A 225,613-nucleotide genomic window follows, 5' to 3' on the forward strand; every position below is an offset into this window, starting at 1 on the left:
AAACGCCCGGTTACATTCCGAACCCGGAAGCTAAGCCTCATAGCGCCGATGGTACTGCAGGGGGGACCCTGTGGGAGAGTAGGACGCCGCCGAACAATCTTTGGAGGACCCCTGGTCCCAGCGTCCACGCTGGGACCAGGGGTCCTTTTGTTTTTGTCGAAGCGCGCCGGCACCCCGGCTGCGCGAGAATGACTGCGGTACCGAAGACTAGGAGTCACCCATGTCCACCAACTCTCCCGACGAGCGACCGGAGCGCGACCAGCGCCGCCGGGACGGTGGCGACCGGGGCGGCTCCCACGGGGCGCCGAGGCGCGACAACGACCGTGGTGGTTTCCGTCGTGACGGTGACCGGCCGGCCTTCCGTCGCGATGACCGCCGTGACGATCGCGGTGATCGTGGTGGTTTCCGTCGCGACGACAACCGTGGCGGAGACAGCCGTGGTGGGGACAACCGTGGTGGCGATAACCGCGGTGGTGGTTTCCGTGGGCGTGATGATCGTGAGGGTGGGCGTCCGCCGTTCCGTCGTGACGACCGGTCCAGTGGGCCGCGTCGTGATGACCGTGAGGGTGGGCGTCCGCCGTTCCGTCGTGACGATCGGTCCAGTGGGCCGCGTCGCGATGACCGTGGCGGTAGCGCTGGCGCTGGCGGTGACCGTGGTGGTTTCCGTCGCGATGACAGCCGTGGTGGGGACAGCCGTGGTGGCGATAACCGCGGTGGTGGTTTCCGTGGGCGTGATGATCGTGAGGGTGGGCGTCCGCCGTTCCGTCGTGACGATCGGCCCAGTGGGCCGCGTCGCGATGATCGTGAGGGTGGGCGTCCGCCGTTCCGTCGTGACGATCGGTCCAGTGGGCCGCGCCGTGATGACCGTGGCGGTAGCGCTGGCGCTGGCGGTGACCGTGGTGGTTTCCGTCGCGACGGTGACCGGCCGGCCTTCCGTCGTGATGACCGCCGTGATGACCGCGGTGACCGTGGTGGTTTCCGTCGCGATGACAATCGTGGTGGGGACAGCCGTGGTGGCGATAACCGCGGTGGTGGTTTCCGTGGGCGTGATGACCGTGAGGGTGGGCGTCCGCCGTTCCGTCGTGATGACCGGTCCAGTGGGCCGCGCCGTGATGACCGTGAGGGTGGGCGTCCGCCGTTCCGCCGTGACGATCGGCCCAGTGGGCCGCGTCGCGATGACCGTGGCGGTAGCGCTGGCGCTGGCGGTGACCGCGGTGGTTTCCGTCGTGAGGGCGACCGGCCGGCCTTCCGCCGCGATGACCGCAGGGACGACCGGCGCGACGACCGCCGCGATGACCGTAGGGACGACCGCGGTGACCGTGGTGGCTTCCGGCGCGACGATCGCGGTGGTGACAACCGCGGCGGCGGATTCCGTGGCCGTGACGACCGCGGGCGTGATGACCGTGGCCGTGACGACCGTGGTCCGCGGCGTGAGGACAGCCGTGGTGGCGACAGGCCCGGTGGGTTCCGTGGGCGTGACGACCGTAGGGACGACCGGCGTGACGGCGGCGACCGCGGGGGCTACCGCGGCGGGCGCGACGACCGCGACCGTGACCGGGACCGCGAGCCGATCCGGCGGCTGCCGATCCCTGACGACGTCACGGGGCGCGAGATCGACAAGGACGTGCAGCAGGAGCTCCAGAGCCTCCCCAAGGGTCTCGCCGAGGACGTCGCGCGGAACCTGGTGATGGTCGCCAACCTCCTCGACGAGGACCCCGAGCAGGCCTACGCGTACTCGCGGATCGCCCTGCGGCTGGCCTCCAGGGTCGCGGCGGTGCGCGAGGCGGCGGGCTTCGCCGCGTACGCGACCCAGAAGTACAGCGAGGCGCTCTCCGAGTTCCGGGCCGCGCGGCGGATGACCGGCGGTGTCGAGCTGTGGCCCGTCATGGCGGACTGCGAGCGCGGCATGGGCCGGCCCGAGAAGGCGCTGGACATGGCCGGTGCGCCCGAGGTGCAGAAGCTCGACAAGGCGGGACAGGTCGAGATGCGGCTCGTCGCCGCCGGGGCACGTCGCGACATGGACCAGATCGATGCCGCCATCGTGACCCTGCAGAGCTCCGAGCTGGCCTCGAACTCCGTACAGCCCTGGACCGCGCGACTGCGGTACGCCTACGCCGACGCGCTGCTTGCGGCCGGTCGTGAGGACGAGGCCCGGGAGTGGTTCGCGAAGGTCGTCGAGTCCGACAAGGACGGCAGCACCGACGCCTCCGACCGACTGGCCGAGCTCGACGGTGTCGAGTTCGTCGACGCCCTTGAGGGCGACGAGGACGAGCAGGGCGGTGTCGGTGTCGAGGACGCCGAGCCGGTCGAGGACGTCCAGCCGGTCGAGCCGGTCGAGGAGCGTACCGAGAGCCGCGAGACCGCGGCCGACGACACGGCTGACGAAGAGGCCGACGACACGGTCGGCGATGACGCCGCCGATGGCGACAAGGCGGATGGCGACCAGGTCGACGGTGACAACGTCGACGGTGACAAGGCCTGATCGTCTGGACGGTTAGAAACTGAGAACGGGCGGGGCTGCCTTCAAGGAGCCCCGCCCGTTCGGCATGTCCGGGGTAGGAGAAAACGCCCGCCGCGTCAGAACGCGAGGCCTCGCAGGACCAGGCCCGTCGCCGGCTTCGGGCCGAAGGAGGTCGACTTGCGGGGCATCGTCACGCCCTGGCGGGCCAGGTCGCGGACGACCTCCTCGCGGACCGGATGCATCAGGACGGCCGTGCCGCCGTCGCGCTCGGCCTTCTCGACCGTCGCCTCGGTGTCGTGGATGTACGCGATGTGCTCGGGGGCGTCCGGGATGCTCCAGACGTGGTCGAGCAGGGTCGAGTGCAGGACCGTCGCGTCCAGGGTCCGCCATGCCTCGGGGTGGTCGTCGGGGATCGTACGGGCGAGGAGGTCCGGGGACGGGCGGTCGATGAGGTGGAAGGCGCCGTCGCCCGCGAGGAGGAAGGCGTTGCTCTCGGCGGCGGCCTCGGCGAGGGCGTCGAGCGCGTGGCCGAGGGTGCCCTCCACCGCGCGTACGCGGAAGGAGTCGCCGATGGCCGCGAGGGCCTTGGCGACCGGCAGGCGGTGGAGGTAGCGGTGGATGGCGCGGACCCGCAGCGGGTAGTGGGCGGTGTCGACCAGGAGGACCAGGCCGTAGTCCCAGGCGCTCGGCGTGGGGTGCTCGGCGCGCAGGCGCAGGTTGGTCGCCCAGCGGTGGTGGCCGTCGGCGATCAGTGCCTGGTGGGCGGCGAGATTCGACTGGATCTCTGTGATCTCCGCGGGGTCCGTCACCGACCAGAGGCGGTGGTGGAAGCCGTCCTCGGTGGTGGTGGCGAGCAGCGGCTCGCGGCGGGCGACGCGTTCGATGACGGCTATGGCGCCTTCCGCCCGCTCCTCGGCGTTGCTGCGGTAGGTCAGGAGCAGCGGTTCCAGGTTGGCGGAGGTCGCCCGCATCAGGGCCGCGCGGTCCTCGACGACGTGCGGCATCACGTCCTCGTGGGGCAGAACGATGCCGTCCCGGGCCTCGGAGAGGCGGAGCGCACCGATGATGCCGCGCTGGAGGATGTCGCCGTCGCGCTGTTCGTAGACGTACAGGCTCGGCTCGTCGTCGGGGGCGAGGATGCCTTCGGCGAGCCAGTCGCGCAGGGTGTCGGCGGCCTGCTGGTTGCGCGCGGCGGGGGTGGTGGCCTGCGGGAGGATCAGCCGGACGATGTTGTGCGGGTCGGCGGACTCCAGGTGGAGCAGGCCGTCGGGGCGGACCACCACGTCGTACGGGGGTGAGGTCACCGCGGCGAGGTTGCCGACCCGTTCGGGGACGTAGCGCACGCCCCGGAAGGGGATCAGCTCGAGTCCGGCTGCGTCCGTGTGACCCGCTGTGTTCATTGGGGCATCGTATGTGTGTCAGTGGCATGAGCGATGATCGGGGGAGTGGTAACGAGCGAGGAGCGATGTGTAATGAGCCAGACCGCAGGCAAGGGCGCGGGCGACGGCGTCAGGACGCGGCCGGCGGGCAGCGGCGAGGCGCTGAGCGAGGCGTATGACACCGCGCTGCTCGACCTGGACGGGGTCGTGTACGCGGGCGGGCTCGCGATCAAGTACGCCGTCGAGTCGCTCGGCACGGCCCGCAAGGGCGGCATGCACCTCGCGTACGTCACGAACAACGCGCTGCGGACGCCGGACGCGGTGGCGGAGCATCTGACGGAGCTGGGTATCGAGACGGTCGCCGCGGATGTCATCACCTCGGCGCAGGCCGCGGCCCGGCTGGTCAGTGAGCGGGTGCCCGTCGGGGCGCGAGTGCTCGTGATCGGCGGGGAGGGGCTGCGGGTGGCGCTGCGGGAGCGGGGCCTTGAGCCGGTCGAGTCGGCCGACGACGATCCGGCGGCGGTCGTGCAGGGGTACGGGGGTCCCGACATGGCGTGGGGGCGCTTCGCCGAGGCCTGTTACGCGATCGCGCGCGGGGTGCCGTGGTTCGCGTCGAACGCGGACCTGACGATTCCGAGCGCGCGGGGCATCGCGCCGGGCAACGGCGCGGCGGTGGAGGTCGTCCGCATCGCGACGAACGCCGAGCCGACGGTGGCGGGCAAGCCGCTGCCGCCGATGCACCGGGAGACGATCCTGCGGACGGGTGCCGAGCGGCCGCTGGTCGTGGGCGACCGGCTGGACACGGACATCGAGGGCGCGTTCAACGGCGGGGTGGATTCCCTGCTCGTCATGACCGGCGTCACGGACGCCGCGCAGCTCCTCGCGGCGCCGCCGCGGCACCGGCCGACGTACGTGGACGCGGACCTGCGCGGCATGCTCACCGGGCAGCCCGAGGTGACCGCGTCCGAGGGCGGCTTCGCCTGCGGCGGCTGGACGGCCTCGGTGCGCGACGGCGAGCTGACCGTGGACGGCGACGGCGAAGCCATGGACGGACTGCGCGCCCTGTGCGCGGCAGCCTGGACCGAGGCCGGGGACGACTCCTGCACGCTGGCCACGGACAAGGCGGTGAGTCGGCTGGGGCTTTGACCCGGCTGGGCTGTGACGCGGCCGGGGCTGCGAGCCGACTGGGGGTGTGACGCGGCGAAGACTGCGGCTCGGCGGGGAGTGTGACCCGGGCGGGGTGAGTCGGCCGGGACTGTGCCCCGGCCGAGGACTGTGAGCCGCTGGGGGTGGCCGCGGCCACCCGGGGCGCGGCTTGCGGTTGAGGCGTTGCCGCAGCGGTCCGCTCCGGGGGGTCAGGCCGTTTCGCCTCGGTCGATCAGCTCGTCGGTGGTCGTGTTTCTGCGCCAGTAGCCGGAGAACGACACCCGTTCACGGGCGAAGCCGCGGTCGCCGACCAGGTGGCGACGGACGGCCCTGACCGTCGCGGACTCGCCCGCGATCCATGCGTAGGGCGTGCCTTCGGGGAGGTCCGCACCCTTGATTCCCTCCGTGGTGGCGCCCTCCCTGGTGAGCCAGTGGATCTCGGTGTCCGCCCTGCTGGGCAGCGCCTGGCGGTCCGCCAGGTCGTGGACCTCGATCCAGACGCGCGTCGCCAGGCCGGGCGGCAGGGTCTCCAGGATGCCCGCGACGGCCGGGAGCGCCGATTCGTCGGCGGCCAGGAGCAGCCAGTCGGTGTCCTCCGGCGGCCGGAAGTCGTACGCCGCGTTCTCCTCCTCGACCGGGGCGAGGACGCCGATGCGGGCGCCGGGCCGTGCCGTCCGTGCCCAGCTCGTTGCGGGGCCGTCCATGAGGGAGGGCGCCGCGCCGTGGACGGCGAAGTCGACGATCAGCTCATGCGGATCCCGGCGGAGATCACGGGTCGTGTACGTACGCATGATGCCCCGTACCGAAGGGTCGAGTGCGCACCAGGCGGCGTACCAGTCGCCGGCGTCACCGGTGCCGGTGTCCGGCATGACCGGGGCGTCCTGGCCCGGGTGCGGCAGGAAGATCTTGATGCGCTGGTCCCGGCCGCCCGAGGCCATGCGCGGCAGGTCGGGGCCGCCGAAGGCCACGCGGATCATGGCGGGGGTGATCCGTTCGGCGCGCAGCACCCGGACGTCGAAGTACTGGTACGGGGAGTCGGTCATCGCTTGGCCTCTTCGGCTTCTCGTTCGGCTTCTCGACGTGGCGGGGTGGCACGGACGGTGGCATGGACAGCGGCATGGACAGTAGGCGCGACGATGACGGTGGGCGTGACGATGACGGTGGGGGCGCGTTCGGGCCCGCTCTTCGCGTCGGGTCACCCCCGCTCCTCTCCGTCGAGAGGCATTAAAAGGGTAGGCTAACCTAACCTCGCGTTGGTCGACAGTCCCCCGACCTCGTCGCGCGCGGCCGCTACCCCCACCAGGGGCTCCTGCGGCAGTGGTGGCGGGACGACGTGCGGATCGTGGACGAGTCGGTGGAGGCGACGGGCGTACGGGGGCTCGCCGACCGCCACGTCGACGCGCTCTCCGGCGGCCGGCGCCAGCGCGTGTGGATCGCCATGGCCCTCGCCCAGCAGACCCCGCTGCTGCTCCTGGACGAGCCGACGACCTTCCTCGACATCCAGCACCAGCTCGACGTCCTGGACCTGTGCGCGTGGCCTGGACCTGTGCGCGCGGCTCCACGAGGAGCGGGGCCGCACCCTCGTCGCCGTCCTGCACGACCTCGACCACGCCGCGCGTTACGCCACGCACCGCATCGCCCTGCGCGACGGCGCGGTCAGCTGGTGGAGGAGGAGTTCGGCATCCGGTGCCGGATCGTCGAGGACCCCGAGACAGGCACTAGAGCAGCGACCTCAGCTTGAGCAGGTCCCGGAAGCCCGCCTCCAGTTTGACCCGGCCCGAGGCCCACGCCTTCGCGAACTTCAGCTCGCCGTCGACCAGCGCGACGAGGTCGTCGCCGGTCATCGCCAGGCGGATCTCGGCCTTCTCGCGGGGCGGCCCCCGGTGGCTGTCGCGCACCGTGATCCGGCCGTTCTCGAGGCGCCCGGTGAAGGTGGCGTCGAGGTCGGTGATGTGGCAGCTCAGTGAGCGGTTCAGGGCAGCCGCGCTGCGCACGTCGCCGTCGGCGGACGCGAGATCGTCCGAGAGCCTGTCGAGTGCGGTACGGCACTCCGCCATGGTCACCATCGTGATCGACGGTACCGCAGGGCTTCGCGGTAGCGTCATGCCATGAGCGACTCATACGAGGGCCAGGACGCGGGCCGGGACGCGGGCCAGGACGCGGGCCGGCACGCGGCGGCGGACGCCGCGGCGCAGGCTGCGGAGCCAGAGGTTCCGGACGAGCCGTCGTACGACCCGGCGGGGCCCGCCCCCCTCGGCGTCGAGCGCGCGCCCACCGGCGACGCGGACGTGGACGCCCACCTCGCCCGGCTCGGCGACGCCGACCACCTCGCCACCGACGGCCACGTCGAGGTGTACGAGGATGTACACCGGGGCCTGCGCGACGCGCTGACCGCGCTCGACGCGCGCCCCGGCCCCCCGGCCCCCACCGGGGTGCCCACCCCTTCGTACGACAGGAGCTGAACCGAACGTGGCAGGAGTGGCACGACGCCGACTCGACGCCGAGCTCGTCCGCAGGAAGCTGGCGCGCTCGCGCGAGCACGCGAGCCAGCTGATCGCCGCAGGCCGGGTCTCGGTCGGCAAGTCCGTCGCGACCAAGGCCGCGACCCAGGTCGAGACGGCCGCCGCGATCGTGGTCGCGCAGGACGGCGACGACCCGGACTACGTATCGCGCGGCGGGCACAAGCTCGCGGGCGCCCTCGCCGCCTTCACGCCGCGTGGCCTGGTCGTCGAGGGGCGGCGCGCGCTGGACGCGGGGGCGTCCACCGGCGGCTTCACGGACGTGCTGCTGCGGGCCGGCGCGGAGCGCGTCGTCGCCGTCGACGTGGGGTACGGCCAGCTCGCGTGGTCGTTGCAGAGCGACGACCGGGTCACCGTGAAGGACCGTACGAACGTACGGGAATTGACGCTCGAAGCGATCGACGGCGTCCCCGTCGACCTGGTCGTCGGCGACCTCTCCTTCATCCCGCTCGGCCTGGTGCTGCCCGCCCTCAAGCGGTGCGCGGCCCCCGACGCGGACCTCGTCCTCATGGTCAAGCCGCAGTTCGAGGTCGGCAAGGAGCGTCTCGGCAGCGGCGGCGTGGTGCGCAGCACGGAGCTGCGGGCCGAGGCCGTGCGCGGGGTGGCGCGGCAGGCGTGGGGGCTCGGACTCGGAGTGCGCGGCGTGACCGCGAGCCCGCTGCCCGGACCCTCCGGAAACGTCGAGTACTTTCTGTGGCTGTGCGCCGGGGCCGACGAACTCGACCCGGCGGATGTTGACCGTGCCGTGGCGGAGGGGCCCCGTTGACCCAGACCCGAGTGACCCAGACCCGAGCTCGTACCGTTTTCCTGCTCGCCCATACCGGACGGCCCGCGGCCATCCGCAGCGCCGAACGCGTCGTCCAGGGGCTGCTGCGCCACGGCATCGGCGTACGGGTCCTCAAGGCGGAGGCGGCGGATCTGCCGCTGCCCTCCGAGGTCGAGTCGGTCCAGGAGGCGACGGCCGACTGCATCGACGACTGCGAGCTGATCGTCGTCCTCGGCGGCGACGGCACGCTGCTGCGCGGCGCGGACTTCGCGCGCGCGTCGGGGGTGCCCATGCTCGGCGTCAACCTCGGGCGCGTGGGCTTCCTCGCGGAGGCCGAGCGTGACGACCTGGACAAGGTCGTCGACCGGGTGGTCAACAAGAACTACGAGGTCGAGGAGCGCATGACGATCGACGTCGTCGTGCACAGCAACGGCGACGTCGTGCACCGCGACTGGGCGATGAACGAAGCGGCCGTGCAGAAGGTGTCGCCCGAGCGGATGCTCGAAGTGGTCCTGGAGATCGACGGGCGGCCCGTCACCGGATTCGGCTGCGACGGCATCGTCTGCGCCACGCCGACGGGATCGACGGCGTACGCGTTCTCGGCGGGCGGGCCCGTGGTGTGGCCGGAGGTCGAGGCGCTCCTCATGGTGCCGATCAGCGCGCACGCCCTGTTCGCCAAGCCGCTGGTGACCTCGCCGGACTCGGTGCTCGCCGTGGAGGTCCAGCCGCACACTCCGCACGGCGTCCTCTGGTGCGACGGCCGGCGGACCGTGGAACTGCCCTCGGGCGCGCGCGTGGAGGTGCGCCGCGGGGCGGTGCCGGTGCGGCTCGCGCGGCTGCACCACGCCTCGTTCACCGACCGCCTCGTCGCCAAGTTCGCCCTGCCGGTGCAGGGGTGGCGCGGGGCGCCGCAGTAGGCGTACGGGGCCTCGGCGGGCTCATGTGGCGCCGAGGACGGTGATGGCGCGCCGCCGCAGCACCGCCCGCACCGGCAGACCCGTGGCGAGCAGGGTGAGCAGCAGCGTGCCCGCCGCGATGGCCGTCGGCACGGCCCAGGGGAGGTAGGGCACGGCGGTGCCGAACGCCGACGTGAGCATCGGCGCCAGAGTGGTGAGCGCGATCACGCCGCCGAGCAGCAGCGCGGTCCCCGCCACGACCACGGCCTCCCAGGCGGCCATGGCGCCGAGCTGGCCGCGCCCGCCGCCCACCACGCGCAGCAGGGCGACATCGCGGCGGCGCTCGAAGGAGATCATGGCGAGGGTGTTCGCCGCGGCGATGGCGGCGAAGCCCGCGTAGAGGCCGGTGCCGACGTAGTCGAGCCAGACCTCGCCCGCGCCGCCCGCCGAGCCGGTGTGGTGCTGAGCCGTCGTCCGCATGCCGATCTTGGTGAGGCCGAAGCCGACGACGAGGATCAGCGGGACGACCGCGGCGGAGAAGCGCCGGGGCTGGGAGCGGACGTTGCGCATGGCGAGGCGCGCGCTCGGGCCGAAGCGGCCGACCACTGCCGAGACCAGCAGGGCCGCGGGGCCGATGAGACGCGGGCCGAGGAGCCCGGCGCCGACGCAGAAGAGGATGAGTACGAGGAAGGCGCCCTGGCCCGCCTCGTCGGCGGGCTGCCGCGACAGGAGCACCGAGACGACGCACGCCCCCGCGACCGCGGTCACGCCCAGGGGCGCCCGCAGGAGGCCGAGCCCGCGCCGCCCGGTCGCCGCCTCGGCCAGGGCGCGCGCCGGACGCAGCAGCGAGAAGCGCACCGCCGCGAGCAGGGCGGCGAGCGTCGACGTCACCACGGCCACGCCGACGCACACCGGCAGGGCGAGCCAGCCGAACCGGAAGCCGGCCTCGGCGGGGAGCAGCCCGTGGGAGACCATGCCGGCGTGCCACCAGCGGGCGACGAGCCCGCCGAGGACGAAGCCGGCGAGGGCGGCGGGGACCGACGCCGCGAGGGCCTGGACGGCCACCGCGCGGCGGACCTGGCGGGGCCTCGCGCCGATGGCGCGCACCAGGGCGATCTCGCGGTGCTGCTGTGCGACGGCGGTGCCCATGGTCGACGCGACGACGAATATCGACATGTAGATGGAACCGATCAGGAGGACGACGGCCATGTCGCCGACGCCGTTCTCCGTGATCTGCCGGCGGGCCGCCGGGGCGAGCCCGGCGACGCTCCCGCCGCTCGTCGAGCCGAGCATCATCGTCGACGCGCTCACCACCGTCGCCGCGAAGAGCGCGGCCACCGCGGTGCCCGCGAATGCCGGGCGGTGCGCGCGCAGCGCCGCCCGTGCCAGTCCTGTCGTCATGTCGATCATGGTCGCGGTGGGGCGGGTAAGGGGACCATGCGGCGGGCAGGTGGATCTTGCTGGGGTTAACCCCACCCCGGCGCCCGGCACCGTTTCGCGGGGGTGGCGGCGCGCCCACTCACGCGAGTGACAGCGGGTCGCGCCGCCCCGCCGCCACCTGCGCCTTCGCCGAAGGAGCGCGGGGGCCGTCGCACACCGGGCCCGTGACCTCGTAAGGTCTTGTCCGTGTTGGAGGAGATGCGGATACGGTCGCTCGGAGTCATCGACGACGCTGTCGTAGAGCTCTCGCCAGGCTTCACCGCCGTGACGGGTGAGACCGGCGCGGGCAAGACGATGGTGGTCACGAGCCTTGGCCTGTTGCTCGGCGGGCGCGCGGACGCCGCCCTGGTGCGGATCGGCGCGAAGTCGGCGGTGGTCGAAGGGCGCATCGCCGTGCCCGCGGACGCCCCCGCGGCCGTGCGCGCCGAGGAGGCCGGGGCCGAACTGGACGACGGGGCGTTGCTCATCAGCAGAACCGTCTCGGCGGAGGGGCGCTCCAGAGCGCACCTCGGCGGGCGCTCGGTGCCGGTCGGGCTGCTCTCCGAACTCGCCGACGACCTCGTCGCCGTGCACGGCCAGACCGACCAGCAGGGCCTGCTGAAGCCGGCCAGGCAGCGCGGCGCCCTCGACCGGTACGCGGGCGACGCGGTCGCCGTGCCGCTGGCCAAGTACACCTCCGCCTACCGCAGGCTGCGGGCCGTCACCGTCGAGGTCGAGGAGATCACCACGCGCGCGCGGGAACGCGCCCAGGAGGCGGACCTGCTGCGCTTCGGCCTCGAAGAGATCGCGGGCGTCGAACCGCGGGCCGGCGAGGACATCGAACTCGCGGGCGAGGCCGAGCGGCTCGGGCACGCCGAGGCACTCGCCTCCGCCGCCACGTCCGCGCACGCCGCGCTCGCGGGCAACCCCGAGGACCCCGAGGTCGTCGACGCCTCGACGCTGGTAGCGGGCGCCTCACGGGCCCTGGAGGCCGTGCGGTCGCACGACCCGGCCCTGTCCGCGCTCGCCGACCGCCTCGGCGAGATCGGGATTCTCCTGGGCGATGTGGCGGGCGAGCTCGCCGGGTACGCCGACGACCTGGACGCCGATCCGCTGCGGCTCGCCGCGGTCGAGGAGCGGCGGGCCGCGCTGACCCAGCTCACCCGGAAGTACGGCGCCGACATCGACGCGGTCCTCGCCTGGGCCGAGGAGGGGGCGGCTCGCCTCGCCGAATTGGAGGGCGACGACGACCGCCTCGGCGAGCTGACCGCCGAACGCGACGCCCTGCGGGGCGAGCTCGCCGGGCTCGCGCAGGCGCTGACCGACGCCCGGCAGGAGACGGCGTCGCGGTTCGCTGCGGCCGTCACCGAGGAGCTGGCCTCGCTGGCCATGCCCCACGCGCGCGTGTCGATCGCCATCAGCTCCACCGAGGTCCCCGAGGGTTCGGACGGCGTCGTGGTCGACGGGCGCACGGTCGCCTACGGGCCCACCGGCGTCGACGAGGTGGAACTCCTCCTCGCCCCGCACCCCGGGGCACCGCCCCGGCCCATCGCCAAGGGGGCGTCCGGTGGTGAGCTCTCGCGCGTGATGCTCGCCGTCGAGGTGGTCTTCGCCGGGACCGACCCCGTCCCCACCTACCTCTTCGACGAGGTCGACGCCGGCGTCGGCGGCAAGGCCGCCGTCGAGATCGGACGGCGCCTGGCGCGGCTCGCCAAGTCGGCGCAGGTCGTGGTCGTCACACACCTGCCGCAGGTCGCGGCCTTCGCGGACCGGCAGCTCCTGGTCGAAAAGACCAACGACGGCATGGTCACCCGCTCCGGGGTGCAGGTGCTTGAGGGCGAGGACCGGGTCAGGGAGCTGTCGCGGATGCTGGCGGGGCAGGAGGACAGCGAGACCGCGCGGGCGCATGCGGAGGAGCTGTTGGCCACGGCCCGGGGGGACGCATGACCCCCGGGGAACCACAGCCGCGTCCCGCCGGTGCCGCCGGTGCGGCGCGGGCGCGGGTCGCCTCGGGCTGAGTACGCGGCTCGCCGGGGGCCGGAGCCGGGGGCCGGGGGAGCGGGGGCCGCGGGGCGCGATGGGAACGTACGAGCCCCGTTGGCGTCACCCTTGTGGGTGATCCCGGGCCGGGAGTTGCCCGTCCGTACGCGGAAGTGACCTTTCGGCAGTGCCGGAACGTCCGTGCGGACTGGCATCCTTGGCGCACCATCTGCTCGACCCGTCCCTGCCCGACGCACAACCAGGAGCCTTCGCCACGTGAGCCACGTGAGCAGCCACTCGCCGCACGGACAGACGCCACTGCACACCGTGCAAGTCCTCGGCGGTGGCAGCGCGGGCAGCAGCGTGCACGTCAGATCGCTCGCCGCGGGGCTGGCCGCCAGAGGCGTACGGGTCACCGTGTGCGCCCCCGAAGAGGCCGCCCGCGCCTACGACTTCGCCGGCGCCGGAGCCCGGCACATCCACGTGCCCCGCAGCGGCGACCCCGCCTCCGTGGCCGCCCTGCGCGCCGCCTGCGCCGACGCCGACCTCGTGCACGCCCACGGACTGCACGCCGCCCTGCGCGCCACCCTCGCCCTCACCGGACGCCGCGTCCCGCTCGTCGTCACCTGGCACGACCACACGCACGCCGAGGGCGCCCGCGTGAGGCTGGTCCGGCTCCTGGAACGGCGGGTCGCGAGGGCCGCCACCGTGCTGCTCGGCACCTCGTCCGAACTCGTCGACCGGGCCCGCGGCAGGGGCGCAAGGGACGCCAGGCTCGCGGCGGTCGCGCTGCCCGGACAGCGCCGCACCGGCGTCCCCGTGACGGAGGAGCCCGACCGCCTGCTGCACAAGTCCCGTGCCGAACTCGGAGCCGTGGACCGCCCGTTGGTCATGGCCGTCGGCGCCCTCGAACAGGGCCGGGGTCACACACTCCTGCTGGACGCCACGCGCTCGTGGCGGCACCTGGACCCGCTGCCGCTCCTCGTCGTGGCGGGGGAGGGGCCCGAACGCCCGGCCATGCTGCGCCGCATCGAGACCGAGCGGCTGCCGGTCCGTCTGATCGGGCGGCGCGACGACATCCCCGACCTCCTCGCGGCGGCCGACATCGCGGTGCTGCCCGCCGGCCGGGAGGCCCGCTCCGTACTCGCCCAGGAAGCGCTGCACGCCCGCGTGCCGCTCGTCGCGGCGGCGACGAGCGCTCTCACCGAACTGGTCGGCGACGCCGCGGAACTCGTGCCCCCCGGCGACGCGGAGGCGCTCGGCACCGCCGTGGCGCGTCTGCTCGCCGACCCGGCCCGCCGCGCCCGGCTCCGGGAGAAGGGCGCTGCCCAGGCGGCGACATGGCCGACCGAGGACGAGACGGTCACACAAGTGCTGAGCGTGTACGACGAGTTGACGCAGCCGCTGCCGTACAGCTGACGTCCGCCCTGCCCGGCGCTACGCCACGTGTCTGCGGGCCCGGAGCGCCAGGCTGAGCGCGAGCACCGTCTGCGGGTCGTCGAGGTCCGTGCCGAGGAGCTCGCTGATGCGGGCGAGGCGGTTGTAGAGCGTCTGCCGGTTGAGATGCAGCTCGCGCGCGGTCTCCGCCTTGCGGCCCGCGTGCGCCAGGTAGGTCTGGAGCGTGGGCAGCAGCGGCGGCTTCGCACGCTCGTCGTGGGCGCGCAGCGGGCCGATCGCGCGGTCCACGAACGCCGCGAGGTCGGGGTGGTCGCGCAGCCGCCAGAGCAGCAGGTCGGTGTCGAGGCGCCGCGCGTCGTACCAGGGGCGGTCGACGAGGCCCTGCGCGGCCGTCGCCGTCTCCGCCGCGTGCCGCAGGCCCGCCGACGCCGCGGCCCAGCCGCCCGCGACGCCGACCACCACGACCGGCGGCTGCGCCCCGGGGCGCTGCATCCCCGCGCGCTCCACGCCGGCCCGCAGGGCGGCGGCGACCCGGTCGGCGACCGAGGTCCGCTCGGACTCCGAGCGCAGCCCGAGGAGCAGCGGTACGCGGCCCTCGACGGGACGCACGCCGAGCAGCACCGGCACGCCCACCGACGCCAGCTCCTCCGCGACGGCCCGCGCGAGCACCGCCAGGCCGCCGCCGGTCGGCAGCCCGTCCGCGAGCCGCATCACCACCGGCAGGAGCGGGCTCCCCGCGGGCCCCGGCCTGAAGCCGAGCACGCGTGCCTGGGCGGGGGCGTCGTCGGCGGCGATCCGTCCCTCCGCGAGGTCGGTGAGGAAGTCGCCGCGGCCCCGCGCGGCGAGCTCCTCCTCCTGGCGGGCCTGCATGAGCACCACCGCGAGGCTGCTCGCGGCCCGCTCCGCCGCGATGCGGTGCACCGGCAGCGGCGCGGACTCCACGGCGAGCAGCACGAGCCTGGCCCGCACGGAACCGGCACCGGGTCCGCCGCCCGGCACGTCGACGATCACCGCGGCGGCCGGAGGACCCTCCCGGTCGACCGCGCTGCCCCGCAGCCCCTCCCAGACCTGGAGCGGGTCGGCGCACTCGGTGCCCGCCCCCGCGGCGTACAGGAGCTGCCCGTCCGCGGTCTCCAGGAACACCGGGTTGCCGCTGAACTCGGCGAGGATGCCGAGGACCTGCGGCACACCGCCCCCGCCGAGCAGCGCCTCCGTGCACCGCCTGTGCACCTCCTCGGCCCGCTGGAGCAGCGCGTAGTGGCCGTTGACGATCTCGGTGTGCACCTCTTCGGTGACCGTCACGAACGGCACCTCGCGGTGGAGCTGCACCAGCGGGAGCCCGGCCGACCGCGCCGTCTCCACGATCGCCGCCGGGAGCCGGGCGAAGCGTGGCCCCAGCTCGACGACCAGGGCGGCGATGCCGCGCTCGGCCAGCTTGCGCACGAAGGCCCGCTGGTCGGCAGGGCGGGTGCCGAGCCCGAGCCCCGTGGTGAGCAGCAGCTCGCCGCCCTTGAGCAGCGAGGCCATGTTGGGCACCTCGCCCGCGTGCACCCAGCGCACCGTCCGCTGAAGCCGCTCGGCGCCCGCGACGACCTCGGGGAGCCCGCCGCGCAATCCCGGAAGTTCCAGCGCGCGCTGCACGGTGATGCCGCCCTGGGTGCCCTGACTGTCCATGGCGCGGACGCTACCGGGACGCGGGGGGAGACGGCATCCCGGTCCCCCCGCCCCCTGCGGCGGCCTCAGCCGCCGTACGCCCCCGAGGCCGTCAGCCTGAGGGCCGTGTCGATCAGCGGGACGTGGCTGAACGCCTGCGGGAAGTTGCCGACCTGCCGCTGGTTGACGGAGTCCCACTCCTCGGCGAGGAGCCCCAGGTCGTTGCGGAGCGCGAGGAGCTTCTCGAAGAGCTTGCGGGCCTCGTCGACCCGGCCGATCATCGCGAGGTCGTCGGCCATCCAGAACGAGCAGGCGAGGAACGCGCCCTCGTCGCCCTCCAGGCCGTCCAGGTTCTCCTCGTCGCCGGAGGTGGGGTAGCGCAGGATGAAGCCGTCCGGGGTGGACAGCTCCCGCTGGATCGCCTCGATGGTGCCGATGACGCGCTTGTCGTCGGGCGGCAGGAAGCCCATCTGCGGGATCAGGAGCAGCGAGGCGTCCAGCTCCTGGGAGCCGTAGGACTGCGTGAAGGTGTTCCGCTCCGCGTCGTAGCCCTTCTCGCAGACGTCCCGGTGGATGTCGTCGCGCAGCTCGCGCCACTTCTCCAGCGGGCCCTCCACGTCCCCGGACTCCAGGAGCTTGATGGTGCGGTCGATGGCGACCCAGACCATGACCTTGGAGTGCACGAAGTGGCGGCGCGGGCCGCGCACCTCCCAGATGCCCTCGTCCGGCTCGTCCCAGTGGTCCTCCAGGTAGCGGATCAGCTTGAGCTGGAGCATCGAGGCGTAGTCGTTGCGGGCCAGGCCGGTCATGTGGGCCAGGTGCAGGGCCTCGGTGACCTCGCCGTAGACGTCGAGCTGGAGCTGGTTGGCCGCGCCGTTGCCCGCCCTGACCGGTGTGGAGCCCTCGTAGCCCGGCAGCCAGTCCAGCTCGGTCTCGCCGAGCTCGCGCTCGCCCGCGATGCCGTACATGATCTGGAGGTTCTCCGGGTCGCCGGCCACCGCGCGCAGCAGCCACTCGCGCCAGGCGCGGGCCTCGTCGCGGTAGCCCGTGCGCAGCAGCGACGACAGCGTGATCGCGGCGTCGCGCAGCCACGTGAAGCGGTAGTCCCAGTTGCGTGAGCCGCCGATGTCCTCGGGCAGCGAGGTGGTGGGCGCCGCGACGATGCCGCCGGTCGGCGCGTAGGTGAGCGCCTTCAGCGTGATCAGCGAGCGGACCACGGCCTCCCGGTAGGGCCCGTGGTACGTACAGTGCTCGACCCACTCGCGCCAGAACTCCTCCGTGGCCTCCAGGGCGTTCTCGGGCTCCGGCAGCGCGGGCTGGTCCTTGTGCGAGGGCTGCCACGAGATGGTGAACGCGATGCGCTCACCCGGCGAGACCGTGAAGTCGGAGTACGTGGTCAGGTCCTTGCCGAAGGTGTCGGCGTCGGTGTCGAGCCAGACGGAGTCGGGGCCCGCGACGGCCACCGTGCGGTTGTCGACCTTGTGCACCCAGGGCACCACACGGCCGTAGCTGAACCGCATCCGCAGCGCGGAGCGCATCGGCACCCGGCCGCTGACCCCCTCGACGATCCGCACGAGCTGCGGGGCGTCGGTGTCGCGCGGCGGCATGAAATCGATCACGCGGACCGTGCCGCGCGGTGTGTCCCACTCGGATTGAAGGACCAGGGAATCGCCGCGGTAGGTGCGGCGCGCGGCCGTGGGCGGCTGCGCTTCCGGGTCGTGAGCCGGCCCGAGGCGCCAGAAGCCGTGCTCCTCGGTGCCCAACAGGCCGGCGAAAATGGCGTGAGAGTCGAAGCGGGGCAGGCACAGCCAGTCGACTGTCCCGTCCCGGCAGACCAGGGCTGCGGTCTGCATGTCTCCGATGAGTGCGTAGTCCTCGATGCGCCCGGCCACGTGCATCTCCAGTCGAACGGCCACGTTCGCCCCGCGGGGCGCTTACTTACTGGTCAGCGGTCAAGTGATCGTTGACGAGCGCTTGTTCCGGGTGCAAGGCGGGTGGTGCCGTGTGCCGGATGGGGCTCGGCAGCGAGCGTCCGAGCAGGATACGACGCGCTTTGGTGATCTGCGCGCCCCTCCCGGCAACGAGCTGCGGCCGAACGGGTGAGCGGCAGGTGAGAGGCGGTGTACCTGCGCGTTTATGGGGCGTGCGTGTCTCGTGACGATGTGGTGCCCGCCCAATGGCGGAGCGTGCCCGGAAGCGTCCCCCTCAGGTCGCTGATACCCTGGTAGCCCGTGAGCCGGTGGTCATCGAACCCCCGAACCGCAGCGACGACACCTCCCCAGGATCCCCGGGTGAGAGTGGCGGAACGCACCCTTCAGACCGCGACACGGGAGCCCCCTCTTGGCCATGCAGCCCACATCCAAGACGACCAAGCACATCTTCGTCACCGGGGGTGTCGCCTCTTCCCTCGGCAAGGGTCTGACTGCCTCCAGCCTGGGTGCGCTCCTGAAGGCGCGCGGCCTGCGCGTCACGATGCAGAAGCTCGACCCGTACCTGAACGTCGACCCCGGCACGATGAACCCCTTCCAGCACGGTGAGGTGTTCGTCACCAACGACGGCGCCGAGACGGACCTGGACATCGGCCACTACGAGCGCTTCCTCGACGTCGACCTCGACGGCTCGGCGAACGTGACCACCGGCCAGATCTACTCCCAGGTGATCGCCAAGGAGCGGCGCGGCGAGTACCTCGGCGACACCGTCCAGGTCATCCCGCACATCACCAACGAGATCAAGCACCGCATCCGCCGCATGGCGACGGACGACGTGGACGTCGTGATCACGGAGGTCGGCGGCACGGTCGGCGACATCGAGTCGCTGCCGTTCCTGGAGACCGTCCGCCAGGTCCGCCACGAGGTCGGCCGCGACAACGTCTTCGTCGTGCACATCTCGCTGCTGCCCTACATCGGCCCCTCCGGCGAGCTGAAGACCAAGCCGACCCAGCACTCCGTCGCCGCCCTGCGCAACATCGGCATCCAGCCGGACGCCATCGTCCTGCGCGCCGACCGCGAGGTGCCGACCGCCATCAAGCGCAAGATCTCGCTGATGTGCGACGTCGACGAGGCCGCCGTGGTCGCCGCCATCGACGCGCCGTCGATCTACGACATCCCGAAGGTGCTGCACACCGAGGGCCTGGACGCCTACGTGGTGCGCAAGCTCGACCTGCCCTTCCGCGACGTGGACTGGACCCAGTGGGACGACCTCCTGGACCGCGTCCACAGCCCGCGGCACGAGGTCACGGTCGCGCTGGTCGGCAAGTACATCGACCTGCCCGACGCCTACCTCTCGGTGACCGAGGCCATGCGCGCGGGCGGCTTCGCCAACCGCGCCCGCGTCAAGGTCAAGTGGGTCACCTCCGACGACTGCAAGACCCCGGCGGGCGCCGCCAAGCAGCTCGGTGACGTCGACGCCATCCTGATCCCCGGCGGCTTCGGCGAGCGCGGCGTCAACGGCAAGGTCAGCGCCATCCAGTACGCCCGCGAGAACAAGGTGCCGCTGCTCGGCATCTGCCTCGGCCTCCAGTGCATCGTCGTCGAGGCCGCCCGCAACCTCGCCGACATCCCGGACGCCAACTCCACGGAGTTCGACGCGGCCACCGCCCACCCGGTGATCTCCACCATGGCCGAGCAGCTCGACATCGTCGCGGGCGAGGGCGACATGGGCGGCACGATGCGCCTGGGCATGTACCCGGCCAAGCTCGCCGAGGGCTCCATCGTGCGCGAGGTGTACGAGGGCAAGGAGTACGTCGAGGAGCGCCACCGTCACCGCTACGAGGTGAACAACTCCTACCGCGCCGACCTGGAGAAGAAGGCGGGCATCCTGTTCTCCGGCACCTCCCCGGACGGCAAGCTCGTCGAGTACGTCGAGTACCCCCGCGAGGTCCACCCCTACCTCGTCGCCACCCAGGCCCACCCGGAGCTGCGCTCGCGTCCGACGCGTCCGCACCCGCTCTTCGCCGGGCTCGTGAAGGCCGCCGTCGAGCGTCAGACGGGCGCCAAGTCCGCCGAGTGACGACAGGCGATACGGTTGCCGGGGTACGTGCCTCCTGAGGCGCGTACCCCGGTTTCTGTTTGCACGTGTGTGGGAGGACAGGGCGACATGACGATCAAGGACACCGCCGAGGAGTGGCAGGTCACGGCGAGCGAGACGCCGTTCGTCGGGAACAAGACCTCCGTGCGCACCGACGACGTGGTGATGCCCGACGGGACCGTCGTCCGCCGTGACTACCAGGTCCACCCCGGCTCGGTCGCCGTCCTCGCGCTCGACGGCGAGGGCCGCGTCCTGGTCCTCCGCCAGTACCGCCACCCGGTCCGCCACAAGCTCTGGGAGATCCCCGCGGGCCTGCTCGACGTCCCCGGCGAGAACCCCCTGCACGCCGCGCAGCGCGAGCTCTACGAAGAGGCGCACGTCAAGGCCGAGGACTGGCGCGTCCTCACCGACGTCTACACCACCCCCGGCGGCTGCGACGAAGCCGTGCGGATCTTCCTCGCCCGTGACCTCGCCGAGGCCGAGGGCGAGCGCTTCGAGGTCGAGGAGGAGGAGGCCGACATGGAGCTCGCCCGCCTCCCGCTGGAAGAACTCGTACGCGGAGTGCTCGCCGGGGAGCTGCACAACAACTGCCTCGTCGTCGGCGTCCTCTCGCTCTTCGCGGCCCTGAACGGCGACGGCGTCGACGCGCTCCGCCCGGCCGAGGCCCCCTGGCCCGCACGGCCCTTCGAGGCCTGAGACGCCGGACCCGGACGGGTTCCTGTACCAGTATGACGATCCACTGATCCGATCGGGCGACTTGTGCGCGCCGCGCGGCCTGGAGGGCCACAGGGCCTGAACTAGGCTCTGAAAGCGTCCCGCCCGGAGTTCCGGGCGGGCTCGTGCGCAGGCGGACGGGAGCGTGGCCCGTGACGGATCAGGCGGTCGACACCGACGGTGCGGCGGCGGGTGGCACGGTGCCGTTGCCGGCCGGTGCCGTGCCGGAGCCCACGGCGGTTCGATTCGTCGGCCGGCGGCGGGAGCTGAAGGAACTCAGGGCCGACATCGACCGCGCCGGACTCGACACCCTGTCGGGCCGCAAGGCGCCCCGCGCACGCGTCCTGCTGGTGGCGGGCCGCCCCGGCTCGGGCCGCACCTCGCTCGCCGAGGCGCTGGTGCGGAGCATCGCCCGCGAGTACCCCGACGGAGTGCTCCGCGCCTGTCTCACCGAACCCGACGGCACCCGCGTCCCCACCGAACGCACCGCCCGCGCGCTCCTCGACGCCCTGTCCGTCCCCGCGCCGGCCGGGGCGCACGAGGACGAGCTGACCGACATCCTCAGGGACGCGCTCGCCGAACGCAGGGCGCTGCTCCTCCTCGACGACGCGGCCGACGCCGAGCAGGTCGAGCCGCTGCTCCCGGACACGCCCGACTGCCTGGTCGTCGCCGTCTCCGTGGGCCCGCTCACCGGCATCCCCGACGTGCGGCCCTGCACCCTCGGCGGCCTCGACAAGGAGGCCGCGGTGCAACTGCTGGCCCGCGCCGCCGGGCCCGTGCGCATCACCGTGGACCCGCGCTCCGCGGAGGCGCTCGTCGAGACCTGCCAGGCCCACCCCGCGGCCCTCGTCCTGGCCGGCGGCTGGCTCGCGGCGCGGCCCAAGGCCGCCGTCGCCGATCTGGCGAAGCGGCTGCACGGCCTGCCCGACGACGGGCCCGCGTTCGCCCGCGTCTTCCGGCACACCTACGCCACCCTCTCCGGGCCGCCCGCCCGGATGCTGCGGCTCCTCTCCCTGGCCCCGGCCGGATACGTCGACCCGCACACCGCCTCCGCGCTGGCCGGCTGCTCGGTCTCCACGGCCGGGGCCACACTGGACGACTTCGCCGCCCTCGGCCTCGTACGGCCCGTGGAGTCACCCCTTCCGCAGTACGAGGTGCCGGGCTGCCTGGTGCCGCTGCTGCGGCGGCTGACCGAGACCCAGGACCGCCCCGCCGAGCTCCAGCTCGCCCGCGCCCGGATGCTGGAGCGGACCGTGCGGCTGCTCCAGTCCTGCCGGGCGGTGACCGAGACCGACAGCTCCGCCGCCCAGAAGCTGCTCGCCGGGCTGCCGGGCGCCCTGCGCTTCCCCGACCCGGCGGCCGCCGCCGAGTGGCTGCGGATCCGGCAGCCCGCCCTGCTCGCCGCCGCCCGCCTCGCGGTGGCCGACGGGGAGCTCGACACCCTCGCCCGCCGCCTGATGGCGGCCCTGACCCGGGCCCTCGTCGCCCACCGCGGCCAGCAGGCCGCCGCCCCCGAGCTGTACTCCATCCACCAGCTCGTCCTCGGCGTGGCCGAGCGGCGCAGGCTCCCGCGCGAGCGGGCCGCCGCACTGCTCAACCTCGCGGATCTCGACGCGCGGACCGGCCGTACGCGGGACGCCCTCGCGCGTTACCGGGCGGCGCTCGACGCGGGCCGGGAGGCCGACGACCCGTACGCCACCGGACGCGCGATGGAATCCGTCGGCGGCGCGCACCACGAGCTGGGGGACTGGTCGCGGGCCTCCGACTGGTACGGCAGGGCGCTCGCCCACCGCCTCTCCCGCGGCGAGCGCGCCGACGCGGCCCGGCTCTACGGCCGGATCGCCACCGTGCACACCTACGCGGGCCGCTACGGAGAGGCGCTGCGCAACTGGAGCTCGGCGGTCACCGGGCACCGCAAGAACGGCGACGTGGCCGCGCACGCGCGGGCGCTGAGCGAGATGGCGCGCGTACAGGAGTACGCGGGGCGGCCCGAGGAGTCGCTGCGCACCTGCCAGGAGGCGGTCGAGCTGGCCAGGACCGCCGAGGACGTACGGCTTCAGGCCGCGCTCCAGCTCCGCCTCGCGGACACCCTGGAACGGCTGGGCGACCCCACGGCCGCCCTGCTGCACAGGAACGCGGCCGAGCGCATGCTGGGAACGGGCCCGCCGGAGACCGCCGGGCTTGAAACGAACGGTGGAGCAGGGTCTTCCGCCTACGAAATCCGCAGCACATCCTCAGAAGATTGAAGTATTGGAAGGCTAGACAGCGAGAAATCCTTCATTAGACTGGCTCCGCCGCGTACATCCGTGGCGTCTCCCGTTGCGCCCATCGGTGCACCGGTCTGTAGTGCATTGCCCGAGATTTCCCCTGAGCCAAGGACCGTGATCGACGATGAAGGTCGGCATCCCCCGCGAGGTCAAGAACAACGAGTTCCGGGTGGCCATCACCCCGGCCGGTGTGCACGAGCTGGTGCGCCACGGCCACCAGGTCGTCATCGAGCGGAACGCCGGCGTCGGCTCCTCGATCACGGACGCCGAGTACGTCTCCGCCGGCGCGAAGATCCTGGACACCGCCGATGAGGTCTGGGCCACCGCCGACCTGCTCCTGAAGGTCAAGGAGCCCGTCGCGGAGGAGTACCACCGCCTCCGCAAGGACCAGACCCTCTTCACCTACCTGCACCTGGCCGCGTCCAAGGAGTGCACGGACGCGCTCCTGGAGTCGGGCACGACCGCCATCGCGTACGAGACCGTCGAGACCGCGGGCCGCGCGCTCCCGCTGCTCGCCCCGATGTCCGAGGTCGCGGGCCGCCTCGCCCCGCAGGTCGGCGCCTACCACCTGATGGCCGCCAACGGCGGCCGCGGCGTCCTGCCGGGCGGTGTCCCCGGCGTGGCCGCGGGCAAGGCCGTCGTCATCGGCGGCGGCGTCTCCGGCTGGAACGCCGCGCAGATCGCCGTCGGCATGGGCTTCCACGTGACCCTGCTCGACAAGGACATCAACAAGCTCAAGGAAGCCGACAAGATCTTCGGCACGAAGATCCAGACCGTCGTCTCCAACGCCTTCGAGCTGGAGAAGGCCTGCCTGGAGGCCGACCTCGTCATCGGTGCCGTCCTCATCCCGGGCGCCAAGGCCCCGAAGCTCGTCACCAACGAGCTCGTCTCGCGCATGAAGCCCGGAAGTGTCCTTGTCGACATCGCGATCGACCAGGGCGGCTGCTTCGAGGACTCGCACGCCACCACGCACGCCGAGCCGACCTTCCCGGTCCACAACTCGGTCTTCTACTGCGTCGCCAACATGCCGGGCGCGGTGCCCAACACCTCCACCTACGCGCTGACCAACGCGACGATGCCCTACATCGTCGAGCTGGCGAACCGCGGCTGGGTCGAGGCCCTACGCCGCGACCCGGCGCTCGCCCTGGGTCTCAACACCCATGACGGCAAGGTCGTTTACCGGGAGGTCGCGGAGTCCCACGGTCTCGAGCACGTCGAGCTGGAGACGCTCCTCGGCTGACCCCGTGACCGACTCCGGTCGGTCACCGACGCTTTCGTCAACGAGAGTCGTCAATCTCACGCCCGCGGCCGGACCTTGAGAGGGGTCCGGCCGTATGCGTATCAGTGTGGACACGCTCAACTCGCCTTGAACGTAACCCTTTAACCGTTTCGCCCACCCCGGAAACGTGCCACTGGCAAGCCGCACGCCCTTGACATCGCTGTGTCCCTTTGCCGACACATCGGGCCCGGTCCGGCGGATTGTGTTGCTGTGGACCGGTGACACGCCATAGAGTCGCCAACCGTCGGCATGGTGCCACGCTGACCTATCGAGAAGTTCCCTGGTCACCAAGGAGGTAAGACGACTTGTGAATGAGTCGACATTTGCTCCCGGGGGTGGTCAACCAGGAACGTCTGAGCGAGGCCAAGGGCCCGTGGGACTCGAGGCTGTCGGCTCCGTCGCTGTCCGAACCTTCGAAGCCCGGCAGAGCCCCCAGCCGACACAGCCAGCACCCCAGAGCATGGATGGCCATCACGTGAACGCCATGGCCGGCGACCGGAGTGGCGATAAGACCCACACCCACCTCGCCGACTACGAGGAACTGCCCAAGGGGCACTTCTACGACCCCGACGCCGAGTACGAGCCCGATCCGGAGTACGCGGCCACGCTCGCGCCCGACGCGGCCCGTCAGCGCCGCGAGCGCGTCGGCCCCACGGGGCGCACGCTGCCGTACTTCCCGATCCCCGGCCCGCTGACCGACCACGGGCCCGCCAAGATCATCGCGATGTGCAACCAGAAGGGCGGCGTCGGCAAGACGACGTCGACCATCAACCTGGGCGCCGCCCTCGCGGAGTACGGACGCCGTGTCCTGCTCGTCGACTTCGACCCCCAGGGCGCACTCTCGGTCGGCCTCGGTGTGAACCCGATGGAGCTGGACCTCACGGTCTACAACCTCCTCATGGAGCGCGGCATGTCCGCGGACGAGGTGCTCCTGAAGACCGCGGTCCCCAACATGGACCTGCTGCCGAGCAACATCGACCTGTCGGCCGCCGAGGTGCAGCTCGTGAGCGAGGTCGCGCGCGAGTCCACCCTTCAGCGGGCGCTCAAGCCGCTGATGCAGGACTACGACTACATCGTCATCGACTGCCAGCCCTCGCTCGGCCTGCTCACGGTGAACGCCCTGACAGCCGCGCACAAGGTGATAGTCCCGCTCGAGTGCGAGTTCTTCGCGCTGCGCGGTGTGGCCCTCCTGACGGAGACCATCGAGAAGGTCCAGGAGCGGCTCAACCCCGAGCTGGAGCTCGACGGCATCCTCGCGACCATGTACGACTCCCGCACGGTGCACAGCCGTGAGGTGCTCGCGCGCGTCGTCGAGGCCTTCGACGACCACGTCTACCACACGGTCATCGGGCGCACGGTCCGCTTCCCCGAGACCACGGTCGCCGGTGAGCCGATCACGACGTACGCCTCCAACTCGGTCGGCGCGGCCGCCTATCGTCAGCTCGCCAGGGAGGTGCTCGCCCGGTGTCACGCCGAGTGAGTCTGCCGGGGGCCGACGAACTGTTCCGCACGACCGGGGGCATGGCCCTCCAGTCGTCGTCGCCGCGGCGTCCGGCCAACGGTGACGCCAGGGTGCCCGCTCCTGCGGGCGAGAGCGACGAGACCGCGGCGGCCGGCGAGGCCGCGCAGGGCGACGGCGGTGAGCCCGCGGAACACGCGGCCAGCGACGCCGAGTCGGGCGCCGAGTCACGCAGCCGGGCGGCGTCCGCCGAGACGGACAAGGGCGCAGGGCGCCGGTCCGCCGACGGCCAGGCGCAGGACGGCACGGCCCCTCAGAGCGGCAAGAACGGCTCCTCCACCGCCCAGGCGCGGCGGCGGGCCCGGGCGGCCAACCGGCGGCCCAGCGGGCGTGAGCGGCACGACGAGAAGATCACCGTGTACGTCTCCGCCGAGGAGCTGATGGACCTCGAACACGCGCGTCTCGTGCTCCGCGGTGAGCACGGGCTCGCGGTCGACCGCGGCCGGATCGTGCGGGAGGCCGTCGCGGTCGTCCTCGCGGATCTGGAGTCGCGTGGGGACGCGAGCATCCTCGTACGACGGTTGCGCGGGCGGTAGGAGTAGCGTTTCTGGCCTCATGGCCCTGAACAGTGAATCCGCACCGCCCGCTCGCCGCCGCGCCCTGGGGCGCGGGCCGGGGACGGCTCCCGCTCCCGCGGAGGCGGAGCCGGAGCCGCAGTCGGCGGTGCCGGAGCCGGAGGCCGCGCCGGCCCCCGCTGAGCCCGACGTAACCGCTGAGCCCGACGAACCCGGTGACGGGCGGTTCACGGTCCGGCTCGCGAACTTCGAGGGGCCCTTCGATCTGCTGCTCCAGCTGATCGCCAAGCACAAGATGGACGTCACCGAGGTCGCGCTCTCCAAGGTGACCGACGAGTTCATGGCGCACATCCGGGCGATGGGGCCCGACTGGGACCTGGACCAGACGACAGAGTTCCTCGTCGTCGCCGCCACGCTGCTCGACCTCAAGGCGGCCCGGCTGCTTCCCGCCGCCGAGGTCGAGGACGAAGCCGACCTGGCGCTGCTCGAAGCGCGGGACCTGCTGTTCGCGCGGCTGCTCCAGTACCGCGCGTACAAGCACGTCGCGGACATTTTCAGCGGACGGCTCGAAGACGAGGCGCGGCGCTACCCGCGCACCGTCGGCCTTGAGCCGCACCACGCCGAGCTGCTGCCCGAGGTCGTCATCAGCATCGGCGCCGAGGGGTTCGCCAAGCTCGCCGTGAAGGCCATGCAGCCGCGCGCGAAGCCGCAGGTGTACGTCGACCACATCCACGCCCCGCTGGTGTCCGTGCGCGAGCAGGCAGGGCTCGTCGTCGCCCGGCTGCGGGAGCAGGGGGAGACGAGCTTCCGGGAGCTCGTCTCGGACGCGGGGGACACGCTGACCGTCGTGGCCCGGTTCCTGGCCCTCCTGGAGCTGTACCGCGAGAAGGCCGTCGCCCTGGACCAGGAGGACCCCCTGGGCGAGCTGATGGTGCGGTGGACCGGCGGGGACGGCGCCGGTGAGCCGGCCGTGACCGACGAGTTCGACCGGGCCCCCGAGCCGATGGAGGAGAAGGCGTGAGCGAGCACCCCGCGGGGACGGCCACCGTCGCCGCCCTGGAGCTGCGGCCCGCCCTGGAGGCGGTCCTGATGGTCGTCGACGAGCCGGCCACCGAGGAGCACCTCGCGAAGATCCTCCAGCGGCCCCGCCGCGCGGTCGCCGACGCGCTGCGCGAGCTGGCCGACGAGTACACCGTGCAGAAGCGCGGCTTCGAGCTGCGGCTCGTGGCGGGCGGCTGGCGGTTCTACACCCGCCCCGAGTACGCCGCCGCCGTGGAGGGCTTCGTGCTCGACGGGCAGCAGGCGCGGCTCACCCAGGCGGCCCTGGAGACCCTCGCCGTCGTCGCGTACCGCCAGCCGGTGAGCCGTTCGCGGGTCTCCGCGGTGCGCGGGGTGAACTGTGACGGCGTGATGCGCACCCTCCTTCAGCGGGGTCTGGTGGAGGAGGCGGGCGCGGAACCCGAAACAGGTGCGATCCTGTACAGGACGACGAACTACTTCCTGGAGCGGATGGGCCTGCGTGGCCTTGACGAGCTGCCGGAGCTCGCGCCCTTCCTCCCCGAGGCGGACGCGATCGAGGCCGAGACGCGGGAAGGCGTTCCGTCGTTCGACCCGGACGCACCCGATGCGCCGGGTTACGAGGACGCAGCCGACTAAGACGGAACTTTTGATGCGAAGCAGCAGCGGCAGGAACAGCAGCGGAAACAACGGCGGGAGCCGTGGTGGCAACAGCGGCGGCCGCGGCAGCAGCGGTGGCCGCGGCAATTACCGGGGTGCCGGTAACAGCCGCGACGACAAGCGCGACGACAGGCGCGATGACAAGCGCGACGACAAGCGAGACGACAAGCCGAGCAGGCCCAGCAAGCCGCGCCCCGAGGAGCGCCGCTACGACGTGGGCGCCGGCGCCACCAGGACCGGCCCGAAGTCCGGGCGCGGCGCCTCCGCGCGCGGCGGTGCCAAGGGCGGCCCCAAGCAGGGACAGCAGCGCGGCGGCCGGTCGGCCCCCGCACGCTCCCGTGAGTACGAGACCCGTGCCGAGGAGCGCAACCGCGACCGGTACGCGGACAAGCCGAAGGTGAGCACGCCCAAGACCTTCCCCGGCGCCGAGCAGGAGGGCGAGCGTCTCCAGAAGATCCTCGCCCGCGCGGGCTACGGCTCGCGCCGCGCCTGCGAGGAGCTGGTCGACCAGGCCCGTGTCGAGGTCAACGGCGAGATCGTCCTGGAGCAGGGGCTGCGGGTCGACACCGAGAAGGACGAGATCAAGGTGGACGGCCTCACGGTCGCCACGCAGTCGTACCAGTTCTTCTCGCTGAACAAGCCCGCCGGTGTCGTCTCCACCATGGAGGACACCGAGGGCCGCCAGTGCCTGGGCGACTACGTGACCAACCGCGAGACGCGGCTCTTCCACGTGGGACGGCTCGACACCGAGACCGAGGGCGTCATCCTGCTCACCAACCACGGTGAGCTGGCCCACCGCCTGACCCACCCGAAGTACGGCGTGAAGAAGGTCTACCTCGCGCACATCGTGGGTCCGATCCCGCGTGACCTGGGCAAGCAGCTCAAGGACGGCATCCAGCTCGAGGACGGCTACGCCCGCGCGGACCACTTCCGTGTCGTGGAGCAGACCGGCAAGAACTACCTCGTCGAGGTCACCCTGCACGAGGGCCGCAAGCACATCGTGCGCCGCATGCTGGCCGAGGCGGGCTTCCCCGTCGACAAGCTGGTGCGGGTGGCCTTCGGGCCGATCACCCTGGGCGACCAGAAGTCCGGCTGGCTGCGGCGGCTCTCCAACACGGAGGTCGGGATGCTGATGAAGGAAGTCGAGCTGTAGGCGACCCGCGAGCGGACCTGGTGATCTTTCTGGTCCGCGGGGCTTGTGGCTGCCCGCCCACCCTCTTTATAGTCGTAATGACTTTTAAGGGGGTGGGCGGGCATGTCTGTGTCCGAGACCTACGACAAATACGCCTTCGAGCCGTTCGCCGTCACCGTGGACCTCGCGGTGTTCACCATCCGCGACGGCGCACTGCACGTGCTGCTCGTGGAGCGCGGCCAGGAGCCGTACGCGGGGCGCTGGGCGCTGCCCGGCGGCTTCCTGCTGCCGGACGAGTCCGCGGAGAGCGCCGCGCAGCGTGAGCTCGCCGAGGAGACGGGGCTCGCGGACGTCAGCGGACTCCACCTGGAGCAGGTGCGCACCTACAGCGAGCCGGACCGCGATCCGCGCATGCGGGTCGTCTCCGTCGCGTTCGCGGCGCTCGTGCCCGACCTGCCGGAGGCCCGCGCGGGCGGCGACGCGGCCGGCGCCGCCTGGCTGCCGTACGGCCCGGCGGCGTACCGGCCGCTCGCCTTCGACCACGACCGGATACTCGGCGACGCCTACGACCGGATCCGCGCCAAGCTGGAGTACACCGGGCTCGCCACCGCCTTCTGCCCGCCCGAGTTCACGCTCGGCGAGCTGCGCCAGGTCTACGAGGCCGTGTGGGGCGCGGAACTCGACCCCGCCAACTTCCGGCGCAAGGTCGTCGGCACCGCCGGGCTTGTCGAGGCGATCCCGGGCGCTGCCCGCCTCACCGGCGGCCGGGGCAAGCCCGCGGCCCTCTTCCGGGCGGGCACGGCCACCGCCCTGCACCCGCCCCTGCTCCGCCCCGCCGCGGAAGGACACTCCTCGTGAAGCGCCCGGCCACCGGCTCCCTCATGGGGCTCGCCCTCGGGGACGCGCTCGGCTTTCCCACCGAGTTCAACGACGTGCCGTCGATCCTCGCGAAGTCCGGACCGTGGCGGGGGATGGAACTGCCGCGGCCCGCGATCGTCACGGACGACACCCAGATGACACTCGCGCTGGCCAGGGGGATGCGGGCCACCGGTATGCGCGAGCCGGACCCCGAGCGGCTCGCGCTGCTCACCCGCCGTGAGTTCGTCGCGTGGAACGTCTCTCCCGACAACAACCGCGCCCCCGGCACCACCTGTGTCCAGGCCTGCGAGCTCCTCGCCGACGAGCGGCGGGAGTGGCGGAGCGCCGGCAGCCCGCACTCCAAGGGCTGCGGCGCCAACATGCGGGTCGCGCCCATCGGCCTCGTCCCCGCGCTGAGCGACGAAGAGCGCGCGGGCGCCGCCCAGCTCCAGTCCGCGCTCACCCACGCCCATCCGACCGCGCTCGCCGCGTCCGACCTCACCGCGCACGCCGTACGCCTGCTCGCCGGGGGCGCCGAGCCGACGGGCCTGGCCGGGCTGCTCCGCTCCTACGCGTACGACAACCGGGAGACCTACCACGAGCGGTGGCTCGGCGAGCTGTGGCGGCGGGGCGAGGCACCGACGCCGCAGGCGTTCATCGCGTACGGCTGGGACGAGTGCCTGGCCGTCCTCGAACGCCTGGAGGCCGCGCTGAAGCGGGCCAACCCGGAGACCGACCCCTGCCTGGACACCGGCGAGGGCTGGATCGCCGAGGAAGCGCTCGCCACCGGCCTGCTGTGCTTCCTCCAGTTCGTCGACGAACCGGTCACCGCGCTGCGCCGCGCGGCCTGCACCTCGGGCGACTCCGACTCCATCGCCTGCCTCGCGGGCGCCTTCGCGGGCGCCCACCTCGGCGCGGACGCGTGGCCCGCCGAGTGGAGGGAGCGGATCGAGTACCGGGACGAGCTCCTGGAGTTCGGGGCCCTCTGGGACGCCTGACCTACGGCTCGCGGGAGTCCAGGGCCGACGCCCGGCGGGCGCGGACGAGGAAGTCCTCGATCCGGCGCCGGTCGGGCCCGGCGGGGAGCGGGCTGTGCGCGGCCGCCTCCTCGGTCTCGGCCGCGAGGCGGTCCATCCAGGACTCGACCTCCGGCCACGTGCGCTCGCCCGCCTTGACCGCGAGGAGCGGCCCGCGCCGGTCGCCCACGTCGATCATCAGCTCGCCGGTGCGCAGCAGGTCGCGGCAGGACATCAGGAGCCGCAGCAGGTGCATGGCGTGCTTCCAGCGCGGGGCGCCATGGACGCGGACGTCCGCGTCCAGCTTCCTGCGCTGGCCCAGGGCGTAGCGGGTGAACGTGTCGTGGGCCTGCCGGGAGAGGAACGCGTCGCGCAGCGAGAGCAGCTCGCGGCCGGTCTCCGTGACGTGCTCGACGAGCGGGGAGTGCAGGCACTCCAGGACATTCGGATTGGCCCGCAGCGCCAGCTCGCAGAAGCGCTCCAGCTCCCAGCCGAACTGCTCGGGCGCCGGCCCCTCCACGTGCGTCGGCGGCTTCTCGAAGCGCCAGAACAGCGGGGTCGGCGCCTGGAAGACGCCCCGCCGGTCGGTGTCACTGCCCTCCGTGGCCAGACCGAAGGCGCGCGAGCCCATCACACAGGCGTAGACGGTGTGGTCGCGTACGAGGGCCAGGTCCTGGGGGCGCATGCGGCGAGCGTACGGTCCCGCGCGGCGCGTCTCGGCAGGCGGGCGCCGCGCCCCCGCGCGCGCGGCGCTGACTACCCTTGACGGGACAAGCAGTGCGCGGGCGATACGAGGAGCGGTGACGTGGCGGTACGAGCGGTCCGGGGCGCCGTCCAGCTGGACGAGGACGAGGCCGGACACATGGGCGAGCAGGTCGGCGCGCTGCTCACCGCCGTCCTGGAGCGCAACGGGCTGACCGCGGAGGACCTGATCAGCATCTGGTTCACGGCCACCCCCGACCTGCACAGCGACTTCCCCGCCGCCGCGGCCCGCGCCCTCGGCATCGTCGACGTACCGCTGATCTGCGCGCAGGAGATCCGGATCGAGGGCGCCATGCCCCGCGTCGTCAGGCTCCTGGCCCACATAGAGACCGACCGCCCCCGCTCCGAGATCGCGCACGTCTACCTCGGCGCCGCGGCCGCACTCCGCAAGGACATCGCCCAGTGAGAACCGCCCTCGTCATCGGCACCGGCCTGATCGGCACCTCCGCCGCCCTGGCCCTCGCCTCCCGCGGCGTCACCGTCCACCTCGTCGACCACGACCCGGCGCAGGCCCGCACCGCCGCCGCGCTCGGCGCCGGCACCGACGAGGCCCCCGAGGGCCCCGTCGACCTCTGCGTCGTCTCCGTGCCGCCCGCGCACGTCGCCGCCACCCTGGCCGACGTCATGCGGCGCGGCGCCGCGCGCGCCTACCTCGACGTGGCCAGCGTCAAGGGCGGGCCGCGCCGCGAGCTCGAAGCGCTCGGCCTCGACCTCACCCCGTACATCGGCACGCACCCCATGTCCGGGCGCGAGCGCAGCGGTCCGCTGGCCGCCACCGCCGACCTCTTCGAGGGGCGGCCGTGGGTGCTCACCCCGACCCGTGACACCGAGACCGAGGTGCTCAACCTCGCCCTGGAGCTCGTCGCGCTCTGCCGTGCCGTCCCCGTCGTCATGGACGCCGACGCCCACGACCGCGCGGTCGCCCTCGTCTCGCACATGCCACACCTGGTCTCCAGCATGGTCGCCGCCCGCCTGGAGAACGCCGACGAGACGGCCGTACGCCTCTGCGGCCAGGGCATCCGCGACGTCACCCGCATCGCCGCGTCCGACCCCCGGATGTGGATCGACATCCTCTCCGCCAACCCCGGACCCGTCGCCGACCTCCTCGCCGACGTCGCCGCCGACCTGGGCGAGACCGTCACGGCCCTGCGCGCCCTCCAGTCCGCCGACGAGGCGGAGCGCACCGAGGGCGCGGCAGGCGTCGAGACCATGCTCCGGCGCGGCAACGCGGGCCGGACCCGGGTGCCGGGCAAGCACGGCTCGGCCCCCGCCGCGTACGAGATCGTCGCGGTGCTGATCAACGACCAGCCGGGCCAGCTCGCGCGGATCTTCGCCGACGCGGACCGGGCGGGGATCAACATCGAGGACGTGCGCATCGAGCACGCCACCGGTCAGCAGGCGGGCCTCGTGCAGCTCATGGTCGAGCCGAAGGCCGCGCCCGTGCTCAGCGCGGCGCTGCGCGAGCGCGGCTGGTCGATCCGGCAGTAGGCGCCATCAGGCGCCATCAGGCGCCCGTGGGCGGCCGTGGGCGGCGGGCGGAAGGGGCTGTCGGGGCAGGGTGCGCGAGCCAGTAACCTTGTCCGGGGCGTGTCCACGCCCCGCCACCCCGCCCCGAGTACTGCGAAAGGTGTCCGCAGCCCCGTGGAAACCGCAGAAAACGCCGCCCCGGCAGCCGTGATCGTCGCCATCGACGGCCCCTCCGGCACGGGCAAGTCGAGCACCTCCAAGGCCGTCGCCGCCCAGCTCGGGCTCAGCTACCTGGACACCGGCGCCCAGTACCGGGCGATCACCTGGTGGATGGTGCACAACGGCATCGACCTCACCGACCCCGGCGCCATCGCCGACGCCGCGGGCAAGCCCGGGATCGTCTCGGGCACCGACCCGCTGGCCCCGACCATCACGGTCGACGGCACGGACGTCTCGGGCCCCATCCGCACCAGCGAGGTCACCTCCAAGGTCAGCGCCGTCAGCGCCGTCCCCGAGGTCCGCACCCGCATCACCGAGCTCCAGCGCTGGATCGCCGAGTCGGCCGAGAAGGGCATCGTCGTCGAGGGCCGCGACATCGGCACCACCGTGCTGCCCGACGCCGACCTGAAGATCTTCCTCACCGCCTCGCCCGAGGCGCGCGCCGCCCGCCGCTCCGGCGAGCTCAAGGGCGTCGACGTCAAGGCGACCCAGGAAGCCCTGATCAAGCGGGACGCGGCCGACTCCAGCCGCAAGACGTCCCCGCTGGCCAAGGCCGGTGACGCGGTCGAGGTCGACACCACCGAGCTCACGCTCCAGCAGGTCATAGAGTGCGTGGTCACCCTCGTCGAGGAGAAGCGGGCCGAGAAGTGAGCGAGGCTCCCGCCGGACGGGGCGCAGCCGGCCCCGGCGCCATCGAGCACGGCGTCTCCGAGCGGGGAGCCGAGGTCGGCCGCCGGATCGGCGTCGGCCTCATGTACGGCCTGTTCAGACCGCGGGTGCTCGGCTCCTGGCGGGTGCCCGCGAACGGGCCCGTGATCCTGGCCGTCAACCACGCGCACAACGTCGACGGCCCGATGGTCATGGGCGTCGCGCCCAGGCCCACGCACTTCCTGATCAAGAAGGAAGCGTTCATCGGGCCGCTCGGCACCTTCCTGGGCGCCATCGGCCAGGTGAAGGTGGACCGCTCGGGCGCCGACCGCACGGCCATCACCCGGGCCCTCGGCGTCCTGGGGCAGGGCGGCGTCCTCGGCATCTTCCCCGAGGGCACCCGGGGCGACGGCGACTTCGCATCGCTGCGCGCCGGGCTCGCGTACTTCGCGGTGCGCTCCGGGGCCCCGATCGTTCCGGTCGCGGTCCTGGGAAGCACCGAGCGGAACGGACGGCTGATAAAGCAGCTGCCCCCGCTGCGCAGCCGGGTCGACGTCGTGTTCGGAGACCCCTTCGACGCGGGCGACGGCAGCGGACGGCGTACGCGCAAGGCGCTCGACGAGGCGACCGTGCGCATCCAGGAGCGGCTCTCCCGCCACCTGGAAAACGCCAGGCGCCTGACCGGGCGCTGAGCGAGACTTATCAAGTAGTGCGCTGAACCGAAACGCGGACCCGCGCACCGATCACCACGATGAACGACGAGGTACGGACTTCATGAGCGACCAGATCCAGCCCGAGGGCGACGGCTTCGCCGAGCACGACCACGGGGCGCTCGGCGACACCGAGTACGCGCAGTTCATGGAGCTCGCCGCCGAGGAGGGCTTCGACGTCGAGGACGTCGAGGGCGCCATCGAGGAGGCGGGCCACGGCCCGCTGCCCGTGCTCGCCGTCATCGGCCGCCCCAATGTCGGCAAGTCGACCCTGGTGAACCGCATCATCGGCCGCCGCGAGGCCGTCGTGGAGGACCGCCCCGGCGTGACCCGCGACCGCGTCACGTACGAGGCCGAGTGGTCGGGCCGCCGCTTCAAGCTCGTCGACACCGGCGGCTGGGAGCAGGACGTGCTCGGCATCGACGCGTCCGTCGCCGCCCAGGCGGAGTACGCGATCGAGGCCGCTGACGCCGTGCTCTTCGTCGTCGACGCCACGGTCGGCGCCACCGACACCGACGAGGCGGTCGTCCGCCTCCTGCGCAAGGCCGGCAAGCCCGTCGTCCTCTGCGCCAACAAGGTCGACGGCCAGTCCGGCGAGGCCGACGCCACCGCCCTGTGGTCCCTCGGCCTCGGCGAGCCGCACCCCATCTCCGCGCTGCACGGCCGCGGCACCGGCGACATGCTGGACGCCGTCCTCGAGGCGCTGCCCGAGGCGCCCGAGCAGACCTTCGGCACGGCCATCGGCGGACCCCGCCGCATCGCGCTCATCGGCCGTCCGAACGTCGGCAAGTCCTCGCTGCTCAACAAGGTGGCGAACGACGACCGCGTGGTCGTCAACGAACTGGCGGGCACCACCCGTGACCCGGTCGACGAGCTCATCGAGCTGGGCGGCGTCGTCTGGAAGTTCATCGACACGGCGGGCATCCGCAAGCGCGTCCACCTCCAGCAGGGCGCCGACTACTACGCCTCGCTGCGCACCGCCGCGGCCGTCGAGAAGGCGGAGGTCGCGGTGATCCTCATCGACGCCTCCGAGTCCATCTCCGTGCAGGACCAGCGCATCGTGACGATGGCCGTCGAGGCGGGCCGCGCGATCGTGGTGGCGTACAACAAGTGGGACACCCTCGACGAGGAGCGCCGCTACTACCTGGAGCGGGAGATCGAGACCGAGCTCGCCCAGGTCGCCTGGGCGCCCCGCGTCAACGTCTCCGCGACCACCGGCCGGCACATGGAGAAGCTCGTCCCCGCGATCGAGACGGCCCTCGAAGGCTGGGAGACGCGCGTGCCGACCGGACGGCTGAACGCCTTCCTCGGCGAGATCGTCGCCTCCCACCCGCACCCGGTCCGCGGCGGCAAGCAGCCGCGCATCCTCTTCGGCACGCAGGCGGGCACGAAGCCGCCGCGCTTCGTCTTCTTCGCGTCGGGCTTCATCGAGGCCGGCTACCGCCGCTTCCTGGAGCGCCGCCTGCGCGAGGAGTTCGGCTTCGAGGGCACGCCGATCCACGTCTCGGTCCGGGTGCGCGAGAAGCGCGGCCGCAAGAAGTAGTACGTACGCCAGATGCCCGGCCCCGGTTCTCCGGGGCCGGGCATCTCGCGTGCTCAGTGCTCGCGGCGCGGGGCCGCAGGCAGGGCCGCGGGGATCGGGTGGAGGCCCGTCGCGTAGTGGTCCTGCCGGCCGTAGCGGCCCAGGTGGAACTGCCCGAAGGCGTACGGGCGCGCATCGTGCCGTCCGTCGCGCTGTCCGCCGTACGGCCCTGTGCCGAACGCGGTGAAGCCCATATCCTCCTCGCCGGTCCGGTCGCCCGGGAGGGCGCGGAAGGCCCTGCGGTACTCCGAGTACAGCGTGTCGTAGATCGGTGTGGCCGAGCGCTCGCCCGTCGTGTCCGGCGCGGTGCGCATGGACGGGATCGGGGTCTGGTACGCCGGGCGGTAGCGGGAGGGGTCGTATGTGTGCACGTCTGTGCCAACGAAACCGCCGCCCGACGGATGCGGGGGTCCGGGCGCGACCCCCGCGGCCATTCGGGTGATCAGGTCCCGGCGAGCGGCATGGACCCGGCGGCGAGCAGTCCGCGGGCGGCCGCCTCGTCCAGGGCGTCCCGCAGCAGGTCCTCGCGCGGCTGGCGGCCGATGGAGCCCGCGGGAGCGGCGTAGAGCAGCACGGTCTGGGTCTTGTTGACCGCGGCCCGCCAGTCCTCGGTGACCTGGAGCGGCTGGTGGGCCTGCCACCAGGCGACGGGGGCGCTGCCGTGGGGGCCGGGCTGGAAGACGGCGTGGAGCTGTCCCATGCCGAGCAGGACGGACCAGCCGTGCAGTACGGGCGGCACGGTGTGCAGGGAGGTCACCGGCATGAAGCCCTGCTCGATCAGGAGCGGCAGGAAGTCGTCGCCGCCGCCGGGCGCCGCGCCGGGGCGGGCGATCGGCCCGGTGGGCTCGACGACGAGCGCGGGGCGCAGTTCGTTCTCGATCAGGACCAGGCCGCTGGTCACGCCGAGCACGGCCTGGCTCGGCACGTCCTGGTTCGGCGCGGCCTGGCTCGGCACGGTCCGGCTCGCCGCGGCCCGTGCGGGGTCCGCGCCGCCGTCGCCGGTGATCGAACGCACGGCGCCCTGGAGCTGCTCCTCGGTGACCGTAACGATCTGGGAGGGGAGGCAGGAGGCGTGCGCGAAGGCGAGTACGGCGGTCTCCTCGCCGACGAACAGGACCGTGCTGGTCCGTTCCTGGCCGGAGTCGCCCGGGGTGCGGCACGAGGTGCAGTCGTAACTGCCCGGCGTGTTCTCTCCGGTGAGCAGCCGGTCGGCTTCTTCGTCGCCGATCTCGGCGCGAACGTCGTCGCTGACGTCGAGCATGCGCGGCACGGGTGACTCCTCGGGATCGTCACGTGGGGTGATTGGTGCGGGTGTGATGAGCCGGACGGCGCCCGGCTCATAGGAAGACAACGGCGGATCAGTGGCGCAAGTCACGCAACACAGCGAACGGAATCGAACCGTCCGCAGCGCAGGGTGAGATGAGTGGCGGAATGCATCACTCCGCGCCAACGGGCGTTCGGCGTAAGGGAGTTGATGGGGTGAAGTGGGTCACAGATCAATGGATCAACGGGCGTATAAATCCCGATATCAGGCAATGAAGTGGGTGGCCTGAACTCGCCGCTACCTTGAGTAACGCTCAACTGGCCTGTGCGGACGGGGATGCGGTTGCTGCCGGGCCGAGCGCGCTCCTAGATTCCACCGCCGTGTGCAGCGAGCACCGCTCGGGTACGTCCGCCGATCACGCAGGGCGGGCGGGGCCGGACGGACCTCGGCGCCGGATGCGCGAGGGGCCCGTACGGCCAGGGGGAGCCCGGGTACGACGAGAGGGATCTTCATGTCCGCAACTCCCAGGCGCATACGCAGAACGGCAGTGATCGGAGGGGCCGCGCTCATCGCCCCGCTGGGACTGCTCGCCGCGACCGGTCAGGCCGACGCGGCGGACGGCGGAGTGTGGGATCGCATCGCACGGTGCGAGAGCGGCGGCAACTGGCAGATCAACACGGGCAACGGCTACTACGGAGGGCTCCAGTTCTCCGCGGGGACGTGGCGCGCGTACGGCGGAGGGGCGTACGCGGCCACCGCCGACAAGGCGTCGAAGGCACAGCAGATCGCTGTCGCCGCCAAGGTCCAGCGGGCCCAGGGGTGGGGCGCGTGGCCCACCTGCGCCGCCCGCGCGGGTGCGTACGGCCAGGCGCCGTCCGCCGCGGCGCCCGTACCGAAGGCCGCGAAACCGGCGCCGAAGCCGGTCGAGGCGCCTCGGGCCGCCGCCGGGCCGCGCTCGGGCCACGCCGACCGGGGGGCCTCGCGCCCCTCCGGCAACTACACCGTGCGGAGCGGTGACACCCTCAGCGCCGTCGCGGCGCGGCACGGAACGAGCTGGCAGCGCGTGTACGCCGTCAACCGTGCCGTCATCGGCGGGAACCCGGACGTCATCGTGCCGGGGCAGCGGCTCAGGGTCTGAGTCGCCGTTCGGGGTCCGGGCCGCCGTTCGGGTGGGGTTGCGGTCCTGGCGGCGCGGGGCGCCGGAGCAGTGGCGTTCATATGCATAACGTGACCCGATGCATCCGACGCAGCTGACGCATCCGACGCATCCGACGCCCATCAGTCGTCCGCACAGGCGTTTTCGGCCTCTGGCCGTGGCCGCGGGCGCGGTTCTGGCCGTGGCGGCACTGCCACCCGCCGTCGCGTCCGCGGCACCGCCGACACGGCCCACCGCGTACGAGAACGCCTCCTGCTCCGCGGACAAGGGGGCCTGGAACTGCCTGGCCCAGTGCGAGAGCAACGGCCGGTGGGACGCGAACACGGGCAACGGCTACTACGGCGGGCTCCAGTTCTGGCAGCCCACCTGGGAGGCGTACGGCGGCCTGAAGTACGCGCCGCGCGCCGACCTCGCCACCAGGGGGGAGCAGATCAAGGTCGCCGAGAAGATCCGGCTCAGCCAGGGCTGGAAGGCGTGGCCCTCCTGCTCCCAGAAGGTGGGGGTCGAGCGGTTGGCAAGGACCGAGCAGCCGGAGCGGGCCAGCCGCGGGAACCGGCGCACGTACGTCGTCGAGCGCGGGGACAGTCTCAGCGTCATCGCCCGGCGGTACGGGGTCGAAGGCGGCTGGAAGGCTCTCTACGCGGCCAACCGGTCGGCGGTCGGGAGCCGGCCCGAACTGCTGGCCGTCGGGACGAGGCTCGTCATCCCGAAGGGCGGGTCGTAGGCGGCTTCGTCGGCATCGTCGTCGAAGCCCGCCGGGCGGCGTCCAGTTCCGCCGCCTCTCCGCTGAAGACGACCGCGCCCCGGCGCAGTTCGTACACCACTACCGCCGCCCGCCCCGCGCTCTCGCGCAGGGCGGGCGGCAGACGCTGTTCGGCCACGATCACGCAGGCGGGCAGGGCGGTGAGCAGGGCGTAGGTGCGGGCCGCGACGGGTGGGGACATGCCTTGGGCCGGCTCGTCGATCAGGACCACGGGGGTGGTCCCTGGTTCCGGCGAGGCGTGGGGCCGGGGCGTGAGCAGGGCGCGGGACAGGGCCAGCATGCGTTGTTCGCCGCCGGAGAGGGTGCCTGCGGGGCGGGGGAGCAGGGGGCGCAGTTCGGGGTAGGCGTCCAGGGCTCGGGCCAGGTCCGTTCCGGTGCCGGACAGCTCCAGGTTCTCCGCGACGGTGAGCGTCGGGAACACCGCGCGGCGGTCCGGTACGAAGGTCAGCGCTCGGGCCGCGCGTTCGTGGGGCGGCCGGCGCGTGATGTCCTCGCCGTCCCTGAGCACCGCGCCGGCGGTGAGGGGAAGCGCGCCGGCCAGGGCGCGCAGGGCCGTGGTGCGGCCGGAGCCGTTGGCGCCCAGGAGGACGGTCACGGTGTCCGCGGGGGCGGCCAGGGTGACTCCGTGCAGGGCCTCCAGGGGCCCGTAGCGCACGCGGGCGCCGCGCAGCTCCATGCCTCTCATCGCGGCTCGTCCTGCGGCGTGTGCAGAACGTGGTGGGCGGGGCCCGAAGCCACGATGCGGCCCGCTCTCATCACGTGCACCGTGTCGGCCAGGTCCGCCACCCAGGCGAGGTCGTGCTCCACGATCAGCAGGGCCATCCCGTCGGCCGCGAGGGTGCGCAGGAGGACGGCGAGGGCGGCCACTTCCGCCGTGTCCAGGCCCGCCGCTGGTTCGTCGAGGAGCAGGGTGTGGGGGGTGCTCGCCAGGGCTCTGGCCAGTTCGGTGCGGCGCAGGGTGCCGGTGGGGAGGTCCGCTGCGGGGCTCGCGCGGTGGGGGGTCAGGTCCAGCAGGCGCAGCGCCTGGGCCGTGGTGCGGTGGGTGCTCCGGGGGGACTGGTCCGCGGCCACCTGGATGTTCTCCGCGATCGTCAGGGAGGCGAAGAGCGCCGGCTGCTGGAACGTGCGGGCCACGCCCGCTCGGGTCCGGGCGTGGGCCGGGAGCCCGGTGATGTCCCTGCCGTCCAGGGTGACGCGGCCCTCGTCGGGGCGGAGGGTGCCGGCCAGGCAGTGGAAGAGGGTGCTCTTGCCCGCGCCGTTCTCGCCCGTCACGGCGGTGATCCGGCCCGGGGGGACCGTCAGCGACACGTCGTTCAGGGCCGTGTAGCCGTCGTAGGTGAGCGTGATGTGGTGGGCCGTCAGGGGAGCTGTGGCCGCTCCGGCCCGCTCGCCCCGGCGGCTCCGTCCGGTGCGTTCGCCTTGCACGTCCGTCGTGCCCCGCGCTCGCGGAGAGCTCCGCGTCCCCTCCGGGCGGCTCGGCGGCTGCCGGTCGGCGAGGGGCGTCGTCCGCTTCTCGGCCGGGGGGCTTTCGGTCCGTCGCAGGGCCGCTCGTGCCGCCCTGCCTCTGGGTGTCAGGCGGGGGCGGCTGTCGGGGCGGAAGTGGTGGGCCGCCTTGCGCAGTGCCTCGTAGGGGCCGCCGGGGAAGCGGCCGATCAGCACGGCCAGGACGCCGATCACCGCGGCGGCCATGCCGCCCCTCGTGCCCGCGTCCAGGCCCACCAGGAGGGCCGCCGCTGCCAGGGCCCCCAGGAGGCTGTCCGAGCCGAGGACCACCACCGCCGCGAACCAGAGCAGGCCCCGTACGGGGTCGAACGCGCCGGGGTCGAAGGCCTGCTGGCCCATGGCGAGCATGCCGCCGCCCAGTGCCGCCAGCGCCGCCCCGGTGACGAACGCCGTCAGTTTGAGGGTGGAGACGGCCGCGCCCGCCGCCGCCGCGCCCGCCTCGTGGTCCCGCAGTGCCGCGAGCGCGCGGCCGGTTCTGCCCCGGCGCAGGGCGGTGACCAGGAGCAGGGCTCCCGCGAGGATGACCAGTTCCAGCGCGTAGTAGGCCCTGTCGCCCAGGAAGCCCGCAGGGCGGTCCAGGGTCAGGCCCGCCGTCGCGTACGGCTGGGCGAAGACGAAGCGGCTGACGCCCACGCCGAAGGCGAAGGTCGCGAGGGCCAGCGCCAGGCCGTGGCGGCTGATCGCCGGTCTGCCCGTGAGGAGGCCGAGGGGAGCGACCAGGAGGACCGCCACCGCCAGGGCCGGCAGGTGCGGGAGCTCCGGGAGGCCGGGGAAACGCCCTGCGGTGAGCAGGGCCGTGAACAGCGCGCCCAGACCCGCGTACGCCGCCTGGCCCAGGGAGATCTGGCCGCCTCTGCCCGTGACGACCACCAGGGAGAGGAGGATCACCGCCAGTGCCGGGACCTGGACCGCCGTGGTGAGGTCCTGGCCCGCGAAGCCCAGGGGGATCAGGAAGAGGAGCGCCGCCACCGTCCAGGCGCCCGGCGGGGCCGGAACGCGGGCCGACGCCGTGCGGGGCAGCGCGTCCTTCGAGCCGATGCCCGGGAGGATCAGGGCCGCTGCCAGGAGCGCGATCACGAAGAGGTTCGCCCCGGCCGTCTGGACGAGCTGTTCCCGCGTGCCCGACGGGTGCAGGCGGGTCAGCTGGCTCTGGGCCACCCCCAGGGCCAGGGCCACCGCCACCGCGGTCGGCAGGCTGCGCATGCCGGCGGCCACGGCCACCGCCATCACCTCCATCACCAGCAGCGGCATGCCGTACGGGTCCAGCCGTACGTAGGGCGCCAGGAGTACGCCGGTCAGGCCTGCCGTGAAGGAGCCGAAGGCCCAGCCCACCGCTGCCACCCGGCGCGCGTCGATGCCGAAGAGCACGGCAAGGCCCCGGTCGTCGACCACGGCTCTCAGCTCGCCGCCGAAGCGGGTCCAGCGGGTCACCGCCCCCACGGCCACGGCCAGCGCCACCGCCGCGCCCAGGGGGACCCAGGGGTCCGCGGAGAGCAGGGTGGGGGCGTCGTCGCGGGCGCCGGGGCCCCAGAGGAGGGCCGCGCCGCCGACGAGGAGCACGAAGACGCCGATCGAGGCCACCAGGGTCTGCGCCGGGTCGCTGCCCAGGACGGCCAGGGGGCGGAAGACCGCGCGGTCGAGGAGCAGGCCGATGCCGGGGGCCACCAGGAGCAGCGTGACGGCGGCCGCCGGTGCGAGCGGCCAGTGCCATTCGGCCGTCAACTGGCGCAGGACGTAGGCGCAGACCATGGCGGTCGCGCCGTGCGCGAAGTTGAGGACGCCGGTCGCGCGGTAGGTGACGATCAGGCCGATGCCGGTGAGGGCCGCGGCGCCGCCGACCGAGAGCCCGGCCAGCGTGAGGTCGTAGCTCAGGGACGACACCGGATCAGCTCGCCGCGTCGGGGGAGCCGGACGCGGGGGGCCGCTCGGGGGTGCCGGGAGCAGGGGGCCGCTCGGGGGTGTCCGGCTCGCCCGTCAGCCGTGGCGGCTCGCATATCGGGCACGGGGCGAGGCCGCCCCGCGCCAGGAGCGCGGTGTCCACGGGGACCGCCTCCGGTTTGGCCGCCACCAGGGGGCAGTCCGCCCGGTGGCGGAGCGTGCCGCCGGGGACCGTCAGGAGGTCGTCGCTCGTGGCCATGGGCGGGCCCGCGGCCGGGGACCGCGGGGGTTCCGCCGCCACCAGGAGGCCGTACAGCTCCTCCACGCGCGACGCCGCCAGTGCGCTTCTGCCGTGGGTGTAGAGCATCGCCCCCGCGATGATCAGGGCCGCGCCCGGCACCGTGCACGAGGCGAGATAGGGCAGCTGCCGCTCGGCGAAGCGTTCGCCGGAGACGCCGTACCAGCCAAGGACGCACAGCACCGCGCCCGCGGCGAGGGCCGCGTAGGCCGCCCACAGGGCCGGGTGTCCGGGGCGCGGCGCGCCGCCCCTCCGCGATGGCCGAGCTGTCCGCGCCGCGCGCATCTGAGCCCCCCGGGGACGCCTGAGTCGGTCACGTCAGCAACGCCGGTCCCGTCGGCGCTCTGTCCATGTCAGCCGATGGCTTGCACTATGCCCTCTACAAGCTGACGCTGAAAGCTCCGGACCGTCACGGCCCGGACCGACACCCGGTGGTGAGCCAGATGGTTCTCGGGAGCAGCCGCCCAAGGCGGGGAACGCACTTACGGCGGGGGCGGGGCGCGGTGCTCGCGGCGGCCGCCCTGCTGCTGGTCGTGCCGGCCGCCGCGGCCTGCGGTGACGACAGCGGTGGCGGCGACGGAGACCCGCCGCCCGAGCCGTCCGTGGAGAAGCCGGCCGAGCCGACGAAGGACGATGAAGCCGCGCCCGCCGACCCGGCGGCCGCGAAGAGCGAGGTCACCGAGAACTGGGAGAAGTTCTTCGACCCCGAGGTCTCGCTCAAGGAGAAGGAAGCCGTTCTGGAGGACGGGGCCAAGATGCGGGCCGTCCTGGAGAGCTTCGGCGGGGACGAGCGCGGGCAGCAGGTCGCGGCCGACGTCGGCAAGGTCGAGTTCACCTCGGCGGAAGAGGCCGACGTGACGTACGCGCTGACGCTGAAGGGCGCCACCGCGCTGCCCGACGCCTCGGGGACGGCCGTCAACCAGGACGACACCTGGAAGGTGTCCGTCAAGACCCTCTGCGCGCTGGTGAAGCTGAGCGGGAATGCGTCGCCCGGGCCGGGCTGCTGAGGCGTTGCTCGCCGTCGCGATGCTCACCGCGGTCGTGGCCTGCGGGAGCAGGCTGCCGGAGAGCGACTTCGAGCGGCGCGGCACCGCGTCCGCGCCCCCGGGCGGCGAGCCGTTGCGGGTCGGCGTCATCGCCAGCGCGACCAGCCCGGTCGGCGGCGCCGCGTTCACCGGACCGCGCGACGGGGCCAAGGCCTACTTCGAGCGGCTGAACGCGCGCGGCGGCATCGACGGGCGCAAGGTCGAGGTGCGGACCTGCGACGACGGCGGCAGCGGGGTCGGCAACAACGACTGCGTGCGCGAACTCGTCGAGCAGCACAAGGTCGTCGCGCTCGTCGCCACCGCTTCCCTGGATTACGCGGGTGCCTCCCGCGTCTCCCGGGCGGGTGTGCCCGACATCGGGGGGCAGCCGATCGGGGCCGCGTACGACACGTACCCGCATCTGTACGGGATCTACGGGAGCCTCGCCCCACGGAACGGCAAGCCGGGCTGGGGCGGCAAGCTGTACGGCGGCACCGAGGTCTACCGCTACTTCAAGCGGGAGCAGGGAGCGCGGACCGCCGCCGTCGTCTCGTACAACCAGGCCGCGTCCGCCGCGTACGCCCGCCTCGTCACCCGGGGCCTGAAGGCGGAGGGCTACAAGGTCGTCACCGAACAGCTCGACTTCGCCCTGCCCAACTTCCGCGCGGCCGCGGCCGACCTGAAGGAGCAGGGCGCCGACCTGGTCTTCGACGCGATGGACACGCACGGCAACGCCAAGCTCTGCGAGGCGATGGACGAGGCCGGCGTGGAGGTGACCGCCAAGGTCACCAACGTGCAGAACTGGACCTCGGCCGTCGCCGACGACTACAAGGACGCGCCCCGCTGCCGCAACGCCCTGTGGGCCACCGGGGCGAGCAGGAACCACGAGGACACCGGGCACCCCGCCGTACGGGAGTTCCGCGCCGCCATGAAGGGCCGGGAACTCTCGCAGTGGCAGCTGGAGGGATGGGCCGCCGCCATGTGGTTCACGGACGCCGCGCGCGCGTGCGTACGGGCGCACGGCGGCGACGTCACGCGCGCGTGCGTGGACGGGTTCATGGACAGGAATCAGCCGTATTCCGCCCGTGGGCTGCTGTTACCGGTCACCTTCGAACACCGCGACGAACCGCCCGCGCACCGCAGGACGTGTGTGTCGGTGGCCCGTTGGCGGGACGGCGAGGGCTGGGCCACACAGGGCGGCGACATGAACGACAACTGCTTCGACGTGCCCCAGCTCTCCTACCAGCCTTGATGGACCACAACGCGAATAAGTTCCGCCTTCCGGCCAACGATCACATATCTGTTCAAAAACAGGATGGTATTGGCACCCAACCTTTGGCCAGGAATCCCCGTCTAACCCTGCGGTAGGCGGACGAGGGGGACTGTCCGCATGGAAACGCGGGATACGGGGACGCATGCACATCTCTTTCCTGATTCACAACGCGTACGGGATCGGAGGGACGATCCGGACGACGTACAACCTGGCCAACACGCTGGCCCAGCAGCACGACGTCGAAGTCGTCTCCGTCTTCCGGCACCGCGACGAGCCGGTGTTCGCGCCTGACCAGCGCGTCCGCCTGAGCCACCTCGTGGATCTGCGCAAGGGCACCCGGGGCTACGAGGGCGACGACCCCGAACACCTGCGGCCCGCACGGACCTTCCCCGACGCCGAGGGCCGCTACGACCAGTACAGCGCCCTCACCGACCGGCGCATCGCGGACCATCTCGCGCGCCTGGACGCGGACGTCGTCGTCGGCACCCGGCCAGGACTCAACGTGCACATCGCGCGCCAGACCGGGCGCGGACCCCTGCGCGTCGGCCAGGAGCACCTCACGCTCGACAGCCACTCCAAGGAGCTCCGCCGCCAGCTCCGCAGCGTCTACCCCCGCCTCGACATCCTGACCACGACGACCGAGGCCGACGCCCGCGCCTACACCCGCAAGATGCGGCTGCCCGGCGTGCACGTCCAGGCGGTGCCCAACCCCGTGCCCGCGCCCGGCATAGAGCCCGCCGACGGCTCCCACAAGTGGGTCGTCGCGGCCGGGCGGCTCGCCCCGGTCAAGCGGTACGACCTGCTGATCAGGGCCTTCGACAAGGTGCGGCGCGAGCGCCCCGACTGGCGGCTGCGGATCTACGGCGGCGGCAAGCAGAAGGAGAAGCTGCGCGCGCTGATAGACGAACTCGGCCTCTACAACCACGTCTTCCTCATGGGCCCCGCCCACCCCATCGAGCCGGAGTGGGCCAAGGGCTCCATAGCCGCCGTCACCTCCAGCCTGGAGTCCTTCGGCATGACGATCGTCGAGGCGATGCGCTGCGGCCTCCCCGTGGTCGCCACCGACTGCCCGCACGGCCCCGGCGAGATCATCGACAACGGTGTCGACGGACGGCTCGTCGAGGTCGGCAACCCCGACGCCATCGCGGGCGGCCTCCTCGAACTGATCAACGACGACTCGCTCCGGCACCGCATGGCGGGCGCCGCGCTCCAGGACTCCGAGCGCTTCGACCCCGCCCGCATCGCCGAGCGCTACGACGCGATGTTCTCCGGGATGCTCACCCGCGGGGACTCGCTGGGCGGCCGGTTGCGCGGCTCCGTCCACCGCACCCGCGGCGCGCTGCTCGGCGGCGCCTACGCGGTGCGGGACCTCGGCCGCGTCCAGACGAAGGGATCCACCGCATGACGGCCTCGGCCACCTCGCAGGCGGCGTACACGGAGGACGAGCAAGCCCCGGACGCGCCGCGGGCCGACTGCGTCGCCGACTCCGCCGGAGGCCTCACCTTCGACGTGACGGAACCGGGCGAGTACGAGCAGGACGACGTGGCCTACCTGCTGCTGCGCCTGCGCGACTCCGACGAGGAGATCCGCCTGCCGCTCACCCCGGCCGCCGACGGGCGGCTGCGGGCCGCGCTGCCCAGCAGCGTCGAGCTCGCCGAGGGCCGCTGGAACGCGTTCGTCCAGGTGGCCGGCGGTGCCTCGCGCCGGCTCATGCCGGGCGTCAACGACCTGCGCTCGCTGGTCGACCGGGCGCCGAGCGGCAGCCGCGGCTACGTCGCGGTGCGCATCCCGTACGCCACCAAGCAGGGCAACCTCTCCGTGCGCAGCTGGCTGCGGGCGCCGCACGCCGAGGCCGGGGAGATCGACCTGACGGACGCCGGCATGACCGTGCGCGGCCGCGTCTACGGGGTCCCGCTCGCCGACGACGCCTGCGTCGAGGCCGTCCGGCGGGCCGAGCCGGAACTCGTCCGCCGGGCCGACGTCACGGCCGAGGGGCCGGAGTTCAGCTTCGCGCTGCCGCACGGCGAGTTCGCCGGGAGCGGCGCGGGCCCCTGGGACCTGTGGCTGCGCCCGGCCGGGGAGAGCGGGCCGCGGGTGCGCCTCGCCCGGCTCCTCGACGACGTCGCGGACAAGAAGGCGATCTTCACGTATCCGGTGCTGCGCCGCGAGACCGCGCACGGCACGCTGGAGGCGGGCCCGTACTACACCCACGACAACGACCTGGCCGTGCGCGTACGTGAGGCGGCGGCCACGGAGGACACCGAGGACTGAACGATGCGGACCGTGGCTGTCCTCGGTCCGGGGCACAATCACGTCCATGTTGGAGACATCGGCACGTCTGCTCCGCCTGCTCTCGCTGCTACAGGCCCACCGCGACTGGTCCGGCGCGGACCTCGCCGACCGGCTCGGCGTGACCGCGCGCACCGTCCGCCGCGACGTGGACCGGCTGCGCGAGCTCGGCTACCCCGTCAACGCCAGCCCCGGCACCGGCGGCGGCTACCAGCTCGGCGCCGGTGCCGAGCTGCCGCCGCTGCTCCTCGACGACGACGAGGCGGTCGCGGTCGCCGTCGGCCTGCGCACCGCCGCCGGACAGGGCATCGAGGGCATCGGCGAGACCTCGGTGCGCGCGCTCGCCAAGCTGGAACAGGTCCTGCCCAGCAGGCTGCGCCACCGGGTGGGCGCGCTGAACGCCTTCACCGTGCCGATGCTGCGCACCCCGAGCCAGGAGGGCGTCGACCCCGCCGTACTCACCGAACTCGCGGGCGTCTGCCGCGACACGGAGCGGCTCCGCTTCGAGTACCGGGACCACTCGGGAAGCGCCACGCGCAGGACCGTCGAGCCGCACCGCCTGGTCTGCACCGAGCGCCGCTGGTACCTCGTGGCCTGGGACCTGGACCGCGAGGACTGGCGGACCTTCCGCGTGGACCGCGTCGAGCCCCGGCCGCCGCACGGCCCGCGCTTCACGCCGCGCCCCCCGCCCTCCGACGACCTGGCCGCGTACGTCGCCCAGGGAGTCTCCACGGGCGCGTACGCCGAGCGGGCCGTGGTCCGCCTCCTCGTGCCGCTGGCGGAGGCGGCGCAGCGGCTCCCCCCGTCCGACGGCACGCTGGAGGCCGAGACGGACCACAGCTGCCTGCTGCGCACGGGCGCTCCGAGCCTGGACGTGATGGTCTTCCACGTCCTGTTCATGGGCATCGAGTTCCAGGTGGTGGAGCCCGTCGAGCTGATCGAGCGGATCAGGACGGCTCGGGACCACCTGAGCCGGGCCCTGGACCGGGGTGCCGGGTCTGCGGATCCTCCGGCACCCGGCCGGGCTCGTGCCTCGTGAACGACGCGTACTCCGGGTGGTGCAGGTCGAACGCCGGGGACTCGGAGCGGACGCGGGGCAGCGTGACGAAGTTGTGCCGCGGCGGCGGGCAGGACGTCGCCCACTCCAGGGAGCGGCCGAAGCCCCAGGGGTCGTCGACCTCGACCTTCTTGCCGTACTTCGCGGTCTTCCAGACGTTGTAGAGGAACGGCAGCGTCGACATGCCGAGCAGGAACGCCCCGATGGTCGAGACGGTGTTGAGGACGGTGAAGCCGTCCGCCGCCAGATAGTCGGCGTACCGGCGCGGCATGCCCTCGGCGCCCAGCCAGTGCTGGACCAGGAACGTCGTGTGGAAGCCGACGAACAGCGTCCAGAACTGGATCTTGCCGAGCCGCTCGTCGAGCATCTTGCCCGTCAGCTTCGGCCACCAGAAGTAGAAGCCGCCGAAGGTCGCGAAGACGACGGTGCCGAAGACGACGTAGTGGAAGTGGGCGACGACGAAGTACGTGTCGGTGACATGGAAGTCCAGCGGCGGCGAGGCGAGGATGACGCCGGTCAGACCGCCGAACAGGAAGCTCACCAGGAACCCGACCGCCCACAGCATGGGCGTCTCGAAGGACAGGGAGCCCCTGAGCATCGTGCCCGTCCAGTTGAAGAACTTCACGCCCGTCGGGACCGCGATGAGGAACGACATGAACGAGAAGAAGGGCAGCAGCACCGCGCCCGTGGCGAACATGTGGTGCGCCCACACCACCACGGACAGGCCGGTGATGGCCATCGTCGCGCCGATCAGCGGCAGATAGCCGAAGATCGGCTTCCGGCTGAAGACCGGGATGATCTCGGTGATGATGCCGAAGAACGGCAGGGCGATGATGTAGACCTCGGGATGCCCGAAGAACCAGAAGAGGTGCTGCCACAGCAGCGCGCCCCCGTTCTCCGAGGCGAAGACGAGCGAGTGGAAGCGCCGGTCCGCCTCCAGGACGAGCAGCGCGGCGGCGAGCACGGGGAACGCGATCAGCACCAGGATCGACGTGAACAGGACGTTCCAGGTGAAGACCGGCATCCGGAACATCGTCATGCCGGGGGCCCGCATCCCGATGATGGTCGTCAGGAAGTTCACCGCGCCGAGGATCGTGCCGAAGCCGGAGAGCGCGAGCCCCATGATCCACAGGTCGGCGCCGACGCCGGGGGACCGCTCCAGGCTGTTGAGCGGGGCGTACGCGAACCAGCCGAACGCGGCGGGGCCGCTGGGCACGAGCAGCGAGCCGAGCACCATCAGGCCGCCGAAGAGGAACAACCAGTACGAGAGCATGTTCAGCCGCGGGAAGGCGACATCGGGGGCGCCGATCTGGAGCGGCATGATCTCGTTGGCGAAGCCCGCGAACGTCGGCGTCGCGAAGAGCAGCAGCATGATCGTGCCGTGCAGGGTGAAGGCCTGGTTGAACTCCTCGTTCGTCATGAGCTGGAGGCCCGGCCTGGCCAGCTCGGCCCGCATCATCAGCGCCATCAGCCCGGCGGCCAGGAAGAAGACGAACGACGTGATCAGGTAGAGGTGACCGATCTTCTTGTGGTCGGTGGTGGTCAGCCAGTCCACGACCAGCCGGCCCGGCCGTACCCGCCGCACCGGCGGTTCGACCGCCCGCACCGTCTCGGTCCCCATCGCTTGCCCCTTCGCCATCGCGTCCTGGGCCTGCCCGAAGCTCACGCCATGATGCTCGCGCGGGGCCCGACTCCGACAGGGGGCGTACGAGCCGCTTCCGGATGGCCGGGGCCGGGGGCACCCCTGCCGGAATGGTTAATTCCTCCATGCCCCTCCATGTCCCTTCAACATCCGTCCACGGGCCGGGACGAGGAATTGCGGAGGGGGCGCGAAGTGCGCGAACCGCTATTCCGGGCGCCGCATTTCGACGCTATCCGAACCGCCTTCGCGCAGGGGTGAGCACGCCGCCGAATTGCGACGTGACAAGCGCGGAACCGCCCATACGTGTGACGGAGTTCGACTGAAACGCACGTCGTGATCCTGTGACAGAAGCGTGACCAGAGAGGTATACGTGACGCTTGGTGCATGGGCCCCGGTCCTTCCCCGGCGCCGCCGGGGCGCCTAACGTGGCGGCCATGGCACCTATTCCGACCCCGCCCGCAGAGCCCGAGGACAGCCCCGACCGTTACGTCGGCCTCGCGTCGCAGGACGCCGAGCGGCAGGCCCGCGCGTCCGGCTGGACCACCGTCAGGTCGCTGCCCCCGGGGACGATCATCACCATGGAGTACCTCGCGGGGCGGCTCAACTTCGAGGTCAAGGAGGGCGTCGTCACGCGCTCCTGGAAGGGCTAGACCCCCCGCAAGGCCCGTCCCATGACGAAGGCCCCGGTTCCTCGACGGAACCGGGGCCTTCGTTGTGCGGGGGATGGGCTGTGCGTACCGGCCCCCGCCGGTCTGCGGGTCAGCCGCCCGCCATCGGGCGGGCCGACGCGGTGCCGCGCGGAACGCGGTCGGGGTGCGCGGGTCTGCGGCTGCCCGCGGGGGTGACCGGGGTGCGCTCGGAGCGGGCCGTGTGCGGGCCCGGCGCGAGGTAGGCCGGGGACCTGGCGGTGGCGCGGGCGGCGCCGACCGGCTCGCGGGCGGGCGCCTCACCGCCCGCGGAGGGGCGCTGCTGCACGATCGCAGGGACGCCCACCGGGGCGGGCACGGGCTCGGGAGCCTGCGCCGCGCCGCTCGTGCGGCGGCCGCGCCAGGCCTCGCGGACGCGGAAGATGACGGCCTCGACGCGGGTGATCAGCGGCTCGACCCAGGGCAGCGCGAGCAGGATGAGCAGGCCCGCGGCCCAGCCGAGGAAGACGTCGCTCAGCCAGTGCGTACCGAGGTAGACGGTGGTGAGACCGACGCTCAGGGAGACCACGGCGGAGAGGGCCGACAGATAGCGCCGGGTGCGCGGGGTGGAGGCCATATAGGCCAGGATTCCCCAGGTCACGACGGCGTTGGCGGTATGGCCCGAAGGAAATATATCGCCGTCCTGCCACATCTCGTTCGAGCCGATCACGGTGGCGTAGTGCGGGCCGAGGCGGCCCATGCCGATCTTGGCGGCGCCGACGGTGACGTTGAGCAGGAGCAGGGCGGCGCCGAACATGAGCAGCGGGCGCAGCGTGTGCTGCCGCCAGGAGCGCCAGCCGAGCCAGGCCGCGACCATGACGGCGGTCGGGCCGCGCTGGCCGAGGACGACCCAGTAGTCGAGGAAGGCGTGGATCTCCGGCCACTGCTGGTAGGGCCGGAAGAACATGACCTGCCAGTCGAACCGCACCAGCCACGAGGTGGCGAGCACGGCGACGACGATGGCCAGGTAGAAGGCCAGGGTCGAGCCGAAGAGCACGACCCTGTGCCGGCTCATCCTCGGTACATCGAGGTGGGCCGGTCGTTCCGGCTCACGGTCAAGACGGGCGAAGACCCGGTCAAGACGGGTGAGGTTTCGTTCGGTACGCACACAATCGACGTTACAGCGAGTGAGTCTGGCACTAGGCCGAACCAGTGGCTTTGTGATGACGATGTGATGTGGGATTGCTCTCAGACCAGGGCCTATTCCCTGGGATTCCTTATTCAGTCGTCGCGCCCACACTCAATTCGTTGATCATTTCCGGTGCGGTTTTAATCCGTCTTATGAATTTCGTTCACCGGGGGCTGGTGTGGAATTTCCCTTACGGCCGCCGACGGACGTCCGAAATGATCATGACCTGATCACGGCGGGCCCGAGCCGTGCAGCCAGAACGCCCCGTAGACCGCGCTCGCCACCGCCACGCCCCCGAGGATCAGCGCCGATCTCGACGCGCGCAGCCGGGCCAGCGCCACGGCGAGCGGCAGCAGCAGCGGGAAGGCGGGGAGGAGCAGCCGCGGCTTCGAGCCGAAGTAGCCGGCCGCGCACAGGGCCAGCGCGACGACGATGCCGGTGTAGAGGAGCAGCGGCAGCGGCTGCCGCTGCCGGGCGCCGGTCACGTACAGCCAGATCACCAGGGCGACGCCCACGATCAGGCCGACGCCCGCGAGGGCTCCGGGGACGGAGGTGAACTTCTCCCCGACGAAGCGCGCGAAGGCGTAGCCGAAGTCGAAGCCGTTGCCCCAGCCCGCCTGGACGTCGAGGTAGCCGAACAGTCCGTCGCCGGTGCGGTGGCCGACCCACAGCACATAGCCCGCCGCGCCGAGCGGCGCGAGGACCACGCCGAGCAGCATGCGGGGCCCGGCCCGCCGCTCCCGGTACACCTGGACGGCCGCGGTCACCCAGATCGCGGCGACCACCGCCGCGCCCACCGGACGGGTCAGGCCCGCGAGGGAGGCGAACACGCCCGCCCACACCCAGCGCCCCCTGAGCAGCGCGTACAGCGACCAGGCGGCCAGCGCGGTGAACAGGGACTCGCTGTACGCCATCGACTGCACGATGCCGACCGGCAGCACCGCCCACAGCACGGCGGCGCAGATCCCGGCCCGCCGCCCGTACACGTGATCGGCGACCGCGAAGATCCCCGCGGCGGCGAAGAGCGAGGCGAGCCAGCTCACCACGAGCCCGGCATCGGCGTACGAGAGCGGGCTCACCGCCGCGACGAGCCGCTCCAGCCAGGGCAGGAGCGGGAAGAACGCCAGGTTGGAGTGGACGCTGCCGTCCGGGAGCCGCACCTCCCAGCCGTAGCCGAACTCGGCCACACGGGTGTACCAGAGCGAGTCCCAGCGGGCGGTGAGCAGCGTGTGCGGGCTCTTCCCGGCCGCCGCGCCCCAGACCGCGAGCACCGCGAGGCCGAGCGCGCGCACCCCCGCGTACGCGAGCAGCGCGGGCGCGGCCCGGCGCAGGGCGTGGCCCGCCGGAGACGGCGAGGGGTGTTGATCAAGATCGGTCACGGGCTCGATTATCGGCCGTCGCGGCCGTGGGACGCCGTCGGGGCCGCGGCGGAAGGTGGACGCGTGGCACACGCCACACGGCATCCGCACAACCATGAGAGGTCCGCCACGTACCCCAGAAACGGACTCGCGTACTCTGGCGGCTCACTCGCCTCTGTCCGCGCCGCCGTCCGTATCGCCGGAGCGGGGATTCCACGTCCCGCAGGCCGCCGATGCGAGGGACCACTGGGAGGTACGCGCATGTCCGGGACGACCACGGCCGCAGCACCGCAGGGCCGTCGGGGATCCGGGGTCCGTGCCGGGGCCAACCGCTGGGTCGTGCTCGTCGTCCTCTGCGTCAGCCTGCTGCTCGTCGCCGTCGACGCCACCGTGCTGCACGTCGCCGTGCCCGCGGTCTCCGAGGACCTGCGGCCCGGCGCGATGGAGCTGCTCTGGATCGTCGACATCTACCCGCTGGTCTGCGCCTCGCTCCTCATCCTCTTCGGCACGCTCGGCGACCGCGTCGGCCGCAGACGCGTGCTCCTGCTCGGCTACGCGCTCTTCGGCGTCGCCTCGGCCGTCGCGGCCCTCGCGGACAACGCGCAGGTCCTGATCGCGGCCAGGGCGCTGCTCGGCGTCGGCGGCGCGATGATCATGCCCGCGACGCTGTCGATACTGCGCCAGGTCTTCCCCGACCGGCGCGAGCGCGCCGTCGCCATCGGCATCTGGAGCGCGGTGGCCGCGGTGGGCGCGGCCGTCGGACCGCTGCTCGGCGGGTTCCTCCTCGAACACTTCTGGTGGGGCTCGGTCTTCCTCATCAACATTCCGCTGATGCTGGTCAGCCTGCCCGTGGGCCGCTGGCTCCTGCCCGAGTCGACGGGTAAGGGCAACGGCCCGTGGGACGTGACCGGCGCGCTGATGGCCGCCGGCGGACTCTTCGGCCTCGTACTCGGTGTGAAGCGCCTCGGCGGCGGGGAGTCGCCGCTCGGCGTGACGACCCTGGCCGCGCTGGCCGCGGGCGCCGCCCTCCTCGTCGGCTTCGTGCGCAGACAGCGACGGCGCGAGCACCCGCTCGTCGATCTGTCGATGTTCGCGCGGCCCGCGTTCAGCACCTCGGTCGGCTGCATCGTGCTCGCCATGCTCGCCCTGGTCGGCCTGGAGCTGATCGCCGCGCAGTACCTCCAGCTCGTCCTCGGCCTCTCCCCGCTGGAGACCGGCCTGCGCCTGCTGCCCCTCACCCTGGCCGCGATGGCCGCGGGCCTCGCGGGCTCGAAGCTGCTGCACCGCTTCGGGCCGCGCACCATGGTCTGCTCCGGCTTCTGCCTCACCGCGCTCGCCGTCCTCGTGCTCACCGGCATGGGCGGCGACGCCAACGACGTGCTGCTGCTCACCGGCTTCGTGCTGCTCGGCCTCGGCCTGGAGACCACGCTCTTCGGCTCGTACGAGTCGATGCTGAGCGAGGCACCGCCGTCCCAGGCGGGCGGGGCCGCGGCGATCGGCGAGACCTCCTACCAGCTCGGCGCGGGCATCGGCATCGCCCTGCTCGGCAGCGTCATGAACGCGGCGTACGCGCCGGGGCTCTCCTCGGTGCGCGGCGTCCCCGCGGCGGACAGCGCCGCCGCCGGGCACTCGCTCGGCGAGGCCTACGAGGTCGCCGCGCGGCTCGGCGGGGCGCCGGGCGACGCCCTGCGCAGCGCGGCGCGCGACGCCTTCGTGCACGGGCTGCACGTCACGCTGCTGGTCAGCGCGGGCCTGCTGCTGCTCGGCGCGCTCGCGGCGTTGCGCTTGCCGCGCGGCATGGACTGTTCGGCCGCGGCCGCGGCCTCTGCCGAGCAGGGGGTGCCTGCGCCGCGGAAACCCTCCCGGGTCGGGGCCGACTCCTCCGTGCGGTGAATCCCGTTCCGGCCTTCGGCCGCTCTGGACGTGCGGGGCCCGGCCGCTCTGGACGTGCGGGACACTGCGTCGTAACGTCAGCGCGAGCCATATAACTACCACTGCTAGTTTTGTGCCGCCGGAGGCCCGCATGTCCGAAAGCGCCCGCACCCCTCTGCCGCCCTTCGACCCCGCCGACCCGCTCGGCCTCGACGATTCGCTCGCCCCTGAGGACCTCGCGATCCGCGACACCGTCCGCTCCTGGGCGGCCGACCGGGTCCTGCCGCACATCGCCGACTGGTACGAGAAGGGCGAGCTGCCCGGCATCCGCGAGCTGGCCCGCGAGCTCGGCTCCATCGGCGCGCTCGGCATGTCACTGGAGGGCTACGGCTGCGCGGGCGCGAGCTCCGTCCAGTACGGACTCGCCTGCCTGGAGCTTGAGGCGGCCGACTCCGGCATCCGCTCCCTCGTCTCCGTGCAGGGCTCCCTCGCGATGTACGCCATCCACCGCTTCGGCTCCGAGGAGCAGAAGCGGCGGTGGCTGCCGGGGATGGCCGCGGGCGAGATCATCGGCTGCTTCGGCCTGACCGAGCCCGACCACGGCTCCGACCCGGCGTCCATGCGCACGCACGCGAAGAAGGACGGCACCGACTGGGTGCTCAGCGGGCGGAAGATGTGGATCACGAACGGATCGGTGGCAGGCGTCGCCGTCGTGTGGGCGCAGACCGACGACGGGATCAGGGGATTCGTCGTGCCGACGGACAGCCCCGGCTTCTCGGCGCCGGAGATCAAGCACAAGTGGTCGCTGCGGGCCAGTGTCACCAGTGAACTGGTGATGGACGAGGTGCGGCTGCCCGCCGACGCCGTCCTGCCCGAGGTCGCCGGCCTGAAGGGCCCGCTGAGCTGCCTCTCCCACGCGCGCTACGGCATCGTCTGGGGAGCGATGGGTGCGGCACGCTCGTCCTTCGAGGCGGCCGTGGAGTACGCGAAGACCCGCGAGCAGTTCGGCCGGCCGATCGGTGGCTTCCAGCTCACCCAGGCCAAGCTCGCCGACATGGCGGTCGAGCTGCACAAGGGCATTCTGCTCGCGCACCACCTCGGGCGGCGCCTCGACGCGGGCAGGCTCCGTCCCGAGCAGATCAGCTTCGGCAAGCTCAACAACGTACGAGAGGCGATCGACATCTGCCGGACGTCCAGGACGATCCTGGGCGCCAACGGGATCTCCCTGGAGTACCCCGTCATGCGGCACGCGACGAACCTCGAATCGGTGCTCACCTATGAGGGCACCGTCGAGATGCATCAACTCGTTCTGGGCAAGGCGCTCACCGGTCTTGACGCCTTCCGGTGAGCCGGAGAGGTCCGGTGGGCCGGAGAGGTCCGGTGAGCGGCCTCGCCCACTAGCTCTGGTTGAAGAATCCGTCCGAGGGGCGACTCGACGCCTCGCCGTTGACGATGTGCGTGTCGGCGGGGGTCAGGAGGAAGACCCGCGTCGCCACGCGCTCGATCGAACCGCGCAGTCCGTAGGTGAGACCGGCCGCGAAGTCGACCACGCGCTTGGCGTCGGTGGGGTCCATGGACGTGAGGTTCATGATGACCGGGACGCCGTCCCGGAACATCTCACCGATGCCGCGGGCGTCCCGGAAGCTGTTCGGGGTCACCGTCCCGATGCGGCGCTCCTGCTCCTGGGCCTTCTCGTCCGCCACCCGCACGCGCGGGTCGGTCACCCAGGCCTCCGGCTGGTCGGGCCCCTCGGCCCGGTCGTCTTCGTAGCCGTCGTCGTAGTAACGCTCGTCGTTGTTGTCGTCGACGAGGCCCAGCCAGGCACTCGCCTTGCGCACCGATCCCATGGACGCCTCCTCTCGCAGCGGTTTCCCTGCTTTCCGCGTTCCTATCGTCGTCCATGATGCGGATGCTGCGCCAAGTGGATAGTCGCCGCGCGGGGTTTTCGTGACGGTACTGGTGCAGAGTCAACACGCCGACGCACGTGGTACTTCAAGGGTCCCGCCGCGTACGGCTGCTGACAGAGAGTGAAATATGATTTCTCCCGGCGTACGGGTGACGGCCGGTGCGTCCGGGTGAACGTCTTCCTCGTTACGATGCCCCGAGATCATCGGATCATCAGTTCGGGCCACTCGGGGGAGTCGTCTTGTTCGGAATAGTCAGGCCCTGCACTCACCGTCTCGGTGACGGACTCAAGGCGCAGTGGATGGCCCATCTGTGCGGGCTCTGCCTCGCGCTCCGCGGTGACCACGGGCAGTTCGCCCGGGTCGTCACGAACTACGACGGTCTGATCATCTCGGTCCTGACGGAGGCTCAGGCCGAGCGCGAGGGCGGCGGGCGGCGCACCGCGGGGCCCTGTCCGCTGCGCGGGATGCGGACGGCGTCCGTGGCGCGGGGCGAGGGCGCGCGCCTGGCCGCCGCCGTCTCGCTGGTGCTCGCGTCGGCGAAGGTCCGCGACCACGTCATCGACGGTGACGGGCTCCTCGCCCGCGGGCCGGTGGCCGTCGCCGCCCGGCGCGTGGCCAGGAGCTGGGACAAGGCGGGCGCGCGGACCGGCGCCGACGTGGGGTTCGACACGGCGGTCCTGCTCGACGCCGTCGAACGGCAGGCCGGGATCGAGGCCTTGGCGGGCCCCGGCACCTCGCTCCTGGCGGTGACCGAGCCGACCGAGACGGCCACCGCGGCGGCCTTCGCGCACACCGCCCTGCTCGCCGGGCGGCCCGGCAACGTGGAGCCGCTGGCCGAGGCGGGGCGGCTCTTCGGCCGCCTGGCGCATCTGCTCGACGCCGTGGAGGACAGGGAGGCGGACGCCGCGTCGGGTGCGTGGAACCCGCTCGCCGCGACCGGCACGTCCCTCGCCGAGGCGCGGCGCCTCGCCGACGACGCGCTGCACGGCATCCGCCTCGCGCTGCGCGACGCGGAATTCACCGACGGCAAGCTGGTGCACGTCCTCCTCGCGCATGAGCTGCGCCGCTCCGTCGACCGCGCCTTCGGCACCGAGGCCTGCGGCCACGCGCACCAGGTGACGGCAGATCAGCAGGGCTCCTTCGGGCCGCCGCAGCAGGGCGGTCCCTACGGGCCGCCGGCCGGGGGCCCGTACGGTCAGCAGAATCCGTACGGGGGCGGGAACGGCAACCCGTACGGGGGCGGGAATCCGTACGGCGGCGGCATGCCCGGCGGCCCCGGTGGTCCTGGTGGTCCTGGTGGCTTCGGCGGTCCCGGCGGCCCCGGTGGCTTCGGCGGTGGCGGGCACGGCTTCGAACCTCAGCCGCCCAAGCCGGGCAAGCGGGGCTTCTGGGCGGGGTGCGCCGTGGCCATCGGCCTCTGCTGCACCTGCAAGCTGTGCTGCGCCGACGAGTACGAGGGCCCGTGGTCCCGCAAGAAGCGCGAGGGCTGCTGCAACAACTGCGACTGCGGCTGCTGTGAGTGCTGCGGCTGCTGCGACTGCGGCCTGTAGCGCGCACCCGGCGTTCTGGCACCGCACGCCCCGCACGCCCCGCACGCCCGCCGGGGGCGCTCGCGCGGCATCCGGATGGTTCAATTCTGGACAGTCCCGGGGCGCGGGGCGAGGCCCCCGGCGGGGCGCCGTCACGTGCGCCGCCCGGCGGGACGCGCAAGCCCCCTGACGTCGTCAGCCCCCTCCTCGCGGTCCGGTAGGCCCTGGTCACAGTGGCCGCGGCGGGCAGCGGAACCCGTACCCGCCTCGGCCGAAAGGCGCCCTTGTGCGGCCGGACACCACCGCCCAATACTCCCGAGCAGCGCTTGCCAGGAGCACGGCGTACGCGGAACCGAGCCCGCTCTTCGGCTGCGCCTCACGGGTCCCCAACCCACGCGGACCCACTGACTTCCCTCGGGAGGAACAAACGTGAGGATCAAGCGCACCACCTCCGGCATAGCGAGACACACCCGTCTGCTCGCCGTGACCACCGGAATCGTCGCCGCGGGAGCACTCGCCGTACCCGCGGCCAGCGCACACGACGGCACGGCCACCTTCAGCGCCTCACAGCTGGAGCAGGCGAGCGACGCCGTGCTCGACGCCGATGTAGCGGGCACTTCGTGGGGTGTGGACCCGAAGACGAAGCAGGTCGTCGTCACCGCCGACAGCACCGTCTCCAAGGCCGAGATCGCCGAACTCAAGGCGGCCGCCGGGTCCAACGCGGGCGCCCTGAAGATCGAGCGCACCCCGGGCAAGTTCCAGAAGTACATCTCCGGCGGCGACGCCATCTATTCGAGCACCGGGCGCTGCTCGCTCGGGTTCAACGTGCGCAACGGCAGCACCTACTACTTCCTGACCGCCGGGCACTGCACCGACGGCGCGAGCACGTGGTGGTCCAACTCGGCGAGGACCACCGTGCTCGGCACGACGTCCGGGTCCAGCTTCCCGACGAACGACTACGGCATCGTCAGGTACACCAACAGCTCGGTGACCAAGTCAGGCACCGTGGGCAGCCAGGACATCACCCGCGCCGCCGACGCCACGGTCGGGCAGAACGTCACCCGCCGCGGGTCCACCACCGGCACGCACACCGGCCGGGTCACCGCGCTCAACCAGACCGTCAACTACGGCGGCGGCGACGTCGTCTACGGCATGATCAAGACCACGGTCTGCGCCGAGCCCGGCGACAGCGGCGGCCCGCTGTACGCGGGTTCGACGGCGCTGGGTCTGACCTCCGGCGGCAGCGGCAACTGCTCCTCCGGCGGCACGACCTTCTTCCAGCCGGTCACCGAGGCACTGCGCGCGTACAACGTCAGCGTCTACTGACCGGGGCGGGGCCCAAGGGCCGCGCACCGCACGTGAGACCGCAGCCAGCAGCAGGATGAGCCCCCGCCCGGTGTTCCGGGCGGGGGCTCGCTCTCTCCCGGGGGGCCGGCATGGTCGAGGAGCTGGTGGCGGCGGGAGCGGCAGCGGGGTCGGTCGCGGTGGTCTGCGCGATGGCGGCGTCCCGCGTCGTCAAGCAGTACGAGCGGGGCGTGGTCCTGCGGCTCGGAAAGCTCCAGCGGACGGTGCGCGGCCCGGGGTTCACCATGATCGTGCCGTTCGTGGACCGGCTGGACGCGGTCATCTACTTCAAGGTGATCGACGCCGCCGAGGCGGTCGTGCAGGTGGAGGACTACCGCTTCGCCGTCTCCCAGATGGCGCAGACCTCGCTCCGGTCGATCATCGGCAAGAGCGACCTCGACGATCTGCTCTCCAACCGCGAGAAGCTCAACCAGGGCCTGGAGCTGATGATCGACAGCCCGGCCATCGGCTGGGGCGTGCAGATCGACCGGGTGGAGATCAAGGATGTCTCCCTGCCCGAGACCATGAAGCGCTCCATGGCCCGCCAGGCCGAGGCCGACCGCGAGCGCCGGGCCCGCGTCATCAACGCCGACGCCGAGCTACAGGCGTCCAAGAAGCTCGCCCAGGCCGCCCACGAGATGGCGGAGGAGCCTGCCGCGCTCCAACTGCGGCTGCTCCAGACCGTGGTGGCCGTCGCCGCGGAGAAGAACTCCACCCTCGTCCTGCCCTTCCCCGTGGAGCTGCTCCGCTTCCTGGAGCGGGCCCAGCAGGCTCTGCCGCAGCCGCCGGATTCCGGAACGGGAAGTGCGGAAGCCGGAGAGCCGGGCCGTTCCGGAGGGTCGAGAACCGGACAGGACTAGTCCTCACAGGCTGATGACCCCTCTCCACCACGCCGTATTCGCCGCGGGGGCCCACGTGGTGGGACCCGGATCACTCAGGGGTGCGGGGGCGCACAGCAGTTGTGGCGTGCGCGTCCTGAAGTAGACCTTGTGTGCGACCGGAAAGCGTCGGGATAGTGGGCGTGGCCAAGTTGGCATGGACGCGGCTTTTTCAGCGTGGCGGTTCCATGCCCGCGTATGCCCTGCGATCCGTCAGGCCCCCACGCCCGACGGGTCGTTCCCCCCACAGGAGGTCGTGAGTTTTGAAGCACCGACGCATACCCAAGCGGCGTGTAGCCGTGGCAGGCGCGGGCATCGCCGCGCTGGTCGCCGCGGGAGTCACCTTCCAGACGGCGAACGCGAGCGAGAGCGCGGCGAACCCCACCCCGGACGTCCTCTCGGTCGCCAAGGCAGGAAAGCTGGCCTCGGCCCTCACCAAGGACCTCGGCGCGGACGCCGCGGGCACGTACTACGATGCCAAGGCGAAGGCCCTGGTCGTGAACGTGCTGAACGAGCAGGCGGCCGACGCCGTCGAGTCGGCGGGCGGCAAGGCAAGAATCGTCCAGAACTCCCTGGCCGAGCTGAAGAGCGCCCGTGCGACGCTCGACGACAAGGCGGCCGTCCCCGGCACCTCATGGGTGATGGACCCGGCGACCAACAAGGTGGTCGTCACGGCGGACCGCACGGTCAAGGGCGCCGAGCTCGACAAGGTCGGCGCGATCGTGAAGAAGCTCGGCGGCAAGGCCGAACTGAAGCACAGCAAGGGCGAGTACAAGGCCTTCATCGCCGGCGGCGACGCGATCTGGGGTGGCGGCTCGCGCTGCTCGCTCGGCTTCAACGTCGTCAAGGGCGGCGAGCCGTACTTCCTGACGGCCGGTCACTGCGGCAACGCGGTGAAGAGCTGGTCCGACTCGCAGGGCGGCTCGGAGATCGGCACCACGGAGGAGTCGAGCTTCCCGGGCAACGACTACGCGATCGTGAAGTACACGGCCGACACCCCGCACCCCAGCGAGGTGAACCTCTACAACGGCAGCTCCCAGGCGATCAGCAAGGCCGGGGACGCCACGGTCGGGCAGAAGGTGACGCGCAGCGGCAGCACCACCCAGGTCCACGACGGTGAGGTCACCGCGCTCGACGCCACGGTGAACTACCAGGAGGGTCAGGTCGACGGCCTGATCCAGACCACGGTCTGTGCCGAGCCCGGTGACAGCGGCGGCGCGCTCTTCGCCGGTGACACCGCGCTGGGTCTCACCTCCGGCGGCAGCGGCGACTGCGGCAGCGGCGGCGAGACGTTCTTCCAGCCGGTGCCGGAGGCGCTGAGCGCCTACGGGGCGGAGATCGGCTGACCTCGCGAAAACATGGAGCCCCGCCCCCGGGACCCCGGGGCGGGGCTCTTCCGTGCGCGCTGTCCGGGCGGGGCTACGCGACGCCCTTGCCGTAGCTCGTGCCGCTGAGGTCGATCGAGCCGGACCGAGGTCTGCGGCGGGCGGACAGGGCGAGGGTCACGACGGTGCCCACGAGCGCCCAGCCGGCGAGGACGAGCAGGGGCCAGGTGATCGCGTTGCCCTCGAAGTACGCGATGGAGCGGGCGGTCCAGGTGCCCGCGCCCGGCGGCAGCCAGGGCCCGATCGCCTTCCAGAAGGGCGGCAGCATCGGCAGCGGGAAGGCGCCGCCCGCGCTCGGGTTGCCTCCGATGACGATGAGCAGGACGGCCAGGCCGATGCCCACGACGCCGGTGAGCGCCTGGAGGGCGAGCGTGATCGCGCCCACCCCGAAGATCACCAGGGCGCCGAGGCCCCACAGGCCCATGATGCTGCCGGGCAGGGCGCCGAGGACGGGCCCGATGATGACCGCGCCGCCGAGGCCGCCGACGATCGAGTAGAGCGCCATGGTGCCGAGCCTGAGCACCGCGCGCGGCAGGTTGGAGGCCCGGGAGCCCGCGCTGATCGCCAGGATCGACGCGCACAGATAGCCGCCGACGCACCAGCCGACGACCAGGTAGAAGGACGAGAGCCCGTTGAAGTCCTGGTCCGAGGCCGGGGCCACGTCGACGGTCTTCACCGTGCGCTTCTGTGCCGCGTCGGCCTCGGTGGTGAGCGTGGTCAGGGTCCTGGAGAGGGCGGTGCCCGCGCCGGAGGCGACCAGGAGGGTGTCGGTGGTGCCGCGCGGGTCGACGACCAGGGCGCCGTCCAGCTCACGGCTCATGATCTTGTGCCGGGCCGTCGCCTCGTCCTTGACCGTGCGCGGGTCGAGCGGCTCCCCGGGCAGCTTCCGCAGCCGGTCGGCCGTCTGCTCGGCCGCCTTCCCCGGGGCGACCACCCCGAAGGCCACGTCCTTGGGTCTCGGGTCGTGCAGTGCTCCCACGTAGGAGGCGATGAACAGGAGCTGGAGGGCGAGTACGCCGATGACAAGCAGGGCTGCTCGCGGGGTGACGGCGCTCTTGAACTCATCGGCGAACCTCATGCCTCAACGCTCCGGGGTACCGGTCGTTTCCGCAGGTGGGCTGGGCCGAACGGACGACACGGGCAGTGCCGGGGGAGGGGTCGGGAACGCGTGTCGTACATGCGTTCGAAACTTGGTCTATGGTGGAGGCGGGGGATACGGAAACGGTTCGGTTCAGGGTTACAGGAGGTGCGTGTGCCCGGTTTCACGCATCTGCACACCGTCTCCGGGTTCTCCCTGCGGTACGGCGCCTCGCACCCGGAGCGGCTCGCCGAGCGCGCCGCCGAGCGGGGCATGGACGCCCTCGCGCTCACCGACAGGGACAGCGTCGCGGGCGCCGTCCGGTTCGCCAAGGCCTGCGCGAAGGCCGGTATCCGGCCGCTGTTCGGGGCCGAACTCGCGGTGGGCGCTCCCGCGCCCGCCAGGGGCGAGCGGCGGCGGACCCCCGTGCGCGGAGGTGCCTTCATCGACGAGTCGACCCCGCGCGTGACCTTCCTCGCCCGTGACGGCGCCACCGGCTGGGCCGCGCTCTGCCGTCTGATCACCGAGGCGCACCGCGCCCCCGACGGGCAGCCCGTCCTGCCGTGGGACGAGAACCGCGGCGAGGGCCTGACCGTGCTGCTCGGCCCCGCGTCCGACGTGGGGCGCGCGCTCGCCGCGGGCCGCCCCGACCGGGCCGCCCGGCTCCTGGCACCCTGGCGCGAGCGGTACGGCGACGCGTTGCGCCTGGAGTCCGTCTGGCACGGCCGCGAGGGCACGGGCCCGGGATCGCTCCGCCTCGCCGCGCGCACCGTCGGCTTCGCCGCCGAGCAGGGGGTGCGGCCCGTCCTGAGCAACGCCGTGCGCTACGCCGACCCCGGGCAGGGCCCCGTCGCCGACGTCCTCGACGCCGCCCGCCGCCTCGTCCCCGTCGACCCGACCAAGGACCTCGACGGCGGGGAGCGGTGGCTGAAGGACGCCGACTCCATGCTGGGCGTCGCCGAGCGGGTCGTCGAGGCCGCGGGGTTCCGCCGCGACACCGCCCACCGCCTGCTCGAACAGACCCGGGCGACCGCCGCCGAGTGCGTGGTCGACCCCGAGGACGACATCGGCATCGGCTCCGTGTACTTCCCCGAGCCGCACCTGGTCGGCGCCGGACGCCGCACCGCGCAGCGCGTCCTCGCCTCGCGGGCCGCGGCGGGCATGGTGCGGCGCGGCTACGCCTCCCGGCGCGACTACTGGGAGCGGATGCACCAGGAGCTGGACATCATCGCCCACCACGGCTTCGCCTCCTACTTCCTCACCGTGGCCCAGGTGGTCGACGACGTACGCGGTCTGGGCATCCGGGTCGCGGCGCGCGGCTCCGGCGCCGGGTCCCTCGTCAACCACCTCATCGGCATCGCGCACGCCGACCCCGTCGAGCACGGGCTGCTCATGGAGCGGTTCCTCTCCACGCGGCGGCCGGTCCTGCCGGACATCGACATCGACGTCGAGTCGGCCCGCCGCATCGAGGTCTACCGCGCGATCATCGGCCGCTTCGGCACCGAGCGGGTCGCGACGGTCGCCATGCCCGAGACCTACCGGGTGCGGCACGCCGTACGCGACGTGGGCGCCGCCCTGTCCATGGGCCCGGCCGACATCGACCGGATCGCCAAGGCCTTCCCGCACATCCGCGCCCGCGATGCCCGCACCGCGATGGCCGAGCTGCCCGAACTGCGGGAGCTGGCCGCGGAGCTTGGCGACCACGAGCGCTTCTGGGACCTCGTCGAGTCCCTGGACGGGCTGCCGCGCGGCGTCGCCATGCACCCGTGCGGGGTGCTGCTCTCCGACGCCTCGCTGCTCACGCGCACGCCCACCGTGCCCACCAGCGGCGAGGGCCTGCCCATGTCGCAGTTCGACAAGGACGACGTCGAGGACCTCGGCCTGCTCAAGCTGGACGTGCTCGGCGTACGGATGCAGTCGGCGATGGCGCACGCGGTGGCGGAGGTCGAGCGCGCCACGGGCGAATCCGTGGACCTCGACGACCCGCGCCAGGTACCGCCGGACGACCCGGCGACGTACCAACTGATCAAGTCCACTGAGACGCTCGGCTGCTTCCAGATCGAGTCGCCGGGCCAGCGGGACCTGGTCGGACGCCTCCAGCCCTCGACCTTCCACGACCTCGTGGTGGACATCTCCCTGTTCCGTCCGGGACCGGTCGCGGCCGACATGGTGCGGCCCTTCATCGAGGCCAGGCACGGCCGTTCGCCCGCCCGCTACCCGCACCCGGACCTGACGGGCCCGCTGGCGGAGACGTGCGGCGTCGTCGTCTTCCACGAGCAGATCATCCAGATCGTGGACATCATGACCGGCTGCGGACGCGGCGAGGCCGACCGGGTGCGGCGCGGGCTCTCCGACCCGGAGTCGCAGGGACGGATCAGGCTCTGGTACGCGCAGCACGCGGCGGCCAAGGGGTACGACGCCGGGACGATCGAGCGCACCTGGGAGATCATCGAGGCCTTCGGCTCCTACGGCTTCTGCAAGGCGCACGCGGTGGCCTTCGCCGTGCCGACCTACCAGTCGGCGTGGCTGAAGGCCCATCACCCGGCCGCCTTCTACGCCGGGCTGCTCACGCACGACCCCGGGATGTACCCGAAGCGGCTGCTGCTCGCCGACGCGCGGCGGCGTGGGGTGCCGATCCTGCCGCTGGACGTGAACCGGTCGGCGGTCGCCCACCGTATCGAACTGGTGTCCGAGCCTCGGCGGATGTGGGGGCTCCGGCTCGCCCTCTCCGACGTGCACGGCATCAGCGAGGCCGAGGCCGCGCGGATCGCGGAGGGGCAGCCGTACGCCTCGCTCGTCGACTTCTGGGAGCGGGCCAGGCCCTCCAAGCCGGTCGCCCAGCGGCTCGCCCAGGTCGGCGCGCTCGACGCGTTCGGCGCCAACCGGCGTGACCTGCAACTGCACCTGACGGAGCTGCGGCGCGGCACCCGGGGGACCGCCGGGGGACAGCTCCCGCTGGCCGGCGGGCGCGGCACGGCGTCGGCGGGGCTGCCCGACCTCGACGACGCGGAGCGGCTCAGCGCCGAACTCGGCGTCCTCGGCATGGACTCCTCGCGCCACCTCATGAGCGACCACCGCGACTTCCTGGCGGAGCTCGGCGTGCTCAGCGCCCGGCGGCTGCGCGAAGCCGAAGACGGGACGACCATCCTGGTCGCGGGCGCCAAGGCCGCCACGCAGACGCCGCCGCTCCGCTCCGGCAAGCGGGTCATCTTCACGACCCTGGACGACGGCACGGGCCTGGTCGACGTGGCCTTCTTCGAGGACGCGCACGAGCGGTGCGCGCACACCGTCTTCCACTCCTGGCTGCTGCTGGTCCGCGGCGTGGTGCAGCGCCGGAGCCCGCGCAGCTTCAGCGTGGTGGGCGCGGCGGCGTGGAACCTGGCGGAGCTGGTGGAGCTGCGGAAGGAGGGCGGCCTGGAGGCGGTGGCGCAGCGGCTGGCGGAGCCCGAGCCCGAGCGCGAGCCGGAACCGGCCCCTGATCCGGGAGCCGGTCCGGGAGCCGAGCCGGGCTCCGCCCCGGCGCCCACCTCGCGGCGCATCCGGATGCCCACGGGGTTCCAGCTGAACCCCTGGGCGGACCTCCGCCCGCCGGGCGAGGGCCCCGCGGGCGTCAGCAGGAAGTTGTGGCACCAGAGTCCGGGGAGCGCGGGATGAGTGGGACGAGCCACGGGCAGGCCGAGGGAAGCGGGCAGGCCGAGGGCGGCACCCTTTACGTGCGGTTCCTGCTGACGCCCATGTACGAGGCCGCGCTGCCCCGGCTGATGGGCCTGCTCGGCGAGTTCACCCCGCAGGTGGAGGCGCTGCCGCCCGACGCCGCGCTCCTGGACCTGCGCGGCGCCCGGCGGTACTTCGGGCGGAGCGCCGTCGACCTCGCCGCGCTGATCCGCGTACGGGCACTCGCGCTGTACGGGGTGGAGTGCGCGATCGGCGCCGGGCCAGGACCCATGCTGGCCCGGATGGCCGCGCGCGGCGCCGCCCCCGGCGTGACCCGGGCGGTGCCCGATGGCCCGGAAGGCGTACGGGAGTTCCTCGCCGACCGGCCCGTCGCCGAGCTGCCCGGCATCGGCCGCGCCACCGCCCGCACTCTCTGCGAGTACGGCCTCGACTCCCTCGGGAAGGTCGGCGCCGCGCCCCTGTCCACCCTGCAACGGCTCGTCGGTGCCCGCGCGGGCCGTGAGCTGCGGGAGAAGGCGCTGGGCATCGACCGCGGCAAGGTCGTGCCGAACTCCGCCGCGCGCTCGCTCGCCGTCGAACGGCCCTTCCCCCGCGACGAGCTGGACCCCTTCCGGCACCGCCGCGCCCTGCTCTCAGGGGCCGAGGAGCTGGGCGTGCGGATGCGCGGTGAGGACCAGGTGTGCCGCACGCTGACCCTCACCGTGCGGTACGCGGACCGCTCCACGACCACCCGGACCAGGACCCTGCCGGAGCCGACCGCCCACTCCACGGCGCTGACCGTGACCGCGTACCGCATGTACGAGGCGCTCGGCCTCCAGCGGGCCAGGGTGCGCGCCCTGTCCCTGCGCGCCGAGGGCCTCGCGCCCGCCGAACACGCCACCCACCAGCTGACGTTCGACCCGGCGGACGAGAAGGCCCGCCGGATCGAGGAGGTGGCCGACCGGGCACGGGCGAAGTTCGGCCCCGGCGCGATCGTGCCGGGAACACTGGCGGCGTAGCCCGGCCCCGGGGCCTCGCGGGACTCCGGGGGCGGGGCCTCACGGGACTCCGGGGCGGGGTCTCACACGTCCCTGCGGTGTGCCGCCGCCAGGGCGACCGCCACCGCCGCCAGCGGCCATGCGGCGAGGACCGGCCACGCCTCGGCGATCGCCAACGGGTACTTCTCCGGGGGGCTTGGCACCGCGGGGTTGTCCACCAGGCGCTCCCACGCGGCGAGCGGCATCGCGTTGCCGGTCTCCTTGACCCAGCGGTACGTATCGCCGCCGAAGAGCGCCGGAAGCAGCAGGAGCACGCCGACCGCCGAGACCACGGTGCCCGCGGCGTGCCGCACCACCGTGCCGAGCGCAAGGCCGATCAGCGCGCACACCGGGGCGAGCAGCGCGGAGGCCGCGACGGCGCGCAACGCCCCGGGGTCGCCGAGCGACAGGCCGCCCTCGTCACGCAGCAGCGCCTGCGTCACCCCGAACGACGCCCCCGCGACGACCACGCCGAGCCCGCACAGCACCGCCGCGACCACGGCCGCCTTCGCCGCGATCACCGCCCGGCGGTCCGGCACGGCCGCGAACGTCGTACGGATCAGACCGCTGCTGTACTCGCCGACGACACAGAGCGCGCCCACCGCGGCCGCGAGGACCATGAGGAGCTGCCAGGCCGGTTCGACGAAGGCGGTGTGCAGCGGGTCGAACCGGAAGTACGGCTCGATGTCGGCGGGCGGCGGCGGCATGCCCGCGAGCCGCCGGGCGTTGGACCAGGCGGAGTTCGCGTTGATGCCGATGACGGCGAGGGCGCCGCCGCCGAGCACCCAGTACGTCGAGCGCAGCGACCAGAACTTGATCCACTCGGCGGCCAGGAGATCGCCGAAGCGCGCGCCCGTACCCGTACTCATCGAGCCCGTACTCATCGCAGTCCTTCCGAGAAGTGGTCCACATGGCCGGCGGTGAGTTCCATGAACGCCCTCTCCAGGGTCCGGGCCTCGGGGGCGAGCCGGTGGAGCACGACCCGGTGGGCGCACGCCAGCTCGCCGACGCGGGCCGCGGGCAGCCCGGTGACCGTGAGCAGCCCGTCGTCGTCCACCCGGACCGCGGCGCCCGCGGCGGTCAGGACGGCGGCGAACCCGGTGTCCCCGGGCGCCCGCACGGTCACGCCCGGCAGACCGGCGCGGGCCGCGAACCGCGCGACGCTCTCCGCGGCGATCAGCTCCCCCCGGCCGATCACGACCAGTTCGTCGGCGGTGTCCTCCACCTCGCCCATCTGGTGGCTGGAGACGAAGACCGTGCGTCCCTCGTCGGCGAGGCGCCGGAAGAGGCCGCGCGCCCACAACACCCCCTCGGGGTCGAGGCCGTTGAGCGGCTCGTCGAAGAGGAGCACCGGCGGGTCGCCGAGCAGCGCCGCGGCGACGCCGAGCCGCTGTCTCATGCCCAGCGAATAGCCGGCCACCCGCCGCCGCGCCACCCCCGTGAGGCCCACCTCGGCCAGGACCTCGCCGACCCGGCGGCCCGGAATCCCGTTGCCGCGGGCCAGCGCGGCCAGGTGGGCCCGGCCGCTGCGCCCGCCGTGCACGTCGCCCGCGTCGAGCAGCGCGCCGACGTGCCGCAGGCCGCGCCGGTGGTCGCGGAACGGCCGTCCCCCGATGGTGGCCGTCCCCGCGGTCGGGCACACCAGGCCGAGGAGCATGCGCAGCGTGGTGGTCTTGCCCGCGCCGTTCGGCCCGAGGAACCCCGTCACCCGGCCGGGGCGCACCGTGAAACTCAGGGCGTTCACCGCGGTGGTGCCGCCGTAACGCTTGGTCAGTCCGTCGATTTCGATCACGGCCCCAAGATGACGCGGGCGGTGCGCTCCCGGCATCGGCCCGGCGGCCACCCCGAGGGGGGCGTGGGTAGCCCGTGGGCGTACGTCCCAGGACCGGTGTCCGGTCGACGCCGCGCGCCTACGATCAGGACATGCACGCGAAGCCGGACGCCTCCCCTCTGCCGACCGGACGGAACCGGCCCGCTGTGCCGGGACCGTCGGTCGGCGCCTCCGTCTCGCGGTGGCTGTCGAAGCCTTGGCTGGTGCCGATGGCCTGGGGCGCCGGGATCGCCTACCCGCTCGCCCTGTACCTCGTGATGCTCGAAGGGCGCAGCGGCTTCAGCGTGTTCACGGTCGGCCCCTCGATCGTCCTCACCGCGCTGCTGGGCGTGCTCCTGCGCCGCCGCCCGCTGACCGCGCTCGCACTGCTGCTGGCGGGCTGGGCCGTCGCGCGCACCCAGATGCAGAACACGGAGATCGTGTATCTGCAGGTGCTGCTCGGCGACCTCGCCGTCGCCCACATCGCCGCCTCCCGTCCGCGGCGGACCTCCATGGCCGCGGCGGCCATGGCGTTCGGCGCGCAGTTCGGCACCAACCTGACCTCCCTCGGCCAGAACCCGGCCCGTGCCGCGCAGCTCGCCGCGTTCATCGCCCTCGCGACGCTCGCCGCCTGGCTCGCGGGCGACTCCTTCCGCGAGCGCCGCGCGCACGCGGAGGCGATGGCCGCGCGCGTCGCCGAGCAGGCGGTGACCGCCGAACGGCTCCGCATCGCACGCGAGCTGCACGACATGATCGCCCACAGCATCGGCGTCATCGCCATCCAGGCGGGCGTGGGGAGGCGCGTCATCGACACCCAGCCCGCCGAGGCCCGCAACGCCCTCGCCACCATCGAGACCACCAGCAGGGAGACGCTCGCCGGCCTGCGCAGAACGCTCGTCGCGTTGCGCGGGCCCACGGAGTCCGACACGGAGCCCGACGGCGCGGGCGGCGCCGAACCGCGCTTCGCCGCCCCCAGGCAGCCCGCCCCCGGCCTCGCCGACGTCGACCGCCTCGTGGCCTCGACCCTGGACGCCGGGGTCCGCGCGCGGGTCACGTGGGACGGCGAACGGCGGCCGCTGCCCGCCGACATCGACCTGGCCGCGTTCCGCATCCTCCAGGAGGCGTTGACCAACGTCGTGCGCCACGCGGGCACCGGCGAGTGCCGGGTCACCATCGGCCACGGCGACGACGAGGTCACCGTGGAAGTGGTGGACGACGGGGCGGGCGGACTGCCCACGGGCGGCGGTTACGGCATCGTCGGCATGCGGGAGCGGGCCGGCCTGCTGCGGGGCGGCCTCACCGCGGGACCGCGCCCCGAGGGCGGCTTCCGCGTCTCTGCCCGGCTGCCCCTGCCGAGGCGCGAAACGCCCCTGCCGAAGGGAGAGACCCGGTGATCCGCGTCGTGCTCGCCGACGACCAGCCGCTGGTGCGCGCCGGGCTGCGGGTGCTGATGGCCGACACCGCGGACATCGAGGTCGTGGGGGAGGCGGGCACGGGCGCCGAGGCGGTGCGTCTCGCCGCGGACGTGCGCCCCGACGTCGTCGTCATGGACATCCGCATGCCCGGCATGGACGGCATCGAGGCCACCCGCGTGATCAAGGCGCAGGGTGGCTCGGCCGGGGTGCGCGTCCTCGTCCTGACCACCTTCGACGACGACGAGTACGTGTACGGGGCGCTGCGCGCGGGCGCGAGCGGGTTCCTGGTCAAGGACATGGCCCTGGACGACATCCTGGCCGCGGTCCGCGTGGTCGCCGCCGGGGACGGGCTGATCGCGCCGAGCGTCACGCGGCGCCTGATCGAGGAGTTCGCCGCCCGCCCCGAGCCGGCCCCGGCGCCAGGGCCGCTCCCGGTGGGCGGTGTCACCGACCGGGAGCGCGAGGTCCTCACCCTGGTGGGGCGCGGTCTGTCCAACAGGGAGATAGCCGCGGAGCTCTACATCACGGTGGCCACGGTCAAGGCGCACGTGGCCAGGCTCTTCACGAAGCTGGGCGCCAGGGACCGCGTACAACTGGTCATCACGGCGTACGAGTCGGGGCTCGTGGCCCCGCCCCGCTGACCCGTCACGCCGCGGTGAAGGCGGCGATCAGCGGCCGTGGCGTCCGGCGGCCCGGCGGCGGGCCGTGGTGAACATCGCCGCGGCGCCGACGGCCAGCGCGGCGGCCCCGCCGATCGCGATGTACGAGGTGGTGCCGTCACCGCCGGTCTCGGCGAGGCTGTCGTCGGCGGTGGTGACGGGCTTCCCCGCGCCGCCCTTCGCCGCGGGCTCGTTGCCGGACGCCTGCGGGGCACCGTCCTCGGCGGCCGGGGCGGGCGCGGTGGCCCCGGCGCCCGTCTTCGCGTCGTCGTCGCCGTGGCCGTGGTGCTCGACCGTCGACTTGTCGGCACCGGCGGCGATGTCCGCCTCGGAGGGCGCGGAGGCGACGGGGGCCGGGGCGGAACCGGCCGGGCCGTCGCTGTCCTCCTGGCCGAAGACGACGTCGGAGCAGGTGTAGAAGGCCTCGGGGGAGTCCGAGCGCTGCCAGATCGAGTAGACGAGGTGACGGCCCGACTTCGCGGGGACCTTCCCGTCGAAGACGTAGTCGCCGTTCTCCAGCTTCGGGTCGGTGACCTTCGCGAAGGGCTTGTCCTCCAGGTCCGACCACTTCAGGGGCTTCGACGGGTCGTACGAGTCCTTCGTGACGTACAGCTCGAAGGAGCCCCGGTGCGGGGCGGTGGCCTTGTAGCGGAAGGTGTGGTCGCCCGCGGACAGCTTGCTGGAGGGCCAGTCGGCGCGCGGCAGGTCAAGGCCCCGGTACTTGTCGTTGCCCGCGCTGCACAGCTCGCCGTCGGGGATGATCTCCTTCGACCTGCCCGCGGCGTTGGCGATGTTCACCCCGTTCCAGTCGTAGAGGGCCTGGGTGCCACTGGCGGCGACGGCGGCCTTGCAGGCGGCCGAGTCCGGGGATTCGGGGCCCTCCTGGAAGCAGGCCGAGACCCGGCTGACCGGGTCGGTCATCGAGCCGTGCGCGGCGGCGGGTGTGACCGAGAGGGCGGTCAGGGCCAGCGGGGCGACACCGGCGGCGACAGCGGTGACCTTGCGACGAGCGGACATGGGGGTTCTCCTCGGGCGGCGGTTCAGGGGGTTGAAAACTAGCCCCTGAAAACCGCGGAAACCCCTGCTGGGAGCGGGCCACGGTGATCCTTATGGCCGCGTTAAGGGAGGGCTCAGGCTCCGCTCAGGTCACGCCCGTGATGCCCGTTTCGGTGACACCGCCGCTCACCCCACCCACCGGTAGCGCCGCTCGGGCCGCCCCGTCCCCCCGTACCGCAGCGTCACGTCCGCGCGCCCCGTGTCCACGAAGAACTCCAGGTAGCGGCGGGCGCTGACGCGGGAGAGGGCGCCGGCCGCCGCGCACTCCGAGGCCGAGAGGCCGCCGGGGTGTTCGCGCAGCGTCTGCTCGACCAGCTCCGCGGTGTGCGCCGCGAGGCCCTTGGGGAGTCCGCGGGAGCCCGGCGGCCGGGTGCCGAAGATGCGGTCGACGTCCTCCTGGCGGGCCTCCGCGAGGCCGTCGAGCCGCGCCCGCACCGCCGCCACGTGCCGAAGCTGCTCCTGGAGCGCCGCCCGGTTGAACGGCTTGATCAGATAGTGCAGGGCGCCCGCCCGCAGCGCGGCCCGTACGATCTCCGCGTCCCGCGCGGCCGTGATGAACAGCGCGTCCACCGGCTGCCGCCCCGGGTCGCGCTCCTCCGCGGCCCGCAGCTCCCGCAGCACCGCGATGCCGTCCATGTCGGGCAGGTAGACGTCGAGGAGGACGAGGTCGGGGCGCAGCCGCTCCGCCGCGCCGACCGCCTCCGCCCCGCTGTGGGCGACGCCGACCACCGTGAAGCCGTCCACCGTGGCGACGTACCTGCTGTGCAGCCTGGCGACCATGAAGTCGTCGTCCACGACCAGGACCCTTGTCATCGCCGCAGGCTATGGGCGCGACCACAAGGACCACAACGTCCGTTGGTTCCGGAAGAGAGACAGGTTGTTAACGCCCGGGCAACATGTGGGCCACCTCACATCCCCGTCCCCCGGAGCGTCTTCCCCCGGCGCCCCCCTCAACGTACCGACAGGTGGTGGCACACGTGCGGCTGCGCACACCCCTCGCCCTGATCGGGGCCGCCCTCCTCGTGCTCGTGGCGCCGCCACTGCTCACCGCGGGCAGCGGCGCCGACACCGGCACACAGATCCCCGGCCTGCGATTCATGGTCCCCAACACGCCCGGCGGCGGCTACGACATCACCGCACGCACCGCGGCGAAGAACGCCGAGGACGCCGGGCTCACCCACAACATCGAGGTGTACAACCTGCCCGGCGCGGGCGGCACCGTCGGCCTGGCCCGCCTCGTCGGCGAGCACGGCAACGGCAAGCTCGCCATGTCCATGGGCCTCGGTGTCGTCGGCGCCGCCCGCTCCAACCACTCCCCGAAGAGCCTCGGCGACACCACGCCGATCGCCCGGCTCACCGAGGAGCAGGACGTCGTGGTGGTCGCCAAGAACTCCCCGTACAAGACCATCGACCAGCTCATCGGGGCGTGGAAGAAGAACCCCGGCAAGCTGCCCGTGGGCGGCGGCTCCTCGCCCGGCGGGCCCGACCACCTCGCCCCGATGCTGATGGCACGCGCCGCCGGGATCGCCCCGAAGCAGGTCAACTACGTGCCCTTCGACGGCGGCGGCGAACTCCTCGCCTCCATCCTCGGCAGCAAGGTCGCCTTCGGCGTCTCCGGGGTCGGCGAGTACCTGGACCAGATCAAGTCGGGGGAGCTCAGGCTCCTCGCCGTCACCGGACCGAAGCGGGTCAAGGGCCTGGACGGGCCCACCCTCAAGGAGTCCGGCTACGACGTGGACTTCACCAACTGGCGCGGCATCGTCGCCCCGCCCGGACTCAGTGACGCCGAGCGCGAAAAGCTCACCACCCTCGTCAGAAAGCTGCACGCCTCGCCGGAGTGGAAGAAGTCCCTCAAGACCAACGGCTGGGACGACGCCTTCCTGGCCGGTGACGAGTTCGGCGACTTCCTCGACGCCCAGGACAAGCGTGTGGTGTCCGTGCTGAAGGAGCTGGGACTGTGACCACGCCCGACGCCACCTCCAGCGGCGCCCCCGACACCACCTCCGAAGGCGGCGACACGCGCTCCCGCCGCTCCTGGCTGCGCGAGCACTCCGAACTCGGCGTCAGCGTCCTGCTGCTCGCCCTCGGCGCGATCGTCCTCGTCGACGCGCTCACCATGGACGTGGAGATCGCCCAGCGCGGCCCCATCGGCCCCAAGACCGTGCCGATCGCCGTCGGCATCGGACTGCTCGTCGTCGCCGTCCTGCTCGCCGTCGACGTGCTGCGCGGCGGACGCGGCGAGGCCGAGGGCGGCGAGGACATCGACCTCTCCGAACCGGCCGACTGGCGGACCGTCCTGCTCCTCGCGGGCGTCTTCCTCGCCACCGCCGTCCTCATCGAACCACTCGGCTTCCCCATCGCGGGCGCCCTGCTCTTCTGGGGCTCCGCCTACGCCCTCGGCAGCCGCCACCTCCACCGCGATCCGCTGATCGCCGCCGGGCTCTCCGTGGTCACGTACGAGGTCTTCAACAACCTGCTCGGCGTTCCGCTGCCGGGCGGCCCCCTGATGGGAGTGCTGTGACATGGACGCCTTCAACTCCCTGATGGGCGGCTTCGGCACCGCCCTCACCCCGGTCAACCTCCTCTGGGCGGCCATCGGCGTGCTCCTGGGCACCGCGATCGGCGTACTGCCCGGCATCGGGCCCGCGATGGCCGTCGCCCTGCTGCTCCCCGTGACGTACGGCCTCGAACCGACCGGCGCCTTCATCATGTTCGCCGGCATCTACTACGGAGCGATGTTCGGCGGCTCGACGACCTCGATCCTGCTCAACACCCCCGGTGAGAGCGCCGCCGTCGTCGCGGCCATGGAAGGCCACCCGATGGCCAGGGCGGGGCGGGGCGCACAAGCCCTCGCGGCCGCCGCCATCGGGCACTTCGCGGGCGGCATGATCGGCACGCTACTTCTCGTCGCCCTCGCGCCGACCGTGGCCGACCTCGCCGTGGACATCGGCGCGCCCGACTACTTCGCGATCATGGTCCTCGCGTTCATCGCCGTGACCTCGGTCCTCGGCTCCTCCCGCATCCGGGGCCTCGCCTCGCTGCTCATCGGCCTCACCATCGGCCTGGTGGGCCTGGACCAGATGACCGGGCAGCAACGGCTCACCTTCGGCTCGCTCCAGCTCGCCGACGGCGTCGACGTGGTGATCGTCGCGGTCGGCCTCTTCGCGATCGGCGAGGCCCTCTGGGTCGCCGCGCACCTGCGCCGCACCGGCGGCGAGGCGATCCCCGTGGGCCGCCCCTGGCTGGGCAAGGCGGATGTGCGGCGCACCTGGAAGTCCTGGCTGCGCGGCCCCTTCATCGGCTTCCCCTTCGGGGCGATCCCGGCGGGCGGCGCGGAGATCCCGACGTTCCTCTCCTACGTCACCGAGAAGCGCCTGTCCAAGCACAAGGACGAGTGGGGCAAGGGCGCCATCGAAGGCGTCGCGGGCCCCGAGTCGGCCGCCTCCGCCTCTGCCGCCGGCACCCTCGTCTCCATGCTGACGCTCGGCCTGCCCACGACCGCCGTCGCCGCCGTGATGCTCGCCGCCTTCCAGCAGTACGGCATCCAGCCGGGCCCGCTGCTCTTCGAACGCGAACCCGACCTCGTCTGGGGCCTCATCGCCTCGCTCTTCGTCGGCATGGTGCTGCTGCTCGCCCTCAACCTGCCGCTGGCCCCGGTCTGGGCGAAGCTGCTGCGCATCCCGCGGCCCTACCTCTACGCGGGCATCCTGTTCTTCGCGGCGGTCGGCGCCTACGCGGTCGGCGGCGAACCGGTCGACCTCGTCATCCTGCTCGTCATCGGCCTGATCGGCTTCGGCATGCGGCGCTACGGGCTGCCCATCCTGCCCGCGGTCATCGGCGTCATCCTCGGCCCCAACGCCGAGCAGCAGCTGCGCCGCGCCCTCCAGATCAGCGACGGCAGCGTCGGCGGCCTCGTCGACACACCGTTCTCCCTCACCGTCTATGGCCTCATCGTCCTGATCGTGGCCTGGCCGTTGTTGAAGAAGGCGCTGGTGCGGGCCCGCCGCCGTGACGTAGACGTGGAGGCATGACCGAGACGACACAACAGTTCACGGACATCCGCCCCGCCACCGCCGCCGACATCCCCGCCGTACGGGCGGTGACGGACGCGGCGTACCACCACTACATCGAACGCATCGGGCGCCGCCCCGCCCCGATGGAGGCGGACCACGCGGCCGATGTGGCGGAGGGGCGGGTGCATGTGACCGGGGACCCGGTCGTCGCACTGCTCGTCCTCGTCCCGGTCACCGCACCGGGCGAGGACGCCCATCTCTTCCTGGAGTCGATCGCGGTCCACCCCGACGCCGCGGGCCGGGGAGTGGGCCGCCGGCTGCTCGCCTTCGTGGACGCCCACGCACGGTCACTGGGGCTCGGCGAGATCCGGCTCTACACCAACGCGTTGATGTGGGAGAACCAGAAGATCTACCCCCGCTACGGATACGACCTCGTGGAGCGGCGCCTCGACGGCCCCTACGACCGCGTGCACTACCGCAAGCGGCTCCACGGAGGCTGAGGGCCTCTCACCCGTCCGGCCACCAGGTCCGCTGGACGTCCTTGCGGACCTCGGGCCTCTCGCGCGGGGTGGCCTCATTCTCCTGGCGTTCCCGCACTCGACGGCTGACGGCTTTGCTCACGGGCTTGTGCACGGTCACTCGGCGCATGGCTGCCTCCCTGCCTTACCGATGTCCACGTAAGCCGGTCCGTAGACCTAAGTGGACGCGCTTTCTGATCCAGACCCCGGTACGGCCGTCCCGTCGGCGGAGCACCACAGGTCGAGGTCCAGGTCCTCCACCGTGAGGACGGCCCCCTCGCGGACGGCGGGCCGGGTCACGTCGCAGTACCAGCCCTTCAGGGTGCCGTCGGCCGCGTACCAGCGGTCGCGCCAGTAGTGCTCGGTGAAGACGTCGCCCGGCTCGAAGCGCACGAAGCCGAAGTCGCGGACGCCGGGAGCCGCCCAGGGGGCGCGGACCGTGGCCCTGTCGTCAGCCGAAGTCGCGGACATGGCGCACCTCCGTCGCGCAGATCTCGTAACCGAACCACTTGTTGATCGCCAGCATCGGGCCGTTGTCCGCGTCGTTGCCGGTGAACGCCTCGGCGCAGCCGGCCGCGCGGGCGCGGTGCAGGGAGTCGTTCTTGGCGAGCTTGGCGAGTCCGCGGCCGCGGAAGGCGCGCGCGGTGCCCGTCATCCCGGACGCGTAGCGGCCCGCGCCGTCCGTGCGGGCCAGGCTGAACGCGGCGGGCCGGCCCTCCACCAGGGCCACCGTGGTGAGCTCCTGGCTGACCAGCGGGTGCTGCCAGGTCTCGGCGAGCCAGTGCCCGTAGTCCGTGAACTCCGCGGCCACGTCACCGGGTTCGTCCGCCACGGTCTCCGCGTCGAGGGCGAACAGGGGCCGCGCGTCGTCCGCGTACACCGATCCGCTGACCAGCTCCACCCCGGCGGGCGGCTCACGGCGCGGCGGCAGCGAGCCGTGCACCAGGTCAAGGCGGAGGAAGTGCGCGCGGCGGCTCGCGCGGTAGCCGCGCCGGGCCGCGAAGGCGAGGTGCGCGGGCTCGTCGAGCACCCAGGAGTAGACCGTCCGCGCCCCCGCGTGCGCCAGGTGCTCCTCGGCCGTGCGCAGCAGCAGCGTCCCGGCGCCGGCGCCCAGCCGCTCCGGGTGGACGTAGACGTTGGCGAAGCCCTGGCCGGGCTCCGGGCTGTCGTGGGCGATGCCCACCTGGGCCGTGCCGATCACCTCGCCGTCGCGCTCGGCGATCAACTGCCGGTAGTGCGCGTCCGGATGGGAGCGCGCCCGGTCGAACGCGATCGACTCGGGGGTCGCGAGCATGGCGGGCACACAGGCCCTGCGTACGGCGGCGAAGCCCGCGGCGTCCGCTGCGGCGCAGGCGCTGCTGGGGTCCAGGGCACGGACGATCACAGTCATGGAGCCGCACGGTACGCGCGCGCCGCGCCGGGGGCCTCCCATTTTTCCGCCGGGAGGCGGCAGGGGCCGTGCCGTGCGGGACAATCGCTTCCGTGACTTTGAAGATCGACATCGACGGGGGCGCGAGCGCAGCGCCGTACGAGCAGGTGCGGGCCCAGATCGCCGGGCAGGCACGGTCGGGGGCGCTGCCGGTCGGCTACAAACTGCCCACGGTGCGGGGCCTCGCCCAGGAGCTGGGGCTCGCGGCCAACACCGTGGCCAAGGCCTACCGGAGCCTGGAGGCCGACGGGGTCGTCGAGACCCGGGGACGGAACGGCACGTTCGTCGCCGCCGCGGGGGACGCCGCCGCGCGGGAGGCGTCCACCGCGGCCCAGGCGTTCGCCGAGCGGGCCCGGCGGCTCGGCCTCGGCGAGGAGGACGCGCTCGCCGCCGTACGGGAGGCCCTGCGGGCGGCGTACGGAGCCCCGCGGTAGCCCGCCGCTACAGGTAGAGACCCGAGTCCGCGCCCTCCCGCTGGCCTGGCACCGAGGTCGGTGCCGTGCCGCGCCGCAGCGCGTACAGCTCCGCGAGGGTGGCCCCTTCGCGGCCCACGCCCTCGTCCGTGCCGAGCCACTCCACCGCCTCGGGGCGGGTCAGCGCGCCCACCTCGATGCGGGCCAGACAGCGGCCGGGGCGGACCACGGCGGGGTGCAGCCGCTCCAGGTCCTCGTTGGTCGTGACGCCGACCAGGACGTTGCGGCCCTGGCCGAGGAGACCGTCGGTGAGGTTGAGCAGCCGGGAGAGTGCCTGGCCCGCCGTGTGCTTCGCCTCGCCCCTGATCAGCTCGTCGCAGTCCTCCAGGAGCAGCAGCCGCCAGCGGCCCTTCGCCGTGCCGTCGTCCTCGCCGATCGCGATGTCCATCAGATAGCCGACGTCACTGAAGAGCCGCTCCGGGTCGAGGACGCAGTCCACCTGGCACCAGTCGCGCCAGGAGCGGGCGAGCGTCCGCAGCGCCGACGTCTTGCCCGTGCCCGGCGGGCCGTGCAGGAGCAGCAGGCGGCCCGCTATGTCCTCGGGGGCCGTCTTCATCAGCTTGTCCATGGCGTCGGCGACCGGCGCGGTGTAGTTGGGCCGCACCTCCTCCCACGTGCCGGCCGAGATCTGCCGGGACGTGCGGTACGGGCCGCGCCGCGGCGAGACGTACCAGAACCCCATGCTCACGTTCTCCGGCTGCGGCTCGGGTTCGTCCTGCGCGCCGTCCGTCGCCTGCTTCAGGACCTTCTCCGCGAGCTCCTGGCTGGTCGCCGTCACCGTGACGTCGGCGCCGCGGTTCCAGCGGGAGACCAGCAGGGTCCAGCCACCGCCCTCGGCGAGCGTCGCGCTGCGGTCGTCGTCGCGGGCGGACCGCAGGATCTCGGCCCCCGGGGGCAGCAGCGTCGAACCGGACTTGACGCGATCGATGGTGACGCTGTGCGAGAAGGGCTGCTCACCCGTCGTGAAGCGGCCGAGGAACAGCGCGTCCACGACATCCGACGGGGAGTCGCTGTCATCGACGTTCAGCCGGATCGGCAGGGCGTCGTGAAGGTTGGCCATGCCGACATGATCCGGCACGGACGCCTCTCCTTGCACCCGGTTTCCGCCGCGTGTTCCCCCGCCCCCCGAGTGGAGACCGGTGCCGCGCCCGTTACAGAGCTGTGTCCGGAACCTGTCCCGCCATCCGGGTACGCCGATACGCTTGTCGCTGATGGGACGTCATGGGTGGGTTTCTACAGCACTGCGGTGGAGGCTCACCGCACTGCTCGGCATTGGTGCGGCCGCTCTGGCCCTGGTCATCACTCTGGTCAACACGCTGCCCGGCGACGGCAGCACCGCGGGCACCACTCCCGACGGCGACAAGGTGCACGGCACGCCCGCCGTCCCTCCCGACAGCACGGGATCGGCCGTGGGCTGGGGCTTCACCCACACCCAGTACAGCGCCGACCAGGGCGAGGACAAGGCGGTCGACCGCGTCCGCGCCGAGCTCGCGGACCAGCGGCGGCCCGTCCCGCAGATCCAGCACATCATGGGCTGGGGCGCGGGCAACCCGGAACCGGTCGAGGGGCGCTACGACTTCTCCGAGATGGACCGCCGCATCGACTTCGTCCGGGAGAGCGAGGGCGTCCCCGTCGTCACGCTGTGCTGCGCCCCGGACTGGATGAAGGGCGGCAAGCCGGGCGCGGACAGCACCGACTGGAGCCGGCAGGCCCTGGAGACCGCGCCGGACCGCGAGCACTACGACGACTTCGCGAAGCTCGCCGCGACCGTCGCCAAGCGCTACCCGGACGTACGTCACTTCATCGTCTGGAACGAGTTCAAGGGCTTCTGGAACAACGAGGAGGGCCGCTGGGACCACGAGGGGTACACCGAGCTGTACAACCGCGTCTACCAGGAGCTCAAGAAGGTCGACAAGGACATCATGGTGGGCGGCCCCTACCTCGTGATGGACAGCGTCCACCCGCGCCAGACCACGGACGCCTCGCAGGTCAAAGGCGCCTGGGGCCGCCTGGACCAGCGCGTCCTCGACGCCTTCGAGTACTGGAACAAGCACAAGAAGGGCGCGGACTTCGTCGTCGTCGACGGCTCCAGCTACACCGCGGACGACGAGATGCTGCCCGACGAGTTCAAGGCCACCGAAAAGTTCACGGCCGTGGGCAAGTGGGTCCGCAAGCGCACCGGAAACCTGCCCCTGTGGTGGGCCGAGTACTACGTGGAGCCCGGCGACAGCAAGGACAACCGCGACGACTGGTCCGAGCCGCACCGCGTCGCCGTCCAGGCGTCCGGCCTGATGGGCATGGCCAAGGGCGGCGCCACCAGCGGCTTCTACTGGAACCCGCAGAAGAGGGGCGCCTCGTGCGCGGGCTGTCTGTGGACGCCCACCCAGCGCGCGGACGGCGGCACCGGACTGCCCATGCTGGAGCTCATCGAGCGGTTCGGCGCGGAGTTCGGGCCCGGCACCAGCTTCCGGAAGGTGGCGGTCGCCGCCGACGACCGGCCCAACGTCCGCGTCCTCGCCGACGACAAGGCCGTCCTCGTGGTCAACACCCTGGACCGCGCCATCAGCGCGAAGGTCGACGGCGAGCGGTTCGACATGGCCGGGTACGAGGTGAAGTGGCTCGAACGCTGAGCCGCTCCACCTCGTACCCGGGCTTACGCCATCGTCACGAACCGCTGGATCAGCGAGGCGAGCAGCACCGCGAGGAGCGGCAGCGAGAACCAGAAGCTGCTCTGGAGCCACCGCTGCTGCCGCACGCTCGGCGCCGCCGCGACCCGCACCATCTCGCGCGCCGAGAGCAGCAGCGCGAGCGCCACGAAGGCGAGCGCCCCCACGACCGACCACGGCGTCCACGTCACCTTCGGCCCGACCGGCCCCGGGTCGGCCGCCGCGGCCTCGCCGTCCGGCTGCCCGCGCATGCCGTAGATGGTCGCGTCGTCGTTGGTGAGGACCTTCTTCAGCTCCTTGCGCTCGTCCAGGTGCTGGATGAGCCGCGGCTGCCACGACGTGGAGTAGCCCGCGTCGAGCTCCAGGTAGGTCGTCTGGCTGCGGTTGATCATCAGGTACGAGTTGGGGCCCGCGTCCTTGAGCGCCTTCACCAGGCCGGAGACCAGGACCGGATCGGCGGGCGCGAGCGTGGGAACGTACTCCACCTTCTCCATGTCACGGGCGCCCCACGGCATGGCGGGAGTGACGTTGTTGACCGTGTCGTTGCTCATCCACAGCAGCCGTACCGTCGGGTCGTCGTGCGCGTACACGTACTCCATGGCCGCGACCTCGCCGGGGCGGATCCGCTCGAAGGGCTCGTTGCCCCAGCGTGCCACCAGGAAGCCGCCCATCAGGACGAGCCCGGCCATCAGCGCGGCCAGCGGCGCGAGGCTCACCCGGTCGCGGTCCCGCTCATCCGCCGTCAGGCCCGCCCTGGGGAAGAGCGCGAGCCCGGCGAGCAGGGCCGCGCCCGGCAGCGCGAACATGAAGACACGCAGCGCCATCTCGCCGCCGTAGGACTGCATGCCGAAGCCGAGGAACGGCACGAAGGTGAGGACGAGGAGCGAGCGCTCGCTGTACTTGTAGAAGCGCCGCCGCCACCAGCCCCAGCAGGCGAACGCCACCACGCCGCCGGCCATCGCCACGCGCGCGTACAGCACGAGCTGGTGCGTGGAACTGCCGCCCTCGATGCGTCCGGAGACCGACGAGGACACATTGCCGCCGACGCCCCCGACTCCGCCGAACAGCTCGTCGAAGTGCCCCGACCAGTACGGCTCGGCGAGGAAGCCGAGCCAGACGACGACGATCACACCGAAGAGCACCGGCAGGCCGCGCAGCTCCGAGCGGCCGACGAGGACGAGCACGGTGAGGACGCCGAGCATCACGAACGGCGTGAGCTGGTGCGCGGCGACCGACGCGACGAAGAGAGCGATGAGGACCAGGAGCAGTACGGCGCGCTCGGAGCGGCCCGTCGGCTCGACCTCCAGCTCGCCCGGGCGCCGCTTGGTCCACAGCACGCGCGGGGCGCGGAACCAGACCATGAGTACGGCGATGAAGGCGAGGTAGAGCAGGTACGTGAAGCCCTGCGGGGAGAAGTAGTCCTGGCCGACCCAGCCGCTCAGGACGAAGATCCACAGCCCCGCCCACTTGGCGCGCCAGGCCGCCCGCATCGAGCGTACGAGCAGGAACAGCGGGGCCAGGTACAGCAGTTGGATGACTGTCGGCCACCAGCGGATGACCTCGGTCATGTCCGAGACGCCGCACGCCTTCGCGACGAACGTGGCCGCGGCGAAGAAGCCCGGCCAGCTCCAGCGCGCGTCGAGGTCGGGCACGGCGGTGCCGGTCCTGTCGATGTACTCCATGAAGCCCAGGTGCTGCCAGGCCGTGGCGAACCGCGGTTCGGTCTCGATGACCGCGGGCAGCGCGTGCAGCGACACCACCGTGGCGAGCAGCGTCAGCAGGAGCAGGCTTCTGATCGGCCGGTCCATCCAGAGCAGCACGGCGAAGACGACGATCAGCAGGGCGGCGCCGAGCAGCGTCGCCTTCGGCAGCACGGAGATCAGGCCGAGCCCGCCCATGTCCTCCAGGTCCGCGTCGCCCATGCCGAGCACGGGAACCCAGTACAGGGCGAGCGCGAGGGCCAGGAGCAGCGCCATGACCAGGACGTGTCGGCGGCGCGCACGCGGGGGAGCGCCGTCCTCGGCGGGCGTGGGCGTCTCTTCGGGGAGAGGTTCCTCCAGGGGCGGCTCCTCGATGAGCGGCTCTTCGAGGGGCGGTTCCTCCACGGGCGGCTTCTCGTCCCCGGCGGCCGGGGTTCTCAGCGCCCACGTGGGCCGGTGGTCCATGTCGTCCCCCTCGCTCTCCGCGGGCGTTTCCGGTGGTGCCGCCGTGCCGGCGGCGGGTGTGCCCGGGCCCGGCCGCACGTCGGGCCTGCGCTCCGGGTGGTCGAAGTCCAGTTGTACGGCGAGATGCAGCGTGTCCGAGTCCAGCGACTCCCGCAGCGCCCACGCGGGCCCGTGGCGCTCCTTGCCGTCGGCCGGGGCGGGGCGGCGCATCTGCACCGTCGGGGCGTCGCGGGTCCCGAGGTCGGCGAGATCCCCGTCAGCGGCCGGGCCCGCGGCGGGCCGGTCCGCGGGTGCGGCGCGCGTCACGCGGTACAGCTTGGGCGCGGCGATCGCCACGATCACCGCGAGGCTGGAGATCTCCGCGATGCCCGCCCCGGTCAGGCCCATCCGCGGCAGCAGGAGCAGCGTGAGGCCGAGGACCAGGACGCAGAGCAGACCTTGCAGCCAGGCGATCCCGGAGGTCTTGCTCTGTGCGCGCTGCACCGCGAAGTACGTCTCCATGACGACCCGCAGGAGCGCCCCCACGGCGAACCAGCGCAGCAGCGGAGTGGCGGCGTCCGCGTACGCCTGGCCGAACATGCTCAGGACGAACGGCGCCGCCACGAAGAGGATGCCGCACACCGGCAGCATGATCATCGCCATCCGGCGCAGCGCGGCGCGGGTGTTGGCGGCGAGCAGCGCCGGGTCGTGCGCGCCCTCGACGGTCAGCGAGGCACCCATGTTGATGGCGAGGAGGTTGACGGTGCCGCCGATGGTGGTGGTGATGTAGAAGTACGCGTTGTCGACCGAGCTGACCTGCGAGGCGACGATGACGGGGACGAGATAGACGACGGCGAGCGAGAAGAGCGAGCCGGTGTAGTCGCCGGCCAGGAAACGGCCGATCTCGCGCAGGGTGGGCGGCTTCGCCTTGCCGTCGGTGGCCTTCACATGGCGCGGCACGAGGCGCCGGAAGACCAGCCAGCCCAGCGGGATCACCGACACCGCGATCGAGGCGACCCAGGAGACGAAGACGCCCGCGGTGGGGATGGCCGCGGCCATGACGATGAGCAGCCCCAGCTTGGCGACCGAGAAGACGGTGTTGCCGACCGGTACCCACAGCGCGTTGCGCAGCCCGGTGAGCACGCCGTCCTGGAGGGTGAGCACCGACCAGGCGACGACGGCGAGCACGAACCCGACGCCGTGCACAGGACCGTGCAGGAAGCGGTAAGAGGGGCCCCACAGGTCCAGCGTGAGCAGGAAGACCACCGCGGCGAGCGCCACGGCCACCGAACTCCCCGCGTACGTACGGAAGATCAGTCTGCCCGTGGCGCGGCCCGCGATGGGGATGAACCGCGCCAGGGCGCCGGTCAGCGTCACGGCGGTGAGGCCCGCGAGGAGCTTCATCGCCGCGATCGCGGCCGAGCCCTGGCCGACCGCCGACTCCGAGTAGTAGCGGGCGGCGGCCAGCCAGAAGCCGACGCCGAGCACGCCCGAGATGCCCGTGTTGAGCATCAGGGCGTAGGCGTTGCGGAACAGCGGACTGCCGCCGTCCGTGCCCGGCAGGCGCATTCTGCGCGGCCTGCCGGACTTGCCGGACGGCGGCTGTTCGCCGCCGCTCGCGGAGCCGGCGACGCCGGATTTGGCGGTGGTCGTGTCAGACACGGGTACGGATTGCCTTCCGGCGGACCTGTCGGGCTCTGCGGATCATGGCGTACCCCTTGGTGAGGGTGCGGTCCCTGGCGAAATTGCGGACCATCGCGCGGCCTTCCACGAGCCGCTCGAACTCCTCGGTCCCGGTGGAGCGTCGCACGGTGACCCGCCGCATCGCGTACGGGCCCTGGGAGCGGCGGGCCAGGGAGTTGCCGACGGCGAGCGACTGGGCGAAGCCCGCCTCCCGCACACTGGTGCGCACCCGGCGGCTCGAATAGCCGTACGGGTAGGCGAACGAGGCGGGCCGGGTGCCCAGCTCGTCGGCGACGATGTCCCGGCAGCGCAGGAGCTCCGCGCGCAGTTCGGCGTCGGGGAGCTGGTCGAGTTCGGGATGGGTGTGGCTGTGGCCGCCGATCTCGGTGCCCGCGGCGGCCAGTTCGCGCACCTGGTCCCAGTCGAGCATGAGGTCGAGGCCGCCGCCGGTGTCGTGGGCGCCGCGCAGCCAGCCGGTGGAGACGAAGAGGGTGGAGGCGAAGCCGTGCTTGGCCAGCGCGGGCAGCGCGTACCGGTGGACGCCCTCGTAACCGTCGTCGAAGGTGATCAGGACGGGGCGCTCGGGCAGGGGCCGTCCGGAGCGCCAGGCCGCCGCGAGCCGGGCGGTCGTGAGCGGTGTGAAGCCCCGCTCACCGAGCACCTCCATCTGGTGGGCGAACGCGTCGGGCGACACCGAGAGATCGTGCGTCGCCTCGTTCGGCGCCCGCGCCACCGAGTGGTACATCAGGATCGGCACGGGCTCTGGCTCCGGACTCATGCTGCGGCCCCCTCACCGGCCGTGCCTTCCCTGTCCCCGCTCCCCGGCTTCCCCGCGGTGCCGACGGCGCCCTCGGGGATCTCCACCACGGAGAACGTGGCGCCTCCGCGGCGGGCGCGGAGGCTGCCGAGGGCGTAGCCCCCGGCGGCGGTGACGACCCCGGCCACGATGGCGCCCGCCCGTCCCGCGCCGCCTGGCCGCCCGAGCACGGCGTCCCGCAGGCCGCGGGCGACCCCGGCCGGCAGGACGCGCGTGGTGTAGCGCCGCTCGGACTCCAGGCCCTTGGCGGCGCCGACGCTCCGGGCGACCAGGGCCTTGGAGAGGCCTTCGGCGTAGGTGCGGGTGCGGAAGTAGCGGAACCGTTCCCGCGCGGCGGGCACCCGGTGGTGGATCACCGAGCGGTCGTCGATGAGCAGGACCGCGTCCGGTTCGGCGCGGGTGAGGCGGATGCAGAACTCCGTCTCCTCGCAGCCGAGCGGCCGTTTGTCGCCGTCACGTCCGATGCCGGTCGCGAAGCCGCCTGCGACGTCGAAGGCGGAGCGCCGGAACGCGGCGTTCCCCCCGAGGACGTTGCGCACGCGGACCCGCCCCGGGGCCAGCCCCTTGTACGTACAGCCGACGACCCAGTCGAACTCCTCGGGGAACCAGACGGGCCGCCGCCTGGACTCCCACAGCGGCATGGTGCGCCCGCCGACGGCGAGGACCCGCGGGTCCTCGAACCCCTCGGCGAAGTGGCGCAGCCAGTCCCGCTCGGCGACGGCGTCGTCGTCGAGGAAGGCGATGAAGGAGCCGCGCGATGCCGCGATGCCGGTGTTGCGTCCCGCCGAGAGGCCGCGCGGACCCGCGTTGGCGAGCACCCGCACTCCCTCGGTCTCCTTGTACTCCCCGGCCAGCCGCTCCAGGAGCGTGGCGTTGTGATCGACCACGAGAAGGGTTTCCAGGGCAGGCAGTGACTGCGCGCCCACCGAGGAGACCGCCGCGAGGATGTCCTCCCAGCGGTCCTCGGTGTACACGCAGATCACCACGGAGATCTCCGTGCTCAAGACACCTCTCCCCGGCCGGTGCGGAAGGGGAGGCCACGGGCGGCCTTGGGCCGCGGACCGCGCTTGGGGCGGTTCGAGCGCTCGTTCAGTATCACCTTCAGTACGCGTATTCCGTCGCGGACGGCACGGAGGTTGCTGGCGCCGTGGATCCGGAGGTACTCGTGGCTGGGAATCTCCTGGACCTTGAGGCCGGCCTTCACGACCCTGATGTTCATCAGGGTCTCCACCTCGAAGCCGGTGCAGTCGATCTCGATCTTGTCCAGGCAGTGCCGCCAGAACGCGTTGTATCCGTAGCACAAGTCGGTGTAACGAGCCCCGAACTTGGCGTTGACGACGGAGCACAGCACATGGTTGCCGAGCTTGCGTATGGGCGTCATGTCGTCCGTGCCGCCGCCGTTGGCGAACCGGGAGCCCTTGGCGAAGTCCGCGCCCGAGACGAGGGCGGAGACGTACGAGACGATCTCCTGGCCGTCGGCCGAGCCGTCGGCGTCGACCATCACGATGATGTCGCCCGTGCACGCGGCGAAGCCGGTGATCAGGGCGTCGCCCTTGCCCTTGCCGAGCTGGCGGACCACCTTCACGTCCGGCCACAGCTCACGGGCGACGGCCACGGTGTCATCGGTGGAGTTCCCGTCCACGAGAACGACCTCGTGGATCCAGTCGGGCAGCGTCTTGAATACGTAGGGCAGATTCTCCGCTTCGTTCATGGCGGGAATCACCACGCTCACCGGCGGAGTGATCGCCAAGTGAGTGGAGATCGGCCGGTAGTCGCGCGAGATCTCGTCTAACGGGTCTTGCCCGGCATCTGCCGGGCGCACAAAAGAAGTCATGAGTCCGGTGGTCCCTCTCGTCCGGTGGACGGCCCGCCCCCGGGCAGTCCGGTAATTGATCCGGTTCGAAAGGGGGGTTCTCACACGAGCATGACGAAATAGATCTCCGTGCATGCCGAATGAGCTGGCATTGCGCGGGACGTGACCCGGGCATGGAGCGATCGCCGGGCACGGCACCCCCCTACCGCGCCCCGCACCGGAACCATCGCGATCTCGAGCCCTCCCCTAGATCGCATTGCGTGATGGACCGTTGCGGGTGAATGTACGACGGTATTGATGATTGAGACTGTATGGCAAGACCTGGAACGTGGCCTCACGTTTTTCATGATTTGAGTGATCTATGCGATCACATTCGGACTGCTCTATTCCTTGCTGTGCGATCGGATTTTACCCATCCGCTTGAGCAGCTTGTCGGCCGGAACAAACAATTCTGGCCTGGACAGAACGGTATTGCGCAGTGCCCTGACAGGTGCCCGTCGCACCGTGTGTCCGAATGCCACCGGGTGACGCAGTGCCACCCTGCCCTCGAAGACGTCGAGTTCGCGTGTCTTGAGGGAGTCCTTGTACTCCTTCTGGCCGCGGCCGAGATCGAGGTACGCGATGCCGTCGGCGGCGGCCGCCTCCGCCATGCGCAGATGCAGCACCAGGCCGGGCGAGTACTTCGAGAACGCCGGGTCGTACGCCGGGAACCAGCACGCGAGTACGCGCTCGCTGCGCAGCCCGAAGTGCGCCGCGACCGGGACGTCCGCCGCGTAGAGCACCGACAGGATCCCGGCGAAGGAGTCGCTCCGGGAGTGGAAGAGGCGGTGCACGAGCTGGGTGATCCACGGGTGCGCGAAGCGGTCGCTGCGGCCCGTCCTGCGGTACTGGGCCGACTTCCACCCCATCAGGGCGGCCAGGGCCCGCGGATCGCGCTCGTCGTGCACGTAGCGCACGGGGCCGTGGTCGCGGCCGAGCTTGCGCTCCTTGGCCAGCGTGGTCCGCGTGAACTTCGGGGAGCGCTCCCGCAGTTGGCCGAGATAGACCTCGTACCCGTGATCAATGTCCATGACGGGGGACGGGAAGGCGCCGCGCACGCTCGCCTCGAACGGCCGCTGGCCGCTCACGAGGTGATCGAACTCCCAGACCGCGAGTCCGCAGGCCCGCAGCAGCTCCCTGGCGTCCCAGTCGAAGCCCGGCCGGTGCACGAGACCCTGGCAGTCCGAGACGCCCAGGCCGACGGCGCGGCCGACGCCCGTGACGGTCCGCTGGAAGGGGAAGAACGCGGCGGGGCCGCCGGCGTCACGCGCGACCGCGATCCGCACCCCGCGCCGCTCGTGCCCCATGGACAGGGCGAACTCGGGGGACAGGAAGGGGTTGGCCAGCTCCGGCGAGCCGTTGAGGTGTGCCTTGGACTGAAGGGCGGTCCACGCCGCGCGGTCGGCGGCGGTCAGCTCACCGGGACGGTGCACGGTTATGTCCACGTCAGGAAGTCCACCTTCTCGCCAGACGGCCGCGCAGCCGCCTCGCCTCGGGGAGCACCAGGGCGAGGGCGCTCAGGACGGTCACGGCGACGACACCGCCGCGCACCGACCAGATGTGCAGCGCCAGCATGACCTGCGCCACGAGCATGTTGACGGCGAAGGACCCGGCCACGGCGGCCACGGTCCTGCCCCACGGTTCGAGTGCCCGCAGCGCGGTGGCGATCGCCGCGCCCGGCGCGGCGATCAGGAAGAACAGCGTGAAGGGGCCGCGCAGCGGTGAGTCGAGGCCGACGAGCGCGAGCATCGCGCCGACACCGCCCACGGCGACGGCCGCTCCCGCGATCAGCGGCAGCAGGTCCCGCGCCCGGTCCTCCGCGGACGGCCGCGGCGCGCCCGTTGTCGGCGCCTTGCTCCTGATGGTCTGCATTGGCGACTTCGCCCCCCGACGCGCCGGATGCCGGGCTTCAATGTGGCGCAGCGTCAGGCGAGCCGTCAAGACGCCGAGGGGAGGTGCGGATGTTCCTCGCCACGCCGGTGTGACGGGAGGTGAACTACGCGCGTGCGCAGGGGAATTAACGATGAAGTTATTGACATGCACACTATCGACAAGCGGAACGGCGTGCTACCACAGGGGAGCGGAAATCCTGCTAAGGGAGGCTCCATGAGATTGTCCCGAATCACGGCATACATGTCCTCGCTCCTCCTCGCGATCGCCTTCACCCTCACCGGGGCGGCGGCGGCTCACGCGGCTCCGTCCGCCGACAACCAGGCGGCCACCGGCTATGTGGCGCTCGGTGACTCGTACTCGTCCGGCGTCGGCGCCGGCAGCTACGACAGCGGAAGCGGCGCCTGCAAGCGCAGCACCAAGGCCTACCCCGCCCTCTGGGCAGCCGCGCATTCACCCTCCAGCTTCAACTTCACGGCGTGCTCGGGCGCTCGTACGGGTGATGTTCTCTCCGGTCAGCTCGGCCCGCTCGGCTCCGGCACCGGCCTCGTCTCCATCTCCGTCGGCGGCAACGACGCGGGCTTCGCCGACGTCATGATGACCTGTGTCCTGCAGTCCGAGAGCAGCTGCCTGGCGCGCATCGACCAGGCCCGCTCGTACGTCGACTCCACACTCCCCGGCAACCTCGACAAGGTGTACTCGGCGATCAGCGCCAAGGCTCCCGCCGCCCATGTGGTGGTCCTCGGCTACCCCCGCTTCTACAAGCTCAGCGGAAGCTGTGCGGCCGGCCTCTCCGAGCGTGAGCGCGCCGCCATCAACGGCGCCGCGGACCACCTCAACACCGCCACCGCCAAGCGCGCCGCCGACCACGGCTTCACCTTCGGCGACGTCACGGGCACCTTCAGCGGGCACGAGATCTGCTCCAGCAGCCCCTGGCTGCACAGCCTGAACATCCTCAACATCGGTGAGTCCTACCACCCCAAGGCCGCCGGACAGTCCGGTGGCTACCTCCCCGTCTTCACCTCGGCCGCCTGACCTCATCGGGCCGCGCGTACGCGTTCGGCGTGTAGGAGGCCCCGTCCGTCGGGGTCTCCTCCCCGTCCTCGCACGTCACCGAGTACTCCACGGAGTTCGAGGTCGCGGCGGCGGGGCCGCGCACCTGCACGTGGACCGAGTTCGTCCAGGTGTCCGACCCGGTTCCGTACCCCGTCTCCGTGTGGTCGACCTGCCGCGTCTTGGCGCCGCCCGAGGAGAACGGCAGCGTCTTCCACCCCGGGTCGCTCGACTGCCCGGACCTGGTGACCCAGCGGTACTGCACATCGGCAGGAACACGCCCCACCGTGAAGGTGGCCGTGAACGACGGCGCCTGGCCCGCCGCCGGGGGACAGGCGCCCTCGTACCGGGTACGGGCGCCGTCGACCCGCACCTTCACGCTCTGCGCCGGTGCGGTGGTCTTCCCGCCGTCGCCGCCGTTCCCTCCGCTGCCGCCGTTCGTCGAGCCGCCGTCGTCACCGCCGCCGTCCGATGAGCCGTCGCCGTCGGACGAGCCGCTGCCGGACGAGCCGTTCGACCCCTCCGACGAGCCGCCGCCCTCGCTCTTGCCGCCGCCGGACCCGCCGCCGTCGGTGCTGCCGGACGAGCTGCCTCCGTTGTTCCCACCGCCGTCGTCGTCGCGGCCCAGCAGGGCGTACGCGATCCCGCCGACCGTCAGGGCCAGCACCACGAGCCCCGCGACGAGCAGGACGAGCGCGCGGCGCCCGCGGTCCGCGTCGGCCGTGCCCGACTCCCGGGTGACGGGCTGCGATGACGTGCCGGGCAGCGGGGCGGGGGGCGGCGGCGGTCCGAACCGTTGCCCGCTCGTGACGGTCGGCTGGTGGGTGAGGGCGGTGTCGGGGAACGGCCTGCCGCCCGCGGCGACGAGCCGCAGGTCGCGCTCGGCGTCGGCGGCGGACATCCGCTCGGCCGGGTCCTTGCGCAGCAGCCCCTCGATGACCGGGGCGAGCGGTCCCGCGTTGCGCGCGGGCGGCAACTGCTCGTCCACCACCGCCCGCAGCGTGCTCAGCGGGGTGTCCTGGCGGAAGGGCGTGCTGCCCTCCACGGCCGCGTAGAGCAGCACGCCGAGCGACCACAGGTCGGACGCGGGGCCGGGGCGCTGCCCCAGCGCGCGCTCGGGGGCGAGGAACTCGGGGGAGCCGACGACCTCTCCGGTCATCGTCAGCGCCGAGCTGCCCTCCACCATGGCGATGCCGAAGTCGGTGAGGACGACGCGGCCGTCGTTGGCGATCAGGACGTTGCCCGGTTTGACGTCACGGTGCAGGACCCCGGCGTCGTGGGCGGCGCGCAGGGCCGCGAGCACCTCGGCGCCGACGCGGGCGGCGCGCTGCGGGGGCAGGGCGCCCTCCGCGTCGAGCACGTCGGACAGCGAGAGGCCCCGCACGAGCTCCATGACGATCCAGGGGCGGCCCTCCTCCATCGCCACGTCGTAGACGGTCACGACGTTGCGGTGCGGGATACGGGCGGCGGCCCAGGCCTCCCGTTCGAGGCGGGCGTAGAGCCGGTCGACCTCGCTCGCCGGGAGCCCGGCGGGCGCGCGCACCTCCTTGACGGCGACCTCACGGCCGAGCACTTCGTCACGGGCCTGCCACACGGTGCCCATGCCGCCCTCGCCCAGCGGCGACAGGAGCCGGTACCGCCCGGCGATCACGCGCTCTGGCTGGCTCACGGGGCGCCCCCATCCGCAACGGTGCGTTTCTCCACAAAAGTAGCGACGTGAGATAGCCCACGTCGACCCGTCCGCTACGCCATATGTCCAACTCGCCCTGGAATCAGTCAGATTCAGAGGCTAATTGTCAACCTCCTTACGGGGAAGGTGAATCCTGCCACCGGGATACACGGGTGTCGCGATGGGGCGATAGGGTTAACTTGCCCTGGGCCGGGTGCCCTCGTACGGGTGGGGAGTGACATGGAACAGATAACGGTGCGCAGCAGGGCGCGTGTCCCTGCGATCACGTGTGGGAGCAGTGCGACCAGCTCGCGCCTCGACCGCCATCTCTCGGTGCTGGGCGGCCCTGCCGTTCCGCAGCGCGAGTCGCACGAGGCGACGCTGCTGATGCGTGAGCTGACTTCACGTGACGCCGCGCACGCCCGTAGCAGCAGGGGTGTTCGAGTGAGGCATGTCTCGCTCTTCGCGCCACTGCGCAGGCTGCGGCGCTCGCTTTTCGGCGGACGCTGAGCACGGGTGGTCCCCGGGACTGAGCCGCCGCTCCGCGGCGGATCTTTCCCACCCACCCGCTCCCCCTCGTCCCCCGTCCACGTCCTCACCCACGCCACACCCGCATCTCCCGCCACGCCCCGTACCCCCGGAACGCCCCGTCATCCGCCGTCGGCTGACGTCTCGTCACCCGCCGGTTCTCACCCGCGCGCGTACCGGCGCACGGCCGTCGGCACGCACAGCGCCAGCAGAACAAGACACCACGCGATCGAGCCCGCCACGGGGTGAGCGACCGGCCAGGCCGCATCCGTCGGAACGGAAGCGTTGCCGAAGAGGTCGCGGATCGCCGTCGCCACCGCGCTGATCGGATTCCATTCGGCGAGCGTCCTCAGCCAGCCGGGCATGTCGTCCGTCGGGATGTAGGCGTTCGACAGCAGCGGCAGGATGAACGTCGCGCCGCCCAACTGCCCCGCCGCCTCCTCGCTCCGCGACACGAGTCCGAGCAGGATGCCGATCCACGTCGCCGTGAACCGGAAGAGCAGCAGCAGGCCGAAGGCGCCGACCGCGGCGAGCACGCCGCCCTCGATCCGCCACCCCATCGCCAGGCCGACGAGCATCAGCGGCACAAGACCCACCGCCGTGGTGACCAGATCGGCCGCGGCCTGCCCGAGCGGTACCGCGGCACGGCTCACCGGCAGCGTCCGCAGCCGGTCCATCACTCCTCGGTGGGAATCCTGGGCGGCGGTGAACATCCCGGTCATGATGCCGTTGGCGGCGGTCGCGACGAGCATGCCCGGCACCAGGTAGGCGCGGTAGTCGGAGCCCGGCATCGCGAGGGCGCTGCCGAAGACGTAGCCGAAGAAGAGCAGGAAGACGATGGGCATCGTCTGGGTCATGACCAGGATGGCGGGAGCGTGCCGGACGCGCCGCAGATGCCGGCCGAGCATGGCGGAGCCGTCGTAGAGGATGGCGCTCATGGGGAGACCTCCGGAGTCGGGGGAAGAGGGGTGGGCGGGCGCGCGGTTCACGGGACCAGGCGCAGGAAGACGTCGTCGAGCGTCGGGGCCCGCAGACTCACGTCCAGGAGCGGCACCCCCGCGGCGTCCAGCTCCCGGACCAGGCGGGGCAGCGTGAGGGCCGGGTCCAGGGAGAGCGCGCCGACCGTCCGCCGCTCCGTGTCCAGGACCGGCTCGGCGCCGGTCAACTGGTCGAGCACCAGCGCCGCGGCGGGCACGGCCGCGGCCTCCGTGACGACGACCTCCGCGTAACTCCCCATCCGCGCCTTCAGCTCGGCGGGCGTGCCGCAGTGGGCCGCGCGCCCGCCGTCGATCAGCACCACCTCGTCGGCGAGCTGATCCGCCTCTTCCAAATACTGCGTGGTCAGGAGCACTGTCGTGCCCTCGCCCGCCAGCTTGCGCACGGTGTCCCAGATGCCGTTCCTGCTGTGCGGGTCGAGGCCCGTGGTCGGCTCGTCGAGGAAGAGCACGGCCGGCGGCACGATCAGGCTCGCCGCGAGGTCGAGGCGGCGCCGCATGCCGCCGGAGTACGTGCGCGCGGGCCGCTCCGCCGCGTCGGTGAGCCCGAACCGCTCCAGGAGTTCGTCGGCCCGCGCGCGGGGCGCCCTCAGTAGCCGGGCGAAGAGCCGCAGGTTCTCGCGGCCGGTCAGATCGCCGTCGACCGAGGCGTACTGCCCGGTGACCCCGATGCGGCGGCGCACGGCGGCCGGGTCGCGCACCACGTCGTGGCCCGCGACCCGCACCGTCCCCGCGTCCGGCGCGAGGAGCGTGGTCAGCACCCGGACCGCGGTCGTCTTGCCCGCGCCGTTGGGGCCGAGGAGTCCGCACACGCTCCCCTCGGCGACGGCGAGGTCAAGGCCGCGCAGCGCGTGGACGGCCGAGCCGCCGGAGCCGAAGCGCTTCTCCAGCCCTTCACTAAGTACGGCGTACGTAGAAGTCATGCCGTCACCGTACCCCACTACGTACGCTGTACGTAACTACTATGGGAGCGAGGTGATGATCAATGGCGGGCCGAGCGGCCGAACCGGAAGTGATCTGGGCGCGCCCCGAGCGTGCGGGCCGTGGCCCGAGGCCCGCGTACAGCAGGGCGGACATCGCGGCGGCGGCGGTCCGCATCGCCGACGCGGACGGCATCGACGCGGTGTCCATGCGGCGCGTGGCGGGCGAGCTGGGCTGCGGCACGATGTCGCTGTACAACTACGTGCCGCGCAAGGAAGACCTGTACGAACTGATGGTCGACGCGGTCAGCGGTGAGTACGAGCTGTCCGGGACGGCCGTGGGCGGCGACTGGTACGCGGAGATGCTCGGCCTCGGCCGGCAGACCCGGGACATCCTGCGCCGCCACCCCTGGGTGACGCGCGTGATGTCGACGGTCTACGGATCGAGCCCCAACGCCCTGCGCTACCTGGAGCACTGCCTCGGGGTCCTGGACGGCCTCGACGCGCCCCAGGGCACGAAGATGGAGCTCATCGCGATGGTCAACGGCACGGCGATGACCACGGTGGCCAACGAGATCGCCATGGCCGAACGCGCGAGGGGCCTGCCGTGGTCCGAGGAGCAGGAGCAGCGGATCCGCTCGGCCTATCTGCTCGGGCAGCTCGCGGATGGCGCGTATCCGCGGCTCGCGAGGATGGTGGCGGAGGGGCCGGCGCCGGGCGACCCGGACGAGAGCTACGAGCGTGCGCTGCGCCGGCTCCTGGATTCCTTCCGCTGAGGCTCGGATTCAGTGCGGCTCGGACCGCTGAGGCTCAGGCCGCCGAGGCTCGGCTCGCTGAGGCTCAGAGCAGGGCGAACTGGCCGTCGGGGCCCTCTTCGCGGTGGTCGAGGACGGAGGCGGGGCGGCGCGCGGTGTCCGGGACGGGCAGGACGCCCGCCCGGCGCAGGTCGTCCACGGTGACGAGGGAGCTGTCGATCGCCCTCAGCTCGGCCTGTCGCGGCGCCAGTTCCGCCAACAAGGCCAGGACGGTGATGAGTTCGAGCAGCTCCGACGTCCAGGCCTGCGGCCACGTCCGGGGGCGGATCGCCGCCAGTGACCCCGGCTCCGCCTCCGCCTCGGCCGTGCGCGCGGTGAACCAGCGCTCGATCACCCGCACCCCGCTCACCTCGGACTCCCACGCCTCCTTCGGCACCGGCGAGACGACACCCTCGTCGCCGACCCGCAGGACCTGCTCATCGGCGTCGTACGACAGTGAACCGGGGTTCGCGGGCAGGGGCGCGCGGACATAGGGCCTGCGCCCGCCGGGCAGCTTCGGGCGCTCGCCGTCGCCGCGCAGATGCAGCCGCAGCAGCCGCTCGCCCAGGTCGGTGCCGCGCGCCCAGACGCCGGGGTCGCGGGTGAGCGGCACCCGGCAGCCGGCCGCCGAACCCGTCCCCGTGGCGAGGACGTAGGCGAGCAGCGACCGTGCGGTGACCTCGTGGCCGAGGAGCTTCGACAGGTGTTCGGCGAGGCCCGGCGTCAGGTTGGGCTCGACGGCTCCGGGGCGGCGGAAGAGCGGCCGGATGCGCCCGGGGCGCCCGGCGGGGGAGCGCCCGTCCGGCAGCACGGCCGAGGCGAGGACCGCGGGTCCGGCCGCGCCGGGTACGTAACCCTGTTCGACGGCGAAGAGCTGGCCCTCGCCCGCGACCCGCCACAGTTCGGGGCGGGCCACGTCCAGGAGGCGGTGGTCGGGGATCAGCCACTGCTCGTCGAAGGGACCGTGCAGGACGCGCACCGGTTCGGGGCAGGGGCCCGACTCCCTGGCCAGGCGGCCGGTTCCGCCGGAGTGGCCGGGGAGCTGGGCGACCGCGGTGTGCAGGGTGCGGGAGCGCGTGGGCCGGAACAGCGCCTCGCGGTCCTGGCCCGCCGCGCGGACGAACGTGTCCCAGCGGGCCCTCAGGGATGCGGCGTCGGGTCCCATCGGCCACCCGCGGCCCGGCCGGAGCGGTGCGACGGACCACGGCATGAGGTCCGCGAGCAGCGGCGCTTCGTCATGCGTCACGCCCGGCATCGTAACCCCCTGTGTCTACGTGGCCTCCAGCGTGACCGAGAAGGAGAAGCGGTCGCCGCGGTAGTGGATGCGGGCCACGTCGAGGGCCCGTCCTTCCTCGTCGTAGGTGACGCCGGTGTAGTGCAGGATCGGGCTGAGCAGCGGGACTTGCAGCAGTCGGGCGGTCTCCGGGTCGGCGAGGGTGGCCTCGACGGTGTCGGTGATCCGGCTGATCTTCACGCCCACCACATCGCGCAGCACCTTCGTCATCGGCCAGCGCGCGAGATCGTCGAGGTCGATGCGGGCGGCGAGTTCGGGGCGCACGAAGTTGCGGGCGTGGTTCGTCGGCTCGCCCGTCTTCTCGTCGCTGCGCAGCCGGTGGTACGTGGCCACCTCGCCGGAGTCGGGGAAGTACGCGGCGAGTTCGGCGGTCGGCGGTGCCGAGCCGTGGTCGAGCAGCTCGGTGGTCATGCCCGACTGCTGGGCCACGATGGCGTCGACCGAGCCGAGCAGGCGGACGGGGGTGCCGCGCCGGGCGCTGGGTTCGATGAAGGTGCCGCGCCGCCGGTGGCGGGTGATGAGCCCCTCGTCCTCCAGCTCCTTGAGCGCCTGCCGCATGGTCAGCACGCTCACCCCGTAATGCCCCGCCAACTGCTCCTCCGTGGGCAGCCGGAGCGGGGCATCGGGGGTGCGGCCGAGTATCGAGGCGCGCAGGGACTGCGACACCTGGTACCAGAGCGGCAGCTTTCGATTCAGGACGATCGAGTCCGGGGCGAAAGCGGTCACGGTCTCTCCGAATCGGTTGCGACCTGCACATCTTCGAACGAGCGCCTCGTGAACGGGCGCGGCGTCGAGCATGCACAGTGTCGAACAAGCACAGTGTCGAACGGAAGCAGTGGTGGATCAGCTACGGAAGTGGCGCTCCAGACCCTGCCACACGTCGTCGTACCCGCGCTGCAGGTGGGGCGCCCGGGCTGCCTGCTCCGTCGCCGTCACCGGCCACCGCGTCTCGAACATGAAGGCGAGGCCGTCGTCGATCTTCTGCGGCCGCAGCTCCGCCGCCGACGCCCTCTCGAACGTCTCGCGGTCCGGGCCGTGCGCCGACATCATGTTGTGCAGCGAGCCGCCGCCCGGGACGAAGCCCTCGGCCTTAGCGTCGTACGCGCCCTCGATCAGGCCCATGTACTCGCTCATCACGTTCCGGTGGAAGTACGGGGGCCGGAAGGTGTCCTCGCCCACCAGCCAGCGCGGCGCGAAGACGACGAAGTCGACGCCCGCGAGGCCCGGGGTGTCGGACGGCGAGGTGAGCACGGTGAAGATCGACGGGTCCGGGTGGTCGTAGCTGATCGAGCCGATGACATTGAAGCGGTGCAGGTCATAGACGTACGGGACGTGGTTGCCGTGCCAGGCCACCACGTCGAGCGGGGAGTGGTCGTACGTCGCGCGCCAGAGGTTGCCGCAGAACTTGTTCACCACCTCCACCGGGCCCTCGGCATCCTCGTACGCCGCGACGGGCGCCCGGAAGTCGCGCGCGTTCGCCAGGCCGTTGGCGCCGATCGGGCCGAGGTCGGGGAGCTGGAAGGGCGCGCCGTAGTTCTCGCAGACGTACCCGCGGGCGCTCGCGTCGAGGAGCTCCACGCGGAAGCGGACGCCGCGCGGGATCAGCGCGACCTCGCCCGGCTCCGCGTGCAGCGGCCCGAACTCGGTGCGCAGGAGCAGGCCGCCCTGCTCGGGCACGATGAGCAGCTCACCGTCCGCGTCGCTGAACACCCGGTCGGTCATCGAGGCGTTCGCGCCGTACAGGTGGATGCCCATGCCGGTGCGCTGGGCCGCGTCGCCGTTGCCGCCCAGCGTCCAGAGGCCCGCGAGGAAGTCCGTGCCGGGAGCGGGCTCCGGGAGCGGGTTCCAGCGCAGCCGGTTGGGGTCAGGCACCGACTCGGTGAAGGGGGCCGTACGGATCGCTCCGTTGTCCATGCGCGTGAACCGCGGGTGCGCGGCCGAGGGGCGGATGCGGTACAGCCACGAGCGGCGGTTGTGCGCGCGGGGCTCGGTGAAGGCCGAGCCGCTGAGCTGCTCCGCGTAGAGCCCGAGGGGGACGCGCTGGGGTGAGTTGCGGCCGTGCGGCAGGGCGCCGGGCACCGCCTCGGAGCTGTGTTCGTTGCCGAAGCCGGAGAGGTAGTTCAGCCCCTCGGCGGTCTTGCGCGCCGCGCCTTCGTCGGCCCGGCCTGTGGTGCTCGTGCGGTCCCCGCTCATCATGGCTCCCTCTGCGCTGATTCCTATGGGACACCGTAGGATTGGAATTTCCCTTCCGCAAGGGGAAGCCAGGAACGTGAGCGATGCTCTACTCTCCCGGGATGCACCAGCCGAACCCGCCCAGGGAACCGAAGCCCCCGGCCTCCCTGCGCCGCGTACCCGTGCAGGAGCGCAGCGCCGAGCGGCTGACCCGGATCCTCGACGCCTGCGCCGCGGTCCTCGACGAGGCCGGCTACGAGAACCTCACCACCCGCGCCGTCGCGCTCCGCGCCGGTGTCCCGATCGGCTCGGTCTACCGGTTCTTCGGCAACAAGCGGGCCCTGGCCGACGCCCTCGCCCACCGCAACCTCGACCGCTACGCCGAGCGTGTCGCGGCCCGCATGGCCGACGCCGGCCGGGGCGACTGGCGCGGCGCGGTCGACGCCGCCTTCGACGAGTACCTCGCGATGATGCGCACCGTCCCCGGCTTCGGCCTCGTGGACTTCGGCGTCCCCTCGGCCCCGGACGCCATGCCGGACGCCAACCACCAGGTCGCCGAACGGGTGGCGGCGCTGCTCGCGGACCATCTGGACCGGGCGCTGGACGAGCGGCTCCGCAGGGCCGTGGCGGTCGGCGTCGAGGCGGTCGACGCCGTGCTCCAGCTCGCCTTCCGCGGCAGACCCGACGGCGACCCCCACCTCGTGGAGGAGGCACGGACCCTGCTGCACGCGTACTTCGCGCGGTCGCTGGACTGAGGGGGGCGGGAGCCGGGGCAGGCGCGTGGGCGGGCCGTCGCGTGCGGTGTCGCCCGAACGGCCGCCGCGGCACGTTCCGTTGCTAGGGTGATCGAATCCGGTGCCGGGCCGAGGGGGGACATGGCGCGAGTGGTGTGCATCCACGGAATCGGCCAACAGCACGTCGGTGAGAGCCAGTTGGCGGCATCCTGGCGTCCGGCGCTCGCGGACGGGCTGACCCGCGCCGCGGCCGCGCCCCTGGACGCGTCGGACGTGACCTGCGTCTTCTACGGAGATCTGTTCCGTCCCGCGGGCCGCACGCTCGGCGTGCAGGATCCGCCGCTCGACGCCTCCGACGTCGCCGACGGCCTGGAGAGCGAGCTGCTCCTGCTGTGGTGGGCCGAGGCCGCCCGTACCGACCCCGCCGTCCTGCCGCCCGACGCCCGCACCCTCGCCCGCACCCCGCGCGCCGTTCAGCGCGCCCTGAACGCGCTGAGCCGCTCCCGCTTCTTCGCCGACGTGGCGCTGCGCTCCCTGGTCCTGGACCTCAAGCAGGTGCGTGCCTACCTCACCGACCCGGCCGTCCGCGCCGAGGTCCAGCGCCGCGTCGCAGCGGCCGTCACCGACGACACCCGGGTCGTCGTCGGCCACTCCCTTGGCAGCGTCGTCGCCTACGAAGCCCTGTGCGCGCACCCCGGATGGCCCGTCCGGACGCTGCTGACGCTCGGCTCCCCGCTGGGTGTCCGGCACCTCGTCTTCGACCGCCTCGTGGCCGGTGAAGGCGGGAGCCCGGGGGACTGGCCCGGCCGCGTCGAGCACTGGACCAACATCGCCGACGCCGGGGACGTCGTCGCGCTCGTCAAGGACCTGCGTCCGCTGTTCGGCGAACGGGTGCGCGGCCACCTCGTGCACAACGGCTCGAAGGCCCACGACGTGACCCGCTACCTGTGCACCGAGGAGGCGGGCAGAGCGGTGAGCGAGGGCTGTGGTGACGGCTGACACCCCCACCGCCCCGCCCGCGCGCCGCTTCCTGCTGTCGACGGCGGTCACGGACGTGCACGCGCACCCGGAGGCCGCACGCCCCGAACTCGCCGACGACGTGGCCCGCGTCGACCGGCTCTTCCTCGGCGAACTCGGCTACCGCAGGGGCGCGGACCTGGGGCTCGACCCGACCCGCGAGCAACTCGCGAAAGCCTTGCGGAAGTTCGCCACCGACCCCGAGCGCGCCCCCGACGACTACGTCGTCCTCTACCTCACCTGCCACGGCGTCACCGCCGAACGCAGCGGCCGCCACTACCTCCTGCTCGCCGACAGCGACGCGCGCGACCTGCCCGGCACCGCCCTGCCCACCGAGGACCTCGTCACCCTGCTGTGGGAAGACACCCCCGTGGCGCGCCTCCTCGTCCTCATCGACGCCTGTTTCGCCGAGGAAGGGGCCGACAGCGCCCTGCGCGCCGCCCTGGAGGCGCGCCGCGCCCACACCTTCGGCACCGAGCCCGGCAGCACCGGCCTGGTGATCATCGCCGCCTCCCGCCGCAAGGAGGAGGCGCTGGCCGGAGCCCTTTCGGCGGCCTTCGACCGGGCCGTGCGCAGCCAGGCCACCGCCGGGCACGCACCCGCCCACATCGGCGTCGGCCAGGTCATGCGCGCCATCAAGGCGGACCCTCAGGTACCGGCGACGCAGCGGGCCATCTGGTCCGTGACCCACGCGGACGCCGACATCCCCGAATTCCTGCCCAACCCCCGGTACGTCCCCGGTGCCTCGGGACTCAAGCTGGAGGAGATCGACCGGATCGTCGAGCTGGCCGGCCGCGAACGCCGGGCCCGCACCGCAGAGCTGACCGGCTTCTTCCTGCCCAGGGCGCGCGGCACCGACGCGCCCACCGAAGACGTCTGGGACTTCACCGGCCGGCACACCGCGCTGACCGACATCACCGACTGGCTCGCCCCGCACCGCGCCGCCGACCGCCTGTGCGTGGTCACCGGTGACCCGGGCTCAGGCAAGTCCTCACTGCTCGGCATGGTCACCGTGCTCACCGACGCGGCCCACGGCGCCGCGGTACCCCGCGCGGGCCTGCCCGCCAGAGTGCCCGAGCCCGGAGCCGTGGACGTCGCCGTCAACGCCAGTCACAAGACGAAACGGCAGCTCCTCGACGCGCTCTCCGCCGCCTCCGGCTGCGCCGCCCCGTCCCTCGGCGCGCTCGCCGCCCACCTCCAGGCCAGATCCGAACCCCTCGTCGTCCTCATGGACTCCCTCGACGAGGCCCTCGACCCGCACGACACCGTCGAGGACCTCATCGCCCCGCTCATCGACCCGAGACGCCGGCTCCCGCTGCGCCTCCTCGTCGGCGCCCGCCCCCACATCGCCCGGCTGCTGCCGCGCACCGCGAGCCGCATCGACCTCGACGACGAACGCCACGGAGACCCCGACGCCGTACGCGCCTACACCCGCACCCTGCTCACCACCCCCGGATCGGTGCTGTGCACCGCTCCGCCCGACCGCGTGGACGCCGTCGCCCGCGCCATCGCCGACGCGGCCGGACGCTCCTTCCTGGTGGCCCGGATCACCGCCCGCACCACGGCCCGCGAGACGCGAGTGCCCGACCCCGACGACCGGCGCTGGCGCGACGAACTGCCGCGCCTGCCCGGCGAGGCCATGGAACGCGACCTGGAGCAGCGCCTCGGCCCGCTCGCGGGCCGGGCCCGCGACCTGCTGCGCCCGCTCGCCTTCGCCCAGGGCGTGGGCCTGCCCTGGGCCGGCGTGTGGCCGCGCCTCGCCGCGGCGCTCAGCGGCCGGGCCTACGGGGACGAGGACATCGTCTGGCTGGCGAAGGCCGCGGGGTCGTACCTCGTCGAGGACGTCGAGGACGAGGACTCCGTGTACCGGATCTACCACCGGGCCCTCGTCGAGTACCTGAGGGAGGGCCTGGACGCCGAGCGGGTGCAGGGCGTGGTCGCGGGCGTGCTGAAGGGCCTCGACCACGCCTACGTACGGCGGTACCTCGCGCTGCACGCGGCGGAGGGCGCCGTCCTCGACCCGCTGGTCCTGGACGCGGGCTTCGTGCTCACCGCCGACCCCGACCAGCTCCTCGCCGCGCTGCCCCGGCTGCGTACGGCGGACGGGCGACGGGCCGGGCGTGCCGTACGGGACGTCGAGGAGTTGCTGCGCGGTCCCCGGGCGCGCGCCGCCGACCCCGAAAGCCGCGCCCGGCTGCGGCTCGCCGCCGTCTGCCGCAGGGCGACAGCGCTCGCCGCCTCCTGCGACCGCGGCGACCTGCCGTGGCGGGCACGGTGGGCCGCCTGGAACCCGCACGGCGGAGCGCGCCGCTACGAGGGGATGGAGGCTCTGCCGGGGAGCGGCATCGTGGTGCCCGTGGGCGAAGGGGCGTACTTCCTGGAGAAGCGGTCCTACCGGTCCGGCGCCACGGTGTGGGACCTGGACACCGGCGATCGCTCGGACCAGCCTGCCACCGACGAGTACCTCGGCGACGCCACGTGGACGGCGACGCCTCAACTGCCGGGCTGCGCGGCCGTGCTGTCGGAGTACCGGCACACGGTGTGGTCCCAGGGCGAGCTGTTCTCCCGGCAGTGGCGGCTGCTGCACGTCTTCGACGCGGTGCGTGGCCGGTACTGGTGCTGGCGCCTGCGTCCCCACCCCACCGCCGACGCCGGACACGAGCGCCTGGGGCTGCGTCGGGCGAAGCGGGTGCAGGTGTGGGGCGCCGCCGACGGGCAGGGCCCGCCGACGCGCGCGGTGCTCCACTTCGACGACGGCGACTGTCTGACGTACGCGTTGGGAACCGGCAGTGCCGAGCCCCGGATGTCCCGGCGCCGTCGGCGTGCCCTGCTCGACTTCGAGAGCAGACGACGGGAGCGTCTCGAGCTCCAGCTCGACGCGGAGTGCGTGGGCCGTTCCGCGGCGGGCGACGAACGGTCGGGGACGGCGGAACGGATCACCGCGCTGGCCGCGCTGCCCGCGGAGTACGGCCACGGACTGCTCGCGGGCTACTCCGACGCCACCGTACGCATCACCGACCTCGACGAGTTCGGCCCCGCCGTCTCCACCGGGCACGACGGCGCCGTCCTCGACCTCGCGCACGTGGCCGGGCACGCCCAGGGCGAACTCGTCGTCACCATGGGCGTCGACGGCACGGTCCGGCTGGCCTCCCTGACCGATCGGGCGCCCGTGCGCACGCTGCTCGAACACGTCCCGCGGCCCCGCGCGCTGGCCGTGCACCGGGTCGGCCGCCAGTGGATCGTGGCCGTCGCCACGTCCGACGGGCTGCTGCACCGTGTGGACCTGGACAGCGGACGCCCGCTGGGGCTGCCGCTCCGGATCGGGAGCTTCGGCCGGGTGCGGCTCGCGACGTTCCGGCTCGGCCCGGTGGCGTGCGTGGGCGTGCAGGGCGCCGGGCGCGGCCTCCAGCTGTACGACCTGGTCACCGGCGACCGCGTCGGCGGACAGGAGGGGCTGCACGAGGCATCGGCGGTGTGCGCGGTGGGCGGGACCACGGTGATCGGCGGCGACGACGGGGTGCTCCGGCTGTGGCCCGGCACGCACGCCGCCGACTCCACCCGGATCAACGCGCATGAGGCACCGGTGCTCGCCGTCGGCGCGGTGCGCCGCCGGGACGCGGGCGGCGTCCTGGTGAGCGTCGGCCTTGACCACCTGATCCGCTGCTGGGACCCGGTCGAGCAGCGGGAGCTGTGGCGGCGGTCCTTGCCGCACCCGGAGCCGTGGACGTACTCGCTGGTGTCCGCCGCCGCGGTCGGCCGCACCCGCGAGGGGCACGGCCTGGTGGTGACGGGGGAGGTCGGCGGCCGGGTGACGGTGCTGACGCTGCCCGGCGCCGTGCCCCTGGAGCAACGGGAGTTCACCGTCCCGGGCATCGTCACCGCCCTGACGACGGGCACGGTGCGCGGCCGCGACGTGGTCGTGGCCGGCACCGACGGTGGGCGTGTCGCCTGCTGGGACGTCACGCACGGCCGGTGGTACGGGCTCGGCCCGGAACCCAGGGCCTCCGCCTGGACCACGGCGTTGGCCCTCGACCCCGACGGCTCGGGGCGGCTGCTCGCGGGCGCGGACGACGGCACCGTACGCGAGTGGACCCTGCCCGCCTGCCTCCCCCGCGGTGAGCCGCTCACCGTTCACAGGGCTCCCGTCCACGCCCTGGCCTTCGCGCGGGGGACGCGAGGAGCGCGAGCCTTCAGCGCGGGCGGGGACCGGCGCCTGGTCGCGCTCCAGGGCGAGGCATGGGAACACCTGCTCCCCCTGCCCTTGCGGTCCTTGGCGGCGGACGGCGAAGGGCTGCTCTGCGGCGACGAGCGGGGCACACTGTGGCGGCTCGACGAGCGCGCCGGCGGCTGGGAGCTGACCGAGGCCCTGGACGCCGTACCGAGCGCGACCGCCGTCGAGGTGTTCGCCACGGACGGCAGGACAGCCGTCGCGGTCGGCGGGGCCGACGGCACGGTGCAGGTGCGCGACGGCACGAGCGGTGCGCTGCGGCACCAGCTGCGGCCCGCCTGCGAGAGCGGAGTCGCTGAGGTGATGGCGGCGAGCGGGCCGGGAACCGGTGACACACCGCGGCCCGCGCTGTTCTCGCGCAGCGAGCTCGGAGTGCTGGAGCGCTGGGACCTCGCGTCCCCGCCGGACGCGCCCCCGGCGAGGACGGTGCTGCGCGACGTCGTGCTGTGCACCCTGACCGCGCGGGCGGGGCTGGTACGGCTGCCGGGGCCGGGCCCGCGCGACGGCGACGAGGTGCTGGCGCTCAACTTCGACAGAAGCCATGACGGGGCCTCCGCGACGGTGTACGGCGTCGACCGCGGCCCGCTCCAGGACTGGCTGCGCTGCGCCGCCTCCCCGCATCTGCTGGCCGGTGGCGCGGCCGCGGTCCGCTGCGGGGACCGGCGGCTCATCGCCGTGCCCACGCCCGCGGGCCTCCACCTCGTCGACGCCGAGACCTGGCGCCTGGTGGTGCTGCCCGACCGCAGCGCCGTACGGGCGGTGGCCGTGCTCCCGGACGAGCCGTCCGGCGCACTGCTGGTCGTCGACGCGCACAGCACAGCGGTGGTGCCGATCGCGCCGATCCTGGCCGGTCTCGACGGCCCGCCCGGGCGGGTCAAACGACGCGGCGTGCGCGCCACGCACGAGCATCCGCCACCGCTCGCCGGGGCGCGGCATGCCGCTGTGCTGCCGGGCGCACGGACGTACGCGGTCGCGGCCCGCCGCCGGCTCGTCGTCGCCGGGGTACCCGACGGCCTCGTACACGGCAGCGTCGAGCTCCCCTCCACCTGTACCGGTCTCGCCGCAGGCCCCGACGGCGGACTCGCCGTGGCCACCCGCAACGGCGTGATCCTCCTGGATGTGTCCGACACACGGCCGTGACCAGGAGTTTTGCGCTTATTGCTCGCACGTCAACATCTTGTTAACGCTTGATGGCGAGTCCTAACGTCATCCGCACCGCCAGACCTGGTGGGAGTTCGATGGTGAACGTTAGGTAGCCCCCATGCTGACAATCCTCGGATTCGTCATGATCGCCACCTTCCTGGTGCTGATCATGATGAAGAAGATGTCGCCGATCGCGGCACTGGTGCTGATCCCCGCGCTCTTCTGCGTGTTCGTAGGAAAGGGAGCCCATCTCGGGGACTACGTCCTCGACGGCGTCGGCAATCTGGCGCCCACGGCGGCCATGCTCATGTTCGCCATCGTGTACTTCGGCGTCATGATCGACGTCGGCCTCTTCGACCCGATCGTCCGGGGCATCCTGCGCTTCTGCAAGGCGGACCCGGTGCGGATCGTGGTCGGCACCGCCGTGCTCGCCGCGATCGTCTCCCTCGACGGCGACGGCTCGACCACCTTCATGATCACGGTCTCGGCGATGTATCCGCTCTACAAGCGCCTCAAGATGAGCCTCGTCGTCATGACCGGCGTCGCCGCCACCGCCAACGGCGTCATGAACACCCTGCCCTGGGGCGGCCCCACGGCCCGCGCCGCGACCGCGCTCAAGGTCGACGCCGCCGACATCTTCGTACCGATGATCCCGGCGCTCGCCATGGGTCTCGTCGCCGTCTTCCTGCTCTCCTACGCGCTCGGCCTGCGGGAGCGCAAGCGGCTCGGCACGCTCTCGCTGGACGACGTCCTGGAGAAGGAGACCGTCACCGTCACGGCCGACGAGACGGTCCTGGTGGGTGCCGGTGGTGAGGGGCGTACGTCCCTCACCGAGCGGGCCACCGGAGGCGGGGGTACCGGTACCGGGGGAGCGGGCGCCGGGGGAGCGGGCGCCGGCCTCGCGGAAGGCACCGGCAAGGACTCCGAGGACGAGGAAGACGGTTTCCAGGGGCTCGACCCGAACCGCGCGACCCTGCGCCCCAAGCTGTACTGGTTCAACGCGGGCCTCACCGTCCTGCTGCTCACCGCCATGATCATGGAGTGGCTGCCGATCCCGGTCCTCTTCCTGCTCGGCGCGGCCCTCGCCCTCACGGTGAACTTCCCGCACATGCCCGACCAGAAGGCCCGTATCGCCGCCCACGCGGAGAACGTCCTCAACGTCACCGGCATGGTCTTCGCCGCCGCCGTCTTCACCGGCGTCCTCACCGGCACCGGCATGGTCGACAGCATGGCCACATGGCTCGTCGACGCCATCCCGGAGGGCATGGGCTCGCAGATGGGCCTGGTCACGGGCCTCCTGTCCCTGCCACTCACCTACTTCATGTCGAACGACGGCTTCTACTTCGGGGTCCTGCCGGTCCTCGCCGAGGCGGGCCAGGCGCACGGCGTCAGCACCCTGGAGATCGCACGGGCCTCCATCGCCGGGCAGGCGCTGCACATGTCGAGCCCGCTGGTGCCCGCCGTGTACGTCCTGGTCGGCATGGCCAAGGTCGAGTTCGGCGACCACACCAGGTTCACCGTCAAGTGGGCCGTGCTCACCTCGCTGGTGGTGCTCGGCTCCGGCATCCTCTTCGGCATCATCTGATGCCACACGCGGCAACCGGGCCCGGTGGCAGGGGCTGGCTGCTCCGCCTCGTCATCGCCTTCAGCTTCGCGCAGGGGGCGGTGTCGATGGCGCGGCCCGCCGTCTCCTACCGGGCCCTGTCGCTGGGCGCCGACGAGCGCGCCATCGGCGTCATCGCGGGCGTCTACGCGCTGCTCCCGCTCTTCGCCGCCGTCCCCCTCGGCCGCAGGACCGACCACGGGCGGTGCGCGCCCCTGCTGCCCGTCGGCGTCGTCCTGATCGCCGGCGGCTGCGCCCTCAGCGGTACGGCGGGCTCGCTCGCCGCGATCGCCGCCTGGAGCGGCGTGATGGGGCTCGGCCACCTCTGCTTCGTGATCGGCGCGCAGTCGCTCGTCGCCCGGCAGTCCACGCCCGACGAGCAGGACCGCAACTTCGGGCACTTCACCATCGGCGCCTCGCTCGGCCAGTTGGCGGGACCGCTCGCCGCGGGTGCCCTGATCGGCGCCGACATGGGCCGCACCAGCGCCTTCGCGCTGCTCGTCTCGGCGGGGGTCGCCGCGGTCGCCCTGGGCTCGCTGTGGCGCATCGAGCACGTCCGCGCCGCCGGGGGCCCCGCCGAGCGGGCGGCGAAGGTGCCGGTCCTCGGCATCCTGCGGGCGCGTGGCGTGCCCGCGGGCATCTTCATCAGCATGGCCGTGCTCTCCGCGACGGACATCCTCACGGCCTATCTGCCCGTGGTCGGCGAACACCGCGGCATCGCGCCCGCCACGGTCGGCCTGCTGCTCTCGCTGCGGGCCGCCGCGACCATCGCCTGCCGTCTGGTGATGACCCCGCTGATCGGGCTGCTGGGCCGCACCGCGCTGATCGTGGTCACGTGCGGGCTCGCCGCGCTGCTCTGCGCCGGGGTCGCGCTGCCCGTACCCGTGTGGGCGCTCGGCGTCATGCTCGTACTGCTCGGCTTCTGCCTGGGCGTGGGCCAGCCCCTGTCGATGACGACGGTCGTCCAGGCGGCTCCGGACGCCGCCCGCTCCACCGCCCTCGCCCTCCGGCTGACCGGCAACCGGCTCGGCCAGGTCGCCGCGCCCGCCTCCGCGGGACTGATCGCCGGGGTGGCGGGCGTGGCGGCACCATTCGTGATGCTGGGCGGCCTGCTGCTCATCGCGGCGGGCCTCGGCGCACGGGGACGCCCCGGGGGCGCGAAGAACCCTCGGAGCGCCGCGGAGCCGGGCGAGCGGGCGGAGCCTGGTGAGCGGGTGGAATCCCGGGAGCGGGTGGAGCCGGGCGAGCGGGTGGAATCCGGCGAGCGGGTGGAGCCTGGTGAGCTGAGGTAGCCCGGGGAGCGGGAGGCGCCTCGCGAGGGACGAGCCAGTCCCGGCTGCCGGTCCGTGCACTGCCGGTCCGTGCCCCTACCGGCCCGTGCCCGCCGCGCCCTCGCCCGCTGGGGCCTCGCCCGTGAAGTTCCATACCGCTCGGGTGCCGGGGCCGACCGTCAGGGTGGAGTTGCCGATCGGCTCCACGTGGCGGTGCTTGACCGCCTTGTTGAGCGCGAACGTGTACTGCTTCAGGCCGATCCGATCGCGCGGCACGGCGTCGAGACGGATCGTGGTGCCGCCGCCGTCCGCGATGACTCCACCCGGCACGTTCCGCACCCGGAAGCCGCCCGCCCGCAGCAGCGGCACGGAGTTGTCCAGGTCGCGCGCGGTGACCGCGAGGCGGACCGAGGTCACGTCACGCATCAGCCGCTCGCGGTAGGTGTCGGGCAGATAGCGCTCGCGCCCCACGTCACCGGGGTGGCCGGCCGGCTCGGTCTTGCCGCGCGGGTCGGCGAAGTACTCGGGCCGGTACTCCATGCCCCAGGTCCCGAACGCGTCGTACTGATCGGTGGTGAAGACGGCGTCGAACCACGGCACCGGGACGCCGTCGCCGAAGTCGCGGGTCTGCTGGAACTCGACCGGCTTCTTGATCCCCGCCTCCCGCAGTCTCTTGAGCACGGTCGCGAAGTCACCGGCACGTTCCGTGGAGACCGCCAGACCCGCGGCGCCGAACTCCGTGTCGGGCAGGTCGCCGACCCCGAAGAGTTCGAGGTAGGTCTCGCGGCCCTTGAGGTAGCGGCCGGTCCATGAGCCCTGGGAGCCGGTCGTGGTGCGGACCTCGAAGTCCGCGAACCGGGGCAGGTAGTCGGAGTGTTCGACGGCGTCGGCCGTCTCGCGGTCGAGCACTCCGTAGGAGTGGTTGTAGAACAGGAGCTGTCGGTCGTGGGGTGGCTTCTCCTCGGCCCCGGCCGTCGCCCGGGCGGAACTCACGCCGCCCTCGGTGGCTCCGAAGAGGGTGGCCGAGAGGGCCAGGGCCAGGACCGCGGTCATCCGTAGCTTGCGTCGCAGCAGCAGCATGCGGCCGAGCCTATGAGGCGGCGGAGTCCGGACGCCGCTGTTCCGTGAACCACACGCCGGAACGCCAGACGTCGGGAACGCCAGACGTCAGGAACGCCAGCCGTCGGGAACGCCGCACGCCGAGAACGCCACCCGCCGAGAACGCCCCTGGTGCCGCAAAACTATCAGCGCTAGTTTGTACGCGGACGTCAACCTGGAGGAGTGCGATGAAGGCCCACGACGGGATGTACATCGACGGCGCCTGGCGCCCGGCTGCGGGCACCGGCACGATCACGGTCGTGAACCCGGCCGACGAGCAGCCCATCGGCCAGGTCCCGGCGGGATCGGCACAGGACGTCGACGCCGCGGTCCGTGCCGCCCGCGCCGCCCTGCCCGGCTGGGCCGCCACGCCGCCCGCCGGGCGCGCCGCCCTGATCGGGGCGCTCCGCGACCGGCTCGCCGCCCGCAAGGACGAGATCGCCGAGACCGTCACCGCCGAGCTGGGCGCCCCGCTGCCGTTCTCGCTGGCCGTGCACGCGGGGGTGCCGGTCCTGGTCTCCGGTTCGTACGCGGAGCTGGCCGCGACGTACCCCTTCGAGGAGAAGGTGGGCAACTCCACCGTCTACCTGGAGCCGGTCGGCGTGGTCGGCGCGATCACCCCCTGGAACTACCCCCTGCACCAGATCGTCAACAAGGTCGCCCCCGCGCTCGCGGCGGGCTGCACGGTGGTGCTCAAGCCCGCCGAGGACACCCCGCTCACCGCCCAGCTCTTCGCCGAGGCGGTGCATGAGGCGGGCCTGCCCGCGGGTGTCTTCAACCTGGTCACCGGGCTCGGCCCGGTCGCGGGCCAGGCGCTCGCCGAGCACGAGGGCGTCGACCTCGTCTCGTTCACCGGCTCCACGGCGGTCGGCAAGCAGATCGGTGCCACGGCCGGCGCCGCGGTCAAGCGCGTCGCCCTGGAACTCGGCGGCAAGTCCGCCAACGTCATCCTGCCGAGCGCCGACCTCGCCAAGGCGGTCAACGTCGGCGTCGCCAACGTCATGTCCAACTCCGGCCAGACGTGCAGCGCCTGGACCCGCATGCTGGTCCACACCGGCCAGTACGACGAGGCGGTGGAGCTCGCGAAGGCCGCCGCGGCCAAGTACGGGCCGCGCATCGGCCCGCTCGTCAACGCCAAGCAGCAGGCCCGCGTGCGCGGCTACATCGACAAGGGCGTCGAGGAGGGCGCCCGGATCGTGGCGGGCGGCCCCGAAGCGCCCCGGGAGCAGGGCTACTACGTACAGCCCACGGTCTTCGCCGACGTCACCCCCGAGATGACCATCGCCCAGGAGGAGATCTTCGGCCCGGTGCTCTCCCTCATCCGCTACGAGGACGAGGACGACGCCCTGCGCATCGCCAACGGCACGGTGTACGGCCTGGCGGGCGCGGTGTGGGCCGCGGACGACGCCGAGGCGGCCGCCTTCGCCCGCCGCATGGACACCGGCCAGGTCGACATCAACGGCGGCGGCTTCAACCCGCTGGCCCCCTTCGGCGGCTACAAGCAGTCCGGCGTCGGCCGCGAGCTGGGCGCGCACGGCCTGACGGAGTACCTCCAGACGAAGTCCCTCCAGTTCTGAACCGACCCCCGCCGCCCGAGCCCTCCTATTCCCGCCGCCCCGAGCCCGCCAGCCTCCCCAAGGAGTACGTGAACGTGGTCCGCGCCGCCATCCTTCCCGCCATCGGCTCCCCGCTGGAGATCGCCGCCATCGAGCTGCCCGAGCCGGGGCCGGGGCAGGTCCGGGTGCGGCTCGCCGCCGCCGGGGTCTGCCACTCCGACCTGTCCCTGACCAACGGCACGATGCGCCTCCCGGTGCCCGCCGTCCTCGGCCATGAGGGCGCGGGCACCGTGGTCTCCGTGGGCGAGGACGTCACCGGGTACGCGCCCGGCGACGCCGTCGTCCTGAACTGGGCGCCCTCCTGCGGCAGTTGCCACGCCTGCTCGCTCGGCGAGGTGTGGCTCTGCGCCGACGCCCTCGCGGGCGCCGCCCGCGTCCACGCGCGGCGGCCGGACGGCACGGAGCTCCACCCGGGCCTGAACGTCGCCGCCTTCGCCGAGGAGACGGTGGTCCCGGCCCGCTGCCTGCTGCCCGCGCCGGACGGTGTCCCGCTCACGGACGCCGCCCTGCTCGGCTGCGCCGTCCTGACCGGGTACGGGGCCGTGCACCACGCGGCGAAGGTGCGCGAGGGCGAGACGGTCGCGGTCTTCGGCGTGGGCGGGGTCGGCCTCGCCACGCTCCAGGCGGCCAGGATCGCCGGGGCCGCGCAGATCGTCGCGGTGGACGTGTCCCCCGAGAAGGAGGAGCTGGCGCGCGCCGCCGGGGCCACGGACTACGTGCTCGCCTCGGAGACCACGGCCCGCGCCATCCGCAAGCTGACCGGCGGCCAGGGCGTCGACGTGGCCGTGGAGTGCGTGGGCCGCGCGGTGACGATCCGCACGGCCTGGGAGTCCACGCGGCGCGGCGGCCGGACCACGGTGGTCGGCATCGGCGGCAAGGACCAGCAGGTCACGTTCAACGCCCTGGAGATCTTCCACTGGGGCAGGACCCTCTCCGGATGCGTCTACGGCAACTCCGACCCCGCGGTGGACCTGCCGGTCCTGGCCGGGCACATCCGGGCGGGGCGCCTCGACCTGAGCGTCCTGGTGACCGACCGGATCGGGCTCGACGGCATTCCGGCGGCCTTCGACAACATGATCGCGGGCAAGGGCGGCCGGGCACTGGTCGTCTTCTGACCGCGGGACGGCGGGACGGCGGGGCGGCGGGGCGGCGCGCGGCGACGCTCCCGTTCTACCGCCGCGCCTCGAACCAGGTCATCGACACGTCGTTGGGGAACGTCTCGCGCGCGGTCACCCGGAACCGCGTGGGGCGGAACTCGCCGTCGAACAGCGGGACTCCGGCCCCGGCGACCACCGGGTAGCTCTTCACGATCAGCTCGTCGAGCTCGGGAAGCAGCGCCGCCGCGAGGCGTCCGCCGCCGCACAGCCAGATGTCCCGCCCCTCCTGCTCCTTGAGCGCGCGTACGCGGGCGTCCCCGCCGATCAGGGTCACCGCCGGGTCGGGGGCGGAGCCGAGCGTGCCGGAGACCACGTACTGGCGCAGATGCGCGTACGGGCTCGCGGTGCCGTGGTCGAGGGCCTGGCGGTAGGTGCCGCGCCCCATCAGGACCGTGTCGAAGCGGCGGCCGGGGGCGTCCGCGAGGCCGACGTGCGGGCGCAGGGCGGTGGGGACGGTCTCGGGATAGCGGGCGTTGACCCACGCGGCGTAGGCGGCGGCCTGCTCCTCGTCGCCGACGGGGTAGAAGTCGAACTCGCCGCCGGGTCCCGCGATGTACCCGTCGATGGAGGCGCCGACGTAGTACACGAGCTTGCGCGTCTTGGTGTCCCGCACTCTTACTCCCCCTGTAGTACTCTTCATGTAGTGGTCGAAACGTAGTACTACATGTGGAGTGGTGTCAATGGTGCGCAGGAACGACGGCCGGCGGGCGGCCCTGGTCGACGCCGCCATCGAGGTGCTGGCCAGGGAGGGTGCCCGCGGGCTCACCTTCCGCGCGGTGGACACCGAGGCGGGCGTGCCCACGGGCACCGCGTCCAACTACTTCACCAACCGCGACGATCTGCTGACCCAGGCGGGCGCCCGCGTCTACGAACGCCTCACGCCCGGCGAGGAGGAGATCGAGCGCCAGCGCACCGCCAAGCCCGACAAGGAGACCTACGCGCGACTCATGCGCGAGGTCGTCGGCAGGGTCAGCGGCTTCCGCACCGGCTATCTCGCCCTGCTCGAACTGCGGCTTGAGGCGACCAGGCGCCCGGAGCTGCGCGCCGTCCTCACCGAGCGCGTACGGGACGACCTCGCCGCCAACGTCTCGTACCACGAGTCCTCGGGCCTGCCCGGCGACGCGACGGCGGTCAAGCTCCTCTACCTGGCCTTCAACTGGCTCATCGTCGAACAGCTCACCCTGCCCGACGTGCTCTCGGAGGCCGAGCGGGAACAGCTCGTCACGGCGGCGGTGGAGCGCATCGTCAACGAGGACTGAAGGGTGAAACGCTGACGGGGCGGGGTGGGCGAGATCAGAGCTCCGCCATGCCGAGGTGCGTGGCGAAGGCCCGCGCTCCGGCCGGAGTGACCTTCACCGCGCGCTGCGAACCGATCCGCGCGCACCACCCCGCGTCCAGCGCGTGCCGGCAGAGCGCCGCCCCCGCCACCCCGGCCAGATGCGGCTTCCGCTCGGTCCAGTCAAGGCAGCCCCTGGCCAGCGGCCGGCGCCCGCCGCGTGCCAGTTCGATGCCGAGGGTGCCGAACCAGGCGACGCCGTCGTCCGTCAGCGCGAAGCCCGTGTCCTGGCGGAGCAGTCCACGCCCGGTCATCGCCTCGGTGACCGCGATGCCCAGCCGGCCCGCGAGGTGGTCGTAGCAGGTGCGCCCGCGCGCCATGGCGGAGCCCGCGCTCGACTGGCGCAGCGTACGGGGCTTCGCCGGGGCCCCGGGAGCCGCGTGCGCGGCGAGGTCCTCGACGAGCTGGGCGATGCCCGCGTCGGCGAGCCGCAGATAGCGGTGCCGCCCCTGCCGCTCCTCGGCGAGCAGCCCGCCCGCGACCAGCTTGCCCAGGTGCTCGCTCGCGGTGGACGCGGCGACGCCCGCGTGCCGTGCCAGCTCACCCGCCGTCCAGGCCCGCCCGTCGAGCAGCGCGAGCAGGCAGGCGGCCCGCGTCTCGTCGGCGAGGAGCCCGGCGAGCGAGGCGAGGGCGGGCGCGGTGGCGATCTGCGTGGGGTCGTGCGGCATGCCCCAAGAATGCCCCGGCGACGCTTCGGCGCGCACCGAAGTGTCGCCCGGTGGGTTTCCTCAGGCCTCGCGGACCTGGCCCGCCACCTGCGCGTACTGCGTGGCCAGGCCGTCGAGCAGGGCGTGCAGGCCCGTCTCGAAGGCGCGGTCGTCGATGAGCTCCTGGCGCTCGGCGAGGAGATGGGCCTGGCCGAGGTGCGGGTAGTCGGCCGGGTCGTACGCGGCCTCGTCGTCCACGAAGCCGCCGGCGAAGGAGCCGAGCGCGGAGCCCATGATGAAGTACCGCATCAGGGCGCCGATCGACGTGGCCTGCGCGGGCGGCCACCCGGCGTCCACCATCGCGCCGAACACCGCGTCGGCGAGCCGCAGCCCGGCGGGCCTGCGCCCGGGGCCCTGGGCGAGCACGGGGACGATGTTCGGGTGCAGCGTGAGCGCGGCCCGGTAGGAGACCGCCCAGTCGTGCAGCGCGGTGCGCCAGCCGCGTCCGTCGGCGGCGTCGAACATCGAGAGGTCGACCTGCGCGCTCACCGAGTCCGCGACCGCCTCCAGGATCTGGTCCTTGGTGCGGAAGTGGTTGTAGAGGGACGGACCGCTGACCCCCAGTTCGGCGGCCAGGCGGCGCGTGGAGACGGCGGCGAGCCCCTCGGCGTCCACGAGGGCGCGCGCCGCGTCGACGATGCGTTCTCGGCTGAGGAGGGGCTTGCGCGGTCGGGCCATGCGGCACATAGTAGGGCTGCCGCAGTAAACTAGCAGTGCTAATTTAAAGGTCGACGCGAAGAGGTGCGCACGATGAACCTGGAGCTCAGCGAGGAGCAGGCCGCCGTGAAGCGGCTGGCCGAGGAGTTCGTCGCGCGCGAGATCGCCCCGAACGTCGTCGCGTGGGACCGTGCCGAGAGCGTCGACCGGGCCATCGTGAAGAAGCTCGGCGAGGTCGGCTTCCTGGGGCTCACCATCGACGAGGAGTACGGCGGCTCGGGCGGCGACCACCTCGCGTACTGCCTGGTGACCGAGGAGCTGGGGCGCGGTGACTCCTCCGTGCGCGGCATCGTCTCCGTCTCGCTCGGGCTCGTCGCCAAGACCGTCGCCTCCTGGGGCACCGAGGAGCAGAAGCGGCGGTGGCTGCCGGGGCTGGCCTCGGGCGAGTACGTCGGATGCTTCGGGCTCACCGAGCCGGGCACCGGCTCCGACGCGGGCAACCTCTCCGCCCGGGCCGTGCGGGACGGCGACGACTACGTGGTCAACGGCACCAAGATGTTCATCACCAACGGCACGTGGGCCGACGTCGTCCTGCTCTTCGCGCGCACCAACGACGCCCCGGGGCACAAGGGCGTCTCCGCCTTCCTGGTGCCCGCCGACACCCCCGGGCTGAGCCGCCGCACCATCCACGGCAAGCTCGGCCTGCGCGGCCAGGCCACCGCCGAGCTGGTCCTCCAGGACGTCCGCGTGCCGGCCTCGGCGATGCTCGCGCCCGAGGGCAAGGGGTTCTCCGTCGCGATGTCGGCCCTGGCCAAGGGGCGCATGTCGGTGGCCGCGGGCTGTGTCGGCATCGCGCAGGCGGCGCTCGACGCGGCGGTGCGGTACGCCGGTGAGCGCGAACAGTTCGGCAAGCCCATCGCCCGCCACCAGCTCGTCCAGGAGCTGATCAGCGACATCGCGGTGGACGTGGACGCCGCGCGCCTGCTGACCTGGCGGGTCGCCGACCTGATCGACCGGGGGCAGCCGTTCGCCACCGAGTCCTCCAAGGCCAAGCTGTTCGCCTCGGAGGCCGCCGTGCGCGCCGCCAACAACGCGCTCCAGGTCTTCGGCGGCTACGGCTACATAGACGAGTACCCGGTGGGCAAACTGCTGCGGGACGCCCGCGTCATGACCCTGTACGAAGGCACCAGCCAGATCCAGAAGCTGGTCATCGGGCGGGCGCTGACGGGAGTCTCGGCGTTCTGACCGCCGACCGCCCGGTGCCGGCTGCCCTGGCGCCACGCTGAGTACGTATCTGAGTACGTGAGCGGATACGGCACAGGCCGCGCCCGGCGAAGCTGTGGCCATGACTGAGCCGTCCATCAAGCAGCAGACCACCAACGCCTTCTACGGCCAGGCCGTGGCCTCGTTCGCCGTGTCCATCGGCGCCGTCGCCATCGGCATCGGCTACCTGGACGCCTCGGCCTGGGTGCGGGGCTTCCTCGCCATCGCCGTGCTCTACCTGACGACCTCCGCGTTCACCCTCGCCAAGGTGATCAGGGACCGGCAGGACGTCGGACAGATCGTCAGCAGGGTCGACCAGGCCCGCGTCGAGAAGCTGCTCGTCGAACACGACCCATTCGCCAAGCCCTGACACGGCCGCCCCTAAGCGCTTGCTCACTGTCAGGGGTATGGTGTCCCTCCCGATGAGTGACGCGGGCGGAACAGGAGTGGGCATGGGTGCGGCGGAGGAGACGGGCGGCGGCGAGGAGCAGCCGTGGGGCGAGGTCGCCCCCGACGCGGCCAGGCGGCTGCTGATCGCCGCCGTGGAGGCCTTCGCCGAGCGCGGTTACCACGCGACGACGACCCGTGACATCGCGGGCCGCGCCGGGATGAGCCCTGCCGCGCTCTACATCCACTACAAGACCAAGGAAGAGCTGCTCCACCGCATCAGCAGGATCGGCCACGACAAGGCCCTGGCCATCCTGCGCACCGCGGCGGACGGCGGGGGCACGGCGGCCGAGCGCCTGGAGGCGGCCGTGCGGTCCTTCGTCGGCTGGCACGCCGCCCACCACACCACCGCGCGGGTCGTGCAGTACGAGCTCGACGCGCTCGGCGAAGAGCACCGCACGGAGATCATCGCGCTGCGCCGCAGGACGGACGCGGCGGTGCGGGACATCATCGAGGACGGCGTGCGGGCCGGGGAGTTCGACGTCCCCGACGTGCCGGGCACCACCCTGGCCGTGCTCTCGCTCTGCATCGACGTGGCCCGCTGGTTCAACGTGGCGGGGCACCGTACGCCCGACGAGGTCGGCGCGCTCTACGCCGACCTCGTGCTGCGCATGGTGGGCGCGGGCAAGTAGCCCCCCCGGGCCCACGCGTCGACCGGAGGCCCCGGGCCCGCGCGCCGCTCAGAAGTAGTAGCGCGAGACCGACTCCGCCACGCACGCCGGCTTGTCGGAGCCCTCGCGCTCCACGGTGACCTGGGCCGTCACCTGCACGCCCCCGTCCTTCGTGGGCGTCACGTCGGTCAGCGTGGCCGTCGCCCGCAGCCGCGAGCCGACCGGCACCGTGGCGGGGAAACGGACCTTGTTGGTGCCGTAGTTGATGCCCATCTTCATGCCCTCGACGCGCATGACCTGCGGCACCAGGCTCGGCAGCAGCGACAGCGTCAGATAGCCGTGCGCGATGGTCGTCCCGAAGGGGCCCTGGGCCGCCTTCTCGGCGTCCACGTGGATCCACTGGTGGTCGCCCGTGGCGTCGGCGAAGAGGTCGATCCGCTTCTGGTCGATCTCCAGCCAGTCGCTGTGCCCCAGTTGTCCGCCGACCCCGGCCCGCAGTTCCTCGGCCGACGTGAAGATCCTCGGCTCCGCCATGTCCCTGGTCCTCCCAGACTGAGTCTTCCGTGACGTGCGCCTTCGCCGGCACGCGACTAAGCGCTTGCTCAGCATGCTGGGTGTGCCGACCCGTGTCAACGGACCAGCCATTAGGGTTCGACGGGTGCCCCAGATTCCAGAGAAGGTCCACGAACTCACCGTCGGACAGCTTTCGGCCCGCAGCGGCGTGGCCGTCTCGGCCCTGCACTTCTACGAGTCCAAGGGCCTCATCACCAGCCGCCGCACCTCGGGCAACCAGCGCCGCTACCACCGGGACACGCTGCGCCGCGTCGCCTTCGTCCGCGCCTCACAGCGCGTCGGCATCCCGCTCGCCACGATCCGCGAAGCCCTCGACTCGCTGCCCGAGGAGCGCACCCCCACCCGCGAGGACTGGGCGCGCCTCTCGGGGACCTGGCGCTCGGAACTGGACGAGCGCATCAAGCAGCTGAGCCGCCTGCGCGACCACCTCACGGACTGCATCGGCTGCGGCTGCCTGTCCCTGGAGACCTGCGTGCTCTCCAACCCCGACGACGTCTTCGGCGAACGCCTCACCGGCTCCCGCCTGCTGGCGGAGCGCCGCTCCTCGTCGTGAGGCCGGCCGCCGCCCGGCGGTCCCGGGCGGCGGCCCGCGGGGTCACTCGTACTCCGTGCCGCCCTTGCGCGTCAGATAGGCGGCGCTGACCGCCTTGGCGATGGCCCGGCCGCCCGTCACCGGGCTGTACCGCTCCACGGCCGGGCGGATCACCACGCCCTCGCGCAGGTGCAGCTCCCGCCCCGACACGGTCTCGCGGCCCGAGGCGAGCTCCAGGACGCGGCCCGCGTCGTAGGGCCCCTCGTACAGCCGCGGGACGAGGGGCAGTTCGCCGTCGAGCAGGGCCGCCGCGTCCAGCCAGCACACCCGCCCGTCGATCTCCGCGCTGACATCGAAGACGGCGTACCCCAGCGTGTCGCGCCGCCCGTCCGCGCCGTACGACAGGTCCTGCACCCCGTCGCCGTACACCTCGCCGAAGACGCCGACCCTGCTCGCCCCCAGCCGCTCGGCGAGCCGTGCCGCCGCGTCCGCCACGCCGTGGCCGCGGACGGCCCGCCAGTAGAGGTTGCGCGGGTCCTCGCGCAGGGCCAGGGACCTGGCGCCGAAGCCCTTCGACGAGACGTGGACGCGGCTGTCCGCGGTGACATACGTCAGCAGGCACGCCGAGCCGTGCAGCTTCTCGGTCACGACCACCGGCTCGCCCGGGGCGAAGACGTCCGGGTGACGCTGGATGTTCTCGATGTCGACCCAGGGCAGCAGGCCGGGCGCCGCCTCCGTGTCGCCGCTCATGGTGGGCGGGATCGGCGGCACCCACTTGGTGATGCCGAGGCGCTCCGCGAAGTCCGTGCCCTCGGCCGCGGCGCGCGCCAGGTCGACGCCGGAGAGCGCGGCCGGACGGCACACGATGCCCTGCGACAGCTCGCCGCGCAGCCGCACCGCCTTGACCCGGTCACTCTTGCCGCCCGCGAGACGTCCCGTCAGGCCCAGTTCCTCGATGAGGGCGGCGGGCAGGACCGACTGCTCGGGGATGTACACCGCGACGTCGCCGGTGCGGTAGGCGCCCTTGGCGACGACCGCGCGGTACAGGCCCACCTGGGCGAGTTCGAGGGCGTCGGCGCCCGGGTGCTCGTGGACGGTCAGTGCTTCGGCGGTGACGCGCAGCGTCGACATGGGCCTGTTCTCCTCGGTGGCCGGCGGATGTCCTTCGTCGCCGATCACTCTCGCCCGTCACAAAACGACGTGACCACCGTAATTTCCCCGTGCTACGGAACCGGCGCCCGAGGCCGCAAGGTAGGTGCAGGACACGCGAGCCGAAGGAAGCCACGCACCACATCACCCAGGGAGGGCCGATGCCGGTCGCCATCTGTTCGTTGAAGTGGGACGCCGCGCAGGACGGGCGCCAGTCCGTCACGTATGACAGCGACGGCTACCACCTCGTGCGCTTTCCGTACGGCGTGGGGGAGGAGAACTACGACCCCTGGCGCATGCACGACCCGGCGAAGGGCGGCAGCTCGTCCGGGAAGTTCCCGCAGCCCCGCTCGGGGCTGATATGGCCCAGCCACGACGGCTGGGGCGTGCTCTCCGCGCTGGTCTTCTGGGAGCCGGACAGCGGTCCCACCGAGTACCGCACGCGGTTCGTCCGTGACCCGCTCGGCCTCTCGACCGGGTACGACTCGACCGCGACGACCGACTCCGCGCCCACCAGGGGCAGCCAGTTCCGGTCCTACGTCTGGCAGATGTTCGTGCACCCGAACACGCCCGTGGGGCTGAAGATCTCGGCGCGCGGCGTGGGCGACGTACGCAAGAAGACGCCGATCACACACGCCCAGTTCAAGCTCGCCATCCACACGGACGTGCTCAGGCCCTGAGCGTCACACCTCTCACACCGACACCAGCGGACGCAGCCGCCGGGCGCGTACCTGGGCCCGGCGCACCGCCTCCCGGGTGAGGACGGGAGCGGGCACGACGATGCCGCAGCCCGTGCAGACCGCGCCCGCGGACGGCTCGTGCGCCAGACCGCGCTTCCAGACGAGGGTGGTGTCCCCGCAGACGGGGCACGCCGCGCCCGGCTCCCTCTCAAGCGCCGCTATCAGCCGGCACAGGACTTCGGCGAGGGGCGCGTCGGGGTGGACGTCGGGGTCGTCGCACCAGGCGACCCCGAACCCGCCCCAGGTGCGGCGGTGCCAGTCGTCGTCGCTTCCGGGGCGCCGAAGCCCGTCGTGCTTCTCCTTGCGGCGGCGCTCCGCGAAGCCCGCCTCGTAGGCGAGCCAGACCGCCCGTGCCGCCTCCAGCTCCGTCAGCGCCGCCACGAGCCGGGCCGGGTCGGGAGATCTGTCCTCGGGCCCGAAGCCCGCCCGGGCGCACAGATGGTCCCAGGTCGCCCGGTGGCCGTAGGGGGCGAACCTCTCCAGGCACTTGCGCAGTGAGTACCGCCGCAGTGCCAGGTCGCTCTTCGGGTCACGTACCTGTCTCGCGAGACTCCGGAATCCGGCCATCGCCCTGCACCTCCGTCACACGTACTTCGTTCTCGTGCCCCGTGTTCCTTCTCTCCCCGGCGCCGCTGCCGAGCGGAAACCGAAGCGGCGTTGCCGAGTAGACGTATCGACACGCGATTCGGCTCCCTATTCGGGCGACCGTTTTTCGCCTGCCCGTCGGAGCAGCGCTGATGCACGCACGCGGGGGGCGCGTTGTGGTGATTCGGAAAAGGCGACGGTTGTTCATCTTTCGGGTTCATCGACCCGCCAGTAACCTCCGCCGCATCGGCCTTCCGCAGACCACCGGAGGAGCACACATGGGACCACGCAACGTCAGGCTCAGAACGTTCACCGCGGGGGCGGCGCTCGCGCTCGGCGCCGCGCTCCTGGTGCCCCTGCCGGGCGCGGCGGCGGCGCCGGGGGACCCGGGTGTGCGGGAACGGTCCGCGGACGCGACGGACTACTGCGGGAGCCAGTGCGCGGACGTCCTGCCGCCCGGCGCCAACGGCAACGCGACGCTCGCCGAGATACTCGCCCATCGGGTCCTCGGCACCCAGCCGGCCCACGCCGACGACCAGTTGGGCCCCTACGACGCGCTGTCCTCGGGCTACACCTCGCTCACCGACGACAAGCTGACGGAGTTCTTCAACGACGCGTCCTTCGGGGTCCGCGACGGCCAGGTCGCCTCGGTCACCAGACCGCGCGACGACGTGACGATCACCCGGGACAAGAAGTACGGCGTGCCGCACATCAAGGGCACCACGCGCTACGGCACCGAGTTCGGCGCGGGCTTCGCCGCGGGCCAGGACCGGCTCTGGCTCATCGACCTCTTCCGGCACATCGGCCGCGGGCAGCTCACCTCCTTCGCGGGCGGCGCGCCCGCCAACCAGGGCCTGGAGCAGCAGTTCTGGCCGCAGGCCCCGTACACCGAGGCGGACCTGGAGAAGCAGGTCGAGTACATCAGGACGACGCAGGGCGAGCGCGGCAAGCAGGCCATGGAGGACGCGCAGGCCTACATCGACGGGCTCAACGCCTACCGGGTGAAGTCCAAGAACGGCCGCTACTTCCCCGGCGAGTACGTCCTGACCGGCAAGATCGACGCGATCACCAACAAGGGTGAGATAGAGCCGTTCAAGATCACCGACATGATCGCGCTGGCCTCCGTGGTCGGCGGCCTCTTCGGCAACGGCGGCGGCGGCGAGGTCGAGTCCGCCCTCTCCCTGCTGAAGTCCCAGGAGAAGTACGGCGTCCAGAAGGGCACCGAGGTCTGGGAGTCCTTCCGCGCCCGCAACGACCCCGAGGCCGTGCAGACCATCCACGACGGCACGAGCTTCCCCTACGCGAACAAACCGGACAAGGCGCGCGGCACCGCGCTGCCCGACCCCGGCTCCGTCGAGCGCGAACAGCTCGTGTACGACCGTGAGGGCGGCGCCAAGACCGGCGCGAAGGACCCGGTGAAGGCACCCGAGAAGCTCAGGCCCGCGCAGGGCATGTACGACAAGGGCGTCCTGCCTGAGGACCTCTTCCGCCAGGACGGCCACAAGAAGGGCATGTCGAACGCCCTGCTCGTCTCCGGCAAGCACACCGCGAGCAAGAACCCCGTCGCCGTCTTCGGCCCCCAGACCGGCTACTTCGCCCCCCAGCTCCTCATGCAGCAGGAGCTCCAGGGCCCCGGCATCAGCGCCCGCGGCGTCTCCTTCGCGGGCGTCGGCATGTACGTCCAGCTCGGCCGCGGCCAGGACTACGCCTGGTCGGCGACCTCCGCCGGGCAGGACATCACCGACACGTACGCCGTGGAGCTCTGTGAGCCCGGCGGCGGTACGCCCACCAAGCAGTCGGCCGGCTATCTGTACCGCGGCACCTGCACGCCCATGGAGAAGATGGAGCGCAAGAACGCCTGGAAGCCGACCGTCGCCGACTCCACGGCCGCCGGCTCCTACCGCATGCAGGTCTTCCGCACCCGGTACGGCGTTGTGACCCACCGCGCGAGCGTCGAGGGCAAGCCCGTCGCCTACGTCTCGCTGCGCTCCACCTACCGCCACGAGGCCGACTCGATCATCGGCTTCCAGATGCTCAACGACCCCTCGTACGTCAAGGACGCCGAGACGTTCCAGAAGGCGGCGCAGCACATCAGCTACGCCTTCAACTGGTTCTACGCCGACTCGCGCGACATCGCGTACTACAACAGCGGCGCCAATCCCGTCCGCGCGAAGGACGTCGACCCCGCCCTGCCGGTCAAGGGAGAGCAAGCCCACGAATGGCGTGACTTCGACCCCGCGGACAACACCTCGGCGCAGACACCGCCCGCCGAGCACCCGCAGTCCGTCAACCAGGACTACTACATCTCCTGGAACAACAAACAGGCCGACGACTTCACCACCGCCGGCTTCGGCATGAGCGCCGTGCACCGCGGGGACCTCCTCGACGGCCGGGTCAAGAAGCTCACCGAGGCGGGCGGCGTCACCCGCGCCTCGCTGACGCGGGCCATGTCCGAGGCCGCCGTCACCGACCTGCGCGGCGAGCAGGTGCTGCCCGAACTGCTCAAGGTGCTCCGCAGCGAGCCCGTCACCGACCCGGCGGCGGCCAAGGCGGTCCAGCAGCTCGACGCCTGGCTGAAGGCGGGCGCCCAGCGCAACCAGACGGCGGCGGGCTCCAAGACCTACGCCCATCCCGACGCCGTACGGATCATGGACGCCTGGTGGCCGCGGCTCATCGAGGCCGAGTTCCGGCCGGGCCTCGGCAAGGACCTCTACGAAGCCCTGACCGCACAGCTCGCCACCGACGAGGCGCCGTCCGCGGGCCACGGACCCACCGGCGCGCACGCGGGCTCCGCCTTCCAGTACGGCTGGTGGGGCTACGCCGACAAGGACCTGCGTGCGGTGCTCGGGGAGCCGGTGAAGGGCGCGCTCGGCGACACCTACTGCGGCGGCGGCAAGCTCGACGCCTGCCGCGACGCCCTGCTGACCACGCTCACCCAGGCCGCCGCCGAGCCCGCCACCGAGGTCTACCCCGGTGACGACGCGTGCAAGGCGGGCGACCAGTGGTGCGCGGACTCCGTCATCCACCGGGCGCTGGGCGGCATCACGCACAAGCCGATCCAGTGGCAGAACCGCCCGACTTACCAGCAGGTCGTCGAGTTCCCCCGCCACCGGTAGGGGACCCTCACGCGAGAGCGATCCGTCCGGCGGCGAACACGACGCGTGCCAGTTCCTCGTGGCAGATGTCGCTGTGCGCGCCGGCGGGCGGGCCGCCCCGTCGCACCACCGCGGCGGCGTCCAGGCTCACGCACCCCTTGGCCGGCACCTTCTGGCCCAGCTTGATGCGCTTGGTGCCGGCCACCGACCGGATGCCGTTGTAGCCGATGGCACCCCAGCGCTCCCAGAGGTTCAGGAACGTCGTGGAGTCACCCGCCAGCTTCGACGCCAGCGGGTAGAGCCGCCCGAGGGCGTCGTCGTGGCGCGAGTAGCAGGAGACCAGCGGCCCGTCGACGCGGCGCTGCATGCCGTGGAGGGCGCCCCTGCGCGAGGCGTCGTGCGGTACCCGGCCCGCGAAGGCGTAGTGGCTGAACGCCCCTTGGAGCAGCGTCACCGACTTCACCGCCCGCACGTCCGCGGGCATGCCGCGCAGCGCGTACGAGACGAGGCGGGCGCCGAAGCTGTGCCCGATGAGGTGGACCCTGATCCCGGACACGTCGGCGGCCAGCAGGCCGATCGCCGGGCCGAGACCGAGCTGGCCCACCGCGCCCGCCCGCCGTTTCATGGCGTAGTAGGAGCCCTGCCGCAGCAGCTCGTGGGCGCCGTCCCACACCCGGTCGCGCAGGTTGCCGAGGAGTTCGGGCCGCCCGGTGTCGGCGCGGGCCGCGGCGAGCAGCTCGCAGACCTGCACCGCGTCGTCGGTGAGCATGGCGGGCTCGCCCGGTCCTGTGTCCTCGCCCAGGTGCCGGGCCGGGCTCGTCTCCCGCAGGGAGACCAGCTCACGGACCTGCCGCCCGAACTCGTATACGCGGGAGGGGACCTCGGAGCGCTCCGCGAGCAGCTCCGCGATCCGGTCCAGCGTCTCGCCGTGGCCGGGGAAGGCGCGGTCGAGCGCCTGCCGGGTCGCCGGGTCGAGGCCGGGCCCGCCGGCCGCCGCGGCGACGGCGGACGCCGAGGGGTCGAAGTCGGGGACGGGTTCGTCGGGGAAGCGGATGGCGGGCCACAGCACCCCGACGTAGCCGAGGCGCACGCCCGCCGCCGCCATGCTCCGGCAGGGCGCGAAGAACCGCCGGTACAGCTTCCTCGCGTCGTCCTTGTCGTTGTTCCAGCCGTGCGCGAAGACCAGCAGATCCGTGACGTGTTCGCGTTCCACGCCGGACAGCAGCTCCTCGCGCCGCACGGTGTCGACGTCGCCGTCGGCGTCGAAGGTCAGTTCCCAGTAGGGCTCCACGCCGTCATGGTCCCGCCGCCCGCGCCGACTGGCCATACGCCGTGCCACATCCGACCCGGCGAACAGGGGGCCGATTCAGGCCAGTTCCCGCTCCCGCGTCTCCGGCAGCGCCAGGACGCAGAGCAGCGACACGACCGCCATCGCGCTCACGTACCAGCCCACCGACGAGGAGCCGAACGCCGACTGGAGCCGGGTCGCCACCAGCGGCGAGACCGCGCCGCCGAGGACGCCGCCGAGGTTGTACGCGAGCGAGGCGCCCGAGTACCGCACGCTCGTGCCGAACAGCTCGGGGAGGTAGGCGCCCATCGGGCCGTAGACCACGCCCATGCAGAACAGGGCGCCGCCCAGTGCCAGCGCGATGAGCACCGGCTGCTCGGTGTCCAGGAGCGGGAAGAGCACCAGGCCCCACACCACGGCGAGCCCCGCGCCCGCGAGGACCAGCTTGCGCCGCCCGGCCCCGTCGGAGCGCGTCGCGGCGAGCCAGGTCCCCGCCGCGAGGAAGAGGCAGGCCACCAGGGAGAGGCCGAGCATGGTGTTGCGGGAGACGTGCAGGGTGCCCGTGGCGTAGGAGAGGCAGTACGTCGTGGCCGTGTAGAAGAGGCCGTAGGCGACGACCATGCCGCCCGCGCCGAGCAGGAGTTCGCGCGGGTGGCGGCGGAGCACGTCGAGCGTGGGGACCTTGCTGGCCTCCTGCGCCTCCATGACCTTGGCGAAGACCGGCGTCTCGCTGATCCGCAGCCGCACGAAAAGGCCGACGCCCACCAGCAGGAAGGACAGCAGGAACGGCACGCGCCAGCCCCAGGAGCGGAACGCGTCGTCGGACAGCGCGGAGGAGAGCAGCCAGAAGATCCCCGTCGCCGCGAAGAACCCGACGGACGGGCCGAGCTGCGGGAACGCCGCGTACAGCCCGCGCTTCTTCTTCGGCGCGTGCTCCACCGCGAGCAGCGCGGCCCCGCCCCACTCCCCGCCGAGCCCGATGCCCTGGAGGAAGCGGAGCAGGATGAGCAGCAGCGGCGCCCAGACGCCCAGCGTGCCGTAGCCGGGCAGCAGCCCGACGAACGCGGTCGAGAGCCCCATCAGGAGCAGCGAGGCCACGAGCACGGACTTGCGGCCCACCCGGTCACCGAAGTGCCCGAAGATCACCGAGCCGATGGGCCGCGCCGCGAACGCCACCGCGTACGTCGAGAACGACGCGAGCGTGGCGTTGACCGGGTCCAGGGTCGGGAAGAACGCCTGGTTCAGGACGAGCGCGGCGGCCGTGCCGTAGATGTAGAAGTCGTAGAACTCGATGGCCGTGCCGATGAACGAGGCCACGGCCACGCGCCGCATGCTCTCCGAGCTGCCGCCCTCGTCCTGCGCACCCCGGACCTGCTGTTTCTCTGCTGCTTCAGTGTCGCTCTGCACGAGCGGCACTCTCACGTTCGATGTAGGGGCCAGTCAATAGCCAAGACGGGCTGTCTCGGTTTGTGAGATCCCGGCGCCGGGTGCCGGGTCACCGCTCCCGCCCGCGACCGGGCGGGGGGCTGTCCGCAGGGCGCACGGCGTGTACGTTCGGCGCCATGGCGGAATTCATACTGGTGCCGGGTGCCTGGCTCGGTGCGTGGGCGTGGGACGACGTGGCGGGCGAACTGCGGGCGGCCGGACACGGCGTCCACCCGCTGACCCTTTCGGGGCTCGCCGACAAACAGGGGGTGCCCGCGGGGCAGCGGACCCACGTGCGCGACATCGTCGACGAGGCCGAGCGCCTGGACCTCCGTGACGTCGTCCTCGTCGGGCACAGCTACTCCGGCATCCCGGTCGGCCAGGCCGCCGGGCTGCTCGGCGACCGGCTCGCCCATGTGGTGTTCGTCGACGCCAACGTCCCCGTCGACGGCGAGTCGTTCGCCTCCTGCTGGTGGCAGGGGCAGGAGGTCTTCGAGGCCACGCTGGCCGAGAACGACGGCGTCTGGCCGCCGCTCGGCGCGGCCGACTGCGAGGGGCAGGGCCTCAGCGGCGAACAGGCCGCACGCCTGGTGAACGGCGCGACGCCGCACCCCGGCGCCACCCTGACCGAACCGGCCGAACTCACGCGTCCGCTCGGCGACCTGTCCGCCACGTACGTCAAGTGCCTGCTGGACGGCGAGGACCTGATGGACGACGTGGCCGAGGCGCTCAAGAGCGACCGCTGGCGCCTGGTGGAGATGGACACGGGCCACTGGCCGATGTTCTCCCGGCCGCGCGAGCTGGCACGGGTCCTGCACGCGAGCGTACGGAACTGACTCTCCCCGCGTAGGGGCAGCGGGGGGGGGGGGGGGGGGGGGGGGGGGGGGGGGGGGGGGGGGTGGCGGTTCCCCCCCCCCCCCCCCCCCCCCCCCCCCCCCCCGCCGCATGTCCTGCACCCCCTTCCCCCGCTACATACCGACTGGTTAGTCTGCCGTGACGGACCAGCCGCGCGAGCCCTGGTCGAGCCCGAGGTCGAAGGAGACCGCACGTGGAGACCCTGAAGGACAAGGGAGTCGTCGTCACCGGTGCCGGGGGCGGGATCGGAGCGGCGCTGGCCCGCCGCTTCGCCGCCGAGGGCGCCCGCGTCGTCGTCAACGACCTGGACGGGGCCAAGGCCGAGGCCGTGGCGGGAGAGGTGGGCGGCATCGCCGTACCGGGCGACGCCTCCGCGATCGTGGAGCGGGCCACCGAGGCGCTCGGCGGCACGGTCGACGTCTACTGCGCCAACGCGGGCCTCGGCTCCGGCGGCACGGAGGCCGCGCCCGAGGAGGTCTGGGCCGCGGCCTGGGACGTCAACGTCATGGCGCACGTCCGCGCGGCCCACGCGCTGCTGCCCGGCTGGCTGGAGCGCGGCAGCGGCCGCTTCGTCTCCACGGTCTCCGCGGCCGGACTGCTCACCATGATCGGCGCCGCCCCCTACAGCGTCACCAAGCACGGCGCCTACGCCTTCGCCGAGTGGCTCTCGCTGACCTACCGCCACCGGGGCCTCAAGGTCCACGCGATCTGCCCGCAGGGCGTGCGCACCGACATGCTGGCCGCCACCGGCAGCGCGGGCGACCTCGTCCTCACCCCCACCGCCATCGACCCCGAGGACGTCGCGGCCGCGCTCTTCGCGGGCATGGCCGACGACCGCTTCCTGATCCTGCCGCACCCCGAGGTCGCCGCCTTCTACGAGGCCCGCGCCGCCACCCCGGACAAGTGGCTCTCCGGCATGAACCACATCCAGCGCAAGTGGGAGGCGGCCGAGAAGTGACCACCTACCCGGCCGGTTCGGTCTACGCCGCCAAGCCCTGGCTCGCCCGCCTCAACGACGCCCAGCGCGCCCCCGTCGCCCCCGCGGCCTCCGTGGTGCACGCCTTCCGCGCGGCCGTCGCCAGAACCCCCGAGCACACCGCCCTCGCCTACTTCGACGGCCGCCTGAGCTACCGCGAGACGGACGCCCTCACCGACTCCGTCGCCGGACACCTGGCCGCCCGCGGCGTCGCCCGCGGCGACCGCGTCGCGATCCTCCTTCAGAACACCCCGCACTTCGTGATCGCGCTCATCGGCGCCTGGAAGGCGGGCGCGACGGTCGTGCCCGTCAACCCCATGTACAAGTCCGCGGAGGTCGCCCACGTCCTTGCCGACGCCGACGTGACCGCGCTGATCTGCGCGGACCGCGCCTGGGACACGTACCTGCGCGAGACGGCGGCGGGATCGCCCGTGCGGATCGTGCTGACCGCCTGTCAGCTCGACCTCCAGACGAGGAACGACACCCGGGTCCTCGACTTCGGGCGGCTGCCGCCCGCGGCCGACGCCGACGACCTCCTCGCGGTCGCCCGCGAAGGCCGCCCGGCCCCCGCCGACCGCGTCCTCGGCCCCTCAGACGTGGCCCTGATCAGCTACACCTCGGGCACCAGCGGCACCCCCAAGGGCGCCATGAACACCCACGGCAACATCACCTACAACGCCGAGCGCCAGCGCGCGGGCTCCGGGATACCGGAAGGCGCCTGCTACTTCGCGATGGCGCCGCTCTTCCACATCACCGGCATGGTCGCCCAGGTCGCGGCGTGCGTCGCCAACGCGGGCACCCTCGCGCTCGCCTACCGCTTCGAGGCCGGCGTGGTCCTCGACGCCTTCGCCGAGCACCGCCCCGCCTACACGGTCGGCCCCTCCACGGCCTTCATGGCGCTGGCCGCCCACCCCGCCGCGACCCGCGGCCACTTCGACTCCTTCGCGCTGATCTCCTCGGGCGGCGCGCCGCTGCCCCCGGCCCTGGTGGAGAAGTTCCGCGCCGCCTTCGGCCCCTACCTCCACAACGGCTACGGCCTCACCGAGTGCACCGCCCCCTGCGCCTCGGTGCCGCCGGGCCAGGAGGCCCCGGTCGACCCGGTCTCCGGCACGCTCGCCGTGGGCGTCCCCGGGCCCGAGACGGTCGTACGCGTCCTTGACGACGCAGGGCAGGAGGTCCCGTTCGGGGAGCACGGCGAGATCACCGTGGCCGGACCCCAGGTGGTGCCCGGTTACTGGAAGCGGCCCGACGCCACCGACGAGGCCTTCCCCGACGGCGAACTGCGCACCGGCGACATCGGCTTCATGGACCCGGCGGGCTGGCTCTACGTCGTCGACCGCAAGAAGGACATGATCAACGCGTCCGGCTTCAAGGTCTGGCCGCGCGAGGTCGAGGACGTCCTCTACTCCCACCCCGCCGTCCGCGAGGCGGCCGTCGTCGGCGTCCCCGACAGCTACCGAGGGGAGAGCGTCAAGGCGTACGTCAGCCTGCGTCCCGGCAGCGACACCGGTGCCGAGGAGCTGACGGCGTACTGCGAGGAGCGGCTCGCCGCGTACAAGTATCCGCGCGAGGTCGAGATCCTGGCGGAGCTGCCCAAGACGACAAGTGGGAAGATCCTCCGGCGGGAACTTCGTTCCCGTCCACAGAACAGTCGGTGACATTCGAAAGGCAGGTGGCGGCAGTGGCCAGGACGACGGACGGTGACGGCACGCCCGTCCCGCAGCGGCTCCTCGCCGCCGCCACCCGGCTCTTCGCCGACCGCGGCTACGACCGTACGTCCGTGCAGGAGATCGTGGAGGCCGCGGGCGTGACCAAGGGCGCCCTCTACCACTACTTCGGCTCCAAGGACGACCTCCTGCACGAGGTCTACGCCCGTATGCTCCGCGTCCAGCAGGAGCGGCTCGACGCCATCGCGGACGGCGACGCGCCCGTCGAGCAGCGGGTCCGCGACGCCGCCGCGGACGTCGTGGTCACCACCATCGACAACCTCGACGACGCCTCGATCTTCTTCCGCTCGATGCACCACCTCAGCCCAGAGAAGAACAAGCAGGTGCGCGCCGAACGGCGTCGCTACCACGAGCGCTTCCGGGCCCTGATCGAGGAGGGCCAGCGGTCCGGCGTCTTCGCCACCGCGACCCCGGCGGACCTGGTGGTGGACTACCACTTCGGCTCCGTCCACCACCTGTCCACGTGGTACCGCCCGCAGGGCCCGCTCACTCCGCAGCAGGTGGCGGACCACCTGGCGGACCTGCTGCTGCGGGCGCTACGGCCGTAGCTCTCCGCGCAGCGTGGTGAGGCCGTGCTCGATGAACACGGGCACCAGCTCGCCGATCCGGTCGAAGCCGGCGCCGACCGTCTGGCCGAGCGTGTAGCGGTAGTGGATGCCCTCCAGGATCACGGCGAGCTTGAACCACGCGAAGGCCGTGTACCAGGAGACGGCGGAGACGTCGCGCCCCGAGCGCGCGGCGTACCGTTCGATCAGCTCGGCGGGGTCCGGGTGGCCCGGCGCGCCCGCGGTGGTGCTGACGGGGGAGTCGGGCACCTCAAGCCTGGCGCTGTACATCACGAGCAGCCCGAGGTCGGTGAGCGGATCGCCGAGCGTGGACATCTCCCAGTCGAGGATGGCCCTGATCCGGTCGTCGTCGCCGATCAGGACGTTGTCCAGGCGGTAGTCGCCGTGGACGACGGCCGGCGCGGGCGAGGCGGGCAGCGAGCGCCCGAGCGCGGCGTGCAGCTCGTCGACACCGGCCAGTTCGCGGTTGCGCGAGGCGTCGAGCTGCTTGCCCCAGCGACGGAGCTGCCGGTCCAGGAAGCCCTCGGGGCGGCCGAAGTCACCGAGGCCGACCGCCGCGGGGTCCACCGCGTGCAGGTCGACGAGCGTGTCGACGAGGCCGAGCACCGCGTCACGGGTGCGCTCGGGGCCGAGCGGCGCGAGCTCCTCCGCGGTGCGGTACGGGATGCCGTCCACGTACTCCATCACGTAGAAGGGCGCCCCGATGACGGCGTCGTCCTCGCAGAGCAGGACGGGCGCGGGCACCGGCACGTCCGTGGGGTGCAGGGCGGCTATCACCCGGTGCTCGCGCTTCATGTCGTGCGCGGTGGCCAGGACGTGGCCCAGCGGCGGCCGCCGCACGACCCAGCGCGTCGAGCCGTCCGTCACCGCGTACGTGAGGTTGGACCGGCCGCCCTCGATGAGCCGTGCGGTGAGCGGTCCGCCTGCCAGGCCAGGACGCTCGCGGTCGAGGTGGCCGCGCAACTGGTCGAGGTCGAGGCCCGGCGGGTGGTCTGCGCTCATGGTCGCTCCTGATCGGCGTGGTGGTCACGTGCCACCCCATGATGCCGACCAGTCGGTATGCCGTCCAGGGGTCACCGGGCACTCAGTGATCGTCCCAGTGGCCGTCGTGCGACGCGTGCCGGTGGCCGTCGTGCAGGTAGTCCACGTGGTCGCCGTGGGTCACGGCGTCGTGGCCGCAGCCGTCGCCGTGCCGGTGGTCATGGCCCTGGTGGGCCACGTGGGCGGAGGGCTCGCACTCGTCGTAGTGATCGGAGTGCAGCCGGTGCATGTGGCCGTCGTGCGCGTAGTCGACGTGGTCGCCGTGCGGCACCTCGGCGTGGCCGCAGGCCGGGCCGTGGACGTGGTCGTGCACCGGGTGTTCGTGGTGGAGCGTGGTCATGTCGTGCACCTTCCGTGACTGGTGGGGTGGATGACCCTCTCAGGCTAGCCCGAGATGCCCGGTAAGTTGCGTTATGGAAGCCTTGTGAAAGTTTGCGACCGACGAAAGCGGCACCCATGAAGGCGATCAGCTACCGAAGCTACGGCGGACCCGAGGTCCTGGAGTACGGCGAGGTGCGCGACCCCAAGGTCGGGCCCGACTCCGTCCTGGTGAAGGTGCGGGCCGCCGCCGTCAACCCCGTGGACTGGAAGTGCCGCGACGGCCACCTCGACGCACTCCTGGAACCGGTCTTTCCCGTGATCCCCGGCTGGGACGTGGCGGGCGTGGTGGTGCAGCCGGGCGCCGCCGTCCCGGAGTTCGCCGTCGGTGACGAGGTCATCGGCTACGTGCGCGAGGACTTCCTCTCCCGCGGCACCTTCGCCGAGTACGTCGCGGCCCCCGTGCGCACCCTCGCCCGCAAACCCCGCAACCTCTCCTTCGAGGAGGCCGCAGGCCTGCCGCTCGCCGGGCTCACCGCCTACCAGGTGATCACCCGGGCCCTGGTGGTGAAGGAGGGCGACGTGGTCCTCGTGCACGCGGCGGCCGGCGGCGTCGGCTCCCTCGCGGTGCAGATCGCCCGGCACCTGGGCGCCCGCGTCATCGGCACCGCCGGCGAGCACAACCACGACTACCTGCGCGGCCTCGGCGCGGAACCCGTCACCTATGGGGACGGCCTCGTCGACCGGGTGCGCGGGCTCGCCGCCCAGGGCGTCGACGCGGCCTTCGACACCGTCGGCGGCGACACGCTCAGGGCCTCCGCCGAACTGCTGGGACCCGAGGGACGGCTCGCCTCCATCACCGACAACGAAGTGGTGGAGCTCGGCGGCCAGTACTGCTTCGTGCGCCCCGACGCCGCCGACCTCCAGCGGCTGAGCGAGCTTGCGGAGCAGGGCGTGGTGACCGTGCACGTCGACGAGACGTTCCCGCTGGAGCGCGCCGCCGACGCGCACCGCCGCAGCGCCGAGGGCCGCACCCGGGGCAAGGTCGTCGTCACGGTGGAGTGGGCGGACTGACCCCGCGAGGCCTTCACTTGGACCACCAACGCCGGGCCTCTCTCAGACCACCATCGCCGCCGCGCACAGGGCGAGGGCGAGGGTGCACAGGGCCGCCGTGCACGCCCCTTTGACCGTGAGAGGCCGGGGCCTGGCCGCGGTCAGGGCGACCATCCTGCGGTGCGCGACCGTGAGGAAGCCGAGCCAAAGCAGCAGACAGAGGGCGCAGGCGAGTACGCCGGTCGTGCTCGGGCCGCGGTTCAGCACCGCGCGGGCGGCGAGGACCGCCGCGACGGTGCACGAGAGCGTCGTGCGCCGCCACGCGAGCCTGGTGCGCTCCGGCTGGAGACCGGGGTCCCTGGCGGGCCCGGCGGCCGTCATCCCTCCCACCCGAAGAGCACGACCACCACCATGGCGAGCGCGACCACCGCGACCACCAGGCTCAGCAGCGTCGGGAAGCGGCTGACGGGCAGGTCACCGCCGCGCCGCATGGCCCGCTCGCAGCGCACCCAGTGGTTGACGGCACGCAGCGAGCTCAGCACGCCCGCCGCGAGCAGGGCGAGGGCGAGCCCGATCCGCCAGCCCCAGCGCAGGTCCGGCAGGAACTGGTCCACCGCGAAGCCGCCGCCGATCAGCGCGAGGGCGGTGCGCAGCCAGGCCAGGAAGGTGCGTTCGTTGGCGAGCGAGAAGCGGTAGTCGGGGGTGTCGCCCTCCTCGCGAATGCGCTCGGGTGCGAACCACAGCCTCAGACTCCGTACGAAATTGCTCACTGGCGCACCATAAGCCGTGCCCCCGGCAGGCCCCTCACCAGGCGGCGAGCCCCTCACCCGGCCCGGTGGGCGAGCAGCCGGCGGTAGGCGGCGAGCCCGTCCGGCACCCACTCCCACTCGCCGAGCCGCCGCCCCAGCTCCTCCTCCGGGATGAAGGCGTGCCAGGCGACCTCCTCGGCCTGCGGGTCCACGGGCAGGTCGCAGCGGACCTCGTGGACGGACGACCACCAGCTGTGGCCCGCGCCGTCCTCGTAGAGGAACGTGAACAGCGGTGTGGGGCGCGGGAGCCCGGCCACGCCCAGCTCCTCCTGCGCCTCGCGCAGCGCCGCGTCGGCGTAGGACTCGCCCGCCCCGACCACGCCGCCGACGAACATGTCGTACAGCGAGGGGAAGACCAGCTTCTGCGGGGTGCGGCGGTGCACGAAGACGCGGCCCTCGGCGTCCCGCGCCAGGATGAACACGCAGCGGTGGCGCAGGCCGCGCGCGTACACCTCGCCGCGCGGGGCCTCGCCGATGACCTCGTCGTTCTCGTCGACGACGGACAGGATCTCCTCGCGGGGGTCGGCCGGACCCGGGGTGGCATCAGTCATGCCGTCCATCCAACCCCACGTGGCTCACTGGCCCATGACGTACCTGACGGTCGGGCCCGCGGTCCAGCCGCCGTCGACGGCCAGCTCCGCGCCCGTCACGTAGGAGGCGGCGTCCGAGAGCAGGAACACCATGGCGCCCGCGATCTCGTGCGGCTCACCGACCCGGCCCATCGGCGTGTTCGGGTACTTGCCCTCGCCCTGCTCGATGCCGACCTGGGCGGTCATCGGGGTGTACGTCATGCCGGGGTGGACGGAGTTGACGCGGATACGGGCCGTGCCGAGCTCCACCGCGCCGATCTTGGTGAGGCCGCGCACGCCCCACTTGGAGGCGCCGTACCCGGCGGTGAGCGCGAGGCCCATGAGCCCGGCCGCGGAGGAGATGTTGACGATCGAGCCGCCGCCCGCCTCCTTCATCGCCGGGATCACGGTCTTCATGCCGATGAAGGCGCCGGTGAGGTTGATGTCGAGGACCTTGCGGAAGTGCTCGACGGACTCCGACTCCAGGAACTGGCCGGTGGATATCCCGGCGTTGTTCACCAGGCCGTGGATCGCGCTGAACTCGGCGACGGCGAGGTCCGCCACGCGCCGCCAGTCCTCCTCGGACGTCACGTCGTGGTGCGCGAAGCGGGCGCGCGCGCCGAGCGCCTCGGCGGTCGCCACGCCCTCCTCGTCCAGGACGTCGGTGAGGACGACGTTCGCCCCGGCGGCGACCGCCTGGCGGGCGGCCTCGGCGCCCAGGCCGCGGGCGGCGCCGGTGATGACGATGGTCCTGCCGGTGAGGTCGTACGTGGTCATGCGTCTTCTCCAGGGGTGGGTGGCGCGGCCCGCAGCAGGGCCGACGTGGTCGTGACGAGGTCCGAGAGGAAGACGTCCTCGCCGGTCAGGGGCGTGGTGCCCGCCAGGTACTGCCGGGCACGGTCGCTCATCGCGGCGCCGATCAGGGTGAGCGCGAGGTCGAGCCGCTCCAGGCGCACCGGCTCCGGCAGCTCGGGGGCGAGGCGGTCCTCGACGCGCCCGATGAGCGTCCAGTAGACGGTGCCGTCGAGGGTGGGGTGCGGGGTCCTGGTGCGGACGCCGCTCTCGTGGCTGAGCTGGGCGGAGATGCGCAGACAGCGCAGGCCGCGCTCGGTGCGCAGCTCGGTGGCCTCGGCGTTCACCAGCGCGGTGAGCAGTCCCCGCAGGCCGCCTTCGGCGCGCTCCAGCTCGGCGGTGAGCACCTGCTCCGTGCGGCTCTGGCGGGCCGCCATCACGGCGTCGAGGAGGCCGCCGCGCGAGCCGAAGTGGTACTGGACCGCCGAGGGGTTGCTCTGCCCGGCGAGCCGGACGATGTCCCGCAACTGGGCCCCGTCCACCCCCTGCGCGGCGAAGACCTCCTCCGCCGCACGGATGAGCTTCTCCCGGGTCTCGGGTCCTGACGTCCTGGCCATGGAACCACTGTAATGCTGGACATTATTAAAAAGCGAACGGGGCCGGACAGCGAACGGGACCGGACAGCGAACGGGGGCCGGGGCCGTGGGCCGCGTTCAGTGCCGGCGAAGGGCCGGTCGCAGCCAGCGGGCGGCCGGGCGGGGCGGCGGCGGTGGGGCGTCGCTGCGCGGCAGGTCCGGTTGCTCGCCGCCGGAGCCGCGCGGCATCGCCGGGTGCATCCCGAGCAGCACCACGCCCGCCACGATCGCCGCGAGCCCCGCCGCCTCCCACGCGAGGGCGCCCGAGTCCGTCCGGAGCCGGTCGCCGAGGAAGCCGACGCCGCACGCGATCCCGGCCAGCGGCTGCGCGGCCGTCAGCGCGGGCAGCGACATCCGCAGCGGAGCCGTCTCGAAGGCGCTCTGCACCAGGACGAGCCCCGTGACGCCGAGCGCGAGCACCCCGTACGGCTGCCAGCCGGTCAGCACCTCGGGCAGCCCGCCCGCGGCGAACCGGTCGCCGGTCACCCGCGTCAGCGCGTCCTGCACGCCGTAGAGCAGCCCGGCGGCCAGCGCGAGCAGCACCGGGCCCGCGCCGAGCCGGGACCTCTTCGCGCACGCCGTCAGGACCAGCGCCCCGCCCACCATCAGGCCGACGATCAGCCAGTGCCGCAGCGGACTGGTCTCCGCGACGCCCCCGCGCGGCTCGCCCGCCACGATGAACGCGGTCACCCCGCCCGCGAGCAGCACGAGCCCCGCCCAGCCCTGGCGGCCGAGCGGCTGCCCGGTCTGGTAGCGGGAGAGCGCGAGGGCGAAGAGGAGCTGGGTGGCGAGCAGCGGCTCGACGAAGGAGATCTCCCCGCGGCCGAGCGCCAGCGCCCCGAGCACCATCCCGCAGACCATCAGGCCGATCCCGGCCAGCCAGCGCGGCACCTTCACCAGGTCGAGGAGGAGCCGGAACGAGAGGAAGTCGCTCAGCGGTGCCTGCCGCGCCACGTTCTGCTGGAGCACGAAGCCGAGGCCGAGGCAGCAGGCCGCTCCGATGGCGAGGGCGAGAACCAGGACCGACACGTCACACACCTCGGGCTCGGGATCGCGGCCGTACTCGGGCACCCGGGGAGCGGCGGAGGGCGTGTCCGCGCGCGAGCCGGGGCACGAAATGGGGACTTGGCCGACGATAGCCGCCCATCGTCCCCGCCGCGCACCGGAGCTTGACGCGTTCGACCCGTCTGTCGGTTGACGTGCGTCACGCCGCTATCCAGGATCTGACCCATCAGTAACCTCGCGGGACCCTGTCTAGGAGGACGACCCTCATGGCGTACGACGCAGATGTGATCGTGATCGGGGCGGGTCTCGCCGGGCTCGCGGCGACCGCGGAGCTGGTGGACGCGGGCCGCCGGGTCATCCTCGTGGACCAGGAGCCCGAACAGTCGCTGGGCGGCCAGGCGCACTGGTCCTTCGGCGGCCTCTTCTTCGTCGACTCGCCCGAACAGCGACGCCTGCGGATCAAGGACTCCCACGCGCTCGCCATGCAGGACTGGATGGGCACGGCCGCGTTCGACCGTCCGGAGGACCACTGGCCCCGCAAGTGGGCCGAGGCGTACGTCGACTTCGCGGCCGGTGAGAAGCGGTCGTGGCTGCACGGCCAGGGCGTACGGTTCTTCCCGGTCGTCGGCTGGGCCGAGCGCGGCGGCTACGACGCGCAGGGCCACGGCAACTCCGTGCCGCGCTTCCACATCACCTGGGGGACCGGTCCCGGCCTGCTCGCGCCGTTCGTGCGGCGGGTGCGCGCCGGGGTCGCTCGCGGCCTGGTCCAGCTCCGGTTCCGGCACCGCGTCACCGGGCTCTCGCGCAGCGCGGGCGCCCTCGACACCGTCACCGGCGAGGTGCTCGAAGCCTCCGACGCCGAGCGCGGCCAGGCCAGCAGCCGCGAGGTGACCGGCACCTTCGAGTTCCGCGCCCAGGCGGTGATCGTCACCTCCGGCGGCATCGGCGGCAACCACGACCTCGTACGCGCGAACTGGCCCGAGCGGCTCGGCACCCCTCCCGAGAAGATGATCTCCGGAGTCCCCGCGCACGTGGACGGCAAGATGCTCGGCATCGCCGAGGCGGCCGGGGCGCGCCTGATCAACCGCGACCGCATGTGGCACTACACCGAGGGCATCGAGAACTGGAACCCCATCTGGGACCGGCACGGCATCCGCATCCTGCCAGGACCCTCGTCCCTCTGGCTCGACGCCCGCGGCGACCGGCTGCCCGTGCCGCTCTTCCCCGGCTTCGACACCCTCGGCACGCTCGAACACATCATGGGCACCGGCCACGACCACACCTGGTTCGTCCTCAATCAGCGCATCATCGGCAAGGAGTTCACCCTCAGCGGCTCCGAGCAGAACCCCGACCTGACCGGCAAGTCGGTGCGCGGCGTCATCGACCGCGCGCGGTCCGAGGTGCCGGGACCCGTCAAGGCGTTCATGGACCACGGCGTCGACTTCGTGGTGGAGAAGGACCTCGGCGCCCTTGTGCGCGGCATGAACGCGCTCACCAAGGAGCCCCTCATCGACGAGGCCGCGCTGCGCCGCACCCTCGCCGCGCGCGACCGCGAGATCGCCAACCCCTTCACCAAGGACCTCCAGGTCACGGCCATCCGCGGGGCCCGCAAGTTCCTCGGCGACCGCCTCATCAGGGCCGCCGCGCCGCACCGGATCCTCGACCCGAAGGCGGGGCCGCTCATCGCCGTACGCCTCAACATCCTCACCCGCAAGACGCTCGGCGGCCTGGAGACCGACCTCTCCTCGCGCGTCCTGACCGACGGCGGCCGGCCGCTCGACGGGGTGTACGCGGCAGGGGAGGCCGCCGGGTTCGGCGGCGGGGGAGTGCACGGCTACCGCTCGCTGGAGGGCACCTTCCTCGGCGGCTGTCTCTTCTCGGGCCGCACGGCGGGCCGCGCCGCCGCCCGGCAGGTGGGGTGAGCGGACCCTCGCCGGACCGGCGTACTTGCAGGTGACGTATGAAGTGCGCGCGGTTTGAAACGAGTTGGTGAAGAAGGCAAGGGTAGGCTGCCCTTGACGTGGAGGGGCGCCTACCGGTTTGCTGTGCGTGATCATCCGCTCGCGAACCGCGCCGGGGAGGAAGTCCCGCGGTGTCACCACCCCCACCCCCACTGGGCCGCTCCCGCAAGAAGACGGCCGCACAGGCCTTTGACGCCGCGCTCGACGACACCGAACTCGTGGCGGCCCGTTCGGCGTTGGTCCAGGGCCGCTGGGCCGAGGCCCGCGAGCTGCTCGCCGCCACCGGCGACGACTGGGACCGCAGGGGCCACCGCTTCGACGTCCTCGGCCAGGAACCCGCCACCGCCGCGTGGGCCCGCGACTGGCGGCTCGTCGAGCCCGAGAGCCACGACGCCGAGCTGCTGCTCGCCTTCGCCGCCGTACACAAGGCGCTGCGGGGCAAGGCGCGTTCGGACAAGGTGCGCGCCCAGTGCCGCGAGGCGGCCACCCGCACCTCCGCCGACCCCACGCCGTGGCTCGCGCTGCTCCTGCTCGAACGCTCCCTGGGGCACGAGGAGGACGTCGTACGCCTCTTCGACGAGGTCAGGCACCGCCACCCCGAGCACCACCACGCCCACCACCTGATGATCGCCCGGCTCGCCGAGCGGCGCCCCGGAGCGGGCCAGGACCCGCTGCACGAGGTGTACGACTTCGCGTCCTGGGCCGCGGAACAGGCCACGCCCGGATCGCCGCTGGCGGTCCTGCCGGTGATCGCGCACACCGAGCGCTACCGCGTGCTCGCCGCGGCGGGCCTGGAGTCCGCCGACCCCGTGGCCTCCCAGCACTGGACCGGGCGCCGGGCCCGCGGTGTCATCAGGACCGCCTTCGACTGGTGGCTGGAGTGGGAGACGCCCGCGCGGCCGTCCCACCCGCGCTGCCACGTCGACCTCAACTTCCTTGCCCACGCGAAGTTCTGCGAGGGCAGGGCGGCCGAGGCCGCCGCGCTCTTCCACCGCATCGGACGGCACGCGACCCCGGCCCCCTGGTCCTATCCGGACCGGGATCCGCACGAAGCGTTCACGGCCGCGCGTGCCACAGCGCTCGGCTCGGCCTGAACATCCGTACCCCCGACGTACCCCTGAAAGGACGACCGCGCCATGGCGACGGGCAGTTCGAGCACGAGCGGAACGAGATCACTCGGCGAGCCGAAGGACGGCGGGGGGATCAGTACATACAAGGGTGAGGAACGCGCGCTGCGGGCCGGCCGGCTCGGCACGGCGGGCCTGCTGCTCTCCGTGCTCGCCGCGACCGGGCCCCTGATGGTCGTCGCCGGTGTCATGCCCACCACATACGGCGTGATGGGCGTGGTCGGACAGCCGCTCCTCTTCCTCATCCTCGGCGTCGTCCTCGCGCTCTTCAGCCTGGGATACGCCGAGATGAGCCGGCACGTGCACAACGCGGGCGCCTTCTACGCGTACATATCCCGCGGGCTCGGCGGCACGGCGGGTGCGGGCGCCTCGCTGGTCGCCCTCGTCTCCTACAGCGCCCTTCAGGCCGGCCTCTACGGACTGCTCGGCTTCGAGGTGTCCGGGCTCATCCAGACGTACTTCGACGCCGAGGTCGCCTGGTGGATCCCCGCGCTCGTCGTCGTGGCCCTCGTCGCCGTCCTGGCCTGGCTGAAGATCGACCTCAACGCGCGCGTGCTCGGCGTCCTGCTGATCGTCGAGGTGGTGCTCGTCGTCATCTTCGACATCGCGGCCATCGCGGACCCGGCCAAGGAGGGGCTGTCGCTGCACGCCTTCAACCCCGACACGCTCACGGGGGCGGGCGTCGCCACCTCGCTCTGCTTCTGCATCGCCGCCTTCACGGGCTTCGAGCAGGCTCCCGTGTACGCGGAGGAGACCAGCCGTCCGCAGGTCGTCGTGGCCCGCGTGATGTTCTTCGCCGTCGGGTTCGTCGCCGTCTTCTTCGCGATCAGCTCCTGGGCGCTGACCGTCGCCGCCGGACCTTCGGGGATCGTGCCGGCCGCGCAGGAGCAGAGCGCGGGGCTGCTCTTCGGACTCACCGAGTCGCGGCTCGGCGGGACCTTCACCGACGTCATGCACGTGCTGTTCGTGACCGGCATGTTCGCGGCGATCCTCAGCTTCCACAACGTGGTGGCGCGCTACGCCTTCGCGATGGGGCGCGAGGGGCTGCTGCCCGCCGCGTTCGGCCGCACCAACACCTCCACGGGCGCCCCGGGCACGGGTTCGCTGCTCCAGACCGTCGTCTCCGTCGTGGTCGTCGTGGGCTTCGCCATCACTGACGACGGCGCGGCCGGTGACCCGACCGCGCCCGTCCTGCACCTCTTCACCTGGGGCGGCAACATCGGTGCCCTCGGCGTGATCCTGCTGATGGCCACGGCCTCCGTCGCCGTCATCGTCTTCTTCGCCCGCAGGGGCGCCGCGCGGGCCCAGGCCTGGCGCATCGCGGCCTCCGCGCTGGCGGCGGCGGGGCTCCTGGTCATCGCCGCGTACACGGTCAAGGACTTCGACGTCCTGGTGGCCGCGGGCCCCGACTCCGCCCTGAGCTGGGTGCTGCCGGGCATCATCTTCCTGGCGGCCGCGATCGGCCTGGGCTACGGAGCGATCCTGCGGGCCAGGAACCCCGCCGCCCACGCCAGGATCGGCCTGGGCAACGAGGCCTTCCAACTGGAGAAGGCGTCGGGCTCGCCGGAGGGCTGAGATCCAGCCCTGCGGCGATGGAGGAGCGGGGTCCGGGGCAGAGCCCCGGGGCTCTGCCCCGGACGGGGGCTAAATGATCAGGGACAGCAGGAGGACCAGGCCCCCCGCCACCACGGAGATGATCGTCTCCATGATGGACCACGTCTTGATCGTCTGGCCGACGTCCAGGCCGAAGTACTCCTTGACCAGCCAGAACCCGGCGTCATTGACGTGCGAGAAGAACAGCGAACCCGCACCGATGGCCAGCACGAGCAAGGCCGTGTGCGAGGTCGACATGTCGGCCGCCAGCGGCGCCGCGAGGCCCGCCGCCGAGATCGTCGCGACCGTCGCCGAGCCGGTCGCGAGCCGGATGGCCACCGCGATGAGCCAGGCGAGCAGCAGCGCGGGGATCGACCAGTCCTCGGAGAAGTCCAGGATCATCTGGCCCACGCCGACGTCGATGAGCGTCTGCTTGAAGCCGCCGCCCGCGCCCACGATCATCAGCACGCCCGCGATCGGGGCGAGGGACTTCTCGACCGTGACCGACAGCCGGTCCTTGGTGAACCCGGCCGCGCGGCCCAGCGTGAACATCCCGACGATGACCGCGGCGAGCAGCGCGATCAGCGGTGATCCGACGACGTCGAAGACCCGCTGCACGGTGCTGTCGGGGTCGTCGACCACGATGTCCACCAGGGCCTTGGCCAGCATCAGGACGACCGGCAGCAGCACCGTGGCCACGGTGACGCCGAAGCCGGGGCGCTTCTCCAGGTCGTCGGAGGAACGCTGCGGGATCATCTTCTCGGGGGCCGGTACGTCGACCCAGCGCGCCGCGACCTTCGAGAACAGCGGCCCCGCGATGATCACCGTGGGGATCGCCACGAGGACGCCGAGCGCGAGCGTGACGCCGAGGTTGGCCTTGACCGCGTCGATCGCGACGAGCGGGCCGGGGTGCGGCGGGATGAGGCCGTGCATCACGGAGAGCCCGGCGAGCGCGGGGATGCCGATCCGCATCAGCGAGTAGTTGCCGCGCTTGGCGACCATCAGGACGACCGGGATCAGCAGCACGATGCCGACCTCGAAGAAGAGCGGCAGGCCGATCACCGAGGCGATGAGCACCATCGCCCACGGCATGGCACGCCCGCCCGCCTTGGCGAGGATCGTGTCGACGATCTGGTCGGCGCCGCCCGAGTCGGCGAGCAGCTTGCCGAGGATCGCGCCGAGGGCGATGAGGACGCCCACGCCCGCGACGGTCGAGCCGAGCCCGTTCGTGAAACTCGTGATGACCTTGTCGAGCGGGGCGCCGGCGAAGGCACCCAGCGCCAGTGACCCGACGGTCAGCGCGAGGAACGCGTGCAGCTTGGTCTTGGTGATGAGCAGGACGATGACGGCGATGCCCGCGAGGACGGCGATCCCCAGCTGGGCATGGCCCGCCGAAGTGATCGACTCGACGGGGTCCGCTGCCAGCATCTCGACGCTGAGATGGGTCACGGTGCTTTCCTTGTACGAGGGTGCGGGGGTGTGCCCCGTGAGGGGCGCGGGGAGCTGCGTGACCAGCCACAAGAGGCCAGTCGAAGAACTACCGGCGGGAGCGCTCAGCCAAGACGGCTGAGCGCCTCGACGGCCCGGTCGGCGATCTCTTCCGGGCTGCCGGCGACGTCGACGGCGACGCCCGCCTCGTCCGCCCCGAGGGGCTGGAGCGTGGCGAACTGCGAGTCGAGGAGCGCGGTCGGCATGAAGTGGCCCTGCCGGTGCGACATCCGGTCCTCGATGAGCTTCCGGTCACCGGTGAGGTGGACGAAGGTGACCCCGGGGGCCGCGGCGCGCAGCCGGTCCCGGTAGCTGCGCTTCAGCGCCGAGCTGCTGACCACGCCGCCCTTGCCCGCGCGGTCGTCCGCCCAGGCGCCGATGGCGTCGAGCCAGGGCCACCGGTCGTCGTCGGTGAGCGGGGTCCCGGACGACATCTTCTCGATGTTCGCCGGCGGGTGGAAGTCGTCGCCCTCGGCGTACGGGACGCCGAGCCGGTCGGCGAGCAGGGGCCCGATCGTGGTCTTGCCGGTCCCTGCCACGCCCATGATCACGACGACGTGGGGGGTGCGCCGTTCCTTCATCGCGTCCTGCCTCGCTGTCTTCATCGACATCGGTCCTTCGTTCACGTCACTGAAACCCATTAGGTCTGACGAATTCAAGAGTCTGTGACATAAAAGTCTGACTTATTGTTCACGCGGCATCCCTCGTAGGCTTCCCTCATGACCGATCGGGCCCGAGGGCTGCACTCCCGCGTACTCGAAAGCCTCGGGCCCGCCATCACGGCCGGCGAGTACCCGGCCGGAAGCGTCCTGCTCACGGACGAGCTCGCCCAGCGCTTCGAGGTGTCACGTTCCGTGATGCGCGAGGCGGTCCGGGTCCTGGAGTCCATGCGCCTCGTAGCGTCCCGCCGTCGCGTGGGCGTGACCGTGCTGCCCATCGAGCAGTGGAACGTCTACGACCCGCAGGTCATCCGCTGGCGGCTGGCCGGCGCCGAGCGGCCGCGCCAGCTCCGCTCGCTGACCGTGCTGCGCTCCGCGATCGAGCCGGTCGCGGCCGGGCTCGCCGCCCGGCACGCCACGGCCGCCCAGTGCGCGGAGCTCACCGAGTGCGCGCTCGGCATGGTCGCCCACTCGCGCGGCCACCAGCTGGAGGGCTATCTGCGGCACGACGTCGCCTTCCACCGGGTCATCCTCAACGCCTCCGGCAACGAGATGTTCGCCCGCCTCGGAGACGTCGTCGCCGAGGTCCTCACCGGCCGCACCGCCCACCAGGTGATGTTCGAGGACCCGGACCCGCCCGCCGTGACCCTGCACGTCAAGGTCGCCGAGGCGGTCAGGGAGGGCGACGCAGCCCGCGCCGAGGCACTGACCCGGGAGATCGCCCTGGGCGCCCTTGAGGAACTGGACATCCTGGCGCCCTGAGGCACGCGCGGTCCGGGGGTCGGCGACAATGGACGGCATGTCCCGACGCGCCACACGCCCCACGCCCTGCCCCTGCGGCCACCCCCAGCCGTACGAGAAGTGCTGCGGCGAGCTGCACCGGGGCGGGGCCGCCGCGAGCACCCCCGAAGAGCTGATGCGCTCGCGCTACAGCGCCTTCGCCGTGCGGGACGAGGGCTATCTGCTGCGCACCTGGCACCCGCGCACGCGCCCCCCGCGCGTGGAGTTCGACCCGGCGATGCGCTGGACGGGCCTGGAGATCGAGGAGACCACCGAGGGCACCGCGTTCCACACCACCGGCACGGTGACCTTCCGGGCGCGCTACACCGACGGCGGACGCCCCGACGCGCTGCACGAGCGCAGCCGCTTCGAACGCCTTGACGGTGCGTGGGTGTACGTCGACGGCGCGTTCATCGACTGAGGCCCACGCGCCGCGGCCCCACCCGTCGTGACCCGGCCACCGGCGCGGGTGCGCGCGTGGGACTCCAGGGAAGCGGGGATTCACACGGGGTGTGTCCCCGTCGCGCCCGGCGCTCACCGCTGCCGCCCGGAAGCCGCCGACGGGCCCAAACGCCCTGGCCCGACCGCCAGTTCGAGGCCCCGGAGCGCCCGCGCACATAGGCGGGAACCCTCGCTGCGGCCGACCGGGCCCGCCAGTAGCGTCTGGCTGCCCCGTCCCTCACGCAGTCCCGTACGCCGTATGCCCTACGCCGTGCGATGGAAGAGGCGCCCGATGGCCGACAGCGGACAGCACCAGCCGAGTTACGAGCGTTACATGGGCGGCAGCCCGGAGGCGGAGCGGCGGATATTCGAGCGCCTGGCCCGGGAGCTGATGAAGGTCCAGGAGAAGAACCGGCGCGCCGCCAAGGCCGCGGGCCCCGAGCGCGCCCTCCACGCCAAGGCCGCGCTCGGCGTGGAGAACGCCCGGCTCCGCTTCCGCGACGACCTCCCCGAGGCCCTGCGCACGGGCTTCGCACAGCCGGGCGCCGAGTACCCGGCGACCCTGCGGCTGTCCAACGCGAGCGGCATCCGGTCGGCCGACGGGGCGCCCGACCTGCGCGGCGTCGCCGTGCGCGTCACGGTCTCCGCCGAGGAGAGCCACGACCTGTTCGCCACCAACTTCCCGGTGTCGCACGCCCGTGACGCCCGCGAGTTCGTGGCGTTCGCCGTGGCCATGGCGGGGGCGACGAGCCGCCCGCGCAAGGCGCTTGGGCTCTTCGTCAAGCTGCCGCTCGCCATCGGCCCCACCGCCGCCGGCCGTATGCGCCGCAACGTCGGGGCCGCCGTCAAGCGCACGGTCGGCAGCCTCGCGGACGAGACGTACTGGAGCCGCAGCGCGATCCTCTGGGGCGCGGCGGGCCCCGTACGGTACCTGCTGCGCCCGGTCTCCAACGGCGGTGCCGCGCCGGACGCGGCGCGGCGCGACTCGCGGTACCTCAGCCGCGAACTGGAGGCACGGCTCGCCCGCCAGGAGATCGCCTTCGACCTCTGCGTGCAGCGGTACGCCGACGAGAGGGCCACGCCCGTCGAGGACTGCTCCGTGGAGTGGGCGGAGTCCGCCGCGCCCGCGCTGCCCGTCGCCCGGCTGACCGTGCCGAGCCAGGACCTCGACACCGCGGAGGCCCGCGCCGCGGCCCTGCGCGTCGAGGCCACCGGGTTCAACCCGTGGTTCACCACCGACGGCTTCCGCCCCCTCGGCAACCTCAACCGGGCCCGCAAGTCCGCGTACGAGGCGAGCGCCGCCCACCGCCACGGTCTGCGCTTCGTCACCGAGGAGCCGCTGCGCAACCGGGTGCTCGGCGCCCCCGTCGGCGCGGCGTTCCGCCTCCTGAACCGCTACGTGCCCTGGCACAGGCTGCCGCTGGCGGCGAGCCTGCTCAACCTCGTCTTCCTGCGCAAGGCGCTGCGCCGCCTCAACCTCATCGACACCGACGTGCACGAGGCGCCGCCCAGGGCCGTGCCCGTGCCCACCCCGCCGCCCGACGAACGGCTGCGCACCTCACGCTCGTACGACGGCACGTACAACGACCTGTCCAAGCCGGAGATGGGCGCCGTGGGCGCGGCCTTCGGCCGCAACCTCAAGCCCGTCCACCGCCCCGACCTCTTCGACGTCCCGAACCCCGTCGAGGTCAGCCGCCGGCTCCTGTACCGGGACACGTTCCTGCCCGCGACCTCGCTGAACGTCCTGGCCGCCGCCTGGATCCAGTTCCAGGTCCACGACTGGGTCAACCACCGCCGCCACAAGCCGGGAGGGCCGGCCGTCGAGGTGCCGCTGCCACCCGGCAGCACCTGGCACAACACCCCCGGCGGCCCCGCCGAGCGCGTCATGCGCTTCGCCGAGAACGAAGGCATCGACGTTCCCGGACAGCCCCCGCTGCTCTTCGCCAACGCGGCGTCCCACTGGTGGGACGGGTCCGAGGTGTACGGCGAGAACGAGCGGACCGCCACGTATCTGCGCGAACCGGGCGGCGGCGCCAAGCTGCGCCTGGAGGAGGGCCATCTGCCCCTCGGCCAGAACGGCATCCCGCTGACGGGCTTCGCCGAGAGCTGGTGGACGGGCCTCAGCGCCATGCACACGCTCTTCGCCCGTGAACACAACGCGGTCTGCGACGCACTGCGGCACGCCTACCCCTCGATGGGCGAGGAGAGCGTCTACCACACCGCGCGCCTCGTCGTCTCCGCCCTCATCGCCAAGATCCACACCGTGGAGTGGACCCCGGCGATCCTCGCCACCGAGGCGATCGACCTCGGCCTGCACACCAACTGGGACGGGCCGCCCGCGAACTGGCTCAACAAGCTCGGCCTGTGGCTGCTCGAAGCCCACTCCCTGACCGGCATCCCCAAGACCCTCCCCGACCACCACAAGGCCCCGTACTCGCTGACGGAGGACTTCGTCACCGTCTACCGGATGCACCCGCTGATCCCCGACGACTTCGAGATGCGCGAGCACCGCTTCGGGCAGCGCCTCGAAACCCTCGGCTTCCGCGACATCCAGGGCGGCTTCGCCGAGGCCGCCATCCGCAAGACGGGTCTCGCCGACACGCTGTACTCCTTCGGCATCGCCCACCCCGGCGCGATCACCCTGCACAACTTCCCGCGCGCACTCCAGCATTTCGAGCGGGACGGCGAGATCATCGACCTGTCCGTCGTCGACCTGGTCCGCACCCGCAGGCGCGGCGTGCCCCGCTACAACGACTTCCGCGCGGGCCTGCACAAGCAGCGCATACGCCGCTTCGAGGACCTCTCGCAGGACCCCGCGACCCTGGCCGCGCTCAAGGACGTCTACCGCTCGGTCGACGAGATCGACACGGTGGTCGGCCTGTTCGCCGAGAACCCGCCGCACGGCTTCGGCTTCAGCGACACGGCCTTCCGCGTCTTCATCCTCATGGCCACCCGGCGGCTCCAGAGCGACCGCTTCCTGACCGTCGACTTCCGCCCCGAGATCTACACCCCGCTCGGCATCGACTGGGTGCGGAAGGGCGGCATGAACACCGTCCTGCTGCGGCACTGCCCCGAACTCGCGGGTCTGCTGCCGCGCGGCGCCAGCGCCTTCGCCCCCTGGCGGCACGTCCAGCCGATGACCGGCGACGGCCGTGACGGCGGCTGAGGGCGGCCCGGGCAGGTCGTCCGGGACTCACGGCCCGGACGACCCCGGACACCCCGGACACCCGGGGCTCGCCGACCTGTTCACCCGGCCCCTCCTGGAGACGCTCTGGCGCCGCCGCACCCACCGGGTGAGCCGCGGCGCCACCGTCCCCGCGGGCTCGATGACGTACCGCTCACCGCACGAGCCGCGCCCCCTGACCGAGCTGGAGGAAGCGGTCCTCATCGCGCTGACCGGCTGTACGGGCCTGACCATGCCGGACCGCCCCTTCGACGATCCGCGCGACGGCAAGCCGATCATGGCCAAGCCCAACATGACCATGGCGGGCCGGACCGCCGGCAGCCCCGACAACGCCCAGGCCACGCACTTCTTCCTGATCAACGACTCGGGCACGTACTTCCTGCGCGGGCTCCCTCCGGCTCCCGACGAGCTGCTCGACGCCCGGCGGCTCGTCGAGCGGGCCAGGCAGGCCAAGGTGCGGGTCCTCGACCACCGCCTCGACGTCGCCGAGGGCATGCGCGACTTCCCGGCGTACCTGGACTCCAACCGCTTCCTGTCCAACCTGCCGGGAACGACCGTCCTGTTCCCGGTGGTCGACCTCTCCCACCAGTACATCAACGCCCTGATGTACCTGCTCACCCAGCCGGACGACGCCCGCCCCACCCTCGTCGACGACCGCAACTTCTACCGCCCGGCGGGCGTACGGAAGTGGATCCGCAACGGCTTCCTCAACCCCGGCCTGAAGCTGCCGCTCGGGGCGCTCGGCCCGCTGCGCACCCAGATCGAGGCGGACCTGCTCCTGCAGAACCTCATGCTGACCGCCGAGGCGATGGGCCTCGGCGCCTGGATCCACGCGTCCGTCAACCCGCAGATCGCCCTCGGCGACCCGAAGTTCTCCCGCGCCTACGGCAGGATGCTCGGCTTCACCTTCGTCACCCCGCGCTGGCACCCGCACGACCTGTGGCGCTGGCACGTCCCGCTCCCGAAGTACGCGGCGCTGCGCTCCCACCCGGTGGGCCTCACCTCGCCCGGGGGCGAACCCCTGATCCAGGCCGCCTGCCCGCCCGCGCACCGCACGATGAGGCAGGCGGTCGACGGGGTCGTCCGGGCCAAGTTCGGCCGGGGAGGGGTCTACGCCGACCCGGACGTGTTCAGCCGCATCTACCGCGAGGACTACGGGCAGCGCTACCTCGCGGAGGCGAGCGCGTACGAGGACCGGGTGGTCGCCTGCGCCCGTGACATCTGCGAGTACATCCTGCGGACGCACCGCCGCTTTCCCGCGCACGTCGACGCGATCCACGTGCCCGGGATCTGGCTCCAGGTCCACCACGTGGAGGAGGACTACTACGAGCGGTTCTTCCACCGCGGGCTCACCGACGCGCACCTCCGGCACGGGACTCTCTGGGACTGACAGCTCCTGACGGGGCGCTGTCCGCGACGGCAGCCGCGTTCCGGCCGGCCACGGGGCCCCCGCCGGTCCCGAACCTGCGCCGGTAGCCGGTGGGGCTGAGCCCCGTCCGGCGACGCAGCCTGACCCGCAGATTCGCGGCGGTACCCAGGCCGCTGCGGTACGCGACGACGTCGAGCCGCTCCTCGCCCCGCTCGATGAGCCGGCAGGCCAGCGCCACGCGCTCGTTCGTGAGCCAGGCCAGCGGCGTGGTGCCGAGCTCCGCGCGGAAGCGGCGGTGCAGGGTGGCCGGGCTCACCCCGGCGCGGGCCGCGAGGCCGGTCACGGTCAGGGGAGTGCCGAGCCGCTCCCGCGCCCAGTCGAGCAACGGCGCGAGCGAGGCGTCGGGCACCTGTGGAACCGGCCGCTCCACGAACTGCCGCTGGCCGCCGTCCCGGTGGGCCGAGAAGACGAGGCGCCTGCTCACGGAGGTGGCGACCTCGGCCCCGAAGTCCTTGCGGACGATGTGCAGGCCCAGATCGAGTGCGGCCGCGCTGCCCGCGGCGGTGAGGATGTCGCCGTCGTCCACGAAGAGCACGTCCGGTTCGAGCCGCACGGCCGGAAACCGCTCCCGGAACTCGTCGGCCCACTGCCAGTGCGTGGTGGCCCTGCGGCCGTCGAGGATGCCCGCCTCGGCGAGCGCGAAGGCCCCGGTGCACAGGCTCAGAATCCGGGTGCCGCGCCGGTGGGCCCGCCGGATGGAGTCGAGTACGGCCGACGCGCGCGGCACGTTGTTGTCGGGCCGCCCCGGCAGGATCAGCGTGTCCGCGCTCTCCACGGCGTCGAGCCCGGGCACGCCGGTGAGGGTGAAGAACCCGTGGTTCATGCGGATGCCCGGCTCCGGTGTGCACAGCACGATCTCGTACAGCGCTCCGGCGAGGCCGAGCTCCGGCCGCGGCAGTCCGAACACCTCGGTGGCGGCCCCGACTTCGAAGGGGTTGGTCCCCTCGTCGACGATGACCACGACCCGGTGCGGCGCCCGCCCCGGCGGCGACTGCGAGGATTCTTGCGTCATGTGCGGTTTCTAGCACTCGTGGCGGTGGCCGGTCACGTCGCAAGATCGCCTCATGACCAGTGAACCCATCGCCCTCGGCGACGCCCTCGCCTCCTTCGACGCCCTGTGGAGCCCCCGCATCGTCACCTCCGTCAACGACTACGACGTACGCGTCGCCAAGCTGGAGGGCGACCACGTCTGGCACGTCCACGACGACACCGACGAGTTCTTCCTCGTGCTCGGCGGGGAGCTCCACATCGACCTGCGCGAACCCGCGGGGGAGCGCCGGGTCACCCTGCCGCGGGGCTCCGTCTTCACCGTCCCGCGCGGCACCGAGCACAAGCCGTACGCCCCGGACGGCGCCCGCATCCTGCTCTTCGAGCCCACCGGCACGCTGACGGTCGGCGACCGCCACGAGGAGATCCCGGACCACGTGGACGTGACGACGGGCCACGCGCTGTAGAGCGGAACCCCGAAGGGCCTGCGCCGCTACTCAAACTTGACTAGGGTGCGGCGCATGCCCGAGAAAACGATCCCCCTCCTCCCGTGCCAGACGATCCAGCCGGTGGTGGACTTCTACACCGCCCTCGGCTTCGAGACGACGTTCCTCCAGAAGAGCCCCTACGCCTACGCCGTCGTCGAACGCGGCGCGATACAGCTGCAGTTCTACGGCATGAAGCAGTACGACCCCACGGAGTCCCACTCCGGCTGCTACGTCCTCACCGATGACGTCGACACCCTGCACGCCGCCTTCCGCGCCGGGCTCAAGGCGGCGTACGGCAGGATTCCGACGCGCGGCCTGCCCCGCATCGGACCGCTCAAGGACATGTCGTACGGAGTGCGGCAGTTCCTCATGACCGACCCCGGCGGCAACAGCATCCGCGTGGGGCAGCCCATCAGCGACGACCCCTCGATGCGCCCCGTCCCGAAGGAGACCTTCGCGCGGGCCCTGCACCTGGCCGACCTCTTCGTCGACTCCAAGGAGGACCTGTCCGGCGCCGCGAAGATCATCGACAGGGCCCTGGACCGCACGGACGAGCGGCCCACCGCGGAACAGGAACTGCGCCTGCTGGTCCTGCGCGCCGACGTCGCCCAGCGGCTCGACGACGCGGAGCTGGCCGACAGGCTCCTGACCAGGGCCGCCGCGCTCACACTCACGGCCGCCGAGAGGGAGGCGGCGAGCGACGCCCTGACGCGCCTCGCCGAGCTGACGGCGTAGCCGGACGGGGCAGCGGGCGTGCTGTCGTAAGAGACCCGTCAAGAGGGCCTTCGACGTCGTATGGACGGCGTCAACGGCGGCCGGATGCGGCTTGAACAGCGGTTTCCTTCAACCGTCAGAGCAAGCAGTTCATCCGTCCACTTCTTTCGGGAGCTCACGATGGCCGACGCGGCCTTCGTCGTCACCACACTCGCGCTCTTCGCGCTGGTGGCACTCGTCGCCAAGGGGGTGACGAAGCTGTGACCACCGAGAACATCGTCGGTCTCGTCGTGGCCTTCGCTCTCCTGGGCTACCTCGTCCTCGCCCTCATCTTCCCGGAGAGGTTCTGAAGCCGACATGAGCCCAGTCCCAGCCGGTGTGCTCCAGCTCCTCGCACTCATGGCGGCGCTCGCCCTCGCGTACCGCCCGCTCGGCGACCACATGGCCCGCGTCTACGGCTCGAAGAAACACCTTCGCGCCGAGAAGTGGATCTACAAGGCCATCGGCGCCGACCCGGACACGGAGATGCGCTGGCCCGCGTACCTGCGCGGTGTCCTCGCCTTCTCCGTGGCCGGCGTCCTCTTCCTCTACGTGCTCCAGCGGCTCCAGGGCACGCTGCCCGGCTCCCTCGGCTTCCGCTCCATCGACCCCGACCAGGCCTTCAACACCGCGGTCTCGTTCGTGGCCAACACCAACTGGCAGTCCTACTCCGGCGAACAGGCCATGGGCCACGTCGTCCAGACGGGCGGCCTCGCGGTGCAGAACTTCGTCTCGGCGGCGGTGGGCATCGCGGTCGCCGTGGCACTCGTACGCGGCTTCGCGCGCTCCCGCACCGGCGAGCTCGGCAACTTCTGGGCCGACCTGGTGCGCGGCGTGGTCCGCGTCCTGCTGCCGATATCCGTGCTCGGCGCCCTCGTCCTCGTCGCCTGCGGCGCCCTCCAGAACTTCTCCGGCATCCACGAGGTCGGCCGGTTCACCGGCGGCTCGCAGCAGTGGAACGGCGGCGCGATCGGCTCCCAGGAGGTCATCAAACTCCTCGGCACCAACGGCGGCGGCTACTTCAACGCCAACTCCGCCCACCCCTTCGAGAACCCCACCCCCCTCTCCAACCTCTTCCAGGTCTTCCTGATCCTCCTCATCCCCTTCGCGCTGACCCGCGCCTTCGGCCGGATGACCGGATCGCTCCGGCAGGGACACGCGATCCTCGCCACGATGGTCACCATCTGGATCGGCTTCACCGCGCTGATGATGTGGACCGAGTTCCACCACGGCGGCCCGGCGTTCGACCTGGCGGGCGGGGCCATGGAGGGCAAGGAGACCCGGTTCGGGATCGGCGGTTCGTCGCTCTTCGCGGTGGCCACCACCCTCACCTCCACCGGCGCCGTGAACTCCTTCCACTCCTCCTACACCGGCTTCGGCGGCGGCCTGGAGATGCTCGGCATGCAGCTCGGCGAGATCGCCCCCGGCGGCACCGGGTCGGGCCTGTACGGCATGCTCGTCATGGCGATCATCGCGGTGTTCATCGCGGGCCTGATGGTCGGCCGCACGCCGGAGTACCTGGGCAAGAAGATCGGCACCCGCGAGATCAAGTTCGCGGCGTGCTACATCCTCATCACCCCGGCGCTCGTGCTGAGCCTCACCGCCGTGTCGATGGCACTGCCCACGCCCAAGGACTCGATGCTCAACTCGGGCGCCCATGGATTCTCCGAGATCCTCTACGCCTTCACCTCCGGCGCCAACAACAACGGCTCCGCCTTCGGCGGCCTGAGCGCCGACACGAACTGGTTCAACACCACGATCGGCCTCGCCATGCTCCTCGGCCGCTTCCTGCCGATGGTCTTCGTCCTCGCGCTCGCCGGATCACTGGCCCAGCAGCGTCCCGTACCGGAGACGGCAGGAACCCTGCGCACCGAGAAACCGCTGTTCACCGGGTTGCTCGTCGGCACGATCACGATCATCACCGGACTCACCTACTTCCCCGCGCTCGCGCTGGGACCGCTCGCCGAGGGACTCGCGTCATGAGCACGGACACCGAGAAGCACGAGGCGGCGAAGGCCACCCCTCACCACGAGGTCCGGGCGGGAGACCCGACCGCGGAGACGGGCGGAGCCGGGACGGGCAAGGCCGGGGCGGGCAAGGCGGATGCGGGCAAGGTCGGCGCCGGTCTCTTCGATCCGGCCCAGCTGCTCACGTCGCTGCCCGACGCCTTCCGCAAGCTGCACCCGCGGATCATGGTCAAGTCCCCGGTGATGTTCGTGGTCCTGATCGGCTCGGTGGCCACCACCGTGCTCGCGGCTCTGGACCCGTCCGACTGGTTCGGCTGGGCGATCACCGCCTGGCTCTGGCTGACCACGCTCTTCGCCAACCTCGCCGAAGCCGTCGCCGAGGGCCGCGGCAAGGCGCAGGCCGACACCCTGCGCAAGGCCAAGACCGACACCGTGGCCCGCCGGCTGACCGACGGCGCCGAGGAGGCGGTGCCGGGCACCGCCCTGCGCGTCGGCGACCGGGTCGTCTGCGAGGCCGGCGACATCATCCCCGGTGACGGAGACGTCGTCGAGGGCGTGGCGTCCGTCGACGAGTCGGCGATCACCGGCGAATCCGCTCCCGTCATCCGGGAGTCGGGCGGCGACCGGTCCGCGGTCACGGGCGGCACGAAGGTGCTCTCCGACCGCGTGGTCATCGAGATCACGACGAAGCCGGGCGAGACGTTCATCGACCGCATGATCAACCTGGTCGAGGGCGCGGCCCGTCAGAAGACCCCCAACGAGATCGCGCTGAACATCCTCCTCGCGTCCCTCACCATCGTCTTCCTGCTCGCCGTGGTCACCCTCAAGCCCTTCGCGGGTTACGCAGGGGCCGACGGCCAGACCTCGCTGATCGTCCTGACGGCCCTGCTCGTCTGCCTGATCCCCACCACCATCGGCGCCCTGCTCTCCGCCATCGGCATCGCGGGCATGGACCGCCTGGTGCAGCGCAACGTCCTGGCCATGTCCGGCCGGGCCGTCGAAGCCGCGGGCGACGTGTCGACGCTGCTGCTCGACAAGACCGGCACCATCACGCTCGGCAACCGCAGGGCCGCCGAGTTCGTGCCCGTACGCGGTACCACCGCGGCCGAGCTCGCCGACGCGGCCCAGCTCTCCTCACTGGCCGACGAGACCCCCGAGGGCCGCTCCGTCGTCGTACTCGCCAAGGAGAAGTACGGGCTGCGCGAGCGTCACCAGGGCGAGCTGACCGGCGCGGCATGGGTGCCGTTCACCGCGCAGACCCGCATGTCGGGCCTGGACGTCGAGGGACGCGGGGTCCGCAAGGGAGCGACCGCCTCGGTGCTCGCCTGGGTCGAGGAGCGCGGCGGAGCGGTCGCCGACGGCACGCGCGCCATCGCCGAACGGATCTCCCGGGCGGGCGGCACCCCGCTGCTCGTCGCGGTGGAGGACGGCCGCGGCGCCCGGGTCCTCGGCGCGATCCACCTCAAGGACGTGGTCAAGGAGGGCATGCGCGAGCGGTTCGACGAACTGCGCCGCATGGGCATCAGGACCGTCATGATCACCGGCGACAACCCGCTGACCGCTAAGGCCATCGCCGAGGAGGCGGGCGTCGACGACTTCCTCGCCGAGGCCACGCCCGAGGACAAGATGGCGCTGATCAAGCGCGAGCAGGCGGGCGGCAAGCTGGTCGCGATGACGGGCGACGGCACCAACGACGCCCCCGCCCTCGCCCAGGCGGACGTCGGCGTGGCCATGAACACCGGCACCTCGGCCGCCAAGGAGGCCGGGAACATGGTCGACCTGGACTCCGACCCCACCAAGCTCATCGAAATCGTCGAGATCGGCAAACAGCTCCTCATCACCCGCGGAGCCCTGACGACGTTCTCCATCGCCAACGACGTCGCCAAGTACTTCGCGATCATCCCGGCCATGTTCACGGTGGCGTACCCGAGCCTCGACAAGCTCAACATCATGGGCCTGGCATCGCCCGAGTCCGCGATCCTCTCGGCGGTGATCTTCAACGCCCTGATCATCGTCGCCCTCGTGCCGCTCGCCCTGAAGGGCGTGCGCTACCGCCCGATGAGCGCGGACCGGATGCTCCGGCGCAACCTCGGCGTCTACGGCCTCGGCGGCCTCGTCGCCCCCTTCATCGGCATCAAGATCATCGACGTGCTCCTCTCCCTCGTCCCCGGCCTGGGCTGACCCGGCCCCGGCCGACCAGAAAGCGTGCTGAGTCACCATGAACAACTCCGTAGCGAACACCGCACGGCTGCTCGGCGCGGGCGCCCGCGCCCTGCTCGTCCTCACCCTCGTCTGCGGCGTCCTGTACCCGCTCGCGGTCACCGGCGCCGCCCAGGCCCTCTTCAACGACGAGGCCAACGGCTCCGAGATACGGGCGGACGGCCGGACCGTCGGCTCCGAGCTCATCGGCCAGCGCTATGACCTGCCCCTCAAGAAGGGCCAGGAGACGGCCGAACCGGACCTCAGATGGTTCCAGCCGCGCCCCTCGAACGGCCTGGGGGAGAACAGCGTGAACGAGCAGTACGAGCTGCTGCTGTCCGGCGCCACGAACCTCGCCGGCGACAGCGAGGACCTGATCAGCCAGGTGAAGGCCGCCAAGGCAGCCGTGATCAAGGACAACTCCACGCCGGGCCACGAGGTGCGGCCCTCCGAGGTACCCGCCGACGCGGTCACCTCCTCGGGATCGGGCCTTGACCCGCACATCTCCCCGGCCTACGCGGACCTCCAGTCCCGTCGCGTCGCGGCGAGGAACCACCTGGCCCCGGCAAAGGTCGAACGCCTCGTCGAAGAGCACACCGACGGCCGGACACTCGGCTTCATCGGGGAGCCGCGGGTGAACGTCCTGGAGCTGAACGTCGCCCTGAAGCAGCTCGTCGCGCGGAGCGGCGGGAGCTGAGCGGGCACGGTAGGAGCTGAGCAGCCGCGGCGAGAGTTCGAGAAGCCGCGGCGGCCACGCGAAAGGCCCCAGTTCGAGAACTGGGGCCTTGGCTGGTGTCCGAGGGGGGACTTGAACCCCCACGCCCGATAAAGGGCACTAGCACCTCAAGCTAGCGCGTCTGCCATTCCGCCACCCGGACAAGGTGTCTGTCTTCGCGGGGCGTTTCCCGCGGCGACACAGAGAACATTACCAGGCTTCCCAGGGTCCCCGATCACCCCCGCCACCGCTGTGAACTGCTGATGACGGCACCCGCCCGGCCTTGGGCGCGGAGCCGCGGAGAGAGAGGATGAGGGGGACCACCAGCAGCGAATGCGGGAGGAGCCAGCGTGAGCGGGTCCAGCACGGGCAAGGCCGTCACCGGTGAGGACGAGGTCGTCGACCTCTGTCGCGAACTGATCCAGATCGATACGAGCAACTACGGCGACCACTCGGGTCCGGGTGAGCGCAAGGCCGCGGAGTACGTCGCCGAGAAGCTCGCCGAGGTCGGTCTCGAACCGAAGATCTTCGAGTCCCACCCCGGCAGGGCCTCCACGGTGGCGCGGATCGCGGGCGAGGACCCGTCGCGGCCCGCGCTGCTCATCCACGGGCACACCGACGTCGTGCCGGCCAACGCCGCGGACTGGACGCACCACCCCTTCTCCGGGGAGATCGCGGACGGCTGCGTGTGGGGCCGGGGCGCCGTCGACATGAAGGACATGGACGCGATGACCCTCGCGGTCGTCCGTGAGCGGATGCGCAGCGGCCGCAAGCCCCCGCGCGACATCGTCCTCGCCTTCCTGGCGGACGAGGAGGCGGGCGGCACGTACGGCGCGCGGCACCTCGTCGACAACCACCCCGGCCTCTTCGAGGGCTGCACCGAGGCGATCAGCGAGGTCGGCGGCTTCTCCTTCACCGTCAACGAGAACCTGCGGCTCTACCTCGTCGAGACGGCCCAGAAGGGCATGCACTGGATGAAGCTGACCGTGGACGGCACCGCCGGCCACGGGTCGATGATCCACAAGGACAACGCGATCACCGAGCTCTCCGAGGCCGTCGGACGCCTCGGGCGGCACAAGTTCCCGGTGCGCGTCACCAAGACCCTGCGCCACTTCCTCGACGAGCTCGGTGACGCCCTCGGTACCGAGCTCGACCCGGAGAACATGGACGAGACGCTCGCCAAGCTCGGCGGCATCGCCAAGCTCATCGGCGCCTCCCTCCAGAACACCGCCAACCCCACGCAGCTCGCTTCCGGGTACAAGGTGAACGTGATCCCCGGGCAGGCCACCGCGCACGTCGACGGCCGCTACCTGCCGGGGTACGAGCAGGAGTTCCTCGCCGACCTGGACCGGCTCCTCGGCCCGAACGTGCGCCGCGAGGACGTGCACGCCGACAAGGCCCTGGAGACGACGTTCGACGGCGCGCTCGTCGACGCCATGCAGACCGCCCTGCGGGCGGAGGACCCGATCGCGCGCGCCGTGCCGTACATGCTCTCCGCGGGGACGGACGCCAAGTCCTTCGACGACCTCGGCATCCGCGGCTTCGGCTTCGCACCGCTGAAGCTGCCGCCGGAGCTGGACTTCGCGGGCATGTTCCACGGCGTGGACGAGCGGGTTCCGGTGGACGGCCTCAAGTTCGGTGTCCGGGTGCTCGACCGGTTCATCGACGCCTCCTGAAGGAATGCGACCTGATTAGTCGCTCAGACGACACTCCAATAATCGCCAGCCCGTGCGTACTTGACTGAAAAGAGTGAAAGAGGTCATCTGCTCGTAGCCCCGCACCACCCTCCTCGTTACAGGTGATGCAGTCCGCAGCTTGGACTGCGTTTGCCTACGAGGAGGAATAATGATCAAGAAGATCGTCGCCGCTGTTGCCGCCACCGGTGGTCTCGTGCTCGCGGGTGCGGGTATCGCCACCGCCGACTCCGGTGCGCAGGGTGCCGCTGTGCAGTCCCCGGGCGTGCTCTCGGGCAATGTCGTCCAGGTGCCCGTGCACGTGCCGGTGAACGCCTGCGGTAACACGGTCTCCGTGATCGGGCTGCTGAACCCCACCTTCGGCAACACCTGCATCAACAAGTGACGTTGTTGCGCCTCACCCCCTTGAGGGTCTGAGTCCGTCGGCCCCGGAGCGCGCGCCATGCGCTCCGGGGCCGACAGGTATTCCGCGTCCGGGCGAACACGTCCGTACGTTCTCCGGAAGGTAAAAGGCAGGGAACAGCTATGCGACAGGTCACGCGCAAAGGCCTGACCATTGTGGCCGCGGCGACCGGCGTACTCGCCGCGACCGGGAGTTACGCACACGCGGACGCGGGTGCCGACGGGAGCAGTTCGAATTCGCCCGGTGTTCTGTCGGGCAATTCCGTGCAGATTCCCGTTGACGCCCCGGTCAACGTCTGCGGCAACACCGTGAACGTCGTCGGGGTCCTCAACCCCGCCGCCGGCAACGCCTGCGTCAACCACGGGGGCGGCGATTCACGCAAGCCCTCCGGCGGCTCCGATGCGGACGGTCACGCCAGTGACTCGCCCGGCGTCGGCTCCGGCAACCAGGTGCAGCTCCCCGTGGACGCGCCGGTGAATGTCTGCGGCAACAGCGTCACCATCGGAGGCCTCGCCAACCCCGTCAGCGGCAACGACTGCGCCAACGAGTCCGACGGCTCCACGCCGCCACCGGCCCACGAGCATCCTCCGACGGATCCTGAGCACCCGGGTCACCCCGACGAGCCGGACAACCCCGGCAACCCAGGCAATCCGGATGAGCCCGGCGATCCCGGTGACCCCGGTGAGCCTGGCAACCCCGGCGATCCCGGTGACCCCGAGGACCCGGTCGACCCTGTCGTTCCGAACAACCCGGGCACGCAGGTCGTCACCCCGCCCAAGGGGGGCTCGCACCTCACGGATACCGGCGGCGACGCACAGGTGACGGATGCGGGCCGCGCCCCGCGGCTCGCGGACACCGGCAGCTCGCTGCCGCTCGGCGTCACACTGCCGCTCGGCGCGGGCGCGCTGCTCGCGGGCACCGTCCTGTACCGCAGGGCGCGGGCGGCCGCCTGAGCCGTTGCACCGCCGGGCACGGCGGAACGGAGCGGGTCCCGCAGCCGTGGGCCGCTCCGTTTCCGCCGTTCTCGGCGGTTCGGTCACGAGGTCACCGGGTCACCAGGTCGCCCGTAGCTGGCGGATGATCCGTCGCTTCAGCCGCACCCTGCGGCTGCCGTCACGGTGAAGTCTCAGGCGGTCCAACTCCCACAGTCCGTACTCCGCGTGGTCAGTCAGCAGGCGTGTGGCTTCCTTGCGGGTGACCCCGCGCGGTACGTACACGTCGACAAATTCGTATTCCGGCATCGCATCTATTGTGCGGGCACGGGCCCGGTACGGATAGCGTCTGCACTATGTCTGATGCTGCGCAGCCCACCGCTGCCGAGGTACGTGCCGCCGCCGAGGCGGTCAAGACCGCGCTCGACCGCCACCTGGCCGCGGTCGAACGCAGGTCGGGCGAGGACGATCCGGCCGTGTACGAAGCGTTCAACGCGCTCGCCGCGGCGGCCGAGGAGTACGACGAACTCCTCTACGACCGCCATGACGAGGTCACCCCCTTCGAGATCCCCGCCGCGGAGGACGCGCTGCCGCCCTACCGCGGCCCGGAGGAGGCCAACGCGCTCAGCGTGCTCATCCGCCGCGACTACGCCGTGGCGGAACCCCAGCGGCTGCTCGCCCAGGCCCAGCGGGTCGCCGACCTCGACGCGGGCGGGCCGGGCGGCAGCGGTCCCGCCGACACCGTGCACGGGGCGCTCGGTGTCCTCTTCGGGGAGTTCGAACCGGACGAGATCGCCTCGCGGCACAAGGAGTTCGGCCTTGAGGAGGGCGACTCCACCCTCTGGGTGACCGCGGCGGACGTTGCCGCCGAGCCGGGGGAGTGGCTGAGCGCCCCCTTCGACGAGGCCGATCCGCACCGGGTGGTCTGCCGCTTCGACGTCAGCGCGGTCTTCGACGACGAGCTGGACGACGACGCCCTCGACGGCCCCGACGCGGACGTCGACATCGACGCGGACCTGGCGGTGCCGCTCGACGAGGTCGACGAGATCGACGAGACGGACGGCCGAGGCCCCCGGGACGGTGCCGAGGGGCCCGGCGAGGGCTCCCGGGCGCGCGGGGCCGGCCTCTGACGACCCGGCACAGGACCAGGCCGTAGCCGGGCCGACGAAGCGCGCCGCTCCTTCGAGGAACGGCGCGCTTTCGTACGCCTGCGGGCGCCTGCGTACGTCTGCGGGCGGCGGCTTTCGTGCGCTAGCCGACGGCGGCTTTCGTGCGCTCGCCCGTGGCCGAGGTGGGCTTCCCCGGCTCAGGACGCCGCTTGCGGCACCTGTGGGCGCAGCAAGGTCTGGAGGCGGGTCGTGCGGTCCTTCCCGAGGCGTTCCGCCACCGCTCGCGGCAGTGCCTGCTCGACGCCCTGTACGACCGACAGGTGCCGTTCCGCGCGGCTGAACGCCGTGTAGACCCACGGTCGCGTCAGTGACTGCGCCGCGTCGCCCGGCAGCACCACGACCACCGCGGGCCAGCGCAGCCCCACGGCCTGGTGAGCCGTGAGCGCCCAGGCGTGCCGCACCTCGCGGTCCACCCGCTCCTTGGGTACGAGGACGGGGGCGCCGTCGCACTCCAGGTGCAGTCCCTCCGCGTCGGCCCGCACCACCCGGCCCGGCGTCGCACGTCCGGCCGCCGGGATGTGGGCGACCCTGTCCCCGGGGTCGAAGCCGCCGAAGCGGCCGGGGCCGGGGTTCAGCCGCTCCTTCAGCGCGGCGTTGAGCGCACGCGTGCCCGCGGCGCCGCCGTGCCCGGGGGTGATGACCTGGGTCTGCTCGGCGGGCACCCCGATCGCCCGGGGCACCGAGTCCGCGACGAGCTGCACGGTGCGGTGGATCGCCTCCGCGGCGTCGCGCACCGGGACGAGCACGACCTCCTTGCCCGGGGCCTCGACCTGGTGCAGCTCGCCGATGCCGATGCCCGAGGTCAGCTCACCGATGGGGCCGGGGTCAGGGGTGCGGGAGACGATCTGCGGGCAGCAGCGCGCGGAGACGAGGTCCGCGAAGACCTGCCCGGGACCCGCCGACCACAGCACCGCCGGGTCTCCGCAGAGCACCAGGCGGGCGCCGTCCGGCAGCGACTCCACGAGCATCGCCGCGCTCTCCACGTCCAGCTGCGGGGCGTCGAGGACCACCAGGAGGTCCAGGTCGAGGGCGCCGTCCGCGTCCCGCCCGGGGCCCTCCTCCCCGGAGAGGAGTCCGGCCACCGTCACGGCGGCGTCCTCCAGGCCAGTCGCCCCCGCCAGGCGGCGCCTGCCGTCGGTGCTGTGGGCGGCGGCGTACACCCGCAGGCCGAGCGCCGCGGCGGCGGTCACCAGGGCGGCCGGTTCGCCGCGCGAGGCCTCGCCGCCGGAGTGCAGCACGAGGCCGTGCCCGGCGACGGCACGGATCAGCTCGGCGGCGGAGCCCGACGCTCCGGCGGCGGCCGTCTCCCACGCGGCTGCGTCCGGCCCCGAGCCTTCCTCCTTCGGCAGGGAGTTGATCACTCGGGCGAGCCCGTCGGCGAGGCTCTCCTCCGCGAGGGCGCACCGCTCGAGGCCGATCAGGACGCGCACCGGACGCTCCTGCTCCGCATCCGCCTCGCCGTCCTCGGAGGCCCCGGCGTCCGAGCGCTGGACCGGCAACTCCGCCGTGTCCAGGGCGTCCTGGAAGGCCAGGGCGTCGCCCTCCGCGAGGGCGCTCTGCACCGCGGCGTCCGGGTCAGGCACCGCACGCTGCCCCAGCGCGGAGGTCAGCGCCGCGAGATCCAGCGCGGTGTGCCCCGCCACGGCCGCCTGCTCCAGGAGCCAGACGGTGACCGCACGGCCCCTGCGCTCGTCGTCGGGCCCGCACTCGGCGCCCAGCAGGGCCCTGGCGAACCCGTCGGCCTGCTCCGGCCGCACGCCCGTGATCCGCAGCAACTGCCACGGGTCCGCGCGCAGCCGCTCCTCGGCGCCCTCGCCGAGCACGGCTGCCGTCGGCCCGGCGAGCGCGTCCGGCGCGCCGCCCTCGGCGAGCACGGCACGCACCGCGTCGACGCTCTCTCCGGAGGGCGCCGCCGCTGACGGCCGCGGCGGGCGGACCGGCTCCGTGGCGGGGGCGGACGCGGGCCTGCGCGGGGCGGGCTCCGGCTCGCTGAAGGCGCTGACGACGGGCTTCTCGCCGCTCTCCACGGCGCGCACCGCCGCCAGCAGGTCGGCCGCGGTGCCGCTCAGCTTCGTCCCGGCCTCGATCGGTGCTTCCTTGGACGCCTTGCGCTGCTCGATCCGCTCCCGCAACTCCCGCTGCGCGGCGAGCTCGGCCTCGGCCTCGGACAGCTCGGCCTTCGCGGCCCCGCCCTCGGCCACCTCGCCGGCCGTCCCGTCAGTCCCATCGGCCGTCTCTTCGCCGGTGGCAGCCGTCTCCTCGCCGGTGGCGTCGCCCCCCGGAGGCGCGGTCTCCTCCGTGCCGGGCGGCTCCGCCTGCTCCGCGGCAGCGGCCCCGGGGTCCTCCGCGGCAGCGGGTTCCGTACTCACAGCGTGCTCCAGTCGTGATCGGGATAGCGGTGCACGGGCGCCGACACGTCGTCGAGCGCCTGGCAGATCTCGTCAGGAAGACTAAGGGTCTCCACTGACAACGCGGCCGTGAGCTGCTGCGCGTTGCGCGCGCCGACGATCGGTGCCGCCACTCCCGGGCGGTCCCGCACCCAGGCCAGGGCGACCTGGAGGGGGCTCGCGGCGAGCCCGTCGGCGGCCGTGGCCACCGCGTCGACGATGCGGGCCGACGCGTCGTCCAGGTACGGGGCGACGAACGGCGCCATGTGGTCGGAGCCGCCGCGCGAGTCGGCCGGGGTGGCGTGGCGGTACTTCCCGGTGAGCACGCCCCTGCCGAGCGGCGATGAGGGCATCAGGCCCACCCCCAGGTCGATGGCGGCGGGCAGCACCTCGCGCTCCACGCCGCGCTGGAGCAGGGAGTACTCCATCTGGGTGCCCGCGATGCGGGTGCGGGCGCCCGGCACCGCGAGCTGCCACGTCGCGGCCTTGGCGAGCTGCCAGCCGCAGAAGTTGGAGACGCCCGCGTACCGCGCGCGTCCGCTGCTGACCGCGATGTCGAGCGCCTGCAAGGTCTCGTCGATCGGCGTCCCCGGGTCGAAGGCGTGGAGCTGCCAGAGATCCACGTGGTCCGTGCCGAGGCGGGCGAGCGAGGCGTCGAGGGCGGCGAGCAGATGGCCGCGCGAGCCGTCGAAGCGGCGCTCGGGGTCGGGCACGCTGCCCGCCTTGGTCGCGATGACCAGGTCACGCCGGGGCACGAGCCGCTCGATCAGCCGCCCGAGGAGATACTCGGCCTCGCCGTCGCCGTACACGTCCGCGGTGTCGACCAGCGTGCCGCCCGCCTCCCAGAACACCTTGAGAAGGTCGGCGGCGTCGCTCTCCTCGGTGTGCCCCCAGGTGAGGGTGCCGAGTCCGATCCGGGACACGCGAAGGCCGGTCCGGCCGAGATGCCTCTGCTCCATGGGCGCTGAGATTACTCATCGGGCCCCGCCCGCGGGCGCCCCTGTGGACAAACCAGCGATTGTGGACAACCCCGCCACCCGGCCCCGCCCCGGCCTCGCCCCAGCCGCGCCCGCCACCCCTGACGAATCCTCCGCCCGCGCGCTAAAGTCCGCGGCACAGGGACGTTACTCATGAGTACAGCGGTTAGGGGATCGGCCATGCAGCTCGGGATCAACCTCGGTTACTGGGGCGGCGGGATGGACGCGGACAATCTCGCGGTCGCCAGGGAGGCCGACAAGCTCGGCTACGCGGTCTGCTGGGCCGCCGAGGCCTACGGCTCGGACGCCGCGACGGTGCTCTCCTGGGTCGCGGCGCAGACGGAGCGCATCGACATCGGGTCCGCCATCTTCCAGATCCCGGCCCGCCAGCCCGCGATGACCGCGATGACGGCGGCCACCCTCGACTCGCTCTCCGGCGGCCGCTTCCGCCTGGGCCTCGGCGTCTCCGGACCGCAGGTCTCCGAGGGCTGGTACGGCGTGAAGTTCGACAAGCCGCTGGCACGCACGCGTGAGTACGTCGAGATCGTCCGCAAGGCCATGACCCGTGAGCGCCTCTCCTACGAGGGCGAGCACTGGACGCTCCCGCTGCCCGGCGGCCCCGGCAAGCCCATCAAGCTGACCGTCCACCCCGAGCGCGAGCAGATCCCGCTGTACATCGCCGCGATCGGCCCGAAGAACCTGGAGCAGACCGGCGAGATCGCCGACGGCGCCCTGCTGATCTTCCCGGCCGCCGAGCACCTGGAGGAGACCGCGCTGCGGCATCTGCGGGCCGGGCGCGAGAAGGCGGGCAGGACCATGGAGGGCTTCGACGTCGTCCCGACGCTGCCGCTCGCCCTCGGCGAGGACTCGCGGGTCGGTGCCCTGGCGGACATGTTCCGGCCGTACACCGCGCTGTACGTCGGCGGCATGGGCAGCCGCAAGCAGAATTTCTACAACCAGCTCGCGCAGCGCATGGGGTACGAGAAGGAGGCCGCCGAGATCCAGGACAAGTACCTGGCGGGCGACAAGGAGGGGGCCGCGGCCGCCGTCCCCCAGCAGCTCATCGACTCGACGACGCTGCTCGGCTCGGTGGACCGGATCGCCGACCGGATGCGGGCCTACGCCGACGCCGGTGTCACCACGCTCACGCTGTCCCCGGCGGGCTTCACGCTGGACGAGCGGATCGCCGCGCTGCGGGCCGGCACGGAGGCCGCCGAGCGGGCAGGACTGGCGTGACCGGGGACAAGAGGTTCGCCGGACCGGCGTAACCGAGAAGAAGAGGATTTCCGCGGCCGTGGTGGGGGCTCGGGGGGTCTTCCCCGCCACGGCCGTCACCCGGAACAACGCTTCACGCGGCCCGCGGTTACGGCCGGGCCGCGGGCCGCCACCGGCCCCACATTCGGCAGACCCGCCCCGCGCCACCTGTTGCCCGGCCGCGATTCCCGCACTTGACTGTTTCTTTGCGGAGGTTCACGCGCAGGGGCATGGCATGGAGGGCATGGAGGTGCCAGTGATGCTTTCGGCCAGGAGTGTCTTCGAGGAGATCCTCGCCGACGACGAGTCGTTCCGGCTCTTCTGTTCGATCGCCGCCAGCGGTGAGGCCCAGGGCGGCTGGGAGAACGGCCGGATCGCCGCGCTCGTCCCCGAGACCGAGGGCGCCCTCGCGCCCAAGATCAGCCGGCACGGCGCCGACGAGGACAAGCACGGCAGGATCTTCCGCGCGCTGCTGAAGAAGCGCGGCCTGAGCCCCGTCGACGTACCCCCGGAGACGGACTACACGATGCTCCTGGAGAAGCACGGCATCGGCCTCGCGCACGAGAAGCTGAAGGGCGAGGAGCCGCTCTCGGTGCCGGACGTCGTCACGTATCTCGCGCACAGCAGGGTCACCGAACAGCGCGCCTCCGAACAGATGCGGCTGCTGCTCAAGCACTTCGCCGGCCACCCGGACATCGGCCGCGCGGTCCGCATGATCTCGGCCGACGAGGACAACCACCTCGCCTACTGCCACGAGGAGTTGCTGCGCCTCGCCGCCGCCGGGCACGGCCGTACGATCCACCGGGCCCTGCGCGAGTGCGCACGCGTCGAGATCCGCGTCTACCGCGACGTGAGCCTCGCCGTGATGGACCACATGGGGCGCATCCTCGGCTGGCCCGCCGCCAAGCGGAAGACGCTCGCCGCGGGCATCCACGCCGTGTACGCGTACGAGCGCGTCGCCGGCCGGCGGCGGATGGTCTCCCTGACCCCGCCGGAGCGGCGTGACGCCCTGGGCGGCCCCGCGGTCACAGCCACCCCCGCCGTTTGAACATGCGGTAGAGGACCACTTCGAGGACGACCATCACGGCGATCACGGCCGGATAGGTCCAAGTCCAGTGCAGTTCGGGCATGTGGTCGAAGTTCATGCCGTAGATGCCGGCGATCATCGTGGGGACCGCGGCCATGGCCGCCCACGCCGAGATCTTCCGCATGTCGTCGTTCTGCCGCACGCTCATCTGCGCCAGGTGCGCGGACAGGATGTCCGACACCAGCCGGTCGAGCCCCTCCACGGACTCGTTGACGCGCGTCAGGTGGTCGTTGACGTCCCGGAAGAAGGGCTGCGCCGTCTCGTCCACGAACGGCACCGAAGGGCCGAACGGGCCCGCTCCGGAGAGCCGCGCCACGGGCAGCGCCAGGGGCCCGGTGGCCCTGCGGAACTCCAGGATCTGCCGCTTGAAGTTGTAGATCCTGGACGCCGTGTTGCGCGAGCCCCCGTCGTCCGGCGAGAAGACCTCCGCCTCCAGGATCTCCAGGTCGGCCTGGAGCTCGTCGGCGACCTCCAGGTAGTGGTCGACGGAGGCGTCGGCGATCGAGTACAGGACCGACGTCGGGCCGTGCCTGAGCACCTCCGGCTCGGCCTCCAGGCGGTGGCGTACGACGCCGAGCGGGGCGCCCTCGCCGTGGCGGACGGTCACCACGAACGAGTCGCCCACGAAGAGCATGACCTCGCCGGAGGAGACGGTGTCGCTGTCCGGTTCGTAGACGACCGGCTTGAGCACCATGAACAGCGAGTCGTCGTACACCTCCAGCTTGGGCCGCTGGTGGGCCTTGAGCGCGTCCTCCACGGCCAGCGGATGCAGCCGGAACTCCTCGCTGACCTTGTCGAACTCCGCCTCCGTCGGCTCGTGCAGGCCGACCCAGACGAACGCGTCACCCGCGGCGCGCGCCTCGTCGAGGGCGTCGGAGAAGTCACGGGGGCCCTCGCTCCGACGGCCTTCGCGGTAGATGGCACAGTCGACGATCATGCAGTGCAGTCTTCCCGGCCACCCCGGACCTTGCACTCCCCGGAAGCACACGGGGGGTTCCGCGTACACGGGTTCACCGCACACGGAGGTTCCGCGCCACGGGGTTCACCCGCGAACGGGGAGGGTTTGACGGCAGGATCTAGGCTGTCCGTATGCCCACGCTGATCCTCGTCCGGCACGGACGTTCCACCGCCAACACCGCGGGCCTGCTCGCCGGGTGGACCCCCGGCGTGGCCCTCGACGAGCGCGGCGCCGCGCAGGCCGCCGCGCTGCCGGACCGGCTCGCCCCCGTGCCCGTCGCCGAGGTCGTCACGAGCCCCCTGCAGCGCTGCCAGGAGACCGTCGCGCCGCTGCTCGCCGCCCGCCCCGGCCTGAGGGCGCACAGCGAGGACCGCATCGGCGAGTGCCACTACGGCGACTGGTCGGGCCGCAAGCTCGCCGAACTGGCCGGAGAGCCGCTGATGGAGGTCGTCCAGCAGCACCCCTCGGCCGCCGCGTTCCCCGGCGGCGAGTCCATGCGGGCCATGCAGACCCGGGCGGCGGAGGCGGTGCGCGAGTGGAACGCGCGCGTGGAGCGCGATCACGGCGAGGACGCCACGTATCTGATGTGCTCGCACGGGGACGTCATCAAGTCCCTTGTCGCGGACGCCATCGGGCTCCACCTGGACCTGTTCCAGCGCATCTCCGTGGAGCCCTGTTCCGTCACCGTCATCCGCTACACGCGGCTGCGCCCGTTCCTCGTGCGCCTCGGGGACACCGGTGACTTCGCGTCGCTCGCGCCCCGGCAGGAGCCGCCCGGAAGCGACGCGACAGTCGGAGGCGGTGCGGGCGCACCGTGATCGTCGCCCGCAGTAGGGTGAAGCGGTTGCGGCAGGTCCCCTGACCCGTCCAGCGGTCGCGCCGAACCCGTCGCGGCACCCGTACCCCGCAGTCGATCCAATGGAGACAGGTCGTGTCCCGTCAGGTGTTCCTCTACGACCCCCCGGAGCGTTTCGTCGCGGGAACGGTCGGGCTGCCGGGACGGCGCACGTTCTTCCTGCAAGCCTCCGCGGGCGTCAGGGTGACGAGCGTCGCCCTGGAGAAGACCCAGGTCGCCGCGCTCGCCGAGCGCATGGAGGAACTCCTCGACGAGGTCGTGCGCCGCAGCGGCGGCAACGCCGCCGTGCCGGCCGTCACGCCCACCGAGGTCGCCGACAGCGCCCCGCTCGACTCCCCCGTCGAGGAGGAGTTCCGCGTCGGCACCATGGCCCTCGCCTGGGACGGCGAGCAGGAGCGGATGATCGTCGAGGCGCAGGCGCTCGTCGAGCTCGACGCCGACTCCGAGGACGATCTCGCGGAAGCCGAGGAAAGGCTTCTGCAGGACGAGGAGAACGGCCCGCCGATGCTCCGCGTCCGGCTCACCGGGGCGCAGGCCCGCGCCTTCGCCAAGCGGGCCCTCGACGTCGTGAACGCGGGCCGCCCGCCGTGCCCGCTCTGCAGCCTCCCGCTCGACCCGGAAGGACACGTATGCCCGCGCCAGAACGGATACCGGCGGGGCGCGTGAGCACCGACCCCGTCGCGCTCCTCACCCACGGGGAGCTCACCGTGCGCGGGCAGATCCGCGAGGCCTCGAACGCGGTGCTGTACTGCACGGTCGCCCACGAGGGCGAGGAAGCCGTCTGCGTCTACAAGCCGGTCGCGGGGGAGCAGCCCCTGTGGGACTTCCCCGACGGCACGCTCGCACAGCGCGAGGTCGCGGCGTACGAGGTGTCGCGGGCCACCGGCTGGGACCTCGTACCGCCCACCGTGCTGCGGGACGGGCCCTACGGAGAGGGCATGTGCCAGCTCTGGATCGAGGACTCCGGGGACGACGGACTGCTCGCCCTGGTCGACGCCGACGAGCCGGAGGACGGCTGGAAGGCGATCGGCCGCGCCCAGGTGGACGAGGACCGCACCGCGCTGCTCGTGCACGCCGACGACGCGAGGCTGCGGCGGCTCGCGGTGCTCGACGCCGTGATCAACAACGGTGACCGCAAGGGCGGCCACCTCCTCACCGTCGACGGCCGCCTCTACGGCATCGACCACGGCGTAACCTTCAACGCCGACGACAAGCTGCGGACGCTGCTCTGGGGATGGGCGGGCGAGCCCCTGACCGACGAGGCCACCGAGGTCCTGCGGGTGCTGCGGGACGCGCTCAAGGAGGGCGCCGCCCTCGCCGAGCGGCTCTCCGGGCTCATCACCGCGGCGGAGACCGACGCGCTCCGCGCGCGGGTGGCCACCCTGCTGGAATCCGGGCGCCACCCGAAGCCGTCGGGGGAGTGGCCCGCGATTCCCTGGCCGCCCGTATAAGGCCATACAGGCCATCGGCGCGGCGTGTGTACCCCGGCCGCGGACACCCTCGTACGGCGAAGCACACACCGGCCGGGAGCGCCGTCCGGCAGGGGCTCTTCTCGGCCGAGTGCTCTATTCCTTGATCCCCACTCGTATACGGACGCTCCGTCCGGTTACGCTCAAGGCATGCATGCCTGGCCCGCTTCTGAGGTCCCCGCCCTTCCTGGCAAGGGCCGCGACCTCCGGATCCACGACACCGCGACCGGTGGACTCGTCACCCTTGACCCCGGTCCCGTCGCCCGTATCTACGTCTGCGGCATCACTCCGTACGACGCGACCCACATGGGTCACGCGGCGACCTACAACGCGTTCGACCTCGTGCAGCGCGTGTGGCTCGACACCAAGCGGCAGGTTCACTACGTCCAGAATGTGACCGACGTGGACGACCCGCTCCTGGAACGCGCCAAACGCGACGGAAAGGACTGGGTCGAGCTCGCCGAGGGCGAGACCGCTCTGTTCCGTGAGGACATGACCGCGCTGCGGCTGCTGCCGCCGCAGCACTACATCGGAGCCGTCGAGGCGATACCCGGCATCGTGCCGCTCGTCGAACGGCTCAGGGACATGGGAGCCGCCTACGAGCTGGAGGGCGACGTCTACTTCTCCGTGGAGTCCGACAGCCACTTCGGGGAGGTGTCCGGGCTCGACGCCGCCGCCATGAAGCTGCTCTCCGCCGAGCGCGGCGGCGACCCCGAGCGCCCCGGCAAGAAGAACCCGCTCGACCCGATGCTCTGGATGGCGGCCCGCGAGGGCGAGCCCGACTGGGACGGCGGCAGCCTCGGCCGCGGGCGCCCCGGCTGGCACATCGAGTGCGTCGCCATCGCCCTGGACCACCTGGGCATGGGCTTCGACGTGCAGGGCGGCGGATCGGACCTCGCCTTCCCGCACCACGAGATGGGCGCCTCGCACGCGCAGGCCCTGACCGGCGAGTACCCCTTCGCCAAGGCGTACGTACACGCCGGCATGGTCGCCCTTGACGGCGCCAAGATGTCCAAGTCCAAGGGCAACCTCGTCTTCGTTTCGGCGCTGCGGCGCTCCGGGGTCGACCCGGCCGCCATCCGCCTCGCCCTTCTCGCGCACCACTACCGCGCGGACTGGGAGTGGACGGACGGGGTCCTCGAAGAGGCCGTCGAGCGGCTCGGCCGCTGGCGGGCGGCGGTGTCCCGTCCCGACGGGCCGCCTGCCGAGGAAGTCGTCGAGGAGATGCGGGCCGCTCTCGCGGACGACCTGGACGCGCCCGCGGCGCTGGCCGCCGTCGACCGCTGGGCGGCCGCCCAGGCCGCCTCGGGCGGTACGGACGAGGGTGCCCCCGGGGTGGTCTCCCGGGCCGTCGACGCGCTGCTCGGCGTGGCTCTGTAGCCGTACCTGCCAACCCTTGAACGGGCCGCTCCGGAAGTCCGGAGCGGCCCGTTCCGTACCGCGCCCTCAGTCGTCCGAGGAATCGGACGGCGAATCAGGTGGGGACTCGGGCGTCGAGTCGGGCGCACCCGAAGAGTCCTCGCCGTCGCTCTCGCCCTCGGCGTCCGGCTCGGGCCGCTGCGTGGGCTTGGGCTTCGGCGGACGCGTGCGGTCGCTCGGGGCATCGCGCAGATACGCGGCGCCCTCGCCCTCCGTCGCGTGCGTGCCGCTCTGGCCGGGCCCGCCGTCGCGGCGCCGCAGATAGCGCTCGAACTCACGGGCGATGGCCTCGCCCGACGCCTCCGGGAGCTCGGCGGTGTCCCGCGCCTCCTCCAGGGACTGCACGTACTCCGCGACCTCGCTGTCCTCGGCCGCGAGCTGGTCCACACCGAGCTGCCAGGCGCGCGCGTCCTCGGCCAGCTCGCCCAGCGGGATGCGCAGGCCGATCAGGTCCTCGAGGCGGTTGAGCAGCGCGAGCGTGGCCTTCGGGTTCGGCGGCTGCGAGACGTAGTGCGGGACGGCGGCCCAGAGGCTGACGGCCGGGACGCCCGCGTGCGTGCACGCCTCCTGGAGGATGCCGACGATGCCCGTGGGGCCTTCGTACTTCGTCTCCTCCAGGTCCATGGTGCGCGCCAGGTCAGCGTCGGACGTCACGCCGCTGACCGGGACGGGCCGGGTGTGCGGGGTGTCGCCGAGCAGCGCACCCATGATCACCACCAGCTCCACGCCCAGTTCGTGCGCGAAGCCGAGGATCTCGTTGCAGAACGACCGCCAGCGCATCGACGGTTCGATGCCGCGGACCAGGACGAGGTCACGCGGCTTCTCGCCGCCCACGCGGACCACGGAGAGCCGGGTCGTCGGCCACGTGATCTTGCGCACCCCGTCGTCCAGCCAGACGGTCGGGCGGTTGACCTGGAAGTCGTAGTAGTCCTCGGCGTCCAGCGCCGCGAACACCTCGCCCTTCCACTCCTTGTCGAGATGCGCGACCGCGGTGGAGGCGGCGTCGCCGGCGTCGTTCCAGCCCTCGAACGCGGCCACCATGACCGGGTCGACCAGCTCGGGAACCCCCTCGAGCTCGATCACCCAGGCCTCCTTCCGACGTTCCCTTGCGTACGCCCCAACCTTACGGCGTCGGCAGGGGCCCCACGCAGCCCCCTCGGGTGGGGGAGTGCGTGATCACTGCCCACGCCCGGCGCCGGGAAACGGCCGGTGTCACAGCGTGGAGCGCAGCCACTGCTCGACGCTCGCGATGTGTACCGTCGCCCATGACCTGGCCGCCTCCGCGTCGCGGTCGCGCAGCGCCGTGAGGATCGCGCGGTGCTCGTGCAGCGTGCGGCTGACGGCGTCCTCCTGGGTCAGGCCGCGCCAGACGCGGGCCCGCGTGGTCGGCCCGGAAAGACCGTCGAGCAGGGAGCACAGGACGGAGTTCCCCGAGGTCTTGACGATGCCGTGGTGGAACTCCAGGTCGCAGGCGACCAGTTCTTCCACGGAGGGCGCGCTCCCCAGGGCGTCCAACTGGCCGCTCAGCACGTCCAGTTCCGCCTCGGTGATGTGCGCGCAGGCCATCGCGGTGGCCGCGGGTTCGAGGATGCGGCGCACCGCGAGGAACTCCAGGACCGTGTCGTCGCGGTGGAAGTCCACGACGAAGCTCAGGGCCTCCAGGAGGAGTTGCGGGTCGAGGCTGGTCACGTACGTGCCGTCGCCCTGGCGCACGTCGAGGATGCGGATCAGCGAGAGCGCGCGGACCGCCTCGCGCAGGGAGTTGCGCGACAGGCCGAGGTCCGCGGCGAGTTCGCTCTCCTTGGGCAGCCGGTCCCCGGGGCGCAGCGCACCCGAGACGATCATTCCCTTGATCTTCTCGATGGCCTCGTCGGTGACAGCCATGGGGACCTCGCCTCAACAGTGAAAAAGGGCCGGATGATACATCCGATGTATCAGGCGATTATGGCCCGCTCGACCGCCGAAGCGCACCGGAGTCAGCCGAAGCGCTCGATCCTGATCCGGTCCACCGGCTGGCCGCCCTGCACAAGCAGCCGCGACGCGTGCTCCGCGAAGCCGTTCGAGCCGCAGACGTACGCCTCCCAGCCGCCCTCGGGCTGTCCCGCCCCCAGGAACGGCGCCAGATGCGCCGCGGTCAGACGCCCCTCGGTGCGGGTCAGGACGACGGTGGTCTCATCGCCGTACTCGTCCGCGTAGATCAGGTCCTCGCGCGTGCGCGCCGAAACGATCAGGCGCAGCGGCAGGGCGAGCCCCGCGCGGCGGTGGTGGCGCACCATCGACATCAGCGGCACGACCCCGGAGCCGGCCCCGAGCAGCAGCGCGGGCCGGTCGCCGGGCCAGGCGAAGAAACCGGACAGCGGACCGCGCACCTCCACGGTGTCGCCGACCCGGGCCACCTCGTGCAGATGCCCCGACACCTCGCCGTCGATCACATGGTCGAGGGTCAGCTCGATCTCGCCGCTGTCGTCCGGCGCGGAGGCGATGGAGTAGTGCCGCTGGGCGACGTAGCCGTCCGCCGCCGTGAGCCGCAGCATCAGGTGCTGCCCCGGCAGGTGCCCCTCCCACTCGGGCACCTTGAGCCGGAACGTCGACGCGCCCGGGGTCTCCCTGCGGACCCCCGTGATCAGCGCCCGCTGCCACAGGCTGCCGGCACGCTCGCTCACGGCGATCCGGCCGGGCACGGCGAACCGCGTCGGCGGCACGAAGCCGCCCTCGTGGAATTCGGAGTACGGGATGTCAGTCACCTGCGTAACGCTCCTCGGCCCACGGGTCGCCCCGGTGGTGATAGCCGTTCCGCTCCCAGAAGCCCGGCTCGTCGTGGTCGAGGAGCCGCAGCCCGGCGATCCACTTGGCGCTCTTCCAGAAGTAGAGGTGCGGCACGATCAGCCGGGCGGGGCCGCCGTGCTCCGGGGGCAGCGGCTCGCCCCCGTACTCCCAGACGATCCACGCCCGGCCGCCGGTGACGTCGGCGAGCGGCAGATTGCTGGTGTAGCCGGTGTGGGAGTACGCGACGACGTGGGACGCCCCGGGGAGCGGGCGGACGGCGGCGAGGAAGCTGTCCAGGCTCACCCCGCCGAAGCGCACCCCGAACTTCGACCAGCTCGTCACGCAGTGGATGTCGCCCCGGTACTCGGCCGATGGCAGCGTGTGCGCCTCGTCCCAGCCCCAGGTGCGCGGCTCCGCCACGAGACCGTCCACGCGGAACGTCCAGTCGGCGGCGGCCAGACTCGGCGTCACCTCGGCGGAGAGGACGGGCCAGCCGTCACGGGCGTCGTACTGGCCCGGCGGCAGGCGCGGATCGCGGTCGGCGGCGCGGGCGCGGCCGGTGAAACCGCGGGTGGGTTCGTGTCCGGTGTCCGGGGTCATACGGTGCTCGTCTCCTGGTGGCCGCCCGCGGCGACGGTCAGGTCACGCAGGACCGCGGGCTCGTCGAGCGTGCGCAGAACGCGCTCCCGCATCAGCACACGCCCGTCCACCACAGTGTCCCGCACGTCACCGGCGGCCGCGGCGTACGCCAGCGTCGACCACGGGTCGTGCGGGGGCGCGAGGTGCGGGCGGCCGAGCTCGACGACGATCAGGTCGGCGCGCTTGCCCGTCTCCAGCGAGCCGAGCTGATCGCCGAGGCCGAGCGCCCGCGCCGACTCGATGGTCGCCATCCGCACGGCCTGCTCGGCACCGACCGCCGTGGGGTCGCCGCCCGCCTTGTGCACCAGCGCGGCCATCCTCACCGCGCCGAGCACGTCGAGGGTGTTGGAGCTCACGGCACCGTCCGTGCCGAGGCCGACCGTGACGCCCGCTTCGAGCAGCTCGGGCACGCGCGCGATGCCGCAGCCCAGCTTCAGGTTCGACACCGGGCAGTGCGCGACGGCCGTGCCCGTGCGGGCCAGCGTCGCGATCTCCGCGTCGGTGAGGTCGACGGCGTGCGCGAGCAGCGTGTCCGGGCCGAGCACGCCGAGCGAGTCGAGCAGCTCCACCGGACGCATGCCGTGCTGCTCCAGGACCGTCGCCACCTCGCCCGCGTTCTCGGCCGCGTGCAGGTGCAGCAGGGCGCCGTGCTCCCGGGCCAGCGCGGCGATCTCCGTGAGCTGCTCGGGGCCCAGCGTGTACGCCGAGTGCGCGAAGACCACGGGCCGTGTGCCGGGGGCCGGGGTGCGGCCCTTCAGGTAGGCGCTCGCCCAGCCGAGCCGCTCCGCGTAGGGGCGGCCGTCGGGCGGTCCCGGCACGTCCATGAACGTGGGCCCGCTCAGCAGCCGCCAGCCTGCCTCCCGCGCCACGGCGTCGGCCGCCTCGTGGAACCAGTACATGTCGAGCGCCGCCGTGACCCCGCCGCGCACGGACTCCGCGATCGCGCCACGCAGCCCGGCCGCCACCGTCTCCGGCGAGAGGAGCTCGGCCTCGCGCGGGATGACGCGGTCCAGGAAACCCTGCAAGGTGAGGTCGTCGGCGATGCCGCGCAGCAGGTTCATCGCGAGGTGCGTGTGCGTGTTGATCAGCCCCGGCAGCACCAGACAGCCCCGGGCGTCGATCTCCCGCGCGGCCGTGTACGTGGCGCGCAGCCGGTCGGCGGGGCCGACCTCCACGATCCGTCCGGCGCGCACGGCCACCGCGCCGTCCGGCACGACGGTGCCCGCCGCGTCGACGGTCAGGACGTCGCCGCCGTGCACCAGCAGGTCCAGGTCCCTGGAGCCGCCGCGGTCCTGGGCGGGCAGGTCAGTGTGGGGCATCGGTTCCGCTCTCCCGGGTCGCTACGGTCGCTGTGCTCGTTCGGTGCTCGGGGCCGAGACCAGGAGGCGCAGCGCGTCCAAGGCTACGCGGGCACCCCGGTCGACCCCGGCGGCGACCACATCGCGGTGCGGGTCGTAGCCGCCGGACGAGAGGGGCGCCTCGTCGTCGACCAGCTCGTCCGCGTTCGCGCCGTCCACCACCAGGGCGCCGCCCGCGGTCAGACCGTGCGTGGAGGCGAAGACGTACAGCGCCGAGAGCTCCATCTCGATGGCCGCGATGCCCGCTCGCGCGTACGCGTCGCCGGGCAGCGGCAGGAAACCCGGCTGGAACGCGGCCCGCGTCCACACCACGCCCCGGTGGTGGGGCGCGTCGGCCGCCCGAGCCGCCCGCTGGAGCGCGATGACCGCCTCCGGCGTGGCGAACGCCGGGTACTCCGCGGGGATGAGCTGCTGGGTCACGCCGTCGTCCCGTACCGCCGCGTCCGCGATGACCAGGTCGCCGTCGCGGATGCCGGTCCTGATCGCGCCCGCCGTGCCGAGCCGCAGGAAGGTGCGGACGCCGGCCGCGGCGAGCTCCTGGAAGAGCAGCAGCGCACCGGGCGCGCCGACGCCGTGCGAGGCGACGACGACCGGAGTGCCCTGCCAGTCCCCGGTGAAGGTGCGGTACTCGCGGTGGTACGACACCTCCTTGGCGTCGGCGAGGAGCGCGGCGACGGCCTCCGCGCGGCCCGGATCACCGACCACGACCGCCTGGGCGGGCAGCCCGGTGCCGGGCACACGGGTGATGGGCTGGGCGTCGGACGGCGACGTCGAGGAAGAGCTCACGCCGGTGATCGTACGCAGCGCCGGGCACGGGTAAGGGGCGGCCCCCCATGGGAACCGCCCCTTACCGGACACTCAACCGCTCATACGGTCGGACCCTGTCGCTCAGGCCTTCTTGCCCAGCAGGTCGTCGACCTTGCCGCGCACGTCGTCCGTGGCCAGGCCGCGGATCGTCAGCGTGGTGCGGCGGCGCAGCACGTCGTCCGCCGTCTCGGCCCACTCGTTGTCGCGGGCGTAGACGACCTGCGCCCAGATCTCCGGGGCGTCGGGGTGGACGCGCTCGGCGAGCTCCGGGTTCTCGTTCGCCAGGCGGGCGATGTCGAAGGAGAGCGAGCCGTAGTGCGTCGCCAGGTGCTTGGCGGTGTCGGCGGCCATGCGCGGGCCCGGCGCCGGGCCGTCCACCAGGAGGCGGTGCGCGACGGCACGGGGGTTGGCGATGCCGGGCAGCGGCAGCTTCTTCGGCAGCTCCGAGATCGGCTCGTAGTCGTCGCCGAGCGGGTGGCCGGGAAGCGCCTCCAGCTTCTTCATCACCGTACGGCCGATGTGGCGGAAGGTCGTCCACTTGCCGCCGGCGACCGACAGCATGCCGCCGCGGCCCTCGCTGACGACCGTCTCGCGCTTGGCCTTGGAGGTGTCGCCGGGGCCGCCGGGCAGCACCCGCAGACCCGCGAAGGAGTACGTGATCAGGTCACGCGACAGCTGCTGGTCGCGGATGGAGAACGCGGCCTCGTCCAGGATCTGGGCGGTGTCGGCCTCGGTGACGCGCACGTCCGCCGGGTCGCCCTCGAACTCCTCGTCGGTGGTGCCGAGCAGCAGCATGTCCTCCCAGGGCAGGGCGAACGTGATGCGGTACTTGTCGATCGGCGTGGCCAGCGCGGCCTTCCAGGGGGAGGTGCGCTTGAGGACCAGGTGCGCGCCCTTGGAGAGGCGGATGGAGGGCGCCGCGTCCGGGTTCTCCATCTTGCGCAGGTGGTCGACCCACGGGCCGGTCGCGTTGAGCACGAGCCGCGCGTTGACGCCGAACTCGTCGCCGCTCATGCGGTCCTTGAGCTCCGCGCCCGTGACCCGGCCCTTGGTGAAGCGCAGGCCCGTGACCTCGGCGTGGTTGAGGACGGCGGCACCGGCCTCGACGGCCGCGCGGACCGTCATCAAAGCCATGCGGGAGTCGTTCATCTGGTCGTCGCCGTAGACGGCGACGGCCTTCAGGTTGTCGGTGCGCAGCTCCGGCACGTCCTGCGCGGCCTTGGAGGGCGAGAGCAGGTGGCCGACGCCGTCGCCGAACGCGGACAGCGCGCTGTACGCGAACACGCCCGCGCCCAGCTTGGCGGCGCCGTGCGGGCCGCCCTTGTAGACCGGCAGGTAGAAGGTGAGCGGGTTCGCCAGGTGGGGGGCCACCTGACGGGAGACCGCGCGACGCTCGAAGTGGTTCTCCGCGACCAGCTTCACCGCGCCGGTCTGAAGGTAGCGCAGGCCGCCGTGGAGGAGCTTGGAGGAAGCGGAGGAGGTGGCGCCGGCGAAGTCACCGGCGTCCACCAGGGCCACCCGCAGTCCCGACTGCGCGGCATGCCAGGCGGTGGAGATGCCCAGGATTCCGCCGCCGATCACCAGGAGGTCGTACGTCGCCTTGGAAAGCTGCTCCCGGGTTTCGGCGCGGCTCGGGTTGAGGCCGGCAGCCGGATGCGTCCCGAGGGCAGGGACGCTCTGCAGGGTGGTCATTGTCTTACTCCTCGCCACTCTCATCGAGCCAACCCATGGACCGCTCGACGGCCTTGAGCCAGCTCTTGTACTCACGGTCGCGGGTGCCCGCGTCCATGTGGGGGGTCCATTCCGCGGCCCGCCGCCAGTTGGCGCGCAGCTCGTCGGTCGAGGACCAGAAGCCGACGGCGAGACCGGCGGCGTAGGCGGCACCGAGGCAGGTCGTCTCGGCCACCATCGGGCGCACCACGGGCGCGTCGAGGAAGTCCGAGATGGTCTGCATCAGCAGGTTGTTGGAGGTCATGCCGCCGTCGACCTTGAGGGCCGCGAGCTCGACGCCGGAGTCCTTCGTCATGGCGTCGGTGATCTCACGGGTCTGCCAGGCCGTGGCCTCCAGGACGGCGCGCGCGATGTGCGCCTTGGTGACGTACCGCGTCAGACCGGCGATCACACCGCGGGCGTCGGAGCGCCAGTACGGGGCGAACAGACCGGAGAAGGCCGGCACGAAGTAGGCGCCGCCGTTGTCCTCGACCGACGACGCGAGCGTCTCGATCTCGGCGGCGGAGTTGATCAGGCCCATCTGGTCGCGCATCCACTGCACCAGCGAACCGGTGACGGCGATGGAGCCTTCCAGGGCGTAGACCGGCTTCTGGTCGCCGATCTGGTAGCCGACCGTGGTCAGCAGGCCCGAGTAGGAGTTGATGGCCTTGTCACCGGTGTTCAGGAGCATGAACGTGCCGGTGCCGTACGTGGACTTGGCCTCGCCCTCGTCGAAGCAGGTCTGGCCGAACAGGGCCGCCTGCTGGTCGCCGAGCGCGGAGGCGACGGGGATGCCGCCGAGCACGTCGCCGAGCTTGCCGCCGGTGACCTCGCCGTAGACCTCGGCGGAGGAGCGGATCTCGGGGAGCATCGCCGTGGGCACGCCGATGGACTCGCAGATCTTCTCGTCCCACTGCATCTTGTGCAGGTTCATCAGCATGGTGCGGGAGGCGTTGGTGACGTCGGTGACGTGCCTGCCGCCGTTGACACCGCCGGTCAGGTTCCAGATGACCCAGGAGTCCATGGTGCCGAAGAGGATGTCGCCGGCCTCGGCGCGCTCGCGCAGACCCTCGACGTTGTCGAGCAGCCAGCGGGCCTTCGGGCCCGCGAAGTAGGAGGCCAGCGGCAGGCCGGTCTCGCGGCGGAAGCGGTCCTGGCCGACGTTGCGGCCCAGTTCCCGGCAGAGCGCGTCGGTGCGGGTGTCCTGCCAGACGATGGCGTTGTGCACCGGCTCGCCGGTGTTCTTGTCCCACAGCAGCGTGGTCTCACGCTGGTTGGTGATGCCGATCGCCTTGATGTCGTCGCGGGTGATGCCGGCCTTGGAGACGGCCTTGGCCACGACCTCCTCGACGTTGGTCCAGATCTCGGTCGCGTCGTGCTCGACCCAGCCCGGCTTCGGGAAGATCTGCTCGTGCTCCTTCTGGTCGACGGAGACGATCCGGCCGTCCTTGTCGAAGACGATGCAGCGGCTGGACGTGGTGCCCTGGTCGATGGCCGCGATGAAGGGGCCTGCGGTGTGTGCGTCGGTCACGGTGTGCTCCAGAAAGTTCTTTGCTGTCGGTCTCAGGCGTCTTTGCCGGTCATCGGTCGCTGTCGCGGGTCTACTTGAACGCGACGTTGTAGAGACCGCCGGCGATGGCGCCGCCGATCAGCGGGCCGACGATCGGGACCCAGGCGTACGACCAGTCCGAGCTGCCCTTGTTCGGCAGCGGGAGCAGGGAGTGCACGATGCGCGGACCGAGGTCGCGGACGGGGTTGATCGCGTAGCCCGTGGGGCCACCGATGGAGAGACCGATGCTGACCACGACGAGCGCGGTGATCAGGGCGCCGAGGGTGCCGAGGCCGTTGCCGCCGTCGTTCAGGCCCTGCGTGAGGATCGCGAGGACCAGGACGATCGTGGCGATGATCTCCGTGACCACGTTCTGGGCGTAGTTCCGGATCTCCGGGCCCGTCGAGAAGACGCCGAGCACCGGGCCCGCCTTGGGGGCCGCCTTCTGGTCGACCATGCCCTCCTCGACGGGCTGCGCCGCGAGGATCTCCGGGTCGGTCAGGTGGGCCTTGAACTGGCCCATGTAGGCGAGCCACACCAGTACGGCGCCGATCATCGCGCCGAGCAGCTGCGAGGCCAGGTAGAGCGGAACGTCGCTCCACTTGGTGCCGCCCTCGATGGCGAGACCGAGCGTGACCGCCGGGTTGAGGTGGGCGCCGGAGACGCCACCCGCGAGGTAGGCGCCGGTCAGTACGGCGAAGCCCCACCCGAAGGTGATCGCGAGCCAGCCGGCGTCCTTGGCCTTTGAGCGCTTGAGCGTGACGGCGGCACACACGCCACCGCCCAGCAGGATGAGCACGGCGGTACCGATGGTCTCGCCGATGAAGATGTCGGAGCTGGACACCCGCGACTCCTTTGTCCTTCGTCCAGGGGAAGGCGAACCCCGGGTCCCTCCGGTGGTCCGCGACCTCAGGTGAGGTCGTTGCCGGCCCTTGGCGTTGCCCCACTCTAACGCGTAATGCCGGTAGGTGTTCGACAATGCCGACCGATGGACGCGAGTCTCACCCCGGGGTTACTTGCACGTCAAGAGTTCTGTTATTGAAAACACGATCGTTATTGATCGTTTCGACCTATCGGTCCTGGCAGGGCTCCGGCAGGGGCGATTCGGTCCATCGATGGTCGCCCCGAGCCCCGCCGCACGCACGTCGGCGCGGCGGGGCGGTGCATATGGCGGTGGCGGGGCCGGTGCATATGGCGGTGGCCGGGCGGGCGTAGGCCCGAGGCTCAGAAGCGCCCGGCGCCCAGGTCCCTGGAGACGGCGCGCGCGCAGTCCCGCACGGCGGCGATCAGCTCGGGGCGCAGCTCCCCGTCCCGGCAGACCCGCTCCACGGCGCCGGTCACGCCGACCGCGCCGACCGGCATGCGGCGCCGGTCGTGGATGGGGGCCGCGACGGACGCGATGCCCTCCCAGGTCTCCTCGACGTCGGCCGCGTACCCGCGCGCGCGGGTGACGTCCAGGACGCCCTCGAAGCCGTCGGGGTCGGTCACCGTGCGGGCCGTGAGCGGGCGGCGCTCGGCCTCCAGGGCTTCGTTGTGCGCGACCGGGTCGTAGGCGGAGAGCACCTTGCCGAGGGCCGTGGAGTGCAGCGGCTGCATGGCGCCCACCTCCAGGACCTGGCGGCTGTCGTCGGGCCGGAAGACGTGGTGGACGATGAGCACGCCCTGCTGGTGCAGCACGCCGAGGTGGACGCTCTCGCCGCTGGAGCGGGCCAGGTCGTCGGTCCACACCAGGGCGCGGGCCCGCAGCTCGTGCACGTCCAGATAGCTGTTGCCCAGGCGCAGCAGCTCGGCGCCCAGCTGGTAGCGGCCCGAGGCGGAGTCCTGCTCGACGAAGCCCTCGGCCTGGAGGGTGCGCAGGATGCCGTGTGCCGTGCCCTTGGCGAGATCGAGCGAGGAGGCGATCTCCGAGAGACCGAGCCGTCGCTCACCGCCCGCGAGCAGCCGCAGCATGGCCGCGGCCCGTTCGAGCGACTGGATGTTGCGTGCCATCGCAGCCTCTACCTCCGATCCCCACACCAACACTCGACGTTCGACAATGCTGAACACTATCGGTCGTTGTCGACCTCCCGCTAATGCCCGGACAGCCTGTGTTGCCCCCCTTTCCCCCCTCAGGAGCCACTTCAAGCCGCCGCCGGGCCACCCGTCCGCCCCGTGGACGCCTTCACCGCGAGAAGGAGGTGCCCGCTACCCTGGCCGGGTGCACCTTCCAGCAGAGGGCGCAAAGCCGACAGCCGTCGCACTCCAGGGAGCTCCTCAATGGCCTCGTCGCCTACCCCGTCGTCACACACCATCCCCGTTCCGCCCGAGAGCAGGACCCGGGCCGACGCCCTCCGCGAGGCCCTCGCCACCCGTGTCGTGGTGGCCGACGGCGCGATGGGCACGATGCTCCAGGCGCAGGACCCCACGTTGGAGGACTTCCAGCAGCTCGAAGGCTGCAACGAAGTCCTGAACGTCACCCGGCCCGACATCGTGCGCTCCGTCCACGAGGAGTACTTCGCCGTCGGCGTCGACTGCGTGGAGACCAACACGTTCGGCGCGAACTTCGCCGCCCTGAACGAGTACGACATCCCCGAGCGCAACTTCGAGCTCTCCGAGGCCGGGGCCCGCATCGCCCGCGAGGTCGCCGACGAGTTCACCGCGTCGACGGGACAGCAGCGCTGGGTCCTCGGCTCCATGGGCCCCGGCACCAAGCTGCCCACCCTCGGCCACGCCCCGTACGGCATCCTGCGCGACGCCTACCAGATCAACGCCGAAGGCATGATCGCGGGCGGCGCCGACGCGCTCCTGGTGGAGACCACCCAGGACCTTCTCCAGACCAAGGCCGCCATCCTCGGCGCCCGCCGCGCCCTGGAGGCCACCGGCGCGAACCTCCCGGTGATCTGCTCCGTCACCGTCGAGACCACCGGCACGATGCTCCTCGGCTCCGAGATCGGCGCCGCCCTGACGGCCCTGGAGCCGCTCGGCATCGACATGATCGGCCTGAACTGCGCCACCGGCCCCGCCGAGATGAGCGAACACCTGCGCTACCTCGCCCGCCACTCGCGCGTGCCGATCTCCTGCATGCCCAACGCGGGCCTGCCGGTCCTCGGCAAGAACGGCGCCCACTACCCCCTGACGGCCCCGGAGCTGGCCGACGCCCAGGAGACCTTCGTACGCGACTACGGCCTCTCTCTGGTCGGCGGCTGCTGCGGCACCACCCCCGAGCACCTCCGCCAGGTCGTCGAGCGCGTCCGGGGCGTCGAGACCGTCCGCCGCGAGCCGCACCCCGAGCCCGGCGCCGCCTCCCTGTACCAGAGCGTGCCGTTCCGCCAGGACACCTCGTACCTGGCGATCGGCGAGCGCACGAACGCCAACGGCAGCAAGAAGTTCCGCGAGGCCATGCTGGAGGGCCGCTGGGACGACTGCGTGGAGATGGCACGCGACCAGATCCGCGAGGGCGCGCACATGCTCGACCTGTGCGTCGACTACGTGGGCCGGGACGGCGTGAAGGACATGGAGGAGCTGGCCGGACGCTTCGCCACCGCCTCCACCCTCCCCATCGTCCTGGACTCCACCGAGCTGCCCGTACTGCGGGCCGGCCTGGAGAAGCTGGGCGGCCGCGCGGTCATCAACTCCATCAACTACGAGGACGGCGACGGCCCCGAGTCCCGCTTCACCCAGGTCACCGCGCTGGCCAAGGAGCACGGCGCCGCCCTGATCGCGCTGACCATCGACGAGGAGGGCCAGGCCCGCACCGCCGAGCACAAGGTCGCCATCGCCGAGCGCATCATCGACGACCTCACCGGCAACTGGGGCATCCACGAGTCGGACATCCTCGTCGACACCCTGACCTTCACCATCTGCACCGGCCAGGAGGAGTCCCGGGGCGACGGCGTCGCGACCATCGAGGCGATCCGCGAGCTGAAGAAGCGCCGCCCCGACGTGCAGACCACGCTGGGCCTCTCCAACATCTCCTTCGGCCTCAACCCGGCCGCCCGTGTCCTGCTCAACTCCGTCTTCCTCGACGAGTGCGTCAAGGCGGGCCTGGACTCCGCGATCGTGCACGCGTCCAAGATCCTGCCCATCGCGCGCTTCGACGACGAGCAGGTCACCGTCGCCCGCGACCTCATCTTCGACCGCCGCGCCGAGGGCTACGACCCCCTCCAGAAGCTCATGGAGCTCTTCGAGGGCGTCTCCACCAAGTCGATGAAGGCGGGCAAGGCCGAGGAACTCCTCGCCCTGCCGCTGGACGAACGCCTCAAGCGCCGCATCATCGACGGCGAGAAGAACGGCCTGGAGACCGACCTCGACGAGGCCCTGGAGACCCGCCCGGCGCTCGACATCGTCAACGACACCCTCCTGGAGGGCATGAAGGTCGTCGGCGAGCTCTTCGGCTCCGGCCAGATGCAGCTGCCCTTCGTGCTCCAGTCCGCCGAGGTCATGAAGACGGCCGTGGCCCACCTGGAGCCGCACATGGAGAAGTCGGACGCCGAGGGCAAGGGCACCATCGTCCTGGCCACCGTCCGCGGCGACGTCCACGACATCGGCAAGAACCTCGTCGACATCATCCTGTCGAACAACGGCTACAACGTCGTCAACCTCGGCATCAAGCAGCCCGTCGCCGCGATCCTGGACGCCGCCGCCGAGCACCGCGCCGACGTGATCGGCATGTCGGGCCTCCTCGTCAAGTCCACCGTGATCATGAAGGAGAACCTGGAGGAGCTCAACCAGCGCGGCATGTCCGCCGACTTCCCGGTGATCCTCGGCGGCGCCGCCCTCACCCGCGCCTACGTCGAGCAGGACCTGCACGAGATCTACGAGGGCGAGGTCCGCTACGCCCGCGACGCCTTCGAGGGCCTGCGCCTGATGGACGCCCTCATCGCCGTCAAGCGCGGCGTGCCCGGCGCGACCCTGCCCGAGCTCAAGCAGCGCCGCGTCCCCACCAGCGCGACGGCCGCGGTCCTCGACGTCAAGGAGGAGGAGGGCCCCGCCCGCTCCGATGTCGCCACCGACAACCCCGTGCCCACCCCGCCCTTCTGGGGCACCCGCGTCGTCAAGGGCATCCAGCTCAAGGAGTACGCCTCCTGGCTGGACGAGGGCGCGCTCTTCAAGGGCCAGTGGGGCCTGAAGCAGGCGCGCACCGGTGACGGACCCTCGTACGAGGAACTCGTCGAGCGCGAGGGACGTCCGCGGCTGCGCGGCTGGCTGGACGAGCTGCACACCAAGAACCTCCTGGAGGCGGCCGTCGTGCACGGCTACTTCCCGTGCGTCTCCAAGGGCGACGACCTGATCGTCCTCAACGACGACGGCTCGGAGCGGACCCGCTTCTCCTTCCCGCGCCAGCGCCGGGGCCGCAGGCTCTGCCTCGCGGACTTCTTCCGCCCGGAGGAGTCCGGGGAGACCGACGTCGTCGGCTTCCAGATCGTCACCGTCGGATCGCGGATCGGCGAGGCGACCGCCGAGCTCTTCGCCGCCGACTCCTACCGCGACTACCTCGAACTGCACGGCCTGTCCGTGCAGTTGGCCGAGGCGCTCGCCGAGTACTGGCACGCGCGCGTGCGCGCCGAGCTCGGCTTCGGCGGCGAGGACCCCGCCGACGTGGAGGACATGTTCGCCCTGAAGTACCGCGGCGCCCGCTTCTCCCTCGGTTACGGCGCCTGCCCCGAGCTGGAGGACCGCGCCAAGATCGCCGACCTGCTGCGGCCCGAGCGGATCGGCGTACACCTCTCCGAGGAGTTCCAGCTCCACCCGGAGCAGTCCACGGACGCCATCGTCATCCACCACCCCGAGGCGAAGTACTTCAACGCGCGCTGATCCGGGACAGTCGTACACTGGTCGGTCCAGTGCAGGCCGGTTGCCTTGCCGTCTAGGCGGGCGACCGGCCTTCTCGTCCCTCATGGAAGGTGTGGTCGCATGACCAGTACGGTTCCCGCGCTCAACACCCGAACGGCCGAAGGCTCGGCGTTGCAGGCCGTTCTCCTCGACATGGACGGAACGCTCGTCGACACCGAGGGCTTCTGGTGGGACGCCGAGGTCGACGTGTTCGCCCGCCTCGGGCACACGCTCGACGAGGCCTGGCGTGAAGTCGTCGTCGGCGGCCCGATGACACGCAGCGCGGCCTTCCTCATCGAGTCCACCGGTGCGGACGTGACCGTCGCGGAACTCACCGTGCTGCTCAACGACGGCTTCGAGGACCGCATCAGCCGCTCGCTGCCGCTGATGCCGGGCGCCGCCCGGCTGCTCGCCGAACTCGCCGCGCACGACGTCCCCATGGCGCTCGTGTCCGCCTCGCACCGGCGCATCATCGACCGTGTGCTCGACTCGATCGGCGCCCACCACTTCACGCTCACCGTCGCCGGCGACGAGGTGTCCCGCACCAAGCCCCACCCCGACCCGTATCTGCTCGCCGCCTCGGGGCTCGGCGCCGACCCCGCGAGATGCGCCGTCATCGAGGACACCGCGACCGGCGTGGCCGCCGCGGAGGCCGCGGGCTGCCGCGTCGTGGCGGTGCCGTCGGTCGCGCCGATCCCGCCGCTCACGGGACGCACGGTCGTCCCGTCCCTCGAACACGTCAACCTGCCTTTCCTGCAAGGCCTCATGACCCTCTGACAGGTCCGACAGGTTCGTTCCCGAACCTGATCCATTGTGTGACCTTTCCCACCCGCGCCGGGGTCGACAGTGGGGGACGCGTGTGCAGTAACCCCTCTTGGGGCCCCTGCGGGCGTGACGTTGTGTCCCGATTGGTGGGAGCGTGCACGAATCCTTCCGGTGTCGGGTTATCAATGCGTCCACGCCCGGTTTCACTGCGTGATTGATGCTCGGCGGCCACCCTTTCCGGCGCCCAACTGCCGCGGACTAATGTCATCGCGAGAACATCGCCCCACCCCCCGTGCACCCATCAACCCTCACCCCGCGTTGCGGGATTCACGGGATCCAAGAGCTCTGGAGAACGTCGAGCATGAACCGCAAGACTTTGGTGCTGCCGGCTGTCATAGGTCTGCTCGCCCCCGCCCTCGCCGCGTGTGGCGGATCGGGCAGCGGAGACGGTGACGACGCGATCGCCGTCGGCACCACGGACGCGTTCGCCATCTCCAAGGAGGTGCCGGCACCCTTCGACCCCGCGTACGCCTACGACGCCGGTTCCTGGAGCCTGCTGCGGCAGACCCTCCAGACGCTGATGGCCCTGCCGCGCGCCGGCGGCGACCCGCAGCCCGAGGCCGCCGAGCAGTGCGGCTTCACCGACACGGGCAACGAGCGCTACTCCTGCACCCTGCGCAAGGGCCTGACGTTCTCCGACGGCGAGCCGCTGACCGCCGCCGACGTGAAGTTCTCCATCGAGCGGGTCCGCGACATCAAGATCAAGGACTCCAGCGGCGTCGACGCTCTCGTGTCGAACGTCCAGGAGATCGAGACGCAGGGTGACCGCGAGGTCATCTTCCACCTCAAGACCTCGGACGCGACGTTCCCGTACAAGCTGGCCACGCCGGCCGCGGGCATCATCAGCAAGGACGACTACCCCAAGAACAAGCTCCGTGACGGCTTCGAGATCTCCGGATCCGGCCCGTACGTCGCGAAGCAGGAGGTCGACGGCGACCGTCTGGTGAAGACGGTCTTCAGCAAGAACCCCCACTACAAGGGTGAGTTCAAGCCGCAGAGCGACACGGTGGAGCTGCACAGCTTCGACGACACCAAGTCCATGGGCAAGGCGCTCGAGGACGGCGACATCGACGTGATGGCGCGCACCATGTCGCCCGAGCAGGTCGAGAAGCTCGACGGATCCTCCGACGAGAAGATCGACCTGGTCGAGATGCAGGGTCTCGAGATCCGCTACCTCGCCTTCAACACCGAGGCCGCGCCGGCCAAGAGCAAGGCCGTCCGCCAGGCCATGGCGCAGGTCATCGACCGCGGCGCGCTGACCTCTTCGGTGTACGGCGCGACGGCCGACCCGCTGTTCTCGCTGGTGCCGAGCACCATCACCGGCCACGCCAACTCGTTCTTCAACAAGTACGGCGACCCGAGCACGGCCAAGGCCCGCTCCGCGCTGAGCAAGGCGAACATCACCACTCCGGTGAAGATGACGCTGAACTACACCACCGACCACTACGGTCCGGCGACGAAGAAGGAGTTCGAGGTGCTCCAGAAGCAGCTCAACGACTCCGGTCTGTTCGACGTCTCCATCAAGGGCACGCCCTGGGGCACCTTCCGCCCCGCCGAGCGCGACGGCAAGTACGCCGTGTACGGCATGGGCTGGTTCCCCGACTTCCCCGACGCCGACAGCTTCATCGCGCCCTTCCTCGACAAGGGCAACTTCCTCGGCTCGCCCTACGAGAACGACGAGATCATCGACCAGTTGATCCCGACCTCGCGCCGTGAGGCCGACCGTCTGGCCGCGTCGAAGAGCATCCGCAAGATCCAGGACATCGTCGCCGAGGACGTGCCCGTACTGCCGCTCTGGCAGGGCAAGCAGTACATCGCCGCGCGGGACGACATCACGGGCGTCGAGTACGCCCTCAACTCCGCCTCCAGCCTCCAGCTGTGGGAGCTCGGCCGCGGCGTCGGCGAGTGACACTCTGACGCGTCGCCATCGCGGCCCGCAGCACGGAAGGCGGCCGCCCCCTCAGGGGGTGGCCGCCTTCGTCGTTCGTGCCCCGGGGAAACCGGGCGCGGGGGACCGGGGGTGGGACTCGGTGGCTACTGGGCGCCGGGGCGGACCAGGCCGCTCTCGTACGCGTACACCGCCGCCTGTACCCGGTCGCGCAGGCCCAGCTTCGTGAGCACATGCCCGACGTGCGTCTTCACGGTCGTCTCGCTCACGAAGAGGTCGGCCGCGATCTCCGCGTTCGACAGGCCGCGCGCCACCAGCTTCAGCACCTCGACCTCGCGCTCGGTGAGGGTGTGCAGGGTGTCCGGCACCGGCTCGTCGCCGGAGGGCAGATGCGCGGAGTACTTGTCGAGCAGGCGGCGCGTGATGCTCGGCGCGAGCATCGCCTCGCCCGCGGCGACCACGCGGATCGCCTGCACCAGCTCGTTCGCCGGGGCGTCCTTGAGCAGGAAGCCGCTGGCGCCGGCGCGCAGCGCCTCCACCACGTACTCGTCGAGGTCGAAGGTGGTCAGGACCAGGACCTTGGCCGGGCCGTCCCGGCCGGGGCCGGTGATCTGCCGGGTCGCCTCGACGCCGTCCATCCGCGGCATGCGGATGTCCATGAGCACCACGTCGGGCTGGAGTGCCCGCACCTGGTCAAGAGCCTGAAGGCCGTCTCCGGCCTCGCCGACGACCGCGATGTCCTGCTCGGCCTCCAGAATCATCCGGAACCCGGTGCGCAACAGCGGCTGGTCATCGACCAGTAGGACGCGGATGGCCACGTAACTCTCCTTAGCTAGGCCGGGCCCATTCTGCCCTGCTCGCCCTCGGCCGACTCGGGCGCCCTGAGAGGAAGCGGATACGGCGGGGGAGTCCCGCCGAATTCAGGGCATACCGCCTTGTGGTCGCACCAACCGCACAATTTGGTCGGCCGGGGGCGCCACTCGCCCGTCGCGGTGGCCAGCTCGATCGCCTCCCAGAGCGCGAGCAGCTTCCGCTCCACCCGCTCCAGGTCCGCCACCACCGGGTCATACGTGACGACGTCACCGCTGCCCAGATAGACGAGCTGGAGGCGGCGCGGGACCACGCCCTTCAGCCGCCACACCACCAAGGCGTAGAACTTCATCTGGAACAGCGCGCCCTCCGCGTACTCCGGACGCGGGGCCTTGCCCGTCTTGTAGTCCACGATCCGCACGTCGCCCGAAGGGGCCACGTCGACGCGGTCGATGATGCCGCGCAGCCGCAGTCCCGAGGCCAGCTCGGCCTGCACGAACAGCTCGCGCTCCGCCGGCTCCAGGCGCGTCGGGTCCTCCAGGGTGAACCAGCGCTCGACCAGCTTCTCCGCGTCCGACAGCCAGCGCGCCATCCGCTCGCCCTGCGGATCGTCGGCGAACAGCTCGGTCAGCTCCGGCTTGGTCTCGCGCAGCCGGTCCCACTGGCCGGGGATCAGCGACTTGGCGCGCGGCGCCGTCCGCTCGCTCGCCGGAGCGTCGAAGAGACGCTCCAGGACCGCGTGCACCAGGGTGCCCCGCGTCGCCGCCTCGCTGGGCTTCTCGGGCAGCTTGTCGATCACCCGGAAGCGGTACAGCAACGGGCACTGCATGAAGTCACCCGCGCGCGAGGGCGACAGGGACGCCGGGCGGACGGCCGCCGCGGCGCCTTCGGAGCTGGTTTCCATGGGAACAGACCCTACGGCCCGCCACTGACAACGGACGCATACCATCGACGACGAACCCTCTCGCCCTGCATGATCGTGTGGGTAACCACGCCATACCGGGGCGAGGGACGCTTTCGATCGAGGGGACATCGTGGACGAACGCGGCGAGAGCGGCAGGCCGCAGTCCGACGGCACCGAGGGCCCACGTCCGAGCGGGACGGCCGGCGCCTCCGGGTCGCCGCGCCCGCTCGACGTGGCCGACGAGCGCCCCGAGGCCCGGCCGATCACCCCACTCGACAAGACACCAAAGCCCCCACGCCCCGAGGACGCCACTCCCCCCGAACCGAGCCCGGCGCCCACGGGGCCGGGCTCGGCGGTCACGGGGCCGGGCTCGGCGGTCACGGGGCCGGGCTCGGCGGTCACGGGTCCGGGCTCGGCGGTCACGGGACCGGGCCCCGCCGAGAAGGGGGACCCTGTGGGCGCCGCGAAGCCGGACCCCGCCCCTGCCGATGGGTCGGCGCCCGCCGATGGACCGGCGCCCGCTCCCGCCGAGAAGGGGGACCCGGCCTCCGCCGATGGGTCGGCGCCTGCCGATAGGCCGGAGCCCGCCCGCGCCGAGAAGCCGGGCCCGGCCTCCGCCGATGGGTCGGCGCCTGCCGATAGGCCGGAGCCCGCTCCCGCCGAGAAGCGGGATCCGGCTTTCGCCGATGGATCGGCGCCTGCCGACAGGCCGGAGCCCGCTCCCGCCGAGAAGCCGGACCCGGCCCTTGCCGATGGGGCGGAGCCTGCCGACAGGCCGGAGCCCGCCCGCGCCGAGAAGCCGGGCCCGGCCCTTGCCGATGAGGCGGAGCCTGCCGATAGGCGGGAGCCCGCCCGCGTCGCGAAGCCAGACCCGGCCTCCGCCGATGGACCGGCGCCCGCTCCCGTCGAAAAGCCTGACCCGGCCTCCGCCGAAGGACCGGCGCCCGCCCCCGCCGAGAAGCCGGATCCCGCCCCCGCCGATAGGCCGGCGCCCGCCCCCGTCCTCCCCGAGGCGCACGAGCGGGCCCAGGGCGGGCGCAGCCCCAAGCGGCAGAAGACCGGACCGCCCAAGACGCGGAAGGGGCCCGGTGGCGGGCTGCTCATGGGCAGGCCGTTCGGCGTGCCCGTGTACGTCGCGCCCAGCTGGTTCCTCGTCGCCGCCCTCATCACCTGGGTCTTCGGCGGCCAGCTCGACCGCGTCCTGCCGGAACTGGGCGGCGTCCGCTACCTCGTGTCGCTCTTCTTCGCCGTCGCCTTCTACGCCTCCGTACTCGTCCACGAACTGGCCCACACCGTCGCGGCCCTCCGCTTCAAGCTGCCGGTGCGCCGGATCCAGCTCCAGTTCTTCGGCGGCGTCTCGGAGATCGAGAAGGAGTCGGAGACCCCCGGCCGGGAGTTCGTCCTCGCCTTCGTCGGCCCGCTGCTCTCCCTCGTGCTCGCCGGAGTGTTCTACGCGGGCATGCGCGCCGTCGAGCCAGGCACCGTCCCCGGCGTCCTGCTCGCCGGACTGATGATCTCCAACCTCATCGTCGCCGCCTTCAACCTCCTGCCCGGCCTCCCCCTGGACGGCGGCCGCATGCTCCGCGCCGTCGTCTGGAAGATCACCGGCAAGCCGATGAGCGGCACCATCGCCGCCGCCTGGGTCGGCCGCGCGCTCGCCGTCTCCGTACTGATCGGACTGCCCCTGCTCAACCAGTCCGGCGCCCTCGGCGGCGACCCCCAGGAAATCAGCGGCATGGACACCGTCACCGACGCCCTGCTCGCCGCGATCCTCGCCGCCATCATCTGGACCGGCGCCGGAAACAGCCTGCGCATGGCCCGCCTGCGCGAACACCTGCCCGAGCTGCGCGCCCGCACCCTCACCCGCCGCGCGGTGCCCGTCGAGTCCGGCACACCCCTCTCCGAGGCGCTGCGGCGCGCCAACGACGCGGGCGCCCGCGCCCTGGTGGTCGTCGACCCCGACGGCGATCCGAAGGCCGTCGTCCGCGAGGCGGCCATCGTCTCCGTGCCCCAGCACCGCCGTCCCTGGGTCACGGTCAGCGGCCTCGCCCAGGACCTCACCGAGGGCATGCGCGTCTCCGCCGAGCTGTCGGGGGAGGAGCTGCTCGACACGCTCCGGGCCACACCCGCCACCGAGTACCTCGTCGTCGAGGACTCCGGCGAGATCTACGGAGTCCTCTCCGCGGCCGACGTCGAGCGGGCCTTCGTCAAGGCCATGGCCCGGCCCTCCTGAGGCCCCCGGCGGCCGCCACGGTGGTCGGCGGTGTCCGCCGCGGCCGGTAGGCTGGTCACATGTCCGAACCGACCGGTGCCGCCCGCCGTCGCGGGCCCTTCAAGGTCGGGGACCAGGTCCAGCTCACCGACCCCAAGGGACGCCACTACACGTTCACGCTCGAGGCCGGGAAGAATTTCCACACCCACAAGGGTTCCTTCCCCCACGACGAGCTGATCGGCGCTCCCGAGGGCAGTGTTGTCCGTACCACGGGGAATGTCGCCTACCTGGCGCTGCGACCCCTGCTCCCCGACTACGTCCTGTCCATGCCCCGCGGCGCCGCCGTGGTCTACCCCAAGGACGCGGGGCAGATCCTGGCCTTCGCCGACATCTTCCCCGGCGCCCGCGTCGTCGAGGCGGGCGTGGGCTCGGGCTCGCTCAGCAGCTTCCTGCTCCGCGCCATCGGCGACCAGGGAATGCTGCACTCGTACGAGCGCCGCGAGGACTTCGCCGACATCGCCCGGCAGAACGTGGAGCGCTACTTCGGCGCCCCCCACCCCGCCTGGCAGCTCACCGTGGGCGACCTCCAGGACAACCTCAGCGACACCGAGGTCGACCGGGTCATCCTCGACATGCTCGCCCCCTGGGAGTGCCTGGAGGCCGTCTCCAAGGCGCTCGTCCCCGGCGGCATCCTCTGCTGCTACGTGGCGACCACCACCCAGCTCGCGCGGACCGTGGAGTCCATCCGCGAGATCGGCTGCTTCAACGAGCCGACCTCCTGGGAGTCGATGATCCGCAACTGGCACGTCGAGGGCCTGGCCGTCCGCCCCGACCACCGCATGATCGGGCACACCGGCTTCCTGCTCACCGCCCGCCGCCTCGCGGACGGCGTCGAGCCCCCCATGCGCCGCCGCCGCCCCGCCAAGGGCGCGTACGGCGAGGACTACTCCGGACCCAACGCGGACGGTGGCACCCCGCGCTGACCCGCGCGACGGACCCCGTCCAATGAGCAGGCGCCGCCGCCGAGTTCCCTGACCGACCAGGGAACTCGGCGGCGGCGCCGTTTCGTTGACCAGGCACCGGCCGCGTACGAAGCCGCGTACGGGAAGCCGCGTACCGAACCAGGCCGAGTGCCCCCGCACCCCGGTGTTCCACCTCACTGTGACGTATGGCACGATGCTGGCCACCTCCCCCACCGGCACAGCCCTCACAGGAGACACTTCCTCGTGCAGCACCCCGCCGTCCCGGAACTGGCACACGCCACCGCCCGCCCCATCCACTGGCTGGCCACCGCGGCCGCGCTGGCCGCCGTCGTCGCGGGCGCCGCCTTCCTCCAGCCCGACGCCGCCACGGCCGCCCAGACGGGGCCGAAGACCCACACCAGAGCCGCCGCGGGCGCACCCGTCCCGGCGCCCGACCCCGCGTCCGTGGACTTCCCGCTGAACTGCGGCACCGCGAAGCCCGTCGTGAAGAAGAAGGCCTCCGGCGACCTGGACGGGGACGGCAGGGCCGAGACCGTCGCCGTCGTGCACTGCCGCGCCGGTTCGGGCACCCCGCCCGACGGCGTCTACGTGATCACTCGCCCCGGCGCCGGAAAACCCCGCGTGGTCGCGACCCTCGTCGACCCCGCGGACCGGCTCAACGCCACCGACTTCGCCGTACGCGACGGCGCGGTCACCGCGACCCTGCTCGGATACTCGTCACTGGACGTCCCCCGCTGCTGCCCCGACCGCAAGGACGCGGCCAAGTGGCAGTGGAAGGACGGCACATTCGAAAGGACGACGCCGGCCGGAGCGCGCCGCGTCTGACCCGGCGCGGGCCACGGCGCGGGCGCCTCACCGGGTGAGGCGGATCACTCCGCGTCGGGGCCGTAGACCTCGACCCTGTCGGAAACCCGGCGTACGTGGATGCAGTCGCCCGGACACTCCTTCGCGGAGTCCTTGACGTCACGCAGGAGCGGCAACGGCACCGGCGTCGTGGCTCCGGGCGCCTGCAACAACTCGTCGTCGCCGCTCTTCACGTAGGCCAGTCCGTCGATGTCCAGTTCGAAGACCTCGGGCGCGTACTGCGCACAGATGCCGTCCCCGGTACAGAGGTCCTGATCGATCCAGACCTCCAGAAGGTCGTGGCCCTCACTGCCGGTCTCGGCCTCGTGCCGCACGGTCATCTCTCCTGCCGGTAGCTGCGCCGAGCAGGCCGACCACACGGTAAGTCGGGCCAGCTCTGACGGGTGTTGAACACTTCGACGATACAACCGCCCGCTTTCCGATGTTGTTGGGTGGGTATTCACCTGAGAGTGAGGGAGAGCGCAAGGGTGAAGATCGGACACACCCCCATCGTCTTTGTGATCTAGGGGTTTCAATCGACACCCACCCAGGTAGGGTCTGGAAGCGTCCAGCTCCCCTTGGAGGAGGTGAGGACCGTGGCAGCCCACGACGACGACATCAACCGCGGCATCCGGCCGGGGCGAGGGTCTGAAGACCCCGCCGGTCAGGTTGCCTATCTCGAGCAGGAAATCGCCGTCCTGCGACGAAAGCTCGCCGACTCTCCGCGTCATACGAGGATTCTCGAAGAGCGGATCGTCGAGCTGCAGACCAACCTGGCCGGCGTGTCAGCACAGAACGAACGGCTCGCCAACACGCTCCGCGAGGCCCGCGACCAGATCGTGGCCCTCAAGGAGGAAGTCGACCGGCTCGCGCAGCCGCCGGCCGGCTTCGGGGTCTTCCTCGTGGCCAACGAGGACGGCACGGCCGACATCTTCACCGGGGGCCGCAAGCTCCGGGTGAACGTCAGCCCCAGCGTGGAGCTCGAAGAGCTCAGGCGCGGCCAGGAAGTCATGCTCAACGAAGCGCTCAACGTGGTCGAGGCCATGGAGTACGAGAGCGTCGGCGACATCGTCACCCTCAAGGAGATCCTCGAGGACGGCGACCGCGCCCTGGTGGTCGGACACACCGACGAAGAACGAGTGGTGAGGCTCGCCGAACCCCTCCTCGACGTCACCATCCGCCCGGGCGACGCCCTGCTGCTCGAACCCCGCTCCGGCTACGTCTACGAGGTCGTGCCCAAGAGCGAGGTCGAAGAGCTCGTCCTCGAAGAAGTCCCCGACATCAGCTACGAGAAGATCGGTGGCCTCGGCGGCCAGATCGAGATGATCCGGGACGCCGTCGAGCTCCCGTACCTCTACCCCGATCTCTTCAAGGAGCACGAACTGCGGCCGCCCAAGGGCGTGCTGCTGTACGGGCCCCCCGGCTGCGGCAAGACGCTGATCGCGAAGGCCGTCGCCAACTCGCTCGCCAAGAAGGTCGCCGAGGTGACCGGCCAGCCCACGGGGAAGAGCTACTTCCTCAACATCAAGGGCCCCGAGCTCCTCAACAAGTACGTCGGTGAGACCGAGCGCCACATCCGCCTGGTCTTCCAGCGTGCGCGGGAGAAGGCGAGCGAGGGCACCCCCGTCATCGTCTTCTTCGACGAGATGGAGTCGCTCTTCCGCACCCGTGGCTCCGGCGTCAGCTCCGACGTGGAGAACACCATCGTCCCGCAGCTCCTCGCCGAGATCGACGGCGTGGAGGGCCTGGAGAACGTCATCGTCATCGGCGCCTCCAACCGCGAGGACATGATCGACCCCGCGATCCTGCGCCCCGGACGACTCGACGTGAAGATCAAGATCGAGCGCCCGGACGCCGAGGCGGCCAAGGACATCTTCGCCAAGTACCTCACCGAACGGCTGCCGCTGCACGCCGACGACCTCGCCGAGCACAGCGCCGACCGGCGCGCCACGGTGCACGGCATGATCCAGTCCGTCGTCGAGCAGATGTACGCCGAATCCGAGGAGAACCGCTTCCTCGAGGTGACGTACGCCAACGGCGACAAGGAAGTCCTCTACTTCAAGGACTTCAACTCCGGCGCCATGATCGAGAACATCGTGGGCCGCGCCAAGAAGATGGCCATCAAGGCCTTCCTCGAAGCGAACCAGAAGGGCCTCAGGGTCGCTCACCTCCTCCAGGCCTGCATCGACGAGTTCAAGGAGAACGAGGACCTGCCCAACACCACCAACCCGGACGACTGGGCCAGGATCTCCGGAAAGAAGGGCGAGCGGATCGTGTACATCCGCACCCTCGTCACCGGAAAGCAGGGCGCGGACACCGGACGCTCCATCGACACGGTGGCCAACACCGGTCAGTACCTCTAGAACACAGGGCGGCTGCGGGTGTCCTTCACGGGTACCCGCAGCCGTCTGCTTTTCAATGAAGGCAATGATCTCCCCACCAGCGCAAAGGCGTTCTAGTCTCTTCGGTACCGCCGAGTCGCGCAGTGCGGGGACGGGCACCGCACGCGCACTGGAGCACCAGCGGTACTTGAGCGCCGTTCCCGAATGGGAGCGCCGCCGGGCAAGGAGGGCCGCATGACCGTACGGCGAGTAATGGGCATCGAGACGGAGTACGGCATCTCCGTCCCCGGCCACCCCAACGCCAATGCCATGCTCACCTCATCCCAGATCGTCAACGCATACGCCGCGGCGATGCACCGGGCGCGACGCGCCCGCTGGGACTTCGAGGAGGAGAACCCGCTGCGGGACGCGCGAGGTTTCGACCTCGCCCGCGAGGCCGCCGACGCCAGCCAGCTGACCGACGAGGACATCGGCCTCGCCAATGTCATCCTCACCAACGGAGCGCGCCTCTACGTAGACCACGCGCACCCCGAATACAGCTCACCGGAGATCACCAACCCCAGGGACGCGGTCCTCTGGGACAAGGCCGGCGAACGCATCATGGCCGAGGCGGCCGACCGCGCGGCGCAGCTCCCCGGAGCCCAGCCGATCCACCTCTACAAGAACAACACCGACAACAAGGGCGCCTCCTACGGCACGCACGAGAACTACCTGATGAAGCGGGAGACCCCCTTCTCGGACATCGTGCGCCACCTGACGCCGTTCTTCGTCTCCCGCCAGGTCGTCACCGGCGCGGGACGCGTCGGCATCGGCCAGGACGGCCATGAACATGGCTTCCAGCTCAGCCAGCGCGCCGACTACTTCGAAGTCGAGGTGGGCCTCGAGACGACCCTGAAGCGGCCCATCATCAACACCCGCGACGAGCCGCACTCCGACGCCGAGAAGTACCGCAGGCTGCACGTCATCATCGGCGACGCCAACCTCTCGGAGATCTCGACCTACCTGAAGCTCGGCACCACCTCCCTCGTGCTCGCCATGATCGAGGACGGCTTCATCGCGGTGGACCTCGCGGTCGACCAGCCGGTGCGCACCCTGCACCAGGTATCCCACGACCCGTCGCTCAAGCACCTCGTCACACTCCGCAGCGGCCGGTCACTCACCGCCGTACAGCTCCAGATGGAGTACTACGAACTGGCCCGCAAGTACGTCGAGGAGCGGTACGGCTCCGACGTGGACGAACAGACCAAGGACGTGCTCACCCGCTGGGAGGACGTGCTCGGCCGCCTGGAGACCGACCCGATGAGCCTCTCGGGCGAGCTCGACTGGGTCGCCAAGCGGGAACTCATGGAGGGCTACCGCCGCCGTGACGACCTCGACTGGGACGCGGCACGCCTCCACCTGGTCGACCTCCAGTACGCCGACGTACGGGCCGAGAAGGGCCTGTACAACCGCCTGGTCGCCCGGGGCAAGATGAAGCGGCTCCTCGACGAGGCGGACGTGGAGCGCGCGGGCACCAAGCCGCCCGAGGACACGCGCGCGTACTTCCGCGGCCGGTGCCTCGAGCAGTACGCGGACGACGTGGCCGCCGCCTCCTGGGACTCCGTCATCTTCGACCTGCCCGGCCGTGACTCTCTGCAACGAGTGCCGACCCTGGAGCCCCTGCGCGGCACCAGGAACCACGTCAAGGAGCTCTTGGACCGCTGCCGGTCGGCAGAGGATCTGGTTCGGGTCCTTTCCGGCGGCTAAAGGTCATCGACGAGGGAATCACAGAGGTGGGTCCCGTACGTTGCACCAAGTGCGGGGCCGATGTCGGACCCGGATTGTAGGGTCTGATCAAGAACGTCTAACCGAGCGAGCGGGGTGAGGTAGATGGCGACCAAGGACACCGGCGGCGGACAGCAGAAGGCGACGCGCAACACCGAGGAGACCGAGGAGCAGGCGCCGGAGGCGCAGGGCTCCGAGGACCTCAAGGAGCGCCAGGAGAAGCTCAACGACGACGTGGACTCCGTTCTGGACGAGATCGACGACGTGCTTGAGGAGAACGCCGAGGACTTCGTGCGGTCCTTCGTTCAGAAGGGTGGGCAGTAAGCCCGCTTGCCCTTCGAATTCAAGGCCACGCAGGGGGTCGGGTGGCTGAAGTGAAGGATGTGAAGCGTTGCTCGCGGTGCCAGGAAGGCAAACCGCGAGCAGCCTTCGCTCGGAGCAGGTCGAGCGCGGCCGCCACGGCGGGACGGGATGTCCGCCCCGCGAATGGGGCTCCGCGTGATCGGTCCCAGGCCCCCGGAATCCATGTGGATCACTGCCACGAAACGGGTAGGGTCCGTGGCGTACTGTGCTTCAACTGCAATTCGGCCATCGGCAAGTTGGGAGACGATCCCGACACAGTTCGTCGGGCTGCCGCCTATTTGGAGGGATCCTCGTGGAAGCCAAAACTCGTAGCACCGGGCGTCTGCCGGCTGCCTTCCTGACGCCCGGTTCGTCGTCCTTCATGGATTTCCTGACCGAGCATCAGCCCGAGATCCTGCCGGGGAACCGTCAACTGCCGCCCATGCAGGGTGCCATCGAGGCGCCGCACGGCACGACCATCGTGGCCGTCACGTTCCCCGGCGGCGTGGTCCTCGCCGGTGACCGGCGGGCGACGATGGGCAACATGATCGCGCAGCGCGACATCGAGAAGGTCTTCCCGGCCGACGAGTATTCGGCGGTGGGCGTCGCCGGCACGGCGGGCCTGGCCGTGGAGATGGTGAAGCTCTTCCAGCTGGAGCTCGAGCACTTCGAGAAGGTGGAGGGCGCCACGCTCTCCCTGGAGGGCAAGGCGAACCGGCTCTCCACGATGATCCGGGGCAACCTCGCCATGGCCATGCAGGGCCTGGCCGTGGTGCCGATCTTCGCGGGGTACGACGTGGACCGCGAGAAGGGCCGCATCTTCTCGTACGACGTCACGGGCGGCCGCTCGGAGGAGCACGTCGGGTACGCGGCGACCGGTTCCGGCTCGGTCTTCGCCCGCGGCGCCATGAAGAAGCTGTACCACGGTGGTCTGACCGAGGACCAGGCGACGACTCTGGTGGTCCAGGCGCTGTACGACGCCGCGGACGACGACTCGGCGACCGGTGGCCCCGACGTGGGGCGGCGGATCTATCCCATCGTCACGGTCATCACCGACGACGGCTTCCGCAGGCTGACGGACGACGAGTCCGCGGCGATCGCGCGTTCGATCCTGGAGAGGCGGCTGGAGCAGCCCGACGGCCCGCGTGCCGCGCTGCTCTGACCGTCCCGAATTCGCCGCCAGCAGTTTTTGACAGAAAGGGACGGATCCGGTGTCGACGCCGTTCTATGTATCACCTCAGCAGCAGATGGCCGACCGTGCGGAATACGCCCGGAAGGGCATCGCGCGCGGCCGCAGCCTGGTCGTACTGCAATTCACCGATGGCATCGTGTTCGTCGGCGAGAACCCGTCCCGCGCGCTGCACAAGTTCAGCGAGATCTATGACCGCATCGGTTTCGCGGCCGCCGGCAAGTACAACGAGTACGAGAACCTGCGTATCGGTGGTGTCCGGTACGCCGACCTTCGCGGTTACACCTACGACCGCGACGACGTGACGGCGCGTGGTCTGGCGAACGTGTACGCGCAGACGCTGGGCACGATCTTCTCCAGCGCCGCCGAGAAGCCCTACGAGGTGGAGCTGGTCGTCGCCGAGGTGGGCGTCACCCGCGAGGGCGACCAGATCTACCGCCTGCCGCACGACGGTTCCATCGTGGACGAGCACGGTTCGCTGGCCGTCGGCGGCAATGCCGAGCAGATCAGCACGTATCTGGACCAGCACCACAGCGACAGCATGACGCTGGCCGAGGCGCTCAAGCTCGCGGTGCGCGCGCTGTCGCGGGACACCAACGGCAGTGAGCGCGAGATTCCCGCCGAGCGTCTGGAGGTGGCGGTGCTCGACCGGACGCGGCCGCAGCAGCGGAAGTTCAAGCGGATCGTGGGGCGGCAGCTGTCCCGCCTGCTGGACGAGGGCGGTTCGACGGACGCCCCGTCCGACACGGAGCCCGAGGCGGAGGCCGACGGCGAGTAGCCCGTTCCGCGTGCGCCCCGTGCTCCCGGCTCTCCGCCGGGGGCGCGGGGCGTTCGCGCGTGCGGGGCCGGTCAGCGGGCGGGTCCCGTCGAGTCCCGTACGACGAGTTCGACGGCCAGGGGTGTGGCGTCGGGGGTGCGTCCTTCCAGGACGGCGACGAGGGACTCCATGCCGCGCTCTCCGAAGTGTTCGGCGGGCAGGCGGACGGTGGTGAGCTCCGGTTCGACGGCGGTGGCGAGGGTGAGGTCGTCGAAGCCGGTCACGGAGAGGTCTTCGGGGACGCGCAGCCCGAGCCGCCGTGCCGCTTTGCAGACTCCGGCGGCGAGGAAGTCGTCGTCGCAGATGACCGCGGTGGGCCGGGGCCCCGGCGCGGCCAGGGCGGCCTCCGCGGCGGTGCGGGCGGCGTCGACGGTCAGGGGTGCGGCCACGCGCCGCAGGGCGGTGTCGGTGCCGCTGAGGGCCGCGGCGAGGGCGTCGGCGCGTACGTCGAAGGTCCAGGAGTCGATGTCGGCGGCGAGGTGCAGGAAGTCGCGGTGGCCGAGGGCCAGCAGGTGCCGGGTCACGCGGCGCATGCCGTCGGCGAGGTCGAGGTTGACGGTGGCGGCGCCGAGGCTGCGGGCGGGGTCGCTGTCGAGCATGACCAGGGGGAGGTCGTCGCCGCGGATGGTGGCGAGCGCGTGGGAGGCCATGGAGGAGGCGAGGACGCCGTCCAGTGAGGCTCGCGCGGAGTCGAAGGGGTCGCGGGCGGGTCCCGTGCCGTCGGGGGAGGGGTAGAGGACGACACCGAAGCCGTGCCGGGCGGCGACGCGGGCGGCTCCGGTGTGGACGTGGGCGAAGAACTCGTTGGTGAGGGCGGGGACGACGAGCAGCGCCGTCCTGGTCCGGCCGAGGCGGAGGTTGCGGGCGGCGAGGTTGGGCCGGTAGCCGAGCTCGCGTGCGGTGGCGCGGACGCGTTCGGCGGTCGCCTCGGCGACGCGGCCGTGCCATTTGTCGCCGAGCACCAGGGAGACGGTCGCCTGTGAGACGCCGGCCACGCGTGCGACGTCGCGGCTGGTGGGCCGGGGGCCCCCGGTCTCCTGTTGTGGCCCGGCCACTGCTACCTCCCAGGTCGTCGTCCGCGGGCGGGTATCCGGTGGACCCGTGGACAGCGCTCATGGTACGTATGGCGCTCGACGTTATACGTAAAACCCCGGCCGTGGCGGCGCGGGGGAAGGGCGGGCGGGCATGGCTGCGGGATACGCGGAGATCCTCCGGACGCGGTACGCGACACGGCTGCTCGCCGGGACGCTGGTGGGCCGGCTGCCCAACGCCACGGCGGCCATCGCGATCGTGCTGTTCATCCGCGCGGAGGGCGGCACCTACAGCCTGGCCGGGGCGCTGGCCGCGGTGTACGGCGTGGCCAACGCGGTGGGGCAGCCGCTGCTCGGCCGGCTCGTGGACCTGCACGGCCAGCCGCGCGTGCAGCTTCCCGCGGCCCTGCTCTCCGCGCTCGGCATGGCGGCCTTCGCCTTCACCGGGCCCGACCGGCTGGCCCTGGCGTACGTCACGGTGGGCGCCGCGGGGCTGTTCACGCCGCCTCTGGAGGGCGGCCTGCGGGCGCTGTGGCCGAGCGTCCTCGGCAAGGAGGAGCGGGTCCACACCGCGTACGCGATGGACGCCATCGCCCAGGAAGTGATGTTCACCGTCGGCCCGCTGCTCGTGACCGGGTGCGTGGCTCTCTGGTCGGAGCAGGCCGCGCTCCTCGTCGTGAACGCGATCGGCGTGCTGGGCGCCCTCTCCGTAGTGATGTCCCAGCCGTCACGCGCGTGGCGCTCGGCGCCCCGCGAGGCGCACTGGCTCGGGGCGCTGCGCTCGCCCGGCCTCCTCGCGCTCCTCGGCGCGTTCCTCTTCATCGGCATGGGGCTCGGCTCCATCACCGTCGCCGGAGTGTCGTACGCGGACGGGCACGGCGGTGACGCGGTCTACGGCTGGATGATGGCGGCGCTCGGTCTCGGCGCGCTGATCGGCGGGTCGGTATACGGCGCCAGGCAGTGGCACGGCGTCCCTGAGCGGCGGCTGAGCGTCCTGGTGGCCCTCCTCGCGGTCTGCTACGTGCCGTTGACGCTGATGCCCGGCGCGCTCCCCATGACGGCGCTGGCCGCGCTGGCGGGGGTCTTCCTTGCGCCCGCGCTCGCCTGCGCGTTCATCATCGTGGACCGGCACGCCCCGCGGGGCACGGTCACGGAGGCGTTCTCGTGGCTCGTCACGACGTTCACGGTCGGCGCATCGCTGGGCACGGCCGCGGCGGGACCGGTGGTCGAGTGGGGCGGGACGGTATGGGGGTTCGCGGTGCCGGGACTCGCAGGCGGGGCGGCTCTCGTGGTTTTGCTGGCCACCGCGCGGGTACTGGTGACGCCCGGTGAAACAGGGGTTGTTGCGGGTTCATCGGAAAATGATCGAAACGGTGCCGTCGAACCCGGTTTCAGTGCCGGGCATCAGGCGTAATGTTCAGTCATGGACCGCCGCATTTTCGGGCTGGAGAACGAGTACGGCGTCACGTGCACGTTCAGGGGACAGCGCCGGCTGTCACCTGACGAGGTGGCGCGCTACCTCTTCCGCCGTGTTGTGTCATGGGGCCGCAGCAGCAACGTCTTTCTGCGGAACGGCGCCCGCCTCTATCTTGACGTGGGATCACATCCGGAATACGCAACACCCGAATGTGACAACGTGACCGAGCTGGTCACCCACGACAAAGCCGGCGAGCGCATTCTGGAAGGCTTGCTCGTCGACGCAGAACGTCGCCTTCACGAGGAGGGAATCGCGGGCGACGTCTATCTCTTCAAGAACAACACCGACTCGGCGGGAAACTCCTACGGGTGCCACGAGAACTACCTGGTGGCCCGGCACGGAGAGTTCTCGCGGCTCGCGGACATCCTCATCCCGTTCCTCGTCACCCGCCAGCTGCTGTGCGGTGCGGGGAAGGTGCTGCAGACTCCGCGCGGCGCCGTGTACTGCGTGAGCCAGCGCGCCGAGCACATCTGGGAGGGCGTGTCCTCCGCGACCACCCGCTCCCGTCCGATCATCAACACCCGCGACGAGCCGCACGCGGACGCCGAGCGCTACCGCAGGCTGCACGTCATCGTCGGTGACTCCAACATGTCCGAGACGACCATGCTCCTCAAGGTCGGCGCCACCGACCTGGTGCTGCGCATGATCGAGGCGGGCACGGTCATGCGTGACCTGACGCTGGAGAACCCGATCCGGGCCATCCGCGAGGTCAGCCACGACATCACGGGCCGCCGCAAGGTGCGTCTGGCCAGCGGCCGCGAGGCGTCCGCCCTCGAGGTGCAGCGCGAGTACTACGAGAAGGCGGTGGACTTCGTCGACCGCCGCGGCATCCGCACCGGCACCGTCGAGCAGGTGCTCGAACTGTGGGGGCGGACGCTGGACGCGATCGAGGCCGAGGACCTCGACCGCATCGACACCGAGATCGACTGGGTCATGAAGTACAAGCTCATCGAGCGGTACCGCGCCAAGCACAACATGACCATGTCGCATCCGCGGGTCGCCCAGATAGACCTCGCCTACCACGACATCCACCGCCGTCGCGGGCTCTACTACCTCCTGGAGAAGAAGGGCCAAGCCGCCCGTATCTGCAACGACTTGAAGATCTTCGAGGGCAAATCGGTGCCCCCGCAGACCACCCGCGCGCGGCTGCGCGGCGACTTCATCCGGCGCGCCCAGGAGCAGCGCCGCGACTTCACGGTCGACTGGGTGCACCTCAAGCTCAACGACCAGGCACAGCGCACGGTGTTGTGCAAGGACCCCTTCCGGTCGGTCGACGACCGGGTGGAGAAGCTGATCGCCGGTATGTGACCCCGGTCCGCCGGGATGTGACCCCGGTGAAGCCAGTGGCGTTGTGGGAACGCAACGCGGGCGCCGTACGTTCCTCGTACGGCGCCCTTCTCACGCCGTAGAGTTGCGCGCACGCCAATCCACAAGATCGACCGATACGAGGCCCCCACCGTGCGCCGACGCTCCCTCCTCCTTGCCGTCCCGGCCGGCCTGCTCACGCTCGCAGGCTGTGGTGACGACAAGCCCGACAAGGCCAAGTCCAAGACCAGCGAAGCCCCGACGAACTCGCCGTCGGCCGCCCCGAAGGCGAAGATCGTGGGCGGACCCGTGCCCGAGATCACCAAGGGCGACAAGTTCGGTCAGAAGCCGACCGTCGCCAAGGGCTCCGGCAAGCCGTCCTCCGACCTCGCGGTCAAGACGCTGATCGAGGGCAAGGGCAAGGAGGTCGCCAAGGGGGACTATCTCCAGGCGCACTATCTCGGCCAGATCTGGGCGACGGCCAAGGTGTTCGACAACTCCTACGACCGGGGCAGCCCCACCGTCTTCCCGATCGGCGTCGGCCAGGTCATCCCGGGCTGGGACCAGAGCCTCGTCGGCAAGAAGCTCGACAGCCGCGTCGAGCTCGCCATCCCGCCGGAGCTGGGCTATGGCAAGCAGGGCAACAAGGAGGCGGGCATCAAGGGCTCGGACACCCTCGTGTTCGTCGTCGACCTCGTGGACACGTTCAACGCCACGAGCTCGTCGAAGGGCAAGGAGGTCGCCCAGTCCAACAAGGACCTGCCGAAGGTCGGCACGGACACCGACGGCAAGGCGCCCTCGATCGACATCCCGAAGACCGACGCGCCGGGGAAGCTCGTCTCCTCGTACATCCTCGAGGGCGACGGCGACGTGATCAAGGAGACCGACAGCCTCCTGTGCCAGTACAAGGGCGTGCTCTGGGAGGACGGCAAGGAGTTCGACTCCTCGTACAAGCGCAAGCAGCTCGCCCAGTTCCAGCTCGCGCAGGTCGTCAAGGGCTGGGCGCAGGGTCTGACCGGCAAGAAGATCGGCAGCCGCGTCCTCATCGTCATCCCCCCGAAGCTGGGCTATGGCGACAAGCCGCCGCAGGGCAGCTCCATCAAGAAGGACTCCACCCTCGTCTTCACCGTGGACATCCTCGCGAAGTCGTGAGCCCCCGGGGATGTAAGACTGTCCGCGCTGACTTTCCGTACCAAGCAGGAGCATTTTCGTGAGCATTGAAAAGCCCGAGGTCGACTTCCCGGGCGGCGAGCCGCCGGCCGAACTGCAGAGCAGGGACATCTGGGAGGGCGACGGCCCGGTCGCCAAGGCCGGCGACTTCGTCAAGGTCCACTACGTGGGCGTGGCCTTCAGCACGGGCGAGGAGTTCGACGCGAGCTGGAACCGCGGCAACCCGCTGGAGTTCCAGCTCGGTGCCGGCCAGGTCATCTCCGGCTGGGACCAGGGCGTCCAGGGCATGAAGGTCGGCGGCCGTCGTGAGCTGATCATCCCCGCCCACCTGGCGTACGGCGACCGCGGCGCCGGTGGCGGCCGCATCGCCCCGGGCGAGACGCTGATCTTCGTCTGCGACCTCGTCGCGGTCTGAGCCCCGGCTGACCGGGCCGCGGGCCTTTCGCCCCGCGACCCGACCCGGCGCACGCGTCCGCCGAGGGCCCATGCCTGTCCGGCATGGGCCCTCGGCTTTTGCCGCGACACCCCGGGGCGGTACGGTCATCGGTCGGAAGCATTGTGTGCTCGCAAGCGTTGTGTGTTCGAGAAGCATGTGTGTAAGGCCGAGAAAGGGCGTCAATGGCCATTGCCAAGGCCGAGCGGCTGATGAATCTGGCGTTGTGCCTGCTCGGGACGCGTAGGCCGCTGAGCAAGCGCGAGCTGCGCGAGTCCATCGAGGCCTACCTCGAAGCGGGCTCGGACGACTCCTTCAACCGGATGTTCGAGCGCGACAAGGACGACCTGCGCGAGCTCGGCCTGGTCATCGAGACCGTGGAGAACCTCGACGGTGACGTCGGCTACCTCGCACGGCGCGACAGCAACCGCCTGCCGCCCATCACCCTCGACGCCGAGGAGGCCGCCGCTCTCGGCCTCGCCGCCAAGGTCTGGCAGCAGGCCCGCCTCGCCGGAGCCGCCAGCGGCGCACTGCAGAAGCTGCGCGCCGCCGGGCTGCCCGAGGAGATGGACCCGTACGGGGCACACAGCGCCCTGGAGCCCCGCATCCCCGCGCACGAGGCGTCCTTCGAGCCGCTGATGCTCGCCTGCCGCGACCGCCGCCCCGTCATCTTCGACTACCGCAAGGCCACCGCCGCGCGCCCCGAGCAGCGCCATGTCGAGCCGTGGGCACTGGAGTGCTGGCGCGGGCACTGGTACCTCGCGGGCTGGGACCGCGACCGGGGCGCCGAGCGCGTCTTCCGGCTCTCGCGGATCACCGGCAAGGTCCGCGCCCGAGCGGGCAAGTACACCGTCGACGTCCCGGACGTCGTCACGGTGCGTGAGACCGTGGCGAGCTGGGCGGGGGAGTCCGCCGACCGCACGGCCCGCATCAGGCTCCGCGCGGAGGCCGGCTATCCGCTGCGGGCCAAGGCGGGCTCGCTGCGGGAACTGGGCGACGGGTGGGACGAGTTGGAGATTCCGTACGGGCACGGGCTCGATGCCTGGCTGGTGGAGTTCGGACCCGACGTGGTGGTCCTCGAGCCCGCCGAGCTGCGGGCCGACGTCATGGACCGGCTGCGCGCCGTGGCCAAGGGCTGAGGGGACGGAAGACCAATGGCCTCGAACGCCATCGACCAGACACGACGGATGCTGTCGCTCGTCACCTATCTGCGCGAGCGGCCCGGCGCGCACGTGGAGGACGTCGCCCGCGCCTTCGGCATCACCCCCGACGAACTGATCTCCGACCTCGACGTGCTGCCCCTGTGCGGGACCAGCTTCCGCGGCGGCGACCTGCTGGACATCGACACCGACGGCGACCGCATCTGGTGGCACAACCCCGACGACGTCGCCGCCCCGCTGCGGCTCGCCGCCGACGAGGCGACCGCGCTGCTCGTGGCCGCCCGCGCGGTGGCCACCCTGCCCGGCCTGCGCGAGAGCGACCGCCTCGCGCTGCTGCGCGCCACCGCGAAGCTGGAGACCGCGGCCGGTGAGACGGCGGGCGCCAGCGCCCGGCTCTCGGTGACCTTCGAGTCCGAGGGCGGCGTCTTCGCCGACGTCGACCGGGCCATCTCCGAGCGGCGCAGGCTCTGGATCCGCTACTACTCACCGGCCCGCGACGAGCTGACCGAGCGCGAGATCGACCCGATCCGCCTGGTCAGCGTCGGCCACACGTACGTGGAGGCGTGGTGCCGCCGCTCCGAGGCGCGCCGCACCTTCCGCCTCGACCGCGTCGCCGAGATCAAGATCCTCGACGAGCCGTCCGCGCCGCCCGAGGTCGAGCTCCGCGATCTCTCCGAGGCGCTCGTGCAGCCCGCCGCCGAGGACCCCGAGGTCGTCGTCGAGGTCGGCCCCGGCGGCCGCTGGGTCGCGGAGTACTACCCGCACGACAGTGCGGACGAACTGCCCGACGGCGGCCTCCGCATCACCCTGCGCACCCCCGACCCCACCTCGCTGCGCCGGCTCGCGCTGCGGCTCGGCGGGGACGGGCGGATCGTCTCCCCCGTACAGCTCGCGGACAGCGCACGGCAGGCCGCGCGGGAAGCACTCGCGGCCTACGACGAGGCGTATGCCGAAGCGCGCGACGAGGCGCTGGGCGGGGCCTACGATGAGCAGCCGTACGCGCAGGCATATGAACGGCAGGAGCAAGGGCGTTGAGCACACCGACCATGTCCGGGCTGCCGGGAGTGCCGGCCCAGGCCAGGCCCGCTCCCGTCCTCTTCACGGCCGCCTGCCCGGACTGCCGCGCCCGCTTCGAGCTCTCCGCGGGGGCGCTGCGCCTGGTGATCGGCGCCAGCGACCGCACCACCTTCTACTCCTTCACCTGCCCCGAGTGCGGGGTGTCGGCCCGCAGGCCGGCGGGCGAGCGCATCGTCGAACTGCTCACCGGCGGCGGGGTGCGGACTCTGCGTCTGCACTCGACCGTCTAGGCTCGGCGCATGTTCTGGGCGATGCTCGCGATCGCGGCGGGCTTCTTGGGCCTCGCCGTCCTCGGCGTACTGGCGGTCAAGGTATTCGTGGAGGCGCAGCGTCTCGCGCACCAGGTGAACCGGACCACACAGCAGATCAACCGGGCGGCCGAGGACCTGGAGAAGGCCGCGGCGGCAGTGGCGCGTGCGGGGCAGGGGACTCCGTAGCATCCGCGGCCTGTCACCTGCCGGAGGTGGGCGGGTACGCTGCGATGACGGCCCGAAATCGAGGCGGGGGGCCGTACTCGGAGTATGCGCGGGGATTGCCGAGCGTTTACCCCGGGGGGTTACGATCGCTGCCAGCGTGGAGATCGGATGTATGTCCGGTCTACGCGCACCAGACTCCTGTCGCCTCGGTGAAGAAGGTATTAGCTATGGGTAGGCTCGGCCCCACCGAGATCATTCTCATCCTCGTCATTGTCGTGCTGCTGTTCGGCGCCAAGAAGCTGCCTGACATGGCGCGCTCCCTCGGCAAGTCCGCCCGCATCCTCAAGAGCGAGGCCAAGGCGATGAAGTCCGAGAGCAAGACGGACGACGCCGCTCCGGCCGACCCCCCGAGCGACCCCGCCGTCCAGAAGCGCACGATCCAGGCTGCCCCCGGCGACGTGACCAGCTCCCGCCCGGTCACCGAGCCGACCGATCGTACGACGCAGCGCTGATCCAAGGCCGGCACAGGCCGGCCTGCCGCACGAGATGAGGACGTGGGTTGCTCAAGTCTGCCCGCAAGGACAAGGACCCCGAGGGGCGGATGCCCCTCGGGGAGCATCTGCGCGAGCTCCGCAACCGGCTCGCGAAGGGCATGCTGGCGATCACGGTCGTGTCGATCGTGGCGGCCTTCTTCAGCCAGCAGCTGATGGAGTTCCTGGCTGACCCCGTGCCACGCTGCAAGCCGGGCATGGACCCGACCGGCGGCCATTGCGCGAGGGTGACGTTCAACGACCTGCTGTCACCCTTCACCACCACGGTGAAGGTCAGCCTCATGGTCGGCATCATCGTGTCCAGCCCGGTGTGGCTGTACCAGCTGTGGGCCTTCGTCGCGCCCGGCCTGCACAAGCAGGAGCGGAAGTACACCTACTGGTTCGTCGCCGCCGCCGTGCCGCTCTTCTTCGGGGGCGCCTGGCTGGCGTACACGATCATGCCCATCAGCATGCGGGTCCTGATCAGCATCACGCCCGACCAGGCCGAGAACCTCCTCGCGATGGACAAGATCCTCGACTTCACGGTCAGGATGGTCCTCGTCTTCGGCGCCTCCTTCGAGCTGCCGCTGCTTCTCGTGATGCTCAACATGACCGGCATGGTGACCGGGCGCCGCATGCTCACCTGGTGGCGCGGCGTGGTCATGGGTGTCTTCGTCTTCGGCGCGGTGGCGACCCCGACCACGGACCCCGTCGGCATGATCGCTCTCGCCGGGCCGATCGTCGTCCTCTACTTCCTCGCGGTCGGCATCTCCTTCCTGAACGACAGGCGCCGACGCCGCAACGACCCCGACGCCGAGCTCGACGACGACGAGGCGTCCGACCTGGATCTCACGCCCGAGGCCGTCGGAGACGTCGAGGCCGTCTCCACGGCGAAGGCGCTGCCCGAGCAGGCGAGCACGGGCCGGTCGGACCAGCGGGTGAACGGTTTCGATGACGTGACCTGATGTGACCTTGTAGGGTCCCGCCGTGACCAGCGAGATCACCCTCTTCGTCAATCCCACCGCGGGCCGCGGCCGGGGCGCCCACGCGGCGCAGCCGGCCGCTTCCGCGTTGCGGGCCCGTGGCTTCTCCGTGCGCACCGTCATCGGCGAGGACGCCCCCGACGCGCTGCGGCGGGCCCGTGAGGCCGTCACGGCCGGCACCGGGGCCCTGATAGCCGTCGGCGGTGACGGCATGGTGAGCCTGGCGATACAGGCCGTGGCCGGGACGCCGACCCCGCTCGGTGTGGTCGCCGTGGGCACCGGCAACGACTTCGCCAGGGGCCTCGGGCTCCCGGTGCGTGATCCGGCCGCCGCGGGGGAGGCCGCGGCCGAGGCGATCAAGGGGGCGTGCGCCCGCGACATCGACCTGGGGCGGGTCGGCGGCACCTGGTTCGCGACGGTCCTCGCCTCCGGCTTCGACTCCCGGGTCAACGACCGGGGCAACCGGATGCGGTGGCCCGCCGGGCGCCTCAAGTACGACCTCGCGATCGTCGCCGAGCTGGCCGCCTTCCGGCCCGTGCCGTACCGGATCACGCTGGACGGCGGCGACGTCCACGAGGTCGAGGCCACACTGGTCGCCGTCGGCAACGGCACCTCGTACGGCGGCGGCATGCGGATCTGCGCCGGCGCCGACCTGACCGACGGGCTCTTCGACGTGACCGTGGTGGGGGACTGCAGCCGTACGACGCTGCTCAGGGTGTTCCCGCGGGTGTACAGGGGCACGCACCTGGACCATCCGAAGGTCACCGTGCACCGGGCGGCCAGGGTGGAGCTGGCCGCGCCCGGAATCACCGGGTACGCGGACGGCGAGCCACTGGGAGCGCTGCCGCTGACCGCCGAGTGCGTGCCGGGAGCCGTGCGGATCCTGGCGCCCTGAGCGCTCGCGCGCAACGCCTCCCCGGCTGCCCTCGGCTCCCGATAATGATCGTCCGTTGTCAGTGGTGGCCGGTAGTCTCGAAAGCACGATGACAGAGGACCTCTCACCGGCCGAGCGGTATGCGGCGGCGCGCAAGCGCGCTGTCGAGCAGGCCACCGCACTCGCGTCCTTCCGCGAGATGTACGAATTCGGCCTCGACCCCTTCCAGATCGAGGCCTGCCAGGCGCTGGAGGCGGGCAAGGGCGTGCTCGTGGCCGCCCCCACGGGGTCGGGCAAGACGATCGTCGGCGAGTTCGCCGTGCACCTCGCCCTGGGCCAGGGCAGGAAGTGTTTCTACACCACGCCCATCAAGGCGCTCTCCAACCAGAAGTACGCCGACCTCGCCAGGCGGTACGGCGCGGACAAGGTCGGCCTCCTCACCGGCGACAACAGCGTCAACTCCGATGCGCCGGTGGTCGTCATGACCACCGAGGTCCTGCGGAACATGCTCTATTCGGGCTCGCAGGCCCTGGTCAACCTCGGCTATGTGGTCATGGACGAGGTGCACTACCTCTCGGACCGCTTCCGCGGCGCCGTCTGGGAGGAAGTGATCATCCACCTCCAGGAGTCGGTCACGCTCGTCTCCCTGTCGGCCACGGTGTCGAACGCCGAGGAGTTCGGCGACTGGCTCGACACCGTGCGCGGCGACACCGAGGTGATCGTCTCCGAGCACCGGCCCGTGCCGCTCTTCCAGCACGTGCTCGCCGGGCGCCGGATGTACGACCTCTTCGAGGAGGGCGAGGGCCGCAAGAAGGCGGTCAACCCCGACCTGACCCGCATGGCGCGCCTGGAGGCCACCCGCTCGTACAACCCGCGCGACCGCCGCAAGGGCAAGATGATCCGCGAGGCCGACCGCGAGCGGGAGCGCAGACAGCGGTCGCGGGTCTGGACGCCGGGCCGCCCCGAGGTCATCGAGCGGCTCGACTCCGAGGGGCTGCTGCCCGCGATCACGTTCATCTTCAGCCGCGCGGCCTGCGAGGCGGCGGTCCAGCAGTGTCTGTACGCGGGACTGCGGCTGAACGACGACGAGGCCCGGATGAAGGTCCGCGAGATCGTCGAGGAGCGCACGGCCTCGATCCCGCACGAGGACCTGCACGTCCTCGGGTACTACGAATGGCTGGAGGGCCTGGAGCGCGGCATCGCGGCGCACCACGCGGGCATGCTGCCCACCTTCAAGGAGGTCGTGGAGGAGTTGTTCGTGCGCGGCCTCGTGAAGGCCGTCTTCGCCACCGAGACCCTCGCCCTCGGCATCAACATGCCCGCGCGCAGCGTGGTCCTCGAAAAGCTCGTGAAGTGGAACGGCGAACAGCACGCCGACATCACCCCCGGCGAGTACACCCAGCTGACCGGCCGGGCCGGACGGCGCGGCATCGACGTCGAGGGCCACGCGGTGGTGCTCTGGCAGCGCGCCATGAACCCGGACCACCTGGCCGGACTCGCGGGCACGCGCACGTATCCGCTGCGGTCCAGCTTCAAGCCGTCGTACAACATGGCGGTGAACCTCGTGGAGCAGTTCGGGCGCCACCGCTCGCGCGAGCTGCTCGAAACGTCCTTCGCACAGTTCCAGGCGGACAAGTCGGTCGTCGGGATCTCGCGCCAGGTCCAGAAGAACGAGGAGGGCCTGGAGGGCTACAAGGCCTCCATGACCTGCCACCTGGGCGACTTCGAGGAGTACGCGCGGCTGCGCCGCGAGCTCAAGGACCGGGAGAACGAGCTGGCCAAGCAGGGCGCGGCCCAGCGCAGGGCCGCGGCCGCCGCCTCCCTGGAGAAGCTCAAGCCGGGGGACGTCATCCACGTGCCCACGGGGAAGTACGCGGGGCTCGCGCTCGTCCTCGACCCCGGCCTGCCCGCCGGGCGGGCCAACGGCCACCGCGGCTTCGACCACGTCGACGGGCCGCGCCCGCTGGTGCTCACCGCCGAGCGGCAGGTCAAGCGGCTCGCCGCGATGGACTTCCCGGTGCCGGTCGAGGCGCTGGAGCGGATGCGCGTCCCGAAGTCGTTCAACGCCCGCTCGCCGCAGTCCCGCCGGGACCTTGCGTCGGCGCTGCGCACCAAGGCCGGGCACATCGTCCCCGACCGGCACCGCAAGAGCCGCGCGGCGGCCGCCGACGACCAGGAGATCGCACGGCTGCGCACGGAGCTGCGCGCGCACCCCTGCCACGGCTGCGACGAGCGCGAGGACCACGCGCGCTGGGCCGAGCGGTATCAGCGCCTCCTGCGCGACACCACGCAGCTGGAGCGCCGCATCGAGGGGCGGACGAACACCATCGCCCGCACCTTCGACCGCATCGTCGCCCTGCTCAGCGAGCTGGACTATCTGCGGGGCGACGAGGTCACGGAGCACGGGAAGCGGCTCGCCCGGCTCTATGGAGAGCTCGACCTCCTGGCCAGCGAATGCCTGCGCGCCGGGGTGTGGGAGGGGCTCGGCCCGGCCGAACTGGCGGCGTGCGTCTCGGCGTTGGTGTACGAGGCGCGGGTCGGCGACGACGCGCTCGCGCCCAAGGTGCCGTCCGGCGCGGCGAAGGCGGCGCTCGGCGAGATGGTGCGGATCTGGGGCCGGCTCGACGCCCTGGAGGAAGAGTTCAAGATCAGCCAGACCGAGGGCGTCGGCCAGCGCGAGCCGGACCTGGGCTTCGCCTGGGCCGTGTTCATGTGGGCGAACGGCAAGGGCCTGGACGAGGTGCTGCGCGAGGCGGAGATGCCGGCCGGTGACTTCGTGCGCTGGTGCAAGCAGGTCATCGACGTCCTCGGCCAGATCTCCGCGGCGGCTCCGCGCGGCGGAAGCACGGTGGCGAAGAACGCCCGCAAGGCGGTGGACCAGGTGCTGCGCGGAGTCGTGGCGTACAGCTCCGTCGGCTGACGGCTGACGGCTGACGTCGGCTTACGCCTTACGGCAGTCACTGTTGCCCGCCGGGTGCCCTGATCGAGGGGGCGCCCGGCGGGCATCGCTGTTTCCGGGGCCATTACGCCATGCGTTCGAATGATCGCCATGCGTGTAAATGGGCGAGTGTATGCCGTCGCCGTGGCCGTCGCAGAGGGTTGTCAAATATTACTCCGTGCTGTTTTCGGCGCACTAAGCTCGCCCGGAGCGCGGCGAGTTCACACGAGTTGCGGCAGATTCGCGCGCTTGTTCCCGAAACGTTCGAAAGTTCGTTTAACTCCCCTGGCTTCAACCGCGTACCCCTTCCCCAAGACGAGTGTTCAGAGGGCATACATGGTGAGTGTTCAATCGCCTCCCGGTGGCCGAGAAATCCCTTACGTCCGCGCCCTGTTGCTGCCCGCCATGCTGATGGCCGCGGCGACCGGAGCCGCCGTCGCCGCCGTGACGGAACCTGCCCGGCCCGCCGTCATCTGGTGCGGCGCCGTCGCGACCCTCCTGGTCGTCCTGGTCGGCGCGGAAGTCGTGCGGCGCGGCCGCACCATCAGGGGGCAGCGCACGCAGTACGCACAGCAGCTCGCCCGCCTGGAGCGGCGCATCGCGGCCCACGACGACGACACCGTACGCCTGGGCCGGGACATCCTGCCCGAGGCGCTCTGGCGGCTCCGGCAGAACGAACCGCCCGCCGAAGTGATCCGCAACGTCGTCGACAACGACGAGACGTTCCGCGATCTGCCCGCCCCGCACCGCCAGTTGCTCCGCGACGTCCTGGAGACCCTGGACTACGAGGGGGCGATGCGCGACTCCGCGCAGCGCGCCTTCGTGAACATCGCGCGCCGCGTCCAGTCGATCGTCCACCAGCAGGCCGCGGAACTGCGTGAGATGGAGGAGTTCCACGGCCGCAACCCCGAGGTCTTCGACGACCTGCTCCGCATCGACCATGGCACCGCCCTGATCGGCCGCCTCGCCGACTCCATCGCGGTGCTCGGCGGCGCCCGGCCCGGCCGCCAGTGGCCCAAGCCCGTACCGCTGTACAGCGTGTTGCGCGGCGCGATGTCCCGCATCCTCGACTACCCCCGCGTCGAGCTGCACTCGATCGCCAAGGTCGCGATCCACGGCACGTCCGTCGAGCCGCTGATCCACGCCTGCTCCGAGCTGCTCGACAACGCGACGCGGTACTCGCCGCCGCAGACCAAGGTGCACGTCACCGCCGTCGAGGTGCAGACCGGCATCGCCGTGGAGATCGAGGACGGCGGCGTCAGCCTCAGCGAGGAGGCCCGCGAACGTGCCGAGCGCATGCTGGCGCAGGCGCAGGCCGGCATCGACCTCAACGACCTGGGTGACAGCCCGCGCCTCGGCATGGCCGTCGTGGGCCGCCTTTCGCAGATGTACAACATGCAGATCTCCCTGCGGCAGTCCGCCTACGGCGGCGTCCGCGCGGTGCTCATCGTGCCGCACGAGATGATCACCACGGGCCCGGCGCCCGGACTCGCCCACGGCATCGGCGCCTCCGCGGTGCCCCGCGTGGACGACAGCGGCAACCTCATCGAGGAGCCCGAGCGCAACATCCGCCGCAAGAAGCCCCGCGTCGTCACCGCGGGCCCGCCGCTGCGTTCCCCGCTCACCGCGGCCATGGAGGACGAGGTCCCCGAGGTCACCGAGTGGACCGAGGGCGGCCTGCCGCAGCGCCGCAGCCGCGTCACGATGTCGCTCAGCGAGCGGTACGCCCTGGAGGCCGAGGCCCAGCGCGCCGCCGAGGCCCACGCCGCCACCACGGCACCGCCGCCGGTCCCCGCGCAGAAGAAGGAAGAGCGCGAGCCCGGCCTGTGGATCGAGGCGTTCATGAAGGGCGTCAAGGGAGACCCCGCCGCTCCCGGCCAGGAACCGCCGCAGGGCACCGACCCACCGCGGGGACCCGACCCTGCGCAGGAATCCCACCGGAACAACCACGGCATCGCCGACGAGGGGGGCTGGCAGTGATCCAGCAGCGCGCCAATTTCGACTGGATGCTGAAGGAGCTGGCCGACGGCGTCCCGCAGACCCGGCAGATCGTCGTCCTCTCCGCGGACGGCCTGCGCATCGCACGCTACGGCGGCGACCCCGACGCGGCCGACCGCATCGCCGCCGCCTGCGCGGGGCTCCAGAGCCTGGCCGCCGCCGTGGCCACCGAGATCCCGCACAGCGACGGCGGCATGAAGATGGTCATCATCGAGATCAACGGCGGCTACTTCTACCTGATGGCCGCGGGCGCGGGCGCGTATCTCGCCGTGCTCGCCGACGAGACCGTCGACGCGGGCCTCATCGGCAACCGCATGCGCGACCTCGTCGTACGGATCGGGGCCCATCTGACGAGCCCGCCACGCCGCGACGGGCAGGCCGTATGACTCCTCCGCAAGGACCTCCCCACGACCCTTCCCCCGGGAAGGAGCCGGGAGGAGAGGCACCCCCCCAACGCGAGCGCCGCGACCCGGACAACCCCGAACGGCTGTACGTCCTGACGGGTGAGGACTCCGAGCGGGCCCCCCTCGACCTCGTCACGCTCATCGTGGCGCGGGGCGAGGCGGCCCCGACGGCGCAGCCCGAACACTCCGCGGTGCTGCGGCTGTGCACGACCCCGATCTCCGTCGCCGAACTGTCGGCCTACCTGGCGCTGCCGTTCAGCGTCGTGACCGTCGTCCTGACGGAGCTCCTCGGGTCCGAGCTCGTCCAGGCGCGCGCCCCCATCGTGCGATCCGCGCTGCCCGACCGATCCCTTCTCGAAGCGGTGATGCATGGACTTCAAAAGCTCTGACACGATCACCGGCCCCCGCAGCGAGGACGTCCTTCCGCACACGGCCACGGCCGCGGTCAAGGTCGTGATCGTCGGCGGCTTCGGGGTCGGCAAGACCACGATGGTCGGCTCGGTGAGCGAGATCCGCCCGCTGACCACCGAGGAGACGATGACCCAGGCGGGCATCGGCGTCGACGACAACTACGGCTCGGAGAGCAAGACGGCGACCACCGTCGCCATGGACTTCGGCCGGATCAGCATCTCCGAGGAACTGGTCCTCTACCTCTTCGGCACCCCGGGCCAGGAGCGCTTCTGGTTCCTGTGGAACGGGCTCTTCGAAGGCGCGCTCGGCGCGGTCGTGCTCGTCGACACCCGCCGCCTCCAGGTCAGCTTCGACGTGATCGGCCGCCTGGAGGAGCGCGGCGTGCCGTTCGTCGTCGCCGTCAACGAATTCCCCGACGCGCCCGACCACGGCATCGAGACCCTGCGCAGGGCCCTCGACCTGGAGCCCCAGGTGCCGATCATGCCGTGCGACGCGCGCCGCAGGGAGTCGAGCAGGGACGTCCTGATGACCTTGATGCGCTACCTGCACTCCCTGACCGCGACCCGTGCCTGATCACGCCCCAGACCGCACTACTCCCTTGTTCTCCCGGCACCCATTGTCCCGGACCCCTTGACGCGAAACCCGGAGCGACGACCGTGACGACTCCCCATCCCACCTGGCCGAGCGCCGACGACCCCGTGGCGCCCCCTCCCGGCTGTCCCGCGCACGGCTTCGGAGCCGGCGGTCTGCGCCGCCTCCACGGCCCCGAGGCGGAGACCGACCTGGCAGGGCTGTACGAGAGGCTGCGGGCCGAGCACGGCCCGGTGGCGCCCGTACTGCTCCACAACGACGTGCCGATCTGGGTGGTCCTCGGGCACAGCGAGAACTTCCACATGGTCCGCACGCCCTCGCAGTACACCCGCGACTCGCGCATCTGGCGCGCCGTGCGGGACGGCAGCGCGGGCCCCGACCACCCGCTCGCGCCCGTCTTCACCTGGCAGCCCATGGCCTCCTTCGTCGAGGGCGACGAGCACCAGCGGCTGCGCGGCGCGGTCACCGGCGCCATGTCGAGCATCGACCACCGGGGCCTGCGGCGCTACATCAACCGCTACACGAACCTGCTGATCAACGACATCTGCCTGGACGGTGAGGCGGAGCTGGTCAGCCAGTTCGCCGAGCATCTGCCCATGATGGTGATGTGCCACATCCTCGGCATGCCCGAGGAGTACAACGAGCGGATCGTCCAGTCGGCCCGCGACATGATCAAGGGCACCGAGACGGCCATCGCCAGCAACGCGTACATCATGGAGGTCCTGATGGGCCTCGTGGCGCGGCGGCGCGCCAAGCCGGAGGAGGACTTCACCAGCAACCTCATCGCGCACCCGGCGCAGCTCACCGACGACGAGGTGGGCGCCCACCTGCGCCTGGTCCTCATCGCCTCCTACGAGGCCACCGCCAACCTCCTCGCCAACGTCCTGCGGATGGTCCTCACCGACCCGCGTTTCCGGGCCCAGCTCAGCGGCGGGCAGATGACGGTGCCCGAGGCGGTCGAGCAGTCCCTGTGGGACGAGCCCCCCTTCAGCGCCATGGTCGGCTACTTCGCCAAGCAGGACACCCAGCTCGGCGGGCAGCGCATCAGGGCGGGCGACGGGCTGATCCTCGGCATCGCGCCGGGCAACGTCGACCCGGTCGTACGCCCCGACCTCGCCGCGAACATGAAGGGCAACCGCTCGCACCTCGCGTTCAGCGGTGGGCCGCACGAGTGTCCCGGCCAGGACATCGGCCGCGCCATCGCCGACATCGGCGTCGACGCGCTCCTGATGCGCCTGCCGGACGTCGAACTCTCCATCGACGAGCGCCGGTTGCGGTGGACGTCGACGATCCTCTCGCGGCATCTGGTGGAGCTGCCGGTGTATTTCGCCCCCCGGCCGCCGCAGGACGCCATGGCCAGGCCGTCCGCGAACGCGCCGAGTTCGCGGGGTGACTGGCACGTCTCCTCGCCGCCGGTCCAGCCGCCCGCCGTCCCGGTCCCGCCGTCGCGGACAGCCGCGCGGACACCGGCGCCCGCGGCCGGACAGGACCGCGGCGAGGGGGCCTGGCAGCGGTTCGTCACCTGGTGGCGCGGCTACTGATCCCAGTCGTCGTACGCCGCCCAGGCGCCCAGCGTCCGCCCGCTCACGAAGCGGTGCGCGACGCCGGTGACCGGGTCGGTGAACGCGAGGACGCGCGCCAGGAGCTGGAGTGGCCGCCGGAAGTCGTCCGGCGCGGCGGGGGCGGCCACCTCCGGGTAGAGCGGGTCGCCGAGGATCGGCAGGCCCAGCGTGTTCATGTGGACGCGGAGCTGGTGGGTGCGGCCGGTGTGCGGGGTGAGCCGGTAGCGGCCGAGGGCGCCACGGTGCTCGACGAGTTCGACACGGCTCTCGCTGTTCGGCTCGGCGCCCTCCACCTCGTACGCGGCGATGATCCCGCGCTCCTTCACGATGTGGCTGCGGACGGTGCGGGGGAGCGGTATGCCGGGGGAGTACGGGGCGACGGCCTCGTACTCCTTGTGTACGCGCCGGTCGCTGAACAGGGTCTGGTAGGCGCCGCGTTCCTCCGGGCGCACGGTGAGCAGGAGCAGCCCGGCGGTCATCCGGTCCAGGCGGTGCGCGGCGCCCAGCGCCGGAATGCCGAGCTCCGTGCGGAGGCGGGCGAGGGCGGTCTGCGTGACGTGGCCGCCGCGGGGCATGGTGGCGAGGAAGTGCGGCTTGTCCACGACCACGATGTGCTCGTCCTGGTGGACGACGTCGATCGTGAACGGCACGGGGACCTCGGCGGGGAGGTCCCGGTGGAACCAGACGAAGGCTCCGGCGGCATAGGGCGTGTCCGCCGCGATGGCCGCGCCGTCCGCGCCGACGACCTTGCCCTCACGGACCATCGCGTCGATGACACCGGGGCCGGCCGCGAGCCGCTCGACCAGGTGGTCACGGACGGTCGGCCACCTCGTCTCCTGGGGCAGTCTGACCCGGACGGGGTCGACGCCGTCGCGCTGGGGCAGCGGGGAGGGCGGGATGCGGGGCTTGCGTCTCATCAGGGGGCCAGCGTAAGCCTGGCCGGGGGCCTTGCGGTGGCGGTGCCCCCCGGTGGAAATTCGCTGCCCTCTCCCTGTCGCCGCTGCCACGATGGGGCCATGCCCTACAAGATCTCCGACGTGGTCGCACCCGGCACCCTCGCCCGGCGGGAGCAGCCGGTGCTCTCCGTCCCCGGCGGGCTCGTCATCCGCCCCTGGCTGCTGACGGACGCGCCCTCCGTGTACGAGGCTTTCCAGGACCCCGCGTTGCAGCGGTGGCACGCGCGCGTGGCCGACTCCGAGAGTGAGGCGCGCGGCTGGATCGAGGACTGGCGCGCGGCCTGGGCGGGGGAGCGGGACGCGTACTGGGCGATAGCCGACGCGGAGACGGACGTCCTGGTCGGCCGGATCGCCCTGAAGCTGATCGTCCTCGCGGACGGCCAGGCGGAGGTCGCGTACTGGACGGTACCGGCGGCCCGCGGCCGCGGGGTCGCCCCGAGAGCCGTGGAGACCCTGTCCCGCTGGGCCTTCGAGGAGGTGGGCCTGCACCGTCTGGAACTGACCCACGCGACGGCCAACGAGGCGTCCTGCCGAGTGGCCACGAAGTCAGGCTTCCCGACGGAGGGCACGAAACGGAGCGCGACACTGCACACGGACGGCTGGCACGACATGCATCTGCACGCCCGCATCGCGGGGCGTGCCGCGACGGCGGCCACCGGCGCGGCGGCCTGACAGCGACTTGGTGATCACCGGCGGCGGCCGGCCCCGGAGCGCGGCCGGCGCGGCGTACGCCTGGAGGCGGCACCCGGGGGAGCGGGTTGCCGCCCACCTCTGCCAAGCGGCCTCGCAGCGTGACGCCGCCGAAGCCCGCGCACTGCTGCTCCGGCGCCGTCGGAGCCGCGCAGCCTGACGGCGGCTGGAGCTGACGGCGCGTTACACCGCTCAAGCCGGCGCAGCGTTACGCCGCTCAAGCCCGTGCACTGCCACTCCGACTCCGTCGGAGCCGCGCAGTCTGATGGCCGCTGCGGCTGGCGCCTTGCACGGATCAGGTCAGCGCGGCTGACGGCGGCTGAAGGTGACGCCGCGTTGCACCGTTCAGGTCAGCGCAGCGTTACGCGGCGGATTCCTGTTCCGCTTCCACCTCTGCGTTCCAGTCCCGCTTCGACGCCTGCCAGCCGTCCTCGTTGTGGCCCAGGCGCCAGTAGCCGGAGATCGAGAGGTGTTCGCGGGGGATCTCGCGTTCCACGCGGAGGTAGCGGCGGAGCTCCTTCACGAAGCCCGCCTCGCCGTGGACGAAGGCCTGCGGGGTGCCCTCGGGGAACTCCAGTGCGCGTACCGCCTCGACCAGCGCCTGGCCGAGCGGGCGGCCCGCGCGGTGGAGCCAGACGACCGGGACGTGCGTCTCGATCTTCTGCTCCTCCTCGGGGCCCTCGACCTCCACGAAGACGTGCGCCGTCGCGCCCTCGGGCAGCGCCTCGGCCGCGGCGGCGATCGCGGGCAGGGCGCTCTCGTCGCCCGCGATGAGGTGCCAGGCCGCGTCGGCCTCGGGGGCATAGCCGCCGCCGGGGCCCAGGAAGCGGATCGTGTCGCCGGGCCGGGCGTCGCGCGCCCAGGGTCCCGCGAGGCCCTCGTCGCCGTGCACCACGAAGTCCACGGTGAGCTCACGGGCCTCGGGGTCCCAGCGGCGCACCGTGTACGTACGGGTCACGGGCCACTGCTCGCGCGGGAACTCCTCGCGGATCCGCTGTATGTCGAACGGCTCGGGATAGGTGACGCCCTCGGCGTCGAACAGCAGCTTCACGTAGTGATCGGTGCAGTCGCCCGCCGTGAACTCGGCGAGGCCCTCCCCGCCGAGGACGACGCGCTGCATGTGCGGGGTAAGCCGCTCGGAGCGCACGACGCGCCCGACGTGAGCCTTCTGTGCCTTGCGTGCCGGACGTTCTGCCATGGCGACGGCCTCCCCTTCAACAACTACTTAGGTTTACCTAAGCTAACACCTCAGTCCTGGAGCGTGGCGACGAGGCGCTGCAACGAGCCGCCCAGATTCCACTGCGCGGCCAGCTCGTCCAGCGTGGCGGGGTCGCGCGGCTCGCGGGGCAGCGCCACGTCGACCTCGGGCAGCGGCACGTCACCGGCGACCCGGACGACCTTCGGCGCGACCGCCACGTACGCCCGCGACTCGTCGAGCCGCTTGCGCTGCGACGGCGTCAGCCTGGACTTCGGGTCGTCGACCGCGGCCATGATCCCGGCCAGGTCGCCGAAGGCGTCCAGGAGCTTGGCCGCGGTCTTCTCGCCGATGCCGGGCACGCCGGGCAGGCCGTCGCTCGGGTCGCCGCGCAGCAGGGCGAGGTCGACGTAGCCGGGGCCGTCGACGCCGTACTTCTCGCGCAGCCACGCCTCGTCCGTGACCTGGAGGCTGCCGACGCCCTTGAGGGGGTACAGGACGCGGATGCCCCGCCGGTCGTCGACCAGCTGGTAGAGGTCGCGGTCGCCGGTGACGATGTCGACCGGGCCCGTCGCGCGGGCCGCGAAGGTGCCGATCACGTCGTCCGCCTCGTACGACTCCACGCCCACGCGCGCGATGCCGAGCGCGTCCAGGACGGCCTCGATCACCGGCACCTGGGGCGCGAGCGTGTCGGGGACCTCTTCGGCGTCCGGGCCCTGCGGCATCTCCTCGGCGACGCGGTGCGCCTTGTACGAGGGGATGAGCTCGACCCGCCACTCCGGGCGCCAGTCCGCGTCCATGCAGGCGACCAGATCGTCCGGGTGGTGGTCCTGGACGAGGCGGGCGATGAAGTCGAGGAGCCCGCGCACGGCGTTGACCGGCGTGCCGTCCGGGGCCTTCACGGATTCCGGCACACCGAAGTACGCCCGGAAGTACAGGGAAGCCGTGTCGAGAAGCATGAGCCGTCGTGTTCGCTGAGTCACGTTGCGCATCATGCCGCACGGCACTGACAGTGGCCCGGACGGCGTGGAGGGCGAAAGAGAGGCGCGTTGCGCATGGCGGCTCCCAGTGCCGAGAGCGCAACACATGTGAACTGGATCACTCTTGTGTTTGGCGTGAATAAGTGTGGGCAGGCGCGCAGCCGGAGCGAAGCCGGTCGCGTTTTCAACTTTTCGATCGGGCAAGTGGCCCGAAGCCACCCACGCTCCACGGCCCGCCGGCGGGGGAGGCGGGCCGTCTTGGTTCAACCCGAGAGGTGTATGTGTCCAGGCTTCAGGCCGAGCGCTTGTACAAGGTGTTCGGCAGACGACCCGATGACGCGGTGGAGAAACTCCGCCACGGAGCCGACCGAGAGGAATTGCGCGCCGACGGCACCACCGCCGCCGTGATCGACGCCTCCTTCGAGGTAGAGCCGGGCCAGATCTTCGTCGTCATGGGTCTCTCCGGATCCGGCAAGTCCACGTTGCTGCGCATGCTCAACGGGCTGTCGGAGCCGACGGCCGGTCACGTCCGCTTCGACGGCCAGGATCTCACCGAGCTGAGCGCCCGCGAGATGCGCGAGGTGCGCTCCAAGAAGATCAGCATGGTCTTCCAGCACTTCGCGCTCTTCCCGCACCGCAGCGTCATGGAGAACGCGGGCTACGGCCTGGAGGTGCAGGGCGTCCCGCGCGCCGAGCGCGAGAAGCGCGCCATCGAGGCGCTGGAGCTCGCCGGCCTCAAGGGCTGGGAGAAGTCCTGGCCCGACGAGCTGTCCGGCGGCATGCAGCAGCGCGTGGGCCTGGCCCGCGCGCTCGCCACCGACGCCGACCTGCTCCTCATGGACGAGTCGTTCAGCGCGCTCGACCCGCTGATCCGCCGCGACATGCAGGACCAGCTCCTGGTCCTCCAGAAGCGGCTGAAGAAGACCATCGTCTTCATCACCCACGATCTGAACGAGGCCATGCGCCTGGGCGACCAGATCGCCGTCATGCGCGACGGCCGCATCGTCCAGATA

The 225,613-nt window shown here is 72.1% G+C and carries 201 protein-coding genes, 1 tRNA gene, 1 rRNA gene and 3 pseudogenes (1 of these 206 cut by a window edge); 127 read left to right on the forward strand and 79 right to left on the reverse strand.

Annotation, left to right across the window (positions count from 1 at the left end):
* The 3 genes and pseudogenes from rrf to ACZ6JY_RS17975 all read left to right on the forward strand — a co-directional run.
* Positions 1–95: ribosomal RNA gene (gene rrf, locus ACZ6JY_RS17965) — 5S ribosomal RNA — on the forward strand; the annotation flags it as partial.
* A 125-nt stretch (positions 96–220) separates the two neighbouring features.
* Positions 221–1,351, forward strand: a pseudogene (locus tag ACZ6JY_RS17970) (hypothetical protein); the annotation flags it as partial.
* 273 nt (positions 1,352–1,624) lie between these two features.
* Positions 1,625–2,482: a tetratricopeptide repeat protein gene (locus ACZ6JY_RS17975; RefSeq protein ID WP_469197331.1), complete on the forward strand. Its 858-nt coding sequence runs from the start codon at positions 1,625–1,627 to the stop codon at positions 2,480–2,482.
* A 95-nt stretch (positions 2,483–2,577) separates the two neighbouring features.
* Here the strand turns inward: ACZ6JY_RS17975 and ACZ6JY_RS17980 are convergent, their stop codons facing one another.
* Positions 2,578–3,861, reverse strand: coding sequence for a DUF1015 domain-containing protein (locus tag ACZ6JY_RS17980; RefSeq protein WP_469196969.1), 1,284 nt, complete (start codon positions 3,859–3,861; stop codon positions 2,578–2,580).
* 72 nt (positions 3,862–3,933) lie between these two features.
* Here ACZ6JY_RS17980 and ACZ6JY_RS17985 point away from each other — a divergent pair, with 72 nt between their 5' ends.
* Entirely contained in the window at positions 3,934–4,986 is a 1,053-nt protein-coding gene (locus ACZ6JY_RS17985; protein WP_469196970.1) for an HAD hydrolase-like protein, read from the forward strand.
* Between the two features lie 209 nt (positions 4,987–5,195).
* On the opposite strand, the gene ACZ6JY_RS17990 is transcribed toward ACZ6JY_RS17985, so the two are convergent.
* On the reverse strand, positions 5,196–6,029 hold the full coding sequence (locus ACZ6JY_RS17990) for a siderophore-interacting protein (protein ID WP_469196971.1): 834 nt from the start codon (positions 6,027–6,029) through the stop codon (positions 5,196–5,198).
* Positions 6,030–6,256: 227 nt separating this feature from the next.
* On the opposite strand from ACZ6JY_RS17990, the pseudogene ACZ6JY_RS17995 reads away from it, so the two are divergent.
* A pseudogene (locus ACZ6JY_RS17995) lies at positions 6,257–6,727 on the forward strand (ABC transporter ATP-binding protein); the annotation flags it as partial.
* Here ACZ6JY_RS17995 and ACZ6JY_RS18000 read toward each other — a convergent pair.
* Complete coding sequence (locus ACZ6JY_RS18000) at positions 6,705–7,052, reverse strand: alkyl sulfatase C-terminal domain-containing protein (protein WP_469196972.1); 348 nt, start codon at positions 7,050–7,052, stop codon at positions 6,705–6,707. The pseudogene ACZ6JY_RS17995 and the gene ACZ6JY_RS18000 overlap by 23 nt on opposite strands.
* A 42-nt stretch (positions 7,053–7,094) precedes the next feature.
* Here ACZ6JY_RS18000 and ACZ6JY_RS18005 point away from each other — a divergent pair, with 42 nt between their 5' ends.
* Genes ACZ6JY_RS18005 through ACZ6JY_RS18015 form a run of 3 tightly spaced genes read left to right on the forward strand, consistent with a single transcriptional unit; the run spans position 7,095 to position 9,188 of the window.
* The gene (locus tag ACZ6JY_RS18005) at positions 7,095–7,448 is read left to right on the forward strand and encodes a hypothetical protein (RefSeq protein ID WP_469196973.1); all 354 of its coding nucleotides are present in this window, start codon (positions 7,095–7,097) and stop codon (positions 7,446–7,448) included.
* Positions 7,449–7,455: 7 nt separating this feature from the next.
* Positions 7,456–8,271, forward strand: a complete 816-nt coding sequence (locus ACZ6JY_RS18010; RefSeq protein ID WP_447036553.1) for a TlyA family RNA methyltransferase — start codon at positions 7,456–7,458, stop codon at positions 8,269–8,271.
* An 11-nt stretch (positions 8,272–8,282) separates the two neighbouring features.
* A complete protein-coding gene (locus ACZ6JY_RS18015; protein WP_469197332.1) occupies positions 8,283–9,188 on the forward strand; it encodes an NAD kinase in 906 nt (301 codons plus the stop codon).
* A gap of 21 nt (positions 9,189–9,209) precedes the next feature.
* Here ACZ6JY_RS18015 and ACZ6JY_RS18020 read toward each other — a convergent pair whose 3' ends face one another.
* Positions 9,210–10,568, reverse strand: a complete 1,359-nt coding sequence (locus ACZ6JY_RS18020; RefSeq protein ID WP_469196974.1) for an FtsX-like permease family protein — start codon at positions 10,566–10,568, stop codon at positions 9,210–9,212.
* A 237-nt stretch (positions 10,569–10,805) separates the two neighbouring features.
* Between ACZ6JY_RS18020 and recN the strand changes: the two genes are divergently transcribed.
* Positions 10,806–12,533: a DNA repair protein RecN gene (gene recN, locus ACZ6JY_RS18025; RefSeq protein WP_469197333.1), complete on the forward strand. Its 1,728-nt coding sequence runs from the start codon at positions 10,806–10,808 to the stop codon at positions 12,531–12,533.
* A gap of 309 nt (positions 12,534–12,842) precedes the next feature.
* The gene (locus ACZ6JY_RS18030) at positions 12,843–13,985 is read left to right on the forward strand and encodes a glycosyltransferase family 4 protein (protein WP_469196975.1); all 1,143 of its coding nucleotides are present in this window, start codon (positions 12,843–12,845) and stop codon (positions 13,983–13,985) included.
* Positions 13,986–14,003: 18 nt separating this feature from the next.
* Here ACZ6JY_RS18030 and ACZ6JY_RS18035 read toward each other — a convergent pair whose 3' ends face one another.
* Positions 14,004–15,638, reverse strand: coding sequence for a PucR family transcriptional regulator (locus ACZ6JY_RS18035; protein ID WP_469196976.1), 1,635 nt, complete (start codon positions 15,636–15,638; stop codon positions 14,004–14,006).
* 65 nt (positions 15,639–15,703) lie between these two features.
* Entirely contained in the window at positions 15,704–17,533 is a 1,830-nt protein-coding gene (locus ACZ6JY_RS18040; protein WP_469196977.1) for a glycoside hydrolase family 15 protein, read from the reverse strand.
* A gap of 430 nt (positions 17,534–17,963) precedes the next feature.
* On the opposite strand from ACZ6JY_RS18040, the gene ACZ6JY_RS18045 reads away from it, so the two are divergent.
* The 11 genes from ACZ6JY_RS18045 (at position 17,964) to ACZ6JY_RS18095 (ending at position 30,602) form a co-directional block, all read left to right on the forward strand.
* A complete protein-coding gene (locus ACZ6JY_RS18045; protein WP_469196978.1) occupies positions 17,964–19,625 on the forward strand; it encodes a CTP synthase in 1,662 nt (553 codons plus the stop codon).
* Positions 19,626–19,712: 87 nt separating this feature from the next.
* Positions 19,713–20,339, forward strand: coding sequence for an NUDIX domain-containing protein (locus ACZ6JY_RS18050; RefSeq protein WP_469196979.1), 627 nt, complete (start codon positions 19,713–19,715; stop codon positions 20,337–20,339).
* A gap of 170 nt (positions 20,340–20,509) precedes the next feature.
* Entirely contained in the window at positions 20,510–22,603 is a 2,094-nt protein-coding gene (locus tag ACZ6JY_RS18055) for a tetratricopeptide repeat protein (RefSeq protein ID WP_469196980.1), read from the forward strand.
* A gap of 145 nt (positions 22,604–22,748) precedes the next feature.
* Entirely contained in the window at positions 22,749–23,864 is a 1,116-nt protein-coding gene (ald, locus tag ACZ6JY_RS18060; RefSeq protein ID WP_469196981.1) for an alanine dehydrogenase, read from the forward strand.
* Positions 23,865–24,210: 346 nt separating this feature from the next.
* Positions 24,211–25,383, forward strand: a complete 1,173-nt coding sequence (locus ACZ6JY_RS18065) for a ParA family protein (protein WP_447036544.1) — start codon at positions 24,211–24,213, stop codon at positions 25,381–25,383.
* Positions 25,368–25,958, forward strand: coding sequence for a hypothetical protein (locus tag ACZ6JY_RS18070; protein WP_469196982.1), 591 nt, complete (start codon positions 25,368–25,370; stop codon positions 25,956–25,958). Before ACZ6JY_RS18065 ends, ACZ6JY_RS18070 begins: the two co-directional genes overlap by 16 nt.
* A 19-nt stretch (positions 25,959–25,977) precedes the next feature.
* Positions 25,978–26,958 (forward strand): segregation and condensation protein A, encoded by a 981-nt coding sequence (locus ACZ6JY_RS18075; RefSeq protein WP_469196983.1) that lies wholly within the window; start codon positions 25,978–25,980, stop codon positions 26,956–26,958.
* Positions 26,955–27,593: an SMC-Scp complex subunit ScpB gene (gene scpB / locus ACZ6JY_RS18080; RefSeq protein ID WP_469196984.1), complete on the forward strand. Its 639-nt coding sequence runs from the start codon at positions 26,955–26,957 to the stop codon at positions 27,591–27,593. The genes ACZ6JY_RS18075 and scpB overlap by 4 nt, the downstream gene beginning before the upstream one ends.
* A 13-nt stretch (positions 27,594–27,606) precedes the next feature.
* On the forward strand, positions 27,607–28,767 hold the full coding sequence (locus ACZ6JY_RS18085; RefSeq protein ID WP_469196985.1) for a pseudouridine synthase: 1,161 nt from the start codon (positions 27,607–27,609) through the stop codon (positions 28,765–28,767).
* A gap of 102 nt (positions 28,768–28,869) precedes the next feature.
* The gene (locus ACZ6JY_RS18090; protein ID WP_469196986.1) at positions 28,870–29,604 is read left to right on the forward strand and encodes an NUDIX hydrolase; all 735 of its coding nucleotides are present in this window, start codon (positions 28,870–28,872) and stop codon (positions 29,602–29,604) included.
* Positions 29,605–29,627: 23 nt separating this feature from the next.
* On the forward strand, positions 29,628–30,602 hold the full coding sequence (locus tag ACZ6JY_RS18095) for an ADP-ribosylglycohydrolase family protein (protein ID WP_469197334.1): 975 nt from the start codon (positions 29,628–29,630) through the stop codon (positions 30,600–30,602).
* A gap of 1 nt (position 30,603) precedes the next feature.
* Here the strand turns inward: ACZ6JY_RS18095 and ACZ6JY_RS18100 are convergent, their stop codons facing one another.
* Complete coding sequence (locus ACZ6JY_RS18100; RefSeq protein WP_469196987.1) at positions 30,604–31,305, reverse strand: nucleotidyltransferase domain-containing protein; 702 nt, start codon at positions 31,303–31,305, stop codon at positions 30,604–30,606.
* 120 nt (positions 31,306–31,425) lie between these two features.
* Here ACZ6JY_RS18100 and aroH point away from each other — a divergent pair, with 120 nt between their 5' ends.
* The 5 genes from aroH to der all read left to right on the forward strand — a co-directional run bounded on the left by aroH (position 31,426) and on the right by der (position 35,969).
* Positions 31,426–31,788, forward strand: a complete 363-nt coding sequence (gene aroH, locus ACZ6JY_RS18105; protein ID WP_469196988.1) for a chorismate mutase — start codon at positions 31,426–31,428, stop codon at positions 31,786–31,788.
* Positions 31,785–32,870 (forward strand): prephenate dehydrogenase, encoded by a 1,086-nt coding sequence (locus ACZ6JY_RS18110; RefSeq protein WP_469196989.1) that lies wholly within the window; start codon positions 31,785–31,787, stop codon positions 32,868–32,870. The genes aroH and ACZ6JY_RS18110 overlap by 4 nt, the downstream gene beginning before the upstream one ends.
* Before the next feature lie 153 nt (positions 32,871–33,023).
* Complete coding sequence (gene cmk / locus ACZ6JY_RS18115; RefSeq protein ID WP_469196990.1) at positions 33,024–33,719, forward strand: (d)CMP kinase; 696 nt, start codon at positions 33,024–33,026, stop codon at positions 33,717–33,719.
* Between the two features lie 101 nt (positions 33,720–33,820).
* Positions 33,821–34,408 (forward strand): lysophospholipid acyltransferase family protein, encoded by a 588-nt coding sequence (locus ACZ6JY_RS18120; protein WP_469197335.1) that lies wholly within the window; start codon positions 33,821–33,823, stop codon positions 34,406–34,408.
* An 82-nt stretch (positions 34,409–34,490) separates the two neighbouring features.
* Positions 34,491–35,969, forward strand: coding sequence for a ribosome biogenesis GTPase Der (gene der, locus ACZ6JY_RS18125; protein WP_469196991.1), 1,479 nt, complete (start codon positions 34,491–34,493; stop codon positions 35,967–35,969).
* A 53-nt stretch (positions 35,970–36,022) separates the two neighbouring features.
* On the opposite strand, the gene ACZ6JY_RS18130 is transcribed toward der, so the two are convergent.
* Both ACZ6JY_RS18130 and ACZ6JY_RS18135 read right to left on the reverse strand, forming a co-directional pair.
* On the reverse strand, positions 36,023–36,379 hold the full coding sequence (locus tag ACZ6JY_RS18130; RefSeq protein ID WP_469196992.1) for a hypothetical protein: 357 nt from the start codon (positions 36,377–36,379) through the stop codon (positions 36,023–36,025).
* A 71-nt stretch (positions 36,380–36,450) separates the two neighbouring features.
* Complete coding sequence (locus tag ACZ6JY_RS18135) at positions 36,451–37,278, reverse strand: hypothetical protein (RefSeq protein WP_469196993.1); 828 nt, start codon at positions 37,276–37,278, stop codon at positions 36,451–36,453.
* Positions 37,279–37,783: 505 nt separating this feature from the next.
* On the opposite strand from ACZ6JY_RS18135, the gene ACZ6JY_RS18140 reads away from it, so the two are divergent.
* On the forward strand, positions 37,784–38,410 hold the full coding sequence (locus ACZ6JY_RS18140) for a LysM peptidoglycan-binding domain-containing protein (protein WP_469196994.1): 627 nt from the start codon (positions 37,784–37,786) through the stop codon (positions 38,408–38,410).
* A 97-nt stretch (positions 38,411–38,507) separates the two neighbouring features.
* Positions 38,508–39,152, forward strand: a complete 645-nt coding sequence (locus ACZ6JY_RS18145) for a transglycosylase family protein (RefSeq protein WP_469196995.1) — start codon at positions 38,508–38,510, stop codon at positions 39,150–39,152.
* On the opposite strand, the gene ACZ6JY_RS18150 is transcribed toward ACZ6JY_RS18145, so the two are convergent.
* The 3 genes from ACZ6JY_RS18150 to ACZ6JY_RS18160 are packed head-to-tail and all read right to left on the reverse strand — an operon-like array spanning position 39,130 to position 43,155.
* Entirely contained in the window at positions 39,130–39,876 is a 747-nt protein-coding gene (locus tag ACZ6JY_RS18150; protein WP_469196996.1) for an ATP-binding cassette domain-containing protein, read from the reverse strand. The genes ACZ6JY_RS18145 and ACZ6JY_RS18150 overlap by 23 nt on opposite strands.
* A complete protein-coding gene (locus ACZ6JY_RS18155; protein WP_469196997.1) occupies positions 39,873–42,575 on the reverse strand; it encodes an ABC transporter permease subunit in 2,703 nt (900 codons plus the stop codon). The genes ACZ6JY_RS18150 and ACZ6JY_RS18155 overlap by 4 nt, the downstream gene beginning before the upstream one ends.
* A 4-nt stretch (positions 42,576–42,579) precedes the next feature.
* Positions 42,580–43,155, reverse strand: a complete 576-nt coding sequence (locus ACZ6JY_RS18160; RefSeq protein ID WP_469196998.1) for a hypothetical protein — start codon at positions 43,153–43,155, stop codon at positions 42,580–42,582.
* Between the two features lie 158 nt (positions 43,156–43,313).
* On the opposite strand from ACZ6JY_RS18160, the gene ACZ6JY_RS18165 reads away from it, so the two are divergent.
* The 5 genes from ACZ6JY_RS18165 (at position 43,314) to ACZ6JY_RS18185 (ending at position 48,496) form a co-directional block, all read left to right on the forward strand.
* Positions 43,314–43,877, forward strand: a complete 564-nt coding sequence (locus ACZ6JY_RS18165; RefSeq protein ID WP_469196999.1) for an MTB12 C-terminal domain-containing protein — start codon at positions 43,314–43,316, stop codon at positions 43,875–43,877.
* Positions 43,852–45,147 (forward strand): ABC transporter substrate-binding protein, encoded by a 1,296-nt coding sequence (locus ACZ6JY_RS18170; RefSeq protein WP_469197000.1) that lies wholly within the window; start codon positions 43,852–43,854, stop codon positions 45,145–45,147. The genes ACZ6JY_RS18165 and ACZ6JY_RS18170 overlap by 26 nt, the downstream gene beginning before the upstream one ends.
* 163 nt (positions 45,148–45,310) lie before the next feature.
* Positions 45,311–46,573 (forward strand): glycosyltransferase family 4 protein, encoded by a 1,263-nt coding sequence (locus tag ACZ6JY_RS18175; protein WP_469197001.1) that lies wholly within the window; start codon positions 45,311–45,313, stop codon positions 46,571–46,573.
* Positions 46,570–47,439 (forward strand): hypothetical protein, encoded by an 870-nt coding sequence (locus tag ACZ6JY_RS18180; RefSeq protein WP_469197002.1) that lies wholly within the window; start codon positions 46,570–46,572, stop codon positions 47,437–47,439. Before ACZ6JY_RS18175 ends, ACZ6JY_RS18180 begins: the two co-directional genes overlap by 4 nt.
* Before the next feature lie 46 nt (positions 47,440–47,485).
* A complete protein-coding gene (locus ACZ6JY_RS18185; RefSeq protein ID WP_469197003.1) occupies positions 47,486–48,496 on the forward strand; it encodes a helix-turn-helix transcriptional regulator in 1,011 nt (336 codons plus the stop codon).
* Here the strand turns inward: ACZ6JY_RS18185 and ctaD are convergent.
* Positions 48,405–50,135 carry an aa3-type cytochrome oxidase subunit I gene (gene ctaD, locus ACZ6JY_RS18190; protein WP_469197336.1) on the reverse strand — a complete coding sequence of 577 codons (1,731 nt, stop codon included), beginning with the start codon at positions 50,133–50,135 and terminating at the stop codon, positions 48,405–48,407. The two genes, ACZ6JY_RS18185 and ctaD, sit on opposite strands and share 92 nt — an antisense overlap.
* A gap of 455 nt (positions 50,136–50,590) precedes the next feature.
* On the opposite strand from ctaD, the gene ACZ6JY_RS18195 reads away from it, so the two are divergent.
* Entirely contained in the window at positions 50,591–50,806 is a 216-nt protein-coding gene (locus ACZ6JY_RS18195; RefSeq protein ID WP_469197004.1) for an I78 family peptidase inhibitor, read from the forward strand.
* Positions 50,807–50,915: 109 nt separating this feature from the next.
* Here ACZ6JY_RS18195 and ACZ6JY_RS18200 read toward each other — a convergent pair whose 3' ends face one another.
* Both ACZ6JY_RS18200 and ACZ6JY_RS18205 read right to left on the reverse strand, forming a co-directional pair.
* On the reverse strand, positions 50,916–51,950 hold the full coding sequence (locus ACZ6JY_RS18200) for a phosphatase PAP2 family protein (protein ID WP_469197005.1): 1,035 nt from the start codon (positions 51,948–51,950) through the stop codon (positions 50,916–50,918).
* Between the two features lie 251 nt (positions 51,951–52,201).
* Entirely contained in the window at positions 52,202–53,350 is a 1,149-nt protein-coding gene (locus ACZ6JY_RS18205) for a mannosyltransferase family protein (protein WP_469197006.1), read from the reverse strand.
* A gap of 240 nt (positions 53,351–53,590) precedes the next feature.
* On the opposite strand from ACZ6JY_RS18205, the gene ACZ6JY_RS18210 reads away from it, so the two are divergent.
* Together ACZ6JY_RS18210 and ACZ6JY_RS18215 are read left to right on the forward strand one after the other, a co-directional pair.
* Positions 53,591–55,222 carry an MFS transporter gene (locus ACZ6JY_RS18210; RefSeq protein WP_469197007.1) on the forward strand — a complete coding sequence of 544 codons (1,632 nt, stop codon included), beginning with the start codon at positions 53,591–53,593 and terminating at the stop codon, positions 55,220–55,222.
* A 130-nt stretch (positions 55,223–55,352) separates the two neighbouring features.
* Positions 55,353–56,549: an acyl-CoA dehydrogenase family protein gene (locus ACZ6JY_RS18215; RefSeq protein ID WP_469197008.1), complete on the forward strand. Its 1,197-nt coding sequence runs from the start codon at positions 55,353–55,355 to the stop codon at positions 56,547–56,549.
* Positions 56,550–56,598: 49 nt separating this feature from the next.
* Here the strand turns inward: ACZ6JY_RS18215 and ACZ6JY_RS18220 are convergent, their stop codons facing one another.
* Positions 56,599–57,048, reverse strand: a complete 450-nt coding sequence (locus ACZ6JY_RS18220) for a cell division protein SepF (protein ID WP_447036515.1) — start codon at positions 57,046–57,048, stop codon at positions 56,599–56,601.
* Positions 57,049–57,347: 299 nt separating this feature from the next.
* Between ACZ6JY_RS18220 and ACZ6JY_RS18225 the strand changes: the two genes are divergently transcribed.
* From ACZ6JY_RS18225 to ACZ6JY_RS18240, 4 genes are all read left to right on the forward strand, one after another.
* Positions 57,348–58,658, forward strand: coding sequence for a DUF5685 family protein (locus tag ACZ6JY_RS18225; RefSeq protein ID WP_469197009.1), 1,311 nt, complete (start codon positions 57,348–57,350; stop codon positions 58,656–58,658).
* Positions 58,659–59,066: 408 nt separating this feature from the next.
* Positions 59,067–59,963 (forward strand): S1 family peptidase, encoded by an 897-nt coding sequence (locus ACZ6JY_RS18230; RefSeq protein WP_469197010.1) that lies wholly within the window; start codon positions 59,067–59,069, stop codon positions 59,961–59,963.
* A gap of 110 nt (positions 59,964–60,073) precedes the next feature.
* Entirely contained in the window at positions 60,074–60,841 is a 768-nt protein-coding gene (locus tag ACZ6JY_RS18235; RefSeq protein WP_469197011.1) for an SPFH domain-containing protein, read from the forward strand.
* Between the two features lie 281 nt (positions 60,842–61,122).
* The gene (locus ACZ6JY_RS18240; protein WP_469197012.1) at positions 61,123–62,205 is read left to right on the forward strand and encodes a S1 family peptidase; all 1,083 of its coding nucleotides are present in this window, start codon (positions 61,123–61,125) and stop codon (positions 62,203–62,205) included.
* Between the two features lie 73 nt (positions 62,206–62,278).
* On the opposite strand, the gene ACZ6JY_RS18245 is transcribed toward ACZ6JY_RS18240, so the two are convergent.
* Positions 62,279–63,322: an ABC-2 transporter permease gene (locus ACZ6JY_RS18245; RefSeq protein WP_469197013.1), complete on the reverse strand. Its 1,044-nt coding sequence runs from the start codon at positions 63,320–63,322 to the stop codon at positions 62,279–62,281.
* A gap of 174 nt (positions 63,323–63,496) precedes the next feature.
* Between ACZ6JY_RS18245 and ACZ6JY_RS18250 the strand changes: the two genes are divergently transcribed.
* Together ACZ6JY_RS18250 and ACZ6JY_RS18255 are read left to right on the forward strand one after the other, a co-directional pair.
* Positions 63,497–66,976 carry a DNA polymerase III subunit alpha gene (locus ACZ6JY_RS18250; RefSeq protein WP_469197014.1) on the forward strand — a complete coding sequence of 1,160 codons (3,480 nt, stop codon included), beginning with the start codon at positions 63,497–63,499 and terminating at the stop codon, positions 66,974–66,976.
* Positions 66,973–67,995 (forward strand): DNA polymerase Y family protein, encoded by a 1,023-nt coding sequence (locus ACZ6JY_RS18255; protein WP_469197015.1) that lies wholly within the window; start codon positions 66,973–66,975, stop codon positions 67,993–67,995. The genes ACZ6JY_RS18250 and ACZ6JY_RS18255 overlap by 4 nt, the downstream gene beginning before the upstream one ends.
* A 62-nt stretch (positions 67,996–68,057) precedes the next feature.
* Here the strand turns inward: ACZ6JY_RS18255 and ACZ6JY_RS18260 are convergent, their stop codons facing one another.
* The gene (locus tag ACZ6JY_RS18260; RefSeq protein WP_469197016.1) at positions 68,058–68,882 is read right to left on the reverse strand and encodes an ABC transporter permease; all 825 of its coding nucleotides are present in this window, start codon (positions 68,880–68,882) and stop codon (positions 68,058–68,060) included.
* A gap of 11 nt (positions 68,883–68,893) precedes the next feature.
* Positions 68,894–69,805, reverse strand: coding sequence for an ABC transporter ATP-binding protein (locus tag ACZ6JY_RS18265; RefSeq protein ID WP_469197017.1), 912 nt, complete (start codon positions 69,803–69,805; stop codon positions 68,894–68,896).
* Between the two features lie 131 nt (positions 69,806–69,936).
* Here ACZ6JY_RS18265 and ACZ6JY_RS18270 point away from each other — a divergent pair, with 131 nt between their 5' ends.
* The gene (locus tag ACZ6JY_RS18270; RefSeq protein WP_469197018.1) at positions 69,937–71,217 is read left to right on the forward strand and encodes a sensor histidine kinase; all 1,281 of its coding nucleotides are present in this window, start codon (positions 69,937–69,939) and stop codon (positions 71,215–71,217) included.
* Positions 71,214–71,879 (forward strand): response regulator, encoded by a 666-nt coding sequence (locus ACZ6JY_RS18275; protein ID WP_469197019.1) that lies wholly within the window; start codon positions 71,214–71,216, stop codon positions 71,877–71,879. The genes ACZ6JY_RS18270 and ACZ6JY_RS18275 overlap by 4 nt, the downstream gene beginning before the upstream one ends.
* A gap of 27 nt (positions 71,880–71,906) precedes the next feature.
* On the opposite strand, the gene ACZ6JY_RS18280 is transcribed toward ACZ6JY_RS18275, so the two are convergent.
* Both ACZ6JY_RS18280 and ACZ6JY_RS18285 read right to left on the reverse strand, forming a co-directional pair.
* Positions 71,907–72,914, reverse strand: a complete 1,008-nt coding sequence (locus ACZ6JY_RS18280) for a lytic polysaccharide monooxygenase auxiliary activity family 9 protein (RefSeq protein ID WP_469197020.1) — start codon at positions 72,912–72,914, stop codon at positions 71,907–71,909.
* Between the two features lie 165 nt (positions 72,915–73,079).
* On the reverse strand, positions 73,080–73,766 hold the full coding sequence (locus ACZ6JY_RS18285; protein WP_469197021.1) for a response regulator: 687 nt from the start codon (positions 73,764–73,766) through the stop codon (positions 73,080–73,082).
* A gap of 164 nt (positions 73,767–73,930) precedes the next feature.
* On the opposite strand from ACZ6JY_RS18285, the gene ACZ6JY_RS18290 reads away from it, so the two are divergent.
* From ACZ6JY_RS18290 to ACZ6JY_RS18305, 4 genes are all read left to right on the forward strand, one after another.
* Positions 73,931–74,914, forward strand: a complete 984-nt coding sequence (locus ACZ6JY_RS18290; RefSeq protein WP_469197337.1) for a Bug family tripartite tricarboxylate transporter substrate binding protein — start codon at positions 73,931–73,933, stop codon at positions 74,912–74,914.
* A gap of 77 nt (positions 74,915–74,991) precedes the next feature.
* Complete coding sequence (locus ACZ6JY_RS18295) at positions 74,992–75,474, forward strand: tripartite tricarboxylate transporter TctB family protein (protein WP_469197338.1); 483 nt, start codon at positions 74,992–74,994, stop codon at positions 75,472–75,474.
* A gap of 1 nt (position 75,475) precedes the next feature.
* On the forward strand, positions 75,476–76,984 hold the full coding sequence (locus tag ACZ6JY_RS18300; RefSeq protein WP_469197022.1) for a tripartite tricarboxylate transporter permease: 1,509 nt from the start codon (positions 75,476–75,478) through the stop codon (positions 76,982–76,984).
* Positions 76,981–77,466, forward strand: a complete 486-nt coding sequence (locus ACZ6JY_RS18305) for a GNAT family N-acetyltransferase (protein WP_469197023.1) — start codon at positions 76,981–76,983, stop codon at positions 77,464–77,466. Before ACZ6JY_RS18300 ends, ACZ6JY_RS18305 begins: the two co-directional genes overlap by 4 nt.
* A gap of 7 nt (positions 77,467–77,473) precedes the next feature.
* On the opposite strand, the gene ACZ6JY_RS18310 is transcribed toward ACZ6JY_RS18305, so the two are convergent.
* The 3 genes and pseudogenes from ACZ6JY_RS18310 to ACZ6JY_RS18320 form a co-directional block, all read right to left on the reverse strand.
* On the reverse strand, positions 77,474–77,614 hold the full coding sequence (locus ACZ6JY_RS18310) for a hypothetical protein (protein ID WP_469197024.1): 141 nt from the start codon (positions 77,612–77,614) through the stop codon (positions 77,474–77,476).
* An 80-nt stretch (positions 77,615–77,694) separates the two neighbouring features.
* Positions 77,695–77,955: pseudogene (locus ACZ6JY_RS18315) on the reverse strand (ribonuclease FAU-1 family protein); the annotation flags it as partial.
* On the reverse strand, positions 77,936–78,874 hold the full coding sequence (locus tag ACZ6JY_RS18320) for a GNAT family N-acetyltransferase (RefSeq protein ID WP_469197025.1): 939 nt from the start codon (positions 78,872–78,874) through the stop codon (positions 77,936–77,938). The gene ACZ6JY_RS18320 and the pseudogene ACZ6JY_RS18315, both read right to left, overlap by 20 nt.
* Before the next feature lie 92 nt (positions 78,875–78,966).
* Between ACZ6JY_RS18320 and ACZ6JY_RS18325 the strand changes: the two genes are divergently transcribed.
* Entirely contained in the window at positions 78,967–79,347 is a 381-nt protein-coding gene (locus tag ACZ6JY_RS18325; protein ID WP_469197026.1) for a GntR family transcriptional regulator, read from the forward strand.
* A gap of 7 nt (positions 79,348–79,354) precedes the next feature.
* On the opposite strand, the gene ACZ6JY_RS18330 is transcribed toward ACZ6JY_RS18325, so the two are convergent.
* Complete coding sequence (locus ACZ6JY_RS18330; RefSeq protein ID WP_469197027.1) at positions 79,355–80,446, reverse strand: DUF5925 domain-containing protein; 1,092 nt, start codon at positions 80,444–80,446, stop codon at positions 79,355–79,357.
* Between the two features lie 151 nt (positions 80,447–80,597).
* Here ACZ6JY_RS18330 and ACZ6JY_RS18335 point away from each other — a divergent pair, with 151 nt between their 5' ends.
* Positions 80,598–82,016: a GH39 family glycosyl hydrolase gene (locus ACZ6JY_RS18335; protein WP_469197028.1), complete on the forward strand. Its 1,419-nt coding sequence runs from the start codon at positions 80,598–80,600 to the stop codon at positions 82,014–82,016.
* Positions 82,017–82,039: 23 nt separating this feature from the next.
* Here ACZ6JY_RS18335 and ACZ6JY_RS18340 read toward each other — a convergent pair whose 3' ends face one another.
* The 6 genes from ACZ6JY_RS18340 to ACZ6JY_RS18365 all read right to left on the reverse strand — a co-directional run bounded on the left by ACZ6JY_RS18340 (position 82,040) and on the right by ACZ6JY_RS18365 (position 90,420).
* The gene (locus tag ACZ6JY_RS18340) at positions 82,040–85,858 is read right to left on the reverse strand and encodes a lipopolysaccharide biosynthesis protein (RefSeq protein ID WP_469197029.1); all 3,819 of its coding nucleotides are present in this window, start codon (positions 85,856–85,858) and stop codon (positions 82,040–82,042) included.
* On the reverse strand, positions 85,851–86,657 hold the full coding sequence (locus ACZ6JY_RS18345; RefSeq protein WP_469197030.1) for a polysaccharide deacetylase family protein: 807 nt from the start codon (positions 86,655–86,657) through the stop codon (positions 85,851–85,853). Before ACZ6JY_RS18345 ends, ACZ6JY_RS18340 begins: the two co-directional genes overlap by 8 nt.
* On the reverse strand, positions 86,654–87,700 hold the full coding sequence (locus ACZ6JY_RS18350) for a glycosyltransferase family 2 protein (protein WP_469197031.1): 1,047 nt from the start codon (positions 87,698–87,700) through the stop codon (positions 86,654–86,656). The genes ACZ6JY_RS18345 and ACZ6JY_RS18350 overlap by 4 nt, the downstream gene beginning before the upstream one ends.
* On the reverse strand, positions 87,697–88,530 hold the full coding sequence (locus ACZ6JY_RS18355) for a glycosyltransferase family 2 protein (protein ID WP_469197032.1): 834 nt from the start codon (positions 88,528–88,530) through the stop codon (positions 87,697–87,699). Before ACZ6JY_RS18355 ends, ACZ6JY_RS18350 begins: the two co-directional genes overlap by 4 nt.
* A 362-nt stretch (positions 88,531–88,892) precedes the next feature.
* On the reverse strand, positions 88,893–89,993 hold the full coding sequence (locus tag ACZ6JY_RS18360) for a GNAT family N-acetyltransferase (protein ID WP_469197033.1): 1,101 nt from the start codon (positions 89,991–89,993) through the stop codon (positions 88,893–88,895).
* 1 nt (position 89,994) lies between these two features.
* A complete protein-coding gene (locus ACZ6JY_RS18365; RefSeq protein ID WP_469197034.1) occupies positions 89,995–90,420 on the reverse strand; it encodes a hypothetical protein in 426 nt (141 codons plus the stop codon).
* 234 nt (positions 90,421–90,654) lie between these two features.
* Here ACZ6JY_RS18365 and ACZ6JY_RS18370 point away from each other — a divergent pair, with 234 nt between their 5' ends.
* Positions 90,655–91,473: an SGNH/GDSL hydrolase family protein gene (locus tag ACZ6JY_RS18370; RefSeq protein ID WP_469197035.1), complete on the forward strand. Its 819-nt coding sequence runs from the start codon at positions 90,655–90,657 to the stop codon at positions 91,471–91,473.
* Here the strand turns inward: ACZ6JY_RS18370 and ACZ6JY_RS18375 are convergent.
* Positions 91,457–93,094 (reverse strand): serine/threonine-protein kinase, encoded by a 1,638-nt coding sequence (locus tag ACZ6JY_RS18375; RefSeq protein WP_469197339.1) that lies wholly within the window; start codon positions 93,092–93,094, stop codon positions 91,457–91,459. The genes ACZ6JY_RS18370 and ACZ6JY_RS18375 overlap by 17 nt on opposite strands.
* Before the next feature lie 306 nt (positions 93,095–93,400).
* On the opposite strand from ACZ6JY_RS18375, the gene ACZ6JY_RS18380 reads away from it, so the two are divergent.
* On the forward strand, positions 93,401–93,670 hold the full coding sequence (locus ACZ6JY_RS18380; protein ID WP_447036488.1) for a hypothetical protein: 270 nt from the start codon (positions 93,401–93,403) through the stop codon (positions 93,668–93,670).
* Between the two features lie 179 nt (positions 93,671–93,849).
* On the opposite strand, the gene ACZ6JY_RS18385 is transcribed toward ACZ6JY_RS18380, so the two are convergent.
* Together ACZ6JY_RS18385 and ACZ6JY_RS18390 are read right to left on the reverse strand one after the other, a co-directional pair.
* Positions 93,850–94,626 carry an ABC transporter permease gene (locus ACZ6JY_RS18385; RefSeq protein ID WP_469197036.1) on the reverse strand — a complete coding sequence of 259 codons (777 nt, stop codon included), beginning with the start codon at positions 94,624–94,626 and terminating at the stop codon, positions 93,850–93,852.
* A gap of 47 nt (positions 94,627–94,673) precedes the next feature.
* Positions 94,674–95,606: an ATP-binding cassette domain-containing protein gene (locus ACZ6JY_RS18390; protein ID WP_469197037.1), complete on the reverse strand. Its 933-nt coding sequence runs from the start codon at positions 95,604–95,606 to the stop codon at positions 94,674–94,676.
* Between the two features lie 62 nt (positions 95,607–95,668).
* Here ACZ6JY_RS18390 and ACZ6JY_RS18395 point away from each other — a divergent pair, with 62 nt between their 5' ends.
* Positions 95,669–96,379, forward strand: coding sequence for a TetR/AcrR family transcriptional regulator (locus ACZ6JY_RS18395; RefSeq protein WP_469197038.1), 711 nt, complete (start codon positions 95,669–95,671; stop codon positions 96,377–96,379).
* Positions 96,380–96,443: 64 nt separating this feature from the next.
* Here the strand turns inward: ACZ6JY_RS18395 and ACZ6JY_RS18400 are convergent, their stop codons facing one another.
* The 3 genes from ACZ6JY_RS18400 to hmgA form a co-directional block, all read right to left on the reverse strand.
* Positions 96,444–97,652 (reverse strand): type ISP restriction/modification enzyme, encoded by a 1,209-nt coding sequence (locus ACZ6JY_RS18400; protein ID WP_469197039.1) that lies wholly within the window; start codon positions 97,650–97,652, stop codon positions 96,444–96,446.
* A 15-nt stretch (positions 97,653–97,667) separates the two neighbouring features.
* Complete coding sequence (locus ACZ6JY_RS18405) at positions 97,668–98,417, reverse strand: GntR family transcriptional regulator (RefSeq protein ID WP_447036483.1); 750 nt, start codon at positions 98,415–98,417, stop codon at positions 97,668–97,670.
* A 117-nt stretch (positions 98,418–98,534) separates the two neighbouring features.
* Positions 98,535–99,884, reverse strand: a complete 1,350-nt coding sequence (hmgA, locus tag ACZ6JY_RS18410) for a homogentisate 1,2-dioxygenase (protein WP_469197040.1) — start codon at positions 99,882–99,884, stop codon at positions 98,535–98,537.
* 101 nt (positions 99,885–99,985) lie between these two features.
* On the opposite strand from hmgA, the gene ACZ6JY_RS18415 reads away from it, so the two are divergent.
* The 5 genes from ACZ6JY_RS18415 (at position 99,986) to ACZ6JY_RS18435 (ending at position 109,880) form a co-directional block, all read left to right on the forward strand.
* Complete coding sequence (locus ACZ6JY_RS18415; RefSeq protein ID WP_469197041.1) at positions 99,986–100,618, forward strand: TetR/AcrR family transcriptional regulator; 633 nt, start codon at positions 99,986–99,988, stop codon at positions 100,616–100,618.
* A gap of 120 nt (positions 100,619–100,738) precedes the next feature.
* On the forward strand, positions 100,739–101,596 hold the full coding sequence (locus tag ACZ6JY_RS18420) for a hypothetical protein (protein ID WP_469197042.1): 858 nt from the start codon (positions 100,739–100,741) through the stop codon (positions 101,594–101,596).
* Complete coding sequence (locus ACZ6JY_RS18425) at positions 101,586–106,982, forward strand: caspase family protein (RefSeq protein WP_469197043.1); 5,397 nt, start codon at positions 101,586–101,588, stop codon at positions 106,980–106,982. The genes ACZ6JY_RS18420 and ACZ6JY_RS18425 overlap by 11 nt, the downstream gene beginning before the upstream one ends.
* Positions 106,983–107,103: 121 nt before the next feature.
* Positions 107,104–108,570, forward strand: coding sequence for a CitMHS family transporter (locus ACZ6JY_RS18430; RefSeq protein ID WP_469197044.1), 1,467 nt, complete (start codon positions 107,104–107,106; stop codon positions 108,568–108,570).
* On the forward strand, positions 108,570–109,880 hold the full coding sequence (locus ACZ6JY_RS18435) for an MFS transporter (RefSeq protein ID WP_469197045.1): 1,311 nt from the start codon (positions 108,570–108,572) through the stop codon (positions 109,878–109,880). The genes ACZ6JY_RS18430 and ACZ6JY_RS18435 overlap by 1 nt, the downstream gene beginning before the upstream one ends.
* A 75-nt stretch (positions 109,881–109,955) precedes the next feature.
* Here ACZ6JY_RS18435 and ACZ6JY_RS18440 read toward each other — a convergent pair whose 3' ends face one another.
* A complete protein-coding gene (locus ACZ6JY_RS18440) occupies positions 109,956–110,912 on the reverse strand; it encodes a DUF5829 family protein (protein ID WP_469197340.1) in 957 nt (318 codons plus the stop codon).
* A gap of 233 nt (positions 110,913–111,145) precedes the next feature.
* Between ACZ6JY_RS18440 and ACZ6JY_RS18445 the strand changes: the two genes are divergently transcribed.
* Both ACZ6JY_RS18445 and ACZ6JY_RS18450 read left to right on the forward strand, forming a co-directional pair.
* Positions 111,146–112,534 carry an aldehyde dehydrogenase family protein gene (locus tag ACZ6JY_RS18445; protein ID WP_469197046.1) on the forward strand — a complete coding sequence of 463 codons (1,389 nt, stop codon included), beginning with the start codon at positions 111,146–111,148 and terminating at the stop codon, positions 112,532–112,534.
* Positions 112,535–112,608: 74 nt separating this feature from the next.
* Positions 112,609–113,688: a Zn-dependent alcohol dehydrogenase gene (locus tag ACZ6JY_RS18450; RefSeq protein WP_469197341.1), complete on the forward strand. Its 1,080-nt coding sequence runs from the start codon at positions 112,609–112,611 to the stop codon at positions 113,686–113,688.
* Between the two features lie 55 nt (positions 113,689–113,743).
* Here ACZ6JY_RS18450 and ACZ6JY_RS18455 read toward each other — a convergent pair whose 3' ends face one another.
* The gene (locus ACZ6JY_RS18455; RefSeq protein ID WP_469197047.1) at positions 113,744–114,343 is read right to left on the reverse strand and encodes a dihydrofolate reductase family protein; all 600 of its coding nucleotides are present in this window, start codon (positions 114,341–114,343) and stop codon (positions 113,744–113,746) included.
* Between the two features lie 67 nt (positions 114,344–114,410).
* Here ACZ6JY_RS18455 and ACZ6JY_RS18460 point away from each other — a divergent pair, with 67 nt between their 5' ends.
* A complete protein-coding gene (locus ACZ6JY_RS18460; RefSeq protein WP_469197048.1) occupies positions 114,411–114,989 on the forward strand; it encodes a TetR/AcrR family transcriptional regulator in 579 nt (192 codons plus the stop codon).
* A 34-nt stretch (positions 114,990–115,023) separates the two neighbouring features.
* Here ACZ6JY_RS18460 and ACZ6JY_RS18465 read toward each other — a convergent pair whose 3' ends face one another.
* Positions 115,024–115,734 (reverse strand): ArsR/SmtB family transcription factor, encoded by a 711-nt coding sequence (locus ACZ6JY_RS18465; protein WP_469197049.1) that lies wholly within the window; start codon positions 115,732–115,734, stop codon positions 115,024–115,026.
* A 60-nt stretch (positions 115,735–115,794) separates the two neighbouring features.
* Positions 115,795–116,451: a TetR/AcrR family transcriptional regulator gene (locus ACZ6JY_RS18470; RefSeq protein ID WP_469197050.1), complete on the reverse strand. Its 657-nt coding sequence runs from the start codon at positions 116,449–116,451 to the stop codon at positions 115,795–115,797.
* A gap of 72 nt (positions 116,452–116,523) precedes the next feature.
* On the opposite strand from ACZ6JY_RS18470, the gene ACZ6JY_RS18475 reads away from it, so the two are divergent.
* From ACZ6JY_RS18475 to ACZ6JY_RS18485, 3 genes are all read left to right on the forward strand, one after another.
* Positions 116,524–117,675, forward strand: coding sequence for an acyl-CoA dehydrogenase family protein (locus ACZ6JY_RS18475; protein WP_469197051.1), 1,152 nt, complete (start codon positions 116,524–116,526; stop codon positions 117,673–117,675).
* A gap of 100 nt (positions 117,676–117,775) precedes the next feature.
* On the forward strand, positions 117,776–118,063 hold the full coding sequence (locus ACZ6JY_RS18480; protein WP_469197052.1) for a YiaA/YiaB family inner membrane protein: 288 nt from the start codon (positions 117,776–117,778) through the stop codon (positions 118,061–118,063).
* Between the two features lie 82 nt (positions 118,064–118,145).
* Positions 118,146–118,772: a TetR/AcrR family transcriptional regulator gene (locus tag ACZ6JY_RS18485; protein ID WP_469197053.1), complete on the forward strand. Its 627-nt coding sequence runs from the start codon at positions 118,146–118,148 to the stop codon at positions 118,770–118,772.
* 48 nt (positions 118,773–118,820) lie between these two features.
* On the opposite strand, the gene ACZ6JY_RS18490 is transcribed toward ACZ6JY_RS18485, so the two are convergent.
* Positions 118,821–119,285 carry a MaoC family dehydratase gene (locus ACZ6JY_RS18490; protein WP_469197054.1) on the reverse strand — a complete coding sequence of 155 codons (465 nt, stop codon included), beginning with the start codon at positions 119,283–119,285 and terminating at the stop codon, positions 118,821–118,823.
* A 124-nt stretch (positions 119,286–119,409) separates the two neighbouring features.
* Here ACZ6JY_RS18490 and soxR point away from each other — a divergent pair, with 124 nt between their 5' ends.
* Positions 119,410–119,877: a redox-sensitive transcriptional activator SoxR gene (gene soxR, locus ACZ6JY_RS18495; protein ID WP_469197055.1), complete on the forward strand. Its 468-nt coding sequence runs from the start codon at positions 119,410–119,412 to the stop codon at positions 119,875–119,877.
* A gap of 42 nt (positions 119,878–119,919) precedes the next feature.
* On the opposite strand, the gene ACZ6JY_RS18500 is transcribed toward soxR, so the two are convergent.
* Positions 119,920–120,987 carry an RNA ligase (ATP) gene (locus tag ACZ6JY_RS18500; protein WP_469197056.1) on the reverse strand — a complete coding sequence of 356 codons (1,068 nt, stop codon included), beginning with the start codon at positions 120,985–120,987 and terminating at the stop codon, positions 119,920–119,922.
* Positions 120,988–121,166: 179 nt separating this feature from the next.
* Between ACZ6JY_RS18500 and ACZ6JY_RS18505 the strand changes: the two genes are divergently transcribed.
* Complete coding sequence (locus ACZ6JY_RS18505) at positions 121,167–121,685, forward strand: hypothetical protein (RefSeq protein WP_469197057.1); 519 nt, start codon at positions 121,167–121,169, stop codon at positions 121,683–121,685.
* Positions 121,686–121,697: 12 nt separating this feature from the next.
* Here ACZ6JY_RS18505 and ACZ6JY_RS18510 read toward each other — a convergent pair whose 3' ends face one another.
* Entirely contained in the window at positions 121,698–122,312 is a 615-nt protein-coding gene (locus tag ACZ6JY_RS18510; protein WP_469197058.1) for a hypothetical protein, read from the reverse strand.
* A 296-nt stretch (positions 122,313–122,608) separates the two neighbouring features.
* Between ACZ6JY_RS18510 and ACZ6JY_RS18515 the strand changes: the two genes are divergently transcribed.
* Complete coding sequence (locus ACZ6JY_RS18515; RefSeq protein ID WP_469197059.1) at positions 122,609–125,446, forward strand: penicillin acylase family protein; 2,838 nt, start codon at positions 122,609–122,611, stop codon at positions 125,444–125,446.
* A 7-nt stretch (positions 125,447–125,453) separates the two neighbouring features.
* On the opposite strand, the gene ACZ6JY_RS18520 is transcribed toward ACZ6JY_RS18515, so the two are convergent.
* The gene (locus ACZ6JY_RS18520; RefSeq protein WP_469197060.1) at positions 125,454–126,716 is read right to left on the reverse strand and encodes a serine-threonine protein kinase; all 1,263 of its coding nucleotides are present in this window, start codon (positions 126,714–126,716) and stop codon (positions 125,454–125,456) included.
* A gap of 75 nt (positions 126,717–126,791) precedes the next feature.
* Positions 126,792–128,120: an MFS transporter gene (locus ACZ6JY_RS18525; protein ID WP_469197061.1), complete on the reverse strand. Its 1,329-nt coding sequence runs from the start codon at positions 128,118–128,120 to the stop codon at positions 126,792–126,794.
* 155 nt (positions 128,121–128,275) lie between these two features.
* Here ACZ6JY_RS18525 and ACZ6JY_RS18530 point away from each other — a divergent pair, with 155 nt between their 5' ends.
* The 4 genes from ACZ6JY_RS18530 (at position 128,276) to ACZ6JY_RS18545 (ending at position 132,244) form a co-directional block, all read left to right on the forward strand.
* Positions 128,276–128,974, forward strand: a complete 699-nt coding sequence (locus ACZ6JY_RS18530) for an alpha/beta fold hydrolase (protein ID WP_469197062.1) — start codon at positions 128,276–128,278, stop codon at positions 128,972–128,974.
* Positions 128,975–129,195: 221 nt separating this feature from the next.
* On the forward strand, positions 129,196–129,951 hold the full coding sequence (locus ACZ6JY_RS18535; RefSeq protein WP_469197342.1) for an SDR family oxidoreductase: 756 nt from the start codon (positions 129,196–129,198) through the stop codon (positions 129,949–129,951).
* The gene (locus ACZ6JY_RS18540) at positions 129,948–131,627 is read left to right on the forward strand and encodes a class I adenylate-forming enzyme family protein (RefSeq protein WP_469197063.1); all 1,680 of its coding nucleotides are present in this window, start codon (positions 129,948–129,950) and stop codon (positions 131,625–131,627) included. Before ACZ6JY_RS18535 ends, ACZ6JY_RS18540 begins: the two co-directional genes overlap by 4 nt.
* Positions 131,628–131,650: 23 nt before the next feature.
* The gene (locus tag ACZ6JY_RS18545) at positions 131,651–132,244 is read left to right on the forward strand and encodes a TetR/AcrR family transcriptional regulator (RefSeq protein WP_469197064.1); all 594 of its coding nucleotides are present in this window, start codon (positions 131,651–131,653) and stop codon (positions 132,242–132,244) included.
* Here the strand turns inward: ACZ6JY_RS18545 and ACZ6JY_RS18550 are convergent.
* Together ACZ6JY_RS18550 and ACZ6JY_RS18555 are read right to left on the reverse strand one after the other, a co-directional pair.
* A complete protein-coding gene (locus ACZ6JY_RS18550; RefSeq protein ID WP_469197065.1) occupies positions 132,233–133,264 on the reverse strand; it encodes a phosphotransferase family protein in 1,032 nt (343 codons plus the stop codon). The two genes, ACZ6JY_RS18545 and ACZ6JY_RS18550, sit on opposite strands and share 12 nt — an antisense overlap.
* Before the next feature lie 82 nt (positions 133,265–133,346).
* Complete coding sequence (locus ACZ6JY_RS18555) at positions 133,347–133,643, reverse strand: hypothetical protein (RefSeq protein ID WP_469197066.1); 297 nt, start codon at positions 133,641–133,643, stop codon at positions 133,347–133,349.
* Positions 133,644–133,759: 116 nt separating this feature from the next.
* Between ACZ6JY_RS18555 and ACZ6JY_RS18560 the strand changes: the two genes are divergently transcribed.
* A complete protein-coding gene (locus tag ACZ6JY_RS18560) occupies positions 133,760–134,695 on the forward strand; it encodes an NADP-dependent oxidoreductase (RefSeq protein WP_469197067.1) in 936 nt (311 codons plus the stop codon).
* A gap of 42 nt (positions 134,696–134,737) precedes the next feature.
* Here ACZ6JY_RS18560 and ACZ6JY_RS18565 read toward each other — a convergent pair whose 3' ends face one another.
* The 6 genes from ACZ6JY_RS18565 to ACZ6JY_RS18590 form a co-directional block, all read right to left on the reverse strand.
* Complete coding sequence (locus tag ACZ6JY_RS18565) at positions 134,738–135,055, reverse strand: DUF202 domain-containing protein (RefSeq protein ID WP_469197068.1); 318 nt, start codon at positions 135,053–135,055, stop codon at positions 134,738–134,740.
* Positions 135,052–135,444, reverse strand: a complete 393-nt coding sequence (locus ACZ6JY_RS18570) for a YidH family protein (protein ID WP_469197069.1) — start codon at positions 135,442–135,444, stop codon at positions 135,052–135,054. The genes ACZ6JY_RS18565 and ACZ6JY_RS18570 overlap by 4 nt, the downstream gene beginning before the upstream one ends.
* A gap of 53 nt (positions 135,445–135,497) precedes the next feature.
* Positions 135,498–136,034: an NUDIX hydrolase gene (locus ACZ6JY_RS18575; protein WP_469197070.1), complete on the reverse strand. Its 537-nt coding sequence runs from the start codon at positions 136,032–136,034 to the stop codon at positions 135,498–135,500.
* Positions 136,035–136,058: 24 nt separating this feature from the next.
* Entirely contained in the window at positions 136,059–136,829 is a 771-nt protein-coding gene (locus tag ACZ6JY_RS18580; protein WP_469197071.1) for a glucose 1-dehydrogenase, read from the reverse strand.
* Positions 136,826–137,461 carry a TetR/AcrR family transcriptional regulator gene (locus ACZ6JY_RS18585; protein WP_469197072.1) on the reverse strand — a complete coding sequence of 212 codons (636 nt, stop codon included), beginning with the start codon at positions 137,459–137,461 and terminating at the stop codon, positions 136,826–136,828. Before ACZ6JY_RS18585 ends, ACZ6JY_RS18580 begins: the two co-directional genes overlap by 4 nt.
* Before the next feature lie 96 nt (positions 137,462–137,557).
* A complete protein-coding gene (locus tag ACZ6JY_RS18590) occupies positions 137,558–138,508 on the reverse strand; it encodes a DMT family transporter (RefSeq protein ID WP_469197073.1) in 951 nt (316 codons plus the stop codon).
* A gap of 242 nt (positions 138,509–138,750) precedes the next feature.
* Here ACZ6JY_RS18590 and ACZ6JY_RS18595 point away from each other — a divergent pair, with 242 nt between their 5' ends.
* The 3 genes from ACZ6JY_RS18595 (at position 138,751) to ACZ6JY_RS18605 (ending at position 143,147) form a co-directional block, all read left to right on the forward strand.
* Positions 138,751–140,406, forward strand: a complete 1,656-nt coding sequence (locus ACZ6JY_RS18595; protein WP_469197074.1) for an FAD-binding dehydrogenase — start codon at positions 138,751–138,753, stop codon at positions 140,404–140,406.
* Positions 140,407–140,576: 170 nt separating this feature from the next.
* Positions 140,577–141,539 carry a hypothetical protein gene (locus ACZ6JY_RS18600; protein ID WP_469197075.1) on the forward strand — a complete coding sequence of 321 codons (963 nt, stop codon included), beginning with the start codon at positions 140,577–140,579 and terminating at the stop codon, positions 141,537–141,539.
* A 42-nt stretch (positions 141,540–141,581) separates the two neighbouring features.
* Positions 141,582–143,147, forward strand: a complete 1,566-nt coding sequence (locus tag ACZ6JY_RS18605) for an APC family permease (protein WP_469197076.1) — start codon at positions 141,582–141,584, stop codon at positions 143,145–143,147.
* Between the two features lie 69 nt (positions 143,148–143,216).
* Here ACZ6JY_RS18605 and ACZ6JY_RS18610 read toward each other — a convergent pair whose 3' ends face one another.
* A complete protein-coding gene (locus ACZ6JY_RS18610; protein WP_469197077.1) occupies positions 143,217–144,614 on the reverse strand; it encodes a GntT/GntP/DsdX family permease in 1,398 nt (465 codons plus the stop codon).
* A 104-nt stretch (positions 144,615–144,718) separates the two neighbouring features.
* Positions 144,719–145,234 (reverse strand): gluconokinase, encoded by a 516-nt coding sequence (locus ACZ6JY_RS18615; protein WP_469197343.1) that lies wholly within the window; start codon positions 145,232–145,234, stop codon positions 144,719–144,721.
* 138 nt (positions 145,235–145,372) lie between these two features.
* Between ACZ6JY_RS18615 and ACZ6JY_RS18620 the strand changes: the two genes are divergently transcribed.
* The 4 genes from ACZ6JY_RS18620 to ACZ6JY_RS18635 all read left to right on the forward strand — a co-directional run bounded on the left by ACZ6JY_RS18620 (position 145,373) and on the right by ACZ6JY_RS18635 (position 151,107).
* Positions 145,373–146,074, forward strand: a complete 702-nt coding sequence (locus ACZ6JY_RS18620; protein ID WP_469197078.1) for a FadR/GntR family transcriptional regulator — start codon at positions 145,373–145,375, stop codon at positions 146,072–146,074.
* Positions 146,075–146,111: 37 nt separating this feature from the next.
* On the forward strand, positions 146,112–146,513 hold the full coding sequence (locus ACZ6JY_RS18625) for a YchJ family protein (RefSeq protein ID WP_469197079.1): 402 nt from the start codon (positions 146,112–146,114) through the stop codon (positions 146,511–146,513).
* A gap of 312 nt (positions 146,514–146,825) precedes the next feature.
* On the forward strand, positions 146,826–149,699 hold the full coding sequence (locus ACZ6JY_RS18630; RefSeq protein WP_469197080.1) for a peroxidase family protein: 2,874 nt from the start codon (positions 146,826–146,828) through the stop codon (positions 149,697–149,699).
* Positions 149,686–151,107, forward strand: coding sequence for a hypothetical protein (locus ACZ6JY_RS18635; protein ID WP_469197081.1), 1,422 nt, complete (start codon positions 149,686–149,688; stop codon positions 151,105–151,107). Before ACZ6JY_RS18630 ends, ACZ6JY_RS18635 begins: the two co-directional genes overlap by 14 nt.
* On the opposite strand, the gene ACZ6JY_RS18640 is transcribed toward ACZ6JY_RS18635, so the two are convergent.
* Positions 151,067–152,158, reverse strand: a complete 1,092-nt coding sequence (locus ACZ6JY_RS18640) for a helix-turn-helix domain-containing protein (protein WP_469197082.1) — start codon at positions 152,156–152,158, stop codon at positions 151,067–151,069. The genes ACZ6JY_RS18635 and ACZ6JY_RS18640 overlap by 41 nt on opposite strands.
* Positions 152,159–152,210: 52 nt before the next feature.
* Between ACZ6JY_RS18640 and ACZ6JY_RS18645 the strand changes: the two genes are divergently transcribed.
* Genes ACZ6JY_RS18645 through ACZ6JY_RS18675 form a run of 7 tightly spaced genes read left to right on the forward strand, consistent with a single transcriptional unit; the run spans position 152,211 to position 158,237 of the window.
* Positions 152,211–152,600 (forward strand): cupin domain-containing protein, encoded by a 390-nt coding sequence (locus ACZ6JY_RS18645; RefSeq protein WP_469197083.1) that lies wholly within the window; start codon positions 152,211–152,213, stop codon positions 152,598–152,600.
* A 54-nt stretch (positions 152,601–152,654) separates the two neighbouring features.
* Entirely contained in the window at positions 152,655–153,356 is a 702-nt protein-coding gene (locus ACZ6JY_RS18650; protein WP_469197084.1) for a bleomycin resistance protein, read from the forward strand.
* Between the two features lie 60 nt (positions 153,357–153,416).
* Positions 153,417–153,599, forward strand: a complete 183-nt coding sequence (locus ACZ6JY_RS18655) for a hypothetical protein (RefSeq protein ID WP_447036441.1) — start codon at positions 153,417–153,419, stop codon at positions 153,597–153,599.
* Positions 153,596–153,685 (forward strand): K(+)-transporting ATPase subunit F, encoded by a 90-nt coding sequence (kdpF, locus tag ACZ6JY_RS18660; protein ID WP_469197085.1) that lies wholly within the window; start codon positions 153,596–153,598, stop codon positions 153,683–153,685. The genes ACZ6JY_RS18655 and kdpF overlap by 4 nt, the downstream gene beginning before the upstream one ends.
* A gap of 7 nt (positions 153,686–153,692) precedes the next feature.
* The gene (gene kdpA, locus ACZ6JY_RS18665; protein ID WP_469197086.1) at positions 153,693–155,357 is read left to right on the forward strand and encodes a potassium-transporting ATPase subunit KdpA; all 1,665 of its coding nucleotides are present in this window, start codon (positions 153,693–153,695) and stop codon (positions 155,355–155,357) included.
* Positions 155,354–157,522, forward strand: a complete 2,169-nt coding sequence (gene kdpB, locus ACZ6JY_RS18670) for a potassium-transporting ATPase subunit KdpB (protein ID WP_469197087.1) — start codon at positions 155,354–155,356, stop codon at positions 157,520–157,522. Before kdpA ends, kdpB begins: the two co-directional genes overlap by 4 nt.
* 37 nt (positions 157,523–157,559) lie before the next feature.
* Complete coding sequence (locus ACZ6JY_RS18675) at positions 157,560–158,237, forward strand: potassium-transporting ATPase subunit C (RefSeq protein WP_469197088.1); 678 nt, start codon at positions 157,560–157,562, stop codon at positions 158,235–158,237.
* 93 nt (positions 158,238–158,330) lie between these two features.
* Here the strand turns inward: ACZ6JY_RS18675 and ACZ6JY_RS18680 are convergent.
* Positions 158,331–158,418, reverse strand: a tRNA-Leu gene (locus ACZ6JY_RS18680).
* Positions 158,419–158,605: 187 nt separating this feature from the next.
* Here ACZ6JY_RS18680 and ACZ6JY_RS18685 point away from each other — a divergent pair.
* The 3 genes from ACZ6JY_RS18685 (at position 158,606) to ACZ6JY_RS18695 (ending at position 161,305) form a co-directional block, all read left to right on the forward strand.
* Positions 158,606–159,931, forward strand: a complete 1,326-nt coding sequence (locus ACZ6JY_RS18685; RefSeq protein WP_469197089.1) for a M20/M25/M40 family metallo-hydrolase — start codon at positions 158,606–158,608, stop codon at positions 159,929–159,931.
* A gap of 169 nt (positions 159,932–160,100) precedes the next feature.
* Positions 160,101–160,334, forward strand: coding sequence for a chaplin ChpH (gene chpH / locus ACZ6JY_RS18690; protein ID WP_469197090.1), 234 nt, complete (start codon positions 160,101–160,103; stop codon positions 160,332–160,334).
* 140 nt (positions 160,335–160,474) lie between these two features.
* On the forward strand, positions 160,475–161,305 hold the full coding sequence (locus tag ACZ6JY_RS18695; protein ID WP_469197091.1) for a chaplin: 831 nt from the start codon (positions 160,475–160,477) through the stop codon (positions 161,303–161,305).
* Positions 161,306–161,404: 99 nt separating this feature from the next.
* On the opposite strand, the gene ACZ6JY_RS18700 is transcribed toward ACZ6JY_RS18695, so the two are convergent.
* On the reverse strand, positions 161,405–161,593 hold the full coding sequence (locus tag ACZ6JY_RS18700) for a DUF5703 family protein (protein WP_447036433.1): 189 nt from the start codon (positions 161,591–161,593) through the stop codon (positions 161,405–161,407).
* A 47-nt stretch (positions 161,594–161,640) separates the two neighbouring features.
* On the opposite strand from ACZ6JY_RS18700, the gene ACZ6JY_RS18705 reads away from it, so the two are divergent.
* Complete coding sequence (locus ACZ6JY_RS18705) at positions 161,641–162,414, forward strand: hypothetical protein (RefSeq protein WP_469197092.1); 774 nt, start codon at positions 161,641–161,643, stop codon at positions 162,412–162,414.
* A 176-nt stretch (positions 162,415–162,590) separates the two neighbouring features.
* Here ACZ6JY_RS18705 and ACZ6JY_RS18710 read toward each other — a convergent pair whose 3' ends face one another.
* On the reverse strand, positions 162,591–164,822 hold the full coding sequence (locus tag ACZ6JY_RS18710) for a helix-hairpin-helix domain-containing protein (protein ID WP_469197093.1): 2,232 nt from the start codon (positions 164,820–164,822) through the stop codon (positions 162,591–162,593).
* Positions 164,819–165,799, reverse strand: coding sequence for an aldo/keto reductase (locus ACZ6JY_RS18715; protein WP_469197094.1), 981 nt, complete (start codon positions 165,797–165,799; stop codon positions 164,819–164,821). Before ACZ6JY_RS18715 ends, ACZ6JY_RS18710 begins: the two co-directional genes overlap by 4 nt.
* 198 nt (positions 165,800–165,997) lie before the next feature.
* On the opposite strand from ACZ6JY_RS18715, the gene ACZ6JY_RS18720 reads away from it, so the two are divergent.
* Together ACZ6JY_RS18720 and ACZ6JY_RS18725 are read left to right on the forward strand one after the other, a co-directional pair.
* Positions 165,998–167,053, forward strand: coding sequence for an LLM class F420-dependent oxidoreductase (locus ACZ6JY_RS18720; protein WP_469197344.1), 1,056 nt, complete (start codon positions 165,998–166,000; stop codon positions 167,051–167,053).
* 277 nt (positions 167,054–167,330) lie between these two features.
* Entirely contained in the window at positions 167,331–168,119 is a 789-nt protein-coding gene (locus ACZ6JY_RS18725) for a ferritin-like domain-containing protein (RefSeq protein ID WP_469197095.1), read from the forward strand.
* On the opposite strand, the gene corA is transcribed toward ACZ6JY_RS18725, so the two are convergent.
* Positions 168,097–169,095 carry a magnesium/cobalt transporter CorA gene (corA, locus tag ACZ6JY_RS18730; protein WP_469197096.1) on the reverse strand — a complete coding sequence of 333 codons (999 nt, stop codon included), beginning with the start codon at positions 169,093–169,095 and terminating at the stop codon, positions 168,097–168,099. The two genes, ACZ6JY_RS18725 and corA, sit on opposite strands and share 23 nt — an antisense overlap.
* A gap of 152 nt (positions 169,096–169,247) precedes the next feature.
* Here corA and ACZ6JY_RS18735 point away from each other — a divergent pair, with 152 nt between their 5' ends.
* The 4 genes from ACZ6JY_RS18735 (at position 169,248) to mshC (ending at position 172,821) form a co-directional block, all read left to right on the forward strand.
* Positions 169,248–169,934, forward strand: coding sequence for a histidine phosphatase family protein (locus tag ACZ6JY_RS18735; protein WP_469197097.1), 687 nt, complete (start codon positions 169,248–169,250; stop codon positions 169,932–169,934).
* A 113-nt stretch (positions 169,935–170,047) separates the two neighbouring features.
* Entirely contained in the window at positions 170,048–170,638 is a 591-nt protein-coding gene (locus tag ACZ6JY_RS18740) for a DUF3090 domain-containing protein (protein WP_469197098.1), read from the forward strand.
* The gene (locus tag ACZ6JY_RS18745; protein WP_469197099.1) at positions 170,602–171,423 is read left to right on the forward strand and encodes an SCO1664 family protein; all 822 of its coding nucleotides are present in this window, start codon (positions 170,602–170,604) and stop codon (positions 171,421–171,423) included. Before ACZ6JY_RS18740 ends, ACZ6JY_RS18745 begins: the two co-directional genes overlap by 37 nt.
* 168 nt (positions 171,424–171,591) lie before the next feature.
* The gene (gene mshC, locus ACZ6JY_RS18750; protein WP_469197100.1) at positions 171,592–172,821 is read left to right on the forward strand and encodes a cysteine--1-D-myo-inosityl 2-amino-2-deoxy-alpha-D-glucopyranoside ligase; all 1,230 of its coding nucleotides are present in this window, start codon (positions 171,592–171,594) and stop codon (positions 172,819–172,821) included.
* Between the two features lie 66 nt (positions 172,822–172,887).
* Here mshC and ACZ6JY_RS18755 read toward each other — a convergent pair whose 3' ends face one another.
* From ACZ6JY_RS18755 to ACZ6JY_RS18800, 10 genes are all read right to left on the reverse strand, one after another.
* Complete coding sequence (locus tag ACZ6JY_RS18755; protein WP_469197101.1) at positions 172,888–173,943, reverse strand: PAC2 family protein; 1,056 nt, start codon at positions 173,941–173,943, stop codon at positions 172,888–172,890.
* 129 nt (positions 173,944–174,072) lie between these two features.
* Positions 174,073–174,744: a FadR/GntR family transcriptional regulator gene (locus tag ACZ6JY_RS18760; RefSeq protein WP_469197102.1), complete on the reverse strand. Its 672-nt coding sequence runs from the start codon at positions 174,742–174,744 to the stop codon at positions 174,073–174,075.
* Between the two features lie 92 nt (positions 174,745–174,836).
* Positions 174,837–175,595 (reverse strand): ferredoxin reductase, encoded by a 759-nt coding sequence (locus ACZ6JY_RS18765; protein ID WP_469197345.1) that lies wholly within the window; start codon positions 175,593–175,595, stop codon positions 174,837–174,839.
* A gap of 1 nt (position 175,596) precedes the next feature.
* Positions 175,597–176,226 (reverse strand): sulfite oxidase-like oxidoreductase, encoded by a 630-nt coding sequence (locus ACZ6JY_RS18770; RefSeq protein ID WP_469197103.1) that lies wholly within the window; start codon positions 176,224–176,226, stop codon positions 175,597–175,599.
* A complete protein-coding gene (locus ACZ6JY_RS18775; protein ID WP_469197104.1) occupies positions 176,223–177,584 on the reverse strand; it encodes an amidohydrolase in 1,362 nt (453 codons plus the stop codon). The genes ACZ6JY_RS18770 and ACZ6JY_RS18775 overlap by 4 nt, the downstream gene beginning before the upstream one ends.
* A 21-nt stretch (positions 177,585–177,605) precedes the next feature.
* Positions 177,606–178,409, reverse strand: a complete 804-nt coding sequence (locus ACZ6JY_RS18780) for a nucleoside phosphorylase (RefSeq protein ID WP_469197105.1) — start codon at positions 178,407–178,409, stop codon at positions 177,606–177,608.
* Positions 178,410–178,511: 102 nt separating this feature from the next.
* Positions 178,512–180,122 (reverse strand): glycerol-3-phosphate dehydrogenase/oxidase, encoded by a 1,611-nt coding sequence (locus ACZ6JY_RS18785; protein WP_469197106.1) that lies wholly within the window; start codon positions 180,120–180,122, stop codon positions 178,512–178,514.
* Positions 180,123–180,126: 4 nt separating this feature from the next.
* A complete protein-coding gene (gene glpK / locus ACZ6JY_RS18790) occupies positions 180,127–181,671 on the reverse strand; it encodes a glycerol kinase GlpK (RefSeq protein ID WP_469197107.1) in 1,545 nt (514 codons plus the stop codon).
* 70 nt (positions 181,672–181,741) lie between these two features.
* Positions 181,742–182,533: an MIP/aquaporin family protein gene (locus ACZ6JY_RS18795; protein ID WP_469197108.1), complete on the reverse strand. Its 792-nt coding sequence runs from the start codon at positions 182,531–182,533 to the stop codon at positions 181,742–181,744.
* A 380-nt stretch (positions 182,534–182,913) separates the two neighbouring features.
* Entirely contained in the window at positions 182,914–183,678 is a 765-nt protein-coding gene (locus ACZ6JY_RS18800; protein ID WP_469197109.1) for an IclR family transcriptional regulator, read from the reverse strand.
* Between the two features lie 267 nt (positions 183,679–183,945).
* Here ACZ6JY_RS18800 and metH point away from each other — a divergent pair, with 267 nt between their 5' ends.
* The 3 genes from metH to ACZ6JY_RS18815 all read left to right on the forward strand — a co-directional run bounded on the left by metH (position 183,946) and on the right by ACZ6JY_RS18815 (position 190,234).
* Positions 183,946–187,482 carry a methionine synthase gene (gene metH, locus ACZ6JY_RS18805; RefSeq protein WP_469197110.1) on the forward strand — a complete coding sequence of 1,179 codons (3,537 nt, stop codon included), beginning with the start codon at positions 183,946–183,948 and terminating at the stop codon, positions 187,480–187,482.
* Between the two features lie 99 nt (positions 187,483–187,581).
* Positions 187,582–188,277 carry an HAD family hydrolase gene (locus ACZ6JY_RS18810; RefSeq protein WP_469197111.1) on the forward strand — a complete coding sequence of 232 codons (696 nt, stop codon included), beginning with the start codon at positions 187,582–187,584 and terminating at the stop codon, positions 188,275–188,277.
* Between the two features lie 349 nt (positions 188,278–188,626).
* On the forward strand, positions 188,627–190,234 hold the full coding sequence (locus tag ACZ6JY_RS18815; protein WP_469197112.1) for an ABC transporter substrate-binding protein: 1,608 nt from the start codon (positions 188,627–188,629) through the stop codon (positions 190,232–190,234).
* 125 nt (positions 190,235–190,359) lie between these two features.
* Here the strand turns inward: ACZ6JY_RS18815 and ACZ6JY_RS18820 are convergent, their stop codons facing one another.
* Entirely contained in the window at positions 190,360–191,031 is a 672-nt protein-coding gene (locus ACZ6JY_RS18820) for a response regulator (protein ID WP_098241447.1), read from the reverse strand.
* A gap of 14 nt (positions 191,032–191,045) precedes the next feature.
* Positions 191,046–191,927 (reverse strand): RecB family exonuclease, encoded by an 882-nt coding sequence (locus ACZ6JY_RS18825; RefSeq protein WP_469197113.1) that lies wholly within the window; start codon positions 191,925–191,927, stop codon positions 191,046–191,048.
* Positions 191,928–192,381: 454 nt separating this feature from the next.
* On the opposite strand from ACZ6JY_RS18825, the gene ACZ6JY_RS18830 reads away from it, so the two are divergent.
* From ACZ6JY_RS18830 to ACZ6JY_RS18840, 3 genes are all read left to right on the forward strand, one after another.
* Entirely contained in the window at positions 192,382–194,160 is a 1,779-nt protein-coding gene (locus tag ACZ6JY_RS18830) for a site-2 protease family protein (protein WP_469197346.1), read from the forward strand.
* Positions 194,161–194,219: 59 nt separating this feature from the next.
* Positions 194,220–195,122: a tRNA (adenine-N1)-methyltransferase gene (locus tag ACZ6JY_RS18835; RefSeq protein ID WP_469197114.1), complete on the forward strand. Its 903-nt coding sequence runs from the start codon at positions 194,220–194,222 to the stop codon at positions 195,120–195,122.
* A 243-nt stretch (positions 195,123–195,365) separates the two neighbouring features.
* Positions 195,366–195,947, forward strand: a complete 582-nt coding sequence (locus ACZ6JY_RS18840; protein ID WP_469197115.1) for a hypothetical protein — start codon at positions 195,366–195,368, stop codon at positions 195,945–195,947.
* Between the two features lie 44 nt (positions 195,948–195,991).
* Here the strand turns inward: ACZ6JY_RS18840 and ACZ6JY_RS18845 are convergent, their stop codons facing one another.
* A complete protein-coding gene (locus ACZ6JY_RS18845) occupies positions 195,992–196,306 on the reverse strand; it encodes a ferredoxin (protein ID WP_469197116.1) in 315 nt (104 codons plus the stop codon).
* Between the two features lie 255 nt (positions 196,307–196,561).
* On the opposite strand from ACZ6JY_RS18845, the gene arc reads away from it, so the two are divergent.
* The 6 genes from arc (at position 196,562) to prcA (ending at position 202,380) form a co-directional block, all read left to right on the forward strand.
* On the forward strand, positions 196,562–198,328 hold the full coding sequence (gene arc / locus ACZ6JY_RS18850; RefSeq protein ID WP_469197117.1) for a proteasome ATPase: 1,767 nt from the start codon (positions 196,562–196,564) through the stop codon (positions 198,326–198,328).
* A gap of 213 nt (positions 198,329–198,541) precedes the next feature.
* Positions 198,542–200,053, forward strand: a complete 1,512-nt coding sequence (gene dop / locus ACZ6JY_RS18855) for a depupylase/deamidase Dop (RefSeq protein ID WP_469197118.1) — start codon at positions 198,542–198,544, stop codon at positions 200,051–200,053.
* A gap of 123 nt (positions 200,054–200,176) precedes the next feature.
* Positions 200,177–200,395 (forward strand): ubiquitin-like protein Pup, encoded by a 219-nt coding sequence (locus ACZ6JY_RS18860; RefSeq protein ID WP_447036403.1) that lies wholly within the window; start codon positions 200,177–200,179, stop codon positions 200,393–200,395.
* A 203-nt stretch (positions 200,396–200,598) separates the two neighbouring features.
* A complete protein-coding gene (locus ACZ6JY_RS18865; protein WP_469197119.1) occupies positions 200,599–200,775 on the forward strand; it encodes an endonuclease domain-containing protein in 177 nt (58 codons plus the stop codon).
* Positions 200,727–201,575 (forward strand): proteasome subunit beta, encoded by an 849-nt coding sequence (prcB, locus tag ACZ6JY_RS18870; RefSeq protein ID WP_469197120.1) that lies wholly within the window; start codon positions 200,727–200,729, stop codon positions 201,573–201,575. The genes ACZ6JY_RS18865 and prcB overlap by 49 nt, the downstream gene beginning before the upstream one ends.
* 49 nt (positions 201,576–201,624) lie before the next feature.
* Positions 201,625–202,380 carry a proteasome subunit alpha gene (gene prcA, locus ACZ6JY_RS18875; RefSeq protein WP_469197121.1) on the forward strand — a complete coding sequence of 252 codons (756 nt, stop codon included), beginning with the start codon at positions 201,625–201,627 and terminating at the stop codon, positions 202,378–202,380.
* A 71-nt stretch (positions 202,381–202,451) separates the two neighbouring features.
* Here the strand turns inward: prcA and ACZ6JY_RS18880 are convergent, their stop codons facing one another.
* Positions 202,452–203,474, reverse strand: a complete 1,023-nt coding sequence (locus tag ACZ6JY_RS18880) for a LacI family DNA-binding transcriptional regulator (protein ID WP_469197122.1) — start codon at positions 203,472–203,474, stop codon at positions 202,452–202,454.
* Between the two features lie 130 nt (positions 203,475–203,604).
* On the opposite strand from ACZ6JY_RS18880, the gene ACZ6JY_RS18885 reads away from it, so the two are divergent.
* The 17 genes from ACZ6JY_RS18885 to ACZ6JY_RS18965 all read left to right on the forward strand — a co-directional run bounded on the left by ACZ6JY_RS18885 (position 203,605) and on the right by ACZ6JY_RS18965 (position 220,758).
* Positions 203,605–204,864 carry an MFS transporter gene (locus tag ACZ6JY_RS18885; RefSeq protein WP_469197123.1) on the forward strand — a complete coding sequence of 420 codons (1,260 nt, stop codon included), beginning with the start codon at positions 203,605–203,607 and terminating at the stop codon, positions 204,862–204,864.
* Between the two features lie 9 nt (positions 204,865–204,873).
* Complete coding sequence (gene pafA / locus ACZ6JY_RS18890) at positions 204,874–206,235, forward strand: Pup--protein ligase (protein ID WP_469197124.1); 1,362 nt, start codon at positions 204,874–204,876, stop codon at positions 206,233–206,235.
* Between the two features lie 150 nt (positions 206,236–206,385).
* On the forward strand, positions 206,386–207,384 hold the full coding sequence (locus ACZ6JY_RS18895; RefSeq protein ID WP_469197125.1) for an FKBP-type peptidyl-prolyl cis-trans isomerase: 999 nt from the start codon (positions 206,386–206,388) through the stop codon (positions 207,382–207,384).
* Positions 207,385–207,442: 58 nt separating this feature from the next.
* Positions 207,443–207,817, forward strand: coding sequence for an FKBP-type peptidyl-prolyl cis-trans isomerase (locus ACZ6JY_RS18900; protein WP_469197126.1), 375 nt, complete (start codon positions 207,443–207,445; stop codon positions 207,815–207,817).
* 203 nt (positions 207,818–208,020) lie between these two features.
* Positions 208,021–208,974 carry a helix-turn-helix transcriptional regulator gene (locus ACZ6JY_RS18905; protein ID WP_469197127.1) on the forward strand — a complete coding sequence of 318 codons (954 nt, stop codon included), beginning with the start codon at positions 208,021–208,023 and terminating at the stop codon, positions 208,972–208,974.
* A 15-nt stretch (positions 208,975–208,989) separates the two neighbouring features.
* Entirely contained in the window at positions 208,990–210,030 is a 1,041-nt protein-coding gene (locus ACZ6JY_RS18910) for a helix-turn-helix transcriptional regulator (protein ID WP_469197128.1), read from the forward strand.
* Between the two features lie 11 nt (positions 210,031–210,041).
* A complete protein-coding gene (locus ACZ6JY_RS18915; protein ID WP_447041882.1) occupies positions 210,042–210,302 on the forward strand; it encodes a hypothetical protein in 261 nt (86 codons plus the stop codon).
* A gap of 9 nt (positions 210,303–210,311) precedes the next feature.
* The gene (locus ACZ6JY_RS18920; protein ID WP_469197129.1) at positions 210,312–210,509 is read left to right on the forward strand and encodes a hypothetical protein; all 198 of its coding nucleotides are present in this window, start codon (positions 210,312–210,314) and stop codon (positions 210,507–210,509) included.
* A gap of 206 nt (positions 210,510–210,715) precedes the next feature.
* Positions 210,716–211,000, forward strand: coding sequence for a Sec-independent protein translocase subunit TatA (gene tatA, locus ACZ6JY_RS18925; RefSeq protein ID WP_469197130.1), 285 nt, complete (start codon positions 210,716–210,718; stop codon positions 210,998–211,000).
* Positions 211,001–211,089: 89 nt separating this feature from the next.
* Positions 211,090–211,983 (forward strand): twin-arginine translocase subunit TatC, encoded by an 894-nt coding sequence (gene tatC, locus ACZ6JY_RS18930; RefSeq protein WP_469197347.1) that lies wholly within the window; start codon positions 211,090–211,092, stop codon positions 211,981–211,983.
* Between the two features lie 22 nt (positions 211,984–212,005).
* Positions 212,006–212,896 carry a diacylglycerol kinase gene (locus tag ACZ6JY_RS18935; protein ID WP_469197131.1) on the forward strand — a complete coding sequence of 297 codons (891 nt, stop codon included), beginning with the start codon at positions 212,006–212,008 and terminating at the stop codon, positions 212,894–212,896.
* Between the two features lie 88 nt (positions 212,897–212,984).
* Positions 212,985–215,795, forward strand: a complete 2,811-nt coding sequence (locus ACZ6JY_RS18940; protein WP_469197132.1) for a DEAD/DEAH box helicase — start codon at positions 212,985–212,987, stop codon at positions 215,793–215,795.
* A gap of 354 nt (positions 215,796–216,149) precedes the next feature.
* Positions 216,150–217,793 carry an ATP-binding protein gene (locus tag ACZ6JY_RS18945; RefSeq protein WP_469197133.1) on the forward strand — a complete coding sequence of 548 codons (1,644 nt, stop codon included), beginning with the start codon at positions 216,150–216,152 and terminating at the stop codon, positions 217,791–217,793.
* Positions 217,790–218,197: a roadblock/LC7 domain-containing protein gene (locus ACZ6JY_RS18950; RefSeq protein ID WP_363249891.1), complete on the forward strand. Its 408-nt coding sequence runs from the start codon at positions 217,790–217,792 to the stop codon at positions 218,195–218,197. Before ACZ6JY_RS18945 ends, ACZ6JY_RS18950 begins: the two co-directional genes overlap by 4 nt.
* Positions 218,194–218,604 (forward strand): DUF742 domain-containing protein, encoded by a 411-nt coding sequence (locus ACZ6JY_RS18955; RefSeq protein ID WP_469197134.1) that lies wholly within the window; start codon positions 218,194–218,196, stop codon positions 218,602–218,604. Before ACZ6JY_RS18950 ends, ACZ6JY_RS18955 begins: the two co-directional genes overlap by 4 nt.
* A complete protein-coding gene (locus ACZ6JY_RS18960; RefSeq protein WP_469197135.1) occupies positions 218,585–219,199 on the forward strand; it encodes a GTP-binding protein in 615 nt (204 codons plus the stop codon). The genes ACZ6JY_RS18955 and ACZ6JY_RS18960 overlap by 20 nt, the downstream gene beginning before the upstream one ends.
* Before the next feature lie 83 nt (positions 219,200–219,282).
* A complete protein-coding gene (locus ACZ6JY_RS18965; RefSeq protein WP_469197136.1) occupies positions 219,283–220,758 on the forward strand; it encodes a cytochrome P450 in 1,476 nt (491 codons plus the stop codon).
* On the opposite strand, the gene ACZ6JY_RS18970 is transcribed toward ACZ6JY_RS18965, so the two are convergent.
* Entirely contained in the window at positions 220,752–221,696 is a 945-nt protein-coding gene (locus ACZ6JY_RS18970; RefSeq protein WP_469197137.1) for an RluA family pseudouridine synthase, read from the reverse strand. The genes ACZ6JY_RS18965 and ACZ6JY_RS18970 overlap by 7 nt on opposite strands.
* Before the next feature lie 99 nt (positions 221,697–221,795).
* Here ACZ6JY_RS18970 and ACZ6JY_RS18975 point away from each other — a divergent pair, with 99 nt between their 5' ends.
* Positions 221,796–222,407, forward strand: a complete 612-nt coding sequence (locus ACZ6JY_RS18975) for a GNAT family N-acetyltransferase (protein WP_469197138.1) — start codon at positions 221,796–221,798, stop codon at positions 222,405–222,407.
* 379 nt (positions 222,408–222,786) lie between these two features.
* Here ACZ6JY_RS18975 and ACZ6JY_RS18980 read toward each other — a convergent pair whose 3' ends face one another.
* Positions 222,787–223,623, reverse strand: a complete 837-nt coding sequence (locus tag ACZ6JY_RS18980; protein WP_469197139.1) for a siderophore-interacting protein — start codon at positions 223,621–223,623, stop codon at positions 222,787–222,789.
* A gap of 50 nt (positions 223,624–223,673) precedes the next feature.
* Positions 223,674–224,612: a 5'-3' exonuclease gene (locus ACZ6JY_RS18985; protein WP_469197140.1), complete on the reverse strand. Its 939-nt coding sequence runs from the start codon at positions 224,610–224,612 to the stop codon at positions 223,674–223,676.
* Between the two features lie 269 nt (positions 224,613–224,881).
* Here ACZ6JY_RS18985 and ACZ6JY_RS18990 point away from each other — a divergent pair, with 269 nt between their 5' ends.
* Positions 224,882–225,613, forward strand: partial view of a quaternary amine ABC transporter ATP-binding protein gene (locus ACZ6JY_RS18990; protein WP_469197141.1) — the 5' portion only. It continues 414 nt past the right edge of the window; 732 of the gene's 1,146 nt are visible here — the first part of the coding sequence; it begins with the start codon at positions 224,882–224,884; the stop codon falls past the right edge of the window.

It is taken from the genome of Streptomyces sp. NPDC046335 (assembly GCF_055587985.1).

What these genes read in the sequence shown, in the direction of transcription:
- ACZ6JY_RS17980 (WP_469196969.1), bottom strand. Translation starts at nt 3,861, where the DNA reads ATGAACACAGCGGGTCACACGGACGCAGCCGGACTCGAGCTGATCCCC.
- ACZ6JY_RS17985 (WP_469196970.1), top strand. Translation starts at nt 3,934, where the DNA reads ATGAGCCAGACCGCAGGCAAGGGCGCGGGCGACGGCGTCAGGACGCGG.
- ACZ6JY_RS17990 (WP_469196971.1), bottom strand. Translation starts at nt 6,029, where the DNA reads ATGACCGACTCCCCGTACCAGTACTTCGACGTCCGGGTGCTGCGCGCC.
- ACZ6JY_RS18000 (WP_469196972.1), bottom strand. Translation starts at nt 7,052, where the DNA reads ATGGTGACCATGGCGGAGTGCCGTACCGCACTCGACAGGCTCTCGGAC.
- ACZ6JY_RS18005 (WP_469196973.1), top strand. Translation starts at nt 7,095, where the DNA reads ATGAGCGACTCATACGAGGGCCAGGACGCGGGCCGGGACGCGGGCCAG.
- ACZ6JY_RS18020 (WP_469196974.1), bottom strand. Translation starts at nt 10,568, where the DNA reads ATGACGACAGGACTGGCACGGGCGGCGCTGCGCGCGCACCGCCCGGCA.
- recN (WP_469197333.1), top strand. Translation starts at nt 10,806, where the DNA reads ATGCGGATACGGTCGCTCGGAGTCATCGACGACGCTGTCGTAGAGCTC.
- ACZ6JY_RS18035 (WP_469196976.1), bottom strand. Translation starts at nt 15,638, where the DNA reads ATGGACAGTCAGGGCACCCAGGGCGGCATCACCGTGCAGCGCGCGCTG.
- ACZ6JY_RS18045 (WP_469196978.1), top strand. Translation starts at nt 17,964, where the DNA reads ATGCAGCCCACATCCAAGACGACCAAGCACATCTTCGTCACCGGGGGT.
- ACZ6JY_RS18050 (WP_469196979.1), top strand. Translation starts at nt 19,713, where the DNA reads ATGACGATCAAGGACACCGCCGAGGAGTGGCAGGTCACGGCGAGCGAG.
- ald (WP_469196981.1), top strand. Translation starts at nt 22,749, where the DNA reads ATGAAGGTCGGCATCCCCCGCGAGGTCAAGAACAACGAGTTCCGGGTG.
- ACZ6JY_RS18075 (WP_469196983.1), top strand. Translation starts at nt 25,978, where the DNA reads ATGGCCCTGAACAGTGAATCCGCACCGCCCGCTCGCCGCCGCGCCCTG.
- ACZ6JY_RS18085 (WP_469196985.1), top strand. Translation starts at nt 27,607, where the DNA reads ATGCGAAGCAGCAGCGGCAGGAACAGCAGCGGAAACAACGGCGGGAGC.
- ACZ6JY_RS18090 (WP_469196986.1), top strand. Translation starts at nt 28,870, where the DNA reads ATGTCTGTGTCCGAGACCTACGACAAATACGCCTTCGAGCCGTTCGCC.
- ACZ6JY_RS18095 (WP_469197334.1), top strand. Translation starts at nt 29,628, where the DNA reads ATGGGGCTCGCCCTCGGGGACGCGCTCGGCTTTCCCACCGAGTTCAAC.
- ACZ6JY_RS18100 (WP_469196987.1), bottom strand. Translation starts at nt 31,305, where the DNA reads ATGCGCCCCCAGGACCTGGCCCTCGTACGCGACCACACCGTCTACGCC.
- ACZ6JY_RS18120 (WP_469197335.1), top strand. Translation starts at nt 33,821, where the DNA reads ATGTACGGCCTGTTCAGACCGCGGGTGCTCGGCTCCTGGCGGGTGCCC.
- der (WP_469196991.1), top strand. Translation starts at nt 34,491, where the DNA reads ATGAGCGACCAGATCCAGCCCGAGGGCGACGGCTTCGCCGAGCACGAC.
- ACZ6JY_RS18140 (WP_469196994.1), top strand. Translation starts at nt 37,784, where the DNA reads ATGTCCGCAACTCCCAGGCGCATACGCAGAACGGCAGTGATCGGAGGG.
- ACZ6JY_RS18145 (WP_469196995.1), top strand. Translation starts at nt 38,508, where the DNA reads ATGCATCCGACGCAGCTGACGCATCCGACGCATCCGACGCCCATCAGT.
- ACZ6JY_RS18150 (WP_469196996.1), bottom strand. Translation starts at nt 39,876, where the DNA reads ATGAGAGGCATGGAGCTGCGCGGCGCCCGCGTGCGCTACGGGCCCCTG.
- ACZ6JY_RS18160 (WP_469196998.1), bottom strand. Translation starts at nt 43,155, where the DNA reads ATGCGCGCGGCGCGGACAGCTCGGCCATCGCGGAGGGGCGGCGCGCCG.
- ACZ6JY_RS18165 (WP_469196999.1), top strand. Translation starts at nt 43,314, where the DNA reads ATGGTTCTCGGGAGCAGCCGCCCAAGGCGGGGAACGCACTTACGGCGG.
- ACZ6JY_RS18170 (WP_469197000.1), top strand. Translation starts at nt 43,852, where the DNA reads ATGCGTCGCCCGGGCCGGGCTGCTGAGGCGTTGCTCGCCGTCGCGATG.
- ACZ6JY_RS18175 (WP_469197001.1), top strand. Translation starts at nt 45,311, where the DNA reads ATGCACATCTCTTTCCTGATTCACAACGCGTACGGGATCGGAGGGACG.
- ACZ6JY_RS18180 (WP_469197002.1), top strand. Translation starts at nt 46,570, where the DNA reads ATGACGGCCTCGGCCACCTCGCAGGCGGCGTACACGGAGGACGAGCAA.
- ACZ6JY_RS18185 (WP_469197003.1), top strand. Translation starts at nt 47,486, where the DNA reads ATGTTGGAGACATCGGCACGTCTGCTCCGCCTGCTCTCGCTGCTACAG.
- ctaD (WP_469197336.1), bottom strand. Translation starts at nt 50,135, where the DNA reads ATGGGGACCGAGACGGTGCGGGCGGTCGAACCGCCGGTGCGGCGGGTA.
- ACZ6JY_RS18195 (WP_469197004.1), top strand. Translation starts at nt 50,591, where the DNA reads ATGGCACCTATTCCGACCCCGCCCGCAGAGCCCGAGGACAGCCCCGAC.
- ACZ6JY_RS18210 (WP_469197007.1), top strand. Translation starts at nt 53,591, where the DNA reads ATGTCCGGGACGACCACGGCCGCAGCACCGCAGGGCCGTCGGGGATCC.
- ACZ6JY_RS18215 (WP_469197008.1), top strand. Translation starts at nt 55,353, where the DNA reads ATGTCCGAAAGCGCCCGCACCCCTCTGCCGCCCTTCGACCCCGCCGAC.
- ACZ6JY_RS18220 (WP_447036515.1), bottom strand. Translation starts at nt 57,048, where the DNA reads ATGGGATCGGTGCGCAAGGCGAGTGCCTGGCTGGGCCTCGTCGACGAC.
- ACZ6JY_RS18235 (WP_469197011.1), top strand. Translation starts at nt 60,074, where the DNA reads ATGGTCGAGGAGCTGGTGGCGGCGGGAGCGGCAGCGGGGTCGGTCGCG.
- ACZ6JY_RS18245 (WP_469197013.1), bottom strand. Translation starts at nt 63,322, where the DNA reads ATGAGGTTCGCCGATGAGTTCAAGAGCGCCGTCACCCCGCGAGCAGCC.
- ACZ6JY_RS18255 (WP_469197015.1), top strand. Translation starts at nt 66,973, where the DNA reads ATGAGTGGGACGAGCCACGGGCAGGCCGAGGGAAGCGGGCAGGCCGAG.
- ACZ6JY_RS18260 (WP_469197016.1), bottom strand. Translation starts at nt 68,882, where the DNA reads ATGAGTACGGGTACGGGCGCGCGCTTCGGCGATCTCCTGGCCGCCGAG.
- ACZ6JY_RS18270 (WP_469197018.1), top strand. Translation starts at nt 69,937, where the DNA reads ATGCACGCGAAGCCGGACGCCTCCCCTCTGCCGACCGGACGGAACCGG.
- ACZ6JY_RS18280 (WP_469197020.1), bottom strand. Translation starts at nt 72,914, where the DNA reads ATGTCCGCTCGTCGCAAGGTCACCGCTGTCGCCGCCGGTGTCGCCCCG.
- ACZ6JY_RS18285 (WP_469197021.1), bottom strand. Translation starts at nt 73,766, where the DNA reads ATGACAAGGGTCCTGGTCGTGGACGACGACTTCATGGTCGCCAGGCTG.
- ACZ6JY_RS18300 (WP_469197022.1), top strand. Translation starts at nt 75,476, where the DNA reads ATGGACGCCTTCAACTCCCTGATGGGCGGCTTCGGCACCGCCCTCACC.
- ACZ6JY_RS18305 (WP_469197023.1), top strand. Translation starts at nt 76,981, where the DNA reads ATGACCGAGACGACACAACAGTTCACGGACATCCGCCCCGCCACCGCC.
- ACZ6JY_RS18310 (WP_469197024.1), bottom strand. Translation starts at nt 77,614, where the DNA reads ATGCGCCGAGTGACCGTGCACAAGCCCGTGAGCAAAGCCGTCAGCCGT.
- ACZ6JY_RS18320 (WP_469197025.1), bottom strand. Translation starts at nt 78,874, where the DNA reads ATGACTGTGATCGTCCGTGCCCTGGACCCCAGCAGCGCCTGCGCCGCA.
- ACZ6JY_RS18330 (WP_469197027.1), bottom strand. Translation starts at nt 80,446, where the DNA reads ATGGCCAACCTTCACGACGCCCTGCCGATCCGGCTGAACGTCGATGAC.
- ACZ6JY_RS18335 (WP_469197028.1), top strand. Translation starts at nt 80,598, where the DNA reads ATGGGACGTCATGGGTGGGTTTCTACAGCACTGCGGTGGAGGCTCACC.
- ACZ6JY_RS18345 (WP_469197030.1), bottom strand. Translation starts at nt 86,657, where the DNA reads ATGAGTCCGGAGCCAGAGCCCGTGCCGATCCTGATGTACCACTCGGTG.
- ACZ6JY_RS18355 (WP_469197032.1), bottom strand. Translation starts at nt 88,530, where the DNA reads ATGACTTCTTTTGTGCGCCCGGCAGATGCCGGGCAAGACCCGTTAGAC.
- ACZ6JY_RS18365 (WP_469197034.1), bottom strand. Translation starts at nt 90,420, where the DNA reads ATGCAGACCATCAGGAGCAAGGCGCCGACAACGGGCGCGCCGCGGCCG.
- ACZ6JY_RS18370 (WP_469197035.1), top strand. Translation starts at nt 90,655, where the DNA reads ATGAGATTGTCCCGAATCACGGCATACATGTCCTCGCTCCTCCTCGCG.
- ACZ6JY_RS18375 (WP_469197339.1), bottom strand. Translation starts at nt 93,094, where the DNA reads ATGGGCACCGTGTGGCAGGCCCGTGACGAAGTGCTCGGCCGTGAGGTC.
- ACZ6JY_RS18380 (WP_447036488.1), top strand. Translation starts at nt 93,401, where the DNA reads ATGGAACAGATAACGGTGCGCAGCAGGGCGCGTGTCCCTGCGATCACG.
- ACZ6JY_RS18385 (WP_469197036.1), bottom strand. Translation starts at nt 94,626, where the DNA reads ATGAGCGCCATCCTCTACGACGGCTCCGCCATGCTCGGCCGGCATCTG.
- ACZ6JY_RS18390 (WP_469197037.1), bottom strand. Translation starts at nt 95,606, where the DNA reads ATGACTTCTACGTACGCCGTACTTAGTGAAGGGCTGGAGAAGCGCTTC.
- ACZ6JY_RS18395 (WP_469197038.1), top strand. Translation starts at nt 95,669, where the DNA reads ATGGCGGGCCGAGCGGCCGAACCGGAAGTGATCTGGGCGCGCCCCGAG.
- ACZ6JY_RS18400 (WP_469197039.1), bottom strand. Translation starts at nt 97,652, where the DNA reads ATGCCGGGCGTGACGCATGACGAAGCGCCGCTGCTCGCGGACCTCATG.
- hmgA (WP_469197040.1), bottom strand. Translation starts at nt 99,884, where the DNA reads ATGAGCGGGGACCGCACGAGCACCACAGGCCGGGCCGACGAAGGCGCG.
- ACZ6JY_RS18415 (WP_469197041.1), top strand. Translation starts at nt 99,986, where the DNA reads ATGCACCAGCCGAACCCGCCCAGGGAACCGAAGCCCCCGGCCTCCCTG.
- ACZ6JY_RS18420 (WP_469197042.1), top strand. Translation starts at nt 100,739, where the DNA reads ATGGCGCGAGTGGTGTGCATCCACGGAATCGGCCAACAGCACGTCGGT.
- ACZ6JY_RS18430 (WP_469197044.1), top strand. Translation starts at nt 107,104, where the DNA reads ATGCTGACAATCCTCGGATTCGTCATGATCGCCACCTTCCTGGTGCTG.
- ACZ6JY_RS18435 (WP_469197045.1), top strand. Translation starts at nt 108,570, where the DNA reads ATGCCACACGCGGCAACCGGGCCCGGTGGCAGGGGCTGGCTGCTCCGC.
- ACZ6JY_RS18440 (WP_469197340.1), bottom strand. Translation starts at nt 110,912, where the DNA reads ATGACCGCGGTCCTGGCCCTGGCCCTCTCGGCCACCCTCTTCGGAGCC.
- ACZ6JY_RS18445 (WP_469197046.1), top strand. Translation starts at nt 111,146, where the DNA reads ATGAAGGCCCACGACGGGATGTACATCGACGGCGCCTGGCGCCCGGCT.
- ACZ6JY_RS18460 (WP_469197048.1), top strand. Translation starts at nt 114,411, where the DNA reads ATGGTGCGCAGGAACGACGGCCGGCGGGCGGCCCTGGTCGACGCCGCC.
- ACZ6JY_RS18465 (WP_469197049.1), bottom strand. Translation starts at nt 115,734, where the DNA reads ATGCCGCACGACCCCACGCAGATCGCCACCGCGCCCGCCCTCGCCTCG.
- ACZ6JY_RS18470 (WP_469197050.1), bottom strand. Translation starts at nt 116,451, where the DNA reads ATGGCCCGACCGCGCAAGCCCCTCCTCAGCCGAGAACGCATCGTCGAC.
- ACZ6JY_RS18475 (WP_469197051.1), top strand. Translation starts at nt 116,524, where the DNA reads ATGAACCTGGAGCTCAGCGAGGAGCAGGCCGCCGTGAAGCGGCTGGCC.
- ACZ6JY_RS18480 (WP_469197052.1), top strand. Translation starts at nt 117,776, where the DNA reads ATGACTGAGCCGTCCATCAAGCAGCAGACCACCAACGCCTTCTACGGC.
- ACZ6JY_RS18485 (WP_469197053.1), top strand. Translation starts at nt 118,146, where the DNA reads ATGGGTGCGGCGGAGGAGACGGGCGGCGGCGAGGAGCAGCCGTGGGGC.
- ACZ6JY_RS18490 (WP_469197054.1), bottom strand. Translation starts at nt 119,285, where the DNA reads ATGGCGGAGCCGAGGATCTTCACGTCGGCCGAGGAACTGCGGGCCGGG.
- ACZ6JY_RS18500 (WP_469197056.1), bottom strand. Translation starts at nt 120,987, where the DNA reads ATGTCGACGCTGCGCGTCACCGCCGAAGCACTGACCGTCCACGAGCAC.
- ACZ6JY_RS18505 (WP_469197057.1), top strand. Translation starts at nt 121,167, where the DNA reads ATGCCGGTCGCCATCTGTTCGTTGAAGTGGGACGCCGCGCAGGACGGG.
- ACZ6JY_RS18510 (WP_469197058.1), bottom strand. Translation starts at nt 122,312, where the DNA reads ATGGCCGGATTCCGGAGTCTCGCGAGACAGGTACGTGACCCGAAGAGC.
- ACZ6JY_RS18515 (WP_469197059.1), top strand. Translation starts at nt 122,609, where the DNA reads ATGGGACCACGCAACGTCAGGCTCAGAACGTTCACCGCGGGGGCGGCG.
- ACZ6JY_RS18530 (WP_469197062.1), top strand. Translation starts at nt 128,276, where the DNA reads ATGGCGGAATTCATACTGGTGCCGGGTGCCTGGCTCGGTGCGTGGGCG.
- ACZ6JY_RS18550 (WP_469197065.1), bottom strand. Translation starts at nt 133,264, where the DNA reads ATGAGCGCAGACCACCCGCCGGGCCTCGACCTCGACCAGTTGCGCGGC.
- ACZ6JY_RS18555 (WP_469197066.1), bottom strand. Translation starts at nt 133,643, where the DNA reads ATGACCACGCTCCACCACGAACACCCGGTGCACGACCACGTCCACGGC.
- ACZ6JY_RS18560 (WP_469197067.1), top strand. Translation starts at nt 133,760, where the DNA reads ATGAAGGCGATCAGCTACCGAAGCTACGGCGGACCCGAGGTCCTGGAG.
- ACZ6JY_RS18565 (WP_469197068.1), bottom strand. Translation starts at nt 135,055, where the DNA reads ATGACGGCCGCCGGGCCCGCCAGGGACCCCGGTCTCCAGCCGGAGCGC.
- ACZ6JY_RS18575 (WP_469197070.1), bottom strand. Translation starts at nt 136,034, where the DNA reads ATGACTGATGCCACCCCGGGTCCGGCCGACCCCCGCGAGGAGATCCTG.
- ACZ6JY_RS18580 (WP_469197071.1), bottom strand. Translation starts at nt 136,829, where the DNA reads ATGACCACGTACGACCTCACCGGCAGGACCATCGTCATCACCGGCGCC.
- ACZ6JY_RS18585 (WP_469197072.1), bottom strand. Translation starts at nt 137,461, where the DNA reads ATGGCCAGGACGTCAGGACCCGAGACCCGGGAGAAGCTCATCCGTGCG.
- ACZ6JY_RS18595 (WP_469197074.1), top strand. Translation starts at nt 138,751, where the DNA reads ATGGCGTACGACGCAGATGTGATCGTGATCGGGGCGGGTCTCGCCGGG.
- ACZ6JY_RS18605 (WP_469197076.1), top strand. Translation starts at nt 141,582, where the DNA reads ATGGCGACGGGCAGTTCGAGCACGAGCGGAACGAGATCACTCGGCGAG.
- ACZ6JY_RS18615 (WP_469197343.1), bottom strand. Translation starts at nt 145,234, where the DNA reads ATGAAGGAACGGCGCACCCCCCACGTCGTCGTGATCATGGGCGTGGCA.
- ACZ6JY_RS18620 (WP_469197078.1), top strand. Translation starts at nt 145,373, where the DNA reads ATGACCGATCGGGCCCGAGGGCTGCACTCCCGCGTACTCGAAAGCCTC.
- ACZ6JY_RS18625 (WP_469197079.1), top strand. Translation starts at nt 146,112, where the DNA reads ATGTCCCGACGCGCCACACGCCCCACGCCCTGCCCCTGCGGCCACCCC.
- ACZ6JY_RS18630 (WP_469197080.1), top strand. Translation starts at nt 146,826, where the DNA reads ATGGCCGACAGCGGACAGCACCAGCCGAGTTACGAGCGTTACATGGGC.
- ACZ6JY_RS18640 (WP_469197082.1), bottom strand. Translation starts at nt 152,158, where the DNA reads ATGACGCAAGAATCCTCGCAGTCGCCGCCGGGGCGGGCGCCGCACCGG.
- ACZ6JY_RS18645 (WP_469197083.1), top strand. Translation starts at nt 152,211, where the DNA reads ATGACCAGTGAACCCATCGCCCTCGGCGACGCCCTCGCCTCCTTCGAC.
- ACZ6JY_RS18650 (WP_469197084.1), top strand. Translation starts at nt 152,655, where the DNA reads ATGCCCGAGAAAACGATCCCCCTCCTCCCGTGCCAGACGATCCAGCCG.
- ACZ6JY_RS18655 (WP_447036441.1), top strand. Translation starts at nt 153,417, where the DNA reads ATGGACGGCGTCAACGGCGGCCGGATGCGGCTTGAACAGCGGTTTCCT.
- kdpA (WP_469197086.1), top strand. Translation starts at nt 153,693, where the DNA reads ATGAGCCCAGTCCCAGCCGGTGTGCTCCAGCTCCTCGCACTCATGGCG.
- kdpB (WP_469197087.1), top strand. Translation starts at nt 155,354, where the DNA reads ATGAGCACGGACACCGAGAAGCACGAGGCGGCGAAGGCCACCCCTCAC.
- ACZ6JY_RS18675 (WP_469197088.1), top strand. Translation starts at nt 157,560, where the DNA reads ATGAACAACTCCGTAGCGAACACCGCACGGCTGCTCGGCGCGGGCGCC.
- chpH (WP_469197090.1), top strand. Translation starts at nt 160,101, where the DNA reads ATGATCAAGAAGATCGTCGCCGCTGTTGCCGCCACCGGTGGTCTCGTG.
- ACZ6JY_RS18695 (WP_469197091.1), top strand. Translation starts at nt 160,475, where the DNA reads ATGCGACAGGTCACGCGCAAAGGCCTGACCATTGTGGCCGCGGCGACC.
- ACZ6JY_RS18700 (WP_447036433.1), bottom strand. Translation starts at nt 161,593, where the DNA reads ATGCCGGAATACGAATTTGTCGACGTGTACGTACCGCGCGGGGTCACC.
- ACZ6JY_RS18705 (WP_469197092.1), top strand. Translation starts at nt 161,641, where the DNA reads ATGTCTGATGCTGCGCAGCCCACCGCTGCCGAGGTACGTGCCGCCGCC.
- ACZ6JY_RS18715 (WP_469197094.1), bottom strand. Translation starts at nt 165,799, where the DNA reads ATGGAGCAGAGGCATCTCGGCCGGACCGGCCTTCGCGTGTCCCGGATC.
- ACZ6JY_RS18720 (WP_469197344.1), top strand. Translation starts at nt 165,998, where the DNA reads ATGCAGCTCGGGATCAACCTCGGTTACTGGGGCGGCGGGATGGACGCG.
- ACZ6JY_RS18725 (WP_469197095.1), top strand. Translation starts at nt 167,331, where the DNA reads ATGCTTTCGGCCAGGAGTGTCTTCGAGGAGATCCTCGCCGACGACGAG.
- corA (WP_469197096.1), bottom strand. Translation starts at nt 169,095, where the DNA reads ATGATCGTCGACTGTGCCATCTACCGCGAAGGCCGTCGGAGCGAGGGC.
- ACZ6JY_RS18735 (WP_469197097.1), top strand. Translation starts at nt 169,248, where the DNA reads ATGCCCACGCTGATCCTCGTCCGGCACGGACGTTCCACCGCCAACACC.
- ACZ6JY_RS18745 (WP_469197099.1), top strand. Translation starts at nt 170,602, where the DNA reads ATGCCCGCGCCAGAACGGATACCGGCGGGGCGCGTGAGCACCGACCCC.
- mshC (WP_469197100.1), top strand. Translation starts at nt 171,592, where the DNA reads ATGCATGCCTGGCCCGCTTCTGAGGTCCCCGCCCTTCCTGGCAAGGGC.
- ACZ6JY_RS18760 (WP_469197102.1), bottom strand. Translation starts at nt 174,744, where the DNA reads ATGGCTGTCACCGACGAGGCCATCGAGAAGATCAAGGGAATGATCGTC.
- ACZ6JY_RS18770 (WP_469197103.1), bottom strand. Translation starts at nt 176,226, where the DNA reads ATGACCCCGGACACCGGACACGAACCCACCCGCGGTTTCACCGGCCGC.
- ACZ6JY_RS18775 (WP_469197104.1), bottom strand. Translation starts at nt 177,584, where the DNA reads ATGCCCCACACTGACCTGCCCGCCCAGGACCGCGGCGGCTCCAGGGAC.
- ACZ6JY_RS18785 (WP_469197106.1), bottom strand. Translation starts at nt 180,122, where the DNA reads ATGACCACCCTGCAGAGCGTCCCTGCCCTCGGGACGCATCCGGCTGCC.
- ACZ6JY_RS18800 (WP_469197109.1), bottom strand. Translation starts at nt 183,678, where the DNA reads ATGGCACGCAACATCCAGTCGCTCGAACGGGCCGCGGCCATGCTGCGG.
- metH (WP_469197110.1), top strand. Translation starts at nt 183,946, where the DNA reads ATGGCCTCGTCGCCTACCCCGTCGTCACACACCATCCCCGTTCCGCCC.
- ACZ6JY_RS18810 (WP_469197111.1), top strand. Translation starts at nt 187,582, where the DNA reads ATGACCAGTACGGTTCCCGCGCTCAACACCCGAACGGCCGAAGGCTCG.
- ACZ6JY_RS18815 (WP_469197112.1), top strand. Translation starts at nt 188,627, where the DNA reads ATGAACCGCAAGACTTTGGTGCTGCCGGCTGTCATAGGTCTGCTCGCC.
- ACZ6JY_RS18825 (WP_469197113.1), bottom strand. Translation starts at nt 191,927, where the DNA reads ATGGAAACCAGCTCCGAAGGCGCCGCGGCGGCCGTCCGCCCGGCGTCC.
- ACZ6JY_RS18835 (WP_469197114.1), top strand. Translation starts at nt 194,220, where the DNA reads ATGTCCGAACCGACCGGTGCCGCCCGCCGTCGCGGGCCCTTCAAGGTC.
- ACZ6JY_RS18845 (WP_469197116.1), bottom strand. Translation starts at nt 196,306, where the DNA reads ATGACCGTGCGGCACGAGGCCGAGACCGGCAGTGAGGGCCACGACCTT.
- dop (WP_469197118.1), top strand. Translation starts at nt 198,542, where the DNA reads ATGACCGTACGGCGAGTAATGGGCATCGAGACGGAGTACGGCATCTCC.
- ACZ6JY_RS18860 (WP_447036403.1), top strand. Translation starts at nt 200,177, where the DNA reads ATGGCGACCAAGGACACCGGCGGCGGACAGCAGAAGGCGACGCGCAAC.
- ACZ6JY_RS18885 (WP_469197123.1), top strand. Translation starts at nt 203,605, where the DNA reads ATGGCTGCGGGATACGCGGAGATCCTCCGGACGCGGTACGCGACACGG.
- pafA (WP_469197124.1), top strand. Translation starts at nt 204,874, where the DNA reads ATGGACCGCCGCATTTTCGGGCTGGAGAACGAGTACGGCGTCACGTGC.
- ACZ6JY_RS18905 (WP_469197127.1), top strand. Translation starts at nt 208,021, where the DNA reads ATGGCCATTGCCAAGGCCGAGCGGCTGATGAATCTGGCGTTGTGCCTG.
- ACZ6JY_RS18910 (WP_469197128.1), top strand. Translation starts at nt 208,990, where the DNA reads ATGGCCTCGAACGCCATCGACCAGACACGACGGATGCTGTCGCTCGTC.
- ACZ6JY_RS18915 (WP_447041882.1), top strand. Translation starts at nt 210,042, where the DNA reads ATGTCCGGGCTGCCGGGAGTGCCGGCCCAGGCCAGGCCCGCTCCCGTC.
- ACZ6JY_RS18920 (WP_469197129.1), top strand. Translation starts at nt 210,312, where the DNA reads ATGTTCTGGGCGATGCTCGCGATCGCGGCGGGCTTCTTGGGCCTCGCC.
- tatA (WP_469197130.1), top strand. Translation starts at nt 210,716, where the DNA reads ATGGGTAGGCTCGGCCCCACCGAGATCATTCTCATCCTCGTCATTGTC.
- tatC (WP_469197347.1), top strand. Translation starts at nt 211,090, where the DNA reads ATGCCCCTCGGGGAGCATCTGCGCGAGCTCCGCAACCGGCTCGCGAAG.
- ACZ6JY_RS18940 (WP_469197132.1), top strand. Translation starts at nt 212,985, where the DNA reads ATGACAGAGGACCTCTCACCGGCCGAGCGGTATGCGGCGGCGCGCAAG.
- ACZ6JY_RS18945 (WP_469197133.1), top strand. Translation starts at nt 216,150, where the DNA reads ATGGTGAGTGTTCAATCGCCTCCCGGTGGCCGAGAAATCCCTTACGTC.
- ACZ6JY_RS18955 (WP_469197134.1), top strand. Translation starts at nt 218,194, where the DNA reads ATGACTCCTCCGCAAGGACCTCCCCACGACCCTTCCCCCGGGAAGGAG.
- ACZ6JY_RS18960 (WP_469197135.1), top strand. Translation starts at nt 218,585, where the DNA reads ATGGACTTCAAAAGCTCTGACACGATCACCGGCCCCCGCAGCGAGGAC.
- ACZ6JY_RS18970 (WP_469197137.1), bottom strand. Translation starts at nt 221,696, where the DNA reads ATGAGACGCAAGCCCCGCATCCCGCCCTCCCCGCTGCCCCAGCGCGAC.
- ACZ6JY_RS18975 (WP_469197138.1), top strand. Translation starts at nt 221,796, where the DNA reads ATGCCCTACAAGATCTCCGACGTGGTCGCACCCGGCACCCTCGCCCGG.
- ACZ6JY_RS18980 (WP_469197139.1), bottom strand. Translation starts at nt 223,623, where the DNA reads ATGGCAGAACGTCCGGCACGCAAGGCACAGAAGGCTCACGTCGGGCGC.
- ACZ6JY_RS18985 (WP_469197140.1), bottom strand. Translation starts at nt 224,612, where the DNA reads ATGCGCAACGTGACTCAGCGAACACGACGGCTCATGCTTCTCGACACG.